General features: G+C 40.5%; 171 protein-coding genes, 7 tRNA genes, 6 pseudogenes and 1 other annotated feature (1 of these 185 cut by a window edge). Of the genes and pseudogenes, 77 read left to right on the top strand and 107 right to left on the bottom strand.

Features of this window, described 5'->3' with window-relative positions; all coding sequences use genetic code 11:
* Both purN and BG00_RS13395 read left to right on the top strand, forming a co-directional pair.
* Positions 1-513 carry the 3' portion of a phosphoribosylglycinamide formyltransferase gene (gene purN / locus BG00_RS13390; RefSeq protein ID WP_036983147.1) on the top strand. 135 nt of this gene lie to the left of the window's left edge, so the window shows 513 of its 648 coding nt (coding positions 136-648); its start codon lies beyond the left edge, outside the window; the stop codon is at positions 511-513.
* A complete protein-coding gene (locus BG00_RS13395; RefSeq protein WP_253861414.1) occupies positions 467-1,264 on the top strand; it encodes a DUF3108 domain-containing protein in 798 nt (265 codons plus the stop codon). The genes purN and BG00_RS13395 overlap by 47 nt, the downstream gene beginning before the upstream one ends.
* Positions 1,265-1,377: 113 nt before the next feature.
* Here the strand turns inward: BG00_RS13395 and BG00_RS13400 are convergent, their stop codons facing one another.
* Complete coding sequence (locus BG00_RS13400; RefSeq protein ID WP_036983149.1) at positions 1,378-2,142, bottom strand: class II glutamine amidotransferase; 765 nt, start codon at positions 2,140-2,142, stop codon at positions 1,378-1,380.
* 308 nt (positions 2,143-2,450) lie between these two features.
* On the opposite strand from BG00_RS13400, the gene fadE reads away from it, so the two are divergent.
* The gene (gene fadE, locus BG00_RS13405) at positions 2,451-4,913 is read left to right on the top strand and encodes an acyl-CoA dehydrogenase FadE (protein ID WP_036983150.1); all 2,463 of its coding nucleotides are present in this window, start codon (positions 2,451-2,453) and stop codon (positions 4,911-4,913) included.
* Here fadE and BG00_RS13410 read toward each other — a convergent pair whose 3' ends face one another.
* The 10 genes from BG00_RS13410 to dnaQ form a co-directional block, all read right to left on the bottom strand.
* Positions 4,914-6,026: a DUF6136 family protein gene (locus BG00_RS13410; RefSeq protein ID WP_036983151.1), complete on the bottom strand. Its 1,113-nt coding sequence runs from the start codon at positions 6,024-6,026 to the stop codon at positions 4,914-4,916.
* Complete coding sequence (locus BG00_RS13415; protein WP_036983152.1) at positions 6,023-6,613, bottom strand: ATP-binding cassette domain-containing protein; 591 nt, start codon at positions 6,611-6,613, stop codon at positions 6,023-6,025. Before BG00_RS13415 ends, BG00_RS13410 begins: the two co-directional genes overlap by 4 nt.
* Positions 6,614-7,080: 467 nt before the next feature.
* Positions 7,081-7,157 (bottom strand) — tRNA-Asp (locus BG00_RS13420).
* A gap of 53 nt (positions 7,158-7,210) precedes the next feature.
* Positions 7,211-7,287, bottom strand: a tRNA-Asp gene (locus BG00_RS13425).
* 37 nt (positions 7,288-7,324) lie between these two features.
* Positions 7,325-7,401 (bottom strand) — tRNA-Asp (locus BG00_RS13430).
* Positions 7,402-7,439: 38 nt separating this feature from the next.
* Positions 7,440-7,516 (bottom strand) — tRNA-Asp (locus BG00_RS13435).
* A gap of 31 nt (positions 7,517-7,547) precedes the next feature.
* Positions 7,548-7,624, bottom strand: a tRNA-Asp gene (locus BG00_RS13440).
* A 41-nt stretch (positions 7,625-7,665) separates the two neighbouring features.
* A tRNA-Asp gene (locus BG00_RS13445) sits at positions 7,666-7,742 on the bottom strand.
* A 98-nt stretch (positions 7,743-7,840) separates the two neighbouring features.
* Entirely contained in the window at positions 7,841-9,211 is a 1,371-nt protein-coding gene (locus tag BG00_RS13450; protein WP_036983153.1) for a TIGR03503 family protein, read from the bottom strand.
* Positions 9,212-9,220: 9 nt separating this feature from the next.
* Positions 9,221-9,934: a DNA polymerase III subunit epsilon gene (gene dnaQ / locus BG00_RS13455; protein ID WP_036983154.1), complete on the bottom strand. Its 714-nt coding sequence runs from the start codon at positions 9,932-9,934 to the stop codon at positions 9,221-9,223.
* Positions 9,935-10,002: 68 nt separating this feature from the next.
* Here dnaQ and rnhA point away from each other — a divergent pair, with 68 nt between their 5' ends.
* On the top strand, positions 10,003-10,467 hold the full coding sequence (rnhA, locus tag BG00_RS13460; protein ID WP_013464557.1) for a ribonuclease HI: 465 nt from the start codon (positions 10,003-10,005) through the stop codon (positions 10,465-10,467).
* Between the two features lie 14 nt (positions 10,468-10,481).
* Here rnhA and BG00_RS13465 read toward each other — a convergent pair whose 3' ends face one another.
* Positions 10,482-11,243 (bottom strand): class I SAM-dependent methyltransferase, encoded by a 762-nt coding sequence (locus tag BG00_RS13465; protein WP_036983155.1) that lies wholly within the window; start codon positions 11,241-11,243, stop codon positions 10,482-10,484.
* A gap of 53 nt (positions 11,244-11,296) precedes the next feature.
* On the opposite strand from BG00_RS13465, the gene gloB reads away from it, so the two are divergent.
* Together gloB and BG00_RS13475 are read left to right on the top strand one after the other, a co-directional pair.
* Entirely contained in the window at positions 11,297-12,070 is a 774-nt protein-coding gene (gene gloB / locus BG00_RS13470; RefSeq protein WP_036983156.1) for a hydroxyacylglutathione hydrolase, read from the top strand.
* Between the two features lie 187 nt (positions 12,071-12,257).
* Positions 12,258-13,835, top strand: coding sequence for a lytic transglycosylase (locus tag BG00_RS13475; protein ID WP_036983157.1), 1,578 nt, complete (start codon positions 12,258-12,260; stop codon positions 13,833-13,835).
* A 53-nt stretch (positions 13,836-13,888) separates the two neighbouring features.
* Here BG00_RS13475 and BG00_RS13480 read toward each other — a convergent pair.
* Positions 13,889-14,428 (bottom strand): annotated as a pseudogene (locus tag BG00_RS13480) (alpha-N-acetylgalactosaminidase); the annotation flags it as partial.
* Between the two features lie 265 nt (positions 14,429-14,693).
* Here BG00_RS13480 and BG00_RS13485 point away from each other — a divergent pair.
* A complete protein-coding gene (locus BG00_RS13485) occupies positions 14,694-16,307 on the top strand; it encodes a M28 family metallopeptidase (RefSeq protein WP_036983158.1) in 1,614 nt (537 codons plus the stop codon).
* Between the two features lie 31 nt (positions 16,308-16,338).
* Here the strand turns inward: BG00_RS13485 and BG00_RS13490 are convergent, their stop codons facing one another.
* The 25 genes from BG00_RS13490 to BG00_RS13610 form a co-directional block, all read right to left on the bottom strand.
* Positions 16,339-17,286: an EAL-associated domain-containing protein gene (locus BG00_RS13490; RefSeq protein ID WP_036983159.1), complete on the bottom strand. Its 948-nt coding sequence runs from the start codon at positions 17,284-17,286 to the stop codon at positions 16,339-16,341.
* Between the two features lie 231 nt (positions 17,287-17,517).
* Positions 17,518-17,733: an EF-hand domain-containing protein gene (locus BG00_RS13495; RefSeq protein WP_013464551.1), complete on the bottom strand. Its 216-nt coding sequence runs from the start codon at positions 17,731-17,733 to the stop codon at positions 17,518-17,520.
* A gap of 69 nt (positions 17,734-17,802) precedes the next feature.
* Positions 17,803-18,015 carry an EF-hand domain-containing protein gene (locus BG00_RS13500; RefSeq protein ID WP_008467121.1) on the bottom strand — a complete coding sequence of 71 codons (213 nt, stop codon included), beginning with the start codon at positions 18,013-18,015 and terminating at the stop codon, positions 17,803-17,805.
* A gap of 160 nt (positions 18,016-18,175) precedes the next feature.
* Complete coding sequence (locus tag BG00_RS13505) at positions 18,176-18,388, bottom strand: EF-hand domain-containing protein (protein ID WP_008467122.1); 213 nt, start codon at positions 18,386-18,388, stop codon at positions 18,176-18,178.
* Between the two features lie 576 nt (positions 18,389-18,964).
* Positions 18,965-19,180, bottom strand: coding sequence for a TIGR02450 family Trp-rich protein (locus BG00_RS13510; protein ID WP_036983160.1), 216 nt, complete (start codon positions 19,178-19,180; stop codon positions 18,965-18,967).
* A 382-nt stretch (positions 19,181-19,562) separates the two neighbouring features.
* Positions 19,563-19,916 carry a cupredoxin domain-containing protein gene (locus BG00_RS13515; protein WP_036983161.1) on the bottom strand — a complete coding sequence of 118 codons (354 nt, stop codon included), beginning with the start codon at positions 19,914-19,916 and terminating at the stop codon, positions 19,563-19,565.
* Between the two features lie 22 nt (positions 19,917-19,938).
* Complete coding sequence (locus BG00_RS13520) at positions 19,939-22,182, bottom strand: heavy metal translocating P-type ATPase (protein WP_036983162.1); 2,244 nt, start codon at positions 22,180-22,182, stop codon at positions 19,939-19,941.
* Positions 22,179-22,616: a MerR family transcriptional regulator gene (locus tag BG00_RS13525; protein WP_036983165.1), complete on the bottom strand. Its 438-nt coding sequence runs from the start codon at positions 22,614-22,616 to the stop codon at positions 22,179-22,181. Before BG00_RS13525 ends, BG00_RS13520 begins: the two co-directional genes overlap by 4 nt.
* A 209-nt stretch (positions 22,617-22,825) precedes the next feature.
* Positions 22,826-23,323 (bottom strand): DUF2059 domain-containing protein, encoded by a 498-nt coding sequence (locus BG00_RS13530; protein WP_036956928.1) that lies wholly within the window; start codon positions 23,321-23,323, stop codon positions 22,826-22,828.
* 128 nt (positions 23,324-23,451) lie between these two features.
* Positions 23,452-23,784: a Na+/H+ antiporter subunit G gene (locus BG00_RS13535; protein WP_036983166.1), complete on the bottom strand. Its 333-nt coding sequence runs from the start codon at positions 23,782-23,784 to the stop codon at positions 23,452-23,454.
* Positions 23,785-23,793: 9 nt separating this feature from the next.
* On the bottom strand, positions 23,794-24,063 hold the full coding sequence (locus tag BG00_RS13540; RefSeq protein ID WP_008114565.1) for a K+/H+ antiporter subunit F: 270 nt from the start codon (positions 24,061-24,063) through the stop codon (positions 23,794-23,796).
* Positions 24,057-24,593: a Na+/H+ antiporter subunit E gene (locus BG00_RS13545; protein ID WP_036983168.1), complete on the bottom strand. Its 537-nt coding sequence runs from the start codon at positions 24,591-24,593 to the stop codon at positions 24,057-24,059. Before BG00_RS13545 ends, BG00_RS13540 begins: the two co-directional genes overlap by 7 nt.
* Positions 24,593-26,110, bottom strand: a complete 1,518-nt coding sequence (locus tag BG00_RS13550; protein ID WP_036983170.1) for a monovalent cation/H+ antiporter subunit D — start codon at positions 26,108-26,110, stop codon at positions 24,593-24,595. The genes BG00_RS13545 and BG00_RS13550 overlap by 1 nt, the downstream gene beginning before the upstream one ends.
* On the bottom strand, positions 26,107-26,454 hold the full coding sequence (locus BG00_RS13555; protein ID WP_013464542.1) for a Na+/H+ antiporter subunit C: 348 nt from the start codon (positions 26,452-26,454) through the stop codon (positions 26,107-26,109). Before BG00_RS13555 ends, BG00_RS13550 begins: the two co-directional genes overlap by 4 nt.
* Positions 26,454-29,246 (bottom strand): monovalent cation/H+ antiporter subunit A, encoded by a 2,793-nt coding sequence (locus tag BG00_RS13560; protein ID WP_036983172.1) that lies wholly within the window; start codon positions 29,244-29,246, stop codon positions 26,454-26,456. The genes BG00_RS13555 and BG00_RS13560 overlap by 1 nt, the downstream gene beginning before the upstream one ends.
* Positions 29,247-29,535: 289 nt before the next feature.
* Positions 29,536-30,675, bottom strand: a complete 1,140-nt coding sequence (locus tag BG00_RS13565) for a hypothetical protein (protein WP_036983173.1) — start codon at positions 30,673-30,675, stop codon at positions 29,536-29,538.
* Positions 30,659-31,531 carry a lipoprotein NlpI gene (gene nlpI, locus BG00_RS13570; protein WP_036983175.1) on the bottom strand — a complete coding sequence of 291 codons (873 nt, stop codon included), beginning with the start codon at positions 31,529-31,531 and terminating at the stop codon, positions 30,659-30,661. Before nlpI ends, BG00_RS13565 begins: the two co-directional genes overlap by 17 nt.
* Before the next feature lie 184 nt (positions 31,532-31,715).
* A complete protein-coding gene (gene pnp, locus BG00_RS13575; protein WP_036983177.1) occupies positions 31,716-33,842 on the bottom strand; it encodes a polyribonucleotide nucleotidyltransferase in 2,127 nt (708 codons plus the stop codon).
* Positions 33,843-34,204: 362 nt separating this feature from the next.
* Positions 34,205-34,474, bottom strand: a complete 270-nt coding sequence (rpsO, locus tag BG00_RS13580; RefSeq protein WP_006793376.1) for a 30S ribosomal protein S15 — start codon at positions 34,472-34,474, stop codon at positions 34,205-34,207.
* 109 nt (positions 34,475-34,583) lie between these two features.
* The gene (truB, locus tag BG00_RS13585; RefSeq protein ID WP_013464537.1) at positions 34,584-35,528 is read right to left on the bottom strand and encodes a tRNA pseudouridine(55) synthase TruB; all 945 of its coding nucleotides are present in this window, start codon (positions 35,526-35,528) and stop codon (positions 34,584-34,586) included.
* Positions 35,528-35,935, bottom strand: coding sequence for a 30S ribosome-binding factor RbfA (gene rbfA / locus BG00_RS13590; RefSeq protein WP_008467148.1), 408 nt, complete (start codon positions 35,933-35,935; stop codon positions 35,528-35,530). Before rbfA ends, truB begins: the two co-directional genes overlap by 1 nt.
* Positions 35,936-36,092: 157 nt before the next feature.
* On the bottom strand, positions 36,093-38,750 hold the full coding sequence (infB, locus tag BG00_RS13595; RefSeq protein ID WP_036983180.1) for a translation initiation factor IF-2: 2,658 nt from the start codon (positions 38,748-38,750) through the stop codon (positions 36,093-36,095).
* Positions 38,751-38,775: 25 nt separating this feature from the next.
* The gene (gene nusA / locus BG00_RS13600; RefSeq protein WP_013464535.1) at positions 38,776-40,275 is read right to left on the bottom strand and encodes a transcription termination factor NusA; all 1,500 of its coding nucleotides are present in this window, start codon (positions 40,273-40,275) and stop codon (positions 38,776-38,778) included.
* A gap of 38 nt (positions 40,276-40,313) precedes the next feature.
* The gene (rimP, locus tag BG00_RS13605) at positions 40,314-40,769 is read right to left on the bottom strand and encodes a ribosome maturation factor RimP (RefSeq protein WP_008114543.1); all 456 of its coding nucleotides are present in this window, start codon (positions 40,767-40,769) and stop codon (positions 40,314-40,316) included.
* A 279-nt stretch (positions 40,770-41,048) separates the two neighbouring features.
* Positions 41,049-41,125: transfer RNA gene (locus BG00_RS13610), tRNA-Met, on the bottom strand.
* 224 nt (positions 41,126-41,349) lie between these two features.
* Here BG00_RS13610 and BG00_RS13615 point away from each other — a divergent pair.
* The 6 genes and pseudogenes from BG00_RS13615 to BG00_RS13630 all read left to right on the top strand — a co-directional run bounded on the left by BG00_RS13615 (position 41,350) and on the right by BG00_RS13630 (position 45,718).
* Positions 41,350-42,903: a cryptochrome/photolyase family protein gene (locus tag BG00_RS13615; RefSeq protein WP_036983182.1), complete on the top strand. Its 1,554-nt coding sequence runs from the start codon at positions 41,350-41,352 to the stop codon at positions 42,901-42,903.
* A gap of 160 nt (positions 42,904-43,063) precedes the next feature.
* A pseudogene (locus BG00_RS13620) lies at positions 43,064-44,075 on the top strand (phospholipase).
* Positions 44,075-44,506 carry a hypothetical protein gene (locus BG00_RS18200; protein WP_253861394.1) on the top strand — a complete coding sequence of 144 codons (432 nt, stop codon included), beginning with the start codon at positions 44,075-44,077 and terminating at the stop codon, positions 44,504-44,506. The pseudogene BG00_RS13620 and the gene BG00_RS18200 overlap by 1 nt, the downstream one beginning before the upstream one ends.
* On the top strand, positions 44,488-44,745 hold the full coding sequence (locus BG00_RS18205; RefSeq protein ID WP_253861395.1) for a hypothetical protein: 258 nt from the start codon (positions 44,488-44,490) through the stop codon (positions 44,743-44,745). The genes BG00_RS18200 and BG00_RS18205 overlap by 19 nt, the downstream gene beginning before the upstream one ends.
* A gap of 15 nt (positions 44,746-44,760) precedes the next feature.
* Positions 44,761-45,255, top strand: coding sequence for a peptidyl-prolyl cis-trans isomerase (locus BG00_RS18210; protein WP_253861396.1), 495 nt, complete (start codon positions 44,761-44,763; stop codon positions 45,253-45,255).
* 4 nt (positions 45,256-45,259) lie between these two features.
* Positions 45,260-45,718 (top strand): hypothetical protein, encoded by a 459-nt coding sequence (locus BG00_RS13630; protein WP_253861397.1) that lies wholly within the window; start codon positions 45,260-45,262, stop codon positions 45,716-45,718.
* Between the two features lie 73 nt (positions 45,719-45,791).
* Here BG00_RS13630 and BG00_RS13635 read toward each other — a convergent pair whose 3' ends face one another.
* Positions 45,792-46,238 carry an Hsp20 family protein gene (locus BG00_RS13635; RefSeq protein WP_036983183.1) on the bottom strand — a complete coding sequence of 149 codons (447 nt, stop codon included), beginning with the start codon at positions 46,236-46,238 and terminating at the stop codon, positions 45,792-45,794.
* A 289-nt stretch (positions 46,239-46,527) separates the two neighbouring features.
* Between BG00_RS13635 and BG00_RS13640 the strand changes: the two genes are divergently transcribed.
* Together BG00_RS13640 and BG00_RS13645 are read left to right on the top strand one after the other, a co-directional pair.
* The gene (locus BG00_RS13640) at positions 46,528-46,791 is read left to right on the top strand and encodes a GrxA family glutaredoxin (RefSeq protein ID WP_008114535.1); all 264 of its coding nucleotides are present in this window, start codon (positions 46,528-46,530) and stop codon (positions 46,789-46,791) included.
* 160 nt (positions 46,792-46,951) lie between these two features.
* On the top strand, positions 46,952-48,778 hold the full coding sequence (locus BG00_RS13645; RefSeq protein ID WP_036983185.1) for a DEAD/DEAH box helicase: 1,827 nt from the start codon (positions 46,952-46,954) through the stop codon (positions 48,776-48,778).
* Positions 48,779-49,824: 1,046 nt separating this feature from the next.
* Here BG00_RS13645 and BG00_RS13655 read toward each other — a convergent pair.
* The 4 genes from BG00_RS13655 to BG00_RS13670 form a co-directional block, all read right to left on the bottom strand.
* Complete coding sequence (locus tag BG00_RS13655) at positions 49,825-51,384, bottom strand: AbgT family transporter (RefSeq protein ID WP_036983190.1); 1,560 nt, start codon at positions 51,382-51,384, stop codon at positions 49,825-49,827.
* Positions 51,385-51,526: 142 nt separating this feature from the next.
* Complete coding sequence (locus tag BG00_RS13660; RefSeq protein ID WP_024602794.1) at positions 51,527-51,802, bottom strand: YfcL family protein; 276 nt, start codon at positions 51,800-51,802, stop codon at positions 51,527-51,529.
* 3 nt (positions 51,803-51,805) lie between these two features.
* Positions 51,806-52,948 carry an ATP-NAD kinase family protein gene (locus tag BG00_RS13665; protein ID WP_036983192.1) on the bottom strand — a complete coding sequence of 381 codons (1,143 nt, stop codon included), beginning with the start codon at positions 52,946-52,948 and terminating at the stop codon, positions 51,806-51,808.
* On the bottom strand, positions 52,938-53,492 hold the full coding sequence (locus tag BG00_RS13670; protein ID WP_036983194.1) for an elongation factor P hydroxylase: 555 nt from the start codon (positions 53,490-53,492) through the stop codon (positions 52,938-52,940). Before BG00_RS13670 ends, BG00_RS13665 begins: the two co-directional genes overlap by 11 nt.
* 212 nt (positions 53,493-53,704) lie before the next feature.
* On the opposite strand from BG00_RS13670, the gene BG00_RS13675 reads away from it, so the two are divergent.
* Entirely contained in the window at positions 53,705-54,403 is a 699-nt protein-coding gene (locus tag BG00_RS13675; protein ID WP_036983195.1) for a 2'-5' RNA ligase family protein, read from the top strand.
* Between the two features lie 45 nt (positions 54,404-54,448).
* Here the strand turns inward: BG00_RS13675 and BG00_RS13680 are convergent, their stop codons facing one another.
* The 3 genes from BG00_RS13680 to prmB all read right to left on the bottom strand — a co-directional run bounded on the left by BG00_RS13680 (position 54,449) and on the right by prmB (position 57,087).
* Positions 54,449-54,835 carry a DUF4112 domain-containing protein gene (locus BG00_RS13680; protein ID WP_036983197.1) on the bottom strand — a complete coding sequence of 129 codons (387 nt, stop codon included), beginning with the start codon at positions 54,833-54,835 and terminating at the stop codon, positions 54,449-54,451.
* Positions 54,836-54,962: 127 nt separating this feature from the next.
* Complete coding sequence (gene aroC / locus BG00_RS13685) at positions 54,963-56,060, bottom strand: chorismate synthase (protein WP_036983199.1); 1,098 nt, start codon at positions 56,058-56,060, stop codon at positions 54,963-54,965.
* 91 nt (positions 56,061-56,151) lie between these two features.
* Positions 56,152-57,087: a 50S ribosomal protein L3 N(5)-glutamine methyltransferase gene (gene prmB, locus BG00_RS13690; protein ID WP_013464520.1), complete on the bottom strand. Its 936-nt coding sequence runs from the start codon at positions 57,085-57,087 to the stop codon at positions 56,152-56,154.
* Between the two features lie 296 nt (positions 57,088-57,383).
* Between prmB and smrB the strand changes: the two genes are divergently transcribed.
* Together smrB and BG00_RS13700 are read left to right on the top strand one after the other, a co-directional pair.
* On the top strand, positions 57,384-57,941 hold the full coding sequence (smrB, locus tag BG00_RS13695; protein WP_016899440.1) for an endonuclease SmrB: 558 nt from the start codon (positions 57,384-57,386) through the stop codon (positions 57,939-57,941).
* Positions 57,942-57,973: 32 nt separating this feature from the next.
* Positions 57,974-58,897, top strand: a complete 924-nt coding sequence (locus tag BG00_RS13700) for an AEC family transporter (RefSeq protein ID WP_036983201.1) — start codon at positions 57,974-57,976, stop codon at positions 58,895-58,897.
* Between the two features lie 66 nt (positions 58,898-58,963).
* On the opposite strand, the gene sixA is transcribed toward BG00_RS13700, so the two are convergent.
* Positions 58,964-59,440 (bottom strand): phosphohistidine phosphatase SixA, encoded by a 477-nt coding sequence (gene sixA / locus BG00_RS13705; RefSeq protein ID WP_171034749.1) that lies wholly within the window; start codon positions 59,438-59,440, stop codon positions 58,964-58,966.
* Between the two features lie 184 nt (positions 59,441-59,624).
* On the opposite strand from sixA, the gene BG00_RS13710 reads away from it, so the two are divergent.
* Positions 59,625-62,348, top strand: coding sequence for an insulinase family protein (locus BG00_RS13710; RefSeq protein ID WP_036983204.1), 2,724 nt, complete (start codon positions 59,625-59,627; stop codon positions 62,346-62,348).
* A 51-nt stretch (positions 62,349-62,399) separates the two neighbouring features.
* Positions 62,400-64,640: a sensor domain-containing protein gene (locus tag BG00_RS13715; protein WP_036983205.1), complete on the top strand. Its 2,241-nt coding sequence runs from the start codon at positions 62,400-62,402 to the stop codon at positions 64,638-64,640.
* On the opposite strand, the gene BG00_RS13720 is transcribed toward BG00_RS13715, so the two are convergent.
* Both BG00_RS13720 and efpL read right to left on the bottom strand, forming a co-directional pair.
* Complete coding sequence (locus BG00_RS13720; RefSeq protein WP_069440259.1) at positions 64,637-64,831, bottom strand: hypothetical protein; 195 nt, start codon at positions 64,829-64,831, stop codon at positions 64,637-64,639. The two genes, BG00_RS13715 and BG00_RS13720, sit on opposite strands and share 4 nt — an antisense overlap.
* Positions 64,832-64,977: 146 nt before the next feature.
* Positions 64,978-65,550, bottom strand: coding sequence for an elongation factor P-like protein EfpL (efpL, locus tag BG00_RS13725; protein ID WP_024602810.1), 573 nt, complete (start codon positions 65,548-65,550; stop codon positions 64,978-64,980).
* A 193-nt stretch (positions 65,551-65,743) separates the two neighbouring features.
* Here efpL and BG00_RS13730 point away from each other — a divergent pair, with 193 nt between their 5' ends.
* A complete protein-coding gene (locus tag BG00_RS13730) occupies positions 65,744-66,130 on the top strand; it encodes an MmcQ/YjbR family DNA-binding protein (protein WP_013464512.1) in 387 nt (128 codons plus the stop codon).
* Between the two features lie 85 nt (positions 66,131-66,215).
* Here BG00_RS13730 and fadJ read toward each other — a convergent pair whose 3' ends face one another.
* The gene (gene fadJ, locus BG00_RS13735; RefSeq protein ID WP_036983208.1) at positions 66,216-68,408 is read right to left on the bottom strand and encodes a fatty acid oxidation complex subunit alpha FadJ; all 2,193 of its coding nucleotides are present in this window, start codon (positions 68,406-68,408) and stop codon (positions 66,216-66,218) included.
* Positions 68,408-69,718 carry an acetyl-CoA C-acyltransferase FadI gene (gene fadI, locus BG00_RS13740; RefSeq protein WP_013464510.1) on the bottom strand — a complete coding sequence of 437 codons (1,311 nt, stop codon included), beginning with the start codon at positions 69,716-69,718 and terminating at the stop codon, positions 68,408-68,410. The genes fadJ and fadI overlap by 1 nt, the downstream gene beginning before the upstream one ends.
* A gap of 330 nt (positions 69,719-70,048) precedes the next feature.
* Between fadI and BG00_RS13745 the strand changes: the two genes are divergently transcribed.
* Genes BG00_RS13745 through BG00_RS13780 form a run of 8 tightly spaced genes read left to right on the top strand, consistent with a single transcriptional unit; the run spans position 70,049 to position 78,272 of the window.
* Positions 70,049-71,005 (top strand): AAA family ATPase, encoded by a 957-nt coding sequence (locus BG00_RS13745; protein ID WP_013464508.1) that lies wholly within the window; start codon positions 70,049-70,051, stop codon positions 71,003-71,005.
* Between the two features lie 3 nt (positions 71,006-71,008).
* Positions 71,009-71,953 carry a DUF58 domain-containing protein gene (locus BG00_RS13750; protein WP_036983209.1) on the top strand — a complete coding sequence of 315 codons (945 nt, stop codon included), beginning with the start codon at positions 71,009-71,011 and terminating at the stop codon, positions 71,951-71,953.
* Between the two features lie 3 nt (positions 71,954-71,956).
* A complete protein-coding gene (locus BG00_RS13755) occupies positions 71,957-72,391 on the top strand; it encodes a DUF4381 domain-containing protein (protein ID WP_036983210.1) in 435 nt (144 codons plus the stop codon).
* Positions 72,384-73,367, top strand: coding sequence for a vWA domain-containing protein (locus tag BG00_RS13760; protein ID WP_036983212.1), 984 nt, complete (start codon positions 72,384-72,386; stop codon positions 73,365-73,367). Before BG00_RS13755 ends, BG00_RS13760 begins: the two co-directional genes overlap by 8 nt.
* Positions 73,367-75,268, top strand: a complete 1,902-nt coding sequence (locus tag BG00_RS13765; protein WP_036983213.1) for a vWA domain-containing protein — start codon at positions 73,367-73,369, stop codon at positions 75,266-75,268. Before BG00_RS13760 ends, BG00_RS13765 begins: the two co-directional genes overlap by 1 nt.
* Positions 75,262-76,908, top strand: coding sequence for a BatD family protein (locus BG00_RS13770; protein WP_036983214.1), 1,647 nt, complete (start codon positions 75,262-75,264; stop codon positions 76,906-76,908). Before BG00_RS13765 ends, BG00_RS13770 begins: the two co-directional genes overlap by 7 nt.
* Positions 76,909-76,962: 54 nt before the next feature.
* Entirely contained in the window at positions 76,963-77,520 is a 558-nt protein-coding gene (locus tag BG00_RS13775; RefSeq protein WP_013464502.1) for a sigma-70 family RNA polymerase sigma factor, read from the top strand.
* On the top strand, positions 77,520-78,272 hold the full coding sequence (locus BG00_RS13780) for a DUF3379 family protein (protein ID WP_036983215.1): 753 nt from the start codon (positions 77,520-77,522) through the stop codon (positions 78,270-78,272). The genes BG00_RS13775 and BG00_RS13780 overlap by 1 nt, the downstream gene beginning before the upstream one ends.
* Positions 78,273-78,423: 151 nt before the next feature.
* Here BG00_RS13780 and BG00_RS13785 read toward each other — a convergent pair whose 3' ends face one another.
* Together BG00_RS13785 and BG00_RS13790 are read right to left on the bottom strand one after the other, a co-directional pair.
* Positions 78,424-79,614: an amino acid aminotransferase gene (locus tag BG00_RS13785; RefSeq protein WP_036983216.1), complete on the bottom strand. Its 1,191-nt coding sequence runs from the start codon at positions 79,612-79,614 to the stop codon at positions 78,424-78,426.
* A gap of 78 nt (positions 79,615-79,692) precedes the next feature.
* Positions 79,693-80,352: a GAF domain-containing protein gene (locus tag BG00_RS13790; RefSeq protein ID WP_036983502.1), complete on the bottom strand. Its 660-nt coding sequence runs from the start codon at positions 80,350-80,352 to the stop codon at positions 79,693-79,695.
* A gap of 245 nt (positions 80,353-80,597) precedes the next feature.
* Between BG00_RS13790 and BG00_RS13795 the strand changes: the two genes are divergently transcribed.
* Positions 80,598-80,927, top strand: coding sequence for an SUI1 family translation initiation factor (locus BG00_RS13795; protein ID WP_008464752.1), 330 nt, complete (start codon positions 80,598-80,600; stop codon positions 80,925-80,927).
* A 14-nt stretch (positions 80,928-80,941) separates the two neighbouring features.
* Here BG00_RS13795 and BG00_RS13800 read toward each other — a convergent pair whose 3' ends face one another.
* Positions 80,942-83,944 carry a bifunctional diguanylate cyclase/phosphodiesterase gene (locus BG00_RS13800; protein ID WP_036983217.1) on the bottom strand — a complete coding sequence of 1,001 codons (3,003 nt, stop codon included), beginning with the start codon at positions 83,942-83,944 and terminating at the stop codon, positions 80,942-80,944.
* A 188-nt stretch (positions 83,945-84,132) separates the two neighbouring features.
* Positions 84,133-84,255, top strand: a sequence feature (Phe leader region).
* A 44-nt stretch (positions 84,256-84,299) separates the two neighbouring features.
* On the opposite strand from BG00_RS13800, the gene BG00_RS13805 reads away from it, so the two are divergent.
* Positions 84,300-85,457 carry a chorismate mutase gene (locus BG00_RS13805; protein ID WP_036983218.1) on the top strand — a complete coding sequence of 386 codons (1,158 nt, stop codon included), beginning with the start codon at positions 84,300-84,302 and terminating at the stop codon, positions 85,455-85,457.
* A 117-nt stretch (positions 85,458-85,574) separates the two neighbouring features.
* Complete coding sequence (locus tag BG00_RS13810) at positions 85,575-86,648, top strand: hypothetical protein (protein WP_036983219.1); 1,074 nt, start codon at positions 85,575-85,577, stop codon at positions 86,646-86,648.
* Between the two features lie 49 nt (positions 86,649-86,697).
* On the opposite strand, the gene tyrA is transcribed toward BG00_RS13810, so the two are convergent.
* The 7 genes from tyrA to ffh form a co-directional block, all read right to left on the bottom strand.
* Positions 86,698-87,831 (bottom strand): bifunctional chorismate mutase/prephenate dehydrogenase, encoded by a 1,134-nt coding sequence (tyrA, locus tag BG00_RS13815; RefSeq protein ID WP_036983220.1) that lies wholly within the window; start codon positions 87,829-87,831, stop codon positions 86,698-86,700.
* Between the two features lie 313 nt (positions 87,832-88,144).
* Positions 88,145-89,014 carry an MYG1 family protein gene (locus tag BG00_RS13820; protein ID WP_036983221.1) on the bottom strand — a complete coding sequence of 290 codons (870 nt, stop codon included), beginning with the start codon at positions 89,012-89,014 and terminating at the stop codon, positions 88,145-88,147.
* A 191-nt stretch (positions 89,015-89,205) separates the two neighbouring features.
* Positions 89,206-89,565, bottom strand: coding sequence for a 50S ribosomal protein L19 (rplS, locus tag BG00_RS13825; RefSeq protein ID WP_008114473.1), 360 nt, complete (start codon positions 89,563-89,565; stop codon positions 89,206-89,208).
* Positions 89,566-89,598: 33 nt separating this feature from the next.
* Positions 89,599-90,366, bottom strand: coding sequence for a tRNA (guanosine(37)-N1)-methyltransferase TrmD (gene trmD, locus BG00_RS13830; RefSeq protein WP_036983222.1), 768 nt, complete (start codon positions 90,364-90,366; stop codon positions 89,599-89,601).
* Positions 90,366-90,902 carry a ribosome maturation factor RimM gene (gene rimM / locus BG00_RS13835; RefSeq protein WP_008114470.1) on the bottom strand — a complete coding sequence of 179 codons (537 nt, stop codon included), beginning with the start codon at positions 90,900-90,902 and terminating at the stop codon, positions 90,366-90,368. Before rimM ends, trmD begins: the two co-directional genes overlap by 1 nt.
* A gap of 17 nt (positions 90,903-90,919) precedes the next feature.
* Positions 90,920-91,168 (bottom strand): 30S ribosomal protein S16, encoded by a 249-nt coding sequence (gene rpsP / locus BG00_RS13840; RefSeq protein WP_008114468.1) that lies wholly within the window; start codon positions 91,166-91,168, stop codon positions 90,920-90,922.
* 261 nt (positions 91,169-91,429) lie between these two features.
* Positions 91,430-92,809, bottom strand: coding sequence for a signal recognition particle protein (ffh, locus tag BG00_RS13845; RefSeq protein ID WP_008464738.1), 1,380 nt, complete (start codon positions 92,807-92,809; stop codon positions 91,430-91,432).
* Between the two features lie 223 nt (positions 92,810-93,032).
* On the opposite strand from ffh, the gene BG00_RS13850 reads away from it, so the two are divergent.
* Complete coding sequence (locus BG00_RS13850) at positions 93,033-93,839, top strand: cytochrome C assembly family protein (protein WP_036983223.1); 807 nt, start codon at positions 93,033-93,035, stop codon at positions 93,837-93,839.
* A gap of 61 nt (positions 93,840-93,900) precedes the next feature.
* Complete coding sequence (locus BG00_RS13855) at positions 93,901-95,169, top strand: HlyC/CorC family transporter (protein WP_013464491.1); 1,269 nt, start codon at positions 93,901-93,903, stop codon at positions 95,167-95,169.
* A gap of 42 nt (positions 95,170-95,211) precedes the next feature.
* Here the strand turns inward: BG00_RS13855 and BG00_RS13860 are convergent, their stop codons facing one another.
* Positions 95,212-95,820: a transglycosylase SLT domain-containing protein gene (locus tag BG00_RS13860; protein WP_013464490.1), complete on the bottom strand. Its 609-nt coding sequence runs from the start codon at positions 95,818-95,820 to the stop codon at positions 95,212-95,214.
* Positions 95,821-96,255: 435 nt separating this feature from the next.
* Entirely contained in the window at positions 96,256-97,833 is a 1,578-nt protein-coding gene (gshA, locus tag BG00_RS13865; protein WP_036983505.1) for a glutamate--cysteine ligase, read from the bottom strand.
* 425 nt (positions 97,834-98,258) lie between these two features.
* Here gshA and BG00_RS13870 point away from each other — a divergent pair, with 425 nt between their 5' ends.
* Positions 98,259-99,806 carry a methyl-accepting chemotaxis protein gene (locus tag BG00_RS13870; protein WP_036983225.1) on the top strand — a complete coding sequence of 516 codons (1,548 nt, stop codon included), beginning with the start codon at positions 98,259-98,261 and terminating at the stop codon, positions 99,804-99,806.
* A 62-nt stretch (positions 99,807-99,868) separates the two neighbouring features.
* Here the strand turns inward: BG00_RS13870 and clpB are convergent, their stop codons facing one another.
* From clpB to rluD, 3 genes are all read right to left on the bottom strand, one after another.
* Positions 99,869-102,445: an ATP-dependent chaperone ClpB gene (clpB, locus tag BG00_RS13875; RefSeq protein ID WP_036983227.1), complete on the bottom strand. Its 2,577-nt coding sequence runs from the start codon at positions 102,443-102,445 to the stop codon at positions 99,869-99,871.
* A gap of 96 nt (positions 102,446-102,541) precedes the next feature.
* Positions 102,542-103,273, bottom strand: coding sequence for a peptidoglycan editing factor PgeF (gene pgeF / locus BG00_RS13880; protein ID WP_036983228.1), 732 nt, complete (start codon positions 103,271-103,273; stop codon positions 102,542-102,544).
* Between the two features lie 2 nt (positions 103,274-103,275).
* Entirely contained in the window at positions 103,276-104,253 is a 978-nt protein-coding gene (gene rluD, locus BG00_RS13885; RefSeq protein ID WP_013464485.1) for a 23S rRNA pseudouridine(1911/1915/1917) synthase RluD, read from the bottom strand.
* 141 nt (positions 104,254-104,394) lie between these two features.
* On the opposite strand from rluD, the gene BG00_RS13890 reads away from it, so the two are divergent.
* Positions 104,395-105,159, top strand: coding sequence for an outer membrane protein assembly factor BamD (locus tag BG00_RS13890; RefSeq protein ID WP_036983229.1), 765 nt, complete (start codon positions 104,395-104,397; stop codon positions 105,157-105,159).
* 55 nt (positions 105,160-105,214) lie between these two features.
* Here BG00_RS13890 and BG00_RS13895 read toward each other — a convergent pair whose 3' ends face one another.
* Complete coding sequence (locus tag BG00_RS13895) at positions 105,215-105,553, bottom strand: P-II family nitrogen regulator (protein ID WP_013464483.1); 339 nt, start codon at positions 105,551-105,553, stop codon at positions 105,215-105,217.
* A gap of 160 nt (positions 105,554-105,713) precedes the next feature.
* Between BG00_RS13895 and BG00_RS13900 the strand changes: the two genes are divergently transcribed.
* Positions 105,714-106,247 (top strand): GspH/FimT family pseudopilin, encoded by a 534-nt coding sequence (locus BG00_RS13900; protein WP_036983230.1) that lies wholly within the window; start codon positions 105,714-105,716, stop codon positions 106,245-106,247.
* A gap of 84 nt (positions 106,248-106,331) precedes the next feature.
* Positions 106,332-106,865: a GspH/FimT family pseudopilin gene (locus BG00_RS13905; protein WP_036983231.1), complete on the top strand. Its 534-nt coding sequence runs from the start codon at positions 106,332-106,334 to the stop codon at positions 106,863-106,865.
* Positions 106,866-106,871: 6 nt separating this feature from the next.
* Here BG00_RS13905 and BG00_RS13910 read toward each other — a convergent pair whose 3' ends face one another.
* From BG00_RS13910 to murJ, 13 genes are all read right to left on the bottom strand, one after another.
* Positions 106,872-107,291 (bottom strand): type IV pilin protein, encoded by a 420-nt coding sequence (locus BG00_RS13910; protein WP_036983232.1) that lies wholly within the window; start codon positions 107,289-107,291, stop codon positions 106,872-106,874.
* A 10-nt stretch (positions 107,292-107,301) separates the two neighbouring features.
* Entirely contained in the window at positions 107,302-110,457 is a 3,156-nt protein-coding gene (locus tag BG00_RS13915; protein ID WP_036983233.1) for a PilC/PilY family type IV pilus protein, read from the bottom strand.
* A 1-nt stretch (position 110,458) separates the two neighbouring features.
* Positions 110,459-110,950 carry a pilus assembly PilX family protein gene (locus BG00_RS13920; RefSeq protein WP_036983234.1) on the bottom strand — a complete coding sequence of 164 codons (492 nt, stop codon included), beginning with the start codon at positions 110,948-110,950 and terminating at the stop codon, positions 110,459-110,461.
* Complete coding sequence (locus tag BG00_RS13925; protein ID WP_036983235.1) at positions 110,938-111,933, bottom strand: PilW family protein; 996 nt, start codon at positions 111,931-111,933, stop codon at positions 110,938-110,940. The genes BG00_RS13920 and BG00_RS13925 overlap by 13 nt, the downstream gene beginning before the upstream one ends.
* 1 nt (position 111,934) lies before the next feature.
* Positions 111,935-112,495, bottom strand: a complete 561-nt coding sequence (pilV, locus tag BG00_RS13930; protein WP_036983238.1) for a type IV pilus modification protein PilV — start codon at positions 112,493-112,495, stop codon at positions 111,935-111,937.
* A 114-nt stretch (positions 112,496-112,609) separates the two neighbouring features.
* Positions 112,610-113,311, bottom strand: a complete 702-nt coding sequence (locus BG00_RS13935; protein WP_036983239.1) for a LytR/AlgR family response regulator transcription factor — start codon at positions 113,309-113,311, stop codon at positions 112,610-112,612.
* The gene (locus BG00_RS13940) at positions 113,308-114,342 is read right to left on the bottom strand and encodes a sensor histidine kinase (protein WP_036983240.1); all 1,035 of its coding nucleotides are present in this window, start codon (positions 114,340-114,342) and stop codon (positions 113,308-113,310) included. Before BG00_RS13940 ends, BG00_RS13935 begins: the two co-directional genes overlap by 4 nt.
* Before the next feature lie 31 nt (positions 114,343-114,373).
* Positions 114,374-115,303 (bottom strand): 4-hydroxy-3-methylbut-2-enyl diphosphate reductase, encoded by a 930-nt coding sequence (gene ispH, locus BG00_RS13945; protein WP_036983242.1) that lies wholly within the window; start codon positions 115,301-115,303, stop codon positions 114,374-114,376.
* On the bottom strand, positions 115,303-115,743 hold the full coding sequence (fkpB, locus tag BG00_RS13950) for an FKBP-type peptidyl-prolyl cis-trans isomerase (protein WP_004588360.1): 441 nt from the start codon (positions 115,741-115,743) through the stop codon (positions 115,303-115,305). Before fkpB ends, ispH begins: the two co-directional genes overlap by 1 nt.
* The gene (lspA, locus tag BG00_RS13955; RefSeq protein ID WP_036983244.1) at positions 115,740-116,240 is read right to left on the bottom strand and encodes a signal peptidase II; all 501 of its coding nucleotides are present in this window, start codon (positions 116,238-116,240) and stop codon (positions 115,740-115,742) included. Before lspA ends, fkpB begins: the two co-directional genes overlap by 4 nt.
* A gap of 12 nt (positions 116,241-116,252) precedes the next feature.
* Entirely contained in the window at positions 116,253-119,081 is a 2,829-nt protein-coding gene (gene ileS / locus BG00_RS13960) for an isoleucine--tRNA ligase (protein ID WP_036983245.1), read from the bottom strand.
* 29 nt (positions 119,082-119,110) lie between these two features.
* Positions 119,111-120,037, bottom strand: a complete 927-nt coding sequence (gene ribF / locus BG00_RS13965; protein WP_024602833.1) for a bifunctional riboflavin kinase/FAD synthetase — start codon at positions 120,035-120,037, stop codon at positions 119,111-119,113.
* A gap of 74 nt (positions 120,038-120,111) precedes the next feature.
* Entirely contained in the window at positions 120,112-121,650 is a 1,539-nt protein-coding gene (gene murJ / locus BG00_RS13970; protein WP_036983507.1) for a murein biosynthesis integral membrane protein MurJ, read from the bottom strand.
* 295 nt (positions 121,651-121,945) lie between these two features.
* Here murJ and rpsT point away from each other — a divergent pair, with 295 nt between their 5' ends.
* Positions 121,946-122,206 (top strand): 30S ribosomal protein S20, encoded by a 261-nt coding sequence (gene rpsT / locus BG00_RS13975; protein ID WP_008114420.1) that lies wholly within the window; start codon positions 121,946-121,948, stop codon positions 122,204-122,206.
* Positions 122,207-122,272: 66 nt separating this feature from the next.
* Here the strand turns inward: rpsT and BG00_RS13980 are convergent, their stop codons facing one another.
* Entirely contained in the window at positions 122,273-122,656 is a 384-nt protein-coding gene (locus BG00_RS13980; RefSeq protein ID WP_036983246.1) for a response regulator, read from the bottom strand.
* Between the two features lie 102 nt (positions 122,657-122,758).
* Here BG00_RS13980 and BG00_RS13985 point away from each other — a divergent pair, with 102 nt between their 5' ends.
* The 3 genes from BG00_RS13985 (at position 122,759) to smrA (ending at position 124,247) form a co-directional block, all read left to right on the top strand.
* Positions 122,759-123,067, top strand: coding sequence for a hypothetical protein (locus BG00_RS13985; protein WP_253861398.1), 309 nt, complete (start codon positions 122,759-122,761; stop codon positions 123,065-123,067).
* Between the two features lie 222 nt (positions 123,068-123,289).
* Entirely contained in the window at positions 123,290-123,535 is a 246-nt protein-coding gene (locus tag BG00_RS13990) for a hypothetical protein (protein WP_013464466.1), read from the top strand.
* A gap of 130 nt (positions 123,536-123,665) precedes the next feature.
* A complete protein-coding gene (gene smrA / locus BG00_RS13995) occupies positions 123,666-124,247 on the top strand; it encodes a DNA endonuclease SmrA (RefSeq protein WP_028835393.1) in 582 nt (193 codons plus the stop codon).
* A gap of 256 nt (positions 124,248-124,503) precedes the next feature.
* Here smrA and BG00_RS14005 read toward each other — a convergent pair whose 3' ends face one another.
* The gene (locus BG00_RS14005) at positions 124,504-125,424 is read right to left on the bottom strand and encodes a 2-hydroxyacid dehydrogenase (protein WP_036983247.1); all 921 of its coding nucleotides are present in this window, start codon (positions 125,422-125,424) and stop codon (positions 124,504-124,506) included.
* A 160-nt stretch (positions 125,425-125,584) separates the two neighbouring features.
* Between BG00_RS14005 and BG00_RS14010 the strand changes: the two genes are divergently transcribed.
* Complete coding sequence (locus tag BG00_RS14010; RefSeq protein ID WP_036983248.1) at positions 125,585-127,315, top strand: bifunctional ornithine lipid synthase OlsF; 1,731 nt, start codon at positions 125,585-125,587, stop codon at positions 127,313-127,315.
* 80 nt (positions 127,316-127,395) lie between these two features.
* Here BG00_RS14010 and dapE read toward each other — a convergent pair whose 3' ends face one another.
* Positions 127,396-128,604: a succinyl-diaminopimelate desuccinylase gene (gene dapE, locus BG00_RS14015; protein WP_036983249.1), complete on the bottom strand. Its 1,209-nt coding sequence runs from the start codon at positions 128,602-128,604 to the stop codon at positions 127,396-127,398.
* A gap of 71 nt (positions 128,605-128,675) precedes the next feature.
* Positions 128,676-130,094, bottom strand: a complete 1,419-nt coding sequence (locus tag BG00_RS14020) for an MATE family efflux transporter (RefSeq protein ID WP_036983251.1) — start codon at positions 130,092-130,094, stop codon at positions 128,676-128,678.
* A gap of 273 nt (positions 130,095-130,367) precedes the next feature.
* Here BG00_RS14020 and BG00_RS14025 point away from each other — a divergent pair, with 273 nt between their 5' ends.
* Positions 130,368-131,021 (top strand): OmpW/AlkL family protein, encoded by a 654-nt coding sequence (locus BG00_RS14025; RefSeq protein ID WP_036983252.1) that lies wholly within the window; start codon positions 130,368-130,370, stop codon positions 131,019-131,021.
* Positions 131,022-131,072: 51 nt separating this feature from the next.
* Here BG00_RS14025 and BG00_RS14030 read toward each other — a convergent pair whose 3' ends face one another.
* Both BG00_RS14030 and tyrR read right to left on the bottom strand, forming a co-directional pair.
* Positions 131,073-131,609, bottom strand: coding sequence for a thioesterase family protein (locus BG00_RS14030; RefSeq protein WP_016899430.1), 537 nt, complete (start codon positions 131,607-131,609; stop codon positions 131,073-131,075).
* Between the two features lie 112 nt (positions 131,610-131,721).
* Positions 131,722-133,278, bottom strand: coding sequence for a transcriptional regulator TyrR (gene tyrR / locus BG00_RS14035; RefSeq protein ID WP_013464456.1), 1,557 nt, complete (start codon positions 133,276-133,278; stop codon positions 131,722-131,724).
* Between the two features lie 742 nt (positions 133,279-134,020).
* On the opposite strand from tyrR, the gene BG00_RS14040 reads away from it, so the two are divergent.
* From BG00_RS14040 to BG00_RS14060, 5 genes are all read left to right on the top strand, one after another.
* On the top strand, positions 134,021-135,520 hold the full coding sequence (locus tag BG00_RS14040) for a peptide MFS transporter (protein WP_013464455.1): 1,500 nt from the start codon (positions 134,021-134,023) through the stop codon (positions 135,518-135,520).
* A 537-nt stretch (positions 135,521-136,057) separates the two neighbouring features.
* The gene (gene hppD / locus BG00_RS14045; protein WP_036983253.1) at positions 136,058-137,104 is read left to right on the top strand and encodes a 4-hydroxyphenylpyruvate dioxygenase; all 1,047 of its coding nucleotides are present in this window, start codon (positions 136,058-136,060) and stop codon (positions 137,102-137,104) included.
* 143 nt (positions 137,105-137,247) lie between these two features.
* A complete protein-coding gene (fahA, locus tag BG00_RS14050; protein WP_036983254.1) occupies positions 137,248-138,561 on the top strand; it encodes a fumarylacetoacetase in 1,314 nt (437 codons plus the stop codon).
* Positions 138,562-138,704: 143 nt separating this feature from the next.
* A complete protein-coding gene (locus BG00_RS14055) occupies positions 138,705-139,868 on the top strand; it encodes a M23 family metallopeptidase (protein WP_036983255.1) in 1,164 nt (387 codons plus the stop codon).
* Positions 139,858-140,340 carry a bactofilin family protein gene (locus BG00_RS14060; protein WP_036983256.1) on the top strand — a complete coding sequence of 161 codons (483 nt, stop codon included), beginning with the start codon at positions 139,858-139,860 and terminating at the stop codon, positions 140,338-140,340. Before BG00_RS14055 ends, BG00_RS14060 begins: the two co-directional genes overlap by 11 nt.
* 77 nt (positions 140,341-140,417) lie before the next feature.
* On the opposite strand, the gene BG00_RS14065 is transcribed toward BG00_RS14060, so the two are convergent.
* Positions 140,418-140,891: a hotdog fold domain-containing protein gene (locus tag BG00_RS14065; protein ID WP_036983257.1), complete on the bottom strand. Its 474-nt coding sequence runs from the start codon at positions 140,889-140,891 to the stop codon at positions 140,418-140,420.
* Between the two features lie 184 nt (positions 140,892-141,075).
* On the opposite strand from BG00_RS14065, the gene BG00_RS14070 reads away from it, so the two are divergent.
* The 3 genes from BG00_RS14070 (at position 141,076) to BG00_RS14080 (ending at position 143,516) form a co-directional block, all read left to right on the top strand.
* Positions 141,076-142,251: a multidrug effflux MFS transporter gene (locus tag BG00_RS14070; protein ID WP_036983258.1), complete on the top strand. Its 1,176-nt coding sequence runs from the start codon at positions 141,076-141,078 to the stop codon at positions 142,249-142,251.
* Between the two features lie 152 nt (positions 142,252-142,403).
* Entirely contained in the window at positions 142,404-143,036 is a 633-nt protein-coding gene (locus BG00_RS14075) for a LysE family translocator (protein ID WP_036983259.1), read from the top strand.
* 15 nt (positions 143,037-143,051) lie between these two features.
* Complete coding sequence (locus tag BG00_RS14080; protein WP_036983260.1) at positions 143,052-143,516, top strand: methylglyoxal synthase; 465 nt, start codon at positions 143,052-143,054, stop codon at positions 143,514-143,516.
* Positions 143,517-143,520: 4 nt separating this feature from the next.
* Here the strand turns inward: BG00_RS14080 and yegD are convergent, their stop codons facing one another.
* The 5 genes and pseudogenes from yegD to BG00_RS14105 form a co-directional block, all read right to left on the bottom strand.
* Positions 143,521-144,885, bottom strand: coding sequence for a molecular chaperone (gene yegD, locus BG00_RS14085; RefSeq protein WP_036983261.1), 1,365 nt, complete (start codon positions 144,883-144,885; stop codon positions 143,521-143,523).
* Between the two features lie 79 nt (positions 144,886-144,964).
* A complete protein-coding gene (locus BG00_RS14090; RefSeq protein ID WP_036983262.1) occupies positions 144,965-145,807 on the bottom strand; it encodes a DNA ligase in 843 nt (280 codons plus the stop codon).
* A gap of 34 nt (positions 145,808-145,841) precedes the next feature.
* A pseudogene (locus tag BG00_RS14095) lies at positions 145,842-146,255 on the bottom strand (HAD family hydrolase); the annotation flags it as partial.
* 220 nt (positions 146,256-146,475) lie between these two features.
* A complete protein-coding gene (locus tag BG00_RS14100; RefSeq protein WP_253861400.1) occupies positions 146,476-146,763 on the bottom strand; it encodes an HAD family hydrolase in 288 nt (95 codons plus the stop codon).
* Between the two features lie 73 nt (positions 146,764-146,836).
* Complete coding sequence (locus BG00_RS14105; RefSeq protein ID WP_036983263.1) at positions 146,837-147,136, bottom strand: hypothetical protein; 300 nt, start codon at positions 147,134-147,136, stop codon at positions 146,837-146,839.
* 167 nt (positions 147,137-147,303) lie between these two features.
* Between BG00_RS14105 and BG00_RS14110 the strand changes: the two genes are divergently transcribed.
* On the top strand, positions 147,304-148,632 hold the full coding sequence (locus BG00_RS14110; protein ID WP_051498248.1) for an IS4 family transposase: 1,329 nt from the start codon (positions 147,304-147,306) through the stop codon (positions 148,630-148,632).
* 61 nt (positions 148,633-148,693) lie between these two features.
* Here the strand turns inward: BG00_RS14110 and BG00_RS14115 are convergent, their stop codons facing one another.
* The gene (locus BG00_RS14115) at positions 148,694-150,904 is read right to left on the bottom strand and encodes a TonB-dependent receptor (RefSeq protein WP_036983264.1); all 2,211 of its coding nucleotides are present in this window, start codon (positions 150,902-150,904) and stop codon (positions 148,694-148,696) included.
* Positions 150,905-151,253: 349 nt separating this feature from the next.
* A complete protein-coding gene (locus tag BG00_RS14120) occupies positions 151,254-152,126 on the bottom strand; it encodes a mechanosensitive ion channel family protein (RefSeq protein WP_036983265.1) in 873 nt (290 codons plus the stop codon).
* 288 nt (positions 152,127-152,414) lie between these two features.
* Between BG00_RS14120 and BG00_RS14125 the strand changes: the two genes are divergently transcribed.
* The 4 genes from BG00_RS14125 to BG00_RS14140 all read left to right on the top strand — a co-directional run bounded on the left by BG00_RS14125 (position 152,415) and on the right by BG00_RS14140 (position 157,705).
* Positions 152,415-154,550 (top strand): M3 family metallopeptidase, encoded by a 2,136-nt coding sequence (locus tag BG00_RS14125; RefSeq protein ID WP_036983266.1) that lies wholly within the window; start codon positions 152,415-152,417, stop codon positions 154,548-154,550.
* A 109-nt stretch (positions 154,551-154,659) separates the two neighbouring features.
* On the top strand, positions 154,660-155,505 hold the full coding sequence (locus tag BG00_RS14130) for a carboxylate/amino acid/amine transporter (protein WP_190276271.1): 846 nt from the start codon (positions 154,660-154,662) through the stop codon (positions 155,503-155,505).
* 68 nt (positions 155,506-155,573) lie between these two features.
* Positions 155,574-156,899 carry a glycerophosphodiester phosphodiesterase family protein gene (locus tag BG00_RS14135; RefSeq protein WP_036983268.1) on the top strand — a complete coding sequence of 442 codons (1,326 nt, stop codon included), beginning with the start codon at positions 155,574-155,576 and terminating at the stop codon, positions 156,897-156,899.
* A 71-nt stretch (positions 156,900-156,970) separates the two neighbouring features.
* Positions 156,971-157,705 (top strand): dienelactone hydrolase family protein, encoded by a 735-nt coding sequence (locus tag BG00_RS14140; protein ID WP_036983269.1) that lies wholly within the window; start codon positions 156,971-156,973, stop codon positions 157,703-157,705.
* A 6-nt stretch (positions 157,706-157,711) separates the two neighbouring features.
* On the opposite strand, the gene BG00_RS14145 is transcribed toward BG00_RS14140, so the two are convergent.
* Positions 157,712-158,629 (bottom strand): LysR family transcriptional regulator, encoded by a 918-nt coding sequence (locus BG00_RS14145; RefSeq protein WP_036983270.1) that lies wholly within the window; start codon positions 158,627-158,629, stop codon positions 157,712-157,714.
* 156 nt (positions 158,630-158,785) lie between these two features.
* Here BG00_RS14145 and BG00_RS14150 point away from each other — a divergent pair, with 156 nt between their 5' ends.
* The 6 genes from BG00_RS14150 (at position 158,786) to BG00_RS14175 (ending at position 164,328) form a co-directional block, all read left to right on the top strand.
* On the top strand, positions 158,786-159,469 hold the full coding sequence (locus tag BG00_RS14150; protein WP_036983271.1) for a type 1 glutamine amidotransferase domain-containing protein: 684 nt from the start codon (positions 158,786-158,788) through the stop codon (positions 159,467-159,469).
* Positions 159,470-159,584: 115 nt separating this feature from the next.
* The gene (locus BG00_RS14155; protein WP_036983272.1) at positions 159,585-160,190 is read left to right on the top strand and encodes a rhomboid family intramembrane serine protease; all 606 of its coding nucleotides are present in this window, start codon (positions 159,585-159,587) and stop codon (positions 160,188-160,190) included.
* 18 nt (positions 160,191-160,208) lie between these two features.
* Complete coding sequence (gene yghU, locus BG00_RS14160) at positions 160,209-161,051, top strand: glutathione-dependent disulfide-bond oxidoreductase (protein WP_036983273.1); 843 nt, start codon at positions 160,209-160,211, stop codon at positions 161,049-161,051.
* A 517-nt stretch (positions 161,052-161,568) separates the two neighbouring features.
* Positions 161,569-161,841: a type 1 periplasmic-binding domain-containing protein gene (locus BG00_RS18215; RefSeq protein ID WP_253861401.1), complete on the top strand. Its 273-nt coding sequence runs from the start codon at positions 161,569-161,571 to the stop codon at positions 161,839-161,841.
* Between the two features lie 454 nt (positions 161,842-162,295).
* Complete coding sequence (locus tag BG00_RS14170; RefSeq protein WP_036983274.1) at positions 162,296-162,955, top strand: response regulator; 660 nt, start codon at positions 162,296-162,298, stop codon at positions 162,953-162,955.
* 71 nt (positions 162,956-163,026) lie between these two features.
* Complete coding sequence (locus BG00_RS14175; RefSeq protein WP_036983275.1) at positions 163,027-164,328, top strand: MFS transporter; 1,302 nt, start codon at positions 163,027-163,029, stop codon at positions 164,326-164,328.
* 18 nt (positions 164,329-164,346) lie between these two features.
* Here BG00_RS14175 and BG00_RS14180 read toward each other — a convergent pair whose 3' ends face one another.
* Positions 164,347-164,955 (bottom strand): flavin reductase family protein, encoded by a 609-nt coding sequence (locus BG00_RS14180; RefSeq protein WP_036983276.1) that lies wholly within the window; start codon positions 164,953-164,955, stop codon positions 164,347-164,349.
* A 101-nt stretch (positions 164,956-165,056) separates the two neighbouring features.
* Between BG00_RS14180 and BG00_RS14185 the strand changes: the two genes are divergently transcribed.
* The 7 genes and pseudogenes from BG00_RS14185 (at position 165,057) to BG00_RS14200 (ending at position 169,620) form a co-directional block, all read left to right on the top strand.
* A complete protein-coding gene (locus tag BG00_RS14185; RefSeq protein ID WP_036983277.1) occupies positions 165,057-166,586 on the top strand; it encodes a cryptochrome/deoxyribodipyrimidine photo-lyase family protein in 1,530 nt (509 codons plus the stop codon).
* A gap of 2 nt (positions 166,587-166,588) precedes the next feature.
* Positions 166,589-166,723 carry a DUF2256 domain-containing protein gene (locus BG00_RS17490; RefSeq protein WP_010391223.1) on the top strand — a complete coding sequence of 45 codons (135 nt, stop codon included), beginning with the start codon at positions 166,589-166,591 and terminating at the stop codon, positions 166,721-166,723.
* A gap of 286 nt (positions 166,724-167,009) precedes the next feature.
* Positions 167,010-167,471 carry a Rossmann-fold NAD(P)-binding domain-containing protein gene (locus BG00_RS18220; RefSeq protein WP_253861402.1) on the top strand — a complete coding sequence of 154 codons (462 nt, stop codon included), beginning with the start codon at positions 167,010-167,012 and terminating at the stop codon, positions 167,469-167,471.
* 27 nt (positions 167,472-167,498) lie between these two features.
* Entirely contained in the window at positions 167,499-167,783 is a 285-nt protein-coding gene (locus BG00_RS18225) for a Rossmann-fold NAD(P)-binding domain-containing protein (RefSeq protein ID WP_253861403.1), read from the top strand.
* A 39-nt stretch (positions 167,784-167,822) separates the two neighbouring features.
* A complete protein-coding gene (locus BG00_RS18230) occupies positions 167,823-167,984 on the top strand; it encodes a hypothetical protein (protein WP_253861404.1) in 162 nt (53 codons plus the stop codon).
* Between the two features lie 192 nt (positions 167,985-168,176).
* Entirely contained in the window at positions 168,177-168,605 is a 429-nt protein-coding gene (locus tag BG00_RS14195; RefSeq protein WP_013464424.1) for an OsmC family protein, read from the top strand.
* A gap of 254 nt (positions 168,606-168,859) precedes the next feature.
* Positions 168,860-169,620 (top strand): annotated as a pseudogene (locus BG00_RS14200) (EAL domain-containing protein).
* 70 nt (positions 169,621-169,690) lie between these two features.
* Here the strand turns inward: BG00_RS14200 and BG00_RS14205 are convergent.
* A complete protein-coding gene (locus BG00_RS14205) occupies positions 169,691-171,178 on the bottom strand; it encodes a dipeptidase (protein ID WP_036983515.1) in 1,488 nt (495 codons plus the stop codon).
* 161 nt (positions 171,179-171,339) lie between these two features.
* On the opposite strand from BG00_RS14205, the gene BG00_RS14210 reads away from it, so the two are divergent.
* Positions 171,340-171,522, top strand: a complete 183-nt coding sequence (locus BG00_RS14210; RefSeq protein WP_036983278.1) for a DUF2986 domain-containing protein — start codon at positions 171,340-171,342, stop codon at positions 171,520-171,522.
* A 3-nt stretch (positions 171,523-171,525) separates the two neighbouring features.
* On the opposite strand, the gene BG00_RS14215 is transcribed toward BG00_RS14210, so the two are convergent.
* Positions 171,526-172,506 carry a TDT family transporter gene (locus tag BG00_RS14215; protein ID WP_036983280.1) on the bottom strand — a complete coding sequence of 327 codons (981 nt, stop codon included), beginning with the start codon at positions 172,504-172,506 and terminating at the stop codon, positions 171,526-171,528.
* Positions 172,507-172,614: 108 nt separating this feature from the next.
* On the opposite strand from BG00_RS14215, the gene BG00_RS14220 reads away from it, so the two are divergent.
* Entirely contained in the window at positions 172,615-173,493 is an 879-nt protein-coding gene (locus BG00_RS14220) for a LysR family transcriptional regulator (protein WP_036983281.1), read from the top strand.
* 223 nt (positions 173,494-173,716) lie between these two features.
* Entirely contained in the window at positions 173,717-175,060 is a 1,344-nt protein-coding gene (locus BG00_RS14225; protein ID WP_036983282.1) for a Fic family protein, read from the top strand.
* Between the two features lie 106 nt (positions 175,061-175,166).
* On the opposite strand, the gene BG00_RS14230 is transcribed toward BG00_RS14225, so the two are convergent.
* The 3 genes from BG00_RS14230 to BG00_RS14240 all read right to left on the bottom strand — a co-directional run bounded on the left by BG00_RS14230 (position 175,167) and on the right by BG00_RS14240 (position 177,998).
* Positions 175,167-177,293 carry a TonB-dependent receptor plug domain-containing protein gene (locus BG00_RS14230; RefSeq protein WP_036983284.1) on the bottom strand — a complete coding sequence of 709 codons (2,127 nt, stop codon included), beginning with the start codon at positions 177,291-177,293 and terminating at the stop codon, positions 175,167-175,169.
* Between the two features lie 88 nt (positions 177,294-177,381).
* On the bottom strand, positions 177,382-177,579 hold the full coding sequence (locus BG00_RS14235; protein ID WP_013464415.1) for a helix-turn-helix transcriptional regulator: 198 nt from the start codon (positions 177,577-177,579) through the stop codon (positions 177,382-177,384).
* Positions 177,576-177,998, bottom strand: coding sequence for a hypothetical protein (locus tag BG00_RS14240; protein WP_028835426.1), 423 nt, complete (start codon positions 177,996-177,998; stop codon positions 177,576-177,578). Before BG00_RS14240 ends, BG00_RS14235 begins: the two co-directional genes overlap by 4 nt.
* A 605-nt stretch (positions 177,999-178,603) precedes the next feature.
* Here BG00_RS14240 and BG00_RS14245 point away from each other — a divergent pair.
* Positions 178,604-179,809 carry an MFS transporter gene (locus tag BG00_RS14245; protein WP_036956818.1) on the top strand — a complete coding sequence of 402 codons (1,206 nt, stop codon included), beginning with the start codon at positions 178,604-178,606 and terminating at the stop codon, positions 179,807-179,809.
* A 54-nt stretch (positions 179,810-179,863) separates the two neighbouring features.
* Here the strand turns inward: BG00_RS14245 and BG00_RS14250 are convergent, their stop codons facing one another.
* The gene (locus BG00_RS14250; RefSeq protein ID WP_036983286.1) at positions 179,864-180,910 is read right to left on the bottom strand and encodes an NAD(P)-dependent alcohol dehydrogenase; all 1,047 of its coding nucleotides are present in this window, start codon (positions 180,908-180,910) and stop codon (positions 179,864-179,866) included.
* Between the two features lie 163 nt (positions 180,911-181,073).
* Positions 181,074-181,382: pseudogene (locus BG00_RS18235) on the bottom strand (DUF1499 domain-containing protein); the annotation flags it as partial.
* Positions 181,383-181,573: 191 nt separating this feature from the next.
* On the opposite strand from BG00_RS18235, the gene BG00_RS14260 reads away from it, so the two are divergent.
* Positions 181,574-181,795 carry a hypothetical protein gene (locus BG00_RS14260; RefSeq protein ID WP_036983288.1) on the top strand — a complete coding sequence of 74 codons (222 nt, stop codon included), beginning with the start codon at positions 181,574-181,576 and terminating at the stop codon, positions 181,793-181,795.
* On the opposite strand, the pseudogene BG00_RS17495 reads toward BG00_RS14260, so the two are convergent.
* The 4 genes and pseudogenes from BG00_RS17495 to BG00_RS14280 form a co-directional block, all read right to left on the bottom strand.
* Positions 181,695-182,407 (bottom strand): annotated as a pseudogene (locus BG00_RS17495) (sensor histidine kinase). The gene BG00_RS14260 and the pseudogene BG00_RS17495 sit on opposite strands and share 101 nt — an antisense overlap.
* 77 nt (positions 182,408-182,484) lie before the next feature.
* Complete coding sequence (locus BG00_RS14270; protein ID WP_253861405.1) at positions 182,485-182,781, bottom strand: heme NO-binding domain-containing protein; 297 nt, start codon at positions 182,779-182,781, stop codon at positions 182,485-182,487.
* A 23-nt stretch (positions 182,782-182,804) separates the two neighbouring features.
* Positions 182,805-185,231 (bottom strand): ATP-dependent helicase HrpB, encoded by a 2,427-nt coding sequence (gene hrpB, locus BG00_RS14275; protein ID WP_036983289.1) that lies wholly within the window; start codon positions 185,229-185,231, stop codon positions 182,805-182,807.
* Positions 185,232-185,323: 92 nt separating this feature from the next.
* Positions 185,324-185,548, bottom strand: a complete 225-nt coding sequence (locus BG00_RS14280; protein WP_248473347.1) for a hypothetical protein — start codon at positions 185,546-185,548, stop codon at positions 185,324-185,326.
* Positions 185,549-186,036: 488 nt separating this feature from the next.
* Here BG00_RS14280 and BG00_RS14285 point away from each other — a divergent pair, with 488 nt between their 5' ends.
* Together BG00_RS14285 and BG00_RS14290 are read left to right on the top strand one after the other, a co-directional pair.
* Positions 186,037-187,554, top strand: coding sequence for a DUF3360 family protein (locus BG00_RS14285; protein ID WP_036983291.1), 1,518 nt, complete (start codon positions 186,037-186,039; stop codon positions 187,552-187,554).
* Positions 187,555-187,876: 322 nt separating this feature from the next.
* Positions 187,877-188,074, top strand: coding sequence for a CsbD family protein (locus tag BG00_RS14290; RefSeq protein ID WP_016899392.1), 198 nt, complete (start codon positions 187,877-187,879; stop codon positions 188,072-188,074).
* Positions 188,075-188,301 lie beyond the last annotated feature (227 nt).

The following is a 188,301-nucleotide window of genomic DNA, read 5'->3' on the forward strand; positions in this document are numbered from 1 at the left end:
TTAGAGCGTGCAAAAAGTGCAGGTATTGCCACACACGTGCTGAGTCATAAAGAGTTTGACTCACGCGAAGCGTACGATGCCCAGTTAATGCATATAATTGACTCTTTTGAACCAAATCTAGTTGTATTAGCTGGGTTTATGCGTATTCTAACTCCTAACTTAGTGCAAAAATATGTTGGAAAAATGTTGAACATTCATCCATCTTTGTTGCCTAAGTACCAGGGGCTGAATACCCACCAAAGAGCAATTGATGCAAAAGACGACGTTCACGGCGTTAGTGTTCACTTTGTAACTGAAGAATTAGACGGCGGACCCGTTATTCTTCAAGCCAAAGTGCCTGTATTTGCAGACGATACAGCAGACACGCTCGCTAAGCGTGTGCATGCGCAAGAGCACATAATTTATCCTTTGGTGATCAAGTGGTTCAGTGAACAACGACTTACGATGGAAGCAGATTATGCAGTTCTTGACGAAAAACAACTTCCTGCACACGGCGCGCACTACCCAAAATAAAAAATTAAGTGCCTTGCTATTATGTGCGGGCACTTTATTACTTCCTACCAGCCTGATTGCAGGTGAGTTAACCCAGTATCAAGCCAGCTACGATATTTTGCGCAAAGGCGCAAATCATGGTAAAGCCGAGCGGACGCTTAAAAAACTCGATAATAATGACTACCAAGTCACTTACCATAGCGATATTGAATGGATGATTTTCTCTGACTCACGTCAAGAGTCATCAACTTTTAGCTTTGCTAACGATAAAGTAGAGCCTATTCAGTACGCTATGATCCGCACGGGGACTGGGCCTGACAAAAAGTATGAAATTAACTTTGATCGTCAAACACAAACTGTCACCAGTAACACCAGCGACTACCCGCTAAAATGCCAATGGCATGACAACTTCCAAGATGGTATTTCTTATCAAGTGCAAGTTCGAGAAGGACTTAAAAAAGGAAAAACCAGTTTTTCGTTTCCACTGGTTGATAAAAAAGGTAATTGCCGTGACTACGACTTTGAAGTGGTAGAAACCGAAATGATTTCCTTACCGATTGGTAACGTAGAAGCCATTAAAGTAAAACGTTTATACGACAATGACAAACGCCAAGCTTTAGCCTGGTTTGCCCCAGAAATGGATTATATGCTTGTGCGCATGTGGAAAGGTGAAAAAGGTGTGGAACAGTTTGAAGTGCAGATGAAATCGTTTACCGTGATCAATCCACCGGCTTTACCTGCACAAGTTAAAAACGAAATAACCCCCAAATAAATTACTTACAAGATGCAATACGAAACGCCCAAGTGTGATAACCATAACTTGGGCTTTTCATTTCAATACTTAAATTTGAAACTTTAAGTTGGGTTTCGTTTTACTCTACCAACCTACATTAATTCACCCATTTTAAATAACGCAAACTCTCCTGGCTGCATTTTTTGCCAGCGTTCATCGTTGGTTAGCGGCCTTGTTGCTATCACAGTTACCACATCGTTTGGCGTGGTTTCTTGTTGAAAGTCGACCACCATATCAGCATCAATAAGTGTTGCTTTACCAAATGGCGCACGGCGCGTTATATAATGTAAATTATTAGTACAATACGCTAAAACAAATACACCATCGGTCAATAACATATTAAACACGCCTTTTTCACGTAGCGTATGCGAAAGCTTAGCCGCATATCTAAAAACCGACGCCATATTACTTGGTCGCTGCGGGTACTTTTCACGAATTTTTTCAAGCAACCAGCAAAATGCCAACTCGCTATCGGTATTACCCACAGGTCGATAATATTCAGGTTTTAAATCATGATAATTTGAAAGCTGCCCGTTATGAGCATAGGTTATTTCACGCCCCCACAACTCACGAGTAAACGGATGAGTATTTTCAAGACATACCCGACCTCGATTTCCTTGGCGAATGTGGCTAATAACTGATACGCTTTTAATCGGATAAGCTTTAACTAATTTAGCTATTTCTGACTGGTAACTTGGCTCGGGATCTTTAAAGGTTCTACAACCTTTGCCTTCATAAAAAGTAATGCCCCAGCCGTCTTTATGTGGCCCCGTATTTCCCCCACGCTCCAACAACCCTGAAAAACTAAAACAAATATCCGTTGGCACATTGGCTGACATGCCAAGTAATTCACACATAAAATAAATAAACCTTTAAAAAGCTAAACATAGAATATCGTTCTATTTTTAATAAGCGTACACTGATCATCATAAGTATATTTACTTAATTAAACTTATATTACTACTAGATTAATTGATTTTTTTAACGCTTATATTTTTTATGATAAGCCAAAATAAACCATTACAGTTAAACTGTTCGTATAACATACAACGCATTGTAATAATCGTACCGATAACTACACTTTAATCTAAGTAATGTACTTGAAACTTAGCGTTACTAGCGCTACTCTAAAGGAGGTGGTCTGACCTCTATTAAGGAATTAGCAATGACACTCATATTTACACTCGGTTTAATCGCACTGCTCAGCATTGCGCTTTACCACAGAGCGAGTTGGAACACAGCACTTGGTGTTTCTGCCGCAACATTATTAATTGGTACCTTTGCTGGTGCTTTTGGTTTAATTAGCTGGGTGATTTTTTTAATCATCGCAGTGCCTCTTTCTGTTACTGGCATTCGTCAGCAATATATTATCAAGCCTATTTTCAAGGTCTTCAAAAAAGTTACACCGAGCATGTCTGACACCGAAAAGTCAGCTATTGATGCCGGTACAACTTGGTGGGAAGCTGATTTATTTTGTGGTAACCCAGATTGGAAAAAGCTTCACCAGTATCCAGTTCCAAAACTTACTATTGAAGAGCAGGCATTTATCGACGGCCCTGTTGAAGTTGTATGTAGTATGCTGGACGATTGGGAAGCTACGCATGAGCTAACTGATTTACCTCAGGACGTATGGCAATATTTAAAAGATAATAAATTCTTTGCCATGATCATCAAAAAGGAATACGGCGGCTTAGAATTCTCTGCATTTGCACAATCGTGTGTACTGCAAAAACTAACCAGTAAATCAACATTGCTTTCGTCAATTGTTGGTGTACCTAACTCGTTAGGCCCAGGTGAGTTATTACAGCACTACGGTACTGAAGATCAAAAAAATCATTACTTACCGCGTTTAGCAAGCGGTCAAGAAATTCCATGTTTTGCTCTTACTTCGCCAGAGGCAGGTTCTGATGCAAGCTCAATTCCAGACTACGGTGTAGTATGTAAAGGGCAATGGAATGGCGAAGAAGTGGTGGGTGTAAGCCTTACATGGAACAAGCGTTACATTACCCTTGCTCCTGTGGCCACTGTACTTGGTCTTGCCTTTAAACTACAAGATCCAGATGGTTTACTAAGCGACAACAAAGAGCCGGGCATTACCTGTGCACTTATCCCAACAGATACCCCTGGGGTAGAAATTGGTCGTCGTCACTTCCCGCTTAATGTGCCGTTCCAAAATGGCCCTACTCGCGGTAAAGACATATTTGTACCCCTGGATTACATTATTGGTGGCCCAGAAATGGCTGGCCAAGGCTGGCGTATGCTGGTTGAATGTTTATCGGTGGGCCGTGCAATTACATTGCCGTCAAACTCTGCCGGTGGCATTAAAACAATTGCAACAGCAACAGGTGCATACAGCCGTATTCGTCGTCAGTTCCGCTTACCAATTGGTAAAATGGAAGGTGTTGAAGAGTCACTGGCTAAACTTGCAGGTTACGCTTACAGCTCTGATGCAGCAGTTAGCATGTCTACGGGGGCCGTAGATTTAGGTGAAAAACCATCGGTTGTTTCAGCTATTATTAAATATCACCTTACTGAGCAAATGCGCGAGTCGACCATTCATGCAATGGACGTGCTAGGCGGTAAAGGGATCATGCTTGGGCCAAATAACTATTTAGGTCGTGGCTATCAAGGTGCACCTATTGCCATTACCGTTGAAGGTGCAAACATCTTGACCCGTAATATGATTATTTATGGTCAAGGTGCTATTCGTTGTCATCCATTTGTACTTACCGAGCTAAGTGCGTGTGAAATTGAAGACCGCGAAGAAGCGCTTAACGTATTTGATAAAGCGCTAATGGGCCACATTGGCTTTACCATGTCTAACCTAGTGCGCACTAAGTGGCTTGCACTTACTGGCGCTCGCTTTACTAGCGTACCGTACAAAGACGAAACGGCAGAGTTTTACCGTATAGCGTCACGCTTTAGTGCATCACTTGCACTTATGTCTGATATTAGTATGGCAGTATTTGGTGGTTCACTTAAACGTAAAGAACGTATTTCAGCACGCTTAGGTGACTTATTAAGCTACCTTTACTTAGTGTCTGCAACGCTTAAACGTTATAACGACGAAGGCCGTAAAAAAGAAGATTTTGCACTGGTTCAGTGGAGCTGTCAGGATCACCTTTACCACTGTCAACGTGCGCTTGCTGATTTAATCAACAATATGCCATCTGCTCCACTTCGTGGCGTATTAAAAGTATTGTTATTCCCGTTTGGTCGCCCGGTTCGTAAACCTACCGACAAACTTGAGCATAAGCTAGCGCAATTACTGCAAGTGCCTAGCGAAACGCGTAATCGTTTAGCAAGCTATGTATACCTTACAAACGAGCCGCTTAACCTTGTAGGTCGTCAAGAGCAAACGCTTAAAGACGTACTAGAGGTAGAGCCTTTATTTGAACGCGTATGTAAAGAGAAAGGCGTTAAATTGCCATTCTTCCAACTTGATAAAGTGGCGCAAATGGGCTTAGAAGCCGGCATTTTAAGCCAAGCTGAAGCTGATAAGTTAGCAGCTGTTGAGCAAGCTCGCTTAGACGTTATTAACGTTGACGACTTTGACCCTGCCGATTTACTTGCCGGCAAAGCAGCGCGTAATAGCAAAGCTAAATCTAAAAAGGCAGATGCCGCTTAACTAATTTAGTAAAGCTAGCAGCAACCCTGTTGAAATTAGCCAAACCAGCGCATAATGCGCTGGTTTTTTTTGTGCAAGGTAAACCTGTAATACACACCACATATTTCCAATGACAAATAATACAATATGAGTGTAACCAAAAATAACGCTATAACTTATTGTGGATAATAAAAACAGCAATATGCTAGGTAAAAACTGGCTAATATAAAAGGCGCGTTCTTGCTCGCATGTTTTAAAAAATAATCGATACTGCTCATACACCCTACCGCAATCAAATTGCAATGAACTACTAAAGAGTACAATAAAAGCCATGGCTAATATCACAAGTATAGGTACTAAATCAGCACGTTCGTTTATTAACGCAGCTGATGCCATGAATACACATAAAAGTAACGACACGCGCCAAACAAGTGTCCAACAATGGTTTAATAAATAACAAAACCAAAAGCCCAATAATGAACTTACTGCAATACGCCTGTTAACATTAACCACGGGGACAAAAAGGCTCAGCGCAAACAATAAAGCAAAGCCCATATGATAAGTGAGCGGCTGCATATGAATAGGAACACACACTAATATCGTGCTAAATAAAAAACCATATATCAGTGCGCTGGGTTTGTATAAACACAAAACGCCCAAGCTAAACTGCAGCAACATAAATACAATAAAATGCGGTACTTTAACCCATTGTGACAGTGTTAAATCCAGCGCAATTAATACACTGGCTATTAGCCAACCATTACTTAAAGTTAATAGTTTAATATCGACTAAATATAACCAAACTGATCGTGCAATAGTTTGCTGAAATAACCGCTGCTTACTATTTTTAATTGCTGACTTCATTGCGCTGAGCATCACACTTTGTAGTAACAAATAAAATAAAGCCATTTGTGCACCGTATTGGGGTGCTGCGCTGCTGTCTATAATTTTTCCAAGGCCTAAAAAAAGTAGTAATATCAAACCCAACACTGACGAGCCTAACACCACTAAAAATAACAACCCAAAGCTTTTTAGTTGTAACAATAATTGCGTGAGTTCAGTTTTGTAAGCCTGATAACGATAATCCATAAAAGAGCGATATTGCCCGATTGATTGTTTTAAATTTGCAATCATAACGGTATACACTCAAAGCCACGCTCAATAAATGGCGCTGGTTCATGGCAGGTGATGACTATTTGCCCATTGGGCTTATCTATTAGATATTCATCAAGCAGTACTAATAAATACTGAATACTGGCTTGATCAAGTGCTGCGCTGGGTTCGTCTAGAAGTAAATAAGGTGCATCACGCATAAGCGCTAAAATTAACTGGCATTTCTTTTGATTACCTGACGACAGCGCATCAAAACGAGTATTTAAAAATTCATTGAAATTAAACCCATCTATTATTGTCGTTGGCCAATCACAACCCAGCGTATTCACGGACAAGTTAATAATTTGCTTTGCCGTAAGAAAGTCAGGTAAAGCAATACAGTCTGAGGCTATAGCAACTTGTTTATGCGGTTCGGTTAATGCTTTTTTAGAAAATAAAATCTGCCCACTTTGGCGCGTTTCGAGCTCTGCCAACATCATCAACAACGTTGTTTTACCTTGGCCATTAGGTGCATCAATACACACTTTTTGGCTGCTAAACACCTTATTGTAATCATTGTAAACAACGTTGGCAGCAAACTGCTTATTTAAGCCCTTCACTTCAATCATAAAATATCCCTATAAGTAAGCGTGATATTATAAATAAACTTTTATGAGAAACAAAACCCATCACCACAGCTTTAAAACAACACTAATGGGAAAGTAACGTCGCTTTCTAATAGCGACAAATCTTTTAGCAAAGTGAAACAGTATCAGAAGCTCTGAAAAAGCTTGTGGCATCAACAGCGTTCCTCTCTAACACTTCACTATAAAGATAAGCTTTTTACATCTGCGGCGCTATGACTTAGCCTCAAGCCATATAAACGACTTTAAAGGACAATTTGAATTTTGATAACACGTATAGCTATGAACTAAACTAAAAATTAAGCTATGTGTTTTTAATTCAAATCTACTACGGTTTACGTATAAATTATGACTGATAGCTGATAGCTGATAGCTGATAGCTGATAGAAAAATATATTAGCTGTTATTAATTAGGAAAATATTTTTTAACTTGTTATTGAGGAAATAACAAGTGGCGGAGTGGACGGGACTCGAACCCGCGACCCCCGGCGTGACAGGCCGGTATTCTAACCAACTGAACTACCACTCCGCAGTGGTATGTGCATGGGGTAATGCACTTACTAATTTTGTTACGATATCAAATGGCGGAGTGGACGGGACTCGAACCCGCGACCCCCGGCGTGACAGGCCGGTATTCTAACCAACTGAACTACCACTCCGCAGAGATATCTTTTTACTTGTCATTACTTAATTTATTGGCGGAGTGGACGGGACTCGAACCCGCGACCCCCGGCGTGACAGGCCGGTATTCTAACCAACTGAACTACCACTCCAGCATACAAATTTTGTAATATAACAATGTTTAAATAGTTGGCGGAGTGGACGGGACTCGAACCCGCGACCCCCGGCGTGACAGGCCGGTATTCTAACCAACTGAACTACCACTCCAGCGCGTATTTAAACTGTTATTTTTTCTTATTGGCGGAGTGGACGGGACTCGAACCCGCGACCCCCGGCGTGACAGGCCGGTATTCTAACCAACTGAACTACCACTCCATAATAAGAATATGTTTTACAACCATATGTTGTGTAAGTGTTGGCGGAGTGGACGGGACTCGAACCCGCGACCCCCGGCGTGACAGGCCGGTATTCTAACCAACTGAACTACCACTCCGCATTTTCGTTGCTGTCTGAGTCTCCCCTAACAGCGGCGTGAATAATACGAACCAGCCCCTACTTCGTCAAGGGCTTTTTTGTTTTTTTACAGGTTTTTTAGTCATCTGACATCGAAAGGTTTAAAATTTCACCTGTTTTGTCATTTTTTGAGCCATTTTTTGCATCAGTTGTTTTTTGCTGATCTGATTTTTTTGCCTCGGTTGCTTTCTTTTTCTTTAAAAAAGCAAAATTCAATTTAAGTTTTATTGGTTTATTCTGCACAAAAACACGAATACATAACCAACCAATAAATAATATGACCAAATTCCCACCAATAATTAAACTAGCTATTAATCCCGTGGCCATTACTTTTGGTTTTATAACAGGCTCTGGAATATTTTCTTCCTTAATGATGCTCGCTTTTGGAATTTCTGGGATAACTTCTATCGGTCTTTCTATTTCAAATAAATAGGTTGGCAACGTAGCCATAAACTCTCTGTCATTTACTGTTGAGCCAAACACAGAAATTTCAATGTTGTAACGTCCCCATCCGTAATCTTGTAAAGCCAGTTCTCTTACTGCGGTGTTATTAGTGTCTAAGTAAAATACTTGCTCTTCATTATTAGGATAATAAATTTTCCCTTGCATGATCACGGTTTCAGGCTTTAATAACTTTTCATCAATATTTATAGTAATACGGTGATCGTCCCCCTCATCGGTTGCTTCAACTGAGGTAAAACTAAAAGGCGGCTCATGCACAACAATAGGATCTTGAACCACCCGCCTCTCTAATACATCAGTGGTAATATAAAGCTCAGGGCGCCACTCGCCAGGTGTGAAATTTAAGGTAAACTCACCCGTAAACACACCGTCTTTTGCACTTTCATCAAATCCGTAGCCATCGTCTTTAAATTCAGTAACTTGCTGTATGCCTGCTCCAAAATTTTCAAAATTTTCATTATTAGTACTCACAAAACTCACATTGAGCGATACCGCATCTTTGAAAAGATTAGCGCGAATGGGCTCGCCATCATTTAAAATCTCACCAGTTACCTTTACAGTTTCACCCTGAAAAAGAATCTTAGGGAGTGGATCAACCTTAAGAAATAGCTCACCAATTACAACAATACGGCTCTGTGGCATTATTTGGCCAATAACTTGCCATGGCCCAGGCATAGGGTTGCGAATAACCACTAGATCGTAATTTAATTCGTCGTACCAATCTAGGCTGGTGTTTCCTACCGCATTGGTTGCAAAGTATTTAGTACCATCGGGTCTAACTAAAATAACGGCAGGCGACCCAGGACGTCTAAAAAATATTAATTTTATTTCATCAATTTTGTCATCTATACGAAAACGGTTATCCAGTAACGGTATTTCATTTTGTTTACCGCTGCCTTTTAACTCTTCAACTTGTTTAACGCTGTGTGCATCGGGAATGAAGCACGCGGCGATTAAACACAGTGAAACTACTAATAGCGTTTTCATAATAGTGCCTTATTCAGCGCGCCATAAACAATGGCCGCCCTCCTTTTGTACAATGTCTAAACGTGATTGATGTGCGCTTTGCTCTGCTTCGCTTGCTGCTACAACAACCAATGGGGCTCTATCGCTGTTTAAGCGCCTAATGCCGCCCTTTTGATCTTCACTTGAGTCATCTTTATTTTGATTTAGATTTAGCTTTACTTGTCCCCCGGTCATTGCCAGGTAAACATCGGCTAAAATCTCAGAATCCAGTAAGGCGCCGTGTAACGTCCGCTTAGTGTTATCAACATCGTAGCGACGGCAAAGCGCATCCAGGTTGTTCTTTTGTCCTGGATGCAAGTCACGCGCCATTTTAAGGGTATCAAGTACCCCACAAAAACTATGGGTGTTTTGATAACCTTGATTTAATAACGCAAATTCATTATCCATATGGCCAATATCGAACGGCGCGTTATGAATAACGAGTTCTGCGCCTTTAATATAGTCAAAAAACTCTTGGGCAATATCTCGAAAAAGCGGTTTGTCACGTAAAAATTCGTTGGTAATACCGTGAACATCGATTGCTTCTTCTTCAATGCTGCGTTGTGGATTTATGTAAACGTGAAAATTATTGCCGGTTAACCGACGATTCATTAGCTCCACACAGCCTATCTCAATAATACGATGCCCTTGTTTAGGGTCGATGCCGGTGGTTTCTGTATCTAAAACTATTTGTCTGCGTGCCATATCGAATTAAGCCTGACTCTGGTATCTTTCTATAATCACTTTATTGTACATAATATCAAGGTAAAACAGTGCAAAAAACCGTAGAGATTTACACCGATGGTTCGTGTTTAGGTAATCCAGGCCCCGGTGGTTATGGTATTTTTATGATTTATGAAGCCCATGAAAAAAAATTAAGTCAAGGTTACAAACTCACAACAAACAACCGCATGGAAATGCTAGCTGCCATTGTTGCGCTAGAATCACTTAATCGTTCATGCCCTGTTACCCTGACTACCGATAGCCAATACGTAAAACAAGGCATTGAGTCGTGGATCACCAATTGGAAAAAACGCGGTTGGCAAACCTCTGCTAAAAAGCCGGTTAAAAATGTCGATTTATGGAAACGTCTCGATAAAGCCTGCGCCGAGCACGATGTTACTTGGAAATGGGTAAAAGGTCACAGTGGCCATAAATATAATGAAATTGTTGACGACCTTGCCCGTGATGCGGCCAGCGGCAACAACTTAATTGATGATGAAGGTTACCAACCGTAACCCTCAATATCGCTCTATTTTTTATTTTGCTGATAATGTTGCTTTGAGGTCTGCCTAAGCCCTACCCCTTTTATTGGCGCAAATTGTGGCCGTGCATGCCACTTAGGTTTTATTGGCGTAAGTGGCGCAACACGCTTTCGTGCCACCAGCAAATATACACTGCCCATAGGTTTTAAATATTGCTTGGTAAAGCTGCGCCAAAACGCAAACCGCGACAACCGGTTACCGCGTGCCAACGATGAATAAATAAATCGCTCATCGGCCACAATTTCAAATCCGAGTAAATTAAGCCAGTCTTTAACGCGTGCAGGGGTAAAAAAGCGCCCTGTCCACGGTAGTTTTTGACCACTAAATGGCAGTAACTGCGCCAAGCCACAAAAGCTAAACGGATTAAACCCCGTAATGGCGATATAACCGCCGGGAATAAGCGTACGATGAGCCTCACGTAATATATGATGCGGATCTGAGTGATACTCTAAACAATGGCTCATAATGCACGCATCTATACTGTGCTCATAAAAAGGCAGTTCGTCTATGTCAGCCACCACTCCGGTATAAGGGCCTGGCTCTGCAACGCATACTTGATGCTTAATGGAACTTTTGCTGGTATCTAACTCGCCACTTAAATTACCCAATTTAAGCATATGATAGCCAAACATACGCGGTAGCCACGGCGACAATTTGCGTTCTATATCACAACGTAAATGATCACCATGCGGAAACTGCTGCCATGACAACGGTTTGGGTCCTTCTTGAAAACTAAGGGCTGGTTTCATTATATAAGCTCGTTATAATATTAATTAAATACCACTTTATAGAGCAACGATACATGGTGCAAGTCAAAGCAATTAAAGCCTTTTCTGATAACTACATTTGGTGCTTAACCACCGAGCATAATAACCAAGCGTGGGTGGTTGACCCTGGCCAATCTGCGCCGGTCACTGAGCATTTAGCACAGTATAATTTAACCCTAGGCGGTATTTTAATAACGCATCATCATTATGATCACACTGATGGCGTTGCCCAATTAGTAAAACAGTATCCAAACGTTGAGGTTTACGGCCCAAGTAACAGTCCATTTAAAGGAATTACACGCCCTTTAAATGAAGACCAAACGATTACCGTTTTAGGCACCTCATTTAATATTATCACCACGCCTGGCCACACACTCGATCATATTTGTTATGTTAATGATGCACTTGCCTTTACTGGCGACACATTATTTAGCGGTGGTTGTGGGCGCTTATTTGAAGGCACTCCAGAACAAATGTGGCATTCATTTAATAAACTTAGTGCACTACCGAGTGATTGCAAAGTGTATTGCACTCATGAATACACCCAGGCGAATTTGGCGTTTGCAAAAGCGGTTGAGCCACGAAACCCCGAGTTACTCGCTTACAGCCAGCAAGTGGATGAATTGCGTAATAAAGATGAAATAACGTTGCCAAGTACCATAGGCCATGAGCTGAAAATTAATCCTTTTATGCGTAGCAATTTGCCAAACATTACAGAATTAATACCAAAAAAATATTGTTTAGTTACAAAAAGCAATGAACCTTGGGAAAACTTTGCTAGTCTGAGAAAATTCAAAGATCATTTTTAATTAGGGCCTGTTGCTCTGTTAAGGTTAAATGTGTCTTAATAACAAGAATAAAAAACGATTAGTTAACAAACAACAAGTTAACATTTTCTAATCATATTTGTTTGGAACTTTTAACGGTCATAAGTGGCAATGTTGACTCATTATGGGTAGTATTCGCCGAGTTTTTTTACCCTATGTATTGGTATTTATGAATAAATCTCCTCTTTTATTGGTCTTAGCGATGGCGCTAAGCGGCTGTCAAACTCTGACAACGTTAAACACAGATTCACAAAATCAGGCACAAGACCAACTTGAAGGCGCAAGTCCAAACGATATTAACACGGCGCTGATGATGAACGCGCAATATCAACAAGTGAACGATATCGAAGAGGAAGCCCCTGTGTTTGACGATGTTTGGGAGCGTATTCGTTACCAATTATCTATCGATATTCCCCAAAATCGCCCAGTGGTTGCTGAACGTAACTATTATGCGCGCCATCAAGCATACTTAGATCGTATCTCTAAACGTGCTGAGCCGTATTTGCACTTTATTGTTGAAGAAATTGAAAAACGTGAAATGCCAATCGAAATTGCACTTTTACCTATAGTAGAAAGTGCTTTTGACCCTTATGGCTACTCGCATCGCACCGCATCGGGTATTTGGCAATTTATGCCAGCAACCGGCGAGCGTTTTGATTTAAAACAAAACTGGTGGTATGACGGGCGTCGCGACATTGTGCAATCAACTCGCGCAGCGCTTGATTATCTCTCATACTTACACAAAACCCTTGAGGGTGACTGGCTGAACGCAATTGCAGCTTATAACTCAGGTGAAGGCCGCTTACTGCGTGCGATTAAAAAGAATCGTAAAAAGCATTTACCTACCGATTTTTGGTCACTTGATTTACCTCGTGAAACCACTGCCTACGTGCCTAAATTATTAGCATTAGCCGATTTATTAAAGCGCGCTGATGATTTTAATGTGTCATGGAAGCCTATTATTAACGCGCAAGTGGTTGAAGTGGTCAATATTGAGTCACAAATTGATTTAGCGCTGGCAGCCGACATGGCTGACATGACCCTCACCGAGCTATACAGACTAAACCCTGGATTTAACCGCTGGGCAACAGACCCTGATGGTCCACACTTTTTATTAATACCCACCGATAAAGTAGAGCAATTTACAGAAAAATTGGCTGCAACTGACATTAAAAGTCGTCTTCGCTGGCAACAATACAAAATTAAAAAAGGTGATAGCCTGTCGGTAATTGCCAGTAAATTTGCCACTAGCACCAATGCAATAAAGTCATTAAATAAGCTTAATTCAAACGTCATTCGTGTTGGCCAACAAATTTTAGTGCCGCTAACAGATGGTAAAATTAACAGTGAACATTTACCTCAGCAAGTACGCGCGGCCGCTAATAAAAGTTTGCGTACTAAGCTATCACACACGGTAAAAAGTGGCGACACATTGTGGGACATAAGCCGCGAATACGATGTCACTATGGGTGAATTAGCTAAGTGGAATAAGCTGAAGAAAAATGCAGTGCTGCGTTTAAATCAAAAATTGGTTGTTTATAAATCAGCAAATCAGCCTAAAGAGGCAGCTAATAACACCAACCGCACTATTACTTATAAAGTGCGTCGGGGTGATTCATTAGCGCGAATAGCCTCTAAGTTTAATTTAACCGTGAGCGAGATAATTAAATGGAATGACTTGGCTGGGCAAAAATACTTACAGCCAGGTCAAAAGCTTAAACTCAAGGTTAATGTGAGAAGTAGCTAATAAACATAACCAATAAATAAAAAAAGAGCGCATGCGCTCTTTTTTTATTTGGCTTAGCTTACAATGCCCATAGGCTGTGCGGTTTGCCATGCCCCGCGAATAAAATCGGGAATATCTATTGAGCGGCTACGCTCACTCACAGACTGGGCTGATAACGGCGAAATAACCGACCATGCCGCCCCGTCATAAACGTCTTGATCTAGCGGTTCGCCATTTTTTAAGCAGTAAATCATCCGTCAAAACATTAAAAAGTCCATGCCACCGTGGCCACCATTGCGCTGCGCCTCTTCACTCATTTTTGTCCATAAGGGATGGTCGTACTGCTCATACCATGCGCTCATATCATAATCCCACTCATGAAAACTTTTTGAGCCACCAGTTTCAAGGGCAATACGATTAGGGAAACCTGCAAACACGCCATTCGTGCCTTGTATTAAGTTATGTCGTGAGTACGGCCGAGGGGTTGTCGTATCGTGCTACACCATAATACTGCGCCCTTTGAGAGTTTTAATCAGCGTCGTGTTCATGTCACCGGCAATATAATTGAGCTGGTTACGGGGGTGTTCGGCAGCTAACTCACGTTGCGCATAGGCGCGCTAGTATGAACACTGCCACTAGATGCACAGCTACTAACCACACCAGCAGCGGCAGCTACACTGACTGCCTTTAAAAATCCCGACGAGTAAATTGCTTCATTACTTATCCCTTTTGTTATTATTTTTAACTTGCTTAATGGCGGTTAATGGGTAAAGGGCCAAAGAGGTAAGCTGAATAAAAATAGGTTTAAAAGGGATAAAAATTCGCATTGTGTTACTGTTTGGGGTTATAGTCGAAAAAAATATTATTTCCTAACTTATTATGTCTTATATAAAAACCATCACATTTTTTTTAGTTATTGTACTAACGGGTTGCTCAGAGTCTGCAACCCCCACTTCCTCGCTCGAAAACAGTCCGGGCGTTAGTTTAAATAATATAAAACAGCATATTAAAACCCTTGCCTCTGATGACTTTGAAGGTCGCGGTCCATTAACATTGGGTGAAGTAAAAACCGTTGGCTATTTGAGTGAACAATACAAAGCCATAGGGTTAACTGGTGCCTATAACGGTGATTTTTTACATCCGGTTAAAATGGCCATGATCACCGCAGATCAAAACATGCAATTGACCATGGGTGATTTAAGCTTTAAAGCGGGTAAAGACTTTACTGCTCGTACTAAACAATTGCAGCCTGTTATTGATGTTCGCAATTCTGATGTGGTCTTTGTCGGTTATGGTATAAATGCCCCTGAATATAACTGGAACGACTACGCCAATATTGATGTAACCGGTAAAACCGTTATTGTGCTGGTAAACGATCCGGGCTTTGCCACTCAAGACGATACGTTATTTACTGGTAATGCCATGACTTATTATGGTCGTTGGACTTATAAATATGAAGAAGCCGCGCGCCAAGGCGCTAAAGCGGTATTTATTGTTCACGAAACAGCTCCTGCCGCATACCCTTGGGGGGTAGTTGAAAGCTCAAATACCGGCACTAAATACAGTCTAATAGATAACAACCTCAATGCATCTGAATTGCCCGTTATGGGCTGGCTAACACTCGATGCCACCGAGCAAATATTTGCATCAGCACACTTAAACTACCAACAATTAAAACAACAAGCACTCGGTGAGCAATTTCAAGCTAAAGCGTTGAATTTAAAAGCGACCCTTGCATTTAAAAACGAAGTGTCACATGCAAAATCACATAATGTGGTCGCAAAAATCACAGGCAGTGAAAGCCCAGATGAATACATCGTTATTAGTGCCCATTGGGATCACTTTGGCACTAAACAAACCGACAGCGGTCCTAAAATTTATAATGGCGCCGTTGATAACGCATCAGGCACCGCCGCCACCCTTGAGATTGCTCGTATAATGCAAAAAATGCATCAGCAAACACCGTTTAAACGCTCGATTATTTTTGCCAACTTCACCGCTGAAGAAACCGGTTTAATTGGTTCAGCCCAGTTTGCCTCTGGTGACGTGATCCCAACAAAGAATATGGTTGCCCTACTAAATATTGATGGGATGAACGTACTCGATAGCACCGACTATATTTTACAGTACGGTAAAGACCTCTCGACTATGGAGCACTATTTAGCTAAAGCCGCAAACGCGCAAGGACGTCAAGTTAAACTGGATCCTCGTGCGCAAAATGGCTTATTTTTTAGATCGGATCATTTTTCACTCGCCAAACAAGGTGTGCCAAGCTTACTGTTTATGAGCTTAGGTGATACCGATCCTGACTACATCACTCATAAATACCATAAAGAAGCTGACGATTACTCAGCTGATTGGTCATTAGGTGGGGTAAAACAAGATGTAGAACTGATTGTTGATATAGCCTCACAACTGGCGAATAACGGTGATTGGCCAAAATGGACAAGCGAGTCTGACTTTAAAGCTAAACGCACCGCTGACAAACAATAAATACAATTAAACATCACTACTTAAAATCCTCCTACTCGGAGGATTTTAGTTTTACCCGTGCCTGTGTAAGCAATGTTTCAGCTTTTGCCCCTAAATACACATATATCGCTAAAGCAATTAAAAGTCCCACCACTGCAAGCATCATCGCTATAGCTGGCATTAAATACTCTGATTGCCCTAATGCGGCTTTAAACATAGTGAGTAGTGCTTCAATTGATATAGCAATTAACACGGTAGAGATAAACCGGGTAATGGTTCGTCGTGTTGATGAGTGTCTAAAAATATCTTTATGCATGAGGATTTCTTCCTCAAGAATTGTTTTGCCAAGATCAAAAACAGCCAATGCTAACGTGATATAAATAATGATGCTAAAGGGTTCTAGGGGATCGGACGAACTATTTACGTGAGTTATTAATTCATAGATGTCGATAAATACGATGTTGAGTAAAAAAAGCACCAAACTAAATAAGCACGCCACAATAATCCCATAACCTGCTTTAAAATAAGGTGACATAGTCGCACGAGCGGTATCACCCATCACAAACTCAATAAGCTGCGTTAAACTTACATCAACAACTAAATAATGTTGATTATTGATAGGTTTGTTTAATTCTTTAATCGCAGATATACATAAATGGTTGGTCGCAATAGAAATATAAGGCGCAGTAAAACAAATAGCATTACAGGCTTTTACATTTAAAAAATAAGGCCGCTCACTTAAATCCTGATTATTGCCTCTCTGTGCCAATTTTTTATTGTAGGCACGTTTAAAGCAAACGTTATTGCCCTGTTGTGAGCCCTTCTCGTCTAAACAGTATTGTAATTCTAAAAAAGGATAATGCTTTGTTAAATAACGCATATCACGATTATTAGCGATGCCGTCATCTATACTCATTAAAATTGATTCTAATAAGCTATGTATTAGCTGCTCATATTCGTTATAGCGCTCAACACTACTTATATAACTCATTCTCGCCATAATTAGGCTCCTTAAATACCCTAATCAACAGCTAAGCAAGTTTAAAACCAAAAATTAAAGAACTTAAAAATCAACAGCTTAATTTAAATTCATTGACGCCATTGCACTATTTTAGTGACAACTGCACACACTATTTCCCGCCACGCACAAAAAAGCAGCTGAGTATTTACGACTTAGCTGCTTTTTATGTCTCGTTTACAAATTACATAAACGCTTTCATCCGTAATATAACTACTGAATTTTTGCGAACTCTTCTTTTGAAAGCTCACCGTTGCTATCAACATCTAAATCATCAAATAATTGAGCTAGTTGTGAGTTAGCTTGTGCTTCAGACTGGCTAATAACGCCGTCGCCATCAGTATCGAAAGAATCAAAGTCAACCGCAGCAAAAGCCGCTGAAGATGAAGCAAGTGCAATTAAAGCGAGTGTTTTAGTAAATGTTTTCATAATTAATCCTTAGGCTAAATGCCTTAATTAAAATGGTAAGAAGTCCTTTTCAAAGATCCTTAAGGGAAACTAATACGCTGAAAATTCGTCTTTAGAAAGTTCACCATTACCATCTACATCTAGCTCTGCAAACTGCTCCATAAGCTCAGCAGCAACCGATGCCTCTGCTTGGCTGATGGTGCCACTGCCATCTACATCAAGCGTTTCAAAGTCTGTGCTTGCAAATACGGCAGATGAAGAAGCAAGCGCCATTAATACCAGTGTTGATTGTAACTTTTTCATAATATAATCCTTCAAAGTGTGCAATGTTCGTCAAATAAAAAATAATTGGCTCAAAACTATCAACCTCATATCCTTGCGATTCTTTGTCATAGGCTCCCTTGCCTATTTAGGTTGTCTTGGGCAACTCAGAATCAGTAATAGTATTGAGCACTAAAGCTGGTTACGCCTTAGAAAACTCTGCTTTAGATAACTCACCGTTTTGGTCAGTATCAAGCTCAGTAAACTGGCTCATAAGTGAGGCGTCAACTGATGCTTCAGCTTGGCTAATAGCGCCGTTGCCATCCACATCGAGTGTGTCAAAATCGGTTGCTGCAAAAGCCGCTGATGAAGAAGCTAAAGCCATTAATACCAGTGTTGATTTAAGTGTTTTCATAATGTAATTCCTTCATTAGGTTGTGCGATGAAGCGATGTGCTTTATCACGTTTTTGCTAAATACAGCTTAGGTATTACAACTTCGATGCCATGTTTTTAAAGTTATTTAAAAACATGCAGTTAGAATGATTTTGAAGCATTTTAATAAAAATAAACCATGATTTTGTTGCTTTTTAGCAACAACCACTGAGACTGAAATAAATAAACATTTAAAATCAATAAGTTAAATTATAATAAAAAGAGACATGGGAATGAAAAAACCGGAAAAATCATGTTTAGAGCAGTTATGAGAATAAACCGACTCTGAACACATCCGACATACTTACTTTAACGGTATAAAATAATACGCATAACGCATTGAAATATAATAACTAAAATAATATTTAGATTATTTTTATAAAAACGTTTGAAGAACGATTTAAAAACTCTCGTTTTGTTGCCAAATAGCGAATTGAGATGAAAACAAGCTGTAATAGAGGAGAGTCGCTAGCAATGTGTTGTTCTAAAAAACAATAAACTAGTCGCTCATGCTCATAAGGGCTATGAGCGTGAGCAATGTGTTTTAAACAGCCTGCTTTATTTCCAACCTTGCAGCCATTTTTGTTGATCTTTTAAATCGCGCCACTGGATTGGGTATTGGTTTTTTGACATTACCGCTTCAGTGATACATTCAACGACGTTGCCGTCTTCATCAAACTCAACCTCAACAATAATAAAATGTTTTTCCTTATTAATTGCTGGGATCGCTGTCCATTTACTATTAAACAGTTTTTTAGGGTTTAATTTATTCATACTACGCCTTCTCAGTTTTCTGCTTGAACAAACGCATCGGATCCATTTTTAGTTTTATTAATCTAGGGTCTGTTGACCTTTCAAGGTTAAATTTGCAGCAGTCTGTTTGGTATTTAGGCAAGGCAGAGCCTATGTGGTGTGGTTATTCCCCATAAATAGGCGATAACGCAGCATCAATGCCAAACAGGCGCTGCCCTTCGGATTCTGCCTAGGGGCGATTTACTCTTTGTTGCCTACATGGATGTAGGTAAGGGGCGTGAGCAGGACGCGGAAGCTTTGCTCGGTTCTTACTTAGTCCACTAGGTTACAAACCTCGCGCCGCGATTAAACCGCTCCTAGTTTGAACAAATTGTAATCCGCAAAGGTCAACAGACCCTAATATTCAAGACACTAATAACGTGCCTTTATACATTTGCATTTGGCAATGAAAAGCATATTCACCCACTTTAAGTGCCGGCAGCTCAACAGTGTTATTCTCACCCATAGCGAGCGTTTTACTGATATTGAGTGAAGGAAACACCACCGTTTCGGCGCATGGAGCGCTGTCTTGTCGATTAAACGTTAGCGTTACTTTTTTATCAGCAGCCACTTTAATATGGGCAGGATAATAAACGCCGTTATTAACCACTATCGTTATTTTGTTGTTATTACTCTGCACTTGCTTAGGTTTATATAGCCAAAACCAGTAAATAATAACCGCAATTAACAATGCGCCGAGTATATTGAACATCAACATAATGCTACTCCTATTTATAAAATTACGATTTACTGGGTTTAAAAAAGCGCAGGCGATTGGCGTTTGTGACCACAGTTAGTGATGACAGCGCCATAGCAGCACCTGCAACAATTGGGTTGAGTAATATACCAAAGAATGGATATAACAGCCCCGCAGCAATTGGAATACCTGCCACATTGTAAATAAATGCACCAAATAAATTTTGCTTAATATTGACTATAGTGGCGCTACTAACCGCAATGGCATCGCCAAGACTCTGTAATGAACCACGCATTAAGGTGATATCAGCGCTCTCAATCGCCACATCGGTGCCAGTGCCAATAGCAAACCCAACATCGGCCTGTGCCAGTGCCGGCGCATCGTTTATACCATCACCCGTCATACCGACTATTTCACCTTTAGCTTGGCGCTTAGTTACTTCACTGGCTTTGTCATCAGGCATTACTTGGGCAATAAAGTCCTTAATACCTACTTTGTTAGCGACGGCTCTGGCGGTAGCTTGGTTATCACCGGTCAGCATAACAACATGGATACCTTTTTTTTGTAGACGTTTAATGGCCTCTGCTGAATCGTCTTTTATCGGATCGGCCACCGCTATAATGGCTTGTAGTTGGGTATCAATTGCAAAATACATTGGCGTTTTAGCGGCGCTGGCTAATTGCTCAGCTTGCTCTTTTGCCTCTGCAATACTGATATTGTGTTGGCTCATAAGCGCTTCATTGCCAAACAATAAAGTTTGCCCATTTAATATGCCTGTAACACCTTGCCCCGTCACAGCGTTAAAATCGCTGACTTTTTCAATCGTGATATCTTCATTTTCAGCATAACTTACAATGGCTTGCGCTAAAGGATGTTCAGAGCCGCTTTCAAGACTAGCGGCAAGCTTTAGCACGTGTACTTTATCGCTGTCATTAAAATTAATGATATCGGTAACGGTGGGTTTTCCTTCTGTGATCGTGCCGGTTTTATCTAAAATCATGGTGGTAATTTTAGAGGTGGTTTGCAGCGCTTCTCCATTACGAATAAGTATTCCCGATTCAGCGGCTTTACCTATCCCAACCATAATTGACATAGGGGTTGCTAAACCCAGCGCACACGGACAGGCAATGATAAGCACCGTGGTCACGGCCACTACCGCATAAGCAATGCTCGGCTCGGGGCCAAAATTAAGCCATGCAAGGCCCGCGAGCACTGCAATAATCATTACCGTAGGAACAAATACGCCGGATATTACATCGGCTAAACGCCCTATGGAGGGTTTAGAATTTTGTGCTCGTTTAACCATATTAATAATACTGGCAAGTGTGGTTTCACTGCCAATATGAGTGGCTTTAAATAGCAACGTGCCACTTTTATTAACACTGCCTGCAACAACGGTATCGCCCTCACTTTTGTTCACTGGCATAGGCTCACCCGTGAGCATTGACTCATCCACTGAGCTGCTACCTTCAATGACTTCACCGTCCACGGGGATTTTTTCACCGGGGCGTACACGCACAGTCTCGTTTTTTAGTACCTCACTAATAGCTATATCTTGCTCTTTGTTATCACGCACTACCCGAGCGGTTTTTGGCTGCAAACCGATTAAGCGTTTTATCGCCTCAGATGTGCGACCGCGGGCTTTTACTTCAAAGGCAAGGCCTAGGCTAATTAAACCGATGATCATCGCTGAGGCTTCAAAATAAACATGCCTGGCCACCTCGGGTAGCACGCCTGGCGCAATGACTACCACCATAGAATACAACCACGCGGTACCTGTGCCCAACGCAATCAGTGTATCCATATTGGCGGTGTGGTTTTTAAATGACTGCCATGCGCCGTTATAAAACTGTTTACCCGCAATGGCCATAACCACTAAAGTGACTATACCAACAATAAACCAGCCAATGCGCTGCGCATTGGTGGTAACACTCATATCAAAAATAAGCCCATACAACATAAGCGGAGCGCCAACGCCTAGCGCCAATACCATATTACGCATTAGCTTTTTATAGTGCGCGTTATCGGCTTTGGCTTTTTCATCTAGCGCGTCTTGCTCCGACTCGCTATTCATTGGCTTAGCCTTGTAACCAATATTTTCGACTGCTTCAATCAGCTCAGCTGATGGCGCATTGCCTTCAACTTGCACACTGCGATCAGCAAAGTTCATTTCAACACGCTGCGCACCTGATACGCTTTTTAACGCTTTTTCTATTTTTGCGACGCAGCTGCCGCAATTGGCACCTTCAATTATAAAATTTTGCACTGTGTCTTTATTGTTGCTCATTTTGCTTCCTCGGAACTCACTTGTTCGTTAAGGGGATCTACAAAGGTCTCAATTAAACTACATATATCGGCACTTACAGCACCATCGCTTGAGTTTTCCCACTGTTTTACCGCTGCTTGCATACGCGTTCTTAGTTTGAGTGTTTCTTGAAATAACCGCTCTGTTTCTTCAAGTCGCTTTGCTATTAATTGTCGTGTCAGTGGGCATGGGCAATTCCCTAGCTCCGACTGAGCAACTATTTGCTGAATATCTTTAATAGAAAAACCAAGTTGCCGTGCACTAATAATAAACTTTAAACGCTGTTGATCGGCAGCGGTATACACTTGATAGCCATTGCTTTGGCTACGAATGGGGTTAAGTAGCTTTATACGCGTGTAGTGCCGCACTGTATCTTGGGTCACTTCCATGATTTCAGCTAGCTGTTTAACATACATAACTCACTCCATCGGCTTTTAGTAGTGACATAATAAACCTATGTGCAACACACAGGTCAACCGCTATTTTAAAACTCAGGGAATGCGTTATCGGCACATTAAATAAGTGATTACGCTTGCTTAAAGAAGAGGAAGAATATAGCAGTCACAAAATAGTGACTGCTAGAAAATGTAGACGTTATTTTGCTACGAGCTAGGTTAGCTATAGTTTAATTCGCTTCGCTACGCGATTGTTTAAGTGCTTCACCTAGCTGCCCAGCAATTGCTTGGATCTCAGGCATAGCTTCTTGCACTAAAGATTGTGACATTTGCATAGATGCTTGCATCACCTGTGGCATTTTTTTCAAAATAGCTTGCCCTGACTCTGTTTTATAAAAATCGAGCATATCGCTAATCTCTTGCTCACTAAATTGCTTATCATAAAGGTTAACCATCATAGGCTGCATTTTTTGCCAGCTCATTTTAGTTTTTAGCACCTCAGTCATATCGGCATAATATTTATCAAATATTGGCTTTTCATCTGGCTTTACACCCATTTGCACCGACATATTTTGCATCATGCCCTCAACTTGAGAATACATAGAGTCAACCATAGCGTCCATATCCATCACCTCTACCAGCTCATCAATTTTTTGTTGCTTAGTAGTTTGCGCTGCATATAAGTTAGTTGAAAAAATAAGTAGTGATAAAAGTAATACCTTACCCATATTAATATCCTTTTTGTATTTGAATTTACGCCATACTCACATGTTCAATAAGTGTTGTAAATGGGAACAACCAAAAAAACAAAAAGCCGAATAACTACCATTATTCGGCTTTTTGTCGTTTTTTAGGGTTAATCTTTTTCGATATTATCGAGTCCTTTCGTTCCATCTTTGGCTTTTAACTTATGATGAATAGCGGTTTTAATTAGCATATAACCACTAATGGGCGCCGTGATTAATAAAAATATAGTGATTAATATTTCTTTTACGCTTAAGCCACTAGCTGAATTGGCTAAAAATACCATCGCAGCCGTGAGTATACTTGCCATCCCTAAAGTGGTTGCTTTAGTTGGCCCATGTAAACGCATAAAAAAGTCCGGCAGTTTAATTAAGCCAATAGAGCCAATTAAAATAAAGAGCCCACCAAACAACAGCAATATTGATACGATCCATTCACTTATCATTTTAATACCTTACTCAATTATATCGCCACGAAGTAAATACTTACATACAGCCACAGTACTTATAAAACCTAACATTGCGATAAGCAAAGCGGCTTCAAAATATAAACCTGTTCCCATACTGATGCTATATAAAATAATCAATGCAATAACGTTAATGTACATTGTATCGAGCGCCAAAATACGATCTGGTACTGATGGACCAATAATAAGTCGCCATAGATTTAGTAGTAATGACAATCCAACCATTGAAAAAACAATCAGTAATACTGTATCTAACATTGAAATATCTCCTTTAGGGGAGCTTCGTAGCGTGCTTTAATTTGTTTGATAAGTGCTTGCTCATCATCTAAATCCAACACGTGAATTAATAAATATCGCTGCGCAGGTTCATCGTCTTCATTAAGTGACTTAATGAGAGGATAAACCTCAGCACTTACTGTACCCGGCGTTAAAGACACACAACTAGCTAAAATAGTAATTGGCATTTCATGCATTAAATCGATAGGCACTTTAACAAAACCTGGACGTAAATTTTTTGAAGGGCCCATTATTAATAAGGCCACTTGTAAATTAGCCACAATAATATCGTAAAGCACAATAAGTAACTGCTTAAACGCCAAGCCAGGCTTTAATATGAGTGGCTGTGGATCTCTAAATGACATACTAAATAAAGGAATAAGCAGTGCTAACAATGCACCCAATATAATATGCCCTACAGACACACTGTTATTTAATAATAGCCATACTATAAATAAAAATAGACTACGAAACGGTGTGGGTAACCAACGAAAACGAGCTTCTAAGCGCATTACAGACCTCCCTTGAGTACCGCATTAATACCACCACTAATATCGTGAAGTTGTGTTGCTGTTTCAAGTGCATATTGCGTTGCCAAATCACCAAAAACAACCAACAGTATTGAGCTTGTGAGCAGGCCAACAAGTACGATAACTTGCAACGGATGTGCATTAGCAACATCACCAGCCTCACCGCCTTTGTCTTTATGCTCCCAAAACAAACTCGTGCCTGCACGTGATATAGCAACAATTAACGCTAAGCTCATAATTAAGTAAACAGGCCAAAATACCAGTGCTTTCTCACTGTTTAAGGTGGTTTTTAAAATCCAAATTTTACCTACAAAACCTGAAAGTGGCGGCATACCTATGACGGTTAGTCCAGCGATAATAAAACACGCTCCCAACAAGAATGGTTGCTTAACTGCGCGTCCGCCAACTAATCTGTCGCCGACCTTACCTCGCTGAGTTGCAATTAAATCAGCGAGTAAAAATAGTGCTGCAGTCACTAACGTTGAGTGTACTAAATAATACAATAGTGCAGCTGTGGCGTTTATATTTTGAAGTGCAACCAGTGCCACTAAAGTACCCACAGAAACCAGTACTAAGTTTGCGGTAAGCTTACGTAAATCTTGTGCTGCCAACACCCCAATTGCCCCAATCACTATGGTAGCAATGGCCAACGCCCATAACCAAGACTGCGCCATATGCTCAAGTTCACCGGCTTGCTCACCAAATACCACTGTATATACGCGTAAAGTGGCGTAAACACCTACTTTGGTCATAATCGCGAATAATGCAGCAACCACAGGTGTCGCACTTGAATAGGCATTTGGGAGCCATAAATGCAGTGGTAATAGTGCACTTTTAAGGGCAAATACCACAAGCAATAGTAACCCGCCCGCTTTAGCTAAATAAACATCATCACCGATTAACTGCGGTACTTTATTAGCCATATCAGCAATGTTTAGGGTACCCAATACCCCATATAAAATACCTAAGCCGATTAAAAATACACTTGAGCCAACTAAGTTTAAAATAACGTAATGCAGTGCTGCACGTGTTTTTGGTTTACCGCCGCCGTGCATTAATAGCGCATAAGAAGCAATTAGTAACACTTCAAAAAAGACAAAGACGTTAAATAAATCGCCCGTTAAAAACGCACCATTTACCCCTAATATTAAAAAATGAACCAAGGGATGGAAAAAGCTGCCTTGCTCGTCATCGCCGGCACACCCATATAAAACCACACCAAGACCTAAAAAGGCGGTTAAAGTAACCAGTAAAGTTGAGAGCATATCTGCTACCAGTACAATACCAAACGGCGCTGACCAGTTACCGATTGCATAAACAATAACCCCGTTATCTTTAACCTGAACCAGCAGTAATACTGTAATTACAAAGGTTAAAATAGCCATTAGGCTTGAAGTTAATCGCCGTGCAAATAAACTTTTGCCACACGGTGGCAGTAGCAGAATGATTGCCGCTAGCATAGGCATTAAAACAGGCAAAGATGCTAAATGCTGAATCATTTTCTCTCCTTGCGTTTACTTCTGGTTAGGGTGCCATCAACATGATCATTCCCTAAATCTGCTCGCCCTCGTATCGATAAAATAACCACAAACGCAGTCATGGCAAATCCTATTACAATAGCTGTTAATACTAAGGCTTGTGGCAGCGGATCGGCGTAATCAGCGCCAGTTCCAAGTACCACCGCTTTATTGATAGTTAAGCGCCCTGATGAGAATAAAAACAAATTAACCGCGTAAGAAATCATTGTCAGCCCCAGTACCACTGGGAATGTGCGCGCTCTTAATAATAAGAACACACCACAGGTGACTAGCACGCCAACGCAAGATGCGTATAACAGTTCCATTAAATATTTACCTCTTCTTTCTCTGCGTTCGCTGTCATATTACCTAAGCTAGCAAGGATCATTAGCGTCGCGCCAACAACGGTTAAGTACACGCCCAAGTCAAATACAATGGCGCTGGCAAGCTCTGTTTTACCAACAAACGGAATATCAAAGTAATCAAACCAGGTAGTTAAGAATGGTTTATCGAAGAACCAACTTCCTACACCCGTAAACATGGCGATAGCGATACCTGATGCAATAATTTTTCGATAGTTAACATCAAAACGTTCATTAATCCACGCAGTACCATGGGCCATATATTGTAAAATAAAGGCAATAGAGGTCACGAGGCCGGCAATAAATCCACCGCCCGGTAAGTTATGACCACGTAAGAAAATATAAGCGGATACTAATAGCGCCAATGGTAATAAGCTTTGTGAAATACAAGCCAATAAAATAGGATGACGGTCTTTAGACCATGGGCGCCCTTCACTGTCGCTTGCTGGCATATAAAGCGGAATTCTTGATAACAGTTTAAATATACCCAGTGCTGCAATCCCTAACACGGTGATTTCACCTAAGGTATCAAAGCCCCTAAAATCAACTAAAATAACGTTAACAACGTTAGTACCCCCACCGCCTGTTTTAGCATTAGCGACAAAGAATTCAGAAATTGAATTAAGAGGACGGGTCAGTAATGCATAACAAATACTAGCAATAATTACCCCTACCGTAGAGGAAATAACCACATCACGTAAAATACGCAACGAGCTTGACTCTCTTGGTGTACTTTGCGGTAAGAAAAACAGTGCCAACATTAATAATATGATAGTTGCAACTTCTACTGTAAGTTGCGTTAAGGCCAAGTCAGGCGCTGAAAAACGTGTAAACGCCACCGACACCATTAATCCCACAATCGACAGCATTAATAACGACACCATCCGAATTCGATGCCAAATAACGGTAGCAATAGCACCAATAATCAGTAGCCCTGTACCTATAGCATTTTGAATATCAATTGGGGTATTAGGCACACTGCCAGCTAGCTGTTTCATTTCAAATAATGGCCAACCTGAGGCAAGTAATACAACGCCTAACATAATAAATACATAGCGTTGTAATGAGCCATTTTCTGTTGATTGGATTTTGTTTTGACACCAATTAACCACAACCGCTAAAAAACGCTCGAATATTTTTTTAGCATTAAAAGGGGGTAACGACGCTTGGAACTGAAATAAGTACTTACGATTGACGTAAATAAATAAACCACCAATTACCGCCATACCACTCATAAGTAGAGGTAAATTAAAACCGTGCCAAATAGTTAGCTTGTATTCAGGCATAGCTTGGCCAAGCACCGCCAATGAAGCAGCCGATAAAATACCATCTACTGCAAAGTGCGGAAAAATACCCACTAAAATACACAGCACCACTAAGATTTCTATAGGCACACGCATATAACGTGGCGCCTCATGAGGGGTGCGTGGTAAGTCTACCGGTTCACCATTAAAGAACACGTCATGTATAAAGCGAGATGAGTACGCTACCGACAGCGCACCTGCAACGGTTGCCAGCACAGGAATTAACCACGACATAGAGCCCAGTACTTGCTGATGCAGTGTTTCAGCAAAAAACATTTCTTTAGATAAGAAACCATTTAATAGCGGTACACCGGCCATTGCAGCTGCGGCCACCATCGCCAATGTAGCTGTATAAGGTAAGTAGCGCCACATGCCATTGAGTTTGCGCATATCACGCGTGCCGGTTTCATGGTCAATAATACCCGCGGCCATAAATAACGACGCTTTAAACGTAGCATGGTTAATAATATGAAAAATAGCGGCTACAGTTGCAAGTTGTGTGTCTAGGCCGAGTAATAGAGTAATTAGGCCTAAATGACTAATTGTTGAATAGGCTAATAAACCTTTTAAATCATGTTTGAATAGCGCGATGTAAGCGCCAAATAAAAGTGTAGTTAAACCCGTCAAACCGACTAATAAAAACCAAGTGTCGGTTCCCGCCAGTGCTGGATAAAAACGTGCAAGTAAAAAGATACCCGCTTTTACCATAGTGGCAGAGTGTAAATAGGCACTAACCGGTGTAGGTGCTGCCATGGCATGGGGTAACCAAAAATGAAACGGAAATTGTGCAGACTTGGTAAAGGCGCCTAGTAATACTAGCACCAGCGCTAATTCGTATAAATCATGTGATTGAATAATCGCTTTGCTAGCTAAAATAGTGTCTAGGTCGTAGCTTCCAACAATATCACCTAGCAGCATTAAGCCGCCCAGTAATGCTAACCCACCCGCACCGGTTACCGCCAGTGCCATACGCGCCCCCTTGCGCGCCTCTGATTTATGCCACCAGTAACTAATCAACAAGAACGAGCTAATACTGGTTAGCTCCCAAAACACCCATAACTGAATCACATTGTTTGACATAACAATGCCCAGCATGGCGGTCATAAATAACATTAAGTAACTAAATAGCTTTGGCAGTGAATCGTTTTGACTTAGGTAATAACGGGCATACAAAATAACCAGCAGCCCTATTCCTAAAATCATAAATAAAAACAGTAAACTCAAGCCATCTAAGCGTAAGGAAATATCCAGCCCTAAAGCAGGTATCCACTGCGCGCTAAAACGAATGGTTTCTCCCGCGAGAACAGCAGGCGCATGATAAAGTGTAATTGCAAGCGCGGCTAAAGGCGCAATAGCCGTTAGGCTCGTTGCCTGATTTCGAGAAAGTTTGCCGGTGCATGCAGAAATAACACTGCCTAATAAGGATAACAGGGGTATCCAGAGCAAAGTCATAATGAAGGGCCTTTTTGAATCATAAAGTTTATCAATTCGCTACTTGTTATTATTAAATACCAAAGTGACTTGGGTATACGTTTTATATCTGTTTTTTAACAACATTAATACGTACAGTTATACTGATAAACATGGTTTTTGTCTATAGAAAGCGCTTCTAGCGGGGCAACAATCAAGCAAAAAAGTCTATAAATTAATGAACTGAGATAAAACCGGCTCAGCTTTTAAGCCGTTTTAATAGGATCGTATAATCATTGGTTAAACAACCTAAAAGTACTCTATTTAATGATTAAAAGCGCGGGAATAAATCTGCATGTTGCTCTATATGAGTTTGCCACAAAACCCGATATTGATCTGAAAGTCCAACCTGTTGATATTGCATAATAGACCACTGTGCGCTTGGCTTATAAGCAACACCTCCTTGCTGACAGCTTTTGCTTTTGTGCCATCCTTTTGGCGCATCAGTGTTATGAGCAATAAACAAGTTAGGGGCAACCAACCCCTCAAGCTGACAAAGCCAAGCTTGTTTTTTTGCTGGTAAAGCGTATTCATCTTCAAAACCATTAAAGTGCATTAATTCATGTAAAAAGACCGCATAATTGGCCTGCGAGTTAATATGCATTAAGCCCTGATGTACATTGGCAGTACCTTGCTTTGGCATCATAATCGCAAAATCGAATCCTTTAGGAAGCCGCTGCTTAAGTGATGACTGTTGCCAATCGCACTGCGCAAGCGTTGCTTTAGTGCTGTTACAAGCAATTGCATTACCAACATATATAGGCTTTGAAAAACAAAATGCATTACTACTAGGCTCTGGGTGTTGTGCGTATTTTTTCACAAAGTGGTTGAGCCTATATAAACCATCACGGTGATCGCTCAGCATTAGCACATTAAATGTGCATTGCTTTTGTATCTCAATTTGCTCGCTCGCTACCAAAAACCCTAATTTATTCATAAAGGAGTGGTTTAATGCATCGAAAGGAGCACGCTGTTGTAACTGTAAATGATAAAAGGCATCCCCTTTAGGTAACTTATTGTGAGCTTTTAATAACGCTAAATCTTGCCAACGCTGTTGAGCAAGCAATGAAGCTGCGAGATGTTTTTGTTGTTTAATTGTTATCTCATCGAGGCTTGCTTGCCAAAAGAGCTTGGCGGTTTCAGTTTGATTATTGGCTATTAATGATAACCCATATCCGTATTGTGCATGGGCTATTTTATTGCGTGCTAAGGTAGCTAATGAGGTCGGGGGGAGTTGTAAAATATGCGATGCAAAGTAACCAGGGAATTGCCAATAACTATCAATCACATTGGCTTTGGCGTGCAATACTTGCCAAAAGCCAATGCTATTTTGTTTATTACTGGAGCCACTAATTAAGCTAGCGCACAGTAATAAAATACTTAATTTAAAAAAGTTAGCCCGCGCTTTCACTAGCCATCAACTCAAGCTCTAAACGTGCATATTTATATTCTATAAATTCATGAACGTTCGTTGCTAGCGCCAACTTAAAGTAATCTGTTGCAATTGAAAGCTCACCTGCGGCTTGGTGCTGTTTAGCTAAGTAAAAATAAGCTTCACATAAACGTTGAGCATATTCTTGTTGTGAACTCACACCATCGGCTATCCCTGAAAAAAATGCTTTTTCACTCATATCACCTACATACAAAGCAATAAGCTGATATGCCCATTCGTTTTCATCAAGGGCCGCCGCATTAGCTTTTAACGAAGCGAGTGCCTGAGTTTTATCTTGTGCGGCCTGCGCTAAATAAAGCCACAGCACACGATAAGGATCGTTAGGAGAGCGCTCCAAAAACGTTTTAAAGTCATCCTTTGCAAGCGTGGCTCTATCACCATAGTACAAAGCAATACCACGATTTAAATACGCATATTCATGTTCTTCATTTAACTCTATGGCTGAATCAAAGTACTCGTATGCTTTTTCGTATTGTTGCATCAAGGTATGTTGAATCCCCAAAAAGTTATACACTTCAGCCAAATCAGGTTTCAGTTTAACAGCTCGGTTAAAATCAATTCGCGATAAAGTGGTCATGCCTAAGCTATCAAACAGCACACCACGGTCATAATAGAGCTTTGCTTGTTGCTCTGTACTTAAGTCTGCTCTATTTAATAGCTCTGAAAAACGAGCAATGGCAATTTCATTTCTAAAGTCTGATGCAAGTGGCGCAGTAAATGGCACATTAATAATAGCAGCGGGTTTAGTAGTAGCCTGACAAGCGCTTAAAGACAAAATAGCAAAAGATGCCAAGGCTAAATGTTTAAGTCTCATTAAAATCCTTATACCGAGGTAAGTAGCAAATAGATAAGACATAAGCTGTCTTGTAAGGTTCATTCTTGTTATATGTTACTTAACGTCTTGAACATAATAGGTTGCTAACATTAAAGCATAAAAAAAGGGGCTAAACAGCCCCTTTTTATACTATCCAGTAATTATCTGGATGAAAGATTAGCAATTACGCGTCTTTAGACTCGTCAGCTGCAGGTGCTGCTGATTCCATTGCCTCTTTAATACTTAGACGTACACGGCCTTGGCGGTCTACTTCTAGTACTTTAACTTTAACTTCTTGACCTTCACTAAGGTGATCAGCAACGTTGTTAACACGCTCTGTGCTGATTTGTGAGATATGCACTAGGCCATCTTTACCAGGAAGAATGTTTACAAACGCACCAAAATCAACGATACGTACAACTTTACCTTCGTAGATAGTCCCAACTTCAAGCTCAGCAGTTAATTGCTCAATACGGCTAATTGCATTTGCAGCACTTTCACCATCTGTAGCAGCAATCTTAATTGTGCCATCATCACCGATTTCAATCGTAGTACCTGTTTCTTCAGTAAGTTGACGAATAGTTGCGCCACCTTTACCGATTACATCAGCAATTTTCTTCTGTGGAATTTGCATCGTGTAAATACGCGGTGCAAACATAGATAACTCTTCAGAAGGTGCAGAAATCGCTTCGTCCATCACACCTAGAATGTGTAAACGAGCTGCTTTAGCTTGCTTAAGCGCGATTTGCATGATTTCTTGCGTGATACCTTCAATCTTGATATCCATTTGTAGTGCAGTGATACCGCTAGTTGTACCCGCTACTTTAAAGTCCATGTCACCTAAGTGATCTTCATCACCTAAGATATCTGAAAGTACTACAAAGTTTTCTTCTTCTTTAACTAGGCCCATCGCGATACCGGCAACAGAAGCTTTAATTGGTACACCCGCGTTCATAAGCGCTAGAGACGTACCACAAACCGATGCCATTGAAGATGAACCATTTGATTCAGTGATCTCAGATACAACACGAATTGAGTAAGGGAACTCAGTCAATGTTGGCATTACAGCTTGGATACCACGTTTAGCTAGGTTACCGTGGCCGATTTCACGACGCTTAGGAGAACCTACAAAACCCGTTTCACCTACACAGAATGGAGGGAAGTTGTAGTTAAGCATAAAGTGGTTTTTATGCGTGCCAGTTAAATCGTCGATTAACTGTGAATCACGTTCTGTACCAAGTGTTGCTGTTACTAATGCTTGTGTTTCACCACGAGTGAAGATTGCAGAGCCGTGAGTACGTGGAAGTACGCCCGTCATTACATCTAGTGCACGGATCATATCTGGTTCACGACCATCGATACGTTTTTCGCCAGCAGCGATACGGCCACGAACGATTTTCTTCTCAAGTGAACCGAATACTTTACCTACTTCTTGCTTATCAAGCGTTTCGCCTTCAGCAAGCTCGCTTGTTAGTGCTTCAACAACCGCATCTTTTGCAGCAGTCAATGCTTCTTTACGCGCTACTTTATCAGTAATACGGTAAGCTTCGCCTACTTTATCAGCAGCAAGTGTTGCTACTTTCTCTTCTAATGCAACGTTTTTCTCAGGTGCAGTCCAATCCCAAGTAGGTTTGCCTGCTTCTGCTTTAAATTCGTTAATTGCATTGATGATAGACTGTGATTGCTCATGGCCGTATACAACCGCACCTAGCATTACGTCTTCAGCAAGAACGTCTGCTTCTGATTCAACCATAAGTACAGCGTTATCAGTACCCGCAACAACTAAATCAAGTTGGCTTTCTTCAAGCTCTTTTAGTGTCGGGTTAAGTACGTATTCACCGTTGATGTAACCAACACGTGATGCACCAATTGGACCGCTGAACGGGATACCAGAGATAGCAAGTGCTGCTGATGTACCAATCATCGCAACCATATCAGGTTGGATTTCAGGGTTTACAGAAACAACTGTCGCGATAACTTGTACTTCGTTTACAAAACCATTAGGGAAAAGTGGACGAATTGGACGGTCAATAAGACGTGCAATTAGCGTTTCGCCATCGTTAGGACGACCTTCACGCTTGAGGAAACCACCTGGGATACGACCAGCAGCGTACATACGCTCTTGGTAGTTAACTGTTAGTGGGAAGAAATCTTGACCTGGTTGAGCTTCACGCTTACCAACAACCGTTACTAGTACTGACGTGTCGCCAATGCTTGCTAGTACTGCGCCGTCTGCTTGACGAGCGATAGCACCTGTTTCTAGCGTCACTGTGTGTTGACCTAGTTGAAATTCTTTTATAATTGCTTGCACTTAAAATATTCCTTAAATGTATTTTTAGTATTAATTAAGTTTTCATCAAAGTACCAATTACAGTACATAATTGTATTCAGTTGGAAATCAATTAAGTACTACAATTGGCAATGATGTAAATAACCGTAAATAAACCTTTTTATCTACGCGCCATAGTATATAACAAAGTCAGGTGAAATTGCGAGCTTAGCACCGAGATAAAATAGTGCTTACAGCAATGCCAAAAACATTCGCTTTGTGAATGATAACAGAATGGCTTTTATTCGATATTTCAAGGGGTTTACTGAGAAGTACTGGTGAAGACGAGAAAATGTGAGCACAAAAAAAGGAGCTAAAAAGCTCCCTTTTTGATAATCAAGTTCTTAGCGACGTAGGCCAAGCTCTTTGATTAACGCAGTGTAACGCGAGATATCTTTACCTTTAAGGTAATCAAGCAGTTTACGGCGAGTGCTTACTTTACGAAGCAGACCACGACGTGAGTGGAAGTCATGCTTGTGATCAGCAAAGTGACCTTGAAGCTTGTTGATATCAAAAGTAAGTAATGCTACTTGTACTTCAGGTGAACCAGTGTCGCCTTCAGCGCGTGCGAATTTAGCAATGATATCGATTTTTTCTTGATTGCTTAGTGACATAATAACTCCAAAAGTTAAATTTAACAGGTGCTTTAGCCGATCACTAATTCAGCCAAAACGATTAAGCGGGCGTATTCTACCAATTATCAGCATAACTACAAGTTAAACTTTACTCTGGTTGCTGATTAGACAAGCCACGTTTTGATTTTAGATGGCCATCAGGATTACGTTCACCAGTACCAATAAAAATTCCGTCAGCCAGAACTTTTATTGCACCTTCAGGTAACTCTTTACCTAGCACCACAGCTTGACCATGGCTAAATGCTATTCCCTGCTCTTTAGTAATTTCCACAACAGGTAAATCAACTAACGCGGTATCCATTGGCAATAATAGTTCGTCAAGGTAAGTAGAAGGCGCAACGTCTTGTTCTTTCGCTTGATTTAATAACGTTTCTAACTGCTCAAGTGTGACCATTTTATCTGCTGGGTAATGCCCTACAGCACTACGATGCAGCATAATCACATGCGCGCCGCAGCCCAGGTTTTCACCTAAGTCATCAACAATAGTACGAATATACGTGCCTTTAGATACATGGGCAGTCATTTGTATTTCGTTGGCTTGCTCATCAAACTCATCAAGCGTTAAGCTAAATACGTTAATTTTTCGACATTTGCGAGGAACTTCTATGCCTTCACGCGCATATTTATATAAAGGCTTGCCTTCATATTTAAGCGCTGAATACATTGATGGATATTGGTCTGACTCACCTAAAAATTTAGCAATTTCCTGTGTAAGCAGTTCAGCAGTAACATTAACATCACGCGTTTCGACCACTTCGCCATCAGAGTCTGACGTGGTAGTACGTTCACCCAGTTTTGCTCGAACAACATAGGTTTTATCTGTATCGAGTAAAAACTGGGTAAACTTTGTGGCTTCACCAAAACAAATAGGCAGCATACCGGTCGCAAGCGGATCAAGCGCACCTGTGTGCCCCGCTTTTTGAGCAAAATAAATACCTTTCGCTTGCTGCAGTGCTTTGTTTGATGAAATACCTTCTGGTTTGTTTAACAACAAAATACCATCAACTGGACGGCCTTTACTGCGTCTTGCCATTAGTCTTTAGTGCCTTCTTCGCTATCTGTTTCATCATCAACATGCTTAGCGTTATCTTCACGAATGATAGAGTCCACTAAGTTAGAGATGCGCATCCCTTCCATTAATGAATTATCAACCACAAATTTAAGCTCAGGCATGATTCGCGCACGAATACGTTTCCCTAGCAACGAACGGATATAACCGGTTGCTTCGTTAAGTACTTTGGCACTTTGCTTGGCTGCATTTTCATCTTCGGTGTTAAACACGGTAATGAAAACTTTGGCATAAGATAAATCGCGCGATACTTCTACCGCAGACACTGTCACCATGCCCAAGCGCGGATCTTTAATTTCGCGTTGTAAAATCACCGCAATTTCTTTTTGAATTTGCTGAGCAACACGATCAGTGCGAGAAAATTCTCTCATTTCACTTTCCTAAAATTATAACTTATTGAAAAATAATAATAAGCTAACTAAATAATGGATACACAAATGGGGGCTGAGCCCCCATTTAAAATCTTAGCATAGGTTATGTTGGGCTATCGAGGTACAACCTTGAATGTCCAACACCACCTAATAACAATTAAAGACTACGTTGTACTTCAACTGTTTCAAATACTTCGATTTGGTCACCAACGCGAACGTCATTGTAGTTCTTAACGCCGATACCACATTCCATGCCGTTACGAACATCAGCAACGTCATCTTTAAAGCGACGTAGTGACTCAAGCTCACCTTCGTAAATAACCACGTTATCACGAAGTACACGAATTGGTGCGCTACGCTTGATAGTACCTTCAGTAACCATACAACCAGCAATTGCGCCAATTTTTGGTGATTTAAATACATCACGTACTTCAGCAAGACCAATGATCTCTTGTTTAAACTCAGGAGCAAGCATACCTGACATAGCTTGCTTAACTTCCTCGATTAAGCTGTAGATTACGCTGTAGTAACGAAGGTCTAAGTTTTCAGCATCAATTACTTTACGCGCAGATGCATCAGCACGTACGTTAAAGCCAACTACGATTGCATTTGATGCCGCAGCAAGTGTTGCGTCTGTTTCGGTGATACCACCTACACCTGAACCAACAATCTTCACTTTTACTTCATCAGTAGAAAGTTTAGTTAGTGAGTCTGAAATAGCTTCAATTGAACCTTGAACATCGGCTTTAAGTACGATGTTAACTTCAGACACATCACCTTCAGCCATGTTAGAGAACATGTTTTCAAGTTTCGCTTTTTGCTGACGCGCTAATTTAACATCGCGGAACTTACCTTGACGGTAAAGTGCAACTTCACGTGCTTTACGCTCATCTTTAACTACTGTGGCTTCATCACCTGCAGCTGGAATACCAGAAAGACCTAAAATCTCAACTGGAATAGAAGGACCGGCAGACTTAATGTCTTTACCGTTTTCATCGCGCATTGCACGAACACGGCCATATTCAAGACCACATAATACAATGTCACCTTGATTAAGCGTACCTGACTGAACAAGAATAGACGCAACAGGACCACGGCCTTTATCAAGACGTGATTCAATAACAACACCTGCTGCCATACCTTCGGTCGGCGCACTTAGTTCTAATAGCTCTGATTGCATTAGTACAGCTTCTAGTAGGTCATCAATACCTAAACCAGTTTTAGCCGAGATATGAACATACTGTGTATCGCCGCCCCACTCTTCTGGGATAACGTCTAGCTGAGCTAGCTCATTTTTAACACGATCTGGATCTGCGCCTTCTTTATCCATTTTGTTTACAGCAATAATTAAAGGAACGCCAGCTGCGCGAGCATGCTGTACCGCTTCTTTAGTTTGTGGCATTACGCCATCATCAGCTGCAACCACTAGGATTACGATATCAGTCGCTTTTGCACCACGAGCACGCATTGATGTAAATGCGGCGTGACCCGGAGTATCTAAGAAAGTGATCATATTGCCGTTAGTTTCAACGTGGTATGCACCAATGTGCTGTGTAATACCACCGGCTTCGCCTGATGCAACTTTAGCTGAACGAATGTAATCAAGCGTCGATGTTTTACCGTGGTCAACGTGACCCATAACAGTTACTACTGGCGCACGTGGCTCTGACTTACCATCTTCATGGCGGTCATTAAGTACTGTTTGCTCTAATTCGTTTTCTTTTACGATGATAACTTTATGGCCCATTTCTTCTGCTACAAGTTGCGCAGTTTCTTGGTCAATAACTTGGTTAATAGTAACCATGTCACCCATTTTCATCATAGTTTTTACAACTTCAGCGCCTTTAACCGCCATGCGTGATGCAAGCTCAGCAACTGTAATTGTTTCACTAATACGCACTTCATTTTTAACATCAGCCGTTGGTTTTTGGAAACCGTGCTGTAATGACGCTGGCGCTTTTAGCTTACCTTTTTTACCTTTAGACGCTGCAAATTTATCTTTTGCTGGCGCTTTTTTCTTTTTCTTCGCACGGCGCGAGCCTTGCTCTTCGCGAGCATCAGCTACATCTTCTGCTTCACGTGCGTAAGTTGAAGTCGTAAGGTGGTGATCCGCGGTTTCTTCGCGTTTCTTACGTTCTTCTTCTTCTTTCTTCCAGCGTGCTGAGTTCTCTTCAGCTAGCTTTCTTGCCTCTTCTGCTTGACGTTTCGCTTCTTCTTCAGCTTTCTTCAATGCGGCCTCTTCTGCTTCTTTTTGCAGACGCTCAGCTTCGATGCGATCTTTCTCAGACTTAGCACTTTGCTCAGGGGTCATCTGCTGTTGTTTCGCTTTACGCTCAGCATCTGCTTTGCGTTTAGCTTCTTCTTTGGCTTTACGATCAGCGTCTTCTTTTGCTTTACGTTCTGCCTCTTGTTTTGCCTTTAATTCAGCAGCGGCTTGTTCAGCTTTTTGCTGCTCTTCAAGACGTGCTTTTTCTTCAGCGGCTAGACGTTGCTGTTCTTGCTCTTGCTCAACAGCACTTTTTTTCACATAAGTGCGTGTTTTACGAACTTCAACTTGCACAGCTTTTGCTTTACCCGTAGAGCCCGTCACACTTAATGTGCTTTTGCTTTTACGTTGCAATGTCATGCGAGCAGGGCCTTCAGAGCCCGTGCCACCATGTTGCTTACTTAGGTGATCAAGTAACGTCGCTTTTTCAGCTTCAGTTACATTGTCGCCTGCTTGTTTAGTAATACCGGCTTGTGAAAACTGCTGTAGTAATTTATCAACAGTTGTACCTATATCACCGGCTAGTTTTTCAACATTTACTTCTGCCATAGTCTCTAATACCTCCGTTAATAAATTACTCGTCTGCAAACCAACAAATATTACGTGCAGCCATAATTAGCTCGCCCGCTTTCTCTGAAGATAGCTCTGTAATATCTACAAGCTCATCAATGCCTTGCTCAGCTAAGTCTTCAAGTGTTACTACACCCTTACTTGCCATAACAAATGCTAAATGACGCTCTAAGCCTTCAAGCGCAAGTAAGTCTTCAGCAGGCTCAGCGCCTTCTAAGCTTTCTTCCGTTTTAAGCGCTTTCGTTGTTAATGCATCTTTTGCACGTGAACGTAATACGTCCACTGTTTCTTCATCTAAGCCGTCGATTTCTAAAAACTCTGAAGCCGGAACATAAGCAACTTCTTCAAGTGTTGAGAAACCTTCGTTGATAAGTAATGATGCAAATTCGTCATCAATATCTAAGTTTTCAGTAAATAAGTTAATTAACTTATCTGACTCAGCTTCGTTCTTAGCGCGCATTTCATCAACGGTCATTACGTTTAATTCCCAGCCAGTTAATTGGCTTGCTAAACGTACGTTTTGACCATTACGACCAATAGCTTGTGCTAAGTTATCAGCTTCAACAGCAATATCCATTGAGTGTGTATCTTCATCCATTACGATTGAAGCCACTTCTGCTGGTGCCATTGCGTTAATAACAAACTGTGCAGGGTTGTCATCGTAAAGTACGATATCAACACGCTCACCGCCAAGTTCTGACGATACCGCTTGAACACGTGCGCCACGCATACCAACACACGCACCTACAGGGTCAATACGCTTGTCGTTAGATTTAACCGCGATTTTAGCGCGTGAACCTGGATCACGTGCTGCAGCGCGTAATTCAATCATTTCTTCGCCAATTTCTGGCACCTCAATGCGGAATAATTCCATCAGCATTTCTGGTTTAGAACGGGTTACAAATAATTGTGCACCGCGTGCTTCAGGCTTCACTTCATATAAAAGACCGCGGATACGATCACCCGGGCGGAAGTTTTCACGTGGCAGCATGTCGTCACGATAAATAACCGCTTCTGCGTTGTTACCTAAATCAAGTACGATTGCATCACGGGTTGCTTTTTTAACAACACCCGTTACCAGCTCGCCTTCTTGATCTTTATATGCTTCAACGACTAAGGCGCGCTCTGCTTCACGTACTTTTTGTACGATCACTTGCTTAGCCATCTGTGTTGTTATGCGGTCAAATTTAATTGATTCAATCTGCTCTTCTACGTAGTCGCCCATTTTCAAGTCAGGTTCTTCAACTTGAGCAGCTTCTAACGTGATTTCGCTGTATGGATTCTCTAAAGAACCATCTTCTAAAACTTCAGCTATTTGCCAGCGACGGAATGTATCGTAATCGCCGGTTTTACGGTCAATTGCAACACGTACATCAATCTCACCATCATGCTTTTTCTTTGTCGCTGTCGCTAATGCGAACTCTAGAGCTTCAAAAATCTTTTCTTTTGGAACCGCTTTCTCATTGGAAACGGCTTCAGCAACCAATAATATCTCTTTTGCCATGGGTAATGCCTCGCTTGCCCTATTCCTTCGCACTCGAATTAAAACTTTGCGATTATGTTCGCACGTTCAATGTTACTAAGCATGATTAAATGCTCTGCACCATCGCTAGATAGTGTGATCATATCGCTGCTAACTGCTATTAAATCGCCTTTAAAATTACGGCGACCGTCTTGTGGAAGCTTAGTACGCACACGTACTTCCTCTCCTTGCGCCTGCTCGTAGTGATCTTGTTTGAATAATGGACGATCAACACCAGGAGACGACACTTCCAAATCATATTCGTTTGTAATCGGGTCTTCGACGTCTAAAATCGCACTAATTTGACGACTTGCATCTGCGCAGTTGTCAACTGAAATTCCATCCTCATGAGCAATGTATACTCTTAAGGTAGAATGGCGACCCGCTTGTACAAACTCAAGACCATGTAATTCAAAGCCTAGCATTTCTACCGCAGGCGTTAACATGGTTACTAAATCTTGTTCAAGTTTTGTCACGAAAATCCTCCATACAAACAAAAAAAGGGCTTATAGCCCTAAAATACTGAGTTTAAATTTTGATTTAATCGATAAACATTAAATCAAACGGTGCAGATACAACAACGCCCCGAACCAAGCGGGGCGTCACACCAAAAAACGCAAAACTGTGTGGCCTAGGGCCAAGCTTGGTTGCGAGTCAGTACCCTGACCAAATTAAACTTCATTAGCTTAAACGCAAAACGCGCATTACTTAGAATGCGCGATATAAAGTAGTAAGTATAAACCTACTATTAAGATTGGTTGCGGGAGCCGGATTTGAACCAACGACCTTCGGGTTATGAGCCCGACGAGCTACCAGACTGCTCCATCCCGCGCCAATAGATAAAAAGTTAATAACTTAATATCGCTGTTAGTAAATTTTATAATCTACTAAACAATGGCCACTATTATAAGGATGTGCCACTAAATTAGCAACCATAATAAGTAATAAGTTGATAAAAAAAGCAATACTGTTTATTGCTTTGCTCTATGATTAAAACGACATTTAAAAATCGATCGCTTTTTAAAATACTGCGTATAAAAATAATTTTGGCTCATTATGAAAAAATTCAAAACCTTAAAACTAATTTTAGGTGACCAGCTAAACCCCGCTCATTCTTGGTTTAAAGATAAATCCGATGACACCGTGTTTGTTATTGCCGAGCTCATGCAAGAAGCGCAGTACGTAAAGCATCACGTACAAAAAATATCAGCCTTTTTTAAAGCCATGGAAAACTTCGCTAACGCCTTAAAAGATGCTGGCTTTAACGTTTTGCATTTAACGTTAAATGACACCAAAGTCGATGATAACTTACCCGCTCTTTTAACTCGATTAGCTAAGCAGCATGAATGCACCTCAATTGAATATCAATACCCAGATGAGTACCGTTTAAAAACACAACTGCACGACTTTGCCACTAACAGCGAATTAGCTGTGACTGCCTGTGACAGCGAGCATTTTTTATTAGCATTTAACGATATAGACAAACGCTTTAAAAAAGATAAACACGTCACTATGGAGCATTTTTATCGGGCAATGCGTAAGCAGTTTGATATTTTAATGGATGATGACAAACCTCATGGCGGTCAATGGAATTTTGATGCGAATAACCGTAATAAGTTTTCAAAAAGCGATTTAGCCGATATCCCCAAACCCAAATTATTTAAAAATGATGTTAGCACCATCATTGAGCGTTTAGATAAACATAAAATAAAATACTTTGGGCAAATAGAAACCCAATTAAGCTGGCCAACAACCCGTAAACAAGCAATAAGCGCACTTGATCACTTTTGTGCACATTTACTTCCCCGTTTTGGTCAATTTCAAGATGCAATGACAGATCAATGCCCTGATAAAGATACCTTTTATCACAGCCGGTTATCATTTGCGTTAAATGCCAAAATTTTACATCCTCGCTATGTTATCGACCGTGTGGTCAAAGAATACCAACAACGCCAAGATGAAATATCTATTTCTCAGGTTGAAGGCTTTATTCGTCAAGTACTGGGTTGGCGCGAATATGTGCGTGGCGTGTATTGGAAAAACATGCCCGATTACGCTAACAAAAACCAGCTTAATGCAACCCGTGCACTGCCACGTTATTTTTGGAATGGTAAAACAAAAATGAACTGCTTAAGCCACTCATTAACACAAAGCTTAGACAGCGCGTATGCCCATCATATTCAACGTTTAATGGTAATAGGTAATTTTTGTTTACTAACCGCTATTAACCCTGATGAAGTGGATGAATGGTATTTGGGTGTTTATATCGATGCTATTGAATGGGTAGAAATGCCTAACGCACGAGGGATGAGCCAATTTGCTGACGATGGCATCATTGCTACCAAGCCTTATGCGGCTAGCGGCAACTATATAAATAAAATGAGCGACTACTGTAAAAGCTGCCAATATAAGGTGAAAGAAAAAGTAGGAAAAGACGCTTGCCCGTTAAATAGCCTCTATTGGCAATTTATGCAAACACACCGAGAGCGGCTTGAAAAAAATCCACGAATAGGCATGATTTATCGCAATTGGGATAAACAAGATGAATCATTACGCCAAGAAACTTTAGATCAAGCTAGCCACTATTTAAATAGTATTGAAGAGCTATAAATACAAATGCCGTCAATTGGCGGCAACACCCTTGATAGTTAACATTAAAGTACCAAATACAGGTAATATTGTTAATTAATTGTTTAATCTGTTTATCGTGTCAGTGTAATGAGCTTATTTTTTAATTGCATCTCTTACTCCAGACAATGATGAGAATAAAATGAAAAAACAATTAATTGCAGCGACACTTTTACTACTGAGTACAAGCCAAGCTCAAGCTTTTAGTCAAGAAACTCACAAATGTATTGTTCTTGATGCTGTTAACTATATGCAGCAGCACCCAACTAGTACTGAATATGCAGCCCTACGACAGTACGCTGCACAAAACAATCTGACAATCTCTGAATTAGCCGAGCTGCTTGGACAAGCTGCTTATGATGTAGATGACTTTGAAGACACTTTTTTCTGTGGTGCAATCACAGGTTCGTGTGTTCAAGCGCCTGTATGGGGAGCAGCGCAAAGCATAGTTAAATATACAAGCTATTGGCATTTTCAAAATCATACTCAAGGTGCAGACCAACATGGTAACGATTTTGGTGGTTAAAATTATGACAAGCTCACTGTTTGGGGCACGATTGATAATCTTGCGTCTGCTTGGCTTAAAGGTGACTACCTTGATGATGGTAAAGGGGGGGAAACTTAATGCCGATTCTTCAAAATAAAACAGTTATGGTGTAACAGAATCTCACTATAGAATCGATAGTAACTCAACCTATTCTATGTACGACGACTTTGAAGAAATGCCATTTCAACCTATCGATAATTTAGGGCAATATTGGTATCAAAGTTACTTACAGAGCGGCAATCCGCAAGTATTAGGGTTTGTGTTCCATACTACTGATTTATTACAGCCTCACCACACGTGGACCAAATCAGATCTAATTCATTCTAGCTGGGAAAGTTGGGTAAACGATTACGATTACTATGACCAAGAGCAGCTCAACAATTTATCACTCGTTACTCAAGCAATGCAAACGTTCTCGCCTTTAGATAAAAATAGCCAAGATGTTCGCCCATTATTAACTCAAGGCGGTTCATTTTCTTATGCACAAGGTGGGATTGTACTCAACTCAGAAGATCATTTTGATCGCCTTAATATAGCTAAGCAGGTCGTGCCCCATGCAATAGCAATGGTGGTGCACTTATTAAACCACGCCATGGTTGCTCGCTAATGAAAAAAATGGCTATTTTAGTGATTACATTACTAGGTGTGTTTTACCACTCCCTAGTAATGGCATCATTTACACAATACAGCAATGATGAAATTAACTTTATGCATCGTGCTTATTTAAAGCACAACCCTGATATTACAATCAATGAAGTTAGAACTCGTCTGTATGAAAATCAGTTTTTATTACAACAAGCTGCGCTAAAAAAACCTGCGATAATAAAACGACAATCTGCCGTTGGTTTTAGGACTCAATACCATGTTGAACGTTACTTAAAAAATCTGTTCGATTCACAGTTAGCTATAAGCGCACAGTCAAGCCCAATAAAGCTTGAGATTTATGATAACCAATGGCTTAAACGCACATTAGGGCCCTACCCTAAAAATGGCCAGTATGTGCAAAGCGCCATCAAAAAATGCAGCAGTTTGATTTAACCCCTCTTTTGTATAACGCTATTAATTTATATGAATTTGTCGATGCATTATCAATGCAGGTACGCTTTAAACTCCACAAAGGAGATAGTGAACTATTCAAAAGTGAATTAATAAAAAAACGGCAATTCAATATAGCGTTTTCAAAAGCCAAACCGATTTTGGCAAAACAGAATATTGATATTGAACATCTGTATGAAATAGCTCAAGGAGATATTTTGCGCCCCTCCATTCAAAGCTGACTAGGCATAAATACAATGATGCATATGCAAAGCCCCGTTCTTGAAAAACTAGAGAAACAAGTAAACAAAAGCGAAATTAAAGCATTTTATCAAGCCAATAAATCGCAGTTTAAATTTTTAAGCCACGTAAAAGCCCATAGAGCTCAATTTGCTCATCGAGCCAATGCTGTAAGTTTTCGCACCTTGGCCGGTAACAAAACGCTAAAACAATCATTAGTAATATTAGGAAAACAAGATATATATGCTCAATACAACAGTGAATTAAACCGTAAAAACAAAAGTAGCTGGGTTGTACAACTTGCGTTCACAACTAAAGAAAACACCATTTCTCCTATTATACGTACACCCAGTGGTGAATGGGTGGTGACACACAGTTATGAGCATCAGTTTGAGTACTTTTCGCCAGAAGATGAACCGTTCGATACCAAGCAACAAAGGCCATCGCAAAACAAAAAGCGGTACAACAGTATGAGGATACTTGGCTCAAGTGGCAAAATAAGACAGGAGTAATTTTATGAGTAAAAAAGTTTTCGTTTCTGTTGTTGTAGCTTGTGTTGGTATGTACGCACTTTTTACTCAATATACTAGTAAACCAACGATAAAGAATATTGATTCCCTTAACCAAGCTAAAAGTGTTAAGCAAATAACGTCACTTGAGCTGACTACTGCTGACATGACCCAAGAGCTGAAAAGCACGCAATTAAACACGGTTACAACTAATAATACGAGCCCTCAGCCTTTGCTACCAATAACCTCTCCTGCCTATTTACCCAACATAGTAAAAAATACTCAGCCAATTGCTCAGTACGGTGGTGGTTTAAATAATCACCAGGCATATCAAGATTTCCACCTTGAACAGCAAAGACAGCTAGAGCAACGTTTTGTTATTGCTGCACAAGCCAAAATATTAAAACTTGAAGAATTACTGGCTAAAGGCCGACAAAAAAGCTTTCACAAGAACAACTACAAATAAACTTAAAAGACTAACAACGCAAAAAGCCGCCAAATGGCGGCTTCTCACAGGGAAAATACGTGTGCTAGCTTAACTATTTGCTTTCTAGCATATTGCCTGAGCCAATCTCGATTTTACGTGGCTTAAGCGCTTCTGGGATCTCACGTTCAAGGTCGATGCTTAGTAAGCCATTGGCTAAGTCTGCACCAAGTACTTTAACGTGGTCGCCTAACTGGAACTTACGCTCAAAGTTACGCTCGGCAATCCCTTGATGAATAAATTTACGCTCATCATTTTGCTCTTTACCTGCTTTAGTGCCTGATACAACCAAAGTGTTGTTTTCAGATTGCAAGGTTAACTCGTCTTCACTAAATCCGGCCACAGCCATAGTGATACGGTACTTGTCTTTATCAAGCGCTTCGATGTTATAAGGAGGAAAACTTGGCTGCTTGTCAGTTTGCGCAGCAGCATCCATTAATGATGCTAAATGATCGAAGCCAATGAATGAACGGTATAGGGGTGATAAATCTACTGTACGCATAATAATATCCTCATATTTAAGCGATATATTGCTGCTACTTTTCGTTTGAACAAGTAACGGCAAAAGTTAATTAATAATATAATTTTCAAATAGTTCTAATTTACTGAAGACCCATAAGGCGTCCTCAAATAACTATCTATGGGCGGGCAATTTTATTTCAAGATTTTTTTATAAAATATTTTTATTTTTTTACAGGCCCTAAAAAAAGCGAACGCAATAATCGTTTTTTTGCACTGTAATAAAAAATGAAATTAGTTACACTAGGGTCAACTAATCTGAGGAGAGCGTTATGTTAACAGTAATTTTTGGCCGTGAAGGCTGCCCTTTTTGTGTTCGCGCTAAAGATGTTGCAGAGCAACTTGCTAATGATCGCGATGATTTTAAATACCGCTACATCGACATCATCAAAGAAGGTATCAGTAAAGAAGATTTAGAGAAGTCTGCAGGCAAACCATGCCCAACCGTACCGCAGATTTTTGTAGACCAAACTCATATTGGTGGTTTTACTGAATTTGAAGCTTATGCTAAAGAAAACCTAGGCCTTTACCAGTAATTTTGTAGACAGAGTGTTAACCAGCTCAATTAACGCATAATTGAAGCTGGTTAAATTTCGACCAACATCAAACACATATAAATTAGTTGTAATTTATACAAGCATTTGCCTCGTATTTCCTATACAATGCGCGCCTCTTTAAATTCGTTGAGGCGTATTAATGTCAGAACCAGTCACGTTTGAATCTCTAAATCTTTCTCCTGCAATTTTAAAGGCAGTTGAAGAGTTGGGTTACAAGACACCATCTGAAATCCAAGCTCAATGTATACCGTTATTGCTAGAAAGAAAGGACGTACTGGGACTAGCACAAACGGGTACAGGTAAAACAGCAGCATTTGCACTGCCATTACTAAATAATATTGACCCGTCTGTGAAACAGCCACAGATCCTTGTACTCACACCTACCCGTGAGCTTGCGATCCAAGTAGCTGAGGCATTTGAACAATATGCAAAACACACTCGTGGTGTTGAAGTATTGGCACTTTATGGTGGCCAGAGCTACAGCATCCAGCTGAGCGCACTTCGTCGTGGCGCACAGATTATCGTTGCTACACCAGGTCGCTTAATCGATCACATAAACCGTGGCACTATCAAGTTTGATGCTTTACAAGCACTTGTACTTGATGAAGCCGATGAAATGCTACGTATGGGCTTTATCGATGATGTAGAAAGCATCATGGAAAAAACACCGCGTGAAAAGCAAACATGTCTTTTCTCTGCGACTATGCCTAAGCAAATTCAAAACATCAGCAGCAAATATATGAATAACCCTGAACAGATTCATATCTCTGCGCGTAACTCGACAGTATCGTCTGTTGAGCAAGTGTTTTGGAATGCAAGCGTACATAAAAATAAAGCGATTGTTCGCTTTTTAGAAGCTGAGCAATATGAAGGCGCTATTGTTTTCGTTCGTACACGTAATGACACAGTGCAACTTGCTGAGTTATTAGAGCGCGAAGGTTTCTCTGCTGCTCCACTTAACGGTGACATGAACCAGCAAGCGCGTGAGCGCACGGTTGATCGTTTAAAAAGCGGCATGCTAAACGTTGTTATTGCAACAGACGTAGCGGCACGTGGTCTTGATGTAGACCGTTTAAGCTTAGTTATCAACTACGACATTCCACAAGACTCTGAAGCCTACGTTCACCGTATCGGCCGTACAGGTCGTGCTGGTCGTACTGGTAAAGCGATTCTTTTCGTTAAGCATAACGAGCGTTATTTACTTAAAAATATCATTCGTCATACTAAATCTGAAATCGCACAAGTTGAATTACCTACAGCTAAAGTTGTTGAAGAAAAACGTATCAATGCCTTACAAGAAAAGCTTACGCTTGCTCTTGAAAACAAAGATATTACTTTCTTCAATGAAGTGGCTGCCAACATGGCACAAAAACTTGAGCTTGCTCCTGAAGACTTAGCGGGTGCGTTACTGTGTTTAGCACAGCAACAATCACCAATTAAAGTTGAAGAAGTTAAGATTCAACCGCGTGAGCGTAACGAACGTAATGATCGTAATCCTCGTAGCAATGACCGTGGTCGTCGTAACGAACGTGGTGGTGAGCGCGCTGAGCGTAAACCACGCGAGCGTAACAGCCGTGATGCAGGCCCTATGGATACATACCGTATCGAAGTAGGTCGTGAACATGGTGTTCAGGTTAAGAACATTGTTGGCGCAATTGCTAACGAAGCAGACATTTCAAGCAAGTTTATTGGTGACATTCGTCTTCACGATAATCACAGTACGGTACAATTACCGCAAAACATGCCTAAAGATGTACTTGATCACTTCCAAAAAGTGTTTATTTGTAAACGCCCAATGGGTATGACATTAACACAAGATCAAGGCCCTTCTGAGCCACGCGGCGAGCGTTCTGAACGCCCTGCTGGTGGTGACAAGAAGCGTAGCTTTAATAAAGATGGTCAACGCCCTGATAAGCGTAGCGGCCCTCGTAAAGAACGTCGCCCAGTTAGCTTTACCGCTAAGTAAGCAACGACTCTTTAGAAAAAAGCCTTGGCATGAAGTGCCAAGGCTTTTTTGTGTCTGGAATTCAGGTATCAGCTTAATTTCCCTAACTCGAAGCCGCAAGCCAGTATTAGGTACTTAACTAACATATTGAATTAAAATATATTTTGTTTGCTTTCTCTAACCAGAGATTGCAGTGAAAACAAGGCTAAATTACGCGTCAATAGCTAGCCTATTGTAAGTAAATTCAACGCAATTAGCGTTGAAAAAGCTGCTTGAGATAGCTTTATTACCCAATAACTCAGATTACTTAATGTGTATAAACATGTTTTCTTTGATTTTTAAAACAATAAAATTTATGTAAACTAAGCAAAGGCTATAATTCATGGACGAATTAAAAATTGAAAAGAAATTACGACAACTTACTCTTTGTAGCAATAATGTTCCCTATTTTATTATGCATCATTATTCCTATCTTAATGGACTTTACAGATCCACCATTTATCACAAATGAAATATACGACGTTATTTTCTTTATAACACTCCCTATTATTTGTGGCGCATCATTCATCTATTTAAATATACTTGTATTCAATAAATATAGACGCTGCAGTAAATACAAAGAGCATCTTAAATCTAGTTTCTCAGATACAAAAACGAAATTATCATTAATATTCACGTATCCATTAATCCCTTTTTTAATCTATGGAACACTCTATATTTTTATCTCTGAGCCCATAAAGTTATGGGCTTACTACACGCAAGGCGACTATTGGTATAAGGAATATATCCTAACTGATGTACAAAAGTGTGGTTCTGATTATGAAGATAGTTGTACTCATTTATATTTTAAAGATCCTAAAACAAACGAAACTCATGATTTTAGATGGTACGACGATAAGTCTACAATAATGAATAACAAAAACGATTATGTTTATATTCTTGGTGAGGCCAGTTTGTTTGGCTATATAGTGAGAGATTTAGAAAGGTAACTTAGACTTACTTTGAATATTACAGCACTTTTATATAAACCTCACTCGAGTGAGTGAGGTTTATGAATCAAAATTAAGTTAAGGCGCTACTGCTGGGTACACGTAGCTGGCATCAAGTCCTAATGGGAGACCGAGTGCCCAATATCCCAGCAAGAAGATACTCCAGCCAATCATAAAGGCGATTGAATACGGTAGCATCATCGCGATAAGCGTACCTATGCCTGTACCTTTAACGTATTTTTGACAGTACACCACAACTAGTGGGAAGTATGGCATAAGCGGAGTGATAATATTAGAGCTAGAATCTCCCACGCGGTACGCCGCTTGCGTTAAGTCTGGCGAAATACCGAGTTGCATTAGCATAGGTACAAATACCGGGCCTAACAGTGCCCACTTAGCCGAGCTTGAACCAACAAATAAGTTTACAAAACCAGTTAGGAAAATAATCCCTACTACCGTTACTGAGCTCGGTAACTCCATTGCTTTTAATACTTGAGCCCCTTCAATTGCCAGTAAAGCACCTAGGTTTGATTTACTAAATGCAGCAATAAATAATGAACAAAAGAATGCCATAACAATGTAATACGCCATACCATTCATGGCTTTGCTCATCGCATCTATCATGTCTTTAGAGGTTTTAAAGGTCCCTACAGTAAAACCATATACTGCGCCTGGGATCCAAAATAACAAAAATATCAGTGGCACTATTGATTGCATTAGTGGTGAACTAAAATTTGTTAACGAGCCATCGCTGCTGCGCATCGCTGAATCAGCCGGTGCAGATACATACGCTAATAATGCAATACCTGCAATCATTACACTACTTGCAATAAGAAAGGCGCGCTTTTCGTCGCTACGCGCATCTTCAAATGCTGGTAGGTCTTGAGTTTCGCCATCTACTGGTGAATTTTTTAAACGTGGTTCAATAATTTTATCGGTGATATACCAACCTAACAGCACAATAAATAAACTTGATGCTGAAGCAAAGCCCCAGTTATTAAGCGGGTTAATGCTCATTGTCGGATTAATAATTTGTGCTGCACTTTGGGTAAAGCTTTGCAATAGTGGGTCAATTCCAGATGGAATAAAGTTAGCACCAAAGCCACCACTCACCCCCGCAAATGCCGCTGCAATACCGGCAAGCGGATGACGACCGGCGGCAAAAAATATTACCCCAGCAAGAGGTATAACTAACACATACCCTGCATCGGTAGCCGTATGGCTCACAATAGCCACCAAAATAATTGAGGGTGTTAGTAATTTTCTAGGCGTTACTTTGAGCATTAATTTAAGGCCGGTATTAATAAAGCCCGAATGCTCTGCAACGCCCACACCTAGCATTGCAACCAGCACTACACCCAGTGGCGCAAAACCGGTGAATGTTTTTACCATAGAAGATAAAAAAGTGGCCAACGAATCGCTGGCAAGCATGTTATTAATGATAATGGCTTCGCCAGTACGAGGGTCTATTGCATCAAATGTGACGCTTGAAAACCACCAAGACAAAAACCAGATTAATAACATGGCAAACAAAAAGATAATTGCTGGATCAGGCAGCTTATTACCTACCCGCTCAACAAAATTTAAAAATCGCGCAACTATGCCCGTTGGCATTGTCGCATCATTATTGTTATTCATTTCACTTGTTCCCTAGAATTTAGACTACGCTACTTTAGCGTATCTAAGGAATGAGGTAAATTTTAACTGAGTAAACAAGTTCTTTTTTAGCCACAAAAAAACGCGGCTCAGTGGCCGCGCAGTTATAAATGAATAAAAAAGCTTATGCGAGTGCTTTTACTTCATCCCATATTCTTACTACGAGTGCTTTATCGTCTTCATTAAGTTCGCCATTGCGATAGGCTTTTACTAGGCTTTTTTCAACGGTGTCGTTTAGCTCAGTAATTTCTAAATTTAGCTCCTCAACTTGGGCATACCCTACCGCTAAATCAAAGTGACCACGTAAATAACCGCCGGCAAATAGCTCATCATCAGTGGCTTTTATCACTAAATCATCAAAATATTGCTGCGCAGCATCTATGTAATTTACTAAACTCATGTGTTACTTCTCCTCAAGGTGCAGCCCATCTTGATGACCTACTGCATACATAATATGGTCGTTAAACCCACTGGTTACACGTATATAACCGCTTAATTCATCATCTAACTCGCTATCGCCGGTGTCACAAATTAGCGGTCGGCCATTTAAAGCCTGTAATTTAGTTTTTGTTGCCACTACAATAATATTGTCGCGGCCTATCGCTTTAATTAACGCAGGACTGAGTTGTTGATTACCTCGACCAAAAATATGCCCTTGACCGCCAATCAAGGTGATCACTAATTTTGTCTCACGTCCTGTCGTAAGTTCAAGTAATTGTTGAGCTGTTAAGTCTTGGCCTACTAAAGCTTGATCTTCAACTAAATCAACACCGAGCAGTGTATTCTCAAGCCCCATTTCTTCCATCACCGCGCCAACGGTAGAGCCACTGCCCATTACATAGAGGGTATCGGCATCCATTTCACTGACCACATAAGCGGCAATATCAGCAAGTACCAATTCATCGGTTTCTTTACCGCCATTTTTAACCGCTTGTACATAGCGCACTTCACTGGGTACTTGCATTTCGCCATAACGTTTTGCTTTTACTGTTCCTTGGCGAAAGGCGACTTCATCAATGTCCATCACATCAGCATCGCTTAGCGTTACCAGCTCACCTTTAACTAACATTTCAACTACGCGACCTGCAGCTTTTGGCGTTATGGCATATACTCCAGAGTGAATTTTACACCCTGCAGGAATACCCAACACAGGTACGGAGTCTTCTACAGCATGACAAATGTTGCGCGCCGTTCCGTCGCCACCAGCAAATAAGATTAAATCTACACCTTGCTGCTGTAATAAACGAGCTGCCGCTTCAGTATCGTCACTGGTTGTGGGTGAGCTACTTTGATAAACCACTTGCGTATTAAAGCCGAGCGATTTTGCTGTGTGCTCCCCCATTTCATCATTAACAGTATAAATAGTAATATTTGACTGATAAGGTACCAGCACTTCAAGTGCAGCTTTAGTGCGGCTATTTGATTTAGGCTCAGCGCCTAATGCAATGGCTTTAGCGGCGGTGTCTTCGCCGTCACTGCCTTTTAACGCCACGCTACCGCCCAATCCTGCAACCGGGTTTACAATCAGCCCTAACTTAAACTGCATCTTTTAGCTCCTTGGGAGAATGCCATGAAAACTGCGCAGCATTTAAAGGCCACATGGTGTTATAAAATTTACACAGTGCTTTTAATAATAAGGTTGTTCGCGGGTTAAACCCGTTTTGCAACAACTCTAATAACTTTGCATGAACACGCGATTGAAACGCAAATCGACAAGTTTGCTCACCATTTAAATTATCTATCGATACGTTAAAATCGAACCCAGCAGCCACACTCAATGCCCACTCTATTGCTTGAGGTTTTACCTCTACTGACTCAAACTCTGCTTGCTGTGTAGCATCGCGCCCATCAGGGCAATACCAATAACCATAATCTTCACTTAAACGGCGTTGCGCACCTGCCACTAACCAATGGGCTATTTCATGCAATGCACTGGCATAAAAACCATGGGCAAACACAATTTGATGATACGGGGTTGTATCATTTGCGGGAATGTAAATAGGCTCATGCTCACCTTTTACCAAACGCGTGTTATAGCTTTGGTAAAAAGTGTGTTCGAAAATAGAAATTAGATCAGCTACTTGGTGCATAAATACTTCGTATACTCGTTTGAACCCGATGCTTTAAAGACAGATGAAATTAGTATAAAGCACACTAAAAACGAAGCGAATTGTACGTACTTTTATCTACAAAGTAAAAAATTAGCGATGCATTAATTAAGGCTTCCTTACCATACTTTATTTACTGAACGCTTAATTACGCTTACCATACACCAACAAAAAACCTGAATTGACTCACTCTTATGGTTAAACAACACAGCTTTTTATCGTGGCTATTTATCTCTTTTACTTTTTTAACACTCTTGGCTGCTTCTGCCAGCAGTTATGCAAAAAGTATAAGTATTAACGTATTTGCTATTCCTTCTAAGCCTATTGTTGAGTTAGTTGCTAACACCAGCGATGAATTGGCTACGCACCAAATTATTACGTTTTACCAACAAGGGTTACCCGTACACGCCACCTTGTATTTAACGGATTATCCCGTTGACGCACAAAACGAAATTAAGAAAGTGGTAGAGCGCATTGTAAAAGAACATCAGTCGTTTGAAATAAAAGCCAATGGGTTTAATGTGTCACCAAGTAATTGGGCATTTATAAAATTAGAAAAATCATATCAATTACAACGCTTAGCCGACGAGGTTACCCTTAAGCTTGAACCGCTTCGCGATCATCAAGCGCTAGTGCCAAGTTGGGTAAAGCATTACCCTAATAAACTTGTGGCTTTTGAACGCTATGGCAGCCCTAATGTATTTCAGAATTTTCAGCCGCATTTAACCCTACTCGCGAATGAGCAAAACCCAGCATTAGCGATAGTACAAAAAGCACTGCACGCTGAGCCGCCCCAGGCACAAGGTGAAATAATTGGGATTGGAATTGGAGTGTCTGATCAGTTTGGTCAACAAAAAGAAATACTCGCTAAGTACTTTTTTGATGCCAAATAAATAGTTAATAACAGGGCTAATTACACACTTTATGACTAATAATATTTATGGGTTTATGGTTAGCTTATCGGTTAAATGCTTTTTAAGTATGCGGGTATTGCGCGTATTTGCTTTGAACATGGCATCAAAAATATCACCAAAAAATGGAATGAGCCCACCTACAAAATCAACTAACATGTTTAAAATAATCCGGCTCTTTACTCGTTTACTAACGCCTAACCTTTGCGCTTCAATAAGTACATAGCCAGATAAGATAAGCCCGGCTAAATCGCCTACCACTGGCAATAGCCCAATTAATGATTCGACACCGAAACTAAATTTAGTAAACGGAATACCAATGCTGCTATCGGTAAAGCGGCTGAACTCTTCAAGTCGTTTTATGGTGGCTTTATATTCAGCTTGTGTAACGTGAGATTGATTGTTTTTTTGCATACTAACAGCTCTCTTATTTTTAGGTGCGCTGAGCACATTTAAATTATTGAGCGGCAATAAAGATGTATAGCTTGTACATAATAAACGCGCTGGTGCGCGTTTATTATTAATTTATAGTAAATCGCGCTTAGATAGCGCCATTAATTGGCCCATGTTCGTGATTTACATGCGGGTTTTGACCGCGTTGACGAAGTAAATGGTCCATTAAAGTAATAGCCATCATTGCCTCAGCAATCGGAATAGCACGAATGCCTACACAAGGATCATGACGACCTTTGGTGATCATTTCAACCGCTTCATTTTCGGTGTTAATACTATTACCGGGAATAGTAATACTCGATGTCGGTTTAAGCGCAATTGATGCGATTATATCTTGCCCTGTAGAAATACCTGCCAATACGCCGCCGGCATGATTTGAGGTAAAACCATCAGGGGTTAACTCATCACGATGCTCTGAGCCTTTTTGCTCAACCACATCAAAGCCATCGCCAATTTCAACGCCTTTTACAGCATTAATACTCATTAATGAATGGGCAAGTTCGGCATCTAGCCTATCAAATACCGGCTCACCTAAGCCAACAGGCACATTTTTAGCTACTACTTTTACTTTAGCGCCAACTGAGTCACCTTGTTTTTTAAGGTCACGCATATATTCATCGAGTGCTTCAAGCTTGCTAACGTCTGGGAAAAAGAATAAGTTATTTTCCACTTCATCCCAATCGTAATTTTCGGCTTTAATTGGCCCTAGTTGGCTCAAACACGCACGTACTTCAATACCATGAAATTGCTTTAAATACTTTTTAGCAATAGCGCCTGCGGCAACCCGAATAGCGGTTTCGCGCGCAGATGAACGGCCACCACCACGGTAATCGCGAAGGCCGTATTTGTGCCAGTAGGTATAGTCACCGTGGCCTGGGCGAAATACATCTTTAATTTTGCCATAATCTTGTGAACGTTGATCGGTATTTTCAATTAATAAACCAATGCTGGTACCAGTGGTTTTACCTTCAAAAACGCCCGCTAAAATTTTGATTTGGTCGCTCTCACGACGCTGCGTGGTATAGCGACTTTGCCCAGGTTTGCGTCTGTCTAAATCGTGTTGTATGTCGGCCTCAGTGATTTCAAGGCCTGCGGGCGTGCCATCCACTACGCCGCCTAATGCAACGCCGTGGCTTTCGCCAAAGGTGGACACTTTAAATAACTGCCCTATGCTATTACCTGCCATTAACTTTCCTCATTCCTAATGACTTATAGCCGAGAATTAACTCGGCTATTGTTTTGCCCAGCCATTTCGGATGAATGGCTAGTACTAATTATTACTGTGCAAAGTAGGCATCTAGTTGTTGTTTGCTAATAACAAACACCCCTAATCCGCCTTGTTCAAACTCAATCCATTCAAATGGTGCACCTGGATACAGTGCATCCATATGTACCATAGAGTTACCTACTTCGACAAATAACAAACCGTTATCTGTTAGATGCTCACTAGCTTGATCTAAAATAGTACGTGTTACATCAAGGCCATCGTGTCCCGATGCTAATCCAAGCTCTGGTTCATGGTGGAATTCACGTGGTAAATCAGCCATATCTTCAGCGTCAACGTACGGTGGATTTGCTACGATTAGGTCGTATTTTTGCCCAGGTACACCACTGAATACGTCAGACTGAATAGGCAGTACGCGGTCACTTAGTTGATAGTCAGTGATGTTAATATCAGCCACTTCAAGCGCTTCATAGGATATATCAACCGCATCAACTTGCGCATTCTCGAACGCTTGTGCCAAGGCAATAGCAATACAACCTGAGCCTGTACATAAATCTAAAATACGCCCTACTGACTCTGGTTTTTCTAACCAAGGGGTGAAGCGATTATTAATAAGCTCAGCAAAAGGCGAGCGAGGGATTAATACGCGTTCATCCACATAAAATGGCATGTTAGCAAACCATGCAATGTTGGTAAGGTAAGGTACTGGGGTAAAATCGTTAATGCGCTCGGCAATTAAGCCCGCTAAACGATTTTTTTCAGTACTGGTTAAACGCGCATGCATCAGCTCTTTAGGTGCATCGATAGGCAAACTAAGCGCCGGTAATAACAAACTTACCGCTTCATCCCATGCGTTATCGGTGCCATGACCAAAGAAAATACCGCTACTTGCAAATTGACTAGTTGTCCAACGAAGCCAATCGTGTAAGGTTGAAAGTTCTGCAACAGCTTCATCTAGGGTTGCTTCTTCTATTAGTAATTCACTCATCAGTGTTATCTGCCTGCTACTTTCAAAAAAAATAAACTCAATCGGGGCGCATCATTGGCCCCATGATTACCCTATTGTATACCCAAGCCACCTTTAGGTGCGAGCGCAGTTAGTGTTAAAAGCGATTTAGGTAAGGCTTTGATTGCAAATAATAGTCACTCTATTGTGCAAATCAATAACGCAGTATAAATCGCTTTTAAACTAACCTTAATGGCGCTGTACTATGTATCTCAAAGCTGCTTGGGTAACACACCTTTTTACTCGATTTTTACCGCTTTTTTGTTTAAACTGCCGCTATGAAAAAAGATCCCCACTCAAACAGCCTAATTAGTCCTGACGACATTGACTTGTTTCGTCAAAGTATCAGTGGTGCGCGTGTATTTAAACAAGACACTCACCGTTTTAGCAATAAACCTAAAGTGTCACAAGCGAAGCAATTTGCCCAGCAAAAAAAGCAACAACAGTCAGAATTTTTCTTTTCTGATGAATATGTGCCCGATATAGACACGCATGGTACCGTTAATTATGTACAACAGGGTCAGGATCGTTTTTTAGCCAAACAACTTCGTCGAGGGGATTTTATTCCTGATTTAACCCTCGACCTGCATGGCTTAAATAAAGAGATAGCCAAAGATGAACTCGCAGGGCTTATTCATGAGTGCAAAAAAAAGCATTACTATTGTGCCTGTGTTGTACACGGAATTGGCGGCCATATCCTCAGGCATAAAGTACCGCAATATTTAGTGCAACACCCCGATGTAATTGCTATGCACCAAGCTCCGCTTGAGTATGGCGGTAAAGGGGCGGTACTCATATTAATTAACTTACCGCAAAGTGATGAGTTTAGACGCTGAGCACTAGAGCCAATCAATAAGAGCCTTTTTTAGTGCATATATTTTCGATTATATTTCCGCTTATTTTTATTGTGTTATGCGGCTACATAGCAAGCCGAAGTCAGTTTTTAGAACGCATTCATATAACGGGGCTCAGTAAATTTACTTTTTACATTAGTGTACCGAGTTTTTTATTTTTAAATATGGCCCAGGCAGACTTAAAAACCAGCGTGAGCTTAAATGGGTTTTTAAGCTTTTATATTCCCGTTATTTTAATTTATTTTTTTGCGCTCATTATTGACCGCTACACTCTCTCCAAACATCCTCAATATGAACGTCACAGTGTATTTGCCCTTGGCAGTAGTTATTCAAATACCGTATTGGTGGGCTTGCCCATTATTATTGCCGCCATGGGTGAGCAAATGATGGGCATTATTTTTATGATCATTACCTTTCATAGCGCGCTATTGTTCACCCTCACCTTTTTAATTAGTGCAAACAGTGCCAGTCATGTGTTTTCGTGGTCAACATTTGCCAAAAATATGTTACTCAATCCTGTCGTATTGAGTATTAGCATGGGTTTATTGGTAAATTTAGCAGGGATTACTTTATTTTTTGATTTAACTAATGGCATAGCGCTTTTAGCTAAACCTGCCATAGCCTGTGCGTTATTTGTATTAGGTGCAAATTTAGCTTTTTATAAAATTAGCGATAACTGGCAAGCGGCAGCTATTGCCAGCCTGTTAAAGCTAGTTATATTGCCCGCCTTAGTATTAGTGTTAGGCACACATGTATTTGCTATTAATGAGTCGCTGTTAAAAGTACTCGTATTATTGAGCGCATCGCCCTTGGGAGTTAATGCGTACTTAATTGCATGCCAAATAAAACAACATCAAGATACGTTAGCCAGTGCGGTTGTTTTATCGACAGTTTTGAGTGTGGTGAGTTTTAGTATGTGGTTAACAATTCTACTGTAGACAAATACCTAAAAGTAGTAGCATTTACCTAACAGAAAGTGGCTTAGCTAAATGCTAATTTACACGCTATGTATCTACATTCGCTGGTGCATTGATGGTGATATAATCACTTTTGTGGCGAGTTTCATCATAACTAATTTGTGCAACAGCGCCGGTATTAAAAATAGGCATGTGCCCAGCACACAACTGATCAACCAAATAGCTCACCATAGGCATATGGGCAACCACAAGCCAGGTATCGCATTCTGGATGAAGCGCGATTAACGTTTCTAAATAATCTGCAGCAACCTGCGGGTTACCTTCAGGAATAATATCTTGGCAGGTCTCTTCAAATAAAAAGGTATTATTTTTTTTAACACCCTCAGCTGTTTGCTGCGCTCTTACATAAGGACTCACTAATAACCCCGTTGGAGCATGCTTTTTTTGTAACCACAGCCCCATTTTTTCTACCTGCTGATGGCCCAAAGGAGTCAAATTTCTACTGACATCATCAGAGTGCATCGGTATTGCTTCACCATGACGCATTATCAAGATTGTTTTCATAAAAAATCAACCAATTAAAGAATATAAAACAGTAGCCAGTTTGCTCGAATTTCCGCTATATTAATAACTCAAACCTATTTATTTTCTTAAAATAGTTCTTTCATGATGTTCAGGTAAATAGCATTGCATTCCTGAAGTTATCATCTGTTGTTAACAATTATACGTTTAGTTTCAGGAGCATCATTTGAAAATCAGCACTAATGATAACAGAGCTTACCGCACACTAACACTGGACAATGGTCTAAAAGTACTTTTAGTGCACGATCAAGACTCAGCAAAAGCTGCCGCATCCATGGCTGTTAACGCTGGTCACTTTGATGATCCGCTTGATAGACAAGGCCTAGCGCACTTTTTAGAGCATATGTTGTTTTTAGGCACTGACCTTTATCCTGAATCAGGAAGTTTTAATAATTTTGTCTCGCAGTCTGGTGGCAATACCAACGCGTGGACTGGCACAGAGCATACCTGCTATTTCTTTGATATTAATAACCATCATATTGAAACAGCATTAGCGCAATTTAGTCGGTTTTTTATAGCGCCCAAACTAAACCCCGCTGAAACAGAAAAAGAACGTAATGCTATTGAGGCTGAGTTTAAATTAAAAATTAAAGACGATGGCCGTCGAATTTATCAAGTGCATAAAGAAACGGTTAACCCAGAACATCCTTTTGCCAAGTTCTCAGTGGGAAACTTGCAAACATTAGCAGATAGAAAGCGCTGTATTAGTGATGAATTACGTGACTTTTTTAATCAGCATTACCAAGCTCAGTGGATGACTTTAGTGATTTGTGCCAATGAGTCATTAGATACACTTGAGGCATGGGCAACCCAGTATTTCTCCCAGATAAAGGGAGATAAACACCAATTAAAGCCACCTATAGAAGCGCCGCTTTATCGCAGCCAAGACTTGGGTAAGTTGCTTCATATTGAACCACACAAACATGTACAAAAGTTGATTATTAGCTTTGCCATGCCAAACATTGACGATTTTTATCGTCATAAAACGGTCAGCTTTATTGCGCACTTACTAGGTTATGAGGGGCAAGGCTCGTTATATTCTGTGCTTAAAGAGCAAGGTTGGATCAATGCCCTCTCTGCAGGTGGCGGAATTAATGGCAGTAATTTTAAAGACTTTAATATTAGTATGGCGCTGACCGATGAAGGCATTGAATACTACGAAGATATTATTGAGATGGTGTTTGAATACATTTGTTTAATTAATAACAACACCAGCAAATTACCTCGCCTATATCAAGATAAGCAAAAACTATTACAAATCGCATTTGATAACCAAGAAAAGTCTCGCCTAATTGATTGGGTCAGTAATTTAAGTATTAACATGCAACACTACGATGAAGTTAATTACTTACAGGGTGACTATTTAATGGAAGGCTTTAAAGCCAGCGCGCATGAAATGGCTATGCAGTGGTTAACTCCGCACAACATGCGTTTAGTGCTTATTCATCCTGATGTAGAGCCTGAACACACAGCTGCTTGGTATAACACCCCCTATAAAATTGAAAAATTGTCGCTACATTGGCTCAAAGCACTTGCACAGATTAGCCAGCCACAAAGTGAAATGCTATTGCCCACGGCTAATCCTTATTTAGCTAAAGATGTCATTTTATATCCGGTTGAATCACAGCAACGACATCCAACATTACTGGTAAAAGAAGCAGGCTTTGACTTTTGGTTTAAACAAGACGCCACCTTTAGAGTCGCCAAAGGGCATTTTTATTTAGCCATGGACTCTGACTTTGCAGTAAAAGACGTGAAACATATGGCACTGACGCGGTTATTCTCAGATTTATTCATGGACAGTGTTGGCGAACAGTTTTACCCAGCGGAACTTGCGGGCTTAAGTTATCACTTAACCTCTCATCAAGGTGGCTTAACGCTTCACACTGCGGGGCTTTCTTCAAGCCAACTCGAATTAGTCGATCAGCTGATTGATGCACTATTTAACGTAAAAATTTGTGCCAAACGCTTTGCAGAATATAAAAAGCAATTAGTTAGACATTGGCGAAATAGCAATCAAAACAAACCCGTTAGTGAGCTATTTAGTATTTTAGGCGCTAAAATAATGCCGTGGAATCCTAAGCCTGACGAGTTAGCAAATGCACTCAAAGACACCTGTTTCCATCAGTTTAATGAATTTAGACAAGCGTTTTTTAATGCCCTTCATGTTGAGTCTTTTTTACATGGTAATTGGCAGCAAAATGATGCGCTTGAGTTTCAAAAGAAGGTCGCTCAGCACCTTAAAAAATCAGCCGTTATCAACGATTTAAAGCGCCCACTTTATGAAATTACTAAAGTGACTCGCTACGAGCTTGAACTTGCCTGCAGCGATAATGCCATGGTGATTTACTACCAAGCACAAAGCGATGACGTTATTGAAAAAGTGAAAATGATGGCGCTAAATCATTTAATTAATCAAGACTACTTTAATGAACTCAGAACAACGCAACAACTCGGTTATTTAGTAGGCGCAGGATACGCTCCTTTTAATACCCGTGCTGGTATTGCCTTTTATATACAATCACCAAAATTTGAGCCCACCACGTTACTGCACAGGCATAATTTATTTATTAGCCAGTATTTAGCAATAATTAATGAACTAACAGAACAAGACTGGCTGCAACAAAAACATGGATTAACAACTCATATTGCTGAAAAAGACAAAAATTTGCGTTTACGTTCACAACGTTTATGGCTTGCTATAGGTAATGGCGATCATCGGTTTAATATGCAGCAACGCCTGCTGGATTCTTTAAACGCATTAACGCTTGAAGATTTAAAAGCCTACGCCGCTGAACTTTTTAATGCAGATCGCCCAAGATATGAGCTTTTAAGTGCCAAATCTGTGAATTTGTCTGAGAAACTACCACTTTATTCGCATTCTCTTTGACTCTTGCTCGCGCTTGATTTAGATTGTCTTTTGTTAATAAGAAGTAAGACAATGAAAAAAATAAAAATAATAAAATATATTCTATTGTTGGCCACTTTGGCCACAGCCTACTCTGCGAGTGCATTCGAGTCATCGTTTAACTTGAATTTAAATGCGTTGGTCGTGAGCGTGTGCGCAATAATGTTGTTAGTTGTAGTTTATTTGTTAACGATTGTTCACTCACTCAAGCGTTCACACTCTCAATTACAGCTTTCTGAAAAACGATTAAAAAGTACCGTAGAAGGCAGTGGTGACACTCTATGGGATTGGAATATCAAAACCGGTAAAGTTATTCGTATCAATGACAAATACGTGATGAATAGTAATAACCTAGTAGAATTTCCACCGAATAAAAGCTTGATCCATCCCCGCGATTTAACCCATGTTGATTACCTACTAAAAAAACACTTTGCCGAAGAAAGTACTTTTTTTGAAGCAACTTATCGTATTAAAGACAGCTTTGGTAAATGGCACTGGGTGCTCGACCGCGGAAAAATCATTGAAAAAGACGCTAACCTAAGCCCACTGCGAATGACTGGCATAGTCAGAGATATCTCGCAGTTAAAATCAACGGAAGATCGACTTAACTTATTTGCAAAATGTGTTGAGTCACTCACTGATGCGCTGGCCATTTATGATAAAGACTTTAGGCTGGTGGATATTAATCCCAGCTTTTTAACTTTGTTTGGCGGCGTACGCGAGCAATACCTAAAGAAAGAGTTTCATTTAGCCGGTTACGACAAAAGCTATATAGAATCCATAAAAAACACCGTTAGAAAGCACGAACATATTCAAGAAGAAGTAAAGCTTCGCAATAGCGATCATGCTCTGCTGCCATTTGAAATTTCAATAGATGAAATTAAAAACGCACAAAATCAAATAACCAATTATGTGGTGGTGTATTCAGATTTAACCGAGCGTAAAAAAACCGAGTCTGAGCTCAATAATTTATCTAATCGAGATCGCACCACCAGCTTACCTAACCGTAATTTGTTTTTTTCTGACTTACAAAAACTCGCAAAGCAGCATTCTCATCATGCATTACTCGTATTTGATTTAGATAACTTTAAAAAGATAAACGACTCATTAGGCCATCAATTAGGTGATAGTTTACTGGCAAAGCTTGCTATGCGTTTAAATAAGCTCACCCGTGAAAATGACGTATTTTATCGCCTTGGCGGCGATGAATTTGCGCTAGTTATGTCAAACACCAACGATATTCTCACTATCACTCGCATGGCTAAACAGTTTTTGGCGGCCATAGCTACACCATTTAAAATGGCAGGCCATGAACTTGCTATCACCTCAAGCGTTGGTATAGTACTGTTCCCCGAAGATGGTAACACCCCCGAAATACTATTAAAGAACGCCGATACTGCGATGTATCATGCTAAAAAGAAAGGCAATAGCTACCTGTTTTTTAATGACACCATGAACCGCCAAGCAGTAAAACGACTGCAAATAGAAAACCTAATGCGCTTTGGCTTAAAAGAAGATCATTTTGAGGTGTATTACCAGCCTAAAATGAATATTCGTACTGGTAAGCTTGCTGGAATGGAAGCGTTGGTGCGTTTTATTACTCCGAAAAAGGGGGTTATTAGCCCAGGGGTATTTATTCCAATTGCCGAAGAAACAGGGCAAATTATTGAAATTGGTGAAGTAGTTTTAAACAAAGCTTGTCGCGATGTAAAACAGTGGTTAGATGCAGGCTTATTTAATGCCCGTGTTGCTGTTAACTTATCAGCAAAACAATTTAGCCTACCCGATTTAACCTCGCGCATAGATGTGATTTTACAAAAAAATGAACTACCCTCGTACTTTTTAGAGCTTGAGATAACTGAAGGCACCGTAATGGACGATCCACAAGAAGCCATTGCGATTATGCGCTCTTTAAGTGCCCGTGGAATTCACTTAGCAATGGATGACTTTGGTACCGGCTATTCATCACTTGCGTATTTAAAGCAGTTTCCACTCAATACGCTTAAGGTAGATAAAGCCTTTATCGATGATATGAAGACTGAACGTGGCCGCAATATGGTGGACTCTATCGTCACTATTGCGCATAACCTTGATTTGCATGTAGTTGCCGAAGGGGTGGAGCAAGCGTCGCAAATAAGCATACTTGAAGAGCTAAACTGTGAAACACTGCAGGGTTATTACTACTCTAAGCCACTGTCAAAAGATGAATTTACTGCGTTTTTAAAACAACAAAAAAGCCAATCAAAACTCAGTTTAATTAGAGCGACCAGTTAAGCACGCCATAGACACGCATTTACACCTATATTGCGTATCAATGCACGTCGATAATGCATATTAAACAAGCACCAAGCAACAGGACCAAACACGCCACCTAAAAATAACCAGCGTTTAACAGGCATGCCCTTTTTAATGGTTTCTAAATACATAAGCGCTATAAATACACCGCTAAGCAAAACAAATAACACCACCACCTCAACCAGCTCAAAAATAAGGCGCGTATAATAGCGTTAAACTGGCGAAAATTAAAGCAACACATTATTTGACCGTTACTCAGACAAAAAAAAGCCGAGCAACTTAAATACTCGGCTAATCAACATAGATTTATAGCGGCTTACTTGTCAGCACGGCCCATAAACTTATGCTCTGCAGTATTAATACGGATGCGATCGCCCGTAGAAATATGCTCTGGCACTTGAATAGTTAAGCCGGTTGATAAACGAGCAGGCTTTGAACGCGCGCTGGCTGAAGCACCTTTAATTGAAGGGTCGGTTTCCTCAACTACAAGCTCAACACTTGAAGGAAGATCAAGCCCAACTGGCGCACCATCAATCACAATAACATGCACGCCCTGGGTCTCTTCGTTAACAAACTGAATCTCTTCAGCTATCGCGTCTTTAGCCAAGTTGTAAGGCGTATAATCTTCGTTATCCATAAAAACATACTCATCGCCATCAATGTACGACAGCATCGCTTCACGACGGGTTAAATCTGCAAGGTTAAGCATGTCGCTGTCTTTGAATGTTTCGTCAACTTTGCTACCCGTTACTACATCGTATAAACGCATACGGTATAAACTACCACCGGCACGACCTTGTGGTACAGAACGTACGATATCTTTTACTACTAATACACGGCCATTAAAGTCAATAGCCGTCCCTTTTTTAACATCACTTGCCTTTGGCATGGGTGAATTCCTATTGTTTTTTTGATTGCGAGAAACATACCACGAAACTGATTTTGTTCAACAATAAAGTGATATGATTAGCTTCTTACTTCGTACTGACTCATAAATCTGTAATTTAGACTTAAACTCGTGTTATTTAGTAGCAAAAAGCTGCTATGGTAAAGTTATCGATTATGACCTCAAGGAATGGCTCATGAACCAACAAACTGTACATACCTATTTAATGAACAAGCCGTTAGTTAAACTAACCCAGCCTTTTGCTAAAGATGTTGATGTGTATAAAGTAAACCATAAGATGTTCGCCACCCTCGCACTGAGCAATGAAGGTGAAACCGATGAAAACGGCGAACCTATTTGGTGGCTAAACTTAAAGTGCGACCCTGATGAAGCGCAATCATTACGAGATATTTTCCCTGCCGTTATTCCTGGTTATCATATGAATAAACGCCTTTGGAATACCGTGATTTTAGACGGCTCAGTACCACAGGGTGAAATTGAGCGTATGATTGATAACTCGTTTAATTTGGTGGTCGACAATATGCCTGATAAAGATAAAAAGGCCATTGAAGCGTTACTGTAAATAAGCGTCTATATCTCTATATTTACTGATAATCAAACATAAAAAAGCCGCATAATTTGCGGCTTTTTTACGTTAACTTAAAACATTAATCTTTGTGCTCAGTTTTCTCATTTTGAGTATCAGTCGATTTATCATCTGCCTGCTCTAACTCAACTTCAGCTGTTTTAGCGGCTGTAGTGTAAAACTTATCGCCTTTATCAGCCATTGCAACCAGTGATTCACAGGGTGCAAAAATCGCATTGCTGTTAGCCAGAGTAGACATATCAGAGCTAATTTTAGCTGCGCCTAATTTATCCATATAGCTAAACGGGCCACCTAAGAACGGTGGGAAACCAATACCAAAAATAGCACCAATATCACCATCACGCGGGCTGGCAATAATATCGTCATCTAAACAGCGAACGGCCTCATTAAGCATTTGTGAGATACAACGCTTAGCAATTTCGTTTTTATTTAGACGTGGAGCTGGGGTTACACCTAGTAGCTCATAGACTGACTCATCAACCTTTTTGCCTTTCTTGTCGTATTCATAAAAACCACGACCCGTTTTACGGCCTAAGCGTTTTGAATCAATCATGCGCGAGAAAGCATCTGGGCCTTTAAAACGCTCACCCAATTCTTTTTCAAGAATTGGCGCGATTTTAGAACCAATATCAATACCGACTTCATCAAGCAGTGCCAACGGCCCTACTGGAAAACCAAACTCAACTAAGGCTGCGTCAATTTTTTCAATTGGCTCACCGGCAAGCATTAAGTTTGCCGCCTCATTCAGGTATGGCGCTAAAATACGGTTTACGTAAAAACCGGCCATGTCTTTTACCACAATTGGCGTTTTACCTTGCTTACGCGCAAAGTTAACTACACGAGCAATCGTTTCTTTTGAGGTGCCTTCGTGAGGAATAATTTCTACCAGTGGCATTTTCTCTACTGGTGAGAAATAATGTAAACCAATTACATTTTCAGGGCGTTCTGCTTTTGCTGCAATTTGCGAAATAGGTAATGACGAAGTATTACTTGCGAAAATAGTATTCGCTTGGCAATGCTGCTCTACATCAGCAACCATACCTTGCTTCAGTTCTAAATCTTCAAATACGGCTTCTATCACTAAATCTATGTGTTTAAAACCGCTGTAATCGGTAGTGCCGGTAATGCGGTTCATCGTTAACTGCATATCGGCTTTGGACATAATACGGCGTTTAAGACGCTTATCTAAAATTTTGTATGTGTAGTTCATGGCATTACTTATGCCCTGCTCTGCCACATCTTTAATACGCACCGGCAATTTAGCTTTAACCGCACTCACATGGGCAATACCTGCGCCCATTAAGCCACCACCTAACACAGCAGTTTTACTAATCGCGGGAGCATCATCATTGCGCCATTCTTTTTTCATTTCAGTGGTTGCAAAGAAAATGCCGCGCAGTGCTTTAGACTCATCACTCATTACCAATGTGGCAAAACCTTCTGCTTCGGTTTTATACGCTTTCATTTCGTCAAGCTCTACGTTTGCACGTACCGCTTTAATAATTGCAAGCGGCGCAGGGTAATGACCACCGGTTTTTTTAAGAACGTTTTCTTTAGCTTTTTTAAAGATAAAGTTACGGCCAAACGGGTTGGATTCTAATAACTTACTGATCTTATCAAGTTTAGGCTCTTTAACTTGTGGCTTTTTCTTCGCCGCAAACTCTTTAGCCACTTTTAACAGTACGCTTTGTGGTACACAATCATCCAATACACCGGCTTTTTTAGCTTGTTTAGGACGAATTTGTTTACCGGTTAGCATCCACTCGAGGGCTTTTTGAATGCCCACGATTTTAGTTAAGCGCTGTGTACCACCACCGCCAGGTAATAAACCTAGTTGTACTTCTGGTAAACCAATTTTAGTTAAATCGCTATCTGTACCTACGCGGTAATCACAGGCTAAAGCAAATTCTAAACCGCCACCAAGTGCTGCGCCATGTATAGCACTAACTGTGGTGTACGGAAGCTTTTTCATATCAAAAAATGCTTGATGGCATAATTCGCTAATAGCTAATGCATCTTCACGCTTTTGCACGTTGTCTAGCATTTTAACATCGGCACCAGCAATAAAGTTATCGCTTTTACCGCTAATAAATACCATACCTTTAACTGCGTGCTCTTTAGCTTGTGCTAATAATGCTTTTAAATCATCAGCAAAGCTATCTCGCAGGGTGTTCATTTTTTCACCCGGTACATCAATTGTCACTACGGCTATTTTGTTATCATCAACCGTTAAATTAAATACTGAATCTGTCATTACGCACTCTCCAATACAAAGGCTGCACCTAAACCACCCGCAGCACAGGCAGTCGTTAACGCTAAACCACCGCCACGACGCTTAAGCTCGTATAAACTTTGTGTAATTAAACGCGCGCCGGTTGCCGCAAATGGATGACCATATGCAAGCGAGCCGCCGTTCACGTTAAACTTATCCATGTTAATTTCACCTATGGCTTTATTACGCCCTAAGTGCTCTTGTGCAAATTTATCTGAAGCAAACATTTTCATATTCGCTAAGGTTTGCGATGCAAACGCTTCATGCATTTCAATAAGGTCTAAATCAGCTAACGTAATACCCGCTCTATCAAGTGCGATAGGCGTTGAGTGAGCCGGCCCCATTAGCATGTCTTTTTCTACGCCAATGGCTGAGAACGCAAAACTACGCACATAACCTAAAATTTCATAACCCAAAGCTTTGGCTTTGCTTTCGCTCATCATTAACACTGCGGCTGCGCCATCAGTTAGTGGGGTTGCATTGGCAGCAGTGACTGAGCCGTGTTGACGGTCAAATACTGGCTTAAGCTTGGCGTAACCTTCAACCGTTGAGTTTTTACGGATATTATTATCTTCTTCAATAAAGCTTTTATAAGGCGGTAAATGAGCCGTCATTACTTCATCTTTAAGCTTGCCATCAGCCCAAGCTTGCGTTGCCAGTGAGTGAGAACGATGCGCTAAAGCATCTTGATCTTCACGGCTAATATTATGGGTTTTAGCCATTTGCTCGGCTGTTTGTCCCATTGATAAACCCGTTGAGTACTCAGCAACCGCTGGCGGCACTGGCAATAAATCTTTTAAACGTAGTTTTGAGAATATTTTTAAACGCTGACCAAGCGTACGAGCTTTGTTTAAATCAACTAAGCTACCCGCTAATTTTTTACTTACACCAATTGGCAATACAGACGATGAATCGGCACCACCGGCAATACCTACGCTTACAGAGCCTGCCATAATTGATTCGGCAACGTTTGCTATCGCTTGAAAACTCGTCGCACAAGCACGCGATACAGAGTATGCATCAACCGATACTGGCATCCCAGTACCCAATACAATTTCACGCGCAATATTTGGCGCTTCTGGCATTTGTACTACTTGCCCAAAAACCAATTGATCGATTTCTGACTTGTCGAAATTTAATCGCTCAAGCATTTCATTAACCACTAGCTTACCCATATCCAATGCTGGTACATGGTGGAACGCAGTCGCTTGCTTAGCAAAAGGAGTACGTAAGCCGCTTACAATGGCAATACGGTCGCCTTTTGGTGTTTTAAGTATGTTTTGCTCAGACATTTATTATTCTCTCCCGCTGACAGGTCAGACCTGTATGTTTTCTCCGATTCTAAACAACCCGTGTGATAAAGCCAATAGATAAAGGTAAATAAATACAAAAGCGCCATTGTATATCACTACATACATTGTATGAGGGTAATACAATAGGCTTTTTTAGCTGGTTTTACAAAGTTTTATGTTAGGCTAAAAAATCGTTAAAAAATAACGAACTATTTTTAAAAAATCAGTCTAACTCTTGAGTTATCCACTTATAAACCTTATAACTAGCTCAGTATTTGTTACCTAACCAATTTAGGTATTATTTAAGCTGACGAGGACAGTCCACTTATTATGGCAGCTAACGCATTTTCACAATTAAAAACGTACTTAGATACACAAATCATTGGCCAGCCAGCGCTTACTCAAGCTCTTTTAATTGCTATATTAGCCGATGGCCACTTACTTGTTGAAGGCCCTCCAGGGCTTGCAAAAACACGTGCCGTAAATGCGCTTGCAAAAGGTATTGAAGGGTCGTTTCAGCGTGTTCAGTTTACCCCTGATTTATTACCAGCCGATGTGACCGGCACCGATATTTATCGCCAACAAACCAGTGAGTTTGTGTTTGAAAAAGGCCCTTTATTTCATAACCTTATTTTAGCGGACGAAATAAACCGAGCACCAGCAAAAGTACAATCGGCATTATTAGAAGCGATGGCCGAGCGCCAAGTCACGGTAGGCAAAAACACCTATCCACTCAGTGACCTGTTTTTAGTGATGGCAACACAAAATCCGCTTGAGCAAGAAGGTACTTACCCGCTACCAGAAGCGCAATTAGACCGTTTTTTAATGCACCTAAGTATTAATTACCCAGGTGCTGAGCATGAGCTTGATATTTTACGTTTGACCCGTGGTGAAGCACTCAATGATGAAGCCCCAGTGCTTGAGCAAATTTCACAACCCGATTTGTTTGCTGCGCGAAAAGCAATTTTAGGTCTGTATTTGGCCGAGCCATTAGAGCAGTACTTAGTTCAGTTGATTATTGCTACTCGAGAAGGCGCAAACTTAGATGAGCAACTTGGCCGCTGGATTGAATACGGCGCAAGCCCTCGCGCTACTATCGCTCTTGATAAATGTGCCCGCGCTCATGCGTGGCTAAGTGGCCGTGATTTTGTATCACCTGACGATATACAAGCTGTTGTACATAATGTATTGCGCCATCGTATTATTTTAAGTTACGAAGCACAGGCCGATGGTATTACAAAAGATCAGGTCATTAGCCGTATTGTTGAACTAGTCGCAGTACCTTAAGTTATGCAAACACACTTTGATTCTCAGGCATGGCTTAAATTAAGTCATAGCCATGGTGTTAATTTATCGCTTAAAGAGCTGATGTATTATAAAGCTAAGGCACAACTGCTTGAGCTGGCACCTAAAGTTAGAATAAAAAATACCTTAGCAGGGCAATACCTTGCGCCCCACAAAGGCCGGGGTATGGAGTTTGCCGAAGTGCGTCATTATCAAAACGGTGACGATATACGCTCTATTGATTGGCGCGTTACCGCGCGCACAGGCGAAACCCACACTAAACTTTTTCAAGAGGAAAAAGAGCGCCCGGTATTTGTGTTTACTGACTTTTCAAACTCAATGCTATTTGGCTCGCAATTACTGTTAAAATCGGTGCAAGCAGCACATATTAGCGCCTTAGTTGCGTGGTCAGCGTGTCAGCGTGGCGACAGAATTGGCGGTATTGTGTTTAATCAGCACTCGCATTTAGAGCTAAAACCCAGCGCTCGTGAAAAAGCGGTATTAAAACTATGCCATAATTTATGCGACGCTCATCAGCAGGCACTTGAAAATATTGATAAACCCGCCAGCAATAACTTTAGTGATAACCTCAAACGTTTAAATCACTTAGCTAAGCCTGGTAGTTTGGTTTATATCGTGTCTGATTTTAACGCCTTGGATGACGCCAGCTTCAAGCAACTGGAACTTTTGGCGCGTCATTGCGAACTGATTGGGTGTCATATTAGCGACCCCTTTGAACATCAATTACCTGCTTTTAAACAAACGGTAACCGTCAGTGCTAATAATCAGCAATTTGCCCTGCCCTTAATGGACAAGAGCTTTAGACAACGATTTGCTAAAAATGCCGAGCACGCATTTAGCGCGCGTATTAATCGCTTAACAAAGTCTGGACTCACCCTATTATCATTTAATGCAGCCACTGCGCTGGAACTGCAATTAGTGAGAAAATAAATCATGCAAACCTCTCCACTTGATGGTCTACACGATATTATTGCTCCCACCCAAGTCGACTGGTGGCCACTCGCTCCTGCTTGGTGGGTTGTTATTGCAATTGCTGTGTGTTTATTGTGTAGCTTAATTGTCATAATTTATAAAAATTATCGCTTTAAAAAGCCAAAACGTGATGCCATTGCATTAGCTAATCAACAACAGTCAGCGCAGCAATTGCATGTCATCTTAAAGCGTTTAGTGATCACCTATTACGATCCGCGTTTAGCCGCGCAGTCAACAACGCATTGGTGCAACACATTGAACCAACTTTCAGCGATTGGCTTTAAAGAAGAAGAAATTTTAAGCCTATATAACGCTAATCAAACACAGGCAGCACTTAGTGATAAATTTCGCCAAGCCATTAAACAATTTAAACTAAAGGAGCCGCTGCATGTTTGAATTTAGCTGGCCATGGCTGTTTTTATTACTGCCGCTACCTTTAATATTGTTACTATTAAAACCCGCCGCCAATAATGCCAACACGCGTCTGCGCATTCCAAGTTTTGCATCACATAATTTAAGCAATCAAAGCATAGAGCCAAGTGCGCGTAAATTGAATATTATCGAGTGGTTGCTGTGGTTATTATTAGTGACCGCATCAGCAAATCCAACGTGGTTAGATGAGCCCATATCGCTACCCAACGAAGGCCGCGATATAATGCTCGCTGTGGATTTGTCAGGGTCAATGACCGAACAAGACATGGCTTACAATGGCCAATATGTTGACCGTTTAACCATGGTCAAAGCAGTGCTAAGTGACTTTATAGAGCAGCGCCAAGGCGACAGACTCGGCCTTATATTGTTTGGTGATACCGCTTTTTTACAAACCCCATTGACGCGTGATGTGAAAACCGTCAGTAAAATGCTCTCTGAGGCGCAAATTGGTTTAGTAGGACGCGCCACGGCGATTGGTGACGCTTTAGGTTTATCGGTAAAACGCTTTGCCAGTAAAAAAGAAAGTAACCGTATTGTGGTGTTGCTTACAGATGGACAAAACACTGCAGGTAACCTTGACCCAGAAGATGCGCTGTTACTTGCCCGTGAAGAAGGTATAAAAGTGTATACCATCGGAGTCGGTTCAGATAACCCGCGCGGCTTTAGTTTATTTAATATGGGCTCTGGGGGCAGTAACCTAGATGAGGGCTTATTGAAAAAAATTGCTGAGCAAACAGGCGGTCTGTATTTTAGAGCAAAAGATGTCGCTGGCCTGCAACAGATTTACGCTGAGCTTGATAAGCTTGAACCAATTAGTGCCGATGAGCAAACCTTTCGCCCACAAACAGCCTTGTTCTATTATCCGTTATTACTGGCCATTTTACTCATAAGTGCAATGGCATTGATAAAAACGGTGCGCGCAATGAAGGAGCCAAACTAATGGATTTTGAATTTATTCGTCCTGCTATTTTATGGCTGTTACTCCCTGCCTCAGGGTTATTTTTTATCGCCTTACTAAAACATAAAAAAAACCAGTCAGCGCCACTTATTGCGCCGCACTTGGCACCATTTGTAATGAGTGAATCAAACAATAAAGCTCGCCAGCCGCTGTGGCTGGTTGCGTTATTTTGCAATTTAGCGATTATATTTAGTGCAGGGCCAAGCTTTGAAGAGAAACAAGTGCCCGTGTTTCAAAGTAAAAGTGCCCGCGTTATTGTCATGGATATGTCCTACTCTATGTATAGCACCGACATTGCTCCCAATCGATTAATGCAATCACGTTTTAAAGCCCTCGATATGGTTGAGCTATTTAAAGAAGGTGATACCGCGTTAGTGGCTTACGCAGGCACTGCCTATACCATTTCACCACTGACCAACGACGCTAAGACTCTTGCCAACCTTATTCCTAGTTTAAGCCCTGAAATTATGCCAGATAAAGGCTCAAACGTACTCGCTGGCTTAGATATGGCACAAGAGCTACTAAGCCAAGCCGGCTACCTCGATGGCGATATTATTTTGATCACCGATGGTATTGAGCAACAACAGCAAAGCGATGTGAGCCGTTTTACCAACAGTAGCCAATATCGACTTAATATTTACGGCGTAGGCACCGCACAAGGAGCTCCTATAAAGTTACCTGAAGGTGGGTTTTTAAAAGATAATTATGGTCAAATTGTGGTGCCAACCCTCAATGCATCATTACTTGAAGGACTTGCAAAAAATAGCGGTGGGCAGTTTGCCGATTACCAGCCAAGCAATAGCGATATTGCCGTTTTTTCACCGCAAGCAAACAGTGAAGTACTAAAAAGTGAAAAACCAAATTTAGCCTTATGGCGAATTGACGCCGGTATTTATGGTTTGCTTATTTTACTGCCTTTAGCTTTGTATTTATTTAGACGATCTGCATTAGTTAGCGCAGTACTATTACTTAGCTTTTTACCTCAACAAAATGCGCATGCCGCAGAGCTGCCAACCCTGTTTAAAAATACGGATCAACGGGCATTAGAGGCATACAACAACAAAGAGTATCAACAAGCAGCTCAGGCTCGCTCAAGCGCCCTCAAAGGGGCTGCACTTTATCAGCAAGGGCAATTTGATGCTGCCTTGAATGAGTTTAGCCAAGATAAGTCAGCAACCGGTTATTATAACTATGGCAACGCCTTGGCTAAAGCAGGACAATTAGAGGCTGCCATTGACGCGTATAAACAAGCGCAAGTAAAGCAAAATAACTTTAGAGAAGCCGCTGAGAATCAAGCGCTTGTTGAGCAGTTACTGAATCAACAACAACAGCAAGATCAACAAAATCAGCAAGGCAATGATTCGCAAAATCAAGATGAGCAAAGTCAAGAGGATGCAGATAAATCAAAACAAGATCAGCAAAAAAATGGCGAGAAAAACAACGCAGATAAAAGCGAAGAGGACAGCCAAAACAGTGAACAACAGCAATCAGATCAGTCCTCGCAGCAATCAAAAGATCAACAAGGCCAATCTGGTGAGCAATCAGACAAACAGAATGAGCCTGACATGCAAGCTCAGTCACAAAGCCAACAAAATGAAAATAAAGACGAGAATACACCGCAGCAAGATGAGCCGCAAAATCAACCTAATGAGATGACTGAGCAACCGCCCTCTGATGAGCAAAAACAGCAGGCACAGCAACAAGCCATGCAGGCACAAGCCGCTGAGCTCACTAATGAAGAAAAAGAAAAAGCACAGCAACTAAATCAGTTATTAAGAAAAGTGCCCGACGATCCCGCTATTTTATTAAGAAACAAAATGCAATTAGAAGCCCAAAAAAGACAATATCAACGTCGTCCAACAGGAGTAGAAAAATCATGGTAATGCGATTATTTTGCTGTTTATTGCTATTAACTGCCATGCCATTAATGGCCGCCACCACTTTGGAGGCAAGCGTTGATAAAAACCCAGTATTAGCGGGTGAATTTTTTATGCTTAATATTAGCATTGATGATTCAATAAAAGGGCAACAACCCGACACCTCAGCATTATTAAAAGATTTTGTAGTCGGCCCTATGAGCTTAAGTAGCCGCACTAACATTATTAATGGCAGTATAAAAAAACAAACCTCTTGGTCTGTTAAACTAATGACCCGCAAGGCGGGTGAATACACCATTCCCAGTTTTAGTGTTGCAGGGCTAAACTCGCAACCAATTAGTTTATCGGTTAAAGAGCGTAGCAGCGACGCAGATAAAAATAACGATATATTTTTAAAAACCTCGCTTTCAAACAACAGCTTATTTGTACAAGAGGCTGGCGTTTACACCATTAAGCTTTACTTAGCCAAAGAGCTTCTTGATGGCAGCTTAAGTGCGCCAAGTATGGAAGATGCCCAACTTACCCAACTCGGTAAACAAAGCGAAGATTATGAACTGGTTAACGGTAAACGTTATTTAGTGATCACCCGTAATTATTTAATTCAGCCCCAAAAAAGTGGCACCTACACTATTGCAGCTCCCGTTTTTCAGGGGCGTATTCAGCAAAACTATCGTCAATTGGAAGTGTCAGCGCTTGGCGATGAGCAGCAAATTGAAATTAAACCTATCCCTGAAAACTATCAAGGAGACTGGTTACCCAGTGAACTGGTGAGCTTAACCGAGCAATGGCAGCCAGAGGATAATACTGTTGAAGCCGGCACGCCGATAACACGTACAATTATGCTCACCGCGCTAGGGGTGACTAAAGAGCAGTTACCCGAAATTGATATGCCTATTATTAATGGTATTCGCAGCTATCCTGATGAAAAAGAAACCAATAATGCGGTACGTGATGGTCGAGTGGTATCACAGCAAAGCGCCTCATTTGCGCTACTGCCACAAACACCTGGCACTTACACATTGCCAGAAATTAGCTTGCCTTGGTATAACACCAAATTAAATCGAATTAGTTATGCGACCTTACCTGAGCGTACTATTAAAGTCACACCCAGTACAACAGCGCCAGTGCAAACGCTTAATCCACCAGCTGAAAACAACCTAAATAACACTATGGCAGAGTCAACGGAGCAAGCAGTTAAAGTGCAACAGCAAACTGCCACACCTCTGTGGCTAATTATTGTGGCCGCACTTGGTTATGTTTTATGGATTGCGACGGTGATTTTTTACTTTATTAAACGCCCAGTTAAAGAAGTACAACAAGCGGCTCAAACAACTAATAAAACAAATCAACAACCATCTTTAAAAGCCCTGCTGGTATTAGCTAAAAGCCATGACGAAAAAGCATTTTACGATGCGCTTAATCAGTATGCGCTAACCCTTACAGGTAAAAAGGTAGGAGCGCTATCCCAATTATGCGCTATGATAAACAACTCAGAGTTCACCGCGCAGGTAAACAATTTACAAGCACAGTTGTACAGTAAGCAAACGGCTAGCGCCAATTTAGACGCTATAGTTAGCATGTTAAAGGCACATCAATCGCAAACAGCTAAGCCTTCATCACCTGCGTTAAAAGAGCTGTATTCTTGATCTCAATTGTATTTTGCTTTTTTGATCTATAATAATTTTAACTAAAAAGAGTTTGTGTTTGGAAATAAAAAATCGAATGATCGGGTCTTACTAAATATGGCTGAAAAACAACAACGCTACGAAGCCCTGGTTCACGTTTATCATAAGGAACTCTATCGCTTCGCTTACTGGTTATGTAACGATCCGAATATTGCAGATGACTTAGTGCAAGAAACCTTTTTACGTGCTTGGCGCTCGCTTGACTCGTTACTCGATCAAAAAGCAGCTAAGCCATGGTTACTAACAATTTTAAGACGCGAAAATGCAAGGCGCTTTGAGCGCAAGCAATTTGATTACAGTGATGTAGATAACGACACGCTAGTGGATCAAACCAGTCATTCTTTAGATGATGAAATGGAGCAAACCGTTATTCAACGGCAAATTTCGTTGTTGGCCGATGAATACAAAGAGCCGCTACTATTACAAGTGGTTATGGGCTGCTCTGGGGATGAAATTGCAGACATACTCGATTTAAACAAAAATACGGTTATGACACGTTTATTTCGAGCAAAAAATCAACTTAAAGAGGCACTAAGCCGTGATGATGAACAACTTAAAGGGGCATCAAAATAATGGATGAACTTGAGTTTCGTCGCCGCACGATTGCACAGCCAAACGAGCTAGACAAAGAACTACTGGAATTTGCAAACAGTAGTCCCGATAGACAACAATTTTTAAATGAAAACAAAACATTTGATAAGCAACTCAATGATGCGCTTGATATTCCTGTGCCTGACAACCTTGCTGAACGGATTATTTTAAACACCTCGTTAAAAGAAAAAGCCAGAAAAGATGAGCTTGAACAAAAAAACAGCGTTATTGATTCACGCTCACGCTTTAAGTTTGACCGCGTATATTTGGCGTTCGCTGCTTCATTTGTGATTGCGGTAAGTGCGTTTATGTTTAGCACAGAGCAAAACTTGAATCATGCGGCTGGCGAGCATGCATTGGCACATGTTTATCATGAACTTAACGCGTTAAATAAAACTCAACCTATCAGCTTACAAACAGTCAACGAAAAGCTGGCTTTACTTGGCGGTCAACTTAATGATTTACCTGGGAAAGTTACTTATGTTAACTTTTGCGATTTTCAAGGCGAGAAAGGCATCCATTTAGTGTTTGAATCGGACTTTGGCCCTATGACTGTGTTTATTGTCCCTAGTGATAACAAAGTCTTTGAAATTGGCTCGGGTGACTTTAGTGACTCTCGCTACGTAGGCCATATAAGCCGAGGAAAACAAGCTGATACTGTACTAATAGCAAGCCTAGGCTCACCGGTTAATATGTATTATGAACGTATTGCAGGCGCTATTCGCTGGCTGTAATACCAACTTGTATAAATATTTGAACAATTTAACGAATTAAACTCCCTTATATCTAAGCAGATATATATAAGGGGATGGGTATTACAAACAATAAAAAACCGCAACGAGTGTGCGGTTTTTTTATTGCTAATAAGCTAAAACTTATTATTGGTTACTTACATACATCAGCAACAGCGTTAGCAAAGTAATCGATGTTTGCTTGACTAATTCCCGCTACGTTTACACGGCTAGAGCCTACAATATAAATACCGTAGTCTTTTTGTAGACGCTCGATTTGCTCTTTATTAATACCTAAGAAAGAGAACATACCGTGTTGGCGGTCTATAAATGAGAAGTCTTGAGCAATGTCTTTGGCTGCAAGGCTGTCTTTAATTAAACTACGTAAACCATTAATACGGTTACGCATTTCATCAAGTTCACTGTGCCATAACTGCGTTAACTCTGTGCTGCTTAAAATAGTGTTTACAATGTCTGCACCGTGCGCTGGCGGCATAGAATAAATGCTACGTACCACACTTAATAATACCGAGTTTGAAATATCAGCGGTTGCACTGTCTTTTGCAATAATTGAACACGCACCAATACGCTCACGGTATAAGCCAAAGTTTTTAGAACATGATGAACAAATTATCAACTCTTCAACCGCATTGGCTAAAATACGTAAACCATTCGCATCTTCTTCTAAAGAAGAACCAAAACCTTGGTATGCAATATCAATCAATGGCGTAAAGCCCACATCTTTTGCAAGTTCAGCAATGGTATTCCATTGTGTTTCGTTTAAATCCATACCACTTGGGTTGTGACAACATGCATGTAATAACACCACATCGCCCTTAGGCACCTGTGTTAATGTTTCAACCATTTCATCAAACAATAAATCTTTGTTTTCGTAGTCGTAGTATGGGTATTCTTTAACCGTTAAGCCTGCAGCTTCAAATAAGCTAATGTGGTTAGCCCACGTTGGGTTAGTAACCCATACAGTAGCGTTTGGGTTACAACGTACAATAAATTCTGCTGCAACACGAAGTGCGCCTGTACCACCAGGTGCTTGTGCTGTGCGTACGCGATTAGCTAATAATGCCGGGTGCTCACCAAGAAGAAGATTTTCCATTTGTTGACAGTAATCTAAGTTACCAGCAAGACCAATGTAAGATTTGCTCATTTCATTTTCTAAACGAAACGCTTCTGCTTTTTTTACTGACTTTAATACCGGGGTATTCCCCTGCTCGTCTTTATATACACCAACCCCTAAGTCAATCTTATTAGGGTTAGTATCTTGCTTATAGGCCGCCATAAGGCCAAGAATAGGGTCTGTTGGTAATGGTTTTAATACTGAGAACATTGACTATCTCTTCGTTATTTAGGGGTTAGCTGTTGCGCTAAGCTTAACATAAAAAGTCACTCGATTGACCAGTGTTATTTACACTAAAAAGTGAGGAATTTTAATACAGCATGCAATTAATAAGGCGAGTGTCGTATTATCAAAAAAATCCGTGCTAAAGGCTTCGCCATCGACAATGCCAATGCACTGCTTTTGCGCATTAAATAGTGGTAAACAGGCCTCTGCTTTTACTTTCGGATCGCAGGTGTAATACTCACCACCCGCGGCTAAATATTGCTCAACATTATTAATAACACGTCCTTTACCACTGAGTGCCACTTGCACATTATTACTGCCGGTTGCAAATTCAGCTGTGATCGGAAATAAAGGGCGACTCGGTGCACCAAAATAAGCGAGCTTTAATAACTGCTCGCCTTCAGGTGTGGCTGTATTTTGATAGATGCCATACCAATCTAACTGGGTGTTTTCGATTACATAGTCAACAATCAACTGAAGTTGCGCTAACTTTGCTGTTGTTTGCGCATTTTGGCTAACGTAATCGTTTAAATTAAACGGCTCATCTTGCAAGTAGCCGAACAAACTACATGCGCCACCTTCACCGAGTTCTGGAATTTGATACTGCCAACGCACGGCCGGTGCAGCATTGCTATTTAAGTACTGCTCAAGCTTTTCTAGCTCAGCGTTAATTAACTGTTGCTCTACATTAAGCTGAGCTTGCTCTAAATAAAAATTTATCATTTGGCCATCCATACATCTATAATGCCGAAATAGTAGCATGGATATTTTTATAGCGCGAGCCAATTTAAAGCGCTTTTTAAAATCCTTAAGCACTTTTATTCATAGATATAATTGCGGTATTTAAACTGGTCGCTTTATCTTTGGGCATTAAAAGGTGTTCAGCTTAGGCGCAAAAATTACGCCTTTGCGTCACAAATTTGTTATTATTTACTCCAATATTAGATTCAATCTTAGATAGGTTAATTATGAGTGATAATCACTTAGTGTATTCAACAGCAACAGGGCGAATTGATCAGCCAAAGCCAGAAAAAGAACTGGATGTAAAACTATTTAAAGACGGGTCTATTCGCATAGAGCGTCAAACCAAAGGCCGAAAAGGTAAAGGCGTAATGCTAGTTGTAGGATTAGATCCCCAACAGCACGATTTAAAAAAGTTAGCAAAAACAATAAAAAGTAAAATGGGCCAAGGTGGCGCAGTAAAAGAAGGAGTTATTGAAGTACAAGGTGATGATCGCGATAAGTTAAAGGCGATTTTAGAAGGATTAAAGTTTAAGGTAAAAATTGCGGGTGGTTAACCCGCAATTTTGTTTTATTCAGAGACTTTTAACACAGCTAATTGATCAAACAACATTGGGATATCGGCTTCGGCAACGGGCTTACTAAAGTAATAGCCTTGCACAATAAAACAATTATTATTTTGTAAAAATTCAACTTGCTCTATTGTTTCAACCCCTTCAGCAACCACATCAAGCTTAAGCTTTTGTGCCATCGCAATAATCGCAGCGGTGATCTCCATATCATTATCATCTTCAGGGATATCTTTAACAAACGAGCGGTCAATTTTAAGAATATCGACAGGAAAACGTTTAAGGTAACTCAACGAAGAATAGCCCGTACCAAAATCGTCAATAGAAATTGAAATACCCAGCTTTTTCAATTGATGTAACTGATCAATAGCCGCCTCAACATTACCCATTAGCATGCTCTCAGTCAGCTCAAGGTGCAGGCTTTTAGCTTTAATTTGCGTCTCTATGATTATTTTTTTCAGCATAGGTACTAAGCTTGCGTCTTTAAACTGCCTTGCTGACAGGTTTATCGACATGTTGCTCGCTCTACCTTGTTGCTCTAGTCGTTTAGTAAACTCACATGCTTGTTGTAACACCCACTTACCTAGTTCCACAATTAAACCCGTTGCCTCAGCAATAGGAATAAATTTGGTGGGTGGAATGAATCCCTGCGTAGGATGGAACCAGCGAAGCAATGCTTCATACCCTACTACACTATTATCGCGACAATCAACTTGTGGCTGATAATGCAGTGTGAGTTGTTTTTCTTTAATTGCATGGCGCAACTCATTTTCGAGGAATAATCGCTCATTGGCGGCTGCATTTAGATCTTGGCTGTAAAAGTGGAACGTATTACGCCCTTTCGCTTTTGCTTCATACATGGCTAAATCGGCATGTTTTAATAACTGATCTTCTTCTAGGCTATCAAATGGCGCCAAGGTAATACCAATACTGGCAGTAACAATCACTTCGTTACTACCTAATTTTATTGGCTGATTTAACGTTTTTTGAATGGTGTCAGCGACTTCCGATGCTTCTTTTTGATGCTCAATACCACTGAGTAATACCGCAAACTCATCACCGCCTAAACGAGCTATAGTATCTTCTGCTCGTAAGCGCTGCTTTAAGCGCGTTGCCACTTCAACCAATAGTTGATCGCCTGCATCGTGACCTAAAGTATCGTTAATACGCTTAAATTCATCCAAATCAAAGTAAAATAAAGCAAACGAGTAACGCCCTCTTTCAGCAAGCGCCATCGACTTTCTAAGCTGCATTCTAAAGAATGTACGATTAGCAAGCCCGGTTAATGTGTCGAAGTAAGCGAGCTGTTCCATTTTGCGTTGGCTTTCTTTTACAAATGAAATATCTTGCGCTGAAGCAACGTAACTGGTGATTTTTCCACCATCTTCACGAATAGGTGACACACTCAGCGATACCCATATGGGTGGCTTGTTTTGCGCTTCAATAAGGGTATCCCCTCGCCAGTAATTACGGTTGCGCAAATCAATGTCAATGTCCTCTACCAACATGGTCATTTCATTAGCAATAATAGTCAGAAGTGGCTGGCGCAGGAAATCACTTTCTGCAAAGTCGGTCATTTCCAGCATTTTTGGATTAACATATTCAATCACAAAGTTTTCATCGGTGATCACCACACCCGTGCCCGAGAAGGCAACCGCTTTAGACAAGCGAATTGCAGCCTTTTCTGCAATTTCTTTTTCTATTATGCGCTGGTTTAAGCCATCGATGAGTTTGCGGATTTCAATGGTCATATCTTTGAATGAACCATTAAGCGTACCGATTTCATCTTTATTTTCTTTTGGAAAATCAATTTCTAACTGGCCTTTACCAAAGTTAGTAACCGCATAAACCAATGAATGCAGGCGTCTTAAAACTAGTTGATAAAGTGCTTGGTGTAATAACAAAGCAACTAAAATGGCATACAGAATAAACAAGCCAAAAAACTTCAGTTTTAAGTCTTTCAGTGCCGATAGTGTAGAAGAGCGCTTTTTATATACGCCCACGTACCAGTTTACACCTTCAACTTTATGGATATTTATAATGTAGTCTTCACCATTTAATGAAAACGAGTCGGCATATTCCGGCAATTGTATTTGCCTTGCATTATCAATAACTCGCTTTAGCTCAGGAGAAATAAAATCGCCAGATAGCAACTTTTTACCCGCCTCTCCGTATTGGGTATAACTATCGGCTCCTAAATTTGGGTGCGCCAATAGCTGCCCTTGCTTATCGAACACCACTAACTGTTTTTCTTTTCCGCCAACGGGCAATTGCGATATGAGAGAGTCGAGAGAAATATCACTACCCGTAACTCCTAAAAACTCATCATTTTTATAAATAGGTACAATTAAACTAACGACCCACTTATTCCAAACGCCATCGTAATACACTCGTGACCACAGCGGCTCGCGTTGTGGGTTTGTTAACGATTTTGCGTAATTAAAACTTTTGCTTTGATTAAAAGTGTAATCTCCGGGGACATTGAGTGCCCAATTTGGTGGCGCAACACGGATAAAATTATCTTTGGTGATCAGGTAAAAATTATAAAAATCTTGAATTAACGTGGGGGAAATCACTTTCCAAAGCGATTCAGAATCTGCAATTAACTGTTTATAAAAAGGAGAATAAGCATTTTCGGGAATGAACGCCGCAGATAAGCCATCGGCAGATGCGCTGCGCACAGAACCATCATTGGTGACTTGCATAGTCGGGGCATTGTTATTCTTAAATGATAATTGCCCCTCAAATAACTGCTCGCTAACAACAATATTAGCTTGCTCAGCTATTTTAACTTTGGTCGCTATCAAATTATTAAACTGGTTTATTAATAATTCATTTGATTGCTTTAATACCTCATGCTCTTCAAATACAAGCTGTTTCTCTTCTGATTTGAGCATTAATGCAGCCGCACAAATACCTGCAACTAAACAAATGCCAGAGATCAACAGTGATAACTTGACACTGAGTGAGTTTATTCCGAATCGAGATGGAGGGCGTCGATACACAAAAGGCCAACCTTATTTATAATTATTATTTTTGCGAGTAGTAGAAATATACCAGAACTTAAATCAGAATTATAAATTATTTATAAACGTTTAAAAAACAACACCTCTTGTACACATATTAGGTAAAAAAGCCACATCAGGTAAGTGCTTGTTGACATTAGAGGTTACTCTTCATACATTAAGGGCATGAATATAAAATACTCACTTACTTTCTTATCTTTTTTTAGCTTCTTTATATAGAAGAGGCTTCCCTGTTTGTGAGATAAAATCAATCGAATAGTAAAGCCTCCCAACTGGGAGGCTTTTTTGTTTACGCTGTTAAATACAGTGACGTTTTTGGAATGAGGAAAACCAAATGAGCAACGATGTACTTGATACTCTCAGGCACGATATAAATGAAATCGACTCCGATTTACTTGTTTTACTAGCAAAGCGACGCCGCATTAGTCATGGCGTAGTTGAATATAAAATTGCAAATAATAAACCCATTCGTGATGAGGCCCGTGAACTGGCTTTGCTCGAAAAATTAATCGGTTATGGTAAATCTCTTGGTTTAGATGCTTACTATGTAAATAATGTTTTTCAAACCATATTGGAAGACTCTGTATTACATCAACAAGCCATGCTTCAAAAGAATTTAAACCCCGATGCACTGAGCGAAACCCATCGCGTAACCTATTTAGGCGGACAAGGATCTTACAGTCAACTTGCGTGTCATAAGTACTTTAGTCGCCGACCAGGCAAATTAATTGAAATTGGCTGTAGTTCTTTTGATGAGATCACCGGTAAAGTAGAAAATGGTCAAGCCGACTTTGGCTTACTGCCTATCGAAAACACTAGCTCAGGTAGTATTAATGAAGTATTTGATTTGCTGCAGCATGCACAAGTCTCTATTGTAGGTGAAGTTACTCATAGCGTTGAGCATTGTTTATTAGCCGCCCCAGGAACTGAGCTGTACCAATTAACTAAAGTCTTTGCGCATCCGCAACCCTTTGCCCAGTGTAGCCGCTTTTTACAGGGCCTTGGCGAACTTCAGCATGAAACCTGCGATTCAACATCGAGTGCATTAAAATCAGCTCTTGAAACACCTAACAGTGCGGCTATTGGCTCTGCACAAGCAGGTAAAAATGTAGGGCTTGAAGTGATCAAGGCGAATCTTGCTAATCAAAAAGAAAACCATAGTCGCTTCATTGTGGTTGCACGTAAACCGCTACATGTATCTAAACAAATCCCCACTAAAACCAGTTTAATTATGGCAACTAAGCAACAAGCAGGCTCACTCGCCGATGCGCTGATGATTTTTAAACAGCATAATATAAATCTAGTAAAATTAGAGTCTCGCCCTGTACCAGGAAATCCATGGGAAGAAGTATTCTATGTAGATTTAGAAGCGAACCTTGCTGATAGCCAAGTGAAACATGCGTTAGAAGAGCTTAAAGAGCATACCCAATATGTGCGCGTATTAGGTTGTTATCAAAGCGAGTCTTTACAAGCTGTGAGTGTAGATAGTTAAGTATTACGTCTGAGTGTAAATGGATTCACACTCAGATACTAACTATGCCAAGCGGTCGAAATTTGTACTTTAAGTTAAGTTAAGTTAATTTGACATCTATTATAAGGAAATAAAACAATGCAAACAAAATTTATAGCTCTTCTTTTACTACTTACTCCCCTGCTTACGCCTGCCGCTCCTATGCCAACAGGGAAATCTGATGGACTTATTTGTTCTTCATATATTGGTGGTAAAGTTAAGGCTTGCCCTGAAAATATTCACGACTATATCAATAATAAAACTGGTATTCCTATTAACCATGCTTGCGACAATGGCGAAGCTTTATGTATTGGTGAAGGTTATCCATACAATGACTTTCGTGAACTTCATACTATTTATGATATTGATAATAACCAAACAAAAAAAATACAAGTAACTATTACCCCAACGTTACTCGATTCTCTTGGCCGCAGCACCTTACAACAGGGCCGAAAAATCATTTCTGAGATTGCTCCTACCCCACAAGAAAAACAGTTCACCAATGAATTATTCTTAGCAGTAAACTCTAAACAGAAACTAGCAAAACAATTAACACTTACTGTGCAAGGAAGTTATGCAACTGATGCCTCAGGAGTAACCACTGATATACTGACAAGTTCATTACTATCTTGCAAAACAGCACTCAACTACCTTAACAATGACGTTAATTGCATGGGTGATTTAAACAAAGATATTGATTTATCAGTTCAAGATAATGCGGTATTTAATTCCTTTATTTCAGCTTTACAAAAAGCCCAAGGGTTAATAAATGTTGTGACTGTTGGCAGCATTGATTATTCTGATTTACAAAAGTTGAATCAGTTTATTGTTATTTTGTATTACGATGACGGTTCTAAATTAGCTATTAATGTCGAGTTCAAAGAAGGGGCGATAGAAATTAAATTAAATAAAGACGCATCGCGTACATCTAAAGGGCTAACTTTTTTACAATTTATAGAAGGTAACACCAATAAAGCCACCTCATATGGTGAAGCAAAATCTATGGCTAATTCAAAGTATAATAGTGGTTTTGGCTGTGCACCAACGCGATTTGATAATGGCGTCACCGCAAAATTAGTAAATACAATAATAATCAAAAAACCCGATGGAACGGAGCGTCATATAAATATTTATAAGCTAGTTAATGAATTTGTAGTATTTAATCAGTGCTAAGTATGAAACTTTGCAAGGCTGGACATAAACCTCCAGCCTTCATTTATTATTAATCTAGAACCTTAGCGTCGTTCGCTTTATTTAATAAACTACGGCTTTGGGTTAAAAAGTGCGCCGTTGAATCCGAGAAATAAGACTTTGCATCAGCAAAGGCATCGATTAAGGCTGGCTTATCCCCTGCTTTTAACTTTTTAAGCGTCTCTGAGAACAAACACTGATACTGCGCTAATAAGCTTTCTACATTATCAAATTGCGCCAGCATAATATCAGTATATAGCTCTGGCGATTGTGCAAATAAACGGCCAACCATCATTAGCTCTAACTGATATATAGGTGATGAACAACTTCTTAGCTCGGCGAGTGTGTGCCCCTGTTTTGCTAAAAACTGACCATACACAAAGGTGGTTAAATGACGCATCACCTGAATAATTTGCATCGCTTCATCGTGTTTTTTAGCATCAAGTTCAACCAACTGACAACCCCATATTTGTAGCTGCTTTAATAACCCTTGTGCCACCTCATGACTACGCCCTTCACATACCACCACGGTTTGTTTCACCCAATGGGAAATATCAGGTCCAAACATGGGATGTAAACCAACAACTGGCCCACTATGTACTTTTTTAAGCACAGCTAATGGTGCTTGTTTAACTGATGTAATATCAACCAGCAAACAATCATCATCAAGCTTTGGAAGCGCGTTAACAACCGTTTCAAGAGCATTTATTGGTACACTGATCATCACCAGTTTTGCACCTTTTAGAATATCCGCAGTCTGTGATTGCTGCGCCTTATCTAAAATTTTGACTTCGTAACCCGATCGCTGAAATTGTTTTGCAAATAACTGCCCCATTGCCCCTTCACCACCAACAATAACAATTGGCGATAATTGTGGGTCGGCACAGGCTAATTTGGCCTGTTGATTTTGATAAGCTTCACGCATCATGCGTCTGAGAATGTCTTCGACTAAATCAGGGTTTACACCTTGATTAATAGCCTCTTGACGTCGTGCAGCTAATAAATCAGCTTCTCTATCGGGTGCATGTAGTGGCGCACCAGTTTGTTGTTTTATTGCGCCAATTTGTTGAGTAATACCATTGCGCTTTGCAAGTAAGGCAACCAGTTGCGCGTCGCATTCATCTATACTTGTTCTTAGCTGCACTAAATCACTTATCTCTGCCACGTTCTCATTCCATCCAAAAAAGCAAAATCGTAAATTAAATCTTACAAAAAAGTAAACTAATCAATACGATAAATACTAACAGGATACGTTAGGGGTTAAAAGGCAAATTATTGAAAAGATCACTATCAGTTGTTCAACTAAAACCAAGGTGGAAACGGTAGTAAGTAACCTAAACGCTAGATAATAAATCTATCTCAAGCAGCTATTTCAGCGCTAACTACATTGAATTTACGTAGGGTCATTAAGTAGAGAATCTTAAAAAGTGGCTCAAGCCACTTCTATTAAGTAACCGGCGAGCGGTTAAGGAGAACTATTAGTATTCTAATGCCATAGCCGCAAGCGACATAACACTGTCGAATGATTCTGCGCCAGCGATAAATAGGCCATTATGGCAAAACATAGCATCATCGATACCGGTTACCGCTTGAAATTCATCATCCGATAATCCTGCCCATGGTGCAGGTAATGACTTTCTGTCTTCAAAAGAGCCTAATTCTGCAGGCACCGTTTGCACTATCCACTTGCCTGAATGAGATGGGTAAACGACAAATAATGCCTCATCAGATAAACTATGTACGGTTTTTTTCCACGGAGTATAGCGCTCTAATACGATTAATCGAGGATCATCAGCTTGTTTTATTGCTTGAGCAACAATCTTTTTAGCATTTAAACCACCTCGGGCAGAAGCTACAAAACGAATCAGTAAAGTGTGTGCAAATTCAACCGCTTGATCAAAAGCAGCATCAAAATCACTTTCCTCTTCCCATGTTGGGTTAAACATAGAAATTGTTTGGCTTAAGCTAATGCCTGTAGCAACCCCTTCAACATGACCACAATCAATGGCATCAATAGTTGATACAAGCCCTGCATCAACTGCATTCGCCACATCTTGATTATCATCACATATTGCTAAGCCATATTTTTTCCACACCAAGCCAAATGACGAAAAAGGAATCCCATTTTCGCGAGCACCGGCACCGCCGCGCTGATGGTGATCAAATCGGTCAGTTTGTGGGTCATATTGGCCGCCAACATCAATAACCACATCAGCGTCATTAATAATCGCATTATCGCGTGTGCGGATCAGGGTAAAAGAAGGGAAAATAATTTTAAGCGCAGCGATACTAAAAACATCATCTGCATGAAAATTGCCGTTGTGTGTAACTATCGTTTTATCATTCATTTTTGTAAATCATTTTTGCAAGAAGTGAGAAGATATTGTGATTTGAAGTGAACCACACTTTAACGCATGCAGGTTAAGGTGTGTATTGGTTTTTGAATGTAGCGATATAAAAACCGCAATAGTATTAAAACCAAAACGGGTTGCAACCCAAAGGTTGCAACCCGTTTTTTTGCGTTGATATACAGCGCGTATTAGTTAAGTTTTTCTCTAATACGTGCAGATTTACCAGAACGCTCACGTAGATAGTAAAGCTTAGCACGACGAACCGCACCGCGACGCTTAACTGTTACGCTATCAATAAGAGGGCTGTGCGTTTGGAATACACGCTCAACACCTTCACCGTTCGAGATTTTACGAACTGTGAATGCTGAGTGAAGACCACGATTACGCTTAGCGATTACAACACCTTCAAAGGCCTGTAGACGCTCTTTAGCACCTTCTTTTACTTTTACCTGTACAACTACTGTATCACCAGCGCCGAATGCAGGTACGTCTGTTTTAAGCTGCTCTTCTTCAAGCGCTTTAATAATATTTTGGTTTACTTTTGCCATTATGTTTCTCACTTTCCTAGGTGTAACTGTCTTCTAGCCACAAGCTTTTTGGTACTCTTGCTGAAATTTCGCGAGTAATACCGCTTGCTCCTCAGTCAGAGCTAGGTTATGCAACAAGTCAGGACGGCGAAGCCAAGTTCTACCTAATGACTGCATAAGCCGCCATTTTGCTATCTCTTGGTGGTTTCCGCTGAGTAATACAGCAGGCACCTGTTTGTCGTCCAATGTTTCTGGCCGTGTATAGTGAGGACAATCTAGCAAGCCATCCGAAAATGAATCTTGCTCTGCTGACTGGTTGTGTCCTAAAACCCCTGGCACTAATCGCGCTACTGCGTCAATTAATGTCATGGCAGGTAGTTCACCTCCACTCAAAATAAAATCACCAATTGACCATTCTTCGTCAACGTACGATTCTATTATTCTCTCGTCTATACCTTCATAGCGACCGGCAATTAAAATCAGTTTTTCAGAGTTTGCGAGTTCGCTAGCCCCTTGCTGATCTAATTTGCGCCCTTGTGGCGACATATAAATTACTTTTGCACCATCACCTGCAGCCTGTTTGGCTTCAAGAATGGCTTGTTTTAATGGTTCAACCATCATTAACATGCCTGGCCCGCCCCCGTAAGGACGATCATCTACGGTTCTATGCTTATCAGTTGCATAGTCTCGTGGATTCCAGCAGTTAAAATCGATTAAACCCTTTTTAACAGCACGACCGGTTACACCTTGCTGTGTAATTGCATCAAACATATCCGGGAAAAGGCTGATAACCCCTACCCACAACGAACTTGTTTGATTCATTAAAAGCTTGGATCCCAATCTACAGTAATTTCTTTCGCATCATATTTAACTTCTTGAATAACTGAATCAGTTAAAAAAGGAATTAAACGTTCTGCTTGGCCAAATGCATCTTTACTGTTTGCTTTCACAACTAGTACATCATTTGAGCCTGTCTCCATAAGGTCATCAACAATGCCTAAGTTATAACCTTTATCAGTTACAACCGACATGCCGATGAGATCTCGCCAATAGAATTCACCTTGCGGTAATTCTGGTAGCTGCGCCGAATCAACAGAAATTTCTACATTGGTATAAGCCATTGCTTGGTCTCTGTCATTTACTTGCGCAAACTTAGCGATAAAGCCTTTGTTGTGGCGACGCCAGTCGACCACTTCTAAGGATTGCCATTTACCTTGCTGCCCTATCAACCACGGGCTGAAATCGAAGATCCCTTGGGGATCATCAGTAAATGAATGCACCTTAAGCCAGCCCTTTATACCATATGGGGCGCCGAGCTTTCCTACGACAATTATTGATGAGGTGTTCTCTTGACTCATGGTTACACTTACGCCTATTAAGCCGCTTTACGAGCGTCTTTAACTAATTTAGCTACACGATCTGAAAGACCTGCGCCTTGACCTAACCAGTGTTCAACACGTGGTAAATCTAAACGAAGTTTTTCTTCTTGACCTGAAGCAATTGGGTTAAAGAAACCTACTTTCTCGATGAAGCGACCGTCACGCGAGAAACGGCTATCCGCAACCACAATTTGATAGAAAGGGCGTTTTTTAGCGCCACCACGTTGCAAACGAATAGTTACCATACCGTCCTCTAAATAGATTGACTGTTTTCATTAATAAGATTTACTCCCCAGTATGGGGAGCCGGTGAATTGTACGAGTTTTTAGCAACAATGCAAGTAAGAAGTGATGCAAAAAGCCAGTTTAGTAGATTAAACCGTGATCCAAGATGAAAAAGTATATGAATAAGCTATTCTGTGCATAGTTTATCCAACAATAAAGAGGCATTTTGCCTCTTTATTGATTACTTTTTATCTCGTATTGGAGGTATTGAAGGTTAAATTATTAAAATTTTGGACCACCGCCACCCATCATGCCAGGTGGTAACATCCCTTTCATGCCACGCATCATTTTTTGCATGCCACCTTTACCTTTCATCTTCTTCATCATTTTTTGCATTTGCGTAAATTGCTTAAGCAGTTTATTGATCTCTTGTACTTGAGTACCAGAGCCCGCAGCAATACGCTTTTTACGCGAACCTTTGATGATTTCTGGGCGTGCACGCTCTTTTTTGGTCATAGAGCTAATAATCGCTTCCATTTGAATAAAGGTTTTATCACCCATTTGCCCTTTAACCGCATCTGGGATGTTTTGCATGCCAGGCAGTTTATCGAGCATCGACATCATGCCACCCATGTTTTTCATTTGCTTTAGTTGATCAGCAAAGTCATCCAGCGTAAAGCCATCACCTTTAAATACTTTTTGTGCTACTTTTGCCGCTTGTTCTTTGTCTACTTTCATCTCGACTTCTTCGATTAATGAAAGTACATCACCCATGCCTAAAATACGTGAAGCAATTCGGTCTGGGTGGAAAGGCTCAAGGGCATCAGTGCGCTCACCCACCCCCATAAACTTAATTGGCTTACCAGTAATATGACGAATAGATAAAGCAGCACCACCTCGGGCATCACCATCTGTTTTAGTCAGTATCACACCGGTCAACGGTAAAGCTTCGTCAAATGCTTTTGCTGTATTTGCCGCATCTTGACCTGTCATTGCATCAACAACGAATAGCGTTTCGATTGGATTAATTGCATGATGCAAGGCTTTAATTTCATCCATCATGTCGCTATCAACATGCAAACGACCCGCAGTATCGACTAATACAACATCAATAAATTTCTTTTTCGCATGAGAAATGGCAGCAGTTGCAATATCAACTGGTTTTTGCGAAATATCACTTGGGAAAAATTCTACATCAACTTCTGTTGCTAAGGTTTCTAATTGCTTAATTGCTGCTGGACGATACACATCGGCACTCACCACTAGTACAGACTTCTTCTTGCGCTCTTTTAAAAACTTAGCCAGCTTACCTACACTGGTGGTTTTACCCGCACCTTGAAGACCAGCCATCATCACTACCGCCGGTGGCTGTGCGTTAAGGCTTAGCTCTTCGTTAGCTTCACCCATGGCTTTTTCAAGTTCTTCACGAACAATTTTTATAAATACTTGGCCAGGGCTCAAGCTTTTGGTGACTTCAACACCAACCGCACGCTCTTTAACTTGCTTTACAAACTCGCGAACAACAGGCAACGCCACATCGGCTTCTAAAAATGCCATTCGCACTTCACGAAGTGTATCTTTAATGTTGTCTTCAGTTAAGCGACCACGGCCACTAATATTTTTTAGGGTTTTACCTAATCGTTCTTGGAGGTTCTCAAACATGTAACGGTTCCGAAAAGACGTTTATATCAACTCTATTAATAAGGTCGATGTTATTAAAATTCAATTGAAAATAGTATACCGTAAATGGTGGCATACAATACAGTGCTGAAATGCTGCTTATTGAGTTTCTTTTTACAGGGTCTATGCATTTGCGTTGCTATAAAATACAATGACCAGATAACGAACACGAATTATTTGACTTCAATTAAGTGGCCAAAGCAAAATGCTGATTATTAGTTTAACTATTATTGCCAGTTTATTTTATGTGTTAGCAACGTCTCACGTGCTTTCGCGATTGTTTCATCGTCAGGGACCAAGCCAAAAAATTACCATAATACTGAGCACTGTCGCTATTTTGGCGCATATGCTGCTTTTAGTAAACTCGGTGTTTAGAGTCGATGGCCAAGATTTAAGTATTGTTAATGTTGCATTACTGACTTGTTGGGTAATAGTGCTTTGTGTCACCACCGTCTCTTTAAAGTTCCCTGCAACACTGCTATTACCTGTTGTATACGGCTTTGCTGCCCTGTTAACTATTGCTAGCCTGTTTATTCCTCATCACATTTTACTTAATAGCATTAATGTAGAGCTTGCGTTAGTTGCGCATATTTCACTGTCGTTATTAGCCTACTGTACTTTAATTATTGCCACCCTTTACGGCGTACAATTTTACTTTATTGATAAACGCTTGAAACGTAAAGATTTAGCAATAGTACATAGCCATTTACCGCCACTAATGGTGGTAGAGCGTCAACTTTATCAACTATTAAATTTAGGCACAGTATTATTAAGCGTGGCGCTGATTACAGGGTTTGTATTTCTTGATGGCATGTTTGCCAAAGAGTTTATTCATAAAACAATCTTATCTTTAGTTGCTTGGGCTATTTTTGCTACGATTGCCGTTGGCCATATAAAACGAGGTTGGCGAGGGAAAATGGTGGTAGTGAGTATTATGATGGCCGCATTTACACTCACACTCGCTTATTTTGGCAGCCGTTTTATACAAGAAGTGGTTCTAAATAAGTTTTAACTTGACTCTGAAAGCTCACTCTAGCTTAATACGCATTGGTTTATAAAAAAAGGATCCATCGTTGGACGACATATCGACAAGTACGCTGTTTATCATTTTAGGTTTATTAGTACTTTTTTCTGCTTACTTCTCCGGGTCAGAAACCGGAATCATGTCAATCAACCGTATTCGTTTACGACACCTCGCTAAAGAGAATCATCGTGCTGCGAAACGCGTTAGTAAATTACTCAGTCGACCTGACAGGTTGATAGGTCTTATCCTCATTGGCAATAACCTTGTCAATATTGCGGCTGCCCAAGTTGCCACCATTATTGGTATTCGTTTGTATGGTGATTTAGGTATTGCTATAGCAACAGGTGCATTAACACTTGTGGTGCTGATTTTTGCTGAGGTAACGCCAAAAACACTGGCCGCCCTCTATCCTGAGCGAGTCGCTTTTCCAAGTTCGGTGATACTCAAAGGGTTACTAAAAATTCTCTTCCCATTTGTTGTCGTTGTTAACTGGATGACCAATGGTATATTGCGCTTATTTGGTATTAGCGCTGCACAAATAGATGAGCACAGCATGAGTAAAGAAGAATTAAAAACCGTGCTAAATGAATCGGGGGCGCTGATCCCCGCTCGTCATCAAAGTATGTTGACCTCTATTTTAGATTTAGAACAAGTTACCGTCGAAGATATTATGATCCCTCGCAATGAAATTGTGGCGATTGATATTAATGACGATTGGAAAATAATCAGTAAACAACTTACTCACGCTCAACATACTCGAGTGCTTTTATACCGCGACAATATTGATGATGCTGTTGGCTTTATTCACTCTCGTGATGCACTTCGCCTTTTAACTAAAGAGCAATTTGATAAGCCTTCGCTATTGCGTGCGGTACGTGAAATTTACTTTATCCCTGAGGGCACCTCGCTTAACACTCAGCTACTAAAATTTCAGTTATCAAAAGAACGTATTGGTATTGTTGTTGATGAATATGGCGACATTCAGGGCTTAGTCACTCTTGAAGATATTCTTGAAGAAGTTGTGGGTGATTTTACTACCACTCAAACTCGGACACCGAGTGAAGAAGTAACCACACAAAACGATGGCTCTTATATTGTCGACGGCGGTGCTAACGTTCGCGACTTAAATAAAGAAATGGGCTGGGAATTCCCATTAGACGGCCCTAAAACATTAAGTGGCTTGATTGTTGAGTACTTAGAAGATATCCCTGATGCTAATTTAAGTATTCGTATTGCAGGCTATCCGGTTGAAGTACTTGAGGTAAAAGAAAACATGATTAAACAAGTCAAAATTCAACCAAACAAACGTAAAAAATAAACCAATAGAAAAAGGAGCCTACTGGCTCCTTTTTAATCTAATCTAAAAGAACAATCGCTCTAACCAACCTTTATCTAAATCATCTTCGCAGCGTCTTAGCTGTGCGCCATAACGGCTTGCCCGATGTTTTACTTTATTGGCAACGCTCATTAGCCATTTTTTCTTACGATAGGTGCCTCGTTTATAACCGCCCCATCCCTCATGATAATTTAAATACTGTGCGTAGGCGTCCCACTTAGACACACCATTAACTTTATGGGTTTTATAAACAAACCACGCCATAAAATCAATCGCATCTTCAAATTCGTCTCTGTCGGCGCCACTGTTACCTGTTTCACGAATATAATCAGACCAAGTAGGTGTTTTAGCTTGAGAATAGCCATAGGCATCGCTTGCACGACCAGTAGGAATTATCCATAAGAAGTATTCCATAGGCGGTGCTGCATCGTGGCGAAAAGAACTTTCTTGATACATCATGCTCATTAACACATGTTTTGGGGAGCCCCACTTTTCCTGCGCGTCTTTGGCATCAAAATACCAGTCAGATTTCTCTTCGAAAATTTTACAAATATCTTCTGGTTGCTTTGGGGGAGCTGTTGCACACCCAGCTATAGTGAGCAACAAAGATAAGGTAATAATATTTTTTTTCATTTTTTAAGATCTCACTGAACTTTTTAAAAAAGTGTGGGTCTGAATCTATGAATGCAGCAGTACAGCATTGTTTCATCCCTAAAGAATATTTACGCAGCTACTATGAGCTGCGTTTTTTTTGCCTGCTACTTACTTGGGTCTGTTGACCTTTCAAGGTTGAATTTTCAGCAGCTTATTTGGTATTTAGGCAAGGCAAAGCCTATGTGGTGTGGTTATTCCCCATAAGCAGGCGATAACGCAGCATCAATGCTAAACAGGTGCTACCCTTCGGGTTCTGCCTAGGAGCGATTCACTCTTTGTTGCCTACATGGATGTAGGTAAGGGGCGTGAGCAGGACGCGGAAGCTTTGCTCGGTTTTTACTTAGCCCACTAGGTTACAAACCTCGCGCCGCGATTAAACCGCTCCTAGTTTGAACAAATTGTAATTTGAAAAGGTCAACAGACCCTGAAGTATGTATCTAAAAATGCGGTAAATGATTGTTTATCAGCTTGTTCAATTGCCTTTTGAGCTTGGTACGACTCTGCAGCTTGTTGCTCTAGCCACGATTTTGAAAATTCAGTATAACTTGCTGTTTCATGGCTTTGTTTGTACTTCTGAGCAAGTGAGAGTGCAAAGTGGCCATTATCTAACTCTGATGCTTTTAACTGCTCAACATAACGACCAGAATACGTTAATGCCGGATCATGAATCCAAGTCGCCATGCGCTTAATGGTGTTTGAGTAGTAGTCAACATCGTAAGCCGTATCCATCCACTGAGCAACATCACTCAACTGACTAAATATTTCATCACCCCAAGATTCTAGGCTGCGCTGCTCATTATTAAAATTAAGCATCAAGCCTTGTTCTCGACCTTGGTTAACCACAGTATCAAGATTTTCAGTGCTACGAGTTTGCTCTTTCCAATCCATAGGCGCTGAATCTTTTAATAAACAATAAGTTAAAAACACATCTAAAAAGTGTATTTGCTCTAAGTCAATGCCAACTTCACTAAACGGGTTAACATCCAATGCACGAATTTCAATATATTCTATACCCGCTCTTAGCAATGCATCGGTGGGCGTTTCACCATTTTTTGCATTACGTTTAGGACGAATTGGCGAGTAAAACTCGTTCTCTATTTGCAAAATGTTTTTATTTAATTGCTTTGGCGTAGCACTGGTGTAATCGTCAATACTGCCGTAAATATCTGAAGGCGTATTTATGGCTTTTTTAAGTCCTGCGACATATTCATCTAATGAGTTATACATTACTCGTAATGACGATTGTGCGCTATTGGTATAGCCTAAGTTGCCTAAACGCAATGCGGTACCCACTTCCAAATATAAAGTGCCTTTACCGAGTTTTTTAAACGGTAAATCGCTTTTACGCCCTTGTAAAAAAGAGCTACATAATGCCGGCGATGCGCCAAACATGTAACTAATTAACCACAGTTCACGTTTAAAGTTACGAATTAACGCCAAGTAACTATCCGATATAAAATCTTCAAGTTTCGCATTACTTTGCTTTAATGAATGCAGTGACTGCCATAGCGTTTGTGGAAAAGAAATATTGAAATGTACGCCAGCAATCGCTTGCATCATACTGCCGTAGCGGTTCTTCAAGCCTTCGCGATATAGGGTTTTCATTTTACCGACATTAGACTCGCCAAATTGTGCCAATACAATATCGTCTTGATGATTTATAAAGCACGGCATACTAATTGGCCACAACAATTCATCGCCCATATGTTCTAGGGTGAACTTTTGTAAATCTTTTAGCTGCTGTAAGGTTTGCGTTGATGACTCGCTAACCGGTGTAATGAACTCAAGTAAAGATTCAGAAAAATCAGTGGTAATATGCCCATTGGTGAGCGCACAGCCCACCCCTTGAGGATGAGCCTGTTTTGAAATGGAACCATCGTGATTAATTCTTAATGATTCTCTCTCAATACCGCGCATAATGCCTTTAATAGCCTGTTGATTATCTGCATTAGATAGCGCGTTGAGCGTGTTCTTTAAATTATAAGTTGTCAAAAAAAGTTTCCTCGAGCCAAGTGGCTTAATCATAGGGTTATGGGGTCTTTTTACCTTTACTCAAGATTAAACGATGAAAAAACTATATGAATTTATTAGATATAGTTTTTACTGGATTTTAAACACGCTTTGTTTCACGCTATAAAAGATAATCTTGCCATTGCCACTACGAATATACAATTTCTTTTACATATTATTTGCCATAATCCGCCGCTGACAACATGGCGTTTTAAAACGCTTTGACAAGATAGAATTAAACCCTAAAAGTTTGTCATAACTGAAAAATTCAATTACCCTTAATATTGATAAAGATCATATAAATATCAAAAAAATGTCTTATTCCTGCTATTTTACACATATCACTAACGTACATTAGTTTTAGTAATTACAATAGCCGCCACAATAAAGAATGATAAAGAGTCACTATGCGTCGTAATCAAAGCTTAATAGATGAAGAAGTTAACTTCGAAGAACACCAAGAGTTGGTTTCAACCACTGACTTACGCGGTGTTATTACTTATGCCAATCATGAGTTTTGTAGTATCGCAGGCTACGAGATGGATGAACTGATAAATAAAAATCACAATATCGTTCGCCACCCTGATATGCCAAAAGCTGCATTTAAAGAAATGTGGGACACCTTAAAACAAGGCCATTCGTGGCGTGGCGCAGTCAAAAACTTATGTAAAGACGGCCGCTATTATTGGGTTGATGCATTTGTAACGCCTATTTTTGAGCATGGCCAACTTATTGGTTATCAGTCTGTGCGAATAAAACTAGAGCAACGCGCAAAACGCAGAGCACAAAAGCTCTATGCCAAAATTAACGCTAATAAATCATTATTCAGCTGGCGCGAACGCACATCATTAAGACAAGGTTTGAGCATTGCGGGTATTTTAATTTGGTTAGCCAGTGTCGCAATGTGGGGCTCTCTTTCGCTTGCCGCGATTAACTTATTAGTATGTATTGTTATTTTAGTTTTAAATTATGATGAGCTGGTAATCACACCTGCAACCCTCAAACAACAAAAAAACCAAGCAGACTCTGTATCTCGTTATGTGTATAGTGGCTCGCACCCACACAGCATTAGTGAGTATAGAGAGCAGATGCTCAGTGCTAAATTAAGAACGGTACTAGGGCGGGTAAAAGATTCAACCATGAGTTTTAATACGATTGCCCAAGGGTTAGATCAACAATCGACGTTGACCGAGCAAGGTATTTCTTCTCAAGGCACTCAGCTAGAACAAATTGCTTCAGCCATGTCACAAATGAGTACCACGATTGGTGAAATCTCTAATAATACCAATAACACGGCTGATAAAGTGGGCATTACTTATCAAAGCTGCTCTGATATCAAGAATCATATTGCAGATAACAGTAAAATGGTGTCTGACTTAGCTGTACAAGTTGAGCAAGCGGCCGCCACAGCAACGGGGCTTGCCTCTGAAGCGGATAAAATTGGCCAAGTCATGAGTGAAATAGAAGGGATTGCTGAACAAACTAACTTATTGGCACTCAATGCGGCTATTGAAGCGGCACGCGCCGGTGAGCATGGGCGTGGTTTTGCAGTCGTTGCCGATGAAGTAAGAGCGCTGTCGTCACGAACTCAAAACGCCACGGCACAAATTCATAACTCAATTAAAGAAATTCAAGATACCTTGTTTAGCTGGTCTAAAATCATGCAGAGCACAAAACAACAAGCCGATGACTGTGTTAATACTACAGGACAAACACAACACGAGCTTGATAGTATTTTTATTCAAATTAGTGAAATTTCACAGCTCGCCACGGATATTTCAGCCGCAGCAGAACAGCAACAGGTTGTAAGTAAAGACATTGGTAGCAATGTTGAAAAGATTAAAGGCTTAGGGGATGACAATTTACAATTGAGTTTTAGCGTAGCACGTGGTGCGGCTGAACTAGTGGAAGGCTCAAGAAAAGTGAATGATTTATTACTGACTTTTAAAGTTTAACAAACGCCCTAAAATAGAAACAAAAAAGCCGCTGTGAACAGCGGCTTTTTGCTGTGCTCAGATTATCGACTCGTAAACACTAAGCCGTCTTCGTTAGCATCAATGACAATGATACAACCTGGTTGAAATTCATTATTAAGCAGTTTTTGTGCTAATGGATTTTCAATGGTTTGCTGTATTGCCCGTTTAAGTGGACGAGCGCCATAGACAGGATCAAAGCCACTGGCAGCAATTCGCTCAAGAGCAGCATCTGTCAACTCAAGTAAATACCCCATCTCTGTCAATCGTTGACGTAATTTGCTTAACTGAATATCTGCAATTTCTTTAATATGACTATGTGAAAGTGAGTGAAATACCACAGTTTCATCAATACGGTTAATGAACTCGGGTCTAAATTCATTATGTAAAACACCCATAACTTTTGCTTTAAGCTCGTCATAATCATTACTTCCCGCTTGCTCTTGAATGATATCTGAGCCCAAGTTGGAGGTCATAATGATAACCGTGTTTTTAAAATCAACCGTACGCCCTTGGCCATCCGTTAAACGACCGTCATCAAGGACTTGTAATAAAATATTAAACACATCTGGATGCGCTTTTTCTATTTCATCAAGCAAAATAACCGAATAAGGTTTACGACGAACAGCTTCGGTTAAATAACCACCTTCTTCGTAACCGACGTACCCTGGAGGCGCACCGACTAGACGTGCGACTGAGTGTTTTTCCATAAACTCAGACATATCTATACGCACCATGGCACTTTCGGTATCAAACATATAGCCTGCTAGTGCCTTGGTAAGTTCTGTTTTACCAACCCCTGTAGGCCCTAAAAATAAGAACGAGCCAATTGGACGATTGGGATCAGCAAGCCCTGCACGCGAACGACGAATGGCATTAGCCACCGCAACGACGGCCTCATCTTGACCAATGACTTTGTTATGTAACTGCTCTTCCATTTGTAATAGTTTTTCACGTTCACCTTGGAGCATACGCGCCACTGGGATCCCGGTCCAACGTGATAAAATTTCTGCAATTTCATCTTCGCCCACCTGATTTTTAAGCAAGCTCATTTCTTGCATTTCTGCTTGTGATGCTAAATCGAGTTTGCGCTCAAGCTCAGGTATACGTCCATATTGCAGTTCAGACATACGCTGCAAGTCACTTGCTCTGCGAGCCACTTCTAAATCAAGTCGTGCCTGCTCTAGCTCAGCTTTAATAACCTGCGTGCCTTGTAAAGACGCTTTTTCTGCATTCCATACTTCATCTAGTTCACGGTATTGCCCTTCAAGCTCAGTGATCAGCTCGAGCATTTCTGTACGGCGCTTTTGACTTGCTTCATCTTTCTCTTTGGCCAATGCGTTATCTTCAATTTTTAATTGGATAATGCGACGCTCTAATTTATCTAAAGCTTCTGGCTTTGAATCAATTTGCAAGCGAATAGAAGAGCCCGCTTCGTCAATTAAATCGATTGCTTTATCGGGTAATTGGCGATCACTAATATAACGATGCGATAACTGCGCTGCGGCAACGATTGCAGGGTCGGTGATCTCCACTGAATGGTGTAACTCGTAACGCTCTTTCAAGCCACGCAGAATAGCAATGGTGTCTTCTACTGAAGGTTCTTCTATTAATACCTTTTGGAACCGGCGCTCAAGCGCAGCATCTTTTTCAATGTATTTACGGTATTCATCTAAAGTGGTTGCGCCTACGCAATGGAGTTCACCGCGTGCTAAGGCAGGTTTTAACATGTTACCCGCATCCATAGCGCCATCACTTTTACCAGCACCAACAATGGTATGAATTTCATCAATAAATAAAATAACTTGGCCTTCTTCTTTAGCCAACTCATTAAGTACTGATTTTAAACGCTCTTCAAATTCACCTCGGTATTTTGCACCAGCAACTAATGCGCCTAAATCAAGTGATAATACGCGCTTGTTTTTTAAGCCCTCAGGCACTTCACCATTAATAATACGCTGTGCAAGCCCTTCAGCTATGGCTGTTTTACCCACCCCTGGCTCACCAATTAACACAGGGTTATTTTTGGAACGGCGTTGTAATACTTGTATAGTGCGGCGAATTTCATCATCACGACCGATTACAGGGTCAAGCTTACCTTGCTCTGCACGCTCAGTTAAATCGATGGTGTACTTTTCAAGTGCTTGACGTGTTTCTTCCGCATTAGGATCGTCAACTTTTTGACCACCACGAATCGCTTCAATTGCCGTTTCAACCTTACTCGCAGTAATGTTAAGTGCTTTAAAAACACTGCCAAGCGGGCCTTTATCTTCACACGCAACTAATACAAACAACTCACTTGAAATGTATTTATCTTTACGTTTTTGGGCGTACTTATCACATAAGTTTATCAGTGAAACCATGTTATTTGACAACTGTACATCGCCACCAACACCTTCCACTTTAAATAACTTTTCTATCTCTTGTGATAACTTAGTGTTGAGTTCATCAACGCTGATGCTCATTTGTGCAAATAGTGCACGCACACTTGAGCCGCTTTGTTTTAACAAAGCGTACATTAGATGCACAGGTTCAATAAATTGATGATCGCGACCTAGGGCTAATGATTGCGCATCTGAAAGCGCAGACTGAAATTTACTTGTAAATCTATCTAAACGCATGGGGGTTTACCTATAAAAAAAAGAATTACTTAATAGATGGGTATATTAGCGGGTTTGTTCAAGGTATTAAGGGAAAAATAATCACCTAATGATTATTTACTTGCGCCAGATCAAACTTGCCATACGACCGGTTTGGCCATCGCGCCGATAAGAAAAAAACAAGTTAGCTTGAGAAACCGTGCAATGCTCACCCCCGCTAATGTTTATAACGCCCTGTTGATTAAGTAAAATAGTTGCTATTAGATAAATATTAGCTAAATACTTTTCATTATTTTGAGCTTTGAACGCACTGTGCATTAGGGGGTTATTTGCTGTAAATAACTCGACTACCTCTTGACCGACATGAAATTGATTAGCCCCTATTGCAGGACCTAACCAAGCATGTATATTCGCCGAGGCATTTTTAAAACAAGCCAGCGCATTGTTTATCACCCCTTGCTCTAACCCTCGCCAACCGGCATGAATTGCGGCCACTTCTTGCCCGTCACTCGATGAGAGTAAAATAGGTAAACAATCAGCGGTCATTATGGCTAAAGGTTGATTGCGTAATTGCGTATATAACGCATCGCCTGTGAGTATTTGATTGGGGTCAAATCGCTCGTCCACTGTAATTACATCAGCGCTATGAACCTGATTTAACCAAATTGCCGGTTTAGGCAAATGAGCATTTACACGTGCTCTGTTATTTAATACATCTTGGCTGTTATCACCTACATGCAACCCTAAATTCAAACTACCGAATGGAGGCTGAGATACGCCCCCTTCACGTGTAGTACTCAATGTATCTACACCATGAAGAGATTGCCATGTAGCTGATAAGCCAAACATTGTTAACTCGCTATATCAGGGTTTGCTTTTGTGTCTTCGCGCAATGCTTGAGTCATTTGGACCATATCATCAGGGATAGGCGCTTGCCAGGTCATCATTTCACCGGTGATTGGATGCGCAATACTTAATTTAACGGCATGAAGCGCTTGGCGTTTAAAGCTACGCAGTAACTCAAATAACTCAGGCGTTGCCCCTTTTGGTGGACGAGGACGACCGCCATAAGATTGATCGCCAATTAATGGATGGTTTAAGTACGCCATATGCACACGAATTTGGTGTGTACGCCCTGTTTCAAGACGTAAACGCAAACGTGTATGGGCGCGGAATTTTTCGGCAACACGGTAATGCGTAATAGCTGGTTTACCCATTTCATGAACTGCCATATGCGTACGCTGCGTTGCATGACGACCAATTGGTTTTTCAACCATACCACCGGCTGTCATAGTGCCATTACATAACGCTTCATATTCACGTGTGAAGTTTTCGCGCTTTTGCAGTGCTTTAACTAAATGTGTTTGTGCCTGAATCGTTTTAGCGACAACCATTAAACCTGTTGTATCTTTGTCTAAACGATGCACAATACCCGCTCGTGGCACATTAATAATTTCTGGGTAGTAGTGTAATAAAGCATTTAACACCGTACCGTCAGGGTTACCTGCGCCAGGATGAACCACTAATCCCATTGGTTTGTTGATCACTAAAATATCATCGTCTTCATAAACGATGTTTAATTTGATATCTTGTGCTTCGTATTCACGAGGTGCTTCTATTGTTGTTTCAACAGCTACAACTTCACCACCGAGTAGTTTTTCACGCGGGGTGTTGAAAATTTCACCATCAACGGTGATTTTATCATCTAAAATCCACGTTTTTATCCGTGATCGTGAATAATCAGGGAACAATTGTGCTAATACTTGGTCTAGACGTTTACCACCTAAGTCTGTTGGGACCTCGGCTTGGAGAGATATTTGCTCTGACATTAGTAACTTTACCCAATTTACCAGTGCAAGCTTTGCTTGACTGGGTTAGAATCGCTTTTAATAAAAGCATAACATAATACGCATAGTTTACTCGGTTTTACCCACTTGGCCTAGCCGAAGACATCGAAGGTAACAAATAAAATGATAAATAAAATAGGGAAACGTGCATTCGCCATTGTTTTTTCAGTTTCAGTGCTTAGTTTAGGGGCCTGCTCGTCTGCACCTGACCAAGAAGATATTCAACGCGTACCCAACAGATCGGCACAAGCACTATACGAAGATGCAAAACAAACGCTTGATTCTGGTTTATACGCTCGTGCAATTGAATTATTAACGGCAATTGACTCTCGCTATCCGTTTGGTCCGTTTTCAAAACAAGTCCAAATGGATTTAGTGTATGCACATTACCAATCAGGTAATACAGAGCAAGCACTTGCTACAATCGACCGTTTTATTCGCTTAAACCCAAACCACAAAGATTTAGATTACATGTACTACATGCGTGGCTTGGTTAATATTAAGGCGGATAAAAATGCTTTCCAAGAATACTTTGGCGTAGACAGAGCCGACAGAGATGCTAAACGCACCCGTGTTGCTTATACCGACTTATCAACTCTAGTTAAACGTTTTCCAGAAAGTGGTTATGCGCCAGAAGCAAAACGTCGTTTAGTTTGGTTATTAAACCGCATGGCACGTTATGAGCTAAAAGTGGCAACTTACTATTACGAACGTGAAGCCTATTTAGCAGCCGCAAATCGCGGTAAATATGTGGTAGAGCACTACTCACAAAGTAGTTATCTTGATGCGGCACTCGCCATGATGGAAAAAAGTTACGAGAAGCTTGGCTTGACTGAACTAAGTCAGCATGCAGAGCAAACGCGTAAATTTAATAGCAGAAATAAATAACACGAAAAAGGCGCTAGTTATAAAATTAGCGCCTTTTTTTACGAGGTTTACTCGACTATATAGCCTCTTCATCCTCTTCTGCAGTACGAATTCGAACCACACGTTCTACGTCAGTGACAAATATTTTACCATCACCAATTTTGCCTGTTTGTGCTGTTTTAACAATAACATCAATAGCACGTTCTACGTCTTCATCACCGAGCACAATATCTAGTTTTACTTTAGGTAAAAAGTCAACCATGTACTCAGCACCACGGTATAGCTCTGTGTGGCCTTTTTGACGCCCAAACCCTTTTACTTCACTTACTGTCATACCCGTAATGCCTACATCAGATAATGCTTCACGCACATCATCGAGCTTAAACGGTTTAATGATTGCTTCTATTTTTTTCATAGTAATTACTTTTGAAAGCTTCAGTTGCCTCGATTTTAGACAATCATGAGGTTCATAGCAAACAAAGCGATTGAATTACGGTGATAAAACAATTTGTCATGCTATGATTATGCTAATAAAAATAGCTATACTAAAACATCACCGAGTTAATGAGATTTATATGAAAACTAAGCACCGTGGATTTACCCTATTAGAGTTAATGGTCACCGTGGCCATTGTTAGCATTATAGCCACTATTGCGTTGTGGAACAGTAGCGATATGCTGGAAGAAAACCGAGGTGAAAATTTTTTATTAGAACTTAAACGTAATATTAGCTTTGCACGCTCACAAGCGGCTAGTACCGATGAGATCGTAATTATTTGTCCAGCACCTTATGCTGATGTGAAAAGTTCAGCTGCCAATTTTAAGTGCACCACTGAGTGGGCTAGCGATAATGTTGTCGTCACCTTTGTCGATGGTAATAATAATAGGCAATATGACAGTGGTGATAGTTTAATAAGAGTCATGGAAAAAACCAAACCCAACGACAAAGTGACATTTTCTGGGGGTAGCCAAATCCGCTTTAATACCAGTGGCCGTATTACTACTTCGCCAGGTAACTTTGTTTTTTCACCTAATGGTAATCAAGATAATAGCAAGGCACTCACACTTTCCAAATCAGGCACCGCTTTTTATTTAGGTAATAATAAATAGGGTGATTATAAATTAAACAACACTTGCCATAATTTAAGTTTTTACTAAACTTGTAAGAAGCATGTTTAGATTGAGGCTTCAGGGATGAAGTTACCTTTATACTTTTCTACCCACCATGGTACAACATTATTAGAACTGCTAGTTAGCCTCGCGATTGTTGCCATTGTAGGTCAAATATCCTTGTCTTATTTACCCAACTTTTTAGCGCTCAACCGCGTGAGCAATCAAGTTAGCTTATTACATAAAAATATCAATTATGCTCGTCTATACGCTATAGAAAAAAACAGCTACGTTACTTTGTGCGCATTAAAAAGTAATAAATGTACATTAGACAACTGGCATAACCAGCTCGCTATATTTGTTGATAACGACAAGTCAACGTCGCTTGGCAAAGACGAGCAGCTGATCAGTACATTTGAGCACACAAATGAAGCCGATACGTTAACATACCCACGAGATGCCATTACATTTAGGCCAGATGGTACACTAAATGGTTTTCAAAATGGTACTTTTATCTATTGCCCAAATAACGAAAAAGCAAGCCTTGAGGGGCTTGCTCTGTCAATAAGTCAAACTGGGCGAATACGAATAAAATCTACCAACAAATGCCAAAAATAACTAACGTTATCTACCCCAGCAATAGTTGATGTCGGTATCGCCTTTACTACCCGTTGCTCCTTTTAAGCCAACGTCATTAATGGTTAATGACGTGCAATCAGCATCCCCTTTCACGGCACCAGCAATGGGTTTCGCAGTAATTGTAAATTTATTGCTATTAACCACATTAATTGTTAGCTCAAAATGACCGTTTTCAGTTTTACTTTGAATACCTAAGTCGCTAAACGAAGTTGAGTATGCTCGGTTATCCACAAAGTACTGCTCTTGCTTGTTTGCGGCATCTAAAAGTGCAGATGCCGCTTCTGCACGTGATGCGCGTTTTACATATTCACTGTAATTAGGCACAGCAATAGCGGCTAAAATACCCACAATTGCCACGGCTATCATCAGCTCAATTAAAGTAAACCCAGTGTGCTTGGCAACCATTTAATGACTCCTAATTATTCATTTCATCGTTTTCTTCACGTTTGTAAATATACATTTGCTGGGTTTTAAAGCCAAACCCAATAGGCTGAGTATCGTTAACTAGCTGAATTTTATCATCTACTATTTTTAAATTGGGCCCAATAATTTCGATTGGTCTAAGCGGATTCTCTGCATTTTTGCCTTTTATGCCAGGGCCAATTAAATAAAATTGGCTTTGCACGTCAACCGTTGTGTCGTCGTCGCATTTACCGTCTGAATTACCGTCAACACATGAGGAACCAAAATAAAGCTGCGGCGTATCGGGGACTTCATAACTGGTTGCAAATTTTAACTCATCATACACTTTAGTGCCGTAATGCAAATGAAATGCATATAAAGAGCCTCCGCCACCGGTTAACGAACATTGGTTTAGTCCAGCATCCGATGCAGGACTAAATGAAGTAAAATACGCAACGCCTCCTACCACGGTTGCCGCAGCAAGCGATTTTTCGCCAGGTGATAACGAATAATGCCAGCCTTTAAATGTATTTGTCAGTTCAACTTCTAGATTTATAAACTCACTAACATTACTTAATGCATTACCAAACTTATCTTCATTCATTGACATTAAATCTGTAAATAAAATAGTTTTAGGGGCGTTATTTTTAAATGATTTTGTGAGCGTATTTTCATCCCTTATCATAAAAAGCTCATCGGCTGTGGTTGAATTTACCGGGTTAGTGCGGTTACCACTGCCAATAACAATGGCATCGTAAGGAGTTTCAACACGTGAAGTAACACCCTCTTTTTGAGTCACTTTACTAAATATGGTTCGCGCTATGGCTGGTTTATAAAAAAAGCGCCTATCTTTACCATCAGCAAGCGATGCAAGTTTAAAGTGGCTAAATTCATTTGTTTGACTACCTGGCATATCAACACGCCAAATGTCGCCACCGGTATCTGCTGCGTAAATTCTATCAATATAGCCATCGTAATTAGAGTCAAGCAATGTAACGTCTGCGGCAATACTGTGTTTACCAGTAAAGCTATTGTTACTGCGCAGTGACCAAAGCTTTTTACCGGTTTTAGCATCAACAATAAACACATCTCGACCCATTGAGTCTGCATCGCGTTTATTCCCTTTGTCTTTATCTTTAATGGTGTCGTAGCCACCGCCAAAAATCAAAACGGGCTTATCACCAAAGGCCTTTATAAACGCAACTTGTGGTTTCGACCAAGACTGACCAAGCTCTTCAAAACCTGAATCTACCCCGCCTTTAATACTCCACATTAAAGAAGGTGAGTCAGGCTCAGTAATATCTAACCCATAATAGTTTTTACCGCCACGTCGCATGCCTGCAAACGCCCATACAGCATCACCTTTACCCGCATTAACAATGCCATCATTAATACCATCGGCATCTAAACTCTCATTTTTAGAGTACACGCTAATAGGGCCATCCATGCCATATTTTTTTCCGGCCTCTTTGGCTCTAAGCGGCTTAATAATATTAAATAACGCTGAAGGTATGAATGCCCAGCTTTCAGTTACTTCATTCTTACTATCATCATCTTTAAACATGTGTAAAAAGCCTGCGTTTGTACCGACAATTATACGAACATCATTATTGCCATAATCAATCGCCACAGGTTTTGAATGTAAAGGGTCGCCAAAAATGTTAGCTCGCTGGGTGCTTGTAGTATTCTCATTATCAACATCAACACCACGTGCCCAGTTTATTGTTGAATCAAGATCGCTTTTAGGCACATTAAAAACGCCAGCAGCTTTTTCTTTGTCACCATAAACTTGCACTAGGTTAGATATATTAAATACCCCAATATCTGAAATTAATTTACGCTTACCCGGATCTAAACTTGTCAGCATCGCATTAACTCCACCGCTTTCAACGGAGTTGCCATCAGCTAAATTGCCCTTCGTCCAAAATGTTTTAGCATCTTTTTTAATTAATCCGTCACTATTTAATGCAAGCGTTGATGTTGAATCTATAAGTTTATTTCCCATCACTTTTATTTTTTTTAAATTACCGCGCCACCGAGTGCCCACTTCAGGATAAAACATGGCGAGATACACCGCATCCTTACTGCGGGTTTGATCCACATTGTTACTCGCAAAAGAAGGCGATGTAAAAGTGCTGTTTTCTTCTCGTATTAAGGTAATGGTATTTTTAAGTGCAGCAGCAAGCTGTTCCGCAGAATTTGCATGGAGGTACTGCCCGCCACCGAGCCTAGCTGTTTCTTCTAACAATTTTTTTCCGTTAACGGTCATCCCGCTTCCAAAGCCTATAGGATATACTCGCCCTGTTTCTTTTATGTTGGTTGTTGTAGGGATTAAATCAACCGCAACACTGCTTGTGCCATGAATTACTTTTGCTAATTGATGCAGGTAATTACCATTGATCCCATCAGAAGTATTAAGGTAGCGACTAAAATAGTTATTATGCTGCGTACTAATATTCTCATCCATTTCGTTGTCATCACCAACAGAGGGATCACCATCTGTCATATAAATAATATTAATTGAATTATCACAACGCTCTACCTCAGCACTACTATCGGCAAAAGGTGAGATATATCTATAGCTGAATTTATCCTGCCACTCCCACCAACAATTCCACCAACTGCTGCATTTACGTACTCGTTCTCTACCAATAAACACTTTATTTTCAATATTAGTATCTCTTTTCGACTCAGCCACTTGCTGACCATATTGCAGACTTTGCCCTGTGATATATAAATAGGCCTCCCAAAGAGTTTCGGCCAATGGAGTACCTCCATCAGCTGGTAACTTATTAATTTCAGATGTAATTTTCTCTGTAGTTGAACCTATTCCTGCCAAAACATAACCACCACTAAGGCCACTAAAACGCATTAAACCGAAATCAATATCTTTATTATTGTTAACAAGTTCCGTCATTGCTTCTTTTGCAACACCTAAACGACTGTCAGAACATAATATCCAATCTCGGTTGCTATATTGGCCACAGTCGTCACCTGTTGCAGTTGAATAAGCCATACTCCCTGACGTATCAAAAATCAGCAATACTCGAGGTTTTTCATTTATATTGACATCTTTATTTACATATAGCTCTATGTCTTCAGCTTTGCTCGGCGCTGTAAAAAAAAGGCAAATAAGATAAGTATATACAATAATTGCTGCTAGTTTCATGTTAAATCCCCTTACCTTTATCAGCCATTTCTTGCGCTATACCCGTTACAACCGTTAGCTGGTGCTTGCTCTTAGAGCCATATTCTATAGTTGTGGTCACTTGCATCATGTTACATACTACTCCCTGGGTAGGGTTGTACCTACGCGGGCAGTTGAGTTCCATTACTCCCTTATTTAAATTGGTCATGGCACTTTGCATACCATCATGAGTAGCTATCGTTTTCCATTGCTCAGGGATCTCGTTCTTAGTCAAGAAAAACTGACTAGCGCTACCTTTATTAGCCTCTTGCGCTATCACCCGTTGAACCTCGCCGACTAGCATGTTTTCTGCCACCTCCCGCTCTTGTGCTGCATTGGTAACTTTAATGTCAATAGTACTGCTACTCATTAATGTAACGGCAATACCGGTTACTGCTATTACCATAATTAGAGCAGTAATAAGCACTACTCCCTTTTGCTTATGCTGTGTAGGTGTGTGTGTTACATACGCCATAAATTTGCCCCTACATTATTTAAACGAATAGTGGTAGTAAATACAGTACGCCTATAGTTATCAGTAACTTCAAGCTTACGCGCGTTTTCATCTTCACCGAGTGTATATATTTGCTTTTTGCTATTTATGCTTGGATCGGGTTGCAATGTTCTTACTAATAAAAATAGCTGCACGGTTAAAATACCTTGTTGATTGCCCCACTCAGCTGCAGTCATTTTGTTTATGCTGCGATACGAATCGACCTTGCCATTACCATTAGTATCGAGACCAAAAATAAAACGCATATTTTCAACCCCTTCCATGATTGTTTCCGTGGTCATACCGTTGCCAGTTAGGCGTTTTCGCATCAATGCGGGCACTGTTAGTTTTTTATTATTTACGGTATAAGTTTGTTCGCTAATATAATAAACATGGTGGCTGTAAGGCCACACAGTGGCATTGACATTAAGTGTGTTGGCATCAACCTGATCTTTGACAAAACGAGCAAGTTCTTGTTCGGCCACAAAATAATAATCATTATTAGCTGTTTCGTTAACCGCGTTAGTTACATCTAATTGGTGCCCTTGCACAAACTTAATTTGTAAAATATCAGTGCCCGATACAGGGTTATTAACACAATTAAGTTCACTTGAACTGGTCGCTGTTTTTGCATAAAGGGTTTTAAAGTTACTACTGCTGGTTAAATCAGGAAAACTGCCATTGTTGAGACCTTCAAAGCAATCACCTGTTGAACTTGTTAATGATGAGGTGTTTATTGCAGTAAATGAATTGCCATAAAATGTGCCCCAAAAGCCTACTTGTTCTATATCGCGTTGCATAATATTAATCGCTAAACGCCCTGACTCTTGCAGTTCACCTATTGCCATGGTGCTTTTGGTGGTTGTTTTCATACCAATATAAGTAAACATGACGCCACCTAAAATTAGTCCGCCGATGAACAAAGAGATCATCATTTCAATGAGTGTAAAACCTGCTTGCCTCATTTTAGCTCCTAACATAAACATAGCTGGTAAGTACTACTACACGGCGTTTTCTATCAGCTGTTCCGCAATCAATATTTGCTGTATTTTCATTTGCAGTGAATTCTTGACGACCCTGCCAAGAAACAATGACCTCAATATTAAACGCTTTACCGCCAGAGCCTGCTACCGCTTCGGGATTAATACACACGGTGGCACCATCAAGTGATCCCGTATTTTCGCGGGCACGAATAGCACGTTTCCACTGCTCTATATCTAAACTCGCAATTTGTGCATTACTGCATGAACTTGTATAACAGGTTGTAGAGGAATTAATACTTGTCTCGCTGGTAAACTCAAGGTCGTATAATGTAGCTAGTTGCGATGTATCGTTAGCCCGAATACGTTGGATAATATCATTACCAAGCGCAACAGCAGCAGCACGTTGCATTGAATCAAAGCTTGCCTGCTTTGCTTTTGCTTGCAGGGCTACAGCCCCCAATAAACCAAAGCTTAATATAATAAACGCAATCAGGACTTCAATAAGGGTAAAACCTTTTTGCAATTTAAACGTGCTCAAAGACATAGTAAAACCAAATAATAATTATCTGATACTAAGTGTATGCAATAAAAAAATAGATTCAACTAAGACCACGACCAACGGTTAATTATCTTGATAAGCGGTTAATAGGTTGGTGTGCTAAAGTACGCTTTTTACGCTTTTGAGCGCTCGGCGACTAACGGCTAAAAAAGGTGTACACCCTTTGAGTTCAATAACATGTTGATGGTTTTTAAGTGTATGGAGTGCCAAAATTTTATTTTTATTCACTAAGGTATTTCGATGAATTCGCAATAAGTGACGAGGATATTGCATTTCAAGTTGCTTTAAACTGTCTTCAATTAGAGCCTCTCCACCATCGAACACGACTTTGGTGTACTTTTCCTGTGCATAAAAATAAAAAATATTTTCTATTTTTATACTTCTTACGGTGCCTGCTAATTGATAGGTTATTTTTTCTGTTTGTTGTTGCAGGTGTACTCTGTTTAAACGTCCTAGCTGTTGTAATGCATGTTGCAAACTTTTTTCTGATATAGGTTTTACCAAATATCCGGCTGCATTTAACTGCATCGCATCAAGGGCATGCTCAGGATGAGCGGTTATAAAAATAATCGCTGGAGGTACCGCAAGATCATTGAGTTGATTAGCCACTTCGATGCCATTTAAGCCTGGCATGTCAACATCTAAAAACACTAAATCAGGCTGAAACTCTTCTATTTTCATTAAAGCGTCATTGCCATTACCGGCCTCTCCTTGCACATGAATGGATGTATGGTTCTCAGCAAGTAAACGCTTCAAGCGTGCTCTTGCTAAGGGTTCATCATCTACAATCAGGGCATTCATAACGTATTCTCTGCTTGTTTTGGGATAACCACTTTAACCCTAAATTGATTATCTTTGTTGGTTATTGTCAGTTGCGCCCGACCTTTATAATAAATACTTAAACGAGAACGAATATTATCAAGAGCCATACCGTTATGCTCTCTAGTATTTTCAGTTTCAGTGGGTACAGGATTAGTTACAATTAAGGTTAAATAATGTGTTGTCACATGCAGTTCAATACTTATAGTAGCACCACTTTGGCTTGGCTCAATGCCATGACATACTGCGTTCTCTACCAAAGGTTGTAATGTTAGATATGGAATATATAGCGCAGGGAGATGTTCTGGTAATAACCACTCAACCTTTAAGCGCTCTGCAAATCGCCATGATTCAAGCGCAATATACTGTTTAGTTAATGTTATTTCATCACTGAGCAATACACTTTGACCTGAACGCATTGCAGCTTGAGACAGCGCTGCCAGTGCTAAAATTGCATGCTCTGCAGCCTCAACGTCATGATGCATTAATTCTGCCGCCGTATTCAAACTATTATATAAAAAGTGGGGTCGGATCCGTGCCTGCAAAGCATCAAGTTCTGCACGAGAAAGTGCTTTGGTTTGCTGCTCTTTTTCAAAATGAATAAGCAAAAATTGTACAAACAGTAAGGTAAGCAAAAATACAATAATGCAATTACGCAGCACAAATAACGTCAGTTGTTTTTCGTTTTCAATATCAAAAGCAATATGAGAAAACACCAAACTAAATACAGCAGTACTGAGACTATATGAAGCAATAAAAAAACTGATCTGAATAAACTGAGTCTGTTTTGCAAGAAATCGACGGCAAAGATATAAAAAAGAGGTACTGACCAGCACAGTTACATGAAGAAACAAACTGATCCCCCCCAAATGCAGCCATATATCACCGCCAGCATTAGGAGCAAAAGCTAATATAATAGCCACAACTTGTGTCACTACGAGGGATGCAAGCACACCACGCTCATTAAAAAGGGCCGAAAAAAGTAACGCATCTGGTGACAGTTGCTTACCCATTCCAACCCTCCTTTTATGATTTATCTCTAAATTAACGCAGCTCTACTGGTACAGCAAAAACAATGTTTTCTTCTTCACCAGGGTTTTCTGTTACTTGGTTACCACCGAGCTCTTTTAAGCGGGTAATCACTTGCTGAACTAGCACTTCAGGTGCTGACGCGCCTGCGGTAACCCCCACACTATTGATACCATCAAACCATGGCGCTTCAACATTGCTGGCATCATCAATTAAGTACGCACGCGTGCCCATTTTATCAGCTAGTTCTCGTAAACGATTGGAGTTAGAGCTGTTTTTTGCCCCCACAACTAATAGCACATCAACTTTATCTGCTAAATCACGTACAGCATCTTGGCGGTTTTGTGTGGCATAACAAATATCATCTTTGCGCGGGCCATCAATTGCGGGGAATTTTTCGCGCAACGCATCAATTACATCTGCAGTGTCATCAACCGAAAGCGTGGTTTGGCTACAATAAAATAGGTTATTAGCATTTTTAACGTTAAGTTTGGCAACATCTTCTGCGGTCTCTACAAGGTAAATACCACCGTCGTTATTGTCATACTGGCCCATAGTCCCCTCTACTTCTGGGTGACCATGGTGACCAATTAAAATACATTCAATACCTTTACGGCTTGCGCGCGTTACTTCCATATGCACTTTAGTCACTAATGGGCATGTTGCGTCAAATACTTTTAAATCACGACGCTTCGCTTCAGAACGAACTGCTTGCGATACTCCATGGGCGCTAAAAATAACAATGCTGTCATCAGGTACTTGGTCTAGCTCTTCAACAAATACGGCACCACGATTTTTTAAACCATCTACTACATAGCGGTTATGAACGACCTCGTGGCGTACGTAAATTGGCTTTTCAAAAATATCTAAAGCGCGCTCAACAATACTAATTGCGCGGTCTACCCCTGCACAAAAGCCTCGTGGATTAGCTAATAAAATATCCATTAGCCCTGCACCTCAATAATGTCTACTTCAAACGTTAAACGTTGCCCTGCTAACGGATGATTAAAATCGATAGTAACTGACTCGCCTTGCACTTCACGAACCAGTCCTGGCAGCTCAGTACCATCTGGCTGAGTAAAGGCAATAATAGCGCCGACTTTAGCGGGTGTTTCTGCACCAAATTTACTGCGTTCTACATAGTAAATATTATCTGGATTAGGTTGGCCAAAGGCGTCTTCTGGCTCAAGCTCAAACGTTTTGCTTTCGCCTGCACTTAAACCTAGTAAGCACTTTTCAAAATTAGCCGTTAAGCTGCCATCACCCATAGTGAGCTTAGCCGGCTTGTTATGCACCTTGGTTGAGTCTGCGGCAGAGCCATCTTCTAGTTTAATAGAAAAGTGAAAAATAACCTCTGAGTTTTCACCAATTACAGCTTGGCTCATGCTTTATGCTCCTTCGGACTTTCGCCTGTAAAGGCGTCAAATAGTAATAATGCAGCACCAATACAAATAGCGCAGTCTGCAATATTAAATACGGGAAAATGTGAGTCTTCGTAAAATACATGTAAAAAATCAATAACGTAACCATAGGCAATGCGGTCGTACAAGTTACCAATAGCACCGGCTAAAACTAACGAGTAAGCACCACATAATACTTTATTAGACGCTGGAAGACGTTTTAACCACCACACCAACAAACAACTAATCGCGATTGCTATTGCACTTAAAAACCAACGCTGCCAGCCGCCTGCTTCGCTTAAAAAGCTATAGGCTGCACCGTAGTTATGCACATAAGTAATGCTAAAAACAGGCAGCAAATTAATTGACTCGCCATAGGCCATGGTGTTAACAACCAGTGTTTTACTGGCAAAGTCTATTACAAGCAGTAATAGACTTAACCAAAGCCACACTAAACCACTTTTTTGGGCTAGTTTGCTCACTAAAAACAACTCCTAAGCGAATTGACGTTTCTCACCTTCACCGTCAACATTACTTACACAGCGACCACAAATTTCAGGATGAGCTGGCTCAACACCTACATCTTCACTGTAATGCCAACAACGCTCACACTTTTTAGCATCCGTTGCTGATACGCTAATGTATAAACCATCAATTTCAGTAGTTTGTGAATCTGCAGGTTGACTATCTACCTCGGTAACGTTAACCGCAGAGGTTAACAACACAAAACGTAGCTCATCGCCTAACGCCGCAAGTTTTGCTGCAAGCTCTTTGCTGGCAAACAGGTTTACGGTTGCTTGTAATGTTGCGCCAATCACTTCTTCTTTACGTGCAGCTTCTAACAGACGGTTCACTTCGTCACGCACATTTAAAATAGCTTGCCAGTCTTCATTACTAAACTTGGTCGTTGTTGGTGCTTGTAATCCCTCATACCATGTTGAAGTAAATACATAATCACTGCGCTCACCAGGAAGTGCTTCCCAAATTTCTTGAGCAGTAAAGCTCATGATTGGCGCCATCCAACGCGTCATTGCTTCAGCAATATGATAAAGCGCTGTTTGACAAGAACGACGTGCATGGCTGTCGCTTTTTGCCGTGTACTGACGGTCTTTTATAACGTCTAAGTAGAACGAACCAAGCTCACCGGTACAGAAGTTCATTAGCTTTTGCGTTACTAATAGCATTTGGTAGCTATCGTAAGCCGCTAAAATTTCTTCTTGTAATTGGGCTGCACGGCCAACAATCCACTTATCAAGCTCAACCATATCATCAACAGCAACTTGATCCGTTTTTGGATCAAAACCACTTAGGTTAGCAAGTAAGTAACGGCTGGTGTTACGAATACGACGGTAACGATCTGCCGAACGTTTGAATATTTCATCGGATACGGTCATTTCTGCCGTGTAATCAGTTGATGCTACCCATAAACGTAAAATATCAGCGCCCAATTTATTCATCACATTTTGTGGCGAAATAACATTGCCTAATGACTTAGACATTTTGCGGCCGTTTTCATCAACCGTAAAGCCATGCGTAAGCACTTGCTTGTATGGTGCATGACCATTAATTGCCACTGAAGTCATCATTGATGACATAAACCAACCACGGTGTTGATCAGAACCTTCAAGGTATAAATCTGCAGGACCAACTAAATCTTCACGCGCATCAACAACACAGGCATGAGTCACACCTGAGTCAAACCACACATCTAGCGTGTCTTGTACTTTCATGTACTGTTTAGCGTCTTCTTCACCTAGCAAAGTAGCAGGCTCTAGGTCATACCATGCTTGAATACCTGATTTTTCCACAAGTACTGCAGCTTGTTCAATCAGCTCTTGAGTATTTGGGTGTAATGCACCCGTGTCTTTATCAACAAACAATGCAATAGGTACACCCCACGTACGTTGACGCGAAATACACCAATCAGGGCGGCCTTCAACCATGTTGGCAATACGGCTTTCGCCCCATTCAGGTAACCATTGAGTATTTTTAATTTCAGCCAGTGAATCTTTGCGTAAGTTAGCCTGATCCATGCTAACAAACCATTGTGGTGTGGCACGGAAGATAATAGGCGTTTTATGGCGCCAACAATGTGGGTAGCTATGAGTTAATGCATGATGATGCATTAAGGCATTATTTTCTTTTAATACCTCAATTACACTCGCATTGGCTTTAAACACATGCTGACCGGCAAATAATTCAGTGTCAGGTAAGTACACTCCGTTTGCGCCAACTGGGTTAGCTACTTCAAGATTATACTCAAGGCCTGCCACGAAATCTTCTTGACCATGACCAGGTGCAGTATGTACAACACCCGTACCAGAATCTGTGGTTACGTGTTCAGCTACAATAACCGGTACGTTAAAGTCGTAAAATGGGTGTGCAACGTTTAAGTTTTCAAGTGCTGCACCTTTAACATAGCCAAGGATATGGAAGTGGTTAAAGCCAAAACGATCCATCGTATCTTTAACAAGCTCAGAACCTAAAATCAGACGCTGCTGAGCACCTTCATCGTCTACTTGTACTAGCGCGTATTCTAAATCAGCATGCACAGCAACCGCACGGTTAGCTGGCAAAGTCCACGGTGTCGTAGTCCAAATAACAGTCCCTACACTGCCAGTGCCTTGATGGCCATCAGCTAAGTTAAACGCATTTACTACTGCATCTTGATCAGCAAAAGTAAAACGTACATCGATAGCTGGCGATTGTTTATCTTGGTATTCAACTTCTGCTTCTGCTAATGCAGAGCCACAATCTGTACACCAATGCACAGGTTTTGCGCCTTTATGTAGATGGCCATTTTTTATAATGCGACCTAATACACGAATTGCATTGGCTTCAAAGTCAAAGTTCATGGTTAAGTAAGGCTTATCCCAATCACCAAAAACGCCTAAACGTTTAAAGTCTACTTTTTGGCCTTCTACTTGCTTTTTAGCATAGGCACGACATTTTTCGCGAAATTCTGCAGCAGTTACCTTAACACCGGGTTTACCGACTTTTTTCTCAACCATTAACTCGATTGGTAAACCATGACAGTCCCAACCCGGTACGTATGGCGCATCGAAGTCTGATAAGGTTTTAGACTTAACAATAATATCTTTTAATATTTTATTTACTGAATGGCCTAAATGGATATCGCCGTTTGCATACGGAGGGCCGTCATGCAAAATGAAAGTTTTTTTACCTTTCTTTGCGCTGCGAATTTGACCATACAGGTCGTCTTCATACCATGCTTTAAGCATTTTTGGTTCACGTTGTGCCAAATTGCCACGCATTGGAAACATTGTTTCCGGTAAATTCAAAGTATGTTTGTAGTCGCTCATTAATCCTACTTTCCGTCTCTATCGGCTACCTAATTTAAACCAAAACACTGCTTAGCGGCGGCAACATCGGTTGCTATTTGTGCCGTCAGTTGTGTTAATGTCTCGAATTTTTTCTCGTTGCGGAGTTTTTCAATCAACTCCACATGCATAAATTGTCCATAAATATCTTGTGCAAAATCAAAAAGGTGTACTTCTAATAAGGCACGAGTTCCATTAAATGTGGGTTTGTTTCCAATGTTAGCTACCCCAAAAACGTGTTTTCCTGCGATCATTACTTGAACCGCAAATACGCCATTAACCGGACAAACTTGACGCTTTAGCGCAATATTTGCCGTTCTAAAACCTAGTTCCCGGCCTTTTTTCCAGCCGTGAATAACTCGCCCAGATATCGCATAATTATGCCCAAGCATGACTTTTGCACTAACCAAGTCACCCTCAGCAAGCGCTTCTCGTATTAAGGTACTGCTTACTCTAGCATTTAATTGCCTAAAGCTGGCAGTGCTTTTAACACTCATTCCCGCTTGAGTACCCATATTAGCCAATAGGCTAAAATTTCCTTGGCGCTGTTTACCAAATCTAAAATCATCGCCAACCGTTAATGCTTTAACGCCCAGCTTTTTAATTAAAATATCGCTCACAAACTGCTCCGCATGCATATTTGCAAACGCTTGATTAAAGCTAATACAAATAACGCGCTCAATCCCCAAGTTACTCAATAGACGAAGTTTATCACGCAGTCGAGTAAGCCTAGCCGGGGCATTGTTTTTTGCAAAAAACTCTTGTGGCTGAGGCTCAAATAACATTACAGTGCTGGGTAAATTATTTTCTTTGGCATCCGCTAACAGCCCTTTTAATACGGCAGCATGACCCAAATGAACACCATCAAAATTACCAATGGTTAGCACACAACCAAAATGTTGTGGGCGTATATTGTGTATACCTCTAATTAACTCCATGCCACCTAATGCCTTTTTCAGCGAGCGATAAAATGCGACCTTGGGTCGCAGAGTGTCCGATTATAATCTTTTTTTTAATTTGATTCAGTAATTGCTACACTTTTTATCGTATTTAGTCTAACGCCCATCAAAAACAACATAAAAAAGTAACTAACAACCGCAATAATTAATAACACAACCAACAACATAACTTGTTCACTAAAGTGCCAACTAGGCCAATCATAGTGTCTACTGGTAAACCACACCAGTGCGCCCATCGTCACACTCGCCAGCAAACACTTCAAAGTGAAGTAGCCACTCATGCTGGAGAACTGGTAAACATTCTCTTTTTTAAGCTGTCGGTACAGTAAGTAGGCATTACAACTAGCCGACATAGAGGTTGCCAGTGCTAAGCCTAAATAGCCAATAAAGGGGGCCAGCATAATATTAAACACCATGTTAAGCACCAAAGTAACAATGCCAATGCGCACCGGTGTTTTCGTATCTTGGCGAGAATAAAACCCAGGCGCCAACACTTTAATTAACATAAAGCTGACTAATCCCACCGAGTAGGCAACCACCCCTAAGCTCACTGCCTTAACGTGATCAATGCCAGCCCCTTTAAATGCGCCGTGATCAAACAGCACAGTAATAATCAACGGGCTAATAATCATCAACCCTATCATGGCCGGGAGCCCTAAAAAAATCACAAATCGCACTCCCCAATCTAGGGTATGTTGAAAGTCGCTACTTTTTTTACTGCTGTGTAATTTTGATAGCGCAGGTAAAATAACCGTCGCAATACCAATACCAAATAAACCAAGTGGGAATTCAATCAGTCTATCTGAGTAATACAGCCAAGCGATAGAGCCTGTCATCAATAATGAAGCTATTACCGTATCGAGTAATAAGTTAATTTGACTAATTGATACACCAAATAACGCTGGGAGCATTAATTTACGCACTTTTTTAACATTTTCGTCTTGCCACGCCCAACGCGGGCGCGCCAACATTTTTGCTTTGTATAAAAACGGCAGTTGAAATAATAGCTGTACCACGCCCCCTAAAAATACGCCTATTGCTAATGCATATGCACCAACAGAAAATTGGTCATGCAATAAAATGGCACAACCAATAATAGAAACATTAAGTAATACAGGAGTAAATGCGGCAACTGCAAAACGGTTGTACACATTCATTACTGCGCCACTAAGCGCCACTAAGCTTACAAAAAATAAATAAGGAAAGGTCAGCTTTAATAGTGAACTGGCAAGCTCAAACTTTTCTGCGTCAGGGCCACCTTGCCACCAATCAATAAACCAACCAGTACCAAATAAAGCGGCGATAACGGGGGATGCCACAACACCAAAAAGCGTAACGAGTAGTAAAATTGTGCCGAGTGTACCTGCCGCCTGTGCAACAAATATTCTGACTTTATCATCGCCTTGTTGTTCTTTGATTTCACTTAATACAGGTACAAACGCCTGTGCAAAAGCCCCTTCAGCAAATAAACGGCGTAAAAAATTAGGAATACGGTTTGCAAATAAAAACACATCGGCAGCAGCCCCTGCCCCCAACAAGTTAGCAACAACAGCATCACGCACTAGCCCTAAAATACGCGAGATCATTGTCATTGCACTTACAATCATCCCGGAACGAAACAAACCTTTTGACACTATAAATCCATATTAAAAATCAGCAATTAAGTTAATTATGCCATAGTCTTTTTTATAAATCGCTTTAAAGCACTAGGCTGGAACCCCTTGCTTTGTTACAATAGCGCCATTAACTGCTAAAGCGGCAAATTGATGTTCGTTATAAGGAGCAGTTTTTCTTGGATTGTTAAAATTAAATTGACATTCATGATAAAAACAGGCATATTCCACGGCCTTTAATTTAAGCTTTATTTAAGATTGTTAGGAGCAAACCTTGGCTAACATCAAGTCTGCAAAAAAACGCGCTATCACAAGCGAAAAAAATCGTCAGCACAACGCAAGCCGTCGTTCAATGATGCGTACTTACTTCAAAAAAGTAATCGTAGCTATTGAAGCTGGCGATAAAGAAGCTGCACAGCAAGCTTTTTCTGTTGCTACACCTATCCTAGACCGTTACGCAACTAAGGGTCTAATCCACAAAAACAAAGCTGCTCGTCATAAGAGCCGTTTAGCTGCTAAAATCAAAGCGCTATAATTGTTTTTGCAAGATTAAAAAAACCGGCTTTTGCCGGTTTTTTTTTGCCCAAAATAAATACGCTTTTTAAACGTTATCGAGCTCTGGATAAAACTTTTTCAGCATCGCCGCAATTTTCTTCGGAGAAAATGGCTTAACCACAAATCCTTTTGCTCCTCTATCTATTGCATCCTTCACATTTTCAACGCCTGAATGCGCCGACACCATCACCACGTTTGTCTTTGGTGATAACTCATTTATCTGCGCAATAAGCTCTTTACCATCGCCGTCAGGTAGCTCTATATCTAAAAATATAATGTTAAAGTTTGCTGCACGGCATTCACTTATGCACTGCGCGGCCGTAGACGCTTCTTTTACATTCTCTATCCCTAAATGCATCAATGTTTGACTTAGAAAGCTGCGCACCGTGCTAACATCATCAACTATTAAAATAGATAGCTGCGTATTCATATATAATCCTTATAGGCTAAAAGCCGTGTCTGCGAAATTGGTGATTTGCTTAAAATACAGATATTTACTTTATTATAGAGAGCTAAGCCAAAAAGACCAGATTTGCTTTATGTCGAAAACCACAAAATAGAGTCGTCGCAAAAAAATAAAGCGGCCTATGTTAAACCAATACCTAGTAACAAGCCTGCAAACCTTGGCTCACAATTAAACCCGCGCGCAGTAAGTGTAAAACGTGGCGCCAAACTAACCGCATTTTTTATTTTCACGATATTATTACTTATATTTGTTTTAGCGCCAAAGCCGAGTTTACTCACCTATAAAAATCAGCCATGGTTAGCAAAAGTGTGTATTGGCCAGGGCTATTTGCCAATAAACCAAAGCTACTGGATTCAACGCTGCACCCTAGACTAGATAAGCATCGCAGAACACTATACCTCTGTGTAGATCTTCAGCAACCACAAAGCTGCCAAAAATATCATGTTATTGTTGAAGAGGGATTATTTTCGGTATTAATAACCTACTTTTAGCATTAAAAAAACTAATCTGAAAATTTAAAATTACTTGGTTGAAAGCTGTGCAAAAGATCAACATAATGGCGCTCCTTTTTTCAACAACTGAACTATTGAAACGACCATGCTAAACGAGCTAGATTGGCTTTTAAATACATTACTACTTGCACTAGGTTTAGGTGCATTTTTTATCAACCAGCTGACACTACTTCGCGTTGCTGCGATTAGTGCGTGTGGTTTGTTATTCCTATCATTTAGCTTAGATCTTATGTCGTCGAGTATTATTTCAAATATGAGTTTAGTGTTGATCAACACATTTTACTTGTTCAAAGTTTATACGTTTGGGCAATTTAGCGTATCTCAGCATTAATTACTTCCCCTTAGAATATTTTATAGCCCAGTTTTTCTGGGCTTTTTTATATCTCACTGTTAAAAATCTTGGGTCTGGGTTTGAACTAAGTTAAAATTTATCTCGTATTAGCCTAATTTGAGATAAGCCCATGCCATTGTCAGATTTCGATTTATTCTTATCCTCTATGGAAGATGTTACCCCCATAACGCATGACACTGTGACCTTACCACCTAAAAACCATAAAGCGGTCATCGCCCAGCAAGAAAAAAATAAAGCAGCACAATCAGATTTAGTCTCTGAACAGTTCAATCCGTTGGATGAACCACTTGAATTACTCGATCCACTTGCCATATTAAGCTTTAAAAAAGAGGGCGTACAAAGCGCGGTTTTTAAAAATGTAAGATTAGCGAAATATCAGCTTGATGCGACGCTTGATTTACATGGGCAACTTTTAAAAAATGCACACGCATCATTATTAGCCTTTGTTCAAGACTGCCATCAGCGAAATATAAGAATGGTACTCGTTCGCCATGGCATAGGTATTAAAAATAAAACCAAGCCAGGGATATTAAAAAGTTACGTAAATCAGTGGTTACAAACAATTCCATGCGTTTTAGCGTTTCATACTGCACTTAGGCAGCATGGAGGAAGTGGTGCGACGTATGTTTTATTGAAGAAAAGTGATGATAAAAAGCATCAAAACAGAGAAATACACAGCAAGCGTAGCTAAATCTTGCTGTGAAAATAAGGGTCAGATCAGCAGCGCTGCCGCATTGGCTTGATTAAACCAGGCAGATATTCCTAATATAATGATAGATACAACCACGATGCTAATTTTTGCGCCCCCTTGATTGGGTTTCATAATTCATCCTATTTTTTATTATTGTTAGAACTGTTTTTAACAATAATAAAAATTACAAATGTTAACAAGCTGTTTCTGTTAAAAATTAAACAAATTTTAATCCTTGAAGGCCAACAACTGCCAATTAATAACCTTGCTGCTTATCAATGCAATTTATTAATGGCTGTTTCGCTTTTAAACGCAAAATGTTTTCTGCTATTTGTTCAATAACACTATCAAGATCTGACAACGCAGCACAGTGCGGTGTTAAAGTAATACTTGGATGCAACCAATAAGGGTGTTCGCTTGGCAGTGGTTCACTGGCAAACACATCAAGCGTTGCTGCGCGTATACGTGTATTGTTAAGTGCATCAAGTAAATCAGCTTCTACTATATGCCCACCTCTGGCCACATTAATCACCACAGCATGTTCAGGCAGTTGCTCAAGTAACTGTTTATTAATAATGCCTTGGGTACTGCTGGTAAGCGGTAATAAACATACTAAATAATCGGTTTGCGCAAGCATCTGTGTTAAGCCGTCATCACCATGATAGAGTGTTGCAATGTTTGATGTTTTAGGGCTTCGGCTCCAAGCATTTACGTTAAAACCGTTATTAACCAGCCTATGTGCACATGCTTGACCTAGTTCGCCAAACCCTAAAATGCTTACTTGATTATATTTATGCGCTCTTTTAGGTTTCCATATACTTTGCTGTTGCTTTATTGCATATTCTTTTAATCGCAATTTTTGTGCTAATACATGGGTAAGTACGTATTCAGCCATATCGTTGGCTAACTGTTTATCAACAATACGCACGACCTCTACATCCGCAGGTAATAAACTTAAATCAATGCTATCAACGCCAGCGCCAAACGATGACACAGCCTTTAAATTTGGTAACGTGAGCCACAGTGATGCAGGCGCATTCCACGCTAAAACGAACTCTACATTCTCTAAATTTTGGCAATCATCAAGTTCTTCAATTCGAATACTAGGCAATCGTGATTTCATTTTTGCTATTAATTTTGTGTTGTCTCGACCTGTTATAGCCACCAAAACTGACATGATGATTCCTTAAAAAGTAACCCTGAATAATAGTACTGGTATGGTTCAATTCAATAGTATGTAAACGGTTTTAAAAAGTCACACAACTGACCGCTTATTGTCATATCTGCACTCTAAGCTAAACATATTGGCTTTAGCCTAGTATAAAAAAGAGGTGCGTATGATCAGTGTAGATAAAGTAATTGCGACTAACTTACCACAGTTAACTAACTCATTTAAAATAAAAAAACTGGTAAAAAAGAGCCTTAGCTACTTATTACATGAACAAGAGTTTACAAACTTTGCAACAACTTATCCCCATCTTCAAGGAATAGAATTTGTCGAGCAAGTACTTGATGAACTTGATTTTGACACTCGATACAAAGCAAAACAAATAGAAAATATTCCCAGTGAAGGGAAAATTGTCATTATTGCTAATCATCCAATTGGATCCTTAGATGCGCTTGCATTAATTAATGTGTTATCGACGGTGCGTGCTGATTTAAAAGTCGTGGCTAACCGAATGCTAATGACCGTTGATGCAATGCATTCATTATTACTGCCCGTCGATAATTTGTCGGGGCAAAGTAAAAAACAAGAGTTGAGTAATATCCACCAGCATTTAAAAAATGAAGGAGCATTACTTATTTTCCCTGCGGGTGAAGTTTCTCGACTTCGACCAACAGGGATCAAAGACTGTAAATGGAACAGCGGGTTTTTACGTATCGCTAAAAAAGCTAATAGCCCAATTTTACCCATACATATAAAAGCCAGAAACAGCCCGCTTTTTTACGGTGCCTCTATGCTATATAAACCGCTTGCCAGTTTATTGTTAGTAAAAGAAATGTTTAAACAGCGCCAAAAATCGCTCGAATTTGAAATAGGCGCCTCCATTGCTCCTGAATCTTATTTAATACCCGATTTAAAAGACAAGGAAGTGGTCGAGCTTATACGAAAACAGCTGTACCGTTTAACCACAAAAAAAACACTGCCACTAAAAACTCATGCCCCTATTGCCTCACCAGAGTGTAAAAAAGAATTAAAAAAAGCCATCGAAAGCTGCGAACATTTAGGTAAAACCAGTGATGGCATGGTTATTTATTTATACCAATACCAAGGCAGCTCACCGTTATTTCGTGAACTTGGCCGCTTACGGGAAATTGCCTTTCGTGCAGTAGGTGAAGGCAGTGGCAATCGCCGTGATATAGACAAATACGACATGCATTATCAACACTTAGTCTTATGGGATGCACAATCACTCGAACTAGTTGGCGCTTACAGATTAGCCTGCGCGCAGGATGTGATTGAACAGCACTCTCAACGTGGGCTTTATACCGATAGCTTATTTAATTATACCCAAGAGATGACGCCATACTTCAAGCAAGGCATAGAATTAGGCCGTAGTTTTGTACAACCCAAATACTGGGGCAGAAAAAGCCTCGACTATTTATGGTATGGCATTGGTGCTTTTATTAATCGCTATCCTCAGTATCGTTACTTATTTGGTGCAGTGAGTGTGTCAAATGCACTGCCAGAGCAAGCAAAATCCTTACTGGTACATTATTATCAGCACTATTATGGCTCTGAAAAGTCACTCGCAACGCCTAACAATGCTTTTCGTCATACCCGTGAGCAGCAGATTCAATGCACTAATTTGTTTATGGGTAACAACATTAAAGAAGACTTTGTAGAACTTAAACACATACTGGCTAATATGGGCACCCATGTACCCACACTATTTAAACAATACACCGAGCTATGTGAGCCAAATGGGGTAACGTTTTTAAGTTTTAGTATTGATCCGCAATTTAATAATTGTATTGATGGATTGGTATTGGTCGACCTTGAGAAAGTAAAACCGAGTAAAGCAAAACGCTATTTGGGAGCACAAAACACCGCCTCAATAAACTAAGCTTTGCCGTTAAAATATTAACTTAAGCGCCTAAGCTTGGGCGCTTAAACTTAAATACTTAAACTTAGGCAATTTAATATTTATCTAATCTCCTCATTATTAGATTGGCTAAATATATGTACTAATAGTTGGGTGTATATTTTCTCTATTTGTAACAAGTCGCTAATGGGCACATGTTCATTAACTTGATGAATGGTCTGGTTTAAAACCCCGCACTCTATCACTTGCGTGTTTTTACTTGCAAAAAACCGCCCATCTGAAGTCCCGCCACTGGTACTAAGTACCGGATAGCTTCCAGTCACGTTAAATATTGCCTGCTCTAGCTGGGCGAGTAAGCAGCGCTCTGCCCTATGGCTTGTATAATAAGGCTCACATGGACGCTCCCATTGCACCGTTAAATATTCGTTTAAATCATTCAGTGCAGTAAGTACCCGCTGTTTCACATCTGTACTTTTATACCCATGGCTGTAGCGAATATTAAACGTAATATCACATTGAGCAGGCACTAAATTATCAAGCACGTTATCAATATTAATACCGGTAACTTGCAAGCTTGTTTTTGAGCTTGGCTCATCTAAAAGCCAATCAATTTGGGTTAATCTATTCACTACTTCAGCGCTGATATGCGCAGCATTGATGGTATTTTCAGGATAGGCCACGTGTCCTGCTTTTCCTTGAATGGTTAAACGCGCTGACACCGCGCCACGTCGGCCATTTTTTATGGTGTCGCCCACTTGCAAATGACTTGTTGGCTCACCAACAATACAGCCATCAAGTACAACACCTTGTTGTGCTAGGCGTTTCGCAATCAACACTGAGCCATACTCTGCCTCACCTTCTTCATCAGAGGTGATCAACCAATACAAGGTGCCCTGCTTTTGCTGCGTACTATGTATTAGCGACTGCGTTGCACTGAGCATGGCTGCAATCCCCCCTTTCATATCGGCGGCACCACGCCCATAAATCGCATCATTAATTATTTTTCCATCAAACGGATCAGCTAACCAGCCACCTTGCGCAGCAGGGACCACATCAATATGACCAGAAAATGCCACCACAGGGCCTGCTCCAAAAGATATTTTAGCAATTAAATTAGTGACATTATGGGTACTAAACTGCTCAATGCTAAAACCTAAATCAGTTAGCTGATGTGCCAGCCACTCGATACCACCTGCTGAATTAGGCGTAATTGACTTAAATCGGATCAGCGTTTGTAAGTGACTGAGTGTTTTTAACTGTGGAATAGTTAAGTACGGCGCGGGTACTTTTTTGTTGATAGCTTTTGTCATAAAAAACACACCTCGTTTTAGCAGTGTATTTATTACAACGACTTTTTATGACCGCATTATGAAAATACAGGCTAACGTGTGCCCTCTTCTATTAATGTTTCTCGTGTCACCTGCACAATGTGTTTATCTTCTTTGGTTAATCTGGTTTTTTTCCATGCGCCACGCATAAACCAAGCGAACGCTATCAGTGCGATGGTTATGTTCGTAATCGCAAACGAATACCATATTCCCTGATCGCCAAGCAAAGTGTGATTAGAAAGAATATAAGCGGCAGGAAACTGCACCACGCATTGTGATAATAACGCGATAATCATGGCATTAAGCATATTCCCAGAGGCACGAAAAGCAGCAACAATACAAAGCTGAACACCAATTCCCCCCCAGCTTAAACACATCACTTGAACAAACTGCGCGCCTTTATTTATTACACTGCTATCTTCGGGAATAAAAAATGCCACCAGCGTATCTGCATACAAATAAGCAATGCCCCCAACAAAAGAAAGGCCTATTAATCCCCACATACTGGCAAGCTTCGTTATTTGCTCAGCCCGTTTAATATTTCCGGCACCCATATTTTGCCCCACCAAAGTTGATACCGCCATTGATAAACCCATGGCAGGGATCATCACCATTTGCAAAATATTAGAACCCACGCCATAAGCCGCAATAGTAACGGTTCCAAAGCTTGCCACTAAAAATGACATGATGATCAAGCCAAAAGCACGTGTTGATAATTCAATAGAGCCTGGCGCTCCTAAGAAAAAAGCCCGTTTCATATATTGCCAATCGGGATAGAAGCTTTTTAGCTGTAATTGAATACCATGGCGACCGCGTAAAAATATAATAATACCCGCCAGTGCCGCTAAACTTTGTGTAACCAAAGTCGCCAGCGCAGCGCCCATAACGCCAAGCCCTTCAAAGCGGCCATAACCAAAAATAAATAGCGGATCGAGAATAAAATTAAGTAACACGGTGGTGCTAACTATGATTAAAGGTACTTTAGTTTGCCCAATGCCCCGCATTAGCGATTGGAACATGGCGTAAATAAACACAAAAATAACGCCAATAAAGGACACATGCATAAACTTAAGCGCATCACTGTAAACCGCCTGCTCAACGCCTAGCAGTTTTAAAAAGTATGGGGAAAGTACATAACCTAGAAGCCCTAACACTAAGGCGGTAAATGCAACCATTAACACCGTTTGCGCTGCAACATGGTTCACTTTATCTTGCTGACCTGCGCCCATGTATTGCGCCGATAATATAGCACCGGCCATTGCAAGCCCAGAGCCTATAGCAATGACTAAAAAAGTGATCGGGGTACTAATAGACACTGCAGCGACTTGGGTTGCTCCTAATCGCCCAACCCAAAATGCATCCGTAAGCTGATAAGCCGACTGCAATATATTAATGAGGATAATAGGAATACCTAATTTCAACAGCGCTTTAGCAATGGAGCCTTGAAGAAATAGTTGACCAGAGGGAGTCATGAGGTCGCTTACTTTTATTAAACCGTGAACATAGCCTTAGTTTAACAAAACTAGCTGATTATATTATGAATACTTCTTTTGCAGCTTGTATTTAAGTGATCAGTCAATAATTTTTAAGCACTAATTAAGTAAAAGTTTAATCTAAATCAATAAATAGAGGCTCTTTACTCATCCGCTTTTGAAACTTTGATCTAGAACAGGTTTTTATTTTTAACCTCGAGCAATAATAGCCTCAATCAACAAATAGTCACACAGTAGTTCACGGAGAACAACATGAAAACTAAACTAAGCATTGCAATACTTACTTCTTTACTGGCTCTTTCTCCTGCAGCACACGCAAACTTTAGTGTTAATGTTGGTGCAATTAATGTTAATCCAGATAACGATGGTTCAAAAATTAACGAAGCACCCACTCTAGGCTTAAAAGGCGACTCAGATACTCAGTTAGGTATTACTGTAGATTACGCATTTAACGACCAATGGGTATTAGAGCTTATTGCAGCAACGCCGTTTTCTCATGATGTAGAAGGTACTGGTGGTTTAGCTGGTAATAAAATTGCTGATATTAAACATTTACCACCATCACTGGTTGCACAATACCACTTTTTAGATAGCAGCTATGCACTTCGTCCGTTTGTAGGTGTGGGAATTAACTATACGACGTTCTTTGACGAACAGCCTTCTGCAGCACTTAAAGCAACGTTAGAAACTAACGATGTAGAAGTAAAACTAGATGATTCATTTGGTTTTGTTGCTCAAGTAGGTGCTAACTACAAGATTGATGAAAAATGGGGCCTACACGCTATGGTATCTATCATGGATATTGATACTGATGCGACTGTTTATGCTAATGGTGCAAAAGCATTAACTTCAACCGTGTCACTTGACCCTGTTGTTGCTATGTTTGGTCTTAAATACTCGTTCTAATAACGTTTATGTGTGTTAAAAAGGCCGTTAGGCCTTTTTTTTTGCCTGTGTTTAGCGAGGTAAGTTATTTACTTTTTTTTGCTCAAGCATTTCTTTCCAGTGAATTATTTCAGCCGGTAAAATGGGGGCAACCCCGTCAAAGCCTGCAACCTCGAGCATATGCTCAACGCTTACCACCCCTTTTTTACTTTTAAACACGCCGCGCACATAAGCAATGGCATGTAAGCCCCGCTCAGAATGAAACTTTTGTTCAATGTAAAAGTATTTATGATCCCAGCCAACCAAACGCGTACTAATAGTAAAACGTTGCATTGGCTTAATATCGCGGATGTAGGTAATAGCTGTCGCATTAACAATAGGAAACCAACGACGTTTCATTATTTGCTTAAGCAAACCAACCCGTTCAGTCATCCAGGTACGCGACAAGTCCATCATCGCTAAATAGCGTGAATTGGTTAAATGCAAATTAATATCGCAGTCACTTGGTAATGCTTTGTAGTCTATATCAACCGTATCTAACAACGATTGATAATCACGATTACGTTTAATTTTAAAAAATAACAGCAGCAGTCTAAAATATAAGTTCACAGTAGAGGTCTTACCAGTTGAGTTTTTATCAGTGTATCATAGCGATTGACTCCTTTAGTTGTTTTTAAACCAAGGAATCAATCATTAAATGAGGATATTTGGGTATCTATCTTTAAACTTTAACCGTTTTGCGGTTAATTCCGTAATCACGCAATTTATTAGCCACTGCAGTATGGCTTAGTCCCAAGCGTTTAGCTAACTGACGAGAGCTAGGATAGGCAGGATAAAGCTTACGCAGTAAGGTGGCTTCAAAACGCTTAACTGCTTGATCAAGCGAGCCCTCAAAATCAGACTCTAAATAGCCTAAATCATGGGTAAACGTGGGTAACTGTAAATGTTCAACGCGCAGTTCACTGTCTTCTAACAACGATACCGCACGGTAAATCGCGTTTTCTAATTGGCGTACATTGCCAGGCCATGGGTAATCTTGTAAAAACGTTAAACATTCTTCAGATAACTCGGGGACTGTATGGCCATTTTGCTGCGCATATTTTTGAATAAAGTGTTCAGCAAGTGGCCCAACATCCGCTTTACGATCTCTAAGCGGCGCAATTTCCAGTGTTAATACATTAATTCGGTAGTATAAATCTTCTCTAAATACGCCCTCTTGCACCATTGCTGGTAAATCTTTTTGCGTGGCAGCAATAATACGCACGTTCACTTTAACTTCGTTTTCGTCGCCAACTTTTCTAAATGTACCGTCTTGTAAAAAACGTAGCAATTTAGTTTGTAGCTGCGTCGACATTTCACCTACTTCATCTAAAAATACCGTTCCACCATCCGCTTGTTCGAGTACACCACGTTTAGGCGCTGCGTTTTCTTCATACCCGGCATAACCGAATAGTTCGGACTCAGCAACATCATCTGGTAACGAGGCGCACGATAAAGCAATAAATGGTTTTACTGAGCGGTTAGATGCATAGTGACAAGCTCGCGCTAGTAACTCTTTACCCGTCCCTGTTTCACCCGTAATAAGAATGGGGGCTTCAAGTTGCGCCATTTTTCGCGCTTCGCGAACAACACGGCGCATCGCCGTGCTAAAGTTATGAATAGTCGCAAAGCTTTCTTGGCCATAACGCCTAAAAGCACTCACTTGCTGGCCTAAACGGCTTTGCGATTTTATATTAATTACCGCGCCCGCTAACACATCGCCTTCGCTGCCTTGAGGGACCGCAATAGGCAGAATATCAGCAATAAAATCTTCACCAGCTACTTCAACACGCGTGGTTTGCCCCAGTACCTCTTTGCCTTCTAACCAACGGGTAAAGTTAAAGCCTTTGAGCAAATTATTAATATTAGCACCGGTGACTTCTTTTTCTGTTAATTGTAAATCTTTGCAGGCTGCGTCGTTACACAGGCGTACCCACCCTTTAGCATCAATAGATATAACGCCATCAGGAAGTGCTCTTAATAAAGTGTTAAGTTCGTTGTGCTCACGTTCAGACGGTAAAAACGCGGTTGTTCGTACATCATGTACACCATCGATTAAGCGAATAGACGGCATAATTTTTTGAAATTGTTCAAATTCAATCTCAGGAAAACTCACATACATACGACAATTTACTGAGTCGACTTCAATCCCCTTTAAGTCAACATTGTAGCTAACTAAAATATTAAGAATCTCTTGAGCAATACCAACTCGGTCTGCACAGTGAATATCTAAACGCATACACCCTCAGGTAAGGAAAAACTAGTTGGCGTGAATAATACGCTAACTCTGTTTACGAGCATAGTTTATTGTAAAGAAATTTGGACGAAAAAATGTTTTTTACTAACTAGAGGGCTTTTTCAAGCACTTAACGCATTCAAGCTTGGCTGTTCACTAAAAGTTGGGGTTATTGCAACTCAATTTCGTCAAGCTGGCATTGTATAAATTATATGCTGCAATGAGCGAATCATTACTGTCCATACGCCAATATTCGCTCATGTTTAATCTAAGTGGTGATTATTAAATTAAAGTAGTAAAGGTTAACTATTATTGAAAAATTAGTAGCTGTAACTACCCGTAAAAGAAAGCTTTTATTTATTTTTCAAGCGGTATTCAAACAGTATTAAAGATAACGTTGGTATGACAATATTACCTATGATGTTAAAGATATTTTTTGATAAGTTTAGGTGTTTACTACAGCAAATAGGGGTTCACACACTGGTATTTAACAATTACATAACCGATGTATGATAGCGCGCTCAACGCTTCCCCTAGCACAAAGGTCTATGTATACTTAGGCGCAATTGTAACTAGGATAAGGGTGTGACGCTTACCTAAACGTATAGCTGCGTTTAGCAAACCATTACCTTAGCTGCATAAAAAACACTGATGATCGAGCATTTTTTATACTTTTTATAAGTAAAAATTTAGCTAAATAAAAAACCACAAGGTCATCAAAACAATAATGAATTAGGAAGTAAATATGAGTTCAAATTCTGACAGTGGCTGGTTTGGTCACCCTAAAGGACTTTCAACCCTGTTTTTCACAGAAATGTGGGAACGAATGAGTTACTACGGTATGCGAGCGATGCTCGTATTATTTATGACAGCAAGTTTACAACAAGAAGGCCTAGGATTTACCGTTGCTTCTGCTGCTGCAATTTATGGCTTATACACAGGTTCAGTATACTTTTTAGGTTTACCTGGTGGTTGGTTAGCAGATAGATTATTTGGTGGTCAAAAAGCAGTATGGTATGGCGGTATTATTATCATGTGTGGCCATATTATTTTAGCCGTGCCACATGAATATTCATTTTTTATTGGTTTGATCTTTGTTGCAACTGGTACTGGTTTACTTAAACCTAATATCAGTGCCATGGTTGGTCAGCTTTATACTGACGAAGATGAGCGCCGTGATGGTGGTTTCGCTATTTACTACATGGGTATTAACTTAGGTTCTTTAATTGGTTACTACGTGTGTGGTTACTTTATGGAAAACGTAGGTTGGCACTGGGCATTTGGTGCCGCGGCTGTCGGTATGGGGATTGGTTTAATTCAATACAAGCGTACACTTAAAAACTTACCAGATCACAGCGCCTTACCTGCTAACCCATTAAGTCCTAAAGGTACTTCGCGCGCATGGGGTGGAATTGCTGCATTTGTTATCGCGACCGCCGGTGTTACCGCTGCTGCGATGACAGGTGCTATTGTCATTAACCCATCGATTGTTGCAGGGTACACCGCAGTTATATTTACTGTTATCTTTTTCGTTTACTTTGGCCTTATATACTTCAAAGGCAAACTAACCGATGCTGAAAAACAAAGAATGTGGGCGCTATTTTTAGTCTGTGTCGCTTCAGCCTGTTTTTGGTCTGGCTTTGAACAAGCCGGTTCTTCATTAAATCTGTTTGCTCGTGACTACACAGACCGTCTGGTTGGCACATTTGAAATTCCAACGACTTGGTTCCAATCTCTAAATTCATTGTTCATTATTGCGCTATCGCCATTCTTTGCCGCTTTTTGGATTAATTTATCTAAAAAAATGGTCTCGCCTACTTACAGCGTAAAATGTGCGTTGGGCCTCGTTATTATGGCTTCAGGCTTTTTAGTAATGTTTATGGCAGCACACTATGCCGCTGAAGGCTTAAAAGTAGCACCTTATTGGCTTGTTACTACGTATTTCTTACACACAGTGGGTGAGCTTTGTTTAAGCCCAGTTGCATTGAGTGCTGTAAGTAAGTTATCGCCTCGCCGCTTTACTGGTCAAATGATGGGTGTATTTGTACTTACTTACTCTATTGGTAACGTTATTTCAGGATTACTTGCTGGTAACTTTGATCCTAACAATGTTGAAGAAATCCCGAACCTTTACCTACAAATTGCCTTATTTAGTATCGGTGTAGGTATCATCTTAGTACTGATGAGTTTTAAAGCTAAAATATGGGAAAAACAAGGTTTAGAACAAACCGCACCAACACAATAATTTAGATTTATCACACGCATAATTATGAGCTTTGATAAATGATATCAAATACCTCCTGTAGTTAACTGCAGGGGGTATTTTTATGGCCGCTATTAAACACACAATTTTTACATTCAGCCGTTTATTATTTATACCTCATCACTGTGCATAAACGAGTTTATAGCAGCAAAGCATCAATACTCTTTGTTTTTATATATATCGCAGCTAACCAAACTCATTAAAAGTGTAAATAATAAAATACAAAAACCGCACTTTTTTTAGCGAAAAAAAACTAAAAACACATATAAATAAATTAAATTAAACTATTAACAATCAATAACTTAATAATAAAGTCTGCACTTCTATCTCGCTTCCTAATTTTTACTTTCACCTGCTCGTATGTAAATAAACAACATACTTTGATAACCGTCTCGTAAAATTTACACACGCGCTATTTACTAAATAACAACACCCTCTTCCCCAAAACACCAATCTGGTTAATCATGAAGGCAATACGATAACTAATAATCGCAGTGCTTAATTGCGGGAGTAATGACAATGAGCGAAGTAAATAATCCGTTAGGCCTAATGGGCATTGAATTCACTGAATATGCAACACCGGATGCAGATTACATGGACAAAGTGTTTACTGATTTTGGCTTTTCTAAGCTAAAAAAATTCAAGGGTAAAGACATTGTTTATTACAACCAAAACGATATTCATTTTTTACTAAATAATGAGCGTGAAGGTTTTTCTGCTGAATTTGCTAAAAGCCACGGCCCAGCAATCTGTTCAATGGGTTGGCGTGTAGAGAATGCGCAAAAAGCATTCGAGGTTGCTGTTGAACGTGGTGCAAAACCTGCGACAGACTCAACACATAAAAATTTACCATACCCTGCTATTTACGGTATCGGCGACAGCTTAATCTACTTCATCGAACAATTTGGCGACAAAGGCTCTATCTACGCAAACGACTTTGAAGATTTAGCTGAGCAAAACGTCGTTAATGATAAAGGGTTCTTACGTATCGACCATTTAACCAATAACGTATATAAAGGCACGATGGAAACATGGGCTAACTTCTATAAAGACGTATTTGGTTTTACCGAAGTGCGCTACTTTGATATTAAAGGTCAAAAAACAGCGTTATTATCTTACGCACTTAAATCTCCGTGCGGTACTTTCTCGATTCCAATCAATGAAGGTAAAGATAACAACAACAACCAAATCGATGAGTACTTAAATGAGTACAATGGTCCGGGTGTACAGCATTTAGCATTCCTAACTAATGACCTAGTAAGCTCACTTGATAAGTTAGATAAATCAACTATCGCCACTTTAGATATTATCCCTGAGTACTACGATACTATTTTTGACCGTGTACCTTGGGTTAAAGAAGACAAAGAGAAGATCCGTGAGCATCAAATCCTTGTAGATAGCCAAAGCGAAAACTGTTATCTACTGCAAATTTTCTCGAAGAACCTATTTGGTCCTATCTTCATTGAGATGATTCAACGTGTTGACGATGGTGGCTTTGGTGAAGGTAACTTCCAAGCGCTGTTCGAATCAATCGAACGTGATCAAGAGCGTCGTGGTGTAATCTAAACCGCCATATTGCGCTTAAAAAGCAGCGTTTAACACGCTGCTTTTTGTCGTTTTAAATTCTGTTTTAAACTAACTGTTTAAATTGCGTTGATTGCCTCCATATAGATAACTAATAAATCAGCGCGAACCAATAAGGAAAGAGTATGAGCCTAATTAACGAAACCCACGATATTAATCTAAAAAGCTGGGTTGCATCTGCTAACGAAGCGAACTGTGACTTCCCAATTCAAAACCTTCCTTTTGCAGAAGTACGTCGTAAAAATTCAGATGAAGCGTTCCGTGGCGCTGTAGCTATTGGTGATCAGGTTATTGATTTAGCAAAAGTAAATGAACTTGGTTTATTCTCTGGTGATGCACAGATTGCCGTAAAAGCTGCAAGCCAAGCTACATTAAATGAATTTATGGGTCTGGGTGAGCAATATTGGTCAGCCCTACGTTTAGCATTATCGAAAGCATTACGTGAAGGTTCTGAGCATCAAGAACAACTTACACACGCACTTATTGCGCAAAGCGAGATTGAGTTTGCTCTGCCGTGTCGCATTGGCGATTACACTGACTTTTACACCTCGATTTATCATGCGACTGCCGTAGGAAGTTTATTCCGCCCTGATAACCCACTGCTACCGAATTACAAGTGGGTACCGATTGGTTATCACGGTCGTTCGTCATCTATTGGCGTGTCTGGTCAGCAGTTTCATCGCCCTAAAGGACAAACTAAAGCGCCAGATGCAGAAGTTCCTTCATTTGGTCCGTGTAAGCGCCTTGATTACGAGCTTGAACTGGGTATTTACCTAGGTAAAGGTAATGATCTGGGCGATGCAATCTCAATTGAAAATGCTGAAAAGCATGTATTCGGCTTTTGTGTTTTCAACGATTGGTCAGCACGTGATTTACAAGCATGGGAATACCAACCGCTTGGTCCATTTTTAGCGAAAAATTTCGCATCAACCGTGTCACCATGGATTGTAACTACCGAAGCACTTGCACCATTCAGAACAAGCTGGACGCGTGATGAAAATGATCCGCAACCATTAGAATATTTAGAATCAACGGCTAACCGTGATCAAGGTGCATTTGATATTCAAATGGATGTTAAAATTCAAACACAAAAAATGCGTGATGAAGGCTACAACCCAACTCAAGTGTCTAAGTCTAGCTTTAAGCACTCATACTGGACTGTAGCGCAAATGGTAACTCACCATACCGTAAACGGGTGTAACTTTATGCCAGGCGACATGCTGGGCTCTGGCACGCAATCAGGACCTACTCATGAAGAAGCGGGTTCATTACTTGAGCTTTCTCGTGGTGGAAAAGAAAAGATCACTTTAAGTAACGGCGAGCAGCGTAGCTTCTTGGAAGATGGCGACAACGTTATAATGCGTGGCTGGTGTGAAAAAGAAGGCTTTGCACGTATTGGCTTTGGCTTTGTAGAGAGCACCGTACTACCAGCAAAATAATATATAAAATCAATAAACTAGTAAAAAAGGGTTGCTGAATAAGCCGCCCTTTTCTATTAATTAAGCCGAAGTTACAATTTTTTTCTGGCTTTTTTAGTTCAAATTGCTATCTTGAACCCCTTAATAGCCAGTATTTATGTGACATGCCTTTATTTATAAAGTCTTTTTTTAATAAACATTTCCCAGCTCGTCAGCTGCTCATTCGCCAAAATGGTGAAGTAAAACATGTTGTTTTGACGCCTTGGCTACAGGTTTCTGTGCTTGCTATTATTTTCATTGCTATTGTGTGGATGAGTGTCTCTAGTATTCGTGTGTATATGCAAACACACCAAATTTCTCATATCGAGCAAACTCAGCTTGATAAGCAAGTACAATGGCAACAAAAAGTAAAGCAACAGCAACAACGCTTCGCATTGCAGCAAGAGCAGTTAGCTGAACTCGAACAAAAACAAGCTTTATTACAAGGTATGATTGAATCACTCCCAGCTTCTATAAGCAAAGATGTAATAAAATTAGAGGGTGAGCTTGAATCTTCTCCTATTAATGAGAACGAAAGCGAATTTCATGAGCCGCTCGAAGAAGATAAAACACAAAATAAACACGCACAAAACAGTTTAACCAGTTTTGAGCAGCGCTACACTTTATTAAATCAGCAATACGATACTAATTTTACCTTATTAGCTGCGCAAATTAATCAACGCCACGACGCTATTTTAGAGATATTGCAAGACACAGGTCTCGAAAATGCACTTGCACAGCACCTCGCATTAGCGGCACAAACAACGGCGCAAGGTGGCCCGCTAGATATACTCGATGAAAGTAAAATTCCAAGTACTTTTCTTGCTATTGCCGATAAGCTACTACTGTTAAACCAGCTTGAGAGCTTTTTAACAGCACTGCCTAATACTCTACCTTTACCTGCTGCTAAGTATTATATTTCCAGTAATTTTGGACTTAGAAAAGACCCAATGAATAAAAGGCGCGCTTTTCATAAAGGCATTGATTTAGCTGGGTGGCATAAAACAGAAATTTTTGCCCCTGCCGATGGCACGGTTCGTCGAGCGGGCCGTAATGGCGGTTATGGTAACTTTATAGAGTTAGCGCATAAAAACGGTGTTGTAACGCGCTTTGGTCACTTAAACAAAATTAATGTTAAAAAAGGTCAATTAGTCACAAAGCACGATGTCATTGGCTTAATGGGCAGTACCGGAAGAAGTACAAGTACTCATTTACACTATGAAGTATTAATAGACGACAAGCATGTCAATCCACTAAAAATAACAAAGGCGCTTTCTCGTGTTTGGTAAAAATAAACAAGCAAAAACAGACTCACCCATTAAGAGAGTGAGTCACACTCCCTCAATCATTTCTAATGATGTGCGTATAACGGGCTCTTTGGTAAGCCAAGGTGAAGTACAACTAGATGGACGAATAGACGGTGATATAAAGGCCGAACATTTAGTGATTGGCACTTCAGGTGTTGTTGAGGGCGTTGTTGAGGCAAGCAGTGTCGTTGTTAAAGGTAAAATCATCGGCTCTTTAAATGCAAGTGAAGTAAAGATCGAAAATAACGCTCATGTACTTGGCGATATATTTCATGACACCCTGAGCATAGAAGCCGGTGCGATTATTGAGGGTAGTTTAAAGCAGCGCTTTGAAAAAGAAGTCATTGAGCATGCTAAAGATAAACCAAAACCGGTTAACGATGTAAAAGCCATTATTGATAATGAAGACAATGGCCTTTCGTTTGTAAACAAGTCGTCTACTGCAAAAGGTTAAACCTAAACAAAAAATGGTTTAGTCAATAAACTAAACCATTGCTTTTAATGCTTTATATAAAAAATATAATTTAGCAATTACTTCTTCTTTGTGATGTACATGGTTATATCTGCAGTAAACACCAACTCATTTCGGGTATTGTAAAGCTTTACCGGCACCACTAAATCTTCTTTATCAGTCCATTGATGAGGTAACTCAATTTCAGCAATCGCAGTAACGTCTGTGTCTACTTTAGCTAAGTATTGTACTGTCATACCTTTAGGTATCCAACGGTGTGTTTTATGCGGTACCGTCGCATCCACCATCACTCCCGCACACAGCTCAGCCAAATTACATTGAGCAATAGCATGAATTGTTCCAATGTGATTATGTACACGGCGTGTGTTTTTAACCACAGCACTACAGTGCCCTGCTTTTAAATCTAAAATAGTGGGTTTCATAGAGCCAAAATATGGTGCCTTGAAACACACGGCTTTACTGAAAAGCCAGTTACCGCATGGCCACTTTTTAAATTTATGCCATGTTTTTATTAATGCAGACTCATTACTCATTATTATTTTTCCATTGTCTTTGCTTAAAAAGCAAATTAACACATCGGATCAGTTTAAAGAAGTGTGATACTTAAACAAAAATAATCATAATAAGGTTAAAAGTAGGTAACTTGGCTGATACATCGGCCATAAGCCCTTTCTTTTTCATCAGTCGCCACTTAAAATACCAACAAAAGGAGACCTGATGCATACACAGCCCGCTAAACCTAATTTTACTTTATTACTTATCTTAGCGTTACTCGTCATTTTTTGTCCGATGGGCATTGATATTTACCTGCCTGCCTTTCCCACTATCGCAGAGCAATTCTCAGTGAGCGAAAAGCAAGTACAGCAAACGGTGGCTATTTTTATGCTTACTGTTGGTTTGGGGCAATTAATTGCAGGTCCACTCGCTGATCGTTTTGGCAGAAAGCCCATCGCCTTAACTGGGGTCGCTTTGTACGGACTGGCGGCATTGGGGGCGTATTATACTCCTAGCTTTTTAGTACTGATGTTTGCTCGTGCTATTCAAGGGTTAGGCGCGTGCGCTACCTTTGTTGTCGCTTTTGCAATAGTAAGAGATAAGTTTGGTAGTGAACGCAGTGGCCAAATAATTACCTATCTAAACGGTATAGTTTGCTTTATTCCAGCATTAGCGCCCATTTTAGGTGCTTGGCTAACCGTACAGTTTGGTTGGCAAATGAACTTTCTATTTTTAACCGGTTTTGCATTACTGGGGTTTATTGTCACCTTATTCTTGTTTAGGGAAACACGACCAGCAGACAGTCATTACCAGGGGCATATTTTAGATTTAAGACGCTTTCTCCCCATCATTTCAACTCCATTATTTTTATTTAATAGCTTGTTATGTATGGTCACTATGTCAGCTATATTGGTGTTTGTAACACTGGCTCCCGGTTGGCTAATTACTGAATTAGGTGGCAGCGTAGCCGACTTTACCTTTTGGTTCTCACTCAATGCAGTGCTTAGTATTCTTGCTAGTTTTATTATGCCTATTTACATTAAACGCCAACCTAAAAGAGCCTTAAAAATAGGCCTTTTAGTGCTAGTGAGTGCCGGCTTACTTATGGTGTTATTAAGCCAATTTAAAACGCCATTGGCATTAATGATCCCTATGTTCATTGCAGCATTTGGTTTTGCTTTAACACTTGGCTCTGCCGCCGGGCGTGCTTTGAGTTTATTTCCTAAACAAGCAGGCACCGCCTCTGCTCTTTTGGGAGCAATGCAAATGAGTGGAGCAAGTTTATTGGTGTTTATTACTCAATATTTAAATTTATCAACCCCAGAGCTTATAGGCACACACTTTTTATTATTAATTCCCTTTTCTTACTTACTGTTTCGTTATGCTAAATATGCCTAATAAAATGCACGTTTACTGAGCCTGTTAATTATAATCATCACAGGCAATTAGTACTGTAGTTAAAACTCTTTACCAAGCGGGCAATATGCCCGCTTTTTATTTTTCTATATGCTTGATAACATTAACCACCAAACCTTTTTTGATTCAGAGCAATGATCAATCCTGATTTTTTACTTTCATTTTTACTCGCCAGCTTTTTAATGGCCGTCGCGCCTGGGCCATCAAACGCGTTCTTAATGGCACAAACATTTGCTAACGGGCGAAAAGCAGGTATGCAAAGTGCTTTTGGCTTTGCCTTAGGTGGAGTAGTACATACATTTTTTGCAGTTATTGGTTTAAGTGCTATTTTAAAAGCCTCTGAAACAGCCTATGCCAGCGTACAATATGCAGGTGCAGCCTATTTATGTTACTTAGGTTTTATGATGCTTAAAGGCACGTTTATGCCACCATCTTGTGAGCAAAGCGATAAACCGCATGTTACAACCAATAAAAACAAAAATGTCATGTTTCATGCTATGATGACAGAAGTGCTTAACCCTAAGGTGGCTTTGTTTTTTATTGCTTTTATCCCACAATTTGTTGACCATAGCTTGTCATCTGCAACCTTTCAGCTGGCGTTTTTTGGGCTACTGTATCCAATCTTTGCTTTTCCGATAGACTGCACGTATATTTATTTCGGCGATAAAATAGCTCAATTTTTTAGAAATCACCCAAATAGCCAGCTCTGGATTGATAGGTTCACAGGCATTGTATTTATTGCCTTGGCTATCAATTTATTACTCTAACTAATAAGAATCAGCATGGATCAAAAAATACAATCTCTACCTGCGCAAAAAAATATAGCCTTAGTAGCACATGACGGCAAAAAAGCCGCGCTTAAGTTATGGTGCGAAAAACATAAGGCCATTCTAAGTAAACACACTTTATATGGCACAGGGACTACTGGGCATTTAATTGAGAAAACAACAGGGCTTGATGTTATTCAATTATTAAGTGGCCCTATGGGCGGCGATCAACAACTCGGGGCGAAAATAGCGGAGCATGAAATACATGTATTAGTCTTTTTTTGGGACCCTTTAGCCTCGCAACCTCATGATCCCGATGTTAAAGCTCTGCTACGTTTAGCTGCTGTGTGGAATATTCCTGTGGCGTGTAATGAAGTGAGTGCCGATATGCTACTTAGCTCACCATTAATGGATATAGAGCTTGAGCGAACATTGCCAGATTACGAAAAATACCTCGCAACCCGCCAAATACCTCTATAGCAGCTTACTTATAAAGCATGCTGGCCCATTTAGTAAGGCCAGCAGTTACACTACCAAAGTGATCACCGTTCACCATTTTTATGTTACCTAAATGCTCACTCAACGCCGCTTTAATTAATGGAGACTGTGCACTCCCTCCCGTTAAGTAAATCACATCGGGAGTGGTATTCGCATCAGTAATTGCCTGTTTAGCTAAGGTAACAATCTGACTAATGCTATCGTCAACAGCAAGCGCTAAATCAGCGACTGAAATATCTTTGCTTAATGAGTTATCTAAAAAGGCTAAATCACAATTAAAACTATTTGCGGATGTTAATGCAATTTTAGCCGCTTCAGCTTGTTGAACTAATTGGTGACCTTGCTTATTTTGCTGTAAGTGAATAAGTCGTTTATAAAGTTCAGGGACACTGACATCGCGTAACTGCGCACTGAGTTCACGATAATGCTGGGCACTATAAAACTGGCTCTGTAAATTCACATCATTAATTTTACAAGCTTGCCAAAATGCTTGATTAGGTAGTGGTAAACCTGATTTAAACGTACTGCCAAGCCCGAGTAACGGCATTAAACCATGGTAGCTCAAAGCAATATCTAAATCGTTTCCGCCAACACGTTTACCACTATGAGATAAAAAATCACTATCTCGCTGGCTATTTCCTCTAAAGCTTGGCCCCATTTGTACAAATGAGCAGTCACTGGTACCACCGCCAATATCAATCACCAATACTTTTTGGTCTTGCGTTAAATCACTTTCATAATCAATACCAGCGGCGAGTGGCTCATATAAAAACTCAACATCTTTAAAGCCCGCCCGGTTTGCTGCGCGTGTTAGAATACCCACGGCTTGTTGGTTTGACTGTTGACCACCAACCGCTTGAAAATTCACTGGGCGCCCAATAACAGTTTGGCTCAGCGTATACCCTAACGATAATTCAGCACGTTGTTTTATTTTTAAAATCATTGCTGTGGCAATATCTTCAAAAAAATTGATTTGACCTTGCTTTAAGCCCGTTGCGCCAAAAAATGATTTAGGGGATTTTACAAAATAACCTTCTTCAGGAAATTGCACATATTCACTAATCGCCTCACGGCCAATGAATAAGGTGTCGTCGCCGGCTTGTAAGTCTAGGTCTGATTTAATTCGCGGGAGTGTATTAAGTAAGGGTTGGCGCGCGGTTTTATAGGCATGCTCATGCTCTGAGCCCTGCAAATGCTGCGCAACAAAATCAACGACTAAGGCGCTATGATGAGTGTATAAAGTTGATGGAAGATAATGTTTGCCTTGCTCTAAAGGGATAAGCTGAACACGCTCTCCGTTTAAAACACCCATAGCACAATTAGAACTACCATAATCAAAACCAACAAACATAGATCACCAAACATTACCAAAAAGGCCGCGCAATTTAGCATAATTGCTAAAAAATATATACTGAATTGGCCTACACTCTTTATTTTTCGGGTCTTTCTCGCAAAAAGCTAGCAAAACGCGGTAAACCATTTTTAGTGTATCCGTGGTATCGATAAGTGATTGTTGAACCAATAGCTGGCGGACGCTTGCGTTCTTCATCACTAAAGCCCGTGCCAATAGAAAAGGTTACGCCTTGCTTGGTTTGCACTCGCAATGCCCCGAGCATACCAGTGTATTTACCTTTACCTGGTAAATATTCAATAACTAGCGCTTCAGCATCCAAATAAGGTTTGAGTTTTAACAATGCACTAGAGCGACCACTCGAATGCTTAGCCTCTGCTAAATGAAGCATAACGCCCTCCCCGCCTTGTTTGGTGACCTCATTAAAGTAATCACTTAGTTGTTGATTGTCGCTAAATTGATATTGCTTAACCGCCTTAATATGTGAGCTATTTAACTTAGTAATGAGTGACAGGTAATTTTGATAGCGACGATGAAAAGGCGTGTTTGTATCTGGCATATCAAATACTTGATAAGTCACTGTTTGCCAGAGTAAGTCGTTGGGTATTTTTGTTCTAACAATACCACTGAGAACAGAAAATTGACCCCGCTTGGTCCATAACTCACCGTCTAACCAAACATCAGGCAAAGGGGCGGTAAACCACTTAGGAGGATTAATTGGATTACCTTGGCGGGTAACAAATTGTTTCCCCGTCCATATTGCTCTAACGCCGTCAAACTTTTCACTCACCAAGTATTGGCGAATATCCTCATGCTTAGTTTCATCGTAAACATTAGCAAGTTGCACTGGAGGCAATTGCGCCAATAAGCTAGCACTAAAAAGGATTAAAAAAGTAAACAGCGTTGCTTTAATCATCACCATTGCTGCATCCTTGCAAATTTTAATATGGCTTAAACTATAGTTGAGATTGAAGCCATTGCCAAAATTCTTCAAGGCTTTGCATTTGCTGTGTTGCTTTACTAAAATCGTGCTCCTGTGTATGTTTATTAGCGATAGCGACTACAGCTAAAGCAGCATTATTCGCTGCGGTTACACCGGTGAGAGTATCTTCAACGGCAATCGCATTTTGTGCAGCAACCTGCATACTTTTAAGTGCTAATAGATAGGGATCACCGGCAGGCTTTGGATTAATTACATCATCTTTAGTTACCACGGTATCGAATAAATCATAAAACCCTAATCCTTTTAGTATTGGCTCAGCTTCATGGCATGCGCTGCCTGTTACTAACGCCATTTTTAAACCTTGCTCTTTAGCCGCTAATAGAACATTTTCAGCATAAGGCATTAAAGGCGGTAAATTGGTTTTAACGTTTGCTAGGGTCTGTTGATCTTTCAAGGTTAAATTTGCAGCAGACTATTTGGTATTTAGGCAAGGCAGAGCCTATGTGGTGTGGTTACTCCCCATAAATAGGCGATAACGCAGCATCAATGCCAAATAGGCGTTGCCCGAAGGGTTCTGCCTAGGGGCGATTAACTCTTTGTTGCTCGGCTTTGACTTAGCCCACTAGGTTACAAACCTCGCGCCGCGATTAAATCGCCCCTAGCTTGAACAAATTTAAATCTGCAAAGGTCAACAGACCCTTAAACAAACGATATTTTTCATCCGCTAAATAGCGGCTACTTACAGACAAGTTATGAACTTGTTTTATTTCCTTTGCAGCGTCAATAGTGGGACGTCCCGAAAAGCGCTGGCAAAAATCATCTTCTTTATAACACACACCAAAAGGCGCAAGTAATTGGCTCCAGCAGTTATAGTGCACACTTTGAGAATCAACCAAAGTGCCATCCATATCAAATAATACCGCTTCAATTGACATACTTTTCTCCTTGTTATTTAACCTGAACTCTGGGTAATAAAAAAGGTGCCTAGGCACCTTTTAATAATTTGTGTTACTCAGCCAAACCTGCTGGCGGCTCAGCATAAGCGTCTTCGCCGGTATCTACATCAACTAACTCATAACCTCGGGCTTTGCGCATTACCTTAAGCACCGGCTTTTCAAAAGCGCTTTTTAAGCGCTCAGCATCATCTTTTAACGCGTCTAATGTGGTTCCAAATGGTGCTGCACCAGTCTCTGACCAGTTAGTTACTTTACCATTTAGATTATATTCCACTTCGTGTATTTGATATTGCGCCGCTTCATCTTTGGTTGCTTCACAATAAATTACACGGTAATTCCAAAATCCAGCCATTACTTTTTCTCTTTAATAAACATATGAGCGCTACTTTAGCAGCTCTACAAAAATAAAAAAGCCTGCACTAGGCATAATGCAGATCAGTTAAGAATATTTTTATGATCACTTGACTGATCTTTCCATGGCTTCAAAATCCGATATTAGAAATAATATCGGATTTTTTTATGTCTCTCATTCAGCACTTCGATAACATGTCTTCATTTTTAAATGATGTACATACACTAGATAAACTTAAACAGGTTCTTGACCCTGATATTCTTGAACAAGCATTTAAACATGCAGGTGTTGCTACTGTGCGTAAAAGGCGATTACCGCTAGAAGCTATTATGTGGTCTGTAATTGGAATGAGTTTATTCCGAAACGAAACCGTTTGGGATATCGCTAATAGACTCGACGTCTCTTTACCCGGAAAAAACAAATTAGTAGCGCCAAGTGCGCTAGTTCAAGGCCGGCAAAGGTTAGGCTATGAGTCAGTCCAACATACATTTCAATTTCTTGCACACAAAACCTTTTCCACCCAGTCTTTTGAACAATGGTGCGGACTTAATTTACTCGCTGTTGATGGCGTTAGTTTTCGAACTCATGATAATCAAGATAACAGAGAAGCATTTGGCAGTGACAGTAATCAACATGGAGAAGTAAGCTACCCACAAGTACGAATGTGTAGCCTTATGGAAGTATCTAGCCATTTACTGTTAGATAGCAGCTTTGACTCCCGTCGCATAGGTGAAATGAGCTTAGCTCAACGACTATTACCAGCCGTACCAGATAATTCTCTTACCTTGTTTGACCGCGGCTATTACTCATTAGGACTGTTGCATCAATGGCAAAACCAAGGAGATAACACTCACTGGATGTTACCCGCGAGGAAGGATTTACAGTATCAAGTTGAACATAGTATAAATGACAATGATAAAATAGTGATTTTGTCCACAAGTCCTCAAGCCAGAAAGAAATTTGAGTCATTACCAGAGACCTTGATGGCAAGATTAACCACCTATAAAGTGGATGGAAAAAGCTATCGTGTTCTCAGCTCTCTCATTGACCCTTTACGATTTCCATATGAAGAATTAACAGAGGTTTATACTCAACGCTGGGAAATTGAGCTGGCGTTTAGAGAAATAAAGCAGGGATTGAATCATAGCAAACACACGTTACGTAGTAAGAAACCAGACATGGTACGTCAAGAGTTATGGGGGTTATTACTCGCTTACAATTTAATACGTATCGTCATGCTTGATGCAACTAAAGATGAGGATATTTTGCCTACACAGCTAAGCTTTAGCCAATCTATGCGACAGGTTATCGCTTTCTTTATGTTTACGCCAATACATAGTGCAAGTAAGTTGCCTATTCATTACGATGAGTTACTGACAATACTTAGATTGTTTATCTTACCCGATAGGTTACCAGATAGGCATTATCCAAGGGTGATAAGAAAGAAGCCGAATAAGTACCCCTATAAAAGAAAATGCCAGTCAGTTCTTAACTGACTGGCATTATGCACTAGGCAGGCTTTTATCAATAATTACAATTTAACGTTAAATTTATCGATTAGAAAAAATTAACTTTAAATTCAGCGCCAATGTAACGCTCTTCATTAACCATTGCTGTATTGTTAATGAAGTCAACACCACCAATTGCTTGTTGCTCGTCAAATAAGTTACGTACGAATGCTGATACTTCATATTCGTAGTCGCCTTGCGCCCATGCATAACCGGCACGTAGGCCAACTTCTGTTAGCGGCTTACCTTCAAACTCAACTGATTCATATAAGAAAAAGTCAATTTCACTGCGGTACGACACATCAGCGTAAGCAAAGAAATCACCTTCAGCGAGCTCTTTAGTGTAACGAAGTGTGATGTTAGAGATCCACTCTGGAGCATGCGGTAAGCTGTTTCCATCAAGCATAGCTTGACCATTCATGACTGGGTCTAAAATCTCCAGTCGACTTGGTGCAGCAATACTAAGAGTATCGTCTTTAAGCTCAGTTTTGTTATAGCTTAAGTTAAATGTTGCATTTAGCTCATCACTTAACACCCACTCAGAATCAAGCTCAAAACCGTAGCCAGTTGTTTTATCAGCATTTAATAAACGGTTAAAGTTAGCACCACCACCTACAGCTGTTAGCTGTTGGTCATCCATAGTGTAATAAAATATGGTTGCGTTAACACGGCCTTGGCCATCTAACACATCAGATTTAATACCTGTCTCGTATGACGTAACAGTTTCTGAATCAGCAACGGTTACTTCACTACCAAATAAGATACGACCTTGAAGACTCGGTGCGCGGAAACTGTTAGCAATGCGGCCATACCAATTTACATCATCATTGATTTTATAGTTAGCTGATAAATCCCAGCTTACGTGATCATCATTAACATTTTGGTCAATATATAACGGCCCACCGATAGGACTGAAAGCACGATCGGCTGAAAATTCTTTCTCATCGTCTGAATAACGAAGGCCCGCGGTTACTTTCAAGTCATCAGTAATGGTGTAATCAACTGAGCCGAATACAGCCCATGCTTTAGTGTCTTGCTGTTGACTAACAAAACCATTTAATACGCCGTTGTTAGAAGCATCATAGCTAAAGTTTTCAATCGTTAATGCTTCGTCGAAGTAAAAAACACCCACCTGGTAGTTTACATCACCAGCAAAGTTACTTGATAGGCGTAACTCTTGCGTGTATTGGTTTTGATCTGGAATACCATCGGCACTTTCAGCCAAACTGAGAGCTGTTCCATCGATATCTGCGCGAGAATAAATTTCTGCGCTTTCCCAACCAGAGATTGACGTTATTGTATGGTTAGCTAAGTCCCACTCAAGTTTTAGGCTTGCGCCTTGCGATTCTACCTGTTGCGTCGCACGAGATGCGGCATCGTGATACACCACGTCATTTTCAAAACCGTCTGCTAAGTCATTCGTGCCCGGCTTAATTGCGTTGCCGTAAAATGGAATTGGCGAACCATCTAAATCACGAACATGGTAGTTAAATAATCCAGTGAAATCGTCACCTTCATATAAAAATTGAATACGGGCTGCTTGTTCAGTGTAACCACCTAAGGCATCTTTTTGCTCAAAACCTGGTGCACGATTATCAATGTAATCGTCTTTATCTTGCCAAAGTACTGAAACACGTGTTGATAAACGATCTGTTAATGAACCACCAACAGCGCCTTCAAAATCAACAGCACCACGACTACCGTAAGATACAGAGCCATAACCTTCAAATTCTTGACTTGGTTTTACGGTATCAAATTTAACTAGACCAGCCGGTGTATTACGACCAAATAATGTACCTTGAGGACCACGAAGCACTTCAACACGTGCTACGTCAAATACAGGGAAACCTTTTAAGATTGCGTTTTCTTGTACAATTTCATCAACCACAAGCGACACTGGTTGCGAAGCATTCAAATCGAAATCAGTGTTACCAAGGCCACGTACATAAAAGCGTGGGAATGAACGGCCAAATGAAGATTCAATAGATAAACTTGGGATTTTCGCATTCATAAAACGAATATCCATACCAGCTGAGCTGTAAGCATCTAAGCTATCGCCTTGCAGGGCTGAAACAGCAACAGGCACTTCTTGAGCGTTTTCTACTCGTTTACGAGCAGTTACTTGAATAACTTCTAGTTGGTTCTTCTTAGCAGTAGTTTCTTGCTCAGCAGCTAGGGCTGAAATTGAAGTACCTGCTACGGCAGAGAACAACGTTGCATTAATAAGGGTTGCTAACGTAGATCTTTTCATTGCTTTCATGTCGGGGTTAACCTTTTTAGTGCACTCTTGTTCAACGGTTGATGTGTTGCGCAATTAAATAATTACGGATTCAGTCAATTTTTCGCGACTTGCTCTATGCGGCGCGGACCTTATTACCGAGAGTACAAAAACGGCATAAATAAGGCTGACTGAATGCGCGAGATTATACCATGCTGTAATTAATTTACCGCATGCTGAGTGTTAAAAATATAAACTTATTTTTAACACTTAAGCGCACAATCCCGACTTTTAGTGTACTTTTAGCAACCAAACAACCGAAAAGCGGACATATGTCCTTACAATGAGTTGTTAAAAAATATGGAAAAATAACGCGGCACTTTTTTAAATACTACTTTTTCACTAAAGAACGTGTGAGTGCAATTTCACCGTCAATATGAATATCTCGCTGCGGAAATGCAATAACCACATCGTGTTGTTCAAACACTTCATAAATACTAAAGCGAATATCACTGCGCACTTGTCTTAATCGAGTTTCTGATTCAGCGCAGACCCAAAAAATAGCATTAAAAACTAGCGAGCTGTCGGCAAAATCATCAAATAATACAGTTGATTGAGGCGTTGCCAGTATTGCCTCATGCTCATCTAATACTTGCTGAATTAACTTTTTAACCAGTAATACATCAGAGCCATAAGCTACGCCTACGCTCACAGATGAGCGCGCATTACCGTCAATAAGCGTCCAGTTGGTAACTGTGTTTTCTAATAACTGGCTATTGGGTATTAGCATATGAACACCGTCGTTCCTGCGAATACGAGTAGAGCGAGTATTAATGGTTTCAACCACCCCTTTTGCAGTGCCAACCTCTAAAAAGTCGCCGATACGGATTGGCCGCTCCCACATTAATATCCAACCGCTAATAAAGTTATTAATAATATTTTGTGCACCGAACCCCACACCAATGGCAATGGCACCCGATACAAAGGCAAATGCGGTTAGTGGAATGTTGAGCACCTCAAGGGAGGTAAAAAGTAAAATCGCAATACTAAAAATGAAATAAAAACGCGTGAATAAATGCACTGCATCTGGGCTCATTTTTCGTGCAAGTAATGACTTTTTAATCAACTTGCCAATCTGAGTCACCACAACCCACATAGTAAACAAAATTAGGGGTACTTGAATTACTTTTGCCACGGTAATGTGAATGTCGTTGTAGCTAAACAATACGAAGGCGAGAATGTGATTAATTTGTTCTAAGTTCATTGATTTTCCATGTGTAAGGTCGCACACAAACGATTATTTTTATGCGCTAATAATACCCCAAGTTTAGCATGCGGTTAGCTTAAATACGCAGCAACAAACTTAAAGCTAATTGCATAATTGCTGTATTTTTCTACTTTTTTATTTACATACCGAGTTTTTATCACCTAATTTGCGTTTAAATCCCGCTTTAAATCGATAAACTTTGTTGTATATAAGTCAAAATTTGGTAAGTTAACTGTGTTTTCGACTCACTAAGCCTGTTTCGGCTATTTTTTCCATGGAGTTATTATGCGTAAAACACTGATTGCCACTACGATTGCTAGTGCACTTTTATTATCTGCCTGCTCTTCTGAGAGCACTAAAGAAACAACACAAGAAACCGCAGCGCAAGTTCAAGACATTAACGCAAGCAATGTGTTGTTCAAACCAAGTCCACTTCAATACATGGCACCTGAGTTTGATAAGTTTGGTACGACTGAATACGAAGCCGCATTTGATGCAGGTATTGCACAGCACAATGCAGAAATACTGGCAATTGCCAACAACCCAGCGCCAGCCACTTTTGAAAACACCTTAGTTGAAATGGAGCTGGCAGGCGAGCTACTAAACCGCGCATCAGCTGCGTTTTATAACCTATCAGGCCTTATTTCAAACGATGAATACCAACGTATTGATAAAAAAATGGCGCCAGTTTTCTCGGCTCACTCTGATGACATTTATTTAAATGGTGCATTATTTAAACGTGTACAAACGGTATACGACAATAAAGATAAGTTAAGCGCTGAAGATCAACGCCTAGTCGATTTTTACTACAAACAGTTTGTTAAAGCCGGTGCAAAATTAAACGATGCTGAAAAAGCAAAAATGCGTGAAATCAACGCTGAGCTTGCAAAACTATCAACTGAGTTTTCTCAAAACGTATTAAAATCGTTTAAAGAAGATGTCATTTTAGTAACAGATAAAAGCAAATTAGCGGGTTTATCTGAAGGTGAAATTTCCGGTCTTGCAGCCGCTGCTGAAAAAGCAGGTAAAGATGGTTACATGATCACCTTAGTGAACACCACGCAACAACCTATTTTAGCAAGCCTTGAAAATCGCGAACTACGTGAGCAAATTTTTAAAGCATCAACCAATCGTGCTGCTAAAACAAATGGCCCTATCATTATTAAAGAAACTAACCTGCGCGCACAAAAAGCAGAACTGTTAGGCTTTAAAGATTGGGCTTCTTATGTAATGACTTCACGCATGGCGCAAACTACTGATAACGTGTACGGCATTTTAGATGACTTAGCGCCAAAAGCAGTTGAAAAAGCGAAAGCAGAAGCACAAGCAATTCAAAAAGTAATTAATGATTCGGGTGAAAACTTTGAACTTAAACCATGGGATTGGTCTTTCTACGCAGAAAAAGTACGCGCTGAAAAATACGACCTAGATCCAGCATTGGTTAAGCCTTATTTTGAAATGCAGTCGGTTATCCATAACGGCCTGTTCTTCGCTATGGAAAAACTTTACGGCATTACCTTTAAAGAGCGTAAAGATTTGCCGGTTTACCACGATGATGTAATGGCATTTGAAGTATTTAACGCCGATGGCAGCGCCATTGGTTTATTTTATATGGACCCATATGCACGTGAAGGTAAACGTGGCGGTGCATGGATGAGTGCATACGTAAGCCAAAGCGGCTTAAAAGGCACTAAACCTGTTATTTACAACGCACAAAACATTCCAAAGCCGGCTGAAGGCGAGCCAACGCTCATGACGTTTGATGAAGTATCAACTATGTTCCATGAGTTTGGTCATGCGGCACACGGGTTATTCTCTGACGTTAAATACCCAAGCCTAGCAGGTACTGCAACAGCGCGTGACTTTGTTGAATTTCCATCACAAGCACACGAAGATTGGATGATTGAACCAACGGTACTCGCTAACTACGCTAAACATTACAAAACAGGTGAGCCAATTCCTCAAGCATTACTTGATAAAGTACTTGAGTCGCAAAAGTTCAACCAAGGTTTTGGTACCACTGAATATTTAGCAGCAGCACTACTGGATATGGAATGGCACTCATTTGGTTCTGATAAGAAAATAACTGACGTACAGCAGTTTGAAAGTGACGCATTAAAGGCACATGGTATTGATTACTACCCAGTTCCACCGCGTTATAAATCAAACTACTTTAGCCATACGTTTGCAGGTGGTTACTCAGCGGGTTACTACGCCTACCTGTGGACTGAAGTATTTGCAGCCGATGCCTTTGCTCACATGGAAAACAACGGTGGCTTAACGCGCGAAAATGGCGATAAGTTCCGTAAAGAGATCCTATCAAAAGGTAATAGCCGTGACTTAATGCAAAGCTACATTGAGTTTAGAGGCCAAAAACCAACCACTGACGCCCTGCTTAAGCGCCGTGGTTTAGTTGATTAATTAATATTTTTAAGCAACTGATATAAAAGCCCGCTTGCGGGCTTTTATTGTTTATAGAACAATATATAACAGATAAACTGACACCATTACTTAAGACAAGATGAGTGTTATGGGCTATTTATTTGCAGTTACCCTTCTTTGGGCGTTTTCGTTTAGTTTAATTGGTGTGTATTTAGCAGGCCAAGTTGATGCATGGTTTAGTGTGTTAATTCGTGTTGCTTTAGCAGCGTTAGTATTTTTGCCTTTTTTAAAGAAAATCCCCACCCCGCTTGCGTGTAAACTCATGCTGATAGGCGCACTGCAACTGGGGGTTATGTATGGCTTTTATTACCACTCATTTTTGTTTTTAAGTGTGCCAGAGGTGCTGTTATTTACTGTAATGACCCCGCTTTACATTACGCTTTTAAACGATGCGCTAAATAAACAGTTTAATTCGCAGTTTTTTATCGTTGCGTTTATTGCCGTATTAGGCGCTATTACCATTCGTTATGAAAACTTAGACAGTAACTTTTTAGTCGGATTATTACTGGTTCAAGGCGCTAATATTAGTTTTGCCATCGGCCAAGTAACCTACAAACGATTAATGCTTAATAAACAACTCGATGATAAAACCGTATTTGGTTGGTTTTTTATTGGCGCATTAATTGTTGCAAGCGCCTGTTACGCCCTATTTGGCGATCTTAACAAATTACCAAGTACCTCAACTCAATGGGGCATACTTATTTATTTAGGTATTGTGGCCTCTGGTTTAGGCTACTTTATGTGGAATAAAGGCGCGACGCTTGTCAATGTTGGCGCGCTGGCGGTGATGAACAACTTGCTTATTCCTGCCGGTATAATTGTTAATGTGCTTATTTGGAATCGAGACGCTGACCTACTTAGATTAAGCATTGGCGCGGGAGTGATGCTGGTTGCATTAGTGGTAAACCAAATAATGGCTAAATCAGCAAATTAATCACTCTGTAGTGAAATTGTCATTAATAATTAGTAAGGTAGCGTTCACTTTTATTTTAAGGATAAATAATGAAGCGCATACCTTTTCTAACAACTTTTTTATTATTAAGCTCACTTACTGGCTGTGATGACGATGTAAAAATAGTCGAAAAAGAAGTGGTTGTTACCAACACTGAGGTTGAAATTGTTGAAGTATCTACCCCGGTTATTGTTGAAGTAGCTCAAGGCACTAATGTTCAACTAGGTACTCGCCCAGACTACCTAGTTGACGATATGGCTAGCAGCGCACTAAAAACAAAATTAGAATCGTGCAAGGAAGGTCCTTTTTATCGTACTGATTTTTCAATTGGTCACCGCGGTGCTCCAATGCAATACCCAGAACACACTAAAGAATCTTATATTGCAGCCGCTCGTATGGGAGCAGGTGTTGTCGAATGCGATGTAACCTTTACCAATGATAAAGAGCTAGTATGTCGTCATTCTCAGTGCGACTTACACACCACCACCAATATTTTAGCCATTCCAACATTGGCTGCTAAATGTAGTGAGCCATTTACTCCAGCAGACTCTAACAGTGACTCGCCTGCTTCAGCTAAATGTTGTACCAGTGATATTAGTTTGGCAGAATTTTTAACTCTTGAGGGTAAGATGGATGGCGCAAACACCAGTGCCACCAATGTTAGCGATTACATGAAAGGTACACCCGGTTGGCGCACTGACTTATACGCCACCTCTGGTACACTCATGACCCACAAACAAAGTATTGCACTCTTTAAAGAGCTGGGAGTAAAAATGACCCCAGAGCTTAAATCCCCTCAAGTGAGTATGCCCTTTAACGGTATGACCCAAACGCAATACGCACAAAAAATGCTGGATGAATACACGCAAATGGAAGTACCCGCTTCGCGAGTGTATCCGCAATCATTTAATTTAGCTGACGTAAAATATTGGATTAACACTAATCCTGAATTTGCAGCGCAGAGTGTCTATTTAGATGGACGCGACAGCAATACAGGGTTTGATCCAAACAACGCAGCAACATGGCAGCCATCTATGGCAGAGCTCGTAAACGACGGCGTTAAAATTATTGCGCCACCCATTTGGATGCTATTAAGCATAGATAACGACAGTAACATTGTTCCCTCACAGTACGCTATTGATGCTAAAGCCGCGGGGCTTAATATCATTGCATGGAGTCTTGAGCGCTCTGGCCCTCTAAATCAAGGCGGCGGTTATTATTATCAGTCAATTAGTGATGTTATAGATAACGATGGCGATATGTTCACTGTGGTTGATGTGTTAGCGCAAGACGTAGGTGTAATGGGTATCTTTTCCGATTGGCCTGCAACCGTAAGCTACTATGCTAGCTGTAATAATATGCCTGCAAGTATTTAGACTTTAAGGCGTGTTTATTTTATCGCGCTCAGTTACCATATATTTTATATATTATTTAATTGAGCGCTTTTATGATCATCCAACACCACCATGCTGACTTGCCTACCCCAACGGGGTTAATGCGCACTACAGTTTATCGCCCACACGCTCACGGGCAATTCCCGGCCATTATTTTTTACTCTGAGATTTTTCAGCAAACCGCGCCTATTGCTCGCAGCGCTGCTATTTTAGCAAGCCATGGCTTTGTCGTACTTGTGCCAGAAGTATTTCATGAACTTAACCCTATCGGGACAGTGCTTGCTTATGACGATGCGGGTAAAGATAAAGGCAATAACGATAAATGGGCAAAACCGCTTGAATTCCACGACAGCGATACCCAAGCGTTAATCGACTTTGTACAAACACACGATTACTGTACTGGCTCTGTAGGTGCAATGGGTGTTTGTATTGGTGGGCATTTAGCTTATAGAGCCGCATTAAACCCCGCAATAAAAGCCGCTTTTTGCTTATATGCCACTGATATTCATAGCGACACACTTCCCGCACAAAAAGGGAATAATTCATTTGAACGTATGGCTGATATACAAGGTGAAATCCACTTTATTTGGGGAAAGCAAGACCCCCATGTGCCACAACAAGGTCGCGACAAAATTTATCAACAAGCGGTTAGTACGGGTATTAATTACCAATGGCAAGAAGTGAACGCGCAACATGCCTTTATGCGTGATGAAGGCGAGCGGTACGATGCAGCACTTGCTATCACCATGTATCAGCAAGCCGTTGCTTTGTTTAACCGAGTGCTTTAAGCGCTATTATTTAAGCATACCTAATGCGGTATGTTGCTTTACAAAATACGCTTTTAAATAATCAATAAACAAACGCAGTTTTTTAGAGCCCGCCGCCCCAGGCGGGAACACCCCATAAAGTTCAATGTCTTTGCTTTTATAATCATCGAGTATAATTTGCAGCAAACCCGCTTGTACTTTTGGCCATGCATCGTAAAGTGGAATACGACCAATACCATGCCCCGCCTCTACAAACGCAGTGCGTGCAGCAGCGTTATTGGTGCTTAAACTACCTTGCATTGTAATATCGACCTTTTTGCCTTCTTTTTGTAAGGTCAGCGTTTTACTGCCTAATTGATAAACCACCCATTGATGCTTTGCCAACTCATCGGCTGTGGTGGGTTTACCAAAATGCGCAAAATAATCGGGCGCACCACAAATACAGGTACTCATAGTAGTGAGCTTAGTGGCTTGTAAGTTCGAATCGCGCAGTGCAACCCCTCTAATTGCAAAATCAAACCCGTGCTTAATAATATCCACAACGTCATCCGTGAGCTGTAAATCTATATCAATTTTAGGGTACTGACGTTTAAAGGTATTTATTGCCGGTACAATTAACTGCATCCCTACATTTACTGGGCAACTTATTTTTAATAGCCCTTGAGGTTCACTTTTTATATTTTCTATTTGCTGATTAGCGGCATTAGCTTGCTCTGTAATAACACGGCAACGCTCATAATAGGCCATTCCGGCTTCGGTTAACGCCATGGTGCGGGTAGAACGGTTAAGTAGCGTCACTTCGAGCTGTGTTTCTAATTTTTTTAAGTGATAACTCGCTACAGCACGGGTCAGCCCTAATTGTTTTGCCGCTGCAGTTAAGCTGCCCTGCTCTACAATTTGTGCAAATACCACCATACTTTTTAACTGTTCAAACGAGACTTTCATGGGCGCTCCAGTGCGGTTTTAACTTCAACCCTCCAATTGTATCAATTATTGAATCAATTAAGTTAAATTTATCATCGTTGTTTAAAGCCCTCTTAGTGAATATAGTCTTTGTCAAGCAAGATTAATTAATTTAAATCATCTTAAGGAATACCTTACATGGCTAAAAAAATACTTATGGTTCTTACATCACATGCAGAGCTTGGTAACACTGGCGAAAAAACTGGTTTTTGGGTAGAAGAATTTGCAGCCCCTTATTACGCATTTATTGATGCAGGTATTGAAGTAACATTGGCTTCTCCAAACGGCGGTCAGCCTCCGATTGACCCAACTAGTACACTTGCTGATTTTCAAACTGAGGCAACCAAACGTTACGATGCAGACAGTGGTGCACAAACACTGATGGCAAATACCAAAGTTTTAAGCGAAGTAAACTCTTCTGATTACGACGCCGTCTTTTACCCTGGTGGTCACGGCCCTTTATGGGATTTAGTCGATAACATCGATTCTGTATCGCTCATTGAAAGCTTTATTAAAGAGCAAAAACCAGTCGCTGCCGTGTGTCATGCAAGTGCGGTATTTTTAAATGTTAAAGACGCTGATGGCAATGCATTAGTCGCCGGTAAAAAAGTAACGGGCTTTACTAACAGCGAAGAAGCTGCTGTACAACTTACTGACATTGTTCCATTTTTAGTTGAAGACGAACTTATCAAAAAAGGTGGCGATTACCAAAAAACCGATGACTGGGGCGTACTTGCTCTAGAAGATGGTTTATTGATCACCGGTCAAAACCCAGCAAGCTCAGAACTTGCAGCTAAAAAGCTATTAACTAAACTAGGTTAATAGCAGCCAACAACTCAAATCAGCACAGCATTTTATGCTGTGCTTTTTTAATTGCTTTTCATTACCTTATACAATTCCTATACTGGCAACACTTTCGGTAAATTAGGATCACACTATGGCCACTAAACCAGACACGCTTTCACTTATTACCAGTACCCGTTTTGCTATTTTTAGTATTATTATTATTTGTTTTGTATTGCAGCTTATTAATAGCCTACCTGGCATTAATTTAAACGGTTTAGGTATTTATCCCAGAAGTATTCAAGGGCTGGTTGGTATTCTTTGTGCTCCCTTTTTACACGGTAGCTGGTGGCATTTTGCCAGTAATATGTTGCCATTTGCTGTATTAAGTTGGTTAATTTGCCAGTACAGCGTACAGCGCTTTTATAGTGTATTTATATTCACCGCTTTAGTAGGTGGCTTATTAGTTTGGATGTTTGCCCGCAGTAATATTCATGTAGGTCTAAGCGGTGTCATCTATGGTTTGTGGGGATTTATTTTATGCTATGGCATTGTAAGGCGTTCATTTAAATCGATTTTTATCGCTGTTATCGTAGCATTTTTATACAGCGGCTTTATCTGGGGCGTATTACCGCAGCATTTTCATATCTCGTTTGAGAGCCATTTTTTTGGTGCATTAAGTGGATTGTTTTTAGGTTATAAACTAGCAAAAGCAGATAAATTAAAAAATCAGCAAGCAACAACTAAAACACGCGTTTAATAAAGATAGAGGTTATTTATGAGTGAAAACAACGAATACATCCCGCCTAAAGTATGGACATGGGACAGTGAGAGTGGTGGTAAATTTGCTAGTATAAATCGCCCCATTGCAGGCGCCACTCATGACAAAACACTACCGATTGGCGAACATCCATTTCAGCTTTATTCGCTGGCAACACCCAATGGCCAAAAAGTTAGTATTATGTTTGAAGAGCTGTTAGAGCTTGGCTTAACCGATGCCGAATACGATGCGTATTTAATTAATATTGGTGAAGGCGATCAGTTTGGCTCTGACTTTGTTGATATAAACCCGAACTCAAAAATACCCGCGCTGATGGATCATTCAACCACACCGCCAACACGCATATTTGAGTCAGGTGCTATTTTACAATACTTAGGCGAAAAATTTGATGCCTTTATTCCTAACGATCTCAAAGCAAAAACAGAGTGTCGTAACTGGCTATTTTGGCAAATGGGCTCAGCACCTTACCTAGGCGGTGGGTTTGGCCACTTTTACAGTTATGCACCGAGTAAAATGCAATACCCGATTGACCGCTTTACCATGGAAACTAAGCGTCAGCTTGATGTATTAAACCGCCATTTAAGTGACAATGAATACATGGCAGGCAGTGAATATTCAATTGCCGACATTGCTATTTGGCCGTGGTATGGCTCACTGGTTTTAGGTGACCTATACGAGGCAGCAGAGTTTTTAGATGTTGCATCTTATACGCATGTGGTTCGTTGGGCTAAACAAGTGGCTGCACGTCCAGGCGTAAAACGAGGTCGTCGCGTTAATCGTACGTGGGGCCCGGAAAAAGAGCAAATGGCAGAGCGCCACACGGCCCAAGACTTTAAATAAAAATCAAAACAGTTCAATAAGCCAGCTGCTTAGCTGGCTTTTTTATGTCCATTAATAAAAAATATTGAATCATATTTCAGCTTCATATTTTATAAAAAATTAAATAATTTTCTTTAAGTGCACGCAGCGAAGGTGTAAAAACATTAACGCTCTACCATGACTTAGACTATTCAAACCATTACGAATCGGCCTATGCAATGAAGATGAAGGTGCTGACTGCTTTAGCAGAGATTAATAATAACGTGCAAGATTATTAGCTCACACTGATTGAAAAAGACAACCGAGGTAATGCGAATAGCAGCTTATTGCACATGCAGCAGTTTCTAAAAGACCCCAATGCACTGGTTTTTATTGGTGGATTGCACTCCCCGCCGTATATAAAAACAGAGAGTTCATCAATAAAAACAAACTTTTACTATTACTGCCTTGGGCTGCCGGAGGGTCTATTACCCTATACCCTAGCGATGATAACTGGGTATTTAGGCTCTCGGTAGATGATACAAAAGTCGGCTATAGAATGGCCCAATTTGCAACGCAAACTCTAAATTGCAAAAATCCCCTCTTACTTTTAGAAGACACGCCATGGGGAAAATCAAATAACAACACCATGCTTAAGGCCTTTGGTGATATAAAACCACAAGTAAAATGGTTTAACTGGAACACAAAAATAAATAACGCCAAATTAATACTGCATAAAATAAAAAATACACCTGCAGAGTGTATTTTATTTGTTGGAAATGCCATTGAGGGGGCTGTTTATAAATACGATGGCAAGTTTTGCCAAAAATGAACGCCTTCCTATTGTGAGTCATTGGGGAATAACGGGTGGGGATTTTTTTGCCAACGTTGAGCAAGCCATAAAATCAAACTTGAGCTTACATTTTATACAAAGCTGTTTTTCATTTTTAAAACGCCGCAAACCGCTTTAACTAAAAATGTTATAGCACAAAGCTTATCCCTGTAGCACTCACTGAGTTAATTTCTCCGGCTGGATTTATTCATGCCTACGACTTAACAAAACTATTGTTACAGGGCATATCACAAATAACTTTAACCGATAATACAGAGCAAAATAGAGCAAAAATCAAACATGCACTTGAGAGCTTAACCATGCCAGACAATGGATTAATAAAACAATACCAACGTCCTGTTGCTGGGTGGTCAGCTAATAATTTACCGCCAATTTAATTGCTGCTAAAACTACTCGCTTCATAATCGATATTGCTATATCAATTATTGTAAGTATGGCTTTAAGTAAAACCCTTGATAAAGAGGTAGATCTTATGGCTGCGCATGTTGTTTTAATGACCAAGGATGAGCTAAATAAACAGCGCGATTTATATCAAGCGTCTCGGTTTTCAGCCATTGTTACAAAGCCCATAATCACACAAAATCTTTTTAAGATGCTATCGACCTGCTTTAAAAGTAATAGCAGCCTCATTACTGAGGATTTATCTGACACTCAGCGTTTGTCGAGCGATGATATTGTATGGAACAAAAACATTCGTATTTTACTGGTTGAAGATAACAACATTAATCAAATCGTCGCCTCTACCACGCTTAAAAAGATAGGAAGTAATAGCATTGATATTGCAGAAAATGGCCAGCACGCGCTCGAATATTTAAAACAAACAACTTCCCATAACCCGTACTCACTCATTTTAATGGATTGCCAAATACCAGTAATGGATGGTTACCAAGCCACAACCCATATAAGAGTAAATGAAGCTGGGAGTAAAAATCCCCCAATTACTATTATTGCTATGACAGCAAACGCTATGGTGGGCGATAAAGCTAAGTGCTTACAGGTTGAAATGAATGACTATATTTCTAAGCCCATTGCGCAAGACATATTATTTAAAAAACTCCTAAAATGGTTGCCATATGAGCTTAAAAAACAATGAGTAAAGTAGATATGTTAACCATATCATCTTAATATATATAAATATTTGTACTTATACAGCGGTAAAATAGAGTGAAAAAACTAACAAAAGAGCAAATTTATAAACGCTTAAATAACGAAGAAGATGCTCGCGCGTGTAAGGCCATTGACGATAACGCATGCCAAGAAGTCCCCGGTAATTTTATTACTTTACTGCTAAGCCAACTGTTTAGTAAGTTTGCTGATGCGCTACTCAATCCCAAAATAACGCTGCCGTGGTTAATGCAAAGCTTAAACGTGCCAGCGAGTTTTATTGCTTGGCTAGTACCTATTAGAGAGTCAGGTTCACTGCTGCCACAGTTAGCCATTGCTGGCTTTATCCGCCAATTGCCTATTCGTAAATGGGTGTGGGTTATTGGCGCTATTGTGCAGTCTTTATGTATTTTGGCTATGGTTGGTGTCGCGTTTACACTTGAGGGCAAGCTTGCGGGTTACGCCATTATTGGTTTATTAATTTTATTTAGCTTAGCTAGAGGTTTTAACTCGGTGGCCGCAAAAGATGTGCTTGGAAAAGTTATTCCTAAGCAACAGCGCGGTAATATTAGTGGCTTAGCTGCCAGTATTGCCGGTTTTGCCACCTTAACGTTTGGCTTACTCATGTGGTTTTTTTCACAGCAAAAAGATCAAAACACCGTCATTATAGCCTTAGCACTCGGTGCAGTAATGTGGGTGATCGCGGCTTTTTTTTACAGCCAAATAAATGAATATAAAGGGGCAACTGATGGCGGTAAAAATGGCTTGCTGCATGCATTTTCTAAACTTAAGCTGCTTTATAAAGATAAACAATTTGCCCATTTTGTTGTTACCCGTGCGCTACTTTTATGCTCAGCTCTGAGTGCTCCTTTTTATATAGTTTTAGCCAGTAAACAGTCTTTTGAATTTTCTCTGCTTGCCACTTTTATTGCCGTTTCTGGCTTTGCTAGTTTAGTCTCGGCGCCTATTTGGGGCAAGCTCAGTGACTTATCCAGCCAGCGTGTTTTAGTGCTTAGCGCTATATTAGTCACATTTAATGGCTTAGCCGTATTTGTTATTGCCACTTGGTATAGCGCACTACTGCTAAATTGGTGGGTTATGCCTATATTGTATTTTTTACTCTCAGTTGCACACCAAGGCGTGCGTTTAGGGCGAAAAACTTACCTTGTAGATATGGCTGAGGGCAATAAACGCACCGATTATGTATCGGTAAGTAACACGGTAATTGGGGTGTTATTACTACTTCTGGGTAGTATAGGTTTACTCGAGGCTTTTTTATCAACCGCTGAGCTAATTTTACTTTACAGCACCCTTGGTTTTTTAGGTGCTATAAGTGCATTCTTTTTGCCACAAACCGAATAATAGGTTACCCACATTGCTTTATAACTGTGGGCGCTTTAGTGCAAATTTGTCTTTCGTGGTACTAAAATAATCGCCGCCCATTTTACCCACCGCATCCAAACGCGTTGGATCAATATACCCGTTCACTAAAACGGTGTCGTCGAGAAAAATACCCACTACATCTAACAGCATCATTTGCCCACCGCTTGGCTCATCTGAAATAGTAATCACCTCTCGCAACTTACATTCGTAGCGTGCTTTTGACGCCGCAACACTTGGTACACTGACTAATTGGCTGGGGGTACGCTGTATATTTGCAGCATCAAATTCACTCACGTCACGTGGATAGTTAGCGCAGCTTTGGTTCATTTGATCAACAAGCGAATGGCTAACAATATTAACCACGCACTCTTTGGTAGCGAGTAAATTATTTAACGTATCTTTATTTGCATTATCGCGAGGGTTTACTTGCGTGACGCTTAAAACCGGCGGGTTACAACTAGCAACAGTAAAAAACGAATAAGGCGCAATATTAGCAACCCCCTTCTCACTTAACGTGCTTACCCACGCAATCGGTCTTGGGCTTATACCGCCTACTAAGTAGCTATAAACAGAGTGGTTGCTATTATCGGTTAAATCTAAAAACATGGTTTCTCACTTTTAATCTTAAAAAACTAAATCGGAAAATCGCTACGCTGCGTACAAGTAAATAATTACTTCATAGCATTTTTAAATAATACATTGAATCCATGCGCATAAAAATAAACATAGTCTGGTTTAAACGTGACTTACGCCTAAGCGATCATCAGCCTTTAAAAAATGCGTTTAGTAACGGCCTGCCTACCCTTTTAGTTTATAATTTCGAACCTTTACTGCTTAATGATGCGCATTACAACGAGCGGCATTGGCGCTTTGTATATCAATCTATTTGCGACTTAAACACTCAGTTGGCTCGCTTTAACAGCCGCGTGTATATATTTAATGAAGATATGCAAACCCTGCTTGAATCGCTTCACTCGCAGTTTGAAATCACAAACCTCTTTAGCCACCAAGAAATAGGGCTAAACAATACCTTTGAGCGTGACATAGCAATTAAAGCCTGGTGCCAACACCATCACATTAACTGGTTAGAGTCGCCAACGGGGGCTGTGATACGTGGCAAAAGAAATCGCAGTAATTGGAACGAGCGCTGGCAACAAACCATGCAAGCACCTATTGCTATACCTAATTGGAAGCAAATAAAACCACTTACCCTTACTGATTATCAAACACCTATACTGCCGAGCGCCTACACGCAAGATAATGAACATTTTCAGCAAGGGGGCCCTCGACTTGCCCGTGAGGTAATGCAAAGCTTTTTTGCTGAACGCGGTAAAGATTATCAAAAAGGAATATCCAGCCCAAGCTTAAGCCGTGCGCATTGCTCTAGGTTATCGCCCTATTTAGCGTGGGGAAATATCAGCTTGAGGCAAGTGTACCAAATGGCGATTGATGCATACCATAGCACTTCTGCTGATAAAAAAGGGTGGAAGCGCCCGCTTGCCGCGTTTGTATCGCGCTTGCATTGGCATTGCCATTTTATGCAAAAGTTTGAAAGCGAGTGTACCATGGAATTTAAGGCGCTAAATCCAGGGTATCATGCATTTCCGTATCGTGATGACGCCCAGGTTGCCAGCGATATTGAACGCTGGGCACAAGGGCAAACCGGTATTCCTATTATTGATGCCTGCATGCGCTGTTTAAAAGCCACCGGTTATATTAACTTTAGAATGCGCGCTATGCTGGTTAGCTTTGTAACGCATCATTTAAACATTAGCTGGCAACAGGCAAGTTTTCCGTTGGCTAATTACTTTTTAGACTTTGAACCGGGAATTCATTACCCACAAATTCAAATGCAAGCCTCTGTCACCGGTATTAATACCATTCGTCATTACAACCCAATTAAGCAATCGGAAGATCAAGACCCAACCGGTGCGTTTATAAAAAAATGGTGCCCTGAACTTGAAAAGCTCCCCATTGAATATTTACATCAACCTTGGGAGCAAACGCCCATGGAAGCGCTATTTAACGACTTTAAACTAGGTGAAGACTACCCTGAGCCGATGCTTGATTTAACCACCGCCTCAAAAGAAGCCCGCGAACGGCTATGGCAATACCGAGAGCGGCCCGATGTAAAACGCGCCATAGGTAAAATTCTTAAAAAACACGTGACTCCGACTCAAAAGGTTACCCGCGTAAAACGCAAAACTCGCAGTAACAGCAATAAAGAGAACACCTAATTATGGCGCACAAAAAACTTAACTTACCGCAAAAAATTTGCCCAGTATGCAATAAGCCGTTTGCGTGGCGTAAAAAGTGGCAACGAGATTGGGATAACGTTATTTATTGCTCAGAGCGGTGCAAACGCAGCAAATAGCCGCTTATAAAAACCAATACACGCATATTCGCTTTAATCTCAGTTTATATCTTACATAGCTGTTATAGTGGTTAACGTTTCAACTTGTTATTCAATGCAAGTTAACACTCTACCCTCTGCCTGCTCAACATTCATTACACCTAGCACAGCTAATTAAAAGAACCCCCTTTACCAAACCTTATTTTTACAGCCATGGCGTGAGCTTGCCTGTAAAACCCCTCTTTGTTTGTTAGCGATGTAGCATTATTCGTTTATAAACTCAGCATACTTTAATCAAGGATATAGCATGAGTGAATTAACTATTGGCGTAATTGGAACATCACGTAAAACAGATGAAAGACGCTACCCTATTCATCCTGCGCATTTAATGCGTATACCTGAAAAACTCAGAGAAAAAATGATTTTTGAGCAAGGTTATGGCGCGGCATTTAATATGAGCGACGAAGAAATTGCAGCACTAACAGGCGGCATTGCCACCCGCAGTGATATTTTAACCCAATTAGGCACCGTCATTATTGCCAAACCAGTGCTTGCTGATTTACAAGAACTTAAAGAAGGCGGCACAATTTGGGGCTATGTACATTGCGTACAACAACAAGCAATTACCCAAGCTGCCCTTGATAGAAAGCTCACTCTTATTGCCTTTGAAGACATGTTTGTATGGTCACCACAGGGAAATGTGGGCCGTCATACTTTTTATAAAAACAATGAAATGGCAGGTTATTGTGCGGTGTTACATGCACTGTAACTAAAAGGCATTGAAGGCGAAGCTCGTATGATAGTGGTTGAGCACGATGGGTCGCAGCGCCCGCTTACTGAGCTTATTAGCGAAGCTGACATTATTGTTAATGGCACCTACCAAGAAACCGCAAACCCCGTCAATTTTGTGATTGAATCTGAAGCCGATTGCTTAAAACCCAATAGCCTTATAATAGATGTAAGCTGTGATGAAGGAATGGGATTCTTTTTTGCAAAGCCAACAACATTTAAACACCCAATGTTTAGCTATAAAACCACGGATTATTACGCGGTTGATCATACCCCTAGCTACTTATGGTAAAGTGCAACGCGCTCTATTTCTGCCGCGCTCATTGTATACTTGCCAACTGTTTTAGCCGGCCCAGAGCAATGGCAAAAAGACGAAACCATTCGCCGCGCTATCAATATTGAACACGGAATAATTAAAAACAACGCTATTTTAGCGTTTCAAAACCGTGAAAGCGCCCCGCCTTATCACCTGCAAATAGCTGACATAACCTAAATTCGGGATAATAAATAATCCCAAACATAACGTGAACCTTGTTTATTCAATTATTTGGCTTCTATTTTGCAACTATCTATGTAAATAACGCTTTTTAGCAGTTTTACCGTGTAGTGTTTACAACGTATTGCAAACACTACACGGTATGACTAATTAATCTAAAAAGCCTACACCCTCAACAAGGAGAACATAATGACGATTAAAAAATCTGCAAGTTCAACATGGTCTGGTGATATTAAAAAAGGGAAAGGTTATATCTCAACGCAAAGTGGCGCATTAGATAACCAGCCGTATGGGTTTAATACCCGCTTTGAAGATAAGCCAGGATCAAACCCTGAGGAATTAGTGGGTGCAGCACATAGTGCCTGTTTTGGTATGGCTTTATCGCTGGCACTTGGTGAAGCGGGCTTTACCGCTGAGAACATAAACACCGAAGCAGTGGTTAGTTTAGACGAAGTGGATGATGGCTTTGCCGTGACGCACATTGCCCTTGAAGTAAATGCAACCATTGCAGATATTTCAAATGAGCAATTTCAAGCATTGTGCGAACAAACCAAAAAAGGCTGCCCTATCTCAAAATTATTAAATACTGAGATTTCGCTTAACGCCACACTTAAGTAAATACCGAGTGTATTAAGCTAGGCGCAAAGCGCTTAAAGCTCATGAAAAGTAAGGTTATACGCATGTAAAAAAGCCATAACCTTATTGCTACTTTTTCATTAATCATAGAAATAAAGGCACTGTTTAATCGCGGTGAGTTAAAAAAAGGTAAACAAAACAGTTAAATAGATTATGTAAAATATCAATACTTTGTTAGGATTAAGGGCAGGCTTAACCACACCTTATTTTGTGGGTTAAAACAAAGGGTACGATGAATGAATGATAAATCACTAAATTGCGAAAAAGTATCTTGTAGCAATTGCGCTGATTCGAATGAACTAGATTTTGACTTTACCATGGCATTTCAGCCTATTGTAAATTGTCAAAATAATACTATTTTGGATATGAAGCACTTGTCCGTGGTTTAAATAATGAATCGGCCTACTCTATTATTTCTCGTGTTAACGATACTAACCGCTATACGTTTGATCAGTTATGCAGAATTAAAGCGATTGCACTTGCATCAAAGCTAGATGTAGATTCGATACTCAGTATTAACTTTTTACCAAACGCTATCTACAAGCCAGAGCGTTGTATTCGTACCACCCTAGAAGCCGCTAAAAAGTATAACTTCCCTACAACAAATATTATGTTTGAATTTACAGAAGTCGAAAAAATAGAAGACAGCGCACATGTTAAACGTGTTGTGAGTTATTACCAAGAATTAGGCTTTAAAACAGCCACCGATGACTTTGGTTCAGGCTATTCTGGATTAAACTTATTAGCCGATTTTCAAACTGATATTATCAAGCTTGATATGGCGCTGATCAGAGATATCGACAAAGATAAAAACCGCCAGGCAATCGTTACCCACTGTTTAAACATGTTTAGCGCGCTAAATGTTACAGCTCTGGCTGAAGGCATTGAAACCGTTGAAGAATATCAGTGGTTAAAACACGCAGGTATTGAGCTAATGCAAGGTTACTTATTTGCAAAACCTGGGTTTGAATGCTTGCCAGAAATTGATTTTCAATAGCACACCGTTGCTATAAAAAACCGCCGTTACGGCGGTTTTTTCGTATTAGATATAGGTTATATATCCAAAATTACATATTCCCCAGCTCTATCATCATTGCGGTGTACATACGTAAATTAAGTGCTAATTGCTCAAGGGTAATAAACTCATGTTCTGAGTGTCCGGTGTAGCGTTTGCCCGGCATAGATGGGCCAAACGACACGGCATTATCAAATAGCTTGGCATTTGTACCGCCCCCTATTGAAACAAAATCAGCGTTTTTATCACCCGTATAATGCTTAAAAATATCAAGTAGCTTTTGCGCATGGGGTGCGCTATCTAAAAGCATGGGCGTACCAATGGTGGTTTTAATGTTAGCTAACGTAACCTGATTAGCCGTTTGCCAATTAGCAAGCGCAGTATCAATTTGTTGTTTAAGTAACGTCTCATCTTTACCAACCGGACGGCGAGCATTGACCGCTAAAGTAAGCGCATTACCCTCACGTTCAATAACCGTAGGCGCTACGCTCATTGGCCCCATAAAGTCATGTTCATAAGCTATTTCGCCAAACTGTTTACCGTAAATATCTAAACCAATAAGCTGATTAACAAAATCAATGAGCTGGCCATCACTGTTGTTTTCAAGCTCAACGCCTTTAAATATTTCAGCTAAATAAGCAATGGCGTTAACGCCTGATTCCGGTTCAGATGAGTGAGCCGACATGCCTTTAACACTTATGGCCAGCGCGTTATTTTGCTCTGTAAAATTAAATTCAACTTGCTTAAGTGTGTTAGCTTTTGCTTTTAATTGATTAATTAATGTTTCGTTGGCGTTATGTAGTAATAGGCTGGCATCTTCAGGGATTTGACTGGCAAATGCGCCGCCGGTTACATCACTGACATACACACCGGTTTGTGGTGATGTTGCATCAAATGTTGGCGCAATTAAGCTCCAGCCTTTTTCAGCAACCACTACAGGGTAAGAGGCATCGATGGTTACCGCATACTTTGGTTGCTGATAAGTTTTCATAAACTCAGTTAACGGCCCCCAGTCAGACTCCTCCGCTAGGTAAATCATTAATTCAATACGGTTATCAAGCGCTATGCCTTTATCTTTTATCGCCTTCATGGCGTACATTGCAGTCGCAATAGCGCCTTTGTCGTCTTCGGTACCACGGCCAATTAATTTATCCGGCTCTGAGGTGTCAATAATAAATGGGCTTTGTTTCCATTTGCTGGCATTAGCGGGTTGCACATCGCCATGGGTTACTATGGTTACCTTTTCAGTTTGTTGCCCCATACTAATAAGTACGGTGTAACCTAAATCTTGATAATCAAAACCAAGCTCAGCCGCTTTCATTTTTAGTAACGCTTTAAAGCCAATAAAGTCGGGATTTTGTGGTGCGCTAACATCACTTTTATTGACCGTTGGAAAAGATACCAAATTTGTTAGTGTATGTACTTGCGCACTTTGGTAGGTATTTACAGCGTAATCAGCCACGCTGTCATTAATTTTATTTAATTGTGCATGAGTATTAAAGGCCAATAAAGCAATACTAGCTAAAGCTAACTTTTTCAAAACAAATCCCATTTTATTAACGACTAAGAACCATAATTATAACGCCCTTGTGTAATAACAAACAACGCTTTGCGACAGAGCGTAAAACCGCCACTATATTTATCTAACAGCTTTACTAAAGATGCCTGTATAATGCGCACCTTAAAATTACGGGGTTAATCATGAATCGCAGAAAAAAGATCATTACAAAGTTTAATAACAAAGATAAGCGTGCTAATGCCAAGCTGCATAAAAGCAACAAACCGGCTTATATTTCAAAAGCAGAGCGCGCCAAGCTTGCTGAGCAAGATGCCGAACAAGCAATTGAGCACGGGGCTAACGAGGTAGTGCAAACAAGCGTTTAATCGTTATTGTGATAGGGTGAGAGGCTTAAATTGAGTGTTAAAAAACTTAAAATGAGCCAAATAACGAACCGCCACATAGCAAACTACCCCACTGGCCACAATCAATTCAAACGTTGCTAAATACTGTATTTGCTTAATAAACTGCAAATCAATTCCCACTGTATGCATCCATGCGGCAAGTTTAAATAACGCGGTAGCACCAATGACCACAGGGAAAGTAAACGCAGCGTAACCTGGGCAAAATGGACGGCGCAATAATTTAAAAAATGCGACATAAATTATAAAGGTCATCAATACTGCAATTCCAAATAACAAGCCAATAATAACCGGTGACGGCTCGCTGTTCACTGTAAAGTAACCAGCTAGCGATAAACTTGCTGGCGCAGCTAAAATAGCCAAGGTAGGCTGTGCAGCATCAGGAATGTGCGCTGCAAAAATGATCCGGTAAATCATCATAGGCAACATAACTGCATACATCAGCATGCCAAAATAAAGCGCCCCTTGCGCTAAAAACAGCAGTGCCGGATTCCCTGAAAACGCGACATCGGCAACAATGATCCCAACCGGCGGTACAAACCAGCTTGGCACCATATGCTCAATTTTAAATTCAATCATGCGATGAGCAATAAAGCTGATTAAAAACACTACATGCAATAAAAATGCACCTACCCAAAGCACATCTCCCGCAAGGGAGTAAAACTGCCCTAAAGAATTAGACACCACTAAGGTAGCCATAGCAAAAGTAGGCACCACACTTCCCACAACTGGGTGGGCTAAATCGGCTTTAAGCAGTTGAGGATGTAATAAAAACTTAAGTGTTAACAATAGCAATAATACGCTCGCAATAGCGGCACCGGTATATTGTGCTACGCCATTTAGGTTAGCCATACTCTCCCAAGCCCAACCTAGGCTGGCAATACCTAATGCCAAACCACCCATTGGTGTTGGTGCACCTGATACTTTTGTTTTTATATGTTTAAACATCTCTATTCCACCCTGTGGTTGTAACTTACAGAGAAGTTTACGCTTGCATTTTGTTAAGTTAAATCTAATTATATAGAACACACGTTCAGGAAAATTAAACACAGCATAATGAATATTTCACTTAAGCAACTTAAAGTATTTGTAGGCATAACCCAGCACAGCACCCTTACAGCAGCGTCTGAATCATTGTTTCTATCTAAAGCGGCGGTGAGTATGGCGCTTAGCGAGCTTGAAAAACAATTAGGCCACCCACTGTTTGACCGAGTAAATCATCGCTTAATTTTAAATCAAGAAGGGCAAAAGTTACTGCCCTTGGCCGATGAATTACTGCACAGAGCAAATGATATTAATACGCTTTTTTCGTCCCACGCAAAAGCCAGTGGCACGTTAAAAATAGGTGCTAGCGATACCATTGGCAATCATGTTTTGCCCTCAATACTCAGTGGGTTTCGCCAACAACAGCAGCATTATTCTCAGCAGGTTTTTATTTCAAATTCTGAGCTTATTTGTCAAAAACTGCGCGACTTTGAACTCGACATTGCATTAATAGAAGGCCACGCCCAGCAAAGCGACTTAATCTCAACCGTGTTTAGCCAAGACACTATGTGTATTATTGCACCGCTATCCCATCCTTTAGCTAAAAAACCACAGCTTAGTTTTAATGACTTAGCAAACAGTCAATGGGTATTAAGGGAAGCTGGCTCTGGTTCACGCTCATTCTTTTTACAAAACCTTGCTACGCATATCGATAATTGGAGCCAAAGTTTTGAACTCAATACCACAGAGGCATTGATCAACAGCGTTGCAGAAGGGTTAGGGCTGGGGTGTTTATCGTCACTCGCGGCACAGTACGCTTTAAACGATGGCCGCGTTACGCAGCTTAACTTAAACCACCCCATGCAAAGACAGTTTTGGTTAGTGATGCATAAAGATAAATACAAAAATCCGCTGTTAACGCAGTTTATTGATTTTTGCGTTCACAATTAATCTACTCTTTTGCGTGTGTTATAGTTTTTATCTTAAATCAAATACCACTTTCTGGGAGAAAGTCTACTAATATTGGGGATTGAAATCATCGGATAGTGCCTTCCAAATAAAGGCTACATTTATCTTTTTTCACCTCCTTAACTTCAAAAAGGATAAATTGACTTTTCCGTTTTAAGTGTCATTATTGAACAAACAAAACGCAAAAAAAAATATTTGAGTTAACATGGCTAAACCAAGTGTTGAAAGAGCACCCAAATTTGAACTTTCGAATGTAGACTACGAAAAAATAGGCAAATACATTAACAAATATGACGCTACAGATGAAAAAGGACATTATTTACATTGGAGTCTATTAAAATGGAGAGTCCCTCAAGCTGAAGCAAAAGATATTTGGTCTGCTATAAAGTTCAAAAGAACAATGCAAATGAAGTACATACCACTAAGATGTGATAAAGATAATTTATTTTCATACTGCACACCGCATTCAATGGAAGCAAAGCTTCATAAGATTATTAAAATTGCTGGTGGTAGTGTTGGTGCTGTAGCTGATAAAGCCGCATCAGATAAAATTCAACGTAAGTTTTTGGTCTCTTCTCTAATTATGGAAGAAGCTATAACAAGTGCCCAACTTGAAGGTGCCTCGACTACAAGAGAAGTAGCAAAAAAAATGCTGGAGGATGAAAGAGAGCCTGTAGATGAAGATGAAAGAATGATTCTCAATAACTTCTTTCTTTTGAAGCTTGCCGAGAAAAAAGCTAAAGCTGATTTAACCTTAGATCTAATTCTAGAATTCCACCAAAAGGCCACTAATTTAACTACGGAAAATAATGTTATCCCTGGTGAATTTAGAGAGGATAATGATATATATGTGGAAGATGATAGAGGAGAAATTGCTCATCAACCACCTAGCTTTGAGAAAATCTCTGAACGACTTCAATGTGTTTGTGATTTTGCAAATGAAGACCACTCTGGAATGAATGGTGGTGAGTTTATTCCCCCAGTAATCAAAGCAATTATCCTTCATTTTATGATCGGTTATGAGCACCCTTTTAGAGATGGGAATGGGAGGACTGCGAGAGCACTATTTTACTGGTTTATGCTTAAAAATGAATATGAGCTTTTCAGGTATATATCAATCAGTAAATTACTTAAAGACGACCCTAAAGGCTACGGCCTTTCTTACATGTATACAGAAAGAGATCAAAACGATTTGACATATTTTATCGATTTTCAACTTGATGTAATTTTAGATGCTTTTGAAGAACTACAAGAATATCTTAAATCTAAAACCGAAGAATTTAATGAAGTACTTCAAATTTTAGAAAATTCAAAGTTCAGTAATATATTAAACTTTGTGCAAAAGGATCTTGTCAAAAAAGGTACAAAAGAGCCTGGGAGAATTTTTACAGTTAAAGAAACTGCAAATTCTTACGGTATATCTGAAAATACTTCGAGAGGATATTTAAATAAATTAGTAGATTTGAAACTGCTTTTACCCACAAAAGACGGTAGAACTATTTTGTACTTTGCTCCATCAGACTTAATGAATAGATTGAAAGTAAATTAATTATTAATAGCCGCCATAATAAAAAAGTAACTTTCTCAACTTAAACCGTCAGACTCGATTAACCTAAAATCGGATCTGACGGCTGATACTAACTTACTTTCTCACTTTAAAACGCGTAACTCATAGCTAAATTTATAGAGCGACCCTGCCCTGCTAATTGATTGAATCCTTGCGTTGAATCTTGTTTAAACTCAGCAATACTTACGCCGCCCAGTGGTAATTCATAATACTCATCAAGCAGGTTGGTAATATCAACACTCACGGTCAATGCATCCCAACTGGCTTTAGAGCTTAGGTTTAGTAAATGATACTGCTCGGTTTGGTTTTCTAGGCGGTTGTTATCTATGCGGGTTTTACTATCGACCCACTGCCACGTGAGTGCGTTTTCAAAGCGGCCAATTTGCTGGTTAATAGCAAATTGGGTTTGCAGCGGCTTAATTTGATAAAGCGGCTGATTGGTATCGTCGCGCTTACCACGGGTGTTGGTAATGTTAGCTTTTAACGACCAACTACCATACTGCTTAGACTCGTGCAGAGTAGTAACCGCATCTAGCTTTACGCCATAAAGCGTGGCATCTAGGTTATTAAACATAAGTACATTACGAGTATTGGCAGCAAGCACTGTGCGGTTAAAGCTTCTTACTCTGTTGGCATCAATATAATCATTTACATCGCTCACCCACGCATTGGCACTGATACGCCAGCTATCGTCTTTTGCCATAGTGGTGTAAGTGGTACTTAGCGTGTGCGCGGTTTCAGGTTTAAGAGCAATGTTACCAATATAGCCATTACCATCGCCGTACCAACCTATCATGGTGGTGGCCATATTGCCCATCCCCCAACTGTAACGTTCGTATAAATTAGGTGCGCGATTTTTACGAGCTAAACCAATTTGTAACTCGTCATTATTGCTTAGTTGATAGTTAATCAGCACGTTTGCATCGACTAGGTTGTCTGTTTGTTTTTTATTCTGATCATTAAACTCTTTAGCGGCCATTGCATCGCTTGGCATCGCCATGGCCATCGCACTCATAGCGGCCATACCTGCGTTGTATGCTTGTACATCGTCGGTATTGGTTATTACATTTTCAAATCGAACGCCTGCATTTAACCACCAGCGAGTATTTAGTTGGCTTTCATATTCAGCAAGCAGGGCAATACGCTGACGCCGGCCGTTATTAATATTGTTGTAGTCATTTGGCCCCATCATCATTGAGCCTTCAACCGCAGGCCACCAATCATCAATATTCATATAATGGTACTCTTGGGCGAGTAATAACTGGCTGTTGTTATCAAGCGCTAATCGCCATTTTAACTGAGTGCTTATATCTTCGGCGTCGGTTTTCATTGGCATTTTTCCGGTTTTTTCTGCGCTGAAAAAGCCCATTTCATGCTTTACGCTATGCCAATTTAACTGCGCTTCAAGCTCACTGTTTGTAAAAGCACGCTTATACTGGGCAACAGCGCCATAGCTGGTGTTATCTGTCATATCCATATATTGGTTAGCAAAGCCTTGATAGGGTATTTTTTGATGGCTTAGCTTAACAACTAATTGTTGCTTATCATCGCGCATGGCAGCACTTAAACTATGGTTTTGCGCGCGGTATAGGGTGTCGAGCACTAAATCACCGTTACCATCTTCATAACTGTTAGCATCGCTAAACGCACCTTGATAATTAAAACTGAATACGTCGCTGGCAATGCGCATGCCCGCGCCGACCTTTTTGCCGTTATCTAGTGTATTGTATTGGGCTGATACGTAGCCAGAGTGCCAGCCAAGTTGCTTGCTTTCACTGTACTGAGGCGAAATAGAATTAACCGCGATCACCCCTGCAATATTATCGCCTCCCGCGCTTACCGGAGAAATACCCGCAACCACTTTGTAGCTACTAATTTGATTGGCTGAAATATACGACAGTGGCGGGTTCATTTGATTGGCACAGGCGGCGGTGATTTGCGCACCATCAACCAGTACCGCCACTCTATCACCCATTAAACCATTTAAAACAGGTAAGTTAGCCATGCCACCGGCGGCTGAAAAGTCCACACCTAAATCAGTTAATAACGATTCAGATGAACCTAACGATAGGTGTTTGTTTTGTGCTTGACCGTGTACTTCAATAATTTCAATTGAGGCGTCATCTGCAAAGGCAACAGGCGATAATACGCCACTTATAACAAGTGCCAAAGGCGATAATAAATAGGAGGTTAAAGGATTTTTTTTATCAGTCATTATTGATTTACCACAAAAATTTTGTGGGTAAATTATACGTGCTGCGGCAAGTTAAAAAGCGCGACATATTGTCGCACTTTGTTAATTTTTAACCCTGTTCGTCATCAAAAATGTCTTCTATTTTAAGTTTAAACAACCTTGCGGCCTTAAAAGCCAGTGGCAAGCTGGGATCGAACTTGCCCTTTTCAATGGCATTAATCGTTTGGCGCGATACATCCAACAGCTCGGCCAACTTTGCTTGAGTGAAATTATGCTCGGCTCTTAACACTTTTAATCTATTTTTCATTCATCACCTGCGCAATAGTGTTTATTAAGCACATACACACTAATTAAATACACCGCCCCCATTAAAAACATTAAGTCGGGTATTTGCGCTTTAAAATCAATTAAACCACTCAATTGTAAATTGGTGTATGCCAGCCCGCCTACTAACACTGCACCTAAGGTAAACCCCATGGCACTGAGATGTATTTTTTGCATTAATTCATCCATGCCTTGCAAATAGCGCTTGTTGGCTAAAATCATCCCTACGCCAGCAGCCAAATTTATAATAATAAAAAAGCCACTAATTAGCGCTGAACGATCCCAGATTAAAGTGGGGCCAAAGCTGCAAATAGCTAAAGTAAAAAGCCATATTAAGGTCCATTTAGCTAGGTAACTGGTATTTTTAATTTGGCGTTGTTTTAAATTTAATTCTGCTTTCATTGCCTTTATCCTGTTTTTAAAAGTAATGTTTACTTTACAAATATCATTCATGCATTACAAAAAGTCAAGTTAACATTACATTTTAAATTTAACACTGCTTATTTTTGATTGCGTTAAGACTTTGCTGAACTTACTTAACCATCCTTTGGTTGGCTTAAGTTAAATTTTATTCATCTTAAATTATGGTTTAGTCCATGACGAAAGAGAGCTTTTAATTTAAAATGCACGCCTCTTTACTCCTCATTTCCACATTCAACTAAATAAGCGTGTGTGCTTTATTTTTAAGCGCACTGGCGTTTAGTTTGTTATTGGGTCTGTTGACCTTTCAAGGTTAAATTTGCAGCAGTCTGTTTGGTATTTAGGCAAGGCGGAGTCTATGTGGTGTGGTTATTCCCCATAAATAGGCGATAACGCAGCATCAATGCCAAACAGGCGCTGCCCTTCGGGTTCTGCCTAGGGGCGATTTACTCTTTGTTGCTCGGTTTTTACTTAGCCCACTAGGTTACAAACCTCGCGCCGCGATTAAACCGCCCCTAGTTTGAACAAATTTTAATCCGCAAAGGTCAACAGACCCTAAATTTTATTTATTATCTTCAAGGATTTATATGGCCGTTGATACTACATCGCCGTCGGGTCAGCCCAATAGAACCGCTATTTTAATTGTGCTGGCGTTGGGTACTTTTATTTTGGGGTTATCTGAATTTTCTATGATGCCTATGTTGCCATTAATTAGTGAGGCTTTTGGCAGTACCCCGTCACAAAGTGGTTATGCTATTAGTGCTTATGCTCTTGGGGTGGTGGTTGGCGCACCCATTTTAATGTTGGCAACGGCAAATATGCGAAAACGACGAGCGCTATTATTATTTTTAAGCTTAATGTGTATTTCAAACAGTTTAAGTGCATTAGCGACCTCGTTAGAACAACTGGTGCTGTTTAGGTTTTTAAGTGGCCTTCCCCATGGCGCTTATTTTGGTGCCGCGTTATTACTGGCCTCTGATATAGCACCGCAAGGAAAACGCGCTAGCTTTATGTCAAAAGTGTTTATGGGCTTAACCATAGCCACTATCGTTGGTGTGCCGGTGGTGACATTGGTTGGGCAAAATCTTAGTTGGCGTTATTGCCTCGCTGCGGCTGGGGTGTTGGCGTTTATTGCCTTTATTTTTGTGTATAACGTGGTGCCTAATGTTAAAAACACCCATACCTCTAATATACTCAACGAATTAGGGGTGCTAAAAAACAAACTGGTTTGGTCAATATTAGGGATTGTTATTATTGGCTTTGGTGGCGTATTTTGTATTTATACCTATGTGGCCGATACGATCTTAGAGGTCACTCAGAGCGCGCCCTATACAATTTCAATTGCTATGGTGATGTTTGGTATTGGCTCTACGCTCGGTAATTACGTACTAGGTAAAGCTGCCGATAAATCAGCGATAAAAACCACCGGATTTACGCTTGCCTCTACTATTGTTTTTGCATTTGCATATGTCAGTGCCAGCTATAATATTTATCTGCTGTATGCGGTTATATTTTTTATTGGCTGCAGCTTAGGGCTATCAACCTTAGTGCAAACGCTATTAATGGATGTATCACCTGACGGCCACGCCATGATTGGGGCATTAGTGCAGTGTGCGTTTAATATTGCAAATGCTATTGGCCCTTGGGTTGGCGGCATTGCTATTGCAAAAGGGGCAGCGCCAAATCAAACAGGCTATGTTGCTGCGGCTTTATTTTTAGGTGGGCTGTTAATGTGGCTGCTTAGTTACATACAAATTAGCGGCAACAAAACTAAACAGGCACAGCCTTGTTAATAAAAACAAAAAGAGCCGCTAAGCGGCTCTTTTTAAATTTTACTCTTTAGCGTATTAAACGCTAATAGATGACATATCAATAACAAAACGGTATCGCACATCAGAGCGTTCCATACGCTCATAAGCGGTGTTAATTTCGTCTATGTTGATCATTTCACACTCTGGCAGTACGTTGTGTTCACCACAAAAATCAAGCATTTGCTGTGTTTCTGCAATGCCGCCAATTAACGAACCGGCTACACGACGACGCCCCATTAAAAGAGGAACTGTGTTTAGCTCATCTACTGGGCCTACTTGGCCAACAATAACCAAGGTACCATCAATATCAAGTAGCGGTGTGTAAATTGATAAGTCATGCTTTACAGGCACAGTATCAATAATGACATCAAACGCTGACTGCGCATTTTTCATTTCATCATCATTGTTTGATACTAAATAATGCTGTGCGCCGAGCTTAATTGCATCTTCTTTTTTAGACTCAGTACGACCAATAACAGTAACGGTTGCACCCATTGCTACTGCATTTTTAACCGCCATATGACCTAATCCACCAAGGCCTACCACTGCAACACGGCTACCTGTTTTTACACCCCATTTATGTAACGGTGAATAAGTAGTAATACCGGCGCAAAGTAACGGCGCCACGCGCGATAATTCTAAGTTTTCAGGCACTGATAATACAAACTCTTCGCGCACTACAACGTGTTTAGAGTAACCACCTTGAGTCATTTCGCCGTTAACTCTATCGGTCCCGCTGTAAGTACCGACCATGCCTTCACGACAAAATTGCTCTTGGTGATTATCACATTGGTCACAGCTTTGACACGAGTCAACCATACACCCTACGGCAACGGTATCGCCTTGTTTGTACTTTTTAACATCGCTACCGACTGATATTACTTTACCTACAATTTCGTGCCCAGGAACTAATGGGTAATTACTACCCCCCCAGTCGTTACGCACTGCATGTAAGTCTGAATGGCACACACCACAATATAAAATTTCTATTGCTACATCGTTATTTCGTAAATCGCGGCGCTCAAAAGAAAACTCTGTAAGCAAAGAACCTTGACTTTTTGCTGCATATCCGACTGTTTTCATAATAACTCCATAGTTTATTAAAAATCATCCACAGTATGCATTGTCAGCTATGAACATAAGCTGATCATGTGCAACTGCAAATAGCCCTGCAAAACGCAAGGGCTATTTATTAGTATTCAATTATTCCACAACAACAGCATTTAACTCTTCAATCAGTGTTTTAATTAATTAAATCGGTAGAAATATCATGAATTGGCGGAACACTTTTTGCTGTATTCATCATGTTAATCGGCATTGCAATCGCAACAGCTGCAAAAAAAACCGTGTTCACGCACTGGTTAGGCTCACTGTTTTAAGCATGAATAGCACTTGAACTAATAATAAAACTAATGCTGCCCCACCTAGATAAACGCCTAATCTAAAACCGGCAAAGGCAGTACCTAGCTCAACCACATTAAATTTATAAAGGGGTCCCGGTAGTACCACCATTAAAAAAAGCGATAAGCCCAACTAAGGTCACTAAATGTTTCATTGCCTACTCCATTATTGTTATATGGTTATTGTTTTTTAAACAGCTTTATACTGTTAACACTCCAATTTAGATTACTATGACCGATAAGTATCTATAAAGTCATAATTTATTGCCCTTTTAAAGTAGATAACTTGACTCCTTGGTAAAAATCAACAAACTACGGGGGTAAAATTATCAGGGTATTATTATTTATGAAAACAGAGATTAGCTACCGGTTTGAGTCATCGCAAGTGGCAAACCGCTTTTTACACGAATTAAAAGATTGGCCAGTCAATACCGTAAAAACACGCCTTTTTAATGGCGGCGACAGCGTTAAAGTAAGCTACGAATACGACGAAAGCGGGTTTGATTATACCGTTGCCGGACTTGATGATTTAGCCGAGCAACACGGCGGACAAGAAGTATCGAGTTAAAATACTTATACCTACGCTCAATAGCCACAACACACTTTGTAGCCATGCCTACATTGTAAACAATGGCCATTCTTATACCTGTGCCTTGGCCTACGGGTTTAGTGGTAAAGAAGGGATCGAACATTTGTTTAAGTGTATCAGCGTCCATTCCACAGCCGTTATCTGCCACTTCAATGTAAATATTATTTTCATTGGCAAACAGCTTAACTCTTATTTTTCCTTGCTGATCGCGCAAATCGTCGCAGGCGTGTTTGGCATTAATTAATAAGTTTACAAACACTTGTTTCATAGATGAAATAGTTGTTGAGCCGCCGTTATTAACGAAACCAGGACGGGCTTTATAAATTTTATACTTTCTACATTACTGGTTATGTAAGCTAACGGGTTATTTATTTCGTGGGCCATCCCAGCTGAGAGTGTCCCTAGCGTGGCCATTTTTTCACTTTGCATTAAGGTTATTTGTTGGTTGTTGACCGTTTCAAGCTTTTCTTTTAGCTCTTAATTAACAATAAACAATGCCCGTGTTTTGTCTTCTAGTAGGGTTTCTAATTGATCTCTGGCTGATTTTTCGCGCAGGTACGCTTTTTTATAATTGTAGTCGTCTTCAGCCATGGGGAGTCTCATATTTTATTTCAATTAAACACGAATCAAACCCATCATGCATACACTGGCCATGATTAAGTTTAGCATCAACCCCATAATGAGCCGCAGCACCAAAAATAAGCCCTTCGGCGCACAAACCCGTCTTCAATAATTTGGGCGTCAATTTCAGGTAAATTAGGCTTATGAAAAAGCTTAGCTACTTCAACATGAATTACTTTATCAATACCAATAATGAGATCAGTTAAACAATTAAAGTTAGCAACAATGCTTGGATGACGTGCCTTTAAGTGAGAAAATAAATACTCTCCAAAGGCCTTCAATACCTCTGGCATAAACATAGAAAGTGCAATTGCTACATCATTTGCATGGTCAACATTTAACACTAAGTAAAATTAACAAAGCGTGATCACATTCTGCTTTTTACTCTATTAGTGGCAACGCTATTGGCAGGATCGTCTGGCCAAAAATGTTTGGGGTAGCGCCCTTTCATCTCTTTTTGTACCTCGCGGTAACTACTATTCCAAAAATGTGCTAAGTCTTGGGTTAACTGTAGTGAACGCTTGCCTGGCGATAACAACTCTATTAGCAATGCTAATTTACCATTAGCTAGCATAGGTGTACTGGTTAAACCATATACTTCTTGCATGCGCACACTAAGCTTGGCGGGACCATCAAGTTGGTATTCAATTTTTATGTTAGAGCCACTTGGTACTATTAGTCGCAGTGGGAGTAAAGATTTTAGCTCGCTTTGCTGTTGCCAATTAAAACAGTTTTGTAGTGCCTCAAAATAATTAAACTTTTTAAGTTGCTCAAGGGTTTTAATATCTTCAAGGTATACCCCTAACCAATCACCTGCTGTTTCAATGAGCTGCTGCTGATTAATAACAGGAAATTGTTCTGGCATCAATTTGCTGGCTAGGCACATTCTAATAAGTAACTGCTCACTTTCTTTTTGCTCGTTAAACAGTGAAAAGCCCTGTTTGGCAAACACACTAAGCCATGCCTTGGCACGCTCTGTTTTATCAAGCTTATGTTTACTTGGTTGGCTGCTAAGGGTGATTTCTCCAAGTTTTACTTCATCTTGATGAATAAACCGAGCAGCTTTTTCATCAAACTCGCAGCGGGTCAACTCAGTGAATAAATGCGGTAAATGCTCTTTAAGCGCTAATGGATTTAGCGCCGTGGCAGAAAAAATACGCTCGCCTTTGTGTCCGCCCATACTGGCAATAACTATATATTCGTCATTATGCCAGTAGTCAGGGTTTAGCTCGGCCCCTGCGCCATTTGCTAATAAGTATCCATTGCCGCGTTTTTTAGCGATGCGATCTGGATAGCCAAGCGAAACTAATAAGCTTAAATGATCGGTGTTTAAGTCTGTTTTGCTGTCGGTAAATTTTAAGCGTTTTAACCAATAATTTAATTGTTGCTTAAACACAGGATGCGGACGCTGCTGTTGACTATGCAGTGCTAGGTTGAGCTCATTGGCAGTGCTAACTCGGCTTTCTAGTAAGGCGACTAAATAAATAGCTAAACGATAAATTCCGCTTAACTGTGGTTCTAGCATTTGCGCTTTTAATAACATGTGCGCTAGGCGAATATCGGCACCAAAGCCCAACATTTTACTCCCCAGTGCGGTGAGCTTACCGTGGCTATCTATCGCTTCAAGCATAGATAATAAATTGGTAGCTTGGTTGCATTGTTGCTCACTCGGCGGGTCAAGTAAGGTGAGTTCACTAATGCTTGCGCCCCATTGCTTTGCCTCAAGCATCAGTTGGCTAATATCTGAGGTCAAAATATCAGGGTTATCGTGGCTGTTTCGTCGCTCAAAAGTTTGTTTTGAACCTAAACGATACACAACCCCTGGTTCTATTCGTCCTGCACGCCCTGCGCGTTGTACTGCCGATGAACGAGATATACTTTGAGTCGTCAGCTCAGTTACACCGGTTTTTAAATTAAAGCTGGCTGCACGGCGCTTGCCGCTATCAATCACAATTCGAATACCTTCAATGGTTAAGCTGGTTTCGGCAACATTGGTGGTCAGTACTACTTTTCGCATCCCTTGAGGCGCAGGTGCTATTGCAGCTTGTTGATTGGCTTTATCTTGCTCACCAAATAAAGTGGCGACTAGGCAGTTACTAGGTAAGTCGCTCAATGCTTGTTGCACGCGCAGTATTTCTCGTTGACCGGGTAAAAATACCAGCGCACTGCCGGTTTGCTCATTGAGTGCTTGTTTTATAATAGCGGGGATGGCATCAAGCCAGCGGCTTTCATCTTTTATTGGGCAATATATTTCGTCAATGGGGTAACTTCGCCCGCTTGACTCAATTACTGGGCAATTAAAAAACCCAGTGTAGCGTTCGCTATCAAGGGTGGCCGACATCAGCATAATGGTTAAATCTTCACGCAGTGCCGCTTGCGATTCTAAAGCAAAAGCCAGCGCGGTATCTGCTGCGATGGAACGCTCATGAAACTCATCAAAAATCAGTAAATCAACATCACTGAGCTCAGGGTCATTTTGTAACATGCGTGTCAGCATACCTTCGGTGACTATTTCAAGGCGCGTGTTCGCACTTACTTTACTCTCACCTCGGACCCGTAAACCGACACTTTGCCCCAGCGTTTCGTTTTGGCATTGGGCTAGGTAATTGGCAATATTACGTGCAGCTAAGCGTCGAGGCTCCAACATCACTATGTGTTTATAATGCCCATCGCGCATAAGCTGTAATGGCAACCACGTTGATTTACCAGCACCAGGCGGCGCTTGCAGTAAGGTGATTGGGTTGGCTTTTAAAGCATCAATGAGTGAAGTATATATTTCTTGAACAGGCAGCACGCTATTTACCCTAAATTACTTTGCCGCCATTGTAGCAAAAATTAGCAGTTATTTATGCAGAGTACGACTATGCGCTTGGCTGATCATTTCGTCTAACGTTTTAGCCTCTTGCTACTGCGCTTATTTTGATCAGCACGATGCCTATTACTCACTATTCCTTCTATGCCTTTGGTAAAGCTCATTTGCTTAAAACAAGCTTGCTGTTGACGTAATTCATCTTGCTGTGAATCATTAATCCGCGCTTGTTGCTGCGCTGACAAACCAAATAAAATGCGTTTCATCCCTGATAAATTTTGTAAGCTTATCGCCGAGCTCATTTTCTTATTTAGTCACTTTGCGCTATATTTTTACTTTACTCCTATTATTACCTTTCAAAACCCTATCTTGAGTCCAAAAATAGTCGTTCCGTTAAAGCTTAGTATTGTTAGCTTTTGTGCAACTTTGCGGCTAATTGTATTTATAATAAGCAAATAGTGGCTAACGCCACCTTTATTAGACTAAAGAATGATTGCTGCTGAATCTGCTGATTTTATGACCTTTTTGCTATTATGCATGGCAAGAGCACACTGTAAAAACAAAAACATAAGACATTGAATTTAAATACCTTTTAGATTTAACAAGCCATTTACAACACATCCCTTTGCTATTTTTGTTAACACTTACAAAGCGTTAAACTGGGCTATGCACGACCTTTTGCCTAATTACAATCTGTAGCAAGCTGTTTTACCCTGCGCACTCAATGTTCATTTGCTTTGTAAAAGCTGTATTTTTATTTTGAGTTAGCAACTAAGTTGCAGGAGAAGTCATGACCACCAAGCCGCTAGATGATAATTCATCTGATGCTATACCAAGAGCGGATACTCAAACCGTGTCCGATAGCTATGAAAATCTTCATAAGCCCAGCTCTGAGTTTGAAAGCCGCGACGCTTACCTAGAGCACGAGCTGCAAATTATGCAGCCAAAACGCTGGCGTCCAAATTTACCATTTAGAGATTATCGCTTTGAATTTGAAGACACCATTCCAGCGATGGCCGCTACTATAGGTAAAATAGTCATGGTTGCAGCCATTGCTGCTACGTTTGCAGGCCCTTTGGGTTTAAGTGATGGCTTTGTACTTGAAAACGTACGCTACGAACTTTTAATTGTTTCGCTATTTATTTTACTATTTTCGGGCTTTATTTTACCGACCGCTAACTTAGCGGGTACTCATGGCCCACTCATTCCATTAATTCCTATTGTAGTTGCCGCAGGCGGACACCCTATGGCCTTTGGTTTACTCATAGGTGTCTTTGGATTGATATTAGCATTTAGTAAAGGCGGCAGCCTCATGGCCAAGCTCACCAGTAAAGGGGTTTGTGGTGGCCTACTCCTCTATTTAGGCTTTGTGGGTACCATCTCACAAGTTAAAAAGCTGTTTGCATGGGCTGAAGAAATTCAAATGACCCATATTGCCTTTATCGTAATCTTAGCCACAATTTTACTTTATGCTTTGTTGGAGCATTACAAAAAACGCTGGTTAGCCGTGCCACTGAGCTGTTTAATTGGTGGTTTTACTGCTTTTGCATTGGGCGCACCGTTTGAGTTTCATACCGCACCGGGCTTACCAAACATGAACCCTATGTACTGGTGGGGGGAAAACACTGGTTGGATGCTTGGTTTACCAACCGCTGAAAGCTTTGTAGTTGTACTTCCTTTTGCAGTTTTAGCGGTTGCTATGTGGTCGCCTGACTTTTTAGGCCATCAAGTATTTCAAAAAATTAGTTACCCAGAGCGTACTGAAAAAGTACAAATGAATATCGACGATACCATGCTTAGTGCATCAACAAGACAAACCTTTGGCTCGCTTTTAGGCGGTGCTAACTTTGCGTCATCTTGGGGCACTTACATTGTTCCTGCTGCTATTGCAAAACGCCCTATTCCTGCAGGCGCAATTTTAACTGCGTTATTTTGTATTATCGCGGGTGTTTGGGGCTATCCAATGGACTTAGCTATTTGGCAGCCAGTATTGTGTGTTGCCTTAATTGTAGGGGTGTTTATTCCACTACTTGAAGCGGGTATGGAAATGACCCGTGAAGGTAAAACCACGCAATCAGCTGCCATTGTGGTGTTTGCCTCAAGCCTAGTAAACCCTGCATTTGGTTGGTCACTAACTATGCTACTTGATAACTTGGGCCTTATTGGCTGTAAAGAAAGAAGTGCTGATTTATCGCGAATGAGTCGCTGGGTCATCCCACTTATAATGTTTGTATTATTAACCGGTGTAATGGCACTGGTAGGTATGCTACCAGGCATTCCTGCGCTAATGCCAAGCTTTAGACATTAATTCCTTTATTAAACAGCAAAGCGAGCTTTAATAGCTCGCTTTTTTATTGTACTTATAAAAAACCAGCACAGTGTCCCTGCAATAACCCCCCCTGAAGTGACAGTCCCTGAAATAATTACAAGCCACCCTGCAGAATTTTTATAAAAATCGCCACCAGCTAAAAAACTTTACGCACCAAAAAGCATAACCGATTGATATATAATTAAAACTTAATATTTCACTTTCTGGTATAGGCTTTGCACCTTTATAAGTGAACGTTAAAATCATTTTATTAGTAACGCTTTTAAAATGAAAAATCATCACTCTTAATAAGGAGCTAATTATGAATAGCGATCGTATCGAAGGAAACTGGAAAGAACTTAAAGGTAAAGCGCAACAAAAATGGGGCGATCTTACCAACGATGATTTAGATAAAATTGAAGGTAGCCGTACCGAGCTTATTGGTAAAATTCAGCAAAAATACGGTAAATCGAAAGAGGAAGCCGAGCGCGAAGTAAATGACTTTGAGAAAGGTCATTAAAATAAAGCGTGTTAACAGCTTTACTTGCTAATAAAAACCGCCAATTGGCTAATGCCAGTCAGTTAAGAACTGACTGGCATTTTCTTATATAGGGTACTTATTCGGCTTCTTTCTTATCACCTTCTGTTATCTTGATTATCATGAGTTCAAAAACTAACGCCATCTACAGCGAGTAAATTAAGTCCGCACTATTGTTCAAAAGACTGGGTGGAAAAGGTTTTGTGTGC

The organism is Pseudoalteromonas sp. SCSIO_11900 (assembly GCF_000576475.1).
GTDB classification, from domain to species: domain Bacteria; phylum Pseudomonadota; class Gammaproteobacteria; order Enterobacterales; family Alteromonadaceae; genus Pseudoalteromonas; species Pseudoalteromonas tetraodonis.

Coding starts and splice junctions, on each gene's coding strand:
- BG00_RS14020 (WP_036983251.1), bottom strand. CDS start 130,094: ATGACTCCCTCTGGTCAACTATTTCTTCAAGGCTCCATTGCTAAAGCG.
- BG00_RS13535 (WP_036983166.1), bottom strand. CDS start 23,784: ATGATAAGTGAATGGATCGTATCAATATTGCTGTTGTTTGGTGGGCTC.
- BG00_RS13990 (WP_013464466.1), top strand. CDS start 123,290: ATGCTAAACGAGCTAGATTGGCTTTTAAATACATTACTACTTGCACTA.
- BG00_RS14285 (WP_036983291.1), top strand. CDS start 186,037: ATGACCACCAAGCCGCTAGATGATAATTCATCTGATGCTATACCAAGA.
- BG00_RS14135 (WP_036983268.1), top strand. CDS start 155,574: ATGAAGCGCATACCTTTTCTAACAACTTTTTTATTATTAAGCTCACTT.
- BG00_RS14240 (WP_028835426.1), bottom strand. CDS start 177,998: ATGAAAGCAGAATTAAATTTAAAACAACGCCAAATTAAAAATACCAGT.
- BG00_RS13510 (WP_036983160.1), bottom strand. CDS start 19,180: ATGAATAAATTAAACCCTAAAAAACTGTTTAATAGTAAATGGACAGCG.
- BG00_RS13450 (WP_036983153.1), bottom strand. CDS start 9,211: ATGAAAACGCTATTAGTAGTTTCACTGTGTTTAATCGCCGCGTGCTTC.
- BG00_RS13980 (WP_036983246.1), bottom strand. CDS start 122,656: ATGAATACGCAGCTATCTATTTTAATAGTTGATGATGTTAGCACGGTG.
- BG00_RS13520 (WP_036983162.1), bottom strand. CDS start 22,182: ATGAGCAACAATAAAGACACAGTGCAAAATTTTATAATTGAAGGTGCC.
- BG00_RS13655 (WP_036983190.1), bottom strand. CDS start 51,384: ATGAATAACAATAATGATGCGACAATGCCAACGGGCATAGTTGCGCGA.
- BG00_RS13925 (WP_036983235.1), bottom strand. CDS start 111,933: ATGAGGCAAGCAGGTTTTACACTCATTGAAATGATGATCTCTTTGTTC.
- BG00_RS18200 (WP_253861394.1), top strand. CDS start 44,075: ATGAAAAAAATGGCTATTTTAGTGATTACATTACTAGGTGTGTTTTAC.
- BG00_RS14180 (WP_036983276.1), bottom strand. CDS start 164,955: ATGTTTTTAGATTTAACCGATAATAGCAACCACTCTGTTTATAGCTAC.
- aroC (WP_036983199.1), bottom strand. CDS start 56,060: ATGGCAGGTAATAGCATAGGGCAGTTATTTAAAGTGTCCACCTTTGGC.
- BG00_RS18210 (WP_253861396.1), top strand. CDS start 44,761: ATGATGCATATGCAAAGCCCCGTTCTTGAAAAACTAGAGAAACAAGTA.
- BG00_RS13785 (WP_036983216.1), bottom strand. CDS start 79,614: ATGTTCTCAGTATTAAAACCATTACCAACAGACCCTATTCTTGGCCTT.
- BG00_RS14235 (WP_013464415.1), bottom strand. CDS start 177,579: ATGAAAAATAGATTAAAAGTGTTAAGAGCCGAGCATAATTTCACTCAA.
- efpL (WP_024602810.1), bottom strand. CDS start 65,550: ATGCCAAAGGCAAGTGATGTTAAAAAAGGGACGGCTATTGACTTTAAT.
- nusA (WP_013464535.1), bottom strand. CDS start 40,275: ATGGCAAAAGAGATATTATTGGTTGCTGAAGCCGTTTCCAATGAGAAA.
- BG00_RS18225 (WP_253861403.1), top strand. CDS start 167,499: ATGATAGTGGTTGAGCACGATGGGTCGCAGCGCCCGCTTACTGAGCTT.
- yghU (WP_036983273.1), top strand. CDS start 160,209: ATGAGTGAAAACAACGAATACATCCCGCCTAAAGTATGGACATGGGAC.
- fadJ (WP_036983208.1), bottom strand. CDS start 68,408: ATGACAGATTCAGTATTTAATTTAACGGTTGATGATAACAAAATAGCC.
- rpsO (WP_006793376.1), bottom strand. CDS start 34,474: ATGTCACTAAGCAATCAAGAAAAAATCGATATCATTGCTAAATTCGCA.
- BG00_RS13545 (WP_036983168.1), bottom strand. CDS start 24,593: ATGCGCTTAGAAGCTCGTTTTCGTTGGTTACCCACACCGTTTCGTAGT.
- rpsP (WP_008114468.1), bottom strand. CDS start 91,168: ATGGTAACTATTCGTTTGCAACGTGGTGGCGCTAAAAAACGCCCTTTC.
- fadE (WP_036983150.1), top strand. CDS start 2,451: ATGACACTCATATTTACACTCGGTTTAATCGCACTGCTCAGCATTGCG.
- BG00_RS14185 (WP_036983277.1), top strand. CDS start 165,057: ATGCGCATAAAAATAAACATAGTCTGGTTTAAACGTGACTTACGCCTA.
- dapE (WP_036983249.1), bottom strand. CDS start 128,604: ATGACAAAAGCTATCAACAAAAAAGTACCCGCGCCGTACTTAACTATT.
- truB (WP_013464537.1), bottom strand. CDS start 35,528: ATGGCAAGACGCAGTAAAGGCCGTCCAGTTGATGGTATTTTGTTGTTA.
- BG00_RS14290 (WP_016899392.1), top strand. CDS start 187,877: ATGAATAGCGATCGTATCGAAGGAAACTGGAAAGAACTTAAAGGTAAA.
- BG00_RS13910 (WP_036983232.1), bottom strand. CDS start 107,291: ATGGTTGCCAAGCACACTGGGTTTACTTTAATTGAGCTGATGATAGCC.
- BG00_RS13640 (WP_008114535.1), top strand. CDS start 46,528: ATGTTAACAGTAATTTTTGGCCGTGAAGGCTGCCCTTTTTGTGTTCGC.
- nlpI (WP_036983175.1), bottom strand. CDS start 31,531: ATGAGACTTAAACATTTAGCCTTGGCATCTTTTGCTATTTTGTCTTTA.
- BG00_RS13745 (WP_013464508.1), top strand. CDS start 70,049: ATGGCAGCTAACGCATTTTCACAATTAAAAACGTACTTAGATACACAA.
- BG00_RS13895 (WP_013464483.1), bottom strand. CDS start 105,553: ATGAAAAAAATAGAAGCAATCATTAAACCGTTTAAGCTCGATGATGTG.
- rplS (WP_008114473.1), bottom strand. CDS start 89,565: ATGGCAAAAGTAAACCAAAATATTATTAAAGCGCTTGAAGAAGAGCAG.
- BG00_RS18215 (WP_253861401.1), top strand. CDS start 161,569: ATGGCCCAATTTGCAACGCAAACTCTAAATTGCAAAAATCCCCTCTTA.
- BG00_RS13940 (WP_036983240.1), bottom strand. CDS start 114,342: ATGGGTAAGCAACTGTCACCAGATGCGTTACTTTTTTCGGCCCTTTTT.
- BG00_RS13765 (WP_036983213.1), top strand. CDS start 73,367: ATGGATTTTGAATTTATTCGTCCTGCTATTTTATGGCTGTTACTCCCT.
- ileS (WP_036983245.1), bottom strand. CDS start 119,081: ATGAGCGACTACAAACATACTTTGAATTTACCGGAAACAATGTTTCCA.
- BG00_RS13645 (WP_036983185.1), top strand. CDS start 46,952: ATGTCAGAACCAGTCACGTTTGAATCTCTAAATCTTTCTCCTGCAATT.
- ffh (WP_008464738.1), bottom strand. CDS start 92,809: ATGTTTGAGAACCTCCAAGAACGATTAGGTAAAACCCTAAAAAATATT.
- BG00_RS14120 (WP_036983265.1), bottom strand. CDS start 152,126: ATGAACTTAGAACAAATTAATCACATTCTCGCCTTCGTATTGTTTAGC.
- BG00_RS13415 (WP_036983152.1), bottom strand. CDS start 6,613: ATGATTGAAGTGAAGGGCTTAAATAAGCAGTTTGCTGCCAACGTTGTT.
- trmD (WP_036983222.1), bottom strand. CDS start 90,366: ATGAATCAAACAAGTTCGTTGTGGGTAGGGGTTATCAGCCTTTTCCCG.
- BG00_RS13935 (WP_036983239.1), bottom strand. CDS start 113,311: ATGAATGCCCTGATTGTAGATGATGAACCCTTAGCAAGAGCACGCTTG.
- BG00_RS13635 (WP_036983183.1), bottom strand. CDS start 46,238: ATGCGTACAGTAGATTTATCACCCCTATACCGTTCATTCATTGGCTTC.
- BG00_RS14195 (WP_013464424.1), top strand. CDS start 168,177: ATGACGATTAAAAAATCTGCAAGTTCAACATGGTCTGGTGATATTAAA.
- BG00_RS14070 (WP_036983258.1), top strand. CDS start 141,076: ATGCATACACAGCCCGCTAAACCTAATTTTACTTTATTACTTATCTTA.
- dnaQ (WP_036983154.1), bottom strand. CDS start 9,934: ATGGCACGCAGACAAATAGTTTTAGATACAGAAACCACCGGCATCGAC.
- BG00_RS18205 (WP_253861395.1), top strand. CDS start 44,488: ATGCAGCAGTTTGATTTAACCCCTCTTTTGTATAACGCTATTAATTTA.
- BG00_RS14040 (WP_013464455.1), top strand. CDS start 134,021: ATGAGTTCAAATTCTGACAGTGGCTGGTTTGGTCACCCTAAAGGACTT.
- BG00_RS13465 (WP_036983155.1), bottom strand. CDS start 11,243: ATGAAACCAGCCCTTAGTTTTCAAGAAGGACCCAAACCGTTGTCATGG.
- BG00_RS13400 (WP_036983149.1), bottom strand. CDS start 2,142: ATGTGTGAATTACTTGGCATGTCAGCCAATGTGCCAACGGATATTTGT.
- BG00_RS13920 (WP_036983234.1), bottom strand. CDS start 110,950: ATGGCGTATGTAACACACACACCTACACAGCATAAGCAAAAGGGAGTA.
- murJ (WP_036983507.1), bottom strand. CDS start 121,650: ATGACAATGATCTCGCGTATTTTAGGGCTAGTGCGTGATGCTGTTGTT.
- BG00_RS13630 (WP_253861397.1), top strand. CDS start 45,260: ATGAGTAAAAAAGTTTTCGTTTCTGTTGTTGTAGCTTGTGTTGGTATG.
- BG00_RS13780 (WP_036983215.1), top strand. CDS start 77,520: ATGGATGAACTTGAGTTTCGTCGCCGCACGATTGCACAGCCAAACGAG.
- BG00_RS13790 (WP_036983502.1), bottom strand. CDS start 80,352: ATGATAAATTTTTATTTAGAGCAAGCTCAGCTTAATGTAGAGCAACAG.
- BG00_RS13525 (WP_036983165.1), bottom strand. CDS start 22,616: ATGTATGTTAAACAGCTAGCTGAAATCATGGAAGTGACCCAAGATACA.
- fahA (WP_036983254.1), top strand. CDS start 137,248: ATGAGCCTAATTAACGAAACCCACGATATTAATCTAAAAAGCTGGGTT.
- BG00_RS14220 (WP_036983281.1), top strand. CDS start 172,615: ATGAATATTTCACTTAAGCAACTTAAAGTATTTGTAGGCATAACCCAG.
- pgeF (WP_036983228.1), bottom strand. CDS start 103,273: ATGTTTGGCTTATCAGCTACATGGCAATCTCTTCATGGTGTAGATACA.
- clpB (WP_036983227.1), bottom strand. CDS start 102,445: ATGCGTTTAGATAGATTTACAAGTAAATTTCAGTCTGCGCTTTCAGAT.
- BG00_RS13530 (WP_036956928.1), bottom strand. CDS start 23,323: ATGGGTAAGGTATTACTTTTATCACTACTTATTTTTTCAACTAACTTA.
- BG00_RS13760 (WP_036983212.1), top strand. CDS start 72,384: ATGTTTGAATTTAGCTGGCCATGGCTGTTTTTATTACTGCCGCTACCT.
- BG00_RS13805 (WP_036983218.1), top strand. CDS start 84,300: ATGAGCAACGATGTACTTGATACTCTCAGGCACGATATAAATGAAATC.
- BG00_RS14280 (WP_248473347.1), bottom strand. CDS start 185,548: ATGAGCTCGGCGATAAGCTTACAAAATTTATCAGGGATGAAACGCATT.
- tyrR (WP_013464456.1), bottom strand. CDS start 133,278: ATGCGTTTAGATATTCACTGTGCAGACCGAGTTGGTATTGCTCAAGAG.
- fkpB (WP_004588360.1), bottom strand. CDS start 115,743: ATGAGCCAAGCTGTAATTGGTGAAAACTCAGAGGTTATTTTTCACTTT.
- BG00_RS14250 (WP_036983286.1), bottom strand. CDS start 180,910: ATGAAAACAGTCGGATATGCAGCAAAAAGTCAAGGTTCTTTGCTTACA.
- BG00_RS13715 (WP_036983205.1), top strand. CDS start 62,400: ATGAAAAAAATAAAAATAATAAAATATATTCTATTGTTGGCCACTTTG.
- BG00_RS17490 (WP_010391223.1), top strand. CDS start 166,589: ATGGCGCACAAAAAACTTAACTTACCGCAAAAAATTTGCCCAGTATGC.
- BG00_RS14055 (WP_036983255.1), top strand. CDS start 138,705: ATGCCTTTATTTATAAAGTCTTTTTTTAATAAACATTTCCCAGCTCGT.
- BG00_RS18220 (WP_253861402.1), top strand. CDS start 167,010: ATGAGTGAATTAACTATTGGCGTAATTGGAACATCACGTAAAACAGAT.
- BG00_RS14145 (WP_036983270.1), bottom strand. CDS start 158,629: ATGAAAGTCTCGTTTGAACAGTTAAAAAGTATGGTGGTATTTGCACAA.
- BG00_RS13560 (WP_036983172.1), bottom strand. CDS start 29,246: ATGACTTTGCTCTGGATACCCCTGTTATCCTTATTAGGCAGTGTTATT.
- smrB (WP_016899440.1), top strand. CDS start 57,384: ATGAAAAAAGATCCCCACTCAAACAGCCTAATTAGTCCTGACGACATT.
- BG00_RS14010 (WP_036983248.1), top strand. CDS start 125,585: ATGATCAGTGTAGATAAAGTAATTGCGACTAACTTACCACAGTTAACT.
- fadI (WP_013464510.1), bottom strand. CDS start 69,718: ATGTCTGAGCAAAACATACTTAAAACACCAAAAGGCGACCGTATTGCC.
- BG00_RS13795 (WP_008464752.1), top strand. CDS start 80,598: ATGAGTGATAATCACTTAGTGTATTCAACAGCAACAGGGCGAATTGAT.
- yegD (WP_036983261.1), bottom strand. CDS start 144,885: ATGTTTGTTGGTTTTGATTATGGTAGTTCTAATTGTGCTATGGGTGTT.
- BG00_RS13770 (WP_036983214.1), top strand. CDS start 75,262: ATGGTAATGCGATTATTTTGCTGTTTATTGCTATTAACTGCCATGCCA.
- BG00_RS14210 (WP_036983278.1), top strand. CDS start 171,340: ATGAATCGCAGAAAAAAGATCATTACAAAGTTTAATAACAAAGATAAG.
- infB (WP_036983180.1), bottom strand. CDS start 38,750: ATGGCAGAAGTAAATGTTGAAAAACTAGCCGGTGATATAGGTACAACT.
- BG00_RS13900 (WP_036983230.1), top strand. CDS start 105,714: ATGAAAACTAAGCACCGTGGATTTACCCTATTAGAGTTAATGGTCACC.
- prmB (WP_013464520.1), bottom strand. CDS start 57,087: ATGAGTGAATTACTAATAGAAGAAGCAACCCTAGATGAAGCTGTTGCA.
- rluD (WP_013464485.1), bottom strand. CDS start 104,253: ATGTCAGAGCAAATATCTCTCCAAGCCGAGGTCCCAACAGACTTAGGT.
- BG00_RS13905 (WP_036983231.1), top strand. CDS start 106,332: ATGAAGTTACCTTTATACTTTTCTACCCACCATGGTACAACATTATTA.
- BG00_RS13675 (WP_036983195.1), top strand. CDS start 53,705: ATGGTTAAACAACACAGCTTTTTATCGTGGCTATTTATCTCTTTTACT.
- pilV (WP_036983238.1), bottom strand. CDS start 112,495: ATGTCTTTGAGCACGTTTAAATTGCAAAAAGGTTTTACCCTTATTGAA.
- rbfA (WP_008467148.1), bottom strand. CDS start 35,935: ATGAGAGAATTTTCTCGCACTGATCGTGTTGCTCAGCAAATTCAAAAA.
- BG00_RS13485 (WP_036983158.1), top strand. CDS start 14,694: ATGTCTTATATAAAAACCATCACATTTTTTTTAGTTATTGTACTAACG.
- BG00_RS14230 (WP_036983284.1), bottom strand. CDS start 177,293: ATGACTGATAAAAAAAATCCTTTAACCTCCTATTTATTATCGCCTTTG.
- BG00_RS13665 (WP_036983192.1), bottom strand. CDS start 52,948: ATGCAGTTTAAGTTAGGGCTGATTGTAAACCCGGTTGCAGGATTGGGC.
- BG00_RS14115 (WP_036983264.1), bottom strand. CDS start 150,904: ATGAAAGCAATGAAAAGATCTACGTTAGCAACCCTTATTAATGCAACG.
- rimM (WP_008114470.1), bottom strand. CDS start 90,902: ATGAGTCAAGAGAACACCTCATCAATAATTGTCGTAGGAAAGCTCGGC.
- hppD (WP_036983253.1), top strand. CDS start 136,058: ATGAGCGAAGTAAATAATCCGTTAGGCCTAATGGGCATTGAATTCACT.
- BG00_RS13730 (WP_013464512.1), top strand. CDS start 65,744: ATGAACCAACAAACTGTACATACCTATTTAATGAACAAGCCGTTAGTT.
- BG00_RS14245 (WP_036956818.1), top strand. CDS start 178,604: ATGGCCGTTGATACTACATCGCCGTCGGGTCAGCCCAATAGAACCGCT.
- BG00_RS13550 (WP_036983170.1), bottom strand. CDS start 26,110: ATGATTCAGCATTTAGCATCTTTGCCTGTTTTAATGCCTATGCTAGCG.
- BG00_RS14105 (WP_036983263.1), bottom strand. CDS start 147,136: ATGGCTGGATTTTGGAATTACCGTGTAATTTATTGTGAAGCAACCAAA.
- BG00_RS14100 (WP_253861400.1), bottom strand. CDS start 146,763: ATGTCAATTGAAGCGGTATTATTTGATATGGATGGCACTTTGGTTGAT.
- ispH (WP_036983242.1), bottom strand. CDS start 115,303: ATGGATATTTTATTAGCTAATCCACGAGGCTTTTGTGCAGGGGTAGAC.
- BG00_RS13870 (WP_036983225.1), top strand. CDS start 98,259: ATGCGTCGTAATCAAAGCTTAATAGATGAAGAAGTTAACTTCGAAGAA.
- gloB (WP_036983156.1), top strand. CDS start 11,297: ATGGTGCAAGTCAAAGCAATTAAAGCCTTTTCTGATAACTACATTTGG.
- BG00_RS14225 (WP_036983282.1), top strand. CDS start 173,717: ATGGCTAAACCAAGTGTTGAAAGAGCACCCAAATTTGAACTTTCGAAT.
- BG00_RS14155 (WP_036983272.1), top strand. CDS start 159,585: ATGGCCACTAAACCAGACACGCTTTCACTTATTACCAGTACCCGTTTT.
- BG00_RS14080 (WP_036983260.1), top strand. CDS start 143,052: ATGGATCAAAAAATACAATCTCTACCTGCGCAAAAAAATATAGCCTTA.
- BG00_RS13505 (WP_008467122.1), bottom strand. CDS start 18,388: ATGAAAACACTTAAATCAACACTGGTATTAATGGCTTTAGCTTCTTCA.
- BG00_RS14075 (WP_036983259.1), top strand. CDS start 142,404: ATGATCAATCCTGATTTTTTACTTTCATTTTTACTCGCCAGCTTTTTA.
- BG00_RS14065 (WP_036983257.1), bottom strand. CDS start 140,891: ATGAGTAATGAGTCTGCATTAATAAAAACATGGCATAAATTTAAAAAG.
- BG00_RS13515 (WP_036983161.1), bottom strand. CDS start 19,916: ATGTTGATGTTCAATATACTCGGCGCATTGTTAATTGCGGTTATTATT.
- BG00_RS13495 (WP_013464551.1), bottom strand. CDS start 17,733: ATGAAAACATTTACTAAAACACTCGCTTTAATTGCACTTGCTTCATCT.
- BG00_RS13890 (WP_036983229.1), top strand. CDS start 104,395: ATGATAAATAAAATAGGGAAACGTGCATTCGCCATTGTTTTTTCAGTT.
- BG00_RS13915 (WP_036983233.1), bottom strand. CDS start 110,457: ATGAAACTAGCAGCAATTATTGTATATACTTATCTTATTTGCCTTTTT.
- BG00_RS14170 (WP_036983274.1), top strand. CDS start 162,296: ATGGCTTTAAGTAAAACCCTTGATAAAGAGGTAGATCTTATGGCTGCG.
- BG00_RS13670 (WP_036983194.1), bottom strand. CDS start 53,492: ATGCACCAAGTAGCTGATCTAATTTCTATTTTCGAACACACTTTTTAC.
- BG00_RS14005 (WP_036983247.1), bottom strand. CDS start 125,424: ATGTCAGTTTTGGTGGCTATAACAGGTCGAGACAACACAAAATTAATA.
- BG00_RS13410 (WP_036983151.1), bottom strand. CDS start 6,026: ATGATTGCAAATTTAAAACAATCAATCGGGCAATATCGCTCTTTTATG.
- BG00_RS14140 (WP_036983269.1), top strand. CDS start 156,971: ATGATCATCCAACACCACCATGCTGACTTGCCTACCCCAACGGGGTTA.
- BG00_RS13680 (WP_036983197.1), bottom strand. CDS start 54,835: ATGCAAAAAAACAATCAATCTCACGTTACACAAGCTGAATATAAAGCC.
- BG00_RS13660 (WP_024602794.1), bottom strand. CDS start 51,802: ATGAGTTTAGTAAATTACATAGATGCTGCGCAGCAATATTTTGATGAT.
- BG00_RS13860 (WP_013464490.1), bottom strand. CDS start 95,820: ATGAAAAAAAATATTATTACCTTATCTTTGTTGCTCACTATAGCTGGG.
- BG00_RS13755 (WP_036983210.1), top strand. CDS start 71,957: ATGCAAACCTCTCCACTTGATGGTCTACACGATATTATTGCTCCCACC.
- BG00_RS13615 (WP_036983182.1), top strand. CDS start 41,350: ATGAAAAAATTCAAAACCTTAAAACTAATTTTAGGTGACCAGCTAAAC.
- BG00_RS13750 (WP_036983209.1), top strand. CDS start 71,009: ATGCAAACACACTTTGATTCTCAGGCATGGCTTAAATTAAGTCATAGC.
- BG00_RS14125 (WP_036983266.1), top strand. CDS start 152,415: ATGCGTAAAACACTGATTGCCACTACGATTGCTAGTGCACTTTTATTA.
- BG00_RS14090 (WP_036983262.1), bottom strand. CDS start 145,807: ATGGTGATGATTAAAGCAACGCTGTTTACTTTTTTAATCCTTTTTAGT.
- BG00_RS13490 (WP_036983159.1), bottom strand. CDS start 17,286: ATGGCGAGAATGAGTTATATAAGTAGTGTTGAGCGCTATAACGAATAT.
- BG00_RS13850 (WP_036983223.1), top strand. CDS start 93,033: ATGCTGATTATTAGTTTAACTATTATTGCCAGTTTATTTTATGTGTTA.
- smrA (WP_028835393.1), top strand. CDS start 123,666: ATGCCATTGTCAGATTTCGATTTATTCTTATCCTCTATGGAAGATGTT.
- BG00_RS14150 (WP_036983271.1), top strand. CDS start 158,786: ATGGCTAAAAAAATACTTATGGTTCTTACATCACATGCAGAGCTTGGT.
- BG00_RS14110 (WP_051498248.1), top strand. CDS start 147,304: ATGTCTCTCATTCAGCACTTCGATAACATGTCTTCATTTTTAAATGAT.
- BG00_RS13810 (WP_036983219.1), top strand. CDS start 85,575: ATGCAAACAAAATTTATAGCTCTTCTTTTACTACTTACTCCCCTGCTT.
- BG00_RS13475 (WP_036983157.1), top strand. CDS start 12,258: ATGAATAAATCTCCTCTTTTATTGGTCTTAGCGATGGCGCTAAGCGGC.
- ribF (WP_024602833.1), bottom strand. CDS start 120,037: ATGGAGTTAATTAGAGGTATACACAATATACGCCCACAACATTTTGGT.
- BG00_RS14130 (WP_190276271.1), top strand. CDS start 154,660: ATGGGCTATTTATTTGCAGTTACCCTTCTTTGGGCGTTTTCGTTTAGT.
- sixA (WP_171034749.1), bottom strand. CDS start 59,440: ATGAAAACAATCTTGATAATGCGTCATGGTGAAGCAATACCGATGCAC.
- BG00_RS13555 (WP_013464542.1), bottom strand. CDS start 26,454: ATGGAACTGTTATACGCATCTTGCGTTGGCGTGCTAGTCACCTGTGGT.
- BG00_RS14260 (WP_036983288.1), top strand. CDS start 181,574: ATGAAAACAGAGATTAGCTACCGGTTTGAGTCATCGCAAGTGGCAAAC.
- BG00_RS14215 (WP_036983280.1), bottom strand. CDS start 172,506: ATGTTTAAACATATAAAAACAAAAGTATCAGGTGCACCAACACCAATG.
- BG00_RS13540 (WP_008114565.1), bottom strand. CDS start 24,063: ATGTTAGATACAGTATTACTGATTGTTTTTTCAATGGTTGGATTGTCA.
- BG00_RS14025 (WP_036983252.1), top strand. CDS start 130,368: ATGAAAACTAAACTAAGCATTGCAATACTTACTTCTTTACTGGCTCTT.
- BG00_RS13820 (WP_036983221.1), bottom strand. CDS start 89,014: ATGAATGATAAAACGATAGTTACACACAACGGCAATTTTCATGCAGAT.
- BG00_RS13500 (WP_008467121.1), bottom strand. CDS start 18,015: ATGAAAAAGTTACAATCAACACTGGTATTAATGGCGCTTGCTTCTTCA.